Origin of the sequence: Sulfitobacter sp. 1A13496 (genome assembly GCF_043557225.1) — a bacterium.
Classification (GTDB): Bacteria; Pseudomonadota; Alphaproteobacteria; order Rhodobacterales; family Rhodobacteraceae; genus Sulfitobacter; species Sulfitobacter faviae.
Map to the genome: position 1 here is coordinate 1 of NZ_JBIFFP010000003.1, position 227091 is coordinate 227091.

Here is a 227091-nt window from a genome sequence, read left to right on the forward strand (position 1 = left end):
AGTTGGGTGATGGTAGACTCTGACATGTGGCATATCCTTTTCTCAGCAGAGAATCGACGGCGTCTGAACACCGCCATGATATGCCGCCCCTCAGGGCATCACCAACTTTCGCACGTTTCTCGAACTCGTGCCTGCTTCGGAAGACCTGCCGGGACAATGGTCGGTCAAAGGTTCGAAACTATCCCTATTTGTTTGCAACGGGGTCGTCTCTTCAGTCTATGAGAAACGAGAAGGCGACCTTGAAGAGTTCGCTGCACTTGTTTTTTCGATGCAGTTTGAATTTGGCGAACCCGATATTCAGATCCTGAGCTATAGTAATGGGGCGGGAGATATATCGTCGATAGATGTGCGCTTCGAAAAAGGTGATCGCGGAGCCACAGTTCAGCTTCAAAGTATTGGCGGAGGCCGAACCTTCTCGGTAAATCATTGGATGGAAATCGAATGCCAATGATGACTTCGACTGTCCTGCAACGAAGGCAACAACGGGCTCAAAGCGGACGTAGCGCTTTGAGGCTCAGAAACGCTCAACCGTGGCGAAGCCCCTGAGAGATCGACGGCCGTTGATCAAAGGCTAAGAGCCTTCTCTGCCTCGCCGTGTTCAAAGGCCTTTGCGAGAGATATCAGTTCTTCTCTACCAACACCGAATTGCCGCATGAGTGGTCTCCACCGGTTGGCGATGAGTGAGGCCATCGCGCGCGCGCGCTTGCGCGCCTCGTTTTCCGATAGATCGAAAAACTCCGCAGCGGCCACCGCAAGATCGAGTGACGCCTTAAATGGCCCTCCTTCTATGATCGCCGTCTCGAGGTAGCGATGGCCGCCCGCTTGTGGGTTCACATCGAAGAGCGGGGAGATCTGCCAAAGGCCGTTGTCGGCATAGATGAATCCGTGGTTCTTCAGGTGATCATCCGTGTTGGTGACAAGGACGTTGAAGGTCATTCGCGCCCAAAGCTCATGCAGATCTGCCCGCGCAGCCTTACTGATCATCCGGATCGCCTCTGCGATCTCTGTATAGGAGCCTTGCTCCGCACCGGATCGATTAAGAGCGGTGCGGGCTGAAAAATAAGGGACACGCCTGCCCGCCCGCCGATCGAAGCGTCTGATCAGGGCCACTGGATGGCCAGAGTTTTCCAGCATTAGCCGTGCGTCTGGCGCACGCAGGCCGCATTCCCGCGCTAACTGTAGCGTCGCGACCTCGATGCGCTCGACAGGGCTTTGGTCTCCCAGGGACGAGAACTTAGCAATCCAGAGCGCGTCGCGGTCCTGCACAGTTGCCTTCGGTCGGGCGCCGCCAATCGAGCCGCCGGCGCCTGCGATCAGGCGCAGATCCTCGCTCGATAACTCTCGTCGTTGCTCGACCCTAACCGCAATCTGTCGGAGTGCGTCAAGCTGGTTGAGGTTCGGCACCGGTGCGCGATGTCCACTGATGATCCCGCCGTCTTCTCCAGTGAACCGGAGTGCGCCCGGACGCGTGGCATCATCCAGCAGGGCAAGCATGTCGAATTCACTGAGGCCCGCGCCGTGAACGCGCGCCATCAAGAGACGTCCCCATGTATCAGGGGTTGCATCCTGAAGGACTGAAGGCAGGCTGTCGCGCTGATCGCCACTGGATGCCTTAGACACATAGGAGGGCGTTAATCCGAGCGGCAGCTGAGGTGCGATCGCGAAGGCACGCGCATCGTTCAGCCAGCTCTCGAAATATTGAAATTCAGAATGATGGCGGCGCGACCCTTGGGTGAACCGCAGCTTACCGACTGGCAAGAGCGCGCTTCCAAGGCAGACATGGGTGACCTTCTGTTCCGGGGCGCCCGGGGCCATCAGAAGCCTACGCCTTCATCGTCATCGCCTTCGGCCTCGTGGCGGTTATCCGGAGCTCGTGCGCCGCCGCGCTTTACATAGGATATCCCCCGCTTGGGAATTGCGTCGAGTGCGAGGGACAGGCCCACAGCATCCTCTTCTATTCGCAGGATCTCCGCGAGGGCATCGGGCTCGCCGAGCGCCGCAAGCACCCCGGCCAGTTTCCCGATGCCCACGCCCGCATCGCCCCGCTCCAGACGCTGGATCGTCTTTTCTGACACGCCTGCGCGTTCGGCGAGATCGAGCATGGCAAGACGACGCGCGAGGCGCGCTTGTTTGATGTTACGGCCAAGGTTTACCAAAGCCCTCTGGGCACGAAGATTCGACATTACTGGTCTTATATGGCTTATAAATAGAATTACTGGTCAAATTTGTCCTATTAGACGATGAAATCCAACTAAAAAGGTGGGAGCTGGCTGATTGGCAGGGTCTATTCTCCAAGCCTGTTCTTGGCTTCGGGAAGGTCTTTGTCGTAAACAAGGTTCCCGTCCTCATCGAGGCCAACTCCAAGTCCAAGGCACCGCAGTCGTTCGAAAAACGCTTCCTCATCGGGCCCAGGCTGGCCCATCTTCTCTATAAACCATTCCTCCCACTTGGGGTCTGATTCATCCGGTTTTGGGTCTGTCATCCCAATGCTCCTACTCTGCTGAACTGAGTTTATCACAAAGTTGACGCTAAAACCGGGCGGCGCTAAATCCGCATCATTGCCGCCTAAACACAGTTGGTTGGAAAGCTTGATTGTGGATCAAGAGGGTTCAAAATCGAGATTAGCGGGTGCCCCGCACCCTCTTCTGCGACATGAGTCCTACATTGGCTGTAGCGCACATGAGAGAGTATGTGGAAGTGTCACTTGATGAAGGTGAGCGCCGAGGCCCAAGAGATCATTGTGCGGAAGAAGGCCAAACATGCGATCTGGGCAAGGAGATAAAGGATGGTGCACGTCGCATCGAAGATTCTCGGAACAGTGAACGCGCCATATGGTGCGAACCTATCCGCTTGTCAGCTTGCCACCGTGACCTGCCCCCCGCGAGATCCCTCACTTTAATGTAGAGTTTGCTCAACTACGAAGGAGCAAACATATGCGAAAGAGCCGTTTTACCGAGGCGCAGATTATTGGGATGATCAAGGAGCAAGAGGCAGGCATGCCGACAGCGGAAGTGTGTCGTCGCCACGGCCTGAGTCCCTCCACATTTTATAAGCTTAAAGCCAAATACGGGGGGATGGATGTTTCCGAAGCTGCCCGGCTGAAGTCTCTTGAAGATGAGAATGCCAAGCTTAAGCGGCTGCTGGCCGATACGATGCTCGACAATGTCGTGCTGAAAGATCTGCTGGGAAAGAACTGACGACATTGAGCAAGCGGCGGGAGGCAGCGCTTAGGGCAATGCGGGACCATGAGATCTCGCAACGTCGGGCCTGCAGGCTTGTCGGTGTCGACCCAAAGACGGTCCGGCGTGAACGCCCGCCGGACTGTGCTGAGATACGCAGGGAGATGCAGGAGGTCGCCGGCAAGCGGCGTCGGTTCGGCTACCGCCGGATCGGCGTTTTGCTCGAACGCAAAGGTATGATCATGAACCACAAGAAACTGTATCGGCTCTACCGTGAGGAAGGGCTTTCAGTGAAGCGGAGACGTGGTCGCAAGCGGGCCCAAGGCACGCGCACACCCATGCCGCAGGCAGTGCGCCCCAATGCACGGTGGTCGCTGGACTTTCTCTCCGACAGCTTCGGGGCTTCACGGAAGTTCCGTATTCTGGCGGTGATCGACGACTGCAGCCGCGAGAACTTGGGCCTAATTGCTGACACCAGCATCTCCGGCGCGCGTGTCGCTCGGGAACTGGACGCGCTGGTGCGGATCTACGGAAAGCCCGCTTGTATTGTCAGCGACAACGGGACCGAGTTCACCAGTAGGGCCATCCTGCGATGGGCCGACCAAAACGCCATTCCATGGCATTACATCGATCCCGGCAGGCCGCAGCAGAACGCCTTCATCGAGTCATTCAACGGCAACCTGCGCGATGAACTTCTGAATGAGGAGATTTTCGACACTCTGGATGATGCGCGGCGGAAGCTGGCCCTATGGCGCTACGACTACAACACCGTCAAGCCACACTCATCGCTCGGAAACCAGACGCCAAAGCAAGCGCGGCAGGCGCTTGAGCAATTGGAGGGCTCCGCGCCCGCCGCGCTTGCCCAATCCGGAACCCCCAACTATCAAAACCAAACCTGCAAACTCTCGTTATGAGTGAGGGACCAATGGGGGGCAGGTCAACCGCAATCTCTGACATTGAGGCTGCTCAGTCCTTCATGGGGCCGGCCTTCTCCTTCTTCTCTGAAGTCTCCCCGGAGCTTCAGGTGTCCTTCGTGTCAGAAATGGGACTGCCCCATGACAAGGTGCGGCAGGTCGCGAAGCACCTTCAGACACTTTGCCCGTTCCCATTGGCACTCGCTAAGTAGCAGCGCGTCTTCGTCACAAGCGAAAGGAACCCCATGTAAAAACGTGTGGTTCGTTATGCTCTGCGACAGAACCGTGCTATATGCTATCTTGTTCAGTGTGGACATGGGCGACGGCTTAAAGGAGAGGACATGGCTACTATTGACATCATCGTGGCGATCGCGTCGGTCGTTTTGGCTGTCGTGACCATCGCCTATATGGCCTACTTGGCTCGGGTGAGCGGCCGAGATCGACCGCACGATCCGGAGCGCCTGCGCCGCTTTATTGCGAATGCGCCCTACCAACTTGATGGTCAAGTGCATGACCAGAGCAGATGACCAGTTCTCTGGATTGACCTCCTTCCCGTGGGTTTAGGCGAAATTTTAGAATTACCTGAATACCTCAAGGTGCTGAACCACTCGGAGAGGATAGGAGACCGAACACCCATAGCAAAGCTCTTCGGGGTTGGTCTGCGACTGGATCGGGCATTTTGAATAGCACCAGAGTTTCTACCCAACTTGGACGACATAAGCTTCCGCGGGCGCCAGCGCGGTATCGGAGAAGGGCTCACCTCATTGTTGATCGCAGATGAGGCGTATGTGTTGCGCCTTCTTCGGAGGAAGTCGACGTCCAAGTCAGGCGGCTGGCGACCCGGGGAGGACTCGAACCCCCGACCAAGAGCTTAGAAGGCTCCTGCTCTATCCAGCTGAGCTACCGGGCCACGCGGTTTCTACTACCACCATGACAGGGGGCTGAAAAGTTAAAACGGAAGAAGAAACTTATTCAATTCATGAAGTTTTAATCGTCAATCGCCGGGCAGGGTCGGGTCTTATCCAGGCTCTCAGATACTTTGTATCTGTGCCCAACGCGTCGCTAAAAACCGACCCACTCGTCTCGGTTTTCTAAACGCTCTTCGGTGGCCAGCCTGGAGCCTTCGACCCTTTACATATCCAAAGCGCTCTTTTTCGGCTTTGCCTCGTTCCGGCCGCCCGAGGGCCGCCAGAACAAGCCAATTTGAACCGCGCTTGGTTACGTAAACCCCGCCCTAATTGAGAGCCAGCGCAAAGCCGGTTTGGCGCGAAGATCGGCGCTCAATGATCTTCGGCAAGTCACTCGGCGCCCCCACTATCAAGACATGCTGCCTCGCTCGTGTAATAGCTGTATACAGCCATTCGCGCGTGATCATGGGTGCATTTTCCAATGCTACAATGACTGCGGGAGAAGCCGAACCCTGACTTTTGTGGCATGTAACGGCATAAGCGAGAGACACATCCAGGCCCATCTCTGGGGGGACCGGCTTGCTCGAAATCAAATCATCTCCATCCCAAGTGATCTCAATCTGAGGATAAATCCGGGCTACCCTTCCCAGCTGCCCGTTAACAACGCCATGCTTATAGTGATTACGTGTGCAGATCACAGGATCATTTGGGTAGACCCTGGCGTGCACACCAAGGCGCTTGGAGCCCTCGTAGTTCGGCGCAATCATTCGATCGTTGAATCGCTTGACGGTCTCGTTCATTCCAGCTGCAACGAGGATATCGTCGATATTCCTAAACCGTCTCAGGTCTGCATATCGCGCCTCCAAAGTATCAAGGAGTTGCGATTTGGATGCACTGACGAACTGAACTCCCTCTGTTTGCCCTGTATAGTCTTCGATTTCGGGCACGCCCCCAGCCCGGATAATTGAAGCGATCACAGGGATACTGGACCCATCAACCTGCCTAAGAGGTTTCGTCAGGTATGAAGTAATCTTTTCCTTCTCAACAAGAGAGTGGAAGGTCGCTCCAAAGCCGATAGGCGGAAGCTGATGGGCATCACCAACCATTAACAAGCGAACGGTATCGTGCGTCCGCAATTCGGCCAATAGTTCATACAGCGTTGGCGTATCGATCATACTCGCTTCGTCGAGAATAATCATAGTATTGGCATGGATCTGTTCAATCCCCTCAACAGCCTTCCCATCGGACAGGTCCCGAAGCTTTGACAGGAGTCTCGCAATAGTTGTCGCAGCGCGAAGATGGTCTCTTTCACTTACCGACTTGGTTAGCTGCAATGCAGCCTTGCCACTCAATGCAGCAAAAACAACATCTCCACCCAGATACTCCCAAGCATGCGTAACCGCCGCCATCACCGTCGTTTTGCCGACTCCAGCTCCGCCCTGCAAACATGCCAGCGGCCGAGATAGGATTTCTCGGATGGTTGTCGTTTGCTCTGGAGTGAGAGCAAAATCTATACTTCTTTGCGCATGTTCAAGCGCGGCTTCGATATTCTGTTCGGGAACGCGTTTTCCGGCCATATGGATATCAGCCAACATCGCAGAAGCGCTATCCTCGAGAAAGCGGGTTGCAGCAGGACGGAGACCATTGGACGCTTCAATTAGCTTCCCAGCAGCCAACCCGTGCTCAACCATCTTGGAACGATTGACACCTGAAGGTGCGAGGCTTTTCCATCTGTCCCGGCTCGCGATTGTATCACCTTTAGCGAGCAGCTTTTTGGTGGCAATATCGACGGCACCAAGATAGCGCTCAACATCTTTCTCAGGGTTTACAACTCCTTTGGAACGTAGAACCCGCAAGCCAAGTTCGTCGGCCTCTTTCCAGTTCAAGAGCGCCGCAGCCAGATATGGGTTGTCCATTATCGCGTCTCCGCTCGGAGACTGCCCCAAAAGTCTCCAGAGCCTATTGGCAACGCGCCGATCGTTCATGCCAAGGGCATCGAGCTTTGAGTAGAAGTCGTATTCCCTTGTGACAATGCCTTCTTCGACATTCTTACTTGCGAACTCGGCTTGGACCAGTGCGGCGATCTTTCGTCCCAAGGCTGGTCGATCACCTTGAATTACTATGGCGAGGTCATCGAGGCGTTCTGGATCTGACAGAACATTCTCAACCTCTGAGCCGAATGCCTCCACGATTTTTTTCGCACGAGACTGACCTACTCCCGTCAGCTTGGTAAGGAAGGTGCGAAGCAAATAGCCAGATGTTTTGACGCGTCGTATTGATGCAACTTCAATCTGCTTGTGCACTCGCCCATAGTGATCGCGATACTCGCCTTCTATGCCATCCACACGATACGTTTCGCCGGCTATCGGGAACAAGGGTAGATCGCTTACTACTACGCGAAACTTAGAGCCGTGCGCATTCTCAGCGCCGAAGATGACTCCTTTTGCCAACTGATTGACTATTGATGTGACGACCAGTTCCATCTACTTCACCCGCGGCATGATGCCTTGTCGAACGAGTTGCATTTGTTCGCGGAGCGATTGAACTTCTCGGGTTAGCGCCGCGTTCTGTTGTTCACTCTCGTTGAGCCTCTGAAGGACAGCTGCATAATCTGCCTTCGCCTTGATAGCGTTTTCGCGAGCTAACTTTGCTTGCTTTGTCACCCCGGCAATTCGCTCGGCTGCGAGCTCATCAATATCGCGCCCTGCATCTTGGCCTCTATACAGCCTTGCATTAATCTCGGAGATTTGGTCACGAAGGTTTTCATCCTTAGTGAAGTATTGTTTATCGTGTTCCCTAACTTGATACTTCCCCTCGCCCTTAGTAACTTCAATGAGGAGAACGGTAAGGTTCTTGAGGTCTATACGCCCCTGGTTATTGGTGGGATATTCGCCTTCAAACTTTGCAAGGCCGTAAAGTAGGCGCTGAGGTCCACCAATTTTCTGATTAGCCATTTCCTAACCCCTCCATCTTGCACCACTCGACATAGGGCTGAGCAAGATTCGATCCGGCAACCACCTCGTTCCCATCGATGGCCGTCCTATCTTCAATGGTATTTTTGTCAAAGTTTACCTCGTAATATGCATGGGATACGAGTGCGTTAACCAACTGATACGTTTGGAGTCGTTCCTGCTCCCTGTTTTCTGCCACCCCTTTTTCCGCGTTGTTGAAAGGGATCTGGGTGGGAGAACTTTCAATGTCTTTCATTTTTCCGATAAAGGCACGCAAACGATCGTTGTCTGTTGAGACGTTGCTGAGACGAAGTTCGAGCTCCGTCACTTTGTGCCTTAGCTCATTCAGTTCGGCTTCCGCCCTCGACATGTATCCAGATCTGCTACCTTGCTCGTTAATGTATTTTATTAAGAGCGCCCGGTATACTCTGTTGCGCCTCAGGGTAACGTCTGTGAGCCGGGTTGCATTAGATATGGCTTGCGACAGCGCCGTAATGGATTGGAAATTTGCGCGAGTTTCCTTCAGCTTTGCGAGTTCTTCCTCAATCAACGCTTTGTTTTGGCATACAAGGGTATCTTGATACGCCCGCGCATTTTTTGAACCCTTAGGAGCTGGCATTGATTTGCCTCCCTTCTGGCTTGGCGTCCGATATGAGCGATGCGACTTCTCGTTCGATAAGCTCCCCTGCTTGATCCCAAGTCATGCCAAGCGCTTTCAGGCGAGACTTGATCAAGCTGTATAGCGCCATCAGCTCTTCATTCTCGTCGGCGAAAATCTCTTGTTCAGACATGGCCAGTTTCCTCGCCAATCTGGATGCTTGCCGTTGGAGAACTTCATCGCTCATCGAAGGATACATCTTCGCATCGACAATACGATCAACGAGGAATTGGGCCGGCTCCACCTGGCGAACTACGCGTTTAAGATGCAGCTTAATTATGTCCGGGCTACCGGTTACAATACCTTCGAAGTTCTTCTCATGAAGCAGACGACGGAGTGTCATGCTTGCGTCCTGCCAGCCAACCAGCTGGTAGCTGTCAGTCATCAGATTGCCGTGGAGCCACCTCAGGTGCGCTTGGTCTGCCCCAGACTGCTTCGCCCTCACCAGCGCGGCGCTTGTGGCCTGTATGCGGGCTGTGAGCCGCCTACACTCTGCCTCGATTGCTGGGAGGTGGTCTACAGACTTGCATGCCAGCTTACAGGTCCCACAACGCATGGGGCCTCCGGCAGCCAAGATTACGTCATCTGGACATACTTCTCCGGCCACACAGATGTGAGTATCGCGGAACACCATTTCTGCTGCCTGGCTCGATTTAAGTAGTTCAACACCCATAGGGTCTTTGTCACTGGTCTCTGACTCATGAAGGTCTCGCAAGCTGCTGATGCCGAACCGTCGTATTACGTCCTCTCTGTCATGATCCGGCGACGTGAGTTGTGATCGCAACTCGGAAATCGGAGACGAGGCATTCAACTGCGGCCGTTCATGGTGCTTAAGGATGTCGACGATCTTCTCGACCTCCGGGACGTCGTAATACGCCGTAACCACCGGATCGTTGTGCCCAACGAGATCGGCCAGAATTACGTATTCGGTCGAACCAGAACGCCGAGTCACAAAACTTGCCCTTAGGGCGTGAGGAGTATGGACCGCCGACCAATTAAGTCTACAAAAGGGAGGACAGCCGTGCGGGGATATTCCGGGGTCGTCCTCTTTCGGTGGCTTGACCCGAATGAGAGGCTTGAAGGCAATGCCATTGTCTTGCAGAAAACCCTGCATGCCGAGCAGGATATCCTCCCAAACCTTCAGATAGCCTTGATCGGAAATGACAGAGCCGTCTTCATTGGCGAAGAACGGCACCAAGGGTTCGAACGGAGAAGCAGAGCGCCCTTCATAATCAAGTGCAATCTCAGGGATCCCCTTTGCCGCCCTATGGTCCTGTTGGCGCGTCAGCATTTCGACCACACGAGACAACACGCGTATATCTTTGGTTTGCCCTGTTTTATCAGTATTGACATGTATGAGCTTGATGGGATCGTCTTCGCTGTAATCGTCGAGATGCTTGGCCCAGCTATCTTTGTCGAGCCATTGCGACGACTGCGCGCGCAGACCAGTTTCAAGAACAAATGTCAATAGCCGAAGCGCGCTAAGATTTATTCCTCTTGCTGCCCTATGTGTTCCCACAATGATGCGCTGCGGAATTCGCGATATCTTAAATATCTCGTTCTTGTAGGAAACGTTAAACTCTACATCGAGATTGGTGAGGTCGATGTAATGATCAGTGGACCTATTGCTAAAGATGCAAACATTGCCTGCAATTTCTGGGCGCGCATCAAGATACATGCCAATGCGCTCCAGTTCATGGACATAGTGGAATAGGAGCGGATATATCTCTTCCGAGAACGGGATTTTCGTAGTTCCGGAAGGTCGCCGCACAAATGGAAAATCCCTCCTTGTGATTGGACACCTGAAGCCCGGACCAGCGATATCCGAAAACGCCTCCGAATTAAGGCTCATCTCAACCCACTGAAAGAAATCTTCAACTGTATAGAGAACGCCCTTCCTTGAGGAAGCCGCCAAGCCGCGCTTTTCGAGATACTGAAGATAAGTAGGGAACGACTCTGGGCGAAGCGTTTGATCGACGAAGGGATATCGCGTGAACTCTTTTGGAGACGCAGGCACAGAAAAGGGCTCGGACGAGTGCATTGAATACGTAGGGAGCAATACCGAGAGGTAGTCAGCAAGAGTATACAAGTGCTTCTTTTTCGGATGGGTGGCAGTTCGCCCTGTTTGCTCCCGGTGGATGAGGTATTGAGAGAAGAGCTTATCCCAAGTCTTGATGGTTCCCACAGGGGGGCTAAGCCCATCCAGCTCCAATTGCGGATGAATAAAAAAGAAGCTATCCCCCGTTCGCTGGCGAGGAGACATAAAAGCGCCTGCCTCCGGTGCGCTTGCCTCGTTTGACTTCGACTGCCCTCTCGACTTCAGCCTTTCTCTGGCGATGGAAGTAAATTCGGCAGTCTTCGTATTCTCGAAGGCTTTTTGGTCGAAGCTAATATATCCGCGATCTTTGAATATCGTAACCGCTCTTTCGACCGACGAGGGGTTTCCTTTATTGCTTGTAATCTTGTCGGAGATAAAAACATGAAGTCGCGCCGCTTCATTTGCTTCGATGTCGGAGAATTCAATCCAATTTGTGCTATATATCCAGCTCAGTGAATACTGATTCATATACTTCTGAACATGCGGCCCGAACCTGCTAAGCTCTTCGGCATCTGGCTTATAGCTGGCCAATGCCTTTAGGATCTCGGAAGGGCTCCCCTTCCTCATCTCCTCGGTTATGCACTTCTGCATCGAGATACCGGGCGGTAAAATGACATCGCTCTTGAGCCACGCGTTGTATAGAACCAAACGGCAGAAGTTGCGGATCTTGTTTCGAGATTGCGCCGTTTCGGCATACGAGTAGTATTTGCAGGACTGAACGATTTTATCATCGACCCGAGGCCTGCGATTTGCGATCTCGCAAAAGGATTTTATGACAGAAAGAGGATTGTCCTGTTGAGTTATTGAGTTAGCCACATCCTCTGCGAGCTTGATTTTCCTTATTTCCCCTCTACTGGGTTCTGCGCCAGCTATTTGCCTAATATGAGAGAGAGCTGAATCTATATGCGCGAAAAGCTGGCCGATGGTTAGGCTATCCGAGACGATTGGTTCGCCGGTTAGGTTAATCATTCCCTATTTGCCTCGCAGCTACGGCCTTATTCAAACGATCGGCGTGATCTGAATATTTGTTGGCCATCCATTTTATCAAGTGATCGATCTCTGGAGCCTCATTCATGGCATGCATGTTCATGAGCAAGATCTTTGCATCGAGTGCAAGCTTGTCCTGGCGGGCATATTTCAGTGTAGATATAAGTTGTTCATGCCCCATTAGCCGCTGAACCTCGACTGGTCTCAGGCCATATTGATTGTTGCCCAGTGGCACATAATTAAGCATGAATGTGCCATAGAAGTGGCGTAGTGAATGGGGGGTAAGACCAGTTAGGCGTGCGTCTTCGCTCGGCAACCGTTTCTGGACTCGCCGAACTGCCCGCTTGAACGATTGAATTCTATTTTTGTCGGCCACGCCAATATATGGGCTTCGATCACCTCTCAGCTGCTGAAACACGAGGCTTTGGTTTGGGACGGGCATATACTCGGTTCTGATGTAACGTTCCAACGTCTGGAAGAAGCGATCTCGCAGGATTGGAATGAAGTATGTTTCACTTACCGCGCGGCCCTTCCATCTTCTCCGGAGTTCATCAGGCATCTGACTGGCGAAACGGCGGTTATCGGGGTCTTCAACGACTACTTTTCTGCGTTCAAAGTCAATGTGATCCATCTCCAATAGGAGAGCCTCATGGGGTCGAACGCCCGTTCCCGCTGACAGTGCCCACAATGCTTCATCTCTTGCGCATGATGCACAGTCGAGTAGAGAGAGGATGTATTCTGCCGGGAAGTCCTTGTCTCGATTGGGGCTATTGTCCTTGCCACTTACCTTCACGATCTTCCCGCGAGCTACCTTAGGATGATGGTTCATGACATTTACCATCATGCTGCTTTGATAAATTCTCTTTATCTCAGCTCCGGATCTTTGACGTGTGGTCTCTTGGAAAACCTGCTTGGAAGGGCCTTCAGATATACTTCCTTCCCATTCCTCGATTTGCTGCAAGTGCAATGCGTGACCTTCGCTTTCAAGTATGAACTTGTTGATTGCCGTTGCATGGTTCTTTGCAGCTGCTTTGGTTAGCCTCTTTTGCCCGAGTATTTTGCGCGAGATGATGTCGAAATCGCCACGCGCGTTCGCACCCGCCAATCTCGCAGGCAGGTAGCCCTTAATGGCAGCCTGCAGTTCGAGCTGCCTGGAAGGAAAGCCAAACACTTTCGCTTCAGTCAAATAGTCCAGGAATGATGCTATATGATTTGAATAGGTCGTTACCGTCGAAGGACTAAGTCCTTCGCGAATGAGACTATTTACGAAAAGGTCGAATGCTTGAACTGAACCTCCCGCGTTGTCGAGGAGAATGAATGTTTCATAGCGCCCAGTCTGTCGTGCCAAACGAGTGTAATTCTTCATTTGTTCCGACCCCATTAAGTTTGGTGGACCACCTTAGAGGTTAATGTGTATCAGTCAACACCTGCGTATATCTTCGGAAAAAAGCATTTAGTTCAGTCACTTATCTGGAATACGGAGGGCGATTAAGATGTTTTTAATGTCTGGGTAACATAAGAACCCTCGGCCTGCCGATTAGAAGTCGGCTGCTCTATCCAGCTGAGCTAAGGGAGCACTCGGCCGCTTATAGGGGCAAGCCTCGCCCTGCATCAAGAGGAACCCGACGCGGTCCGGGTGGGTTGAGCCGTCATCGGACATATAACCCAAAGGAGGAAGCCATGTATCTGCGCAATATCCTACTCGGGGCCGCTTTGGCCACAACAGGCGCCGTGGCGGCGCAGGCCGAAAGCCATATGCAAACGGCGGCGACAGCTCAGGTCGCTGGCAATTCTAACGATATTTCAGGCAATGTTTCGCTGAACACGACCGTATCGGGCCGCGCCTTGGTCAAAATCGACGTGACCGGCGTGCCTGCGGGCACCCACGGCGTGCACTTGCATGAGACCGGCGATTGTTCGGCCGAGGATTTCAAATCCGCCGGTGGTCATATCGCGGGGGACCGCAAGCACGGTGTGCTCGTCGAAGGTGGGCCGCATCCCGGTGATATGCCCAATATGGTCGTGGGTGAAGATGGGGTGCTGGAAGCCGAAGTCTTTCTCGACCTGCTCGATATTGAGACCATGATCAAAGATGAGGACGGTGCGGCCTTCATCATTCACAGCGGCGCAGACGATTACGAATCGCAGCCTTCGGGCGACGCGGGTTCGCGTATTGCTTGTGGCGTGTTTGAGGCGTCGTAATTTGATGTGAGTTTTTGGCGCCTCCGTCCGGGGTTATCGGGGCGGGGGTGTCGATTCGATGTATAGGTTAGGCGTGTAGCGTTGGCTCTAAAGAAACGAGCGGCACTCTCGCGGGGGTACTTCGATAACTAAGGGAAGTTTCATGGTGCTGCTAGAGAGAATTGAACTCTCGCACTCAGACTGACGCGTAGCGTCGGGCGTAAGTCGAGAGACCGGCGCTCGTGCTAGACGTCACATATCCGGAAATAAGGGAGTTTCATGGTGCTGCTGGAGAGAATTGAACTCTCGACCTCTCCCTTACCAAGGGAGTGCTCTACCTCTGAGCTACAGCAGCGCCGTGGGCGGGTGACTAGCCGCAATCGAAAGGGGGCGCAACCCCTGATCTGGACCCTTCTTGCCCCCTGCGCTAGATAGGCGGCATGGCAAAGCAAAACGCCCCGGAAAAGAACGCGAAAACACCCTCTGCGCGGGAGGCGCGGCTGAAAGCTGCGCTCAAGGCAAATATGGCGCGGCGCAAGGCGCAGGCGCGTGCGCGGGCCGAGGATGTGGCGCAGGATACAGGCAATGGCCCCGAGGGGCCGGAAAAGGACAGCTGAACGATGGATTCCATTCTGGTCAGGGGCGGCGGTGCGCTCAACGGGCAAATTCCCATCGCGGGTGCTAAAAACGCCTGTCTGGCGCTGATGCCCGCGACATTGCTAAGCGAAGAGCCGCTGACGCTGACCAACGCGCCGCGTCTGAGCGATATTCGCACGATGACACAGCTTTTGCAGTCTCTGGGTGCCGAAGTGGCCGCGATGCAGGACGGCAAGGTCATCACCATGGCAAGCCATGGGGAGATCAACACACGGGCCGAATATGACATCGTCCGCAAGATGCGCGCGTCGAATCTGGTCTTGGGGCCGCTTTTGGCGCGGGAAGGCCATGCCGAAGTCTCGCTCCCCGGCGGCTGCGCGATTGGTGCGCGCCCGATGGACATTCACACCGACGGTCTGGCCAAGATGGGGGCGGAGATCGACCTGCGGGACGGCTATCTTCATGCCAAGGCCGCGGGCGGCAAGCTCAAGGGGGCGGTGATCGACTTCCCCTTCGCCTCTGTCGGGGCGACCGAGAATATCCTCATGGCCGCCACCCTCGCCAAGGGGACGACCGTCATCAACAACGCCGCGCGCGAGCCTGAGATCGTCGATCTGGCGGATTGTCTGCGGGCCATGGGCGCGCAGATCGAAGGCGATGGCACCTCCAGCATCACCATTCAGGGAGTCGACAGCCTGCATGGCGCCACCCATAAGGTCGTGACCGACCGGATCGAGCTTGGCACCTATATGCTGGCCCCCGCCTTCTGCGGCGGTGAGGTTGAGCTTCTGGGCGGGCGAATCGACCTGCTGGAGGCGTTTTGCGAAAAGCTCGACGCGGCGGGCATCGACGTGAGTGAGACTGGTGCGGGCCTCAAGGTCGCACGGCGCAACGGGCGGATTTCGGCAGTGGATGTCACCACAGAGCCGTTCCCCGGCTTCCCGACCGATCTTCAGGCGCAGATGATGGCGCTGCTCTGTACGGCTGAAGGCACCTCGGTTCTGGAAGAAAAGATTTTTGAGAATCGTTTCATGCACGCGCCTGAGCTGATCCGCATGGGCGCGCGGATTGATGTGCAGGGTGGCACGGCCAAGGTCACCGGGGTCGAAAAGCTCAAAGGGGCGCCGGTTATGGCGACCGATTTGCGGGCGTCGATTTCCCTCATTCTTGCCGGGTTGGCCGCCACTGGGGAGACCACGGTCAGCCGGGTCTACCACCTTGATCGCGGCTATGAGCATGTGGTCTCCAAACTGCGCGGCGTTGGGGCGGATATCGAAAGGATCAGCGACAAATGACCGAAGATGCACGTTTCGAAGATGGCCGCGAAGCGCCGCTGAACCTTGGCGCATTGGATGCCGAGGATCTGACGGTGATCGCCTCGCTGACCCAAGACGCGGTCTTTCCCGCCTCCGAAATGCGCTGGCACCGCGCGGGCGCGCGCTTTGCGCTGCTGCTGAACCGCTTGCGGCATGAGGATACGGGGGCGGCGCGTCATGCGCCCGAACGGGTGCAATCGGTGCTGATGTTCAACAACGTGCAACGTGTCGCCAGCCAAGGTGTGCCGCAGGGCGATGCCGATACGATTCTCTCGCTCCTCGACATCGCGTTTGAAGAGGGCAACGCGCCCTCGGGCCATGTGACGCTGACATTGGCCGGAGACGGCGCGATCCGGTTGCAGGTCGAAGCGCTTGAGGTAACGCTCAAGGACGTGACCCGCCCCTATGTCGCCCCGTCCAAGAAACGGCCCGTTCACCCTGAGTGACGCCGCCGCATGGCGGGCAAGGATCGCAAGATGCCTGAACTGAAACAGAATAGATTTACCCGGGGCCGGATCACCGCGCTGCTGACCGAGGTGTCCGGTTGGGCACTGGTCCTCTTGGGCTGCGTCTTGGGCGCGGCGCAACTCATCGCGTCGCTCTCGGTCGCGACTTTGGTGGTGCCGCTTGCGCTGGTCTCGGGCGGTCTCTCCGCCATTTTGGTGGCGCAGGTGGCGCGTGCGATTTTCGACAATGCCCAAGACACCCGCGCCATGCGACTGGCGCAGCGCTCCGCCCCCGCTGCCACCTCTAAAACCGCGGGCCTGCGGGCCGAGCCGAGCCTGCGCCGCCCGCAGGCGTCTTAACATTTTTGGGCCAGCCCTGCGCGGCGGCTCCTCTACGAAAGCTTGAACCCATGCCTGTCACGCTCGATGCCTCCGCTGCCGATTTCGAAGCGGCTTTTGACAAACTGCTAAACGCCAAACGCGAGGACAGCCCCGATGTCGATGCCGTGGTGGCCGAGATCATTTCCGATGTGCGCGCCCGTGGCGATGCCGCCGTGATCGACCTGTCGCAGAAATTCGACCGCGTGACCCTGACCGCCCAGACCCTGCGCATCAGCGCGGAAGAGGTCGACGCCGCCGTGGCCGAAGTCTCTCCCGAAGACCGCAAGGCGCTGGAACTCGCCGCCGACCGCATCCGCGCCTATCACGCCCGGCAATTGCCCGAGGATGCGGAATGGACCGACCCCGATGGCGCCACGCTGGGCTGGCGCTGGACGCCGGTTTCTGCCGCGGGGCTCTATGTGCCGGGCGGGTTGGCAAGCTACCCATCCTCGGTGCTGATGAACGCGGTCCCGGCCAAAGTGGCGGGAGTGGCCCGTCTGGCCATGGTCGTACCGACGCCCGATGGCGTGCTGAACCCGCTTGTACTGCTGGCCGCCCGCATCGCCGGGGTGGATGAGATTTACCGCATCGGCGGCGCGCAGGCCGTGGCGGCGCTGGCCTATGGCACCGAAACGATCCCCCCGGTGGACAAGATCACCGGCCCCGGCAACGCTTTCGTCGCCGCCGCCAAACGCCGCGTTTTCGGCAAGGTCGGCATCGACATGATCGCGGGCCCATCCGAGATCCTCGTCATCGCCGATGGAGAGAATGATCCCGATTTCATCGCCCTCGATCTGCTCAGCCAAGCCGAACATGACGAGAGCGCGCAGAGCATCCTGATCACCACTGACCCTGCCTTTGCCCGCGCGGTGGAAGAGGCGGTTGAGAAACGTCTGCTCACCCTCGAACGCCGCGTCATCGCGGGCGCAAGCTGGCGCGACAATGGGGCGATCATCACCGTGCCGGACCTCGACGCCGCCGCCGCCCTCAGCAACCGCATTGCGCCCGAGCACCTTGAGCTTTGCGTCGCGGACCCGAAGGCGCTGTCGGACAAGATCACCCATGCGGGCGCGCTCTTCCTTGGCCAATGGACGCCCGAGGCGATTGGCGATTACGTTGGCGGGCCGAACCACGTGCTGCCTACGGCGCGCTCGGCGCGTTTCTCCTCTGGCCTGTCGGTGCTGGATTTCATGAAGCGGACGACGCTGGCGCAGATGTCGCCCGAGGCGCTCAAGGCCATCGGCCCCGCGGCTGAGCGGCTGGCCCAGTCGGAAAGCCTTGAGGCGCATGGCCTGTCGGTCACCGCGCGTCTGCGCAAACTTAACGACTAGGGCAGCGGGCGCAGAGTGCCCTTGCCTGCGCGCTCTGACGCATCGTCAGATGCGCCGCAGGGGGACATTCGCAAGCGCCCCCTGCGCTCGCGCATTGCCCCCTTCCCACCGCTGCGCTATCCACGAAGGGTATCGCCAGCAAAAAGGATGCGCCGATGACCCGCATCACCCATATCGCGCTTGATGACGCGAACATGCCGCCGCCCACGCCCGAGATCGATCAGGAGCGTAAGGTGGCCATGTTCGACCTGCTGGAAGAGAACAGCTTCATACTGCCCGAACGCGAAAAGGGGCCGGTGCCCGAAGGGCCTTACCATCTGTCCCTCTCCATCCGCGACAAACGGCTGGTCTTTGATGTGCAGACCGAGGCGGCTGAAAAGGCGGCGGAATTCCACCTCTCCCTCGGCCCGTTCAGGCAGGTGGTGAAGGATTACTTCCAAATCTGCGAAAGCTATTTCGAAGCGGTCAAGAAACTGCCCCCCAGCCAGATCGAGACGATCGACATGGCCCGGCGCGGCATTCACAACGAAGGCTCCCGCGTGCTGCAAGAGCGGCTGTCGGGCAAGGCCGAGATCGACACCGACACCGCGCGGCGGCTATTTACCCTGATCTGCGTTCTGCATTTCGGCGGATAAATGACGCAGGTGCTGCCTCAATCCGTTCTCTTCTGCTGCGATCATAACGCCGTCCGCTCCCCCATGGCCGAGGGGTTGATGAAGAAGTTCTACGGCACCGGCACCTATGTCCAATCCGTCGGCGTCAAGAACGATATGGAGATCGACGGTTTCTCCATCGCTGTATGCAAAGAGTTGGATGTGGAGCTCGACCGCCACCGCAGCCGCAGTTTCGATGAGATGGAGGAATGGGGCGACGACCTCGGTTCATTCGATCTTGTCATCGCGCTCAGCCCCGCCAGTCAGCGCCGGGCGCTGGAACTGACGCGGTTTTACCATCTTGATGTGGAGTATTGGCCGATCCTCGATCCCACCGGGCTGGGCGAGGGGCGCGAGGCCAAGCTCACGCAGTTTCGCGCCGCCCGCGATCAGATCGTCGGACGGCTGATTGACCGTTTTGGCCAGCCGCTCAGCGCAGACTGAGCAATCAGGTGTTGGAACAGGCCGCCGCGGCGCTTTGGCCGAAGGCTTTCCATGTGCTCCAGAAAGCGTTTTCGCTCTTGTTGTCGGATTGGCGCATTTCCTGCAAACGGTGCGGGTCGCGGAAAATCTTGGCACCCTGGCGCTGGTCCGAGCGCGACAGCGTCTGATCCGCCACCGCCTGCACACAGCCGCAGCGCGCATGGCTGGAGCCGCGGCGCCCATCGGCCAGACAGGCCTTTTGGATCGGCCCCGTGGCGAAAAGAACCGGTGTGGGGGAGAAACGTCCGACGGCGGCATCGCTGGAATAACGTGTGCCGCCACAACCCGCCAAGATGGCGAGCGCCATCAAACTTGCAACTGTCCGCATTGATTTGCCCTATTGTTCTGGACCATGGGGTTTTCCCCCTTGTCGGCCCGATCTGCTCTGCCCGTCACTATGCCGCAAAAGGGGGCTTCGCGCAATTCTCCTTTGGGGGGCTGCGCCCTTCGACCCGCGATAAAGCGCCGTGACGTGCGGGCAGGGGGCATGGGCGCGTTCATGGCCAATTGACGCAGGCGCAGCACTGCGCCATATCCCCTTGCATGACACCGCTTGAAAACATCCGCAACTTCTCCATCGTGGCGCATATCGACCACGGCAAATCCACGCTGGCCGACCGGTTGATCCAACTCACCGGCACGGTCGCCGAACGCGACATGCAAAGCCAGCTTCTGGATAACATGGATATCGAGCGGGAGCGGGGCATCACCATCAAGGCGAACACCGTCCGCATCGAATACCCGGCGAAAGACGGCAAGACCTATGTGTTGAACCTGATCGACACGCCCGGACACGTCGATTTCGCCTATGAAGTCGCGCGCTCCATGCAGGCGGTCGAAGGCTCGCTGCTGGTCGTCGACGCCACGCAGGGCGTCGAGGCGCAGACGTTGGCCAATGTCTATACCGCCATCGACGCGGATCATGAGATCGTGCCGGTGCTGAACAAGGTCGATCTGCCCGCTTCCGACCCCGACCGGGTGCGCGAACAGATCGAGGACGTGATCGGCATCGACGCTTCCGAGGCCTGCCTGATCTCCGCCAAGACCGGCGTCGGCATTCCCGATGTGCTGGAAGCGATCGTGAACCGGCTGCCCGCGCCCAAGGGTGGCGACCCCGACGCGCCGCTGAAAGCGATGCTGGTGGACAGTAAATACGACCAATACCTCGGCGTCATCTGTATCGTCCGGATCATCGACGGGACCCTAAAAAAGGGCGACCGCATCCGCATGATGAAGACCGGCGGCACCTATGACGTCGACGACGTGGGCGTCTACCGGCCCAAAATGGTCGGCGTCGACAGCCTCGGCCCCGGCGAGATCGGCTATCTCAACGCCTCGATCAAACAGGTCCGCGACACGCGTGTCGGCGACACGATCACCCATGAGAAACGCAAATGCGAAACCGCGCTGCCGGGCTTCAAACCCTCGGTGCCGGTGGTTTTCTGCGGCCTCTTCCCGGTTGACGCCAATGATTTCGAGGACATGCGCGAGGCGATCGAAAAGCTTGCCTTGAACGACGCCTCCTTCACCTATGAGATGGAGACTTCCGCCGCGCTTGGCTTCGGCTTCCGCTGCGGCTTCCTTGGGCTTTTACACCTCGAGGTGATCCGCGACCGGCTTGAGCGCGAGTATGACATCGACCTCATCACCACCGCGCCCTCGGTGATCTACCACGTCCACATGAAGGACGGGGAGATGCAAGAGCTGCACAACCCCGCCGACATGCCCGACATGACGCTGGTCGATCACATGGAGGAGCCGCGGATCAAGGCCACGATCCTCGTGCCCGACGACTACCTCGGCGACGTGCTGAAGCTCTGCCAAGACCGCCGCGGCATTCAGGAAGACCTGACCTATGCCGGCTCGCGCGCCATGGTGGTCTATGACCTGCCGCTGAACGAGGTGGTGTTCGATTTCTACGACCGGCTGAAGTCGGTCACCAAGGGCTACGCCAGTTTTGATTATCAGATGATCGGCTACCGTCAGGACAATCTGGTCAAGATGCAGATCCTCGTGAACGACGAGCCTGTCGATGCGCTCTCGACCATGGTCCACCGCGACCGCGCCGAGATGCGCGGCCGGGCGATGGTGGAAAAGCTCAAAGACCTGATCCCGCGCCACATGTTCAAGATCCCGATCCAAGCGGCCATCGGCGGCAAAGTCATCGCACGCGAGACGCTCTCGGCGATGCGCAAGGACGTGACGGCGAAGTGTTACGGCGGCGACGCCACGCGGAAGAAGAAGCTGCTGGAGAAGCAGAAGGCCGGTAAAAAGAAGATGCGCCAGTTCGGGAAGGTGGATATCCCGCAGGAGGCGTTTATTTCCGCACTGAAAATGGACAGCTAAAGCTGGCCATTTTTCGGTGCGCGGTCTTCAAAACCACCCGTAGGGTGCGTGCTCCGCACGCACCTTTCAAACCATGTCACCGCCCGCAAAGAACACCGTCAAAACACGCGCCGCCTCGCATACAAGGGTGCGTGGGGACCACGCACCCTACGGGGCCGCATTTCGGTGGATGGACGACAGAGGCCAATCTTCCGGGTTTTCGACGTACCCGTGCTTGACGGGATTGTTCCAACAATACCCGACATGCGCGTCGAAGTCGCGTCGATCCCGAATGTGGTGCTCCCAGAAGCGGCGCTGCCAAAGGCCGCGTTCGCCGCGCCTGTCATGGCTCGACCGCGTTGCGCCTTTCGGCAAGGCCCTTGAAAACCGCGCCTTGATCAATCGCCAGCGCAGCGAGTAATCGCAGTCGCCGGGAGGCAGGGTCCAAACGCAATGTAGATGATCCGGCAGCACCACGAAGGCGTCGATCCGGAACGGCCGTTCTGCCTTGGTTTGGCGTATCGCAGTGCGCAGAAAATCTACATGCTGGACCAGAATGTCCGACCGGCGGTCGGCTAAGTTGACGGTGAAGAAGATGGTCGCACCGGCAATGCGAGGACGGCGATAGGAAGGACATCCGTGGAGGTTGCTGCGAGGTGGTAAAGGAATGGTAAACCTCGTGCCAAACCCCTCGGGGTTTGGCTGCGCCTGAACCTTCCCAACCAGTGTACACCGCCCCCGCCATATGCGACCTTCTGCACCAAACACTACAGGACCCCCACCCATGACCACCCCCTGCATCCTCTGCGTCGCCATTACCGGCTCCGTCCCGACCAAAGCCGCCAACCCCGCCGTGCCGATCTCGATCGCGGAACAAGTCGAGTCGACCCATGCGGCTTTCGAGGCCGGGGCCTCGATCTGCCACGCCCATGTGCGCAACGACGATGAAACTCCGTCCTCCGATCCCGAAAAATTCGCGCGACTGATGGAAGGCGTGCAAAAACATTGCCCCGGCATGATCATCCAGTTCTCCACCGGCGGGCGCTCGGGCGCGGGGCGGGAGCGGGGCGGGATGCTCTCGCTCAGGCCCGATATGGCGTCGCTCTCGGTCGGGTCCAACAACTTCCCGACGCGGGTTTACGAGAACCCGCCGGAATTGGTCGATTGGCTGGCCTCGGAGATGAAAACTTACGAGATCAAGCCCGAGATCGAGGCCTTTGACCTCAGCCACATCCACAAGGCCGCCGAGATGAACCGCGACGGGCGCATTCCCGGCCAGCTCTATGTGCAATTCGTCATGGGCGTGAAAAACGCCATGCCTGTGGACCGTGAGACCTTTGATTTCTACATCAAGACGCTGAACCGCCTCGCGCCCGATGCGCAGTGGTGTGCCGCCGGGATCGGGCCGAATCAGATCGTGCTGAACGAATGGGCCATCGCGGCGGGCGGCCATACGCGGGCCGGGCTGGAGGACAACGTGCGGCTGGACCGCGAGACGCTGGCGCCGTCGAACGCGGCGCTGATCCAGCGCGCGGCGGATCTCTGCGCGAAATATGAGCGCCCCGTTGCCACGGCTGCACAAGCGCGTGAGATTCTCGGCCTGCGCCCCTCATAGGCTTGCCGCAAAACGGCTGCCGCGTTGAAATGCGGGGCGGGGCCGCTATGTCCCGTTCCAGCAACCAACAGGAGCCTGAAATGTCCCAGACCCGCCGCCATTTCCTTGCCACCTCCGCCGCCGCTGTTGGCGTCGTGACCCTGCTGCCCTTCGCCGCCCGCGCCGCCACGCAGAGCGGCGATACCTTCGACACCGACGCAGGACCGATCACCGTGCACCCCGTCGATCACGCCTCCATCGTGTTGGAGACCCCAAAGGGCGTGATCTATGTCGATCCGGTGGGCGAGCCCGCGCAATACAGCGATTTCCCGGCGGCGGATCTGATCCTCATCACCCATGAGCATGGCGATCACTACAATGCCGATACGCTGGCCGCACTGGCAGGCGATGACGTGCAGATCATCACCAACCCAGCGGTGTTCGACATGCTGCCCGAAGCGCTCGCCGCCAAGGCCAGCAAAATCGCCAATGGCGAGAATACCGAGTTCAACGGCCTGCCGATCAACGCGATCCCGGCCTATAACACCACCGAAGAGCGCAAGAAGTTCCACCCCGAGGGGCGCGACAACGGCTATATCCTCGGCTTCGACGGCTTCCGCGTCTATATCTCGGGCGATACCGAAGACACGCCCGAGATGCGCGGGCTGACCGATATCTCGCTGGCTTTCGTCTGCATGAACCTGCCCTTCACCATGGATTCCAACGCCGCCGCCTCGGCGGTGGCCGAGTTCAAGCCCGCTTACGTCTATCCCTATCACTTCCGGGGCAAAGACGGCGGCACCCAAGACCCGCAAGAGTTCGCCAAACGCGTCGGCACCGATGTGGAGGTCAAATTCGGCGACTGGTATTAAAATTCAGCGACCACGTCCTGTGCGGGCGTGGCCGCCTTCTATACGGGCTCCTCGATCCGAACAGCCGATTCCGGGATCTGGTGGGGCTGTTCCGCGCCTGCACCATCCTTCGGGAAATTTTCCCTTAACAAATTCAATAGCCTAACCGATCCTCCTGCCGATGGCCGAAGTTTCGCTTGATCGCCTTCGGTCCGCGGACTAGCGTGACCTGCGACAAATGCGAAACAACGGTTCGCATTGCGAAACAAGTCTCTGGGAGGAGCCGACATGACAATTTTCAAACACCTGAGCTGCGCCGCAGCTCTGGCGCTGGCTGGTGGCGCGGTAAGCGCTGAGACCGTGTTGATTCATGGGGAAGCCGGGCCGAACCGCGGTGCGCGCGCGCAGGCGTTGCAGTGGTTCGCCGATCAGGTCGCCGAACGGTCCGATGGCGATATGCGCCTCGACATCCAGTGGGGCGGGGCGCTGTTCAAAGCCAATGCCGCCGTGCAATCGCTGGCCGATGGCGTGGCCGACACCGGCTCGGTCATCGCGGTCTACTACCCGCAAGAGATGGCGGGCTACGGCATCGCCGACCTGCCGGTGAACAACCCCGACGCTTGGGTCGGCATGCGCGCCACCGATGAGCTGATGCGCAGCAACGAAGCCATTCAAGAAGACCTCGCCGACAAGAACCTCGTCTACATCGGCACTTGGACCACCTCTCAGGTGAACATCGGCTGCAAGGGCGGCGCGATCAAATCGGTTGAAGACATCGCGGGCAAGAAGGTCCGCGGCGTGGGCGCTTACGGCAAGGTCTTTGGCGAGGAGGGCGCGAATATGGTCAACATGTCGATCTACGACGCCTACCAAGGGCTCGACACCGGTCTGATCGACTGTTCGCAGGGCTACAGCTATGCCGTCGCGGCGCTGAAACAGGCCGAGGTGATGGACAGCTACACGATCCTCGACTGGGGTCAGGTCGGCGGTCTGGGCATCTTTATGAACAAGGACATGCACGACAGCCTGACCGAAGAGCAGCAGGCCACGCTGGCCGAGGTCGGCGCGGACATGGCCGATGAATTCGGTCGTCTGATCACCACCGCCAACGAAAAGGCCATCGCCTCCATGAAAGAGCAGGGCGTCGAGGTCATCACCCTGCCCGAAGAGGACCGCGCGAAACTGGTCAAAGCCGGTGAGAAGTTCCTTGACGAATGGGTGCAAACGGCAAGCTCCGCCGGTCTGCCCGGTGAGGAACTGCTGGAAGAGTATAAGGGCCTGATCGCCAAATATACTGAAGAGCGTGATGCTAATGGCTACCCTTGGGAAGCCGCTGGTAACTGATCGCTGACACTGGGGAGGGGCAGCATATGTTGGTAAATTTGGAGAAAATCCTGTTGGGCCTGGGCGCTTTGGCCGTGATCGCCTTGGGGGTGTTGATCACCTCCAACGTGATCGCCCGCGCGCTCTTTGCCAGTCAGGTGCCCGATAGCGTGACCATGGTGCGAGAGCTCATGGTCGCCGCCATCCTGCTGCCCCTCGCCGCCGCCACCGCGGCCCGTGCGCATGTCTCGGTCGCCTTCGTGACTGACCGTTTCCCGGAACGCGCACGCTCGGTGCTGATCGTTGCAGGCTCTGCCATCGGGATGCTGGCGCTGGCGCCGCTGATCTATTCCGGCGGGCGTGAATTCCTCTCCGTGGTGGAGAAGGGCAGCTTTTTCTATGGCGACCTGAACCTGCCGAAATGGCCGGGGCGGTTGTTGTTCCTGATCGGGATGATCGCCACTTTCTTGCGGTTGGCCGAGCTGACATGGCGCGACGGGCGCACGGTGCTTGCAGGCGGCGTCGTCTCGGATGAGCAACATCATGCGGCTGACCTTATGGTTGAAGAGGACTTGCGCTAATGGATGCCTCGACCATCGGAATGATCGCCTTTGCCGCGGTGCTGATCATGCTGGCCCTGCGGGTGCCGATCGCCTTCACGCTGGCCTCGGTCGCGACCGTCGCCACCTTCTTCATCTTCGCCTTCCGCACCGGGACCTTCATGCCCGAACGCGCGATCAAGGCGACCACCTCGATGGTGTTTTCGAACTCCTTCGACCTAATCCATTCCTACGATCTGTCGATGATCCCGCTCTTCGTGGCGCTTGGACATATCGCCTATCGCGCGGATATCACGACGAAAATCTACCACGCGGCCAAGGTCTGGCTGACCAAGCTGCCGGGTGGGGTGGCGATGGCCTCCGTCATGGGCTGCGGCGGGTTTTCCGCGATCACCGGCTCGTCCATCGCCTGCGCCTCGACCATGGGCAAGATCTGCACGCCCGAGATGCTGCGCATGGGCTATGACCCGCGCCTCGCCACCGCATCGGTCGCGGCGGGTGGCACGCTGGGCTCGCTCATTCCGCCATCGGTGCTGTTCATCATCTACGGCATCTTCACCGAGACCTCGATCTCCTCGCTCTTTCTCGCCGGTGTTTTGCCGGGGCTGCTGACGCTGATGGGCTTCGTGCTGGTCATCGCCGTTTGGGTCTGGCGCGATCCATCGGTCGCCCCCCCGACCGACCAGCGCTACAGCGCGGGGGAGCGTTGGACCGCAGCGCTCGAAAGCTGGCCCGCGCTGCTGCTTTTCGTGCTCATCATCGGCGGCATCTACGGCGGCATCTTCACCGCGACCGAGGCCGCAGCGGTCTGCGTCGTCTCGGCCACGCTGATCGGTTTTGCGCAGAAGAAACTTGACTGGGCCGGTCTTTGGTCCGCGGTCAAGGAAACCTGCGTGCAGACCTCTGCCATCTTCCTCATCGCTGCCTCGGCCAAGATCTTCGTGGCCTTCGTCGCGCTAACTGGCGTGGCGGGCACCATCGTGGGCTTCGTCTCCGAGGCGCAGCTGTCGCTTGTGGTGCTGATGCTCTGCATCGCGCTGATCTATCTCCTGCTGGGCATGTTCCTTGACCCCATCGGCATCATGGTGCTGACCCTGCCGCTGATGATCCCGCTGGTCGAAAGCTATGACCTGAACCTCATCTGGTTCGGCGTCGTGGTCATCAAACTGTTGGAGATCGGTCTGATCACCCCGCCCGTCGGCCTCAACGTCTTCGTCATCGCCAATGTGGTGGGCCGTGAAGCGCCGATCGACAAAATCTTCGCCGGGATCACGCGCTTTCTCAGCGTTGACGTGATCGTTTTGATCCTGATCATGTCTTTCCCGATGATCTCGCTCCTGATCCCGATGGCGGCGCGATGAATCAGGCGGCATCCGATACCGGCACGGACCGCAAGTTTGCCAATACGCTGGCGCGGGGGCTTGGCATTCTGCGGGCCTTTCGCGCCAGCGACAGTGGGCTGAGCCATGCTCAGATTGCCGAGCGGACGGGGCTGCCGAAACCCACGGTGTCGCGGCTGACCTACACGCTTTGCGAGCTAGGGTATCTGGCGCATGGCGGGCGCAACGACAAGTTTCGGCTTGGACCTGCGGCAATCGCGCTCGGCTCCGTCGCTTCCGTCGCGGTCAGCTTCGTCGATATGGCGTCAGATGCGATGCAGCAACTGGCGGATGAGACCCGCACGCTGGCGCTGATCGCGGTGCGCGATGGCGACCGGATGATGCTGGTGCGCACTTGGCGCCCGCATACCGCGTCGACCATCTGGCTGGAGCCGGGGCACCGCATTCCGGTCTATGGCTCGTCTTCGGGCCTCGCCACGTTGGCCAGCCTCGACGAAGGCCGTTTCGACGCGCTGGAGCCTGATGACCGCCTGCGCAGCTACCGTCGCGAGGGCTATGAACAACTGCTGGCGCAGGGCTTTGTCCTCGCCCCGCCCGAGACCCGCTATGCTCGCAGCATCAACGCCGTGAGCGTGCCCTATTACGCCGGTGAATTCGGCGAGCCTGTGGCCTTCACCTGCGGAGCTTTGCCGGGCGACTTGCCCGACAGCCGCATTCTGTCACAAGTGGGGCCAGCGCTGCGTGACGTGGTCAGCGGCATCGAACAACGCACCGGACGGGCACCCGCCCTGTCACGGCGCGGATAGAAAAGGAGTTATTAAAATGACCGACAAGATCGCCTATTCCCGCCATGACGACATCGTCGTGCTGCGCATCGAAAACCCGCCCGTCAACGCGCTGAGCCAAGCCGTGCGGCAGGGGCTGGCCGACGGCATGGACCGTGCCGAGGCCGAGGACGGCGTGCGTGCCGTGATGATCGTAGGCGAGGGCCGCGCCTTCATCGCCGGGGCCGATATCACCGAGTTCGGCAAGCCGCCGATGGAGCCGCATCTGCCGAACCTCTGCAACCGCATCGAAGCCTCGCCGCTGCTGGTCGTGGCTTCCATGCATGGCGTGAGCCTCGGCGGCGGTCTCGAAGTCGCTCTCTCGGCGCATTACCGCATTGCCCAGCCTTCGGCGCGGGTGGGTCTGCCCGAGGTACACCTTGGCCTGATCCCCGGCGCAGGCGGCACCCAGCGTCTGCCGCGCCTCATCGGCGTGGAACCCGCCCTCGATGCGATCACCACGGGCCGCCACATCAAGGCACCGCAGGCGCTGGAAATGGGCATCGTCGACCGCGTGGAAGAGGGCGATCCGCAGGAGGTGGGCCTCGCCTACGTCCGCGAGTTGCTCGACAGCGGGGCCGAGCGCCGCCCGATCTGCGAAATGCCCGCGCCCGCACCCATCGACTGGGATGCCGCCTATGAGGCGACGCTGAAGAAGGGCCGCGGCCAGATTTCTCCCGCCGAGGCCGTGCGCGCTGTGCAGGCGGGCGTCGAGAAACCCTTCGAGGAGGGCATGAAGGCCGAGCGCCGCATCTTTTCTGAGCTGATGAACACCGACCAGCGGCAGGGCATGATCCACGCATTTTTCTCCGAACGCGCAGTCAGCAACCTGCCCGAACTCAAAGGCGTCGAGCCGCGCGCGCTGAAAGCCATCGGCGTCATCGGCGGCGGCACCATGGGGGCGGGCATCGCCACCGCGGCGCTGCTCTCGGGCTTCTCGGTCGTGCTGATCGAGATGAAGGAAGAGGCCGCCAAGGCCGCGCATGAGCGTATCTCCGGCAACCTCGCCGGTGCGCTGAAACGCGGCAAGATCGATCAGGCGAAATTCGATCACCTGACCCGCACGGCGCTGACCGTCTCCACCGAATACGACAGCCTCAAGGACGTCGATCTGGTGGTCGAAGCGGTGTTCGAGGACATGGACGTGAAAAAGCAGGTCTTTGGCAAGCTCGACGCGGTCTGCAAGCCGGGCTGCGTGCTGGCCTCCAACACCTCCTATCTCGACGTGAACGAGATCGCCGCCAGCACCAAGCGCCCCGGGGACGTGATCGGGCTGCACTTCTTTTCGCCCGCGCATGTGATGAAATTGCTCGAGGTCGTCGTCGCCGACAAGACCGCGAAAGACGTGGTCGCCACCGGCTTCGCGCTTGGCAAGGCACTGGGCAAGGTTAGCGTCCGCGCGGGTGTCTGCGACGGCTTCATCGGCAACCGCATCCTCGCCATTTACCGCACCGCGGCGGACCACATGGTCCTCGACGGGGCCAGCCCCTACAAGATCGACGCGGCGCTGGAGAAATTCGGCTTCGCCATGGGCCCCTTCGCCGTGGCCGACCTCGCCGGTCTCGACATCGGCTGGGCCACGCGCAAGCGCAAGGCCGCCACGCGCCACCCCGAGGAGCGGGTGCCGACCTATATCGACCGGCTTTGCGAGCAGGGCCACTTCGGTCAGAAGACCGGCGAGGGCTATTACATCTACGAGAAGGGCAAGCGCGGCGGCACGCCGAACCCGGAAGTCACCCGCCTGATCGAGGAAGAGCAGAAGGAGCGCGGCATCACCCCGCGCGAGTTCACCGACGCCGAGATCGTGCGCCGCTACATGTGCGCCATGGTCAACGAGGCCGCCAAGGTGCTGGAAGAGGGCATCGCAAAACGCCCGCTCGACATCGATATGACGCTGCTCTTCGGCTACGGTTTCCCGCGTTATTGGGGTGGCCCGATGAAATGGGCCGACATTCAGGGCCTGCCCAACGTGCTCTCGGCGATCGAAGGCTTCGCCGAGCAGGACCCGTGGTTCTGGAAACCGGCGCCGCTGCTCGTCGAACTGGTCAAGACCAACCGCAACTTTGATGATCTGAACAAGGAAGCTGCCAAATGAAACAGGCCGTTATCGTCTCCGCCGTCCGCACCGGGCTGGCCAAATCCTTCCGCGGGTCATTCAACATGACCCATGGGGCCACCATGGGCGGTCATGTCGTCGCCGAAGCCGTGAAACGCTCGGGCGTCGATCCGTCGGCCATCGAAGACGTGATGATCGGCTGCGGCTACCCCGAGGGGGCCACCGGCTCCAACATCGCGCGCCAGATCGCCTTGCGCGCGGGCCTGCCGGTGACCGCCTCGGGCGTGACCGTGAACCGCTTCTGCTCGTCCGGCTTGCAGACCGTCGCCATGGCCGCCAATGCCATCTGCATGGAGGGCGCAGGCCCGATGGTCGCGGGCGGGGTCGAGAGCATTTCGCTCATCCAGCCGCATGTGAAATCGGTCAAGGAGCCTTGGCTGGAAGAGCACAAGCCTGAGGTCTATATGGCGATGATCGACACCGCCGACATCGTCGCCAAACGCTACAACATCAGCCGCGAGGATCAGGACGCCTACGGTCTGCGCAGCCAGCAGCTCATCGCCAAGGCGCAAGAGGCCGGTCTCTTCGACGACGAGATCGTGCCGATGCAGACCACCATGGGCGTGCAGGACAAGGAGACCAAGGAAATCTCCACCCGCGAGGTCACCGTGGACCGCGACGAATGCAACCGCCCCAATACCACGATGGAGGGGCTTGCGGGCCTCACCCCGGTGCGCGGCGAGGGGGCCTTCATCACCGCCGGTAACGCCAGCCAATTGTCCGACGGTGCCGCCGCACTGGTGCTGATGGACAGCAAGCAAGCCGAGCAGCAGGGGCTAGAGGCCATGGGCGCGTTCCGCGGCTTCGCCGTCGCGGGCTGCGAGCCCGATGAGATGGGCATCGGCCCGGTCTTCGCCGTTCCCCGCCTCTTGGAACGCCACGGTCTCAGCGTCGATGACATCGACATCTGGGAGTTGAACGAGGCATTCGCGAGCCAAGCGCTCTACTGCCGCGACCGTCTGGGCATCGACCCGGACAAATGCAACGTGAACGGTGGCTCCATCGCTATCGGTCACCCCTTCGGCATGACCGGGGCGCGGATGACCGGCCACATCCTGCGCGAAGGCCACCGCCGCGGCGCGAAACTCGGCGTCGTGACGATGTGCATCGGCGGCGGCATGGGGGCGGCTGGCCTCTTCGAAATCTACTAAAGGGGGCCGATATGGACCTGAGCTATACAGACGAAGAACGCGCCTTCCGCGAGGAGGTGCGTCAATTCCTCGCCGAGAAACTGCCCAAGGAACTCTCCGAAAAGGTGCGCCGTGGGCAGGAGTTGACCAAGGACGACCACGAACGCTGGCACGCGATCCTGAACGAACAAGGCTGGCTTGCGACCAACTGGCCCAAGGAGTTCGGCGGGGCGGCGTGGAACGCCGTGCAGCGTCATATCTTCGAGGAAGAGGCCGCCGCCCACCACGCGCCGCGCATCGTGCCTTTCGGCCTGTCGATGCTGGCGCCGGTGCTGCAGAAGTTCGGCTCGAAAGAGCAGCAGGACTACTGGCTGCCGCGCATCCTGTCGGGTGAGGACTGGTGGTGTCAGGGCTATTCCGAGCCGGGCGCGGGGTCGGACCTTGCCTCGCTGAAGACCACTGCGGTGAAGGACGGTGACCACTACATCGTCAACGGCCAAAAGACATGGACCACGCTGGGCCAGCACGCCAACATGATCTTCTGCCTTGTGCGGACCGACAAGGACGTGAAGCAGCAAGAGGGCATCTCCTTCCTGCTGATCGACATGGAAACCCCGGGCATCACCGTGCGCCCGATCATTCTGCTGGATGGCGGCGCCGAGGTGAACGAGGTCTTCTTCGACAACGTGAAAGTGCCCGCCGAGAACCTCGTCGGCGAAGAGAACAAGGGCTGGACCTACGCCAAGTACCTGCTGACCCATGAGCGCACCAACATCGCGGGCGTGGGCTTCTCTCAGGCCGGTCTGCAGGCCGTCAAACGCATCGCCAAATCCGAGATGGCCGGGGGCCGTCCGTTGATCGAGAACCCGCATTTCGCCGCCCGCGTGGCACAGGCCGAGATCGACCTGATGGCGATGGCCACGACCAACCTGCGCATCATCTCGAAAGCCGCAGCCGGTCAGGCGCCGGGCGTGGAAAGCTCGATGCTCAAGGTCAAGGGCACGATCATCCGGCAAGAGATCAACGACCTCGCGCGCCGTGCGGCTGGCGTCTACGCGATGCCCTTTGCCTCGGAAGCGGTGGCAGGCAGCAACGACGCGCTGCCCGATCCCAATGACGCGGGCCCCGTGGCCGCGCAGTATTTCAACAACCGTAAACTGTCGATCTTCGGCGGCTCCAACGAGATCCAGCGCCAGATCATCGCCAAGACCATGCTGGGAGGTGGCAAATGAATTTCGACCTGACCGATGAACGCCAGATGCTGCAGGACAGCCTGCGGCGGTTTTTGCGCGACAAATACGACACCGAGACCCGCAACCGCATCCTTGAAAGCGAGACCGGCTATTCGACCGAGATCTGGGAAGGTCTGGCCGAACTGGGCGTGATCGGCGCGCTTTTCACAGAAGAGCAGGGCGGTTTCGGCGGCGCGGGTTTCGACCTTGCCGTGGTCTTTGAGGAGCTGGGCCGCGCTGGTGTGGTCGAGCCGCTTCTGGACAGCGCCGTACTGGCCGGGGGGCTGATCGCCGACCTCGGGACCGAAGAACAGCAGGAGCATATCGAGCAACTGATCGGCGGCGCGCTGCAACTGGCCTTTGCCCATGGCGAACCGGGCAGCCGCTATGACCTCGAGCGCGTCACCACCTCCGCCACCCAAAACGGCGACCAGATCGTGCTCAGCGGCCGCAAGGCCGTGGTGGCCAATGCCGAGGCCGCCGACATGCTCGTCGTCTCCGCCCGCGAAAGCGGCGAGGCGGGGGACCGCGATGGCATCTCGCTCTTTCTCGTGCCCGCCGATGCCAAGGGGCTTTCGGTGACCGGCTATGCGCTGCTTGCAGGTGGCCGCGCCGCCGAGGTGACGCTGGATGACGTGACCCTGCCCGAAAGCGCCCGTCTGGGCGCGCCGGGCAAGGCGTTTGACGCCATCGAGACCCGCACCGCCATGGCCACCGCCGCGCTCTGCGCCGAAACGCTGGGCGCGATGGAGACCGCTTGCGACCTCACGCGCGAGTACCTTGGCACCCGCAAGCAGTTCGGCCGCCCGATCGGCAGCTTTCAGGCGCTGGCGCACCGCATGGCGGACCTGCTCATCGACCTCGAACAGGCGCGCTCGGCGGTGATCAACGCGGCGGGCCATCTGGAAGATGACCGCGCCAGCCGCGAGCGTCACGTCTCGGCGGCGAAGAACCTGATGGGCCGCGTTGGCCGTCTGGTTGCAGAGGACACGATCCAGATGCATGGCGGCATCGCCATGACGCAGGAGTACGAACTGGCGCATATCGCCAAGCGCATCATCATGGCGGACCACCGCTTTGGCGATGTCGACCATCATCTGGAGCGGTTCATTGCACTATCCGCCGCATGATGCACCGACCAGCGGGGTTCAACAGCTGATCGGGTTTACCCCCGACCTGTCGAACCCCGATGGCAGCACCCGCGTGACGCTTGATCTCGGCCCGCAGCACCTGAATGTTTCGGGCGTGCTGCACGGCGGGCTGCATACGCTGATGCTTGACGTTGCCGCCGGTTTCGCCTGCGCGCGGCACTGCGCGATGAGCGGGCCTTTCGTGCCGATGCTGACGCTCTCGCTGACCACCGATTACATTGGTGCTGTCCGCGAGGGGCAGATCATCGCCACGGGGCGCGTCACCGGCGGGGGCTTCAAGATCCTCTATGCCGAGGCGCAGTTGCACGATGCCGAAGGCCGCCTGCTGTCGCGCGCCACCGGTGTGTTCAAGAGGGCCAAGACATGACTGCACGCGTCGAGGACCGGGGCGACCGCTTGATCGTTTGGAACGGCAACGCCGAGAAACGCGGCGCGCTGACGCCCGCGCTCTACGACGCCATCGCCGAGGCGATGCGGCTGGCCGAGGAGCCGCGCATCCGCGCGGTGATCCTGACCTCCGAGGGGCGGTTCTTCTGCGCCGGGGGCGACCTCAACGTGCTGATCGAACGCCGCAAGCTGACCGAAGAGGTCCGCCGCGAGCGGGTCGATGCGCTGCATGATCTGGTGCGGTCGATCCGCGCCTGCCCGGTCCCCGTCCTCGCCGCCGTCGAAGGTGGTGCCGCGGGCGCGGGCCTGTCGCTGGCGCTGGCCTGCGACATGATCGTGGCCTGCGAGGACGCGCAGTTTACCGCCGCCTACGTCAAGGCCGGTCTGGTGCCCGACGCGGGCCTCACCGCCTCGCTCGCCCGGCTCCTGCCGCGCCCCTTGGCGATGGAGATGTGCCTGCTGGGCCGCCCGGTCATGGCCATGCGCTTTGCCGAACTGGGCGCGGTGAACCGCATCTGCCCCAATGGTCGCGCGCTCGACGAGGCGCTGATGCTGGCCGACACGCTGGCCGCGGGTCCGCGCGCGGCGCAGGGCACGATCCGGGCCTTGGTCGGGCAGGCCTATGAGACCGACGAGGCCGCGCAGCTCGACGCCGAGCGCAACGCCATGGCCCGCGCCGCGGGCGGCGACGAGGCCGCCGAGGGCATCGCGGCCTTTTTGGAGAAACGAAAGCCCCGGTTCTAGCCGGGCGGCGGCTGCCGGAGGAGGGGGCCGCTATTAGGCAGGAGGAGACACCCATGAATGCCAGGGTACAGGATTTTCTAGCGGAGCAATTGGCGACCCGCCCCGAGGCACCAGCGCTGAGCGACGCCAGCGGCGCGGCTTGGAGCTTTGCCGATCTGGACCGCGCGCGCCGGGCTTTGGCGGCGGAATTGCGCGCCGCGGGAGTGCAGGCGGGCGACCGCGTGCTGTTGATGGTGGAAAACTGCGTTTCCGCCGTGGCCGGGCTCTATGCCGCGTGGGAGTTGGACGCCGTGGCGATCCCCGTCAACGCCCGCCAGAGCGAGGCCGAGGTCACCCGCATCATCAACCACGCCACCCCGGCGGCGGTTCTGCTGACTTGCGACGTCTCGCCCGAGGCGGCGGCCCATGCGGAACGGCTGAACGCGCGCGAGGTTTCGGGCGATTTCGGCAGCCTGTACCTTGCCACACCTCTGCCCAGCAGCCCGGACGCCGATCTGCATGATGTGGCGGTGCTGCTTTATACCACTGGCACCACGGGCGATCCCAAGGGCGTGATGCTGACCCATTCCAACCTGCGTTTCGGCGCGCGGGCCTCTGCCGATCTGCGCCAGATGGTGCCGGGCGATGTGGTCTATGGCGTCTTGCCGATGACCCATGTCTTCGGCCTTGTCTCGGTGCTGATGGCTGCGGTTAGCGCGGGCGCGAAGGTGCGGCAGGAAAGCCGCTTTTCCGCGGCCAAGCTGCATGCCGCGACCCATGAGGATGTCACGATCCTGCCTGCGGTGCCGCAGATGCACGCGCTGGTCATGCAATACTCTAGTGAACGCGGCATGCCGAAACTGGAAAGCCCGACCCTGCGCTATGTCTCCTCCGGCGGTGCGCCGCTCGACCCGGCGTGGAAGCGCAAGGCCGAGGCTTTCTACGAACTGCCCCTGCAAAACGGTTTCGGCATGACCGAGACCTGCTCGGGCGCATCGGCCACGACCAATGCGCTTGGCTCCCCCGATACCTCCGTCGGGCCGGTGACGCCGGGGACTGAGTGCAAGATCGACGACCAAGCCCCCGGCGGCAATGGCGCGAGCGAGGGCGAGGTGCTGGTGCGCGGCCCGCATGTGATGAAGGGCTATTACCGCAACCCGACCGAGACCGACAAAGCCATCGACGCCGAGGGCTGGCTACACACCGGCGATTTAGGCAAGCTCGATGAGGAGGGGCGGCTGCACATCCTTGGACGTTCGAAAGAGTTGATCATCCACGGCGGTTTCAACGTCTACCCGCCCGAGGTGGAGGCCGCGTTGAACGATCACCCGCGCGTGGTGCAATCGGCGGTGGTCGGACGGCGACGCGAGGGCGATGAAGAGGTGCTGGCCTTCGTGCAGGTGGCACCGGGGGACGAGGTCACGGCAGAGGAGCTGCGTGGTTTCGTCAAGGAACGGCTCACCGGCTACAAACGACCCGCACAGATCATCGTGGCCACTGATCTCCCCGCAGCGCCCACGGGCAAGATCCTGAAGCACCGCTTGCTGACGGCCTTTGCCGATCAATTGGCGTGACGGGGCGGGGCGCAGAGGCGCCCCGCATCTTTATCAGACGTAAGTCCCATCGGCGGCTGCGCGGATCGCGCGGATGTTCTCGCCGTAGGGCGCCGGATCGCTGACCGAGCCGCCTTTGAAGACGGCGGAACCCGCCACCAGCACATCGGCCCCGGCCTCGGCCACCAGCGGCGCGGTCTTGGGATCGACGCCGCCGTCGATCTCGATATGCACGGGCCGGTCGCCGATCATCGCGCGCAGCTCGCGGATCTTGGCGGTCATGTCGATGAACTTCTGCCCACCGAAACCGGGGTTCACGGTCATCACGCAGACCAGATCCACCATGTCGAGGATCTCGGCTACGGCGCTTGCTGGCGTGCCGGGGTTCAGCGCGACGCCCGCCTTCGCGCCCGCGCCGCGGATCGCTTGCAGGGTGCGGTGGATATGGGGTGTGGCCTCGACATGGGCGGTGATGACATCGGCACCGGCCTTGGCGAAGGCCTCGATATAGGGATCGACCGGGGCGATCATCAGATGCACGTCCATCACGCCCTTGATATGGGGCCGGATCGCCGCGCAGGTGGCGGGGCCGAAGGTGATGTTGGGCACGAAATGCCCGTCCATCACATCCACATGCACCCAGTCGGCGCCTTGGGTTTCGATGGCTTCGCATTCGGCGCCGAAATTGGCGAAATCGGCGGCGAGGATGGAGGGGGCGATCTTGATCGAACGGTCGAAAGTCATGGGGGCAGGCCTTTGTTACGAGGGTTGGCCCCTCATAACGGCTGACCGCCCCCGGGGAAAGAGGGCTAGAGGTCGAGCTCCAGCACCCCGCCGGGCTGCGCTGCGCGGGACTGGCAGAGGATGATCGCCCCCTCGCGTTGCTTGGCCGAGAGCACGAAGTCGCGGTGCTCCACCTCGCCGCCGCGCAGCCCGCATTTGCAGACGCCGCAGATGCCGTCGGAGCATTTCAGATCCACCGGCACCCCCGCCGCGATCAGCGCCTCGGCGGCGGTCTCCTCGGGCCTCACCTCGATCTCGCGGCCCGAGGTGAGCTTTAGCGTGAAGGGGTGGTTCTCGTAATCCGGCACCTCGGGGGTCGAGAAATATTCCAGATGCCGCGCCTCTTCGGGGGTGCCGGCCTCTTCGGCGGCGCTGAGCACCGCCTGCATGTAGGGTTCTGCCCCGCAGGTATAGACATGGGTGCCTTCGGGGGCGCGGGCCATAATGGCGGACAGGTCGGCGCGGGTGCCCTCGGCGGAGATATGCAGATGCGCCCGGTCGGCCCAGGGCATGGCGGCCAGTTCCTTGGCAAAGGCCGCGGCCTCGCGGGTCGAGGCAGAATAATGCAGATCGAAGGGCCGCCCGAGCGCATGCAGACGATGCGCGAAGGCGATCATTGGCGTGATACCGATGCCGCCGCCCATCAGCAGGCTGTGGGGGGCGTCTTCGATGAGTTCGAAATGGTTCACCGGCTTGCCGACGAAGATGCGGCGGCCCTGCGTAAACACCCGGTGCAGCAGGGCCGAACCGCCGCGGCCTGCTTCCTCGCGCAGCACGGCGATGCGGTAACGGCTGCGGTCCTCGGGGTCGCCCAAGAGCGAATAGGGGCGCAGGTATTCCGGGGCCACCACCAGATCGAGATGCGCGCCTGCGGTCCAAGCGGGCAGGTCATGCCCCTCGGGGTGGGCGATGTCGTAAAGCCTTGTTGTGGCGTTCAATTCCTCCACCGCGGTGATCCGCAGGTCGAGCACCGGGGTATCGCTGCCGACCGCGTAGAGATGCAGGTGCTCGGTCTCCCCCGCTGCCGTCTTGCGGCGGTGTTCGTCGGCGGTGATCAGGGCGGCATGGGCCTTGATCCCGGCCTCGCGGTTCATCGGGTCGGGATAGGGCCAGGGGTGCGGGGCCAGCGGGGCGGGGTAGACGGCGAGGGTCTGGTCTTCATACTTGAGGTCTAACTCCGGTTGCAGGTCGCGCGCGTTCACGGGTTGCGCGGGGGTATCGAACTGGCCCGAGGGCTTGCGCTCGATGTCCCACCACCATTTCTTCACCGGGTTCAGCCGGCCTTTGCCGACCTTGTCGTCGAGCTTGGCCAAGAGCGGTGCGGCGGCGGGAATGTTCGAGGCGGCCCAGCGGAAGGGCGCCTCGGCAAAGAGCCCTTCGAGGTTCCACGGGCAGGTCTTCATGCAGCGCCCGCACATGGCGCCGCCTTGGTTGGTGATCCGGTAGGTGGCACATTTCTGACTGTCGGATTTCCAAATCTCGTAGCCGTTGAACATCTTCTTCGGCCCGGCGGTGATCGCCCCCGAGGGGCATTCGCGGGCGCATTTGTTGCAGGCTTCGCAGAACTTTTGCAGACCAAAGTCGATGGGTTTGTCGTGGGCGACGGGCAGGGTGGTGGTGACCACGCCGGATTTCAGGCGCGGGCCGAGGAAGGGGTTCAGGATCACCTCGCCGATGCGGCTGACCTCGCCCAAGCCCGCCAGCAACAGAAGCGGCGGTTGCAACACGTAGCCGTCCATCACCGTATGGGCCTTGGCCGAATGGCCGAGGTTGCGCAGATGCTGCGCCAGCACGCCGCCGAGCATCGAGAAGCGCAGATAGGCGCGCATGGATTGCGACACGGCGATCCAATCGTCGCCCGAAGACCCCTCCATCGTGTCATAGCCTTGGTCGATGATGAGGCTCAGCGCTTGGTCATGCGGCGGGGTGATCGGGGTGCCGGTGGCGTCGTGGCTGTACCACGTCCAGTCCGGGCAGGCGGAGAGGCCCGCAGCATCGGCGCCGAGGAAATAACTCGCCGCCTTGAGGTTCGCCGCATTGCGGGCGGCATCCCCGGCCTCGGGGGCGTCTTCGTTCACCGGCCCGTCCTGCAACAGGATCAGCGCGCCCAGCAGACGGCGCTGCGCGGCGGAGGGGGCGGATTTGATCACGTGATGCCCGCCCTTCATGGCGTTCTGCACCTTCGGACCCATGTCGCCGAACTGCCCGCGCGCGAAAAGGTCACCGCGTTTCGGCACGCGCGGCACATTGGCGGCGTCGATATAGGTCGTGGGCTCCTCGACCCGCTTCAACGTCTCGAAAGGATGCGGCCCCATGGCATAATCGCGCCGGGCGTAAGGATCGACGTCGCGGGCGCTGACCCCGCCGTGGGTGCCCAACTGCCAATGCGGGCCTTTCAGCACCGACCACGGCTGCTCGGCCAGTGGGGCAAGCGGCATGTCGGGCGCGAGGGCCATGTCGGTCGTCACCACCGCAAGGCCGAAGCGCGGGCTGATCCATGGCGCTTGCAGGGAGCCGTCCTCCATCACAGCCAGCCCTGCCGCCACGGCGAGTTGCCCGAGGTTCACGTCGGAGGTGGTGGCCGAATGCACCTTGGCCGCGAAGCCCAACTGGCGGATGTATTCGGCGAGCACGGTGGCGTTCTCGGTCCCGCGCAGGCAGGCGCGCTCGGCTTGCGCGTCCATGATCCAGTCGCTGCCCGGCTCGCCCTCGCGCGGGTCGCGGGGGTAAGCGGTGAGGATCACCAGCGCATGACTGTGGCCGTCGATCGGGGTTTCTGGCGCATCCACGGCGTCGCGCAGGTTGGCCATGATCACATCGACGCCCGCCGCCAGCGTCTTGGTCTGGCGGCTGCGCAGACCTTCGGCCAATTGCGCGGTGCCTTGGCTGCGGCGCGGGTGGGGTAGCCGCGCCTCGCGCGGCAGGGCGCAGACGCCCATCATCGAGGCATCGTTGTAATAGCCAAAGGATTTCAGATGGTTGGCCCGCTCCTGCGGGCTGTCGGGGATCACCGCGCCCGCCCTGTTGACCGGCCCGTCGCGCAGCACGTCCATCATGGCCTGAAAGGGGGCCATAGCGTTGCAGATGCTCTGCGGCGTCTCGGGCCGCTCGAACCGCAGTTCCGGCTCGGGCGTCTTGGGCAGCCGGTCATGCGGTGCCTGCAACCGGCGCAGCCGTTCCAGCGGGAAGGGGCCGAGATGCATGGGGCGGGTCTTGGACGAAAAGAGCTTCATGGACAAATCGATGCCACGCTTTGGGATGATATGCTAGTCTTGGTTGTATCGGTAAACACCGCTCTCGCTTGACTTTTTGCGCAGCCGCCGACCATGCTGCGGCAAAATTGGAGGAGTAAGACCATGACCCTGTTCACCCGCCGTCAGGCCATCGCAACTTTGGGCGCCGCAACGGCTGTGGGGCTGGCGGCACCGGCACTGGCGCAGAACCGCAAGATCACCCTGGGCGCGCTGCGTTTCACCAGCCACGCGGGCAGCTTCGTCGGCTTTGAACGGGACTATTTCAAAGAGGCCGGTCTGGATGTCGAACTGCGCTTCTTCGAGGCCGCGCAGCCGATGGCCGTGGCGATTGCCAGCGGCGATGTGGACTATGCGATCACCGCGATTTCCGGTGGGCTGGTGTCGCTGGCGCAAAAGGGCGCGGTCAAGGTGATCGGCGGCGGCCTGCAAGAAGAGCAGGGCATCGACGGGCAGAAGTTCCTCGTCTCTGACGCGGCCTATCAGGCGGGCATCACCGCGCCTGGCATGTTGGACGGCAAGAGCTTTGGCATGACGCAGGCGGGGTCGTCCTTCCACTATATGGGCTCCAAAATGGCCGCGGCTGAGGGGATCGACCTCAAGTTCAAGCCGCTGCAAAAGGTCGGCGCGGTGATCGGCGCGCTGAAGTCGGGCCAGATCGACGCATGGTCGATCGTGCCGCATATCGCCAAGCCGCTGGCCGGGTCGGGTGCCGTGCATATCATCGGCGATGTGGCGACCTATCTGCCGGATTATCAGGTGACCACGGTCTTCACCTCGACCAAAAACGCCACGGATGAGCAGGAGATGACCAAGAATTTCCTTGCGGGCTATTCCAAAGGCGTCGCCGACTATAACGCCGCGATGATCGCCAAGGATGGCGGTGATGCGGGCGTGGATGAGATGGTCGATCTGATCCATAAATATGTCTACACCGACCGTCCGCGCGACAAGGCCGCGCCTTCGATCATCAATGGCACCATGCGCCTGAACGAAGGGGCCAAGCTGAACGTCGCCTCGGTCCGCGATCAGTTGGAGTGGTTCCAGTCCGAGGGGTTGGTCGATGCCGACATCACTTTGGAGACGCTGATCGACACCTCTTATGTCGAGACGGCGGGCAGCTAAACGCCCGCCCACCTGATTGCTACGCTGTGCAAGGCGCGCTCCCCACGGGCGCGCCTTTTGCTTCCGGCCCGCTAGGGGATTTCGGCACCGCATGACTGGCAATGCCGCCGCGCCACGATACCTATGATGCTGAGACGGGGCCAAGCCCCTGAGCAGAAAACGGGAATCGGCAGTGAGCGACGGCAGTTTTTTCGCCCTGAACGGCTATCATTTCGCATTGGGGGCTGTGGGGGCGGTGGTCATCCTTGCCCATTGGCTGCCCCGCTTTTTCAGCCGTCGTGAGCCTGCGGCCTCGGGGTTGTTGATCCTGCTCGGCATGGGGGTTTTCGCCCTTGTCCCCGGCATGCCGACATTCCCCGACCCCCGCGCGATGCCCTTCCCATGGGAAGTCGTCTCGGAGCTTTGCGTGATCGTCGCGCTTTTCGCGACGGGGCTAAGGATCGACCGGCTTTCGGATTGGTCCCGCTGGGGGCCGACGGCGCGGTTGCTGGCGCTGACCATGCCGTTGACGATCCTGTCGGTCGCCATGATGGGCTGGGCCTTTGCGGGGATGACCGCGGCGGGCGCGATCCTCTTGGGCGCGGTGATGGCGCCCACTGATCCGGTTCTGGCCGCTGATGTGCAGGTCGGCCCGCCGCATGAAGGGGGCGAGCATCCGGTGCGTTTCGCGCTGACGACCGAGGCGGCACTCAATGACGGCTTGGCCTTTCCTTTCGTCTACCTCGGCATTCTGGTCGCCGCCGAGGGGTTGGCCCCGGCGTCTTGGGGCGTGGAATGGCTGGCGCGGGACGTCTTTTGGCGCATCGCCGTGGGGGCCGCCATGGGGGCTGCGGGGGGCTGGGCCTTGGGGCAGGTTCTCTTCGCGGTGCCGCGCAATGCAGTACTGGCCGAAACCTCCTCGGGCGTGGTGGCCTTGGCGGGGGTGCTGTTGTGCTATGGCACCACCGAATTGGCCGAGGGCTATGGCTTTATCGCCGTGGCAATGGCCGGTCTGGTGATCCGGCGGGTCGAGGCGGATCATGCATTCCACCGCCGTTTGCATGACTTCACCGCCGCTGTTGAACATGCGCTGACGGCGCTTTTGCTGGTGGCGATTGGCGCGGTGATGCCTGCCTTGCTGAGCGATCTGACCCTTGCAGGCGCGGTGATCGTGCTGGCGCTGATCTTTGTCGTGCGCCCCTTGGCGGGGTGGCTGTCGCTTATGGGCACGCCGCTTGAGACGCGCCCCCGCTGGGTTATCGCGCTCTATGGCATACGGGGGATCGGGTCGATCTATTACCTCGCCTATGCGGCGGGGAAGGTTGAGTTTCTGGACGAAGAGCCGCTTTGGGCCATGGTGGGCTTTGCCATCCTTCTGTCGACCTTGGTGCACGGGTTCACCGCCGGGATCGCGGTGGACGGGCTGCGCGGCAAGGGGGAGCCGCCCTCCTAACCGACCCCGCGGGGCAGGGCGGTCGCGCCCGCTTGCGGATCGCACATTGCGCGCGAGGCGTTTTTGCTGAAAAAGGGCGGCATGGATCTCAAGCTTTCCTCCGTCAGCCATTATTATGGCGATACCCAAGTTTTGCGTGACATCACGCTCGACATTCCCTCCGGCCAGATCGTCTGCATCGTTGGCCCGTCGGGCTGTGGCAAATCCACTTTGCTGCGGATGCTGGGCGGGTTGGAACGCCCCAGCGAAGGCCGGGTGTTGCAAATGGGCGATGCGCCGGAGGGCTGTCTGAACCCGCTGACCTATATTTTTCAGGACTTCGCCCTGCTGCCTTGGCGCAGCGTGCGCGGCAATGTGGCGCTGGTGCTGGAGGGGCATGGGCTGGGCAAGGCGCGGCGCGAGGCGATCATCGCCGATGTCTTGGCGCGGACCAAGCTGACCGATTTCGCCGATGCGCTGCCCAAACAGTTGTCGGGCGGGATGAAACAGCGGGTGGCGATTGCCCGGGCACTGGCGGTGAACCCCGCCGTGATGCTGATGGATGAGCCGCTGAGCGCGCTTGACAGCCAGACCCGCGAATTGCTGATGGATGACCTTGTGGCGCTCTGGACGCGGCAGCCTTTCACGGCGGTCTATGTGACCCACAACCTCGCCGAGGCCGTGCGGCTGGGGCATAAGATCGTCGTCCTGTCGCGCCGTCCGGGTGAACTGCGTGAGGTGGTAGAATTGGACATGCCACTGGCCGAGCGGCGCCACGGCGATCCGGGTTTGGAGGCGCAGCAGCAGCACCTTTGGGGCTTGATGCGTGATGAGGCCGCGGCGGCGGATGCGGAGTTGATCGATGGCTGAAATGACGGATGTGAATGCCCGCGAGGTCACCTTTCGCGGCGGTGGCTTCCAGCCCGGCACGCGGCGCGGCGTGGGGCTTGCGGTTTTTGTGGTGCTGATCCTGCTGGCGGAATGGGGCACGCGCAGCGGCTTCATCTCCCCCCTGACCTTGCCGCGGCCCAGCGATGTCTTGCTGACCTTTCAAGAGCTTTATCAGTCGGGGATGCTGTTCAAACACCTCGGCCCCTCGCTGACCCGTTTGGCGGTCGGCGCGCTGATCGGTGCCTCATTGGGCATTGGTATTGGCGTGTTGATCGGGTTGTTCTCTTTGGTCCGCGCCGGGTTGGTGCCGCTGGTGGCCGCGATTTTTCCGATCCCCAAGATCGCGCTGTTGCCGCTTTTCGTCATCTGGTTCGGCATTGATGAGGCCAGCAAATACGCGTTGATCGCCTTTGGCACCTTCACGCCCACGGTGGTGGCGACCTATGCGGCGGTCGACAATGTGGACCGGGTGCTGATCCGGATGGGGCAGAGTTTCGGCCTCGGCTGGTGGTCGATCGTGTCCAAGATCGTGGTGCCCGGCGCGATGCCGGGGATCCTTTCGGGACTGCGGATTTCGCTGACCATCGCGATTATCCTGCTGGTGGCGGCAGAGATGCTGGGCGCGGAATATGGGATTGGGGCGTATATCCTGCAGGCGGGGAGCTTGTATGATCTGGAGCGGCTTTTCGCGGGCGTGGTGATCTTGTCGCTACTGGGGGTGGCGGTGTCGGCGGCTGTGGCGGTGGTGGAGCGACGTGTGTTGACTTGGCGGGTCTGAGGTTTTTGAGGAGGGCCGGCGCCTGTCCGCGGGTCGGCGATCTGACGTGAGTTTGTTCCACTTTATGATTCAACCGTGATGTGCGGCCTGCGAGGTCACGCCCAGCCCCACCAAATCGCCTACCCGCGGGGCGGGCAGGCGATGGCCCGGCGCCTGCGGCTTGATCCCGGGCCCGGGTGGTAGTCAAAACGTTGAAAGCCCAGCGCCTGCGGCTTGATTCCGGGCCGGGGTGGCAACGGCTCACCATTTGCGTATGAATACCGCAAACACCTTCACCAACGGACCCCATCATGACCGAACACACCACCACCCACGCCGCCGACGAAGACGCCCGCAACCGTGACATCAAAATCTACGTCAACGGCGACATCGTTCACCGCGACGAAGCCAAAGTCTCGGTCTATGACGCGGGCTTCATGTTGGGCGATGGCATCTGGGAGGGCATGCGCCTCTACAACGGGACATGGGCGTTCTTTGACGAACATATGGACCGCTTCTTCAACTCCTGCAAAGCGATCTCGCTCGATGCGGGGATGGACAAGGCCGGCATCGCCGACGCCCTGCGCCGAACGGCGGAGGCCAACGACATGCATGAGGACGTGCACTGCCGCCTGATGCTGACCCGAGGGATCAAGGACAAACCCTTCCAGCACCCGTCGCTCAGCACCACCGGGCCGACGCTGGTGATCATCATGGAGCATTCCAAACCCGTCGACCGGCTGCAGTCCAAGGGCATCCGTCTGGCCTCGGTCCCGCAGGTGCGCGGCCTGCCGCACAGCCAAGACCCGAAGCTCAACAGCCATTCCAAGCTCAACTGCATCATCGCCTGTCTTCAGGCCGAGGAAGCGGGCGCGGATGAGGCGCTGATGCTCGACCCGCATGGTTTCGTGAACACCACCAATGCCTGTAACTTCTTCATCGTGCGCCGGGGTGAGGTTTGGACCTCCACAGGCGACTACTGCATGAACGGCGTGACGCGGCAGAAGGTCATCGACCTCTGCCACGCGAATGGCATCCCGATGAAGGAAAAGAACTTCTCGCTCTACGAGGCTTATGGCGCGGATGAGGCTTTCCTTACCGGCACCTTTGGCGCGCAGACCCCGGTGGCCGAGATCGACGGCAAACCCATCGGCACGGGCGAGCGGCCTGTCACCAAACGCATCCAAGCGCTGTACAAAGAGCTGATCAAACAGCACACGGCCTGAACGCCGATGGGTGCCCGCCCCCGCGAAGGGGCGGGCGGCATCTTAGGAGACCATGCGCTTGAGCGCGGGCACGCGGCGCAGCAGGAGCCAATCCAGCAGCCCCACGGCCAGCAGGGTGACCCCCGCCATCGGAAAGGCCAGCGCCACCACCAGACCGACCACAACCGCGCCTTTCCACAGCGTCATATTGCGCGGCGCCGGCGGGGCAGAGAGCCAACCGGCAGGATTTGCCGGGCGGCGTTTCCACCACATCACCACGCCCGAGACGCAGAGAAAGATCACCGAGAGACAAAACAGCGTATTGGCCAGAACGCTCGGCCAACCCAAAGTGCCCATATGCAGCGCGATGCCCACGGCCATCGCCTTCCCGGCCAGCGAATAATCCGCATAGCGCACATCGGCGAGGATCTTGCCCGTGTGCCGGTCGATATGCACCGTCCGGTCGCTGGTGGGGTCTTCGGCATCGGTGTTCATCGAATCCCGACTCAGCGTCCAAACACCGTCCTCGCCGCGGGGCAGGTTCATCTGATAGCGCGCGTCAAAGCCGATCTGCCGGGCCAGCGCGTCGATGGTGTCAAGCGTGGCGGGCGTGCCTTCGGCCAATCCTGCCACCCCGGCATCGCTGCCTGAGGCGGGCATCGGGGTCTGCTCCAGCGCCCAAGGCACCTCCTTGGGCCCGTGGTTCATGCTGGCGTGGATGTCATCCGACAGCGGGGCCTCCCATTTCTCTGCCGGGAACTGGCTCCATGCCTGCACCATCTTTTCGCCCCAGATACCGGCCCAAGAGAGGCCCGAGATCAGGAAGAAAAACAGCACCACCGACACCCAAAGCCCGATCGCCCCGTGCAGAGATTTCCACAGCGCCCGTCCACGGCCCAATCGCGGAAGCAGTGCCGCCCGCAAACCAGTGCCGCGCGGCCACCAGAGGTAGAGCCCCGTCGCAATCAGCACCATGCCAAGCGAGGCCGCGATCTCGATCATGCGGTCGCCGGTGACACCCAGCAGCAGGCTGCCGTGGATGTTGTCGGCCATGTCGTACCAGCCGCTGCGGCGTGGGAAGCTGGCGAGCACTTCGGCGGTATAGGGATCGACGGCGACCATGGTCGCTACGTCATGCGCGTCCACCCGAAAGATCGCGGCCAGATCATCGGCGCGGGGGGCGACATATTGCACAAGGGTGCCACCTTCGATGCTGGCCTGCGCGGCGGCGGCCTGATCGGAGAGGGCAAGGGGCGCGTCTTGGGGCGTGACGGCAATCCGCTCTCCGTCCCGCCCACCGATGAAGGCAATCCACAGCATCACAAGCCCGGTCAGGGCGAGCATTATGAAAAAGGGGATGACATAGACCCCGGCATAGAAATGCCAGCGCCAAGCGGCGCGGTAAAAGCTGTTCGCACGTTGCGTGTTGTCGTTTTGCAGGGCTGCCGCGCCTGCAGGATCGATGGAAACCATGTGTTTGGTCCTCTGACTGAATTGATATGTGGTTTGGAGGTCAGAGAACCCGTGGCGGCGCCCTTGCGCGTTTGACAGAGGCGCGGCGCGGTTTGGGCCCTGTGGCAAGGGCAGGGGGCAGCGGTGGCGCCGGGTGAAAGGTGACGGCCAAGGGCTGCACCGCCAGCCCCCTGCGTAGGGCAGCGAGGGAGTGCTGGTTCCAGTCGCAGGGCTTGTGCTCGGGCTGCACCGGTTCGCCATCCGGCCCGATGGTCACCGTCTCCACCCCGTAGCCCGTGCACAGCACCATGGTCAGCGCGCCCTGTTGGCGCTCTGGCATGGTTCCGGGCGCGAGCGCCGAGAACGCCCCAAACAACAACACCACCGCCCAGAGGCAGAGGTGTTGAAGCGGGCCGGTCAACGCCTTGCGGCGCATCCTGCGATGGGCTGGGGCTTAGTGTTTATGCTCGTGCGAGGAGTGATCCATTCCGCCCGCGTCATGCCCGCGGCGGCTTTCGACATTGAACGTCACATCCAAGGTTCCGGCCTTTTCAAAGGTCAGGGTGGCAGGAATTTTCTCGCCTTCCTCAAAAGGGTCACCGTCGAGGCCCATGAACATCACATGCAGCCCCCCGGGTTTGAGGGTGACAGTCTCGCCCGCGGGCAGGTCGATGCCGTCCACATGGGACATGCGCGCGACGCCCATGTCATCGGTGGTCGTCTCATGCAGAGAGACTTCGTCAAAGCCCTCGGCGCTGATGCTGACAAGACGGTCGGCGGTGTCGCCGCCATTGGTGATCGTCAGATAGCCGCCGCCCACGCGGGCGGTTTTCGGGGTCTCATAGGCCATCGGGTGATCGACGGTCAAAGCGCCTGCGGTGTACTCATGCGCGGCGGCGGGCAGGGCGAGGAGGGCAGCCAAGGCTGCGGTATAGAGAGATTTCATTGTCATGTTCCATTGTCTGAGATGTGCAAGAAAGGTGGTGGCTCAGACGAAGGGAGGCCCCCGGACAGGCGGTGGCGCCCCGGCGGGACTGCGTGGTGCGCCCAAGGCGCGGGTCAGGCGGGGCGTGGCAAAGTGCAGCGCCGCGCGCGGCAGCAAGACATCCGCCGGGCTGGGCAAGATCAGCGCGTTGACGATGCGGCAGGCTTCGCAATCCAATGCCGCATGGTTCTGCCCTTCGAGCGGTCCGTCGCAAAGATCGCTCAACGTGCCGCCCGCTTGAATAAAGGCGATGAACGCCGGATCCTGCTGCACCTGCGCGGTCGCCCGATGGGCGAAAGGCAAGCTGGCAAGGGCCAGCAGCAGCAAGAGGGTCAGGCTGACCCGAAGCGAGGATATGCGCGAAACGGCGGACATGCGCCCTGATACCCCGGCTGTCGCGGCAAGGCTATAGGGCGCTTTGATCTGCGACGCGATGTCGTAGGCCAGGCGCTGTGCGGGGGGGCTATCGGGGGAGAGTGTTGGCTGGGATGGTAGGATTCGAACCTACGGTACACTGTACCAAAAACAGTTGCCTTACCACTTGGCTACATCCCAACACTGGGCGCTAACTAAAGTTCTCTGGCCCGGGGTGCAAGACCCGTTTTAAAGAAATTAGCCTATTCTTCGGCTGCATCAACAGAGAGCAGGTCTTTGCTGGGCAATTCGGCACGTTCCTGCGCGACGATGCGGGTCAATTCCCGCTCGGTTTGGGGCTCGACGGGCTGAACGGCGGCGGGATTCGTGGGCGCGGCTGCCGTTTGCGGCGAATCGACGGGCGCGTCGGAGGGGGATTCGCTTTGAGAGAGCAGCTGATAGGCCGGTGGCCCCGCAGTGAGGCCCGCCGCATCGAAGGCCGAGAGGGTCAGGCGAATCGCTTCGCTGCGGGCGGCGACAAGATCGGTGCTTTCTTGGTTGATCCAACCGGCGAATTGCATGTTGATCCAGTGATCGGCGACCTCGTCCACCCAAGCGGCGGCTTCGGGGCTGGACAGAACGAAGGGTAGGTCGTTCAGCACCTCCAGCGCCAAATCACGGGCGCGGGCCAGATCGGCGTCGCTGGCGACCGAGAGGGTGAAGGTGAACCGCCGCTCGGCGTTGCGTGAATAGTTGGTGATCCGGCTTTTAAAAACGGTGGCATTGGGGATGCGCAGGTGGTTGCCGTCAAAGGTCAGCAGGATCGTGGCACGGCTCGTCAGGCGGATCACCTTGCCGGTGTCGCCGTCGATCTCGACCGTGTCGTTAGGGCGAAAGGGCTGGCGGATCGACAGCATAATAGAGGCGATGAAATTCTCGACCGTGTCGCGCACCGCGAAACCGATGGCGAGGCCGACGATCCCCGCCGCGCCAAGGATGCCCGAGAGCAGCGCCGTGGCGCCGAGGATATCCAGCGCCACCACCAGTGCGGCGATGACAAAGGCCAGCCGGATGATCTGGCGGTAAATGTCAGCGATGAACGCGTTGGGGGCGAGCCGATCCCACGGGTTGCGCAGCCGCGCCAGCGCCAGCCCGGCGACGACGATCAGGCCAAAGACCCCAAGCGCCACCAAGGCCAGCGGGAGGAAGGCCACGGCCTGCGCCATCCGGTCGCGAAAACGCGCCACGGCGGGGTTAAGGCGCTCGGCCACATCGGTGCTTTCGCGCACCTCGTTGCGGATCGCCACCACCCCTTCGACACGGCCCGCCAAATCGTTCAGCCGCGCGGCGCTGGCGGTGTCGAGCGTGGTGCCGGTCAGCGTGACGATGCCGGAGGCGACAGAGACGCGGACCTTCTCGAACCCCTCAAGCTCGCGCAGGATGGCGCGGATGCGCTTGGCGATGGCGGCGTCCTCCGTGGCGTCGCCTTCGACGGCGATGGTGCCCTCGGGCTGGTCGCTGGTCTGCGCAAAGGCCGGGGTGAGGGGCAGCGCGCAGCTCAGCAGCAGGCAGAGGAACAGGCGGGGCAGGGCGGCGGTGAGGCGCATGGGGGAACTCCGTCAGCGGGATGGGCCACCGCCCCCGGGCGAGGGGGGCGGTGGCTTGGCCAATTAGCGCGTTACCCCTGACAATCGAGCAGCACCGCCCCGCTGCGCTGTCCGGCCTCGACCAACTCATGGGCGCGGGCGGCCTCAGAAAGCGGCAGGACCGTGTCGACGGGGCAGCGCAGGGCGCCGTCCTCCAACGCGTGGTGCAACCGGTTGATTGCCTGTTCGCGCGGGCCTGCGGGCAGCAGGTAGATCAAGATGATGTCGATGGTGACCGCTTTGAACAGCAGCGGATAGAAGGGCAGCACCGGCGACATTTCCGCCGCCGAGCCATAGGCGGCGATGCGGCCATTGGGCGCGATGACCTCGGTGTCGGTGGTGATGTTCAGGCCGAACTCCGTCTCGACGATGGTGTCGACCGGCTTGCCGCCATTGGCATCGAGCACGGCGGCGGCGAGATCGGGGTCGGCGTAGTTGAACACGGCATCGGCGCCTGCATCGCGCAGCAGATCGTTGTCGCGGGGGCTACAGGTGGCGATCACCTTGGCCCCGCCCCATTTGGCCAGTTGCACGGCAAGATAGCCCACCGTGCCTGCCCCGCCTTGGATCAGCACGGTTTCCCCGGCCACCCCGCCGCCGCCAAAGACGGCGTGGCAGGCGGTCAGCCCCGGAATGCCAAGCTGCGCGCCGACCTCGGACGAGACGCCATCGGGCAGGGGCACGGCTTGATGCGCGGGCAGGGTGATCTGCTGGGCCGCCGTGCCAAAGCCGCGTTGCCACTGGCCGTTCCAGATCCAGACCTTCTGGCCCACGCGGCTCGCATCAACGCCCGCGCCCACGGCGACGATCTCTCCCGCGCCGTCGCTATGGGGGATGACCTGCGGGAAGGGCGGTTTGCTGACGCCGGGGCGGGTGCCTGCGCGGGCCTTCACGTCCGACGGGTTCACGCCCGAATGGCTGAGCGCGACGCAGACCTCTCCGGCTTGCGGGGCGGGGCTGTCGACCTCCGACAGGCGCAGCACGTCGGCTGCGGCTCCGAATTGGTCATAGGTGATGGCTTGCATGGCGCTCTCTCCGGCTTGAATTTCGCGGGCAGAGTGGCGCATGCGCCGGGATCATGCAATTGCGGTGGCGAGGGCGGGCGTTACTCGCGCAGCTCCTTGGGGCCAACACCCCAGAGCCGCACCTTAGGCGCCCAGCCTGTAAAGCCGCCCGAGCGCAGCTCGCACCATTCCAGCGTGCATTCGCCCAGACGGGCCACCACGCCGAGTTCCAACCGTGCCACCACGGCGGCTTTGGGGTCGGGATTGATGCGCAGTTGCAGCATGTCCTGTTCGACCAGCACCGTGCGGGTGCCGGACAAAAGCGAGTAGTGGACCCAGCCGCCCATACCGTCGCGGTCTTCGACCCGGCGCCAGTGGCCATGTTCGGCGGTGATCCTCAGTGGCAGGTCGCGGCGTTTGTAGACCCAGTCGATCCGGTGCGATAGCGACGGGCCGCGGCGCACGTTGCCTTCGGAGGCTTTCATCGAAACGAAACGGGGCAGGGGCAGGTTCGTGACCTGACCACGCGCCTCTTCTGCAAAGCCGGAGGTCGGCTGTGCCAAAAGCAGCGCGCCCACCATCAGGGCGCTGCGAAAGAAAGCGGTTATCATGGAATTGCCTGCTATGCGGTTCACTGCTGTGGGTCGGTGCTGTGCAAATCTGCGGGTTATTGTTGCTCTTTTTCCGGCGCGAGTTCTTGTGCCTCGTCGCTGCATGAGACACCATGCCCGCGAAACGAGGCGACGCCAAGACCGGGAGAGCAGGCATGTCAAAGAAGCGGTTGAGTGTTGTAGTGACGCGACGGTTGCCAGAGGCCGTGGAAACACGGCTGTCAGAGCTGTTTGACGTGACCCTGCGCGAAGATGACAGGCCGATGACCCGCGAGGAATTGGGCGCGGCGATGCGTCAGGCCGATGTGCTGGTGCCCACCATCACCGATGAGATCGACGCGCCGCTAATCACCCAAGCGGGCGAACGGCTCAAGCTGATCGCCAACTACGGGGCCGGGGTCGATCACATTGATGTGGCCACCGCGCGCCAGCGCGGCGTGCTGGTGTCGAACACCCCCGGCGTGCTGACCGACGATACTGCCGATATGACCATGGCGCTGATCCTTGCCGTGACCCGCCGCATGCCCGAGGGCATGGCGGTGATGCAATCGGGCAATTGGGACGGCTGGGCGCCCACGGCGCTCTTGGGCGGGCGCGTTGGCGGTCGCCGTCTGGGCATTTTGGGCATGGGCCGCATCGGTCAAGCCGTGGCGCGCCGGGCGCGGGCCTTTGGCATGCAGGTGCATTACCACAACCGCAAACGCCTGCGCGAAGAGATCGAGGGCGAGCTAGAGGCCACCTATTGGGAGAGCCTTGATCAGATGGTCAGCCGGATGGACGTGATCAGCATCAACTGCCCCCATACCCCCAGCACCTTCCATCTGATGAACGCCCGCCGTTTGGGCCTGATGAAGCCCGACGCGGTGATCGTGAACACCTCCCGCGGGGAGGTGATCGACGAGAACGCGCTGACGCGGATGCTGCGCTCGGGCGATATCAAGGGCGCGGGGCTGGACGTCTATGAACATGGTCGCGAGATCAATCCGCGCTTGCGCGAGCTAAAGAACGTCGTGCTGCTGCCGCATATGGGCTCTGCCACGCTGGAAGGGCGGATCGAGATGGGCGAGAAAGTCCTGATCAACATCAAGACCTTCGATGACGGCCACCGCCCGCCGGATCAGGTTGTGCCCTCCATGCTCTGACCCACGAACGGCTGCGGCAACGCGGGCCTTTCGGGTGATTAATTTACAAAGATGCCGCCCGCAAGATTTTGCGGCGTGTGGATGCTATTGGGAGATAAAACGTGACGAAAATCGCAGATTTGCCGCGAAATGAGGTGGGGATCACCGCCGCGCTGGACGAGTTGCAACAAGCCTTTGGGGACAATCTGCTGACCGGCCAAGCCATTCGCGAACAGCACGGCCACACCACCACATGGATCGACACGCAGGCGCCCGACGCGGTGGTCATGGCGCGATCGACCGAAGAGGTGGCGCAGGCGGTGCGTATCTGCGCCGCCCATCGGGTGCCGGTGATCCCCTTCGGCACGGGCACCTCTCTCGAAGGGCATGTGAACGCCCCGGCGGGCGGGATTTGCATCGATGTCATGCAGATGGACCGCGTGCTTGAGGTCAATGCGGGCGATCTGGATTGCCGGGTGCAGCCCGGCGTGACCCGCGAAGCGCTCAACACCCATCTGCGCGATCAGGGGCTGTTCTTTCCGATCGACCCCGGCGCGAATGCGTCGCTCGGGGGGATGACCGCGACGCGGGCCAGCGGCACCAATGCGGTGCGCTATGGCACGATGAAGGACAACGTCCTGAGCCTTGAGGTGGTTCTGGCCGATGGCCGGGTGATCCGCACCGGCGGGCGGGCGCGGAAATCTTCGGCGGGCTATGATCTGACGCGGCTTTTTGTGGGCTCGGAAGGGACGCTGGGGATCATCACCGAGATCACCCTGCGCCTGCAAGGCATCCCCGAGGCGATGTCCTCGGCCCGCTGTTCCTTCCCGACGGTACAGGCCGCCTGCGAGACCGTGATGGCGGTCATCCAATACGGCCTGCCGGTGGCGCGGATCGAGCTTCTGGACGCCGATGTGGTCAAGGCCGTGAACGCCTATTCCAAGCTGACCCTGCCCGAAACGCCGCTTTTGCTGCTGGAATTCCACGGCTCCGAGGCGGGCGTGGTGGAACAGGCCGAGACCTTTGGCATGCTCTCGGAAGAGTTCGGCGGCAGCGGCTATGCGGCGACGACGACCCCCGAAGAGCGCAGCAAGCTATGGCAGGCCCGTCATGACGGCTATTGGGCGGTGCTGGCGCTGAGACCGGGCTGCAAGGCGGTGGCCACGGATGTCTGCGTGCCGATCTCGCGCCTCGCCGATGCCGTGGTGGCGGCCCAAGCGCGGGCGGAAGAGTTGCAGTTGATCGCCCCCATCGTGGGCCATGCAGGGGACGGGAATTTCCATGCGTCCTTGTTGATCGACATGGACGACCCCGAAGAAGTCGCGCGCGGCGAGGCTTTCGTCAGCTGGTTGGCGGAACTGGCGATTTCGATGGATGGGACCTGCACCGGCGAACATGGGATCGGGCAGGGCAAGCGGCCCTATCTGCGCAAGGAATTGGGGGCTGCGGTGGATGTGATGGCGACCCTAAAGGCGGCGCTGGATCCGCAGAATATTTTGAACCCGGGGAAGATTTTGCCGGGGTGAGATTGGGTGTTTTGCCCTGATGTTGTGCGGCGGGATGGGTCGTGCAGGGTATTTGGGAAAGGATGAAGATGGGGGGGCGGTGTGTTCTGCCTTGATGTTGTGCGGCAGGAGAGGTGGTGCAGGGTATTTGAGAAAGGATGAAGGTGAGGGGGCGCGCTGGGGCTAAGGTGGCGCTTTGGGGGAGCGGGTGAGGTCGGTTTTTGGCGATGTTGGGTCGGCTGCTGCCTGCGGGGCGTGGTGCTGCTGCGTACAACGGGAGTGGGCCTAGCGCAGGGGGATTGGCAGATGAAAACGCAAGTCAAAGCATTGGTTGTCGGGGGCGGCGCCGTTGGCACGTCGATCGCCTATCATCTGGCGAAGGCCGGTTGGGATGATGTGATGCTCTTGGAGCGGGACGAGTTGACCTCTGGCTCGACTTGGCATGCGGCGGGGCTTTTGCCCTTGTTCAACATGTCTTATGCGACGACCCATATTCATCAGTATTCGGTCGAGTTTTATAAGACGCTGGAGGCGGAGACGGGGTTGAACGCGGGCTTTGCCGTGGTGGGCAATCTGCGCATGGCCCAGACGGATGCGCGGATGGATGAGTATATGCTCTATGCCTCTACCGCCGAGACCTGCGGCGTGCCCTATCAATGGTTAACCCCCGATGAGATCAAGGCGAAGTGGCCCCTGATCGAGACATCGGATTTGAAGGGGGCGCTTTATCACCAGACCGATGGCTATATTAACCCCGCCGATGTGACCATGGCGATGGCCAAGGGGGCGCGGCAGCGTGGTGTGGCGATCGAGCGCAAGTGGCAGGCGGATGGGTTCCATTGGAATGGGACGCATTGGGAGGTGACCTGCACCAAGATGGTCGAGAAGGGCGGCAACCTTGTGCCGTCGGACGAGCAGATCGTCATCACGGCGGAACATGTGGTGACCGCGAGCGGCAACCATGCGCAGCGCACGGCGCGGATGCTGGGCATCAAGATGCCAGCGATTCCCGTGGAACATCAGTTCATCGTGATGGACCGCGATCCGGCCTTGGTCGATTACCGCGCGGCGGGCAACGGGGAGCATCCGGTGATCCGCGATGCCGATGCGCAGAGCTATGTGCGCGAAGAGCGTGGTGGCTGGATCCTTGGGGTTTATGAGAAGGGCGCGCCGGCGCGGTTTGAATATGGGGTGCCGGACAGTTTCCGGGCCGATCTGTTTCAGCTCGATCTTGAGCGGATCGAAGAGCAATATATGGCGATGAACCACCGCATCCCCTCGGCCGAGGATTGCGGGCTGAAGGATGATTTCAACGGGCCGATTTGCTACACGCCCGATGGCAACCCCTTGGTGGGGCCAGCGCCGGGGCTGCGGAATATGTGGCTGGCGGAAGGGTTTTCCTTTGGGATCACGGCGGCGGGCGGCACCGGCTATTATCTGGCGCAGATGATGGTGGAGGGCGAGTCCGAGATCGATATGGCGAGCCTCGATCCCAAACGCTACGGCGATTGGATGACCACGGAATATGCCGCGCGCAAGAACGAGGAAGCCTACGACCACGTTTATATTCTGCACCATCCGGATGAGGAGCGGCCCGCGTGCCGTCCGCTGCGGACCTCGCCTGCCTATGAGCGGCAGGCGGCGCGGGGGGCGCAATTCGGGCAGGTGAATGGCTGGGAACGGCCGAATTATTTTGCGCCGGAGGGGTTCAGCGATCATGACAGCCGCTCGTTCCGGCGCGGGGGCTGGTGGCAATATGCCGTAGAGGAAGCGCGGGCGATCCGCGAGGGTGTCGGGCTGATCGATGCCACGGCATTTACCAAACATCTGGTCCGCGGCCCGGGGGCAACGGCGTTTCTGGATTGGTTCACCTGCAACAAGCTGCCTTCGGTGGGGCGGATCAACCTGACCTATGCCTTGACCGGGGCGGGAACGACGCGGACGGAATATACCATCGTGCGTTTGGCGCAGGACGAATATTACCTTGTCTCGGCGGGGGCGTGGACGGCCTATGACAGCGATTATCTGCGCAAGGCGATTGCCGATAAGATGCCCGAGGTCGGCTATATTGAGTGCCATGACGTGACCACGCAGTGGGGTGTCTTCGCGATTGCCGGTCCGAAGTCGCGGGATGTTTTGGGCGCTTTGGTGCGGGATGCGGCGCCGGAGACGGTGTTGGGCAACAAGCGGTTCCCGTGGCTTACCATGCGCGACATCGAATTGGGCATGGTGCCGGTCCGCGCGATCCGGGTGGCCTATACCGGGGAGCTTGGCTGGGAATTGCATCATCCGATCGAGATGCAGAACCATCTGTTCGACCAGTTGGAGAAGGCAGGCAAGCCGCATGGGATGAAGCTGGTCGGCGCGCGGGCGCAGAACTGGCTGAGGCAGGAAAAGAGCTATCGCGCTTTTGGGCATGAGTTGGGCCGGGATGCGACGCCTTTGGAAGCGGATTTGCCGCGCTTCGTGGACCTGGACAAGGAGTTTCACGGGAAGCAAGCGATGGTCGGTCATGGCATCCGCGCGAAATGCGTGACCGTGCTGATCGATGGGCCAGAGGATGCCGATCCTTGGGGCCGTGAAGTGCTTTACAATGGCGAGACCCGGACCGGGCGGCTGACCTCTGGGGGCTATTCCGTGGCCTTCGGCAAGAGCATCGGCATGGGCTATGTCAAACCCGAGCATGCGGTGGTAGGCACGAGGCTGAAGGTAAAGATGCTTGATCAACTGTGGGAGGCCGAGGTGGTCGAAGACAGCCCCTATGATCCGAAGAACGAGCGCATCCGGGCGGACGGTTGATCCGGCGCGGGCTGCTTGCACTCTTTTGCGTATTGGCGCTGACGGCGGCGCTGCTGCGCGACAATCCCGTGGTCGGCGCGGCGCAGGGCTATGCCGCGGATGTGGCGACCACGGCGGCGGCCTCCTATGTCACGCTGCGCACGTTGAACGCCTTTCTCTCCACCGCGCAGGAGATCGAGGTGGGGCTGTCCTTCATCGCCTCCGGCTCGGCGCGGCCACTGAAGGTGTTGGAGCCGATTGACGACACGGTGGAGCGGATCGCGGGGCTGGTTTTCGGTGTCATGGTGGCCACGGGGGTGATCGCCGTGGCCCTTGGTCCGGTGAGTGCGATCGGGTTGGGGCTGTTGTCTGTCGCGCTGGCGGTTTGGGCTTTGAGCAAGCGCGGTCATGCCGGGCTGCCCCGGCGGTTGGCGTGGTATGGCGGGTTTCTGGGCTTGGCGCTTCCGCTTGCCTTAGTGGTGTCTGAGCCGCTGGCGGGACAGCTTACCGAAGGGGTCTATTTGCGGAACATGGAGGTGATCGAGGAGATCACCGCCCACGTCGGCGGCAGCGAGGCTTTGGGTGAGGAAGAACCGGGTTTGACGGAGTATCGGCAGCTTGCCAGCAACCTTTGGAGCCGCGCGGATGAGTTGATCGGCGCGCTTTTGGCGGTGCTCGGGGTGCATGTATTTCGGATATTCTTGTTGCCGCTTTTGTTGGTGGGCGGGCTGTTCGTTGTGGCGCGGTATTATGCGCGGGGGTGAAGGGTGGCGTGGCGTCTGGGGTGGACGTTGTGCAGAGGTATTTGGGAAAGGATGAAGAGGGCGGGGTGGCGTTTCTATTGGAGGCGTTTGGTTTGGGGGGGGTAACCGATCACGTCGCTTTTGCGGCAGGGTGGCGCAGAGGTATTTGAGAAAGGATGAAGGAGGGGGAGGGGCGCCTTCCCGTTGGTTTTAGGGCAGGGCGCGGGTGGCGACCCAGTTTTGCCAGTCGGCGCGGCTGCCGGAGAAGGCGTTGAGGTCCACGTCGCCGCCGATGCCGGGGACGATGCCCGTGGCGCTGTATTGCCAGAAGCGCCATGTTTGGCCGGGGTAGGCTTCGGCTGGGGTTTTGGCGGTGGTGCGCAGCCAGAAGTCGTATCCCCGGAAGCGGCCAAGGTCGTTCTCACGGTAGAATTTGGGTGTGGTGTAGATGATCGGGCGTTGGCCGTAATGGGCTTCGACCACGCGCAGCCAGCGGCGCATTTGATCGCGGACGTCTGCGGCGGGCGGGCGGACATGGGCGCAGGTGGGGGAGAAGGGGTTCCATTCCATGTCGAGCACCGGGGGCAGCGTGCCGCCTGTCTTGGGCACGTTGCGGATGAACCAGCGGGCCTGATCTTCGGGCGGGGTGCAGAAATAGTAGAAATGATAGGCGCCGCGTTTCACGGCGGCTTGGCCCGCGCCTTGCCAGTGGCTGTCGAAGTTGATGTCTTTGAGGTCGCCGCCTTCGGTGGCTTTGATGAAGGCGAAGTTCACCCCCGCGCGGCGGGCGGTGTTCCAGTCGATATCATTTTGGAAACGGGCCACGTCGATGCCGTGCACGGGGTAGGCGGCGGGGGTGCGGCCTTTAAAGCTCACCTGGTCGCTGTCGCCGAAGGCGGCGGGGAAGAGCACGCCGGGCGGGGCCGGGGGCGGGCTTCCGGGGGAGCCGCAGGCGGTGAGGGCGAGGAGCGTCAGGATCAGGGCGCGGCGGAGGATCATGGGCTGGGCTTTCTGGCGATGAAGGCGAGATTGTTGGCGGGCATGTCCACTTCGTCGATCGGGCTGAGGGCTGCATCGCTGAGCCAGCGGGCCATCTCGGTATTGTCTTTATAGCCGATCGCGGGGTCGGCGGCGCGCAGTTGGGCGTCAAAGCGGGTATCGCCGGGGGAGGTGGTTTGGCCGTCGCGTTTGAACGGGCCGTAGAGGATCAGCGTGCCGCCGGGGGCGAGGGCTGCGGCGGCTTCATCGATCAGGCACCGGGTGGCGAAGGACGAGATCAGATGCAGCAGATTGGCCAGCATGATCAGGTCGAAGGAGCCGTGGTCGCCCGCCCAGCCGGGCGCGGTCGCGTCGAGCGGCAGGGCGGGGGCGATATTGGGCAAAGCGGCCTCGGCTGCATATGCGTTGATGCTGGCGCGGCGGGCGGTGTCGATGTCGCTGGGTTGCCATCTAAGGCCCGGCAGGCATTTGGCGAAGCCCACGACATGTTGGCCGGTGCCGCTGGCGATTTCCAGCGCACGGCCCCGGGGCGGGGCGTGGGTGGCTAGCAGGTCGCAAAGCGCGTCGAGATTGCGCGCGGCGGCAGGGGCGAAGAGGCGGTCGCCGCCTGCGTCTTCGGCGACGCTGGCGTTGGAGGGCAGGCGGCTCATGCCTGCTCTTCCAGCCGGTCGGTGGCCGGGGGCGGTGTCGGCGACAGGGCCGAGATGGCGGCGTAGGTCTGCGGCGTCATCAGGTAGGTCAGCGCGGCGAGCGACGGCTCTAGTTGGGCCAAGGAGCGGGCCGAGATGATCGGCGTCGGCTTCGTGGGATGGGCCGCTGCCCAGGCCACGGCGAGGGTTGCGGGATGGGTGCCCAGATCACGTGCAAGGGCGGCAAGACCGGCAGCGGCGCCGTGCATCCCCTCTTGCCCGTAGCGGGCGGCATAGCGGTCATCCTCGCTCAGGCGGCCAGTGCCGCCCTTGGCGTATTTCCCGGTCAACAGCCCGCCACCCAGGGGGGAGTAGGGGGCGACCAATATGTCGAGGTCATGGGCCATCGGCAGGATCTCGACCTCGGCCTGACGTTTGACGAGGTTGTACATCGGTTGGATCACCGCGATCTCAAGCCCGAAGTCGGCGGCGATATGGGCGGCTTTGACGACCTGCCATGCGGCGAAGTTCGATAGGCCCACTTGGCGGATATGGCCCTGTTGTTGCAGGTCGGCCAGCGCGGCGAAGCTTTCGGTCAGCGGGGTGTCGGGATCGAAGCGGTGGAGGTAGAGCACATCAAGCGTATCAAGCTGCATCCGCTGGCGGGATGTCTCGGCAGAGGCGAGGATATTGGCCCGGCTCGCGCCGCCGGTATAGGCGGCTTTGGTGGCGACGATCAGGCTTTCGCGGCGGTCCTGGACGAACTGGCCCAACAGCCGCTCTGACGCCCCGTCGGTATAGACATGGGCCGTGTCGAAATGGGTGATCCCGGCCTCGATACAGGCGTCGAACATCGCGCGGGAGGCTGCCGCATCGGCGCGCCCGCCGAACTGCATGGTGCCGAAGGCGAGGCGGCTGGCGGGGGTGCCATCAAGGCTGGTGAGCTTCTGTGTCATGCCAGATTGGTGGCATGTGCGCTGCCCGCGCGCAATGGGTTTACGCAGGGGCAGGCGGCGGCGCGCTTGGGGACCGCACGCATGGGGCCCCGACCGGGGCGGCGACGAAAAAGGGGCGCGCGGTTGCCCGTGCGCCCCTGTTGTCGGTCAGCCGGTTCGGCTTACTCAGGAATGGTGCCTTCGATGCCTTCGACATAGAAGTTCATGCCCGCAAGCGTGCCGTCATCTGCGGTCTCGCCTTCGGCCAGCCATGCGGAACCGTCCTGTTTGTTGATCGGACCGGTGAAGGGGTGGTACTCGCCCGATGCAATTTTCTCTTTCAATTCCAGCGCTTCGGCTTTCACATCTGCGGGCACGGCGTCGGTGATCTCACCAATGCCGACCATGCCCGGCCCGATGCCGTCCCATGTGTCTTGGCTTTCCCATGTGCCGTCCATCACCGCTTTGACGCGGTCGATGTAATAGGGCGCCCAGTTGTCGATGATCGAGGACACGCGCGGCTTGGGTGCATATTGCGCCATGTCGGAGGCTTGGCCAAAGGTGATCACGTTGCCCGCTTCCTGTGCCGCGGCCTGCGGCGCGGTGGAATCGGTGTGTTGCAGCACCACGTCGGCGCCCTGTTCGATCAGCACCTTGGCAGCGTCGGCTTCCTTGGCCGGGTCAAACCACGTGTAGGCCCAGACGATTTTGAACTGAACGTCGGGGTTTACCTTCTTGGCGTGGATATAGGCAGAGTTGATGCCGCGGATCACTTCCGGGATCGGGAAGGAGCCGATGTAGCCGATGATATTGCTCTCGGTCATCGAGCCCGCGATGTGGCCCTGAATGGCGCGGCCTTCGTAGAAACGCGCGGAATAGGTCGAGACGTTGTCGGCGCGTTTGTAGCCGGTGGCGTGCTCGAATTTCACATCGGGGAATTTCTTGGCCACGTTGATGGTGGGGTCCATGTAGCCAAAGGAGGTGGTGAAGATCAGATCGGCACCGTCGAGCGCCATCTGCGTCATCACACGTTCGGAATCGGGGCCCTCGGCGACGCTTTCGACGAAGACGGTTTCGACCTTGTCGCCGAACTCTTCTTCGACGGCCAAACGGCCTTCGTTATGCTCATAGGTCCAGCCGCCGTCGCCCACGGGGCCGACAAAGACAAAGCCGACCTTGGTCTTGTCTTGGGCCACAGCGCCCGAAGCAAGGCCGAGCGCAAGGGCCGCGCTGGTCATAAGGGTGGTTAGTTTCATGAGGTTTCCCCTGTTTGCGTGCCCCTTTGCCGGGGCTTGATGTGCGGGCGATGCCGCGTGACGTGATGCCCCTAGTTCGAGGCGTGGAAAGTACGGCCCAGCGAGGCCGGCGCGGCGCTTTTGTCCGCCGACAGCACCACCAGAACGATGATGGTGATGATATACGGCGACATTGCCAGATACTCTACCGGAATGGCAACGCCCGCGCCTTGCAAGTTCAACTGCAACTGGGTGATGCCGCCGAAAAGATAGGCACCCAAAAGCGCGCGCCATGGCTTCCAGGAGGCGAAGACGACAAGGGCAAGGGCGATCCAGCCGATGCCGGCGGTCATGCCTTCGGTCCATTGCGGCACGCGAATGAGGCTGATGTAGGCGCCGCCCAAGCCTGCACAGGCCCCGCCGAAGAGGATCGCGGCGGTGCGGATGCGCTTGACCTTGTAGCCGAGCGCATGGGCCGCGTCGTGGCTTTCGCCCACGGCGCGCAAGATCAGGCCCGCGCGGGTGAACTTTAGCACCGCCCAGACACCAGCGACCAGCGCGATGCCGAGGTAGAGGATGATGTCATGGGTGAAGAGGATCGGCCCGATCACGGGAATATCGGCCAGCGGGCCGAAGTCGATGTCACCCAAACGTGGCGGTTTGATCCCGACGTAGCTCTGCCCGATCAGGGCCGAGAGGCCGAGACCGAAGAGCGTGAGCGACAGGCCCGAGGCCACCTGATTGGCCAGCGCCACTTGGGTCAGGAAGGCGAAGAGCAGGCTGAGCACGGCACCGCCCGCGGCGGCGGCGGCGAAGCCCAAAAGCGGCGATCCGGTCTCTACCGCCGTGGCAAAGCCGCAGATCGCGCCGGTGATCATCATGCCTTCGACGCCGAGGTTCAGAACGCCCGATTTCTCGACCACCAATTCGCCGATGGCGGCGAAGATCAGCGGCGTCGCGGCCACGAGGAAACCGGCGACGAACAAAAGCGGGTTGATTGCGGAAAGATCCATCAGGCAGCCTCCGCCGCGCCAAAGCGCAGCCGGTAATGAGTGAAAACGTCCAGCGCGAGCAGGAAGAACAAGAGCATGCCTTGGAACACCTGAATGGCGGCGGCGGGCAGGCCAAGGTTGGACTGCGCGATGTCCCCGCCGATGTAGGTGAGCGCCATCAGCGCCCCGGCGAGCAGGATGCCAATCGGGTGCAACCGGCCAAGGAAGGCCACGATGATGGCGGTGAAACCATAGCCCACGTTGAAGTCGATGGTGACCTGCCCTGAGGGGCCAGCGACCTCGAACATGCCCGCAAGACCGGCAAGCAGACCAGAGGTGCCGAGGCAAAACAGCACCAGCCGCGCCGGGTTCACGCCGGAAAAGCGCGCCGCGCGGGGGGCCTCTCCGGTGACGCGGATGGCAAAGCCAAGACGGTGCCGTGCGAGCAGGACATAGGCAAAGATCACCGCGATCAGTGCTGCGACCACGCCCCAGTGCATCCCAGAGCCTGCGAAGAGTTCGGCGTTATGGGCAGAAGCGTATTGTTGCAGGTTGCGCGAGCCGGGAAAGCCGTAGCCTTCGGGGTTTTTCAGCAATCCCAATGACATGGACGCAAGGAATTGTTCCGCCACATAGACCAGCATCAGCGAGACGAGGATTTCATTGGTGCCAAACCGCACCTTGAGAAGGGCCGGGATCATCGCCCAGAGCCATCCGCCGAGCGCCCCGGCGAGGACCATCAGCGGGAAGATATACCAGGCCTCAAGCGGGTAGAAAGCCAGCCCAACGCCCGCGCCAAAGAGGGCGCCCATGATATACTGCCCCTCGGCCCCGATGTTCCAGATGCCCGCTTTGAACCCAAGGCTGAGGCCGATGGCGATCAGCACCAAGGGCGCGCCTTTGATCAGCAGTTGCGGGCGGTAGTAAAAGGCGTAATCGCCAAACAGGGGCTGCCAAAAGATCGTTTGCAGCGCCTCGATCGGGTCTTTGCCCAAGGCCGCGAACAAAAGCCCGCCGAAGATGAAAGTGGCCAGCACCGCCATGATCGGTGTCGACAGCGAGAGGGCCCGGCTGGGCTGCGGACGCTTTTCAAGGCGGATCACAGATCACCCCCAATGGTCAGAGTGAAAGATGCGAGGTTCGGCTTAGACATGCGCGACCTCCATACCATGTGCCCCGCCCATCATCAGGCCGATCTCTTCGACCGTGAGCCCCTGCGCGGGGCGGGACGGCGACAGGCGGCCTTCGTTCAGGGCGGCGAAATTGTCGGAAATCTCCATCAACTCATCAAGGTCTTGGCTGATGACGACCACCGCGGTCCCGCCCGAGGCGAGATCGAGCAGCGCCTGCCGGATCGCGGCGGCGGCCGAGGCATCGACCCCCCATGTGGGCTGGTTCACCACCAGCAGCTCGGGCCGTTGCAGCACCTCGCGCCCGATGACGAATTTCTGCAGGTTGCCGCCTGAGAGCGAGCGCGCGGCATTGGCCGGGCCGGGGGTGCGCACGTCGAAGGTCTTGATGATCTTCTCGGCAAAGCTGCGCGCCTTGCCCCAGTCGAGCATGCCGCCGCGCTCTAGCCCCTTACGCGCCGCACCGGTCAGCATGGCGTTTTCCGTCAGCGACATGTCCGGCACGGCGGCATGGCCCAGCCGCTCCTCGGGGGCGGTCAAGACGCCAAGCGCGCGGCGGGCGGTGGGGCCGAGCAGCCCAATGTCGCGCCCGTCAAAGGTGATCATGCCCGCGCCGACCAGTGTTTCGCCCGACAGCGCGTTGAGCAATTCGTCCTGCCCGTTGCCCGCAACGCCGCCGATGCCCAGCACCTCCCCGCGCCGCACCTCGACGGAAATATCGCGCAGCGGCATGCCGAAAGCATGGGCCGACCGGGCCGAGAGGTTGTTCAGCGTCAGCGCCACTTCGCCCGGTTCCTTGCTGTCGCGGGTGGGCGTTTTCAGCGCGGAGCCCACCATCATCTCGGCCATGTCCCGGGCCGATGTCTCCCGCGGGGTGCAATGGCCGACGACCTTGCCCAAGCGCAGGATCGTGGCGCTGTCGCACAGGCTGCGGATTTCTTCGAGCTTGTGTGAGATATAGAGGATCGCGGTGCCCTCAGCGCTGAGTTTGCGCAGGGTTTTGAACAGGATTTCAACCTCTTGCGGTGTCAGGACCGAGGTCGGCTCGTCCATGATCAGCAGCTTCGGCTCCTGCAGCAGGCAGCGGATGATCTCAACCCGCTGACGTTCCCCCGCTGAAAGGTCACCGACGGTGCGGTCCGGCGCAAGCGGCAGGCCGTAGGTGTCCGACACATCGCGAATCTGTTGGCTAAGCTCGCGCATCCGCGGCGGGTTTTCCATGCCAAGCGCGATGTTTTCCGCCACGCTGAGCGCATCGAAAAGCGAGAAATGTTGAAACACCATGCCCACGCCCGCCTGCCGTGCGGCGTGCGGGTCGGTGGGGGCAAAGCTCTCGCCCCGCATTAGCATCTGGCCCGCGTCTGGTTTGACCAGCCCGTAGATCATTTTAACCAAAGTGGATTTGCCCGCGCCGTTCTCGCCCAGCAGGGCGTGAACCTCGCCCGGAGCGATCCGTAGGGACACGTCATCGTTCGCGACGACGCCGGGGTAGGCCTTGGTCAACCCGGTGAGGTCGAGAAGTGAATCAGTCATGCGGAAACCTTTGTCTGGGTCCGGGCGATGAGGGCGATCAGCGCGCCATGGGCAATTTGCGCAGGCAGCTTGCCCAGCGATTTATCGCCAATTGGACAGGTGATGCCAGAGGGATCCAACCCCATGTCACGCAAGCGGCGGGAAAACCGTGACTTTTTTGTGTCAGAGCCGATCAGCCCGACGCTCGCGGCGCCGCGATTGAGCAGCGCGGCACAGAGTGCGAGGTCGATGTCATGGGAATAGGTGAAGATCAGGTGATGCGCCTCGCGCGGCGCATGGGCGGCCAACCGCGGCATGTCGGCGGCGGGGGTGACGGTGACATGGGGCGGGATCTGGTCGGGGAAACGGTCGCGGGCGCTGTCGATCCATGTCAGATCGAAGGCCCGGGGCGGGCAGGCGGCCACCACCGCCCGGCCCACATGCCCCGCGCCCCAGAGCCAGAGCGGCACGTCGCTGTGTACATCCGGCAGGGGCAGGGGGGTGGCCGCGTCCAGCGGGCGCGGCGTCGTGGTGTAACGCAGGCTTACCGCGCCGCCGCAGCATTGGCCCAGACCGGGGCCGAGCGGCAGGGTCTGGCTGTCTTCGGTTCGGCCCTCGGCCAGCATCTGGCGGGCGTGCGCGATGGCCTGATGCTCCAGCGCGCCGCCGCCGATGGTGCCCGCGATTGCATCGGGCGTGACCTTCATCGCCGTGCCCGCATCCCGCGGGGCCGAGCCGCGCGTGGCGGTGACCTCGACGAAGATCGCGGTCATTTCCGCGCCCGTCCAACGGCGGCGAGCACGGCCTCGGCGGTGGCCGGGGCTTGCAGGTCGCCGTAATGCGGGCCGCAGGCCGCCACCGCATCCGACAGCGCCATGAAGGCCGAGATGCCCAGCATGAAGGGCGGCTCGCCCACGGCCTTGGAGCGGTAGACCGTTTGCGCCGGGTTCGGCTGGTCCCAGAGCGCCACGTTGAAGACTGGCGGGCGGTCCGAACAGGCGGGGATTTTATAGGTCGACGGCGCATGGGTGCGCAGGGTGCCGGTCTCGTCCCAGACGAGTTCCTCTGTCGTGAGCCAGCCTGCGCCTTGAACGTATCCGCCCTCAATCTGGCCGATGTCGAGCGCGGGGTTCAGCGAGGCACCGGCGTCATGCAGGATATCGGTGCGCAGGATGCGGTTTTCGCCGGTCAGCGTGTCGATCACCACCTCGGTGCAGGCCGCGCCATAGGCGAAATAGTAGAACGGCCGCCCGTGTCCGGCGATGCGGTCCCATTCGATGTCGGGCGTTTTGTAGAATCCCGTGGCCGAAAGGCTGACGCGGTTTTCATAGGCCGAAGCGGCGGCGGCGGCAAAGGTGATCTCTTCGCCCCCGATCTGCACCATGCCGTCGGTGAACCGCACCTGATCCGGCGTGGTCTGATAGCGTTCCGCCAGATGCGCGGCCATGCGGTCGCGGATCGTGTCGCAGGCGTTTTGCGCGGCCATGCCGTTGAGGTCCGAGCCCGAGGAGGCCGCTGTGGCCGAGGTATTGGGCACCTTGGCAGTGTCGGTGGCGGTGATCTTGACCACTTGCGGCGAAACGCCAAAGCGCGAGGCCGCGACCTGCGCGACCTTCTGGAACAGCCCTTGGCCCATCTCGGTGCCGCCGTGGTTCAGGTGGATCGAGCCGTCTTGGTAGACATGCACCAGCGCGCCCGCCTGATTGAGGTGAGTGAGCGTGAAGGAGATGCCGAATTTCACCGGCGTGATGGCAATGCCGCGTTTCATCAGCGGGCTTTTCGCGTTCCACTTGGCAATGGCGGCGCGGCGCGCGTCGTAGTCGCAGTTCTCGACCAGACGGTCGGTCACGGCATTGATGATGCAATCGGTGACCGGCTGCTGGTAGGGAGTGGTCTGCGCATCGGATGGCGTGGCCGGGATTGCGGGTTTGCCCGTCGGCGCAGGAGGCGCACCGCGTGACGATAGATCGGCCTCCGCATCCGGCGGGGTGCGGTTGTCGATCGCGGTGCCGGTGTTCTCCACCTCGGTCGGGCGGTGGGCGTTGTCGCTGTAGTAATTCGCCCGGCGAACGGCGAGCGGGTCGAGCCCCAGCTCATGCGCGATATGGTCCATCACCCGTTCGATACCCACGATCCCCTGCGGGCCGCCGAAGCCGCGAAACGCCGTGGCGCTGGCGGTATTGGTCCGCAGCCGGTGCGAGGTGATGCGGATGTCGCGCAAGTGATAGGCGTTGTCGGCATGCAGCATGGCGCGGTCGGCCACGGGCAGCGACAGGTCCATCGACCAGCCGCAGCGGGTGTAATGCGTGACGTCCAGCGCGGTGATCCGGCCCGCCTCGTCGAAGCCGACATCGTAGCTGATGCGGAAATCATGCCGTTTGCCGGTGATGATCATGTCGTCGTCGCGGTCATAGCGCATCTTGCAGGGCTTGCCGGTCAGCGATGCGGCCACGGAACAGGCGATGGCCAGCGCGTTGCCCTGGCTTTCCTTGCCGCCGAAACCGCCGCCCATGCGTCGGGTTTCGACCCGGACGGCATGCATGGGGCGGCCAATGGCATGGGCGACTTTATGCTGAATCTCGGTCGGGTGCTGGGTCGAGGAATGCACCAGCATGTCGCCGTTGTCCTGCGGCAACGCCATGGCGGCCTGACCCTCGAGGTAGAAATGCTCCTGCCCGCCCATCTCGATCTGGCCGGCGAGGCGACGGCTGGCTTTTGACAGCGCGGCCTCGGCATCGCCCTTCTGGTAGATGCGCGGGCCATCCTCGAAACGGCTGTTGGCGTCGAGCGCCTGTTCCACCGTCAGGATCGGGTCGCGCGGGGTGATCTGCGGCTTGCCCAGTTGCGCCGCACGGCGCGCGGCGAGGTGGCTGGTGGCCACCACCAGATAGAGCGGCTGGCCCGCGTAATGCACCTGATCGGTCGCCAGAAGCGGCTCGTCATGGTTCGAGGGCGAGGTGTCGCAATCATGCGCGAGGTCATCGGCGGTCAGCACCCCGACGACGCCGGGAGCCTCGCGCACGGCGGAGAGGTCGAGCCCGGTCAACTCGCCCGCCGCGACGGGGCTGAGGCCAAAGGCTAGATGCAGCGTGCCGCGCGGGGTGGGGATGTCGTCGACATAGCGTGCGGCACCGGTGACATGCAGCTTCGCGGCGTCATGGGGAAGGGGCTTTGCAACGCTCATGCCGAGACCTCCGCTAGGTTGGTGGGGGTGCCATTGGCGTCGTGGAAATAGCGCAGCAGCATGTTCTGCGCCGCCTGCATCCGGTAGGCGGCCGAGGCGCGCATGTCCGACAGCGGGGTGAAGTCCTGCGTCATCGCCTCCATCGCCTTGCGGATGGTGTCTTCGCTCCACGGTTCGCCGACGAGCGCCGCCTCAGCCACAGCGGCGCGTTTGGGGGTGGCGGCCATGCCGCCGAAAGCGACGCGGGCGGTGAGGATTTCAGAGCCATTGCCGGTGATCGAGATGCAGCCGCAAACCGCCGAGATGTCCTGATCGAAACGCTTCGACAGCTTGTAGCAGCGCAGCGTGTCGTGCTGGCGCGGCACGGTGATGGCTTCGACAAATTCGCCCGGCGCGCGGTCCTGCTTGCCGTAGTCGAGGAAGAAGTCCTCCAGCGGCAGTTCGCGCCGCGCATCGCCACGGCGCAGGTGAAGGGTGGCACCAAGCGCAATGAGCGCGGGCGGGCCGTCGCCGATGGGCGAGCCGTTGGCGATATTGCCGCCCAGCGTCGCCGCGTTGCGCACCTGCGTCGAGCCGTAGCGCCGCAGCATCACGCCCAAGCTGGGGAACAGCGGGGAAAGCTTTGCCTCCACCTCGGTCAGGGTTGTCATCGCCCCGATGCGCAGACCGGTCTCATCCTCGGTAATGCCGCGCAGATCGGCGCAACGGTTGAGGAAGGCCACGGCGCCCAGATCGCGGAAGCCCTTGGTGACCCAGAGCCCCACGTCCGTCGCCCCGGCGATCAGCGTCGCGTCGGGGTGGTCGAGGTACCACGCGGCCAGCTCATCGCTGCTCTCGGGCTGCACATGGGGCGCGCCCTCGGCCTTGGCGGGGGCGGGGATGTCCTGCGCGAGCTTCGATTTGAGGCCCAGCAGATGCTCCGGCACGGGCTTGTCCGCCGCGGCTTCGGCGGCGCGGATGATCGGCGCGTAGCCGGTGCAGCGGCAGAGGTTGCCGGCAAGCTGCACGTCGTGGTCGCGCGCGCCGTTGAGATGCGCTGTGGCCATCGAGACGACGAAGCCCGGGGTGCAGAAACCGCACTGGCTGCCGTGATGTTCGACCATGGTCTCCTGCACCGGGTGCAGGCTGCCGTCGGCGCCCGCCATGCCTTCGACTGTGGTGACGGCCTTGCCGTTGATCTGGGGCAGGAACAGGATACAGCCATTGAGCGCGCGGTGCCCGCTCTCATCGCTGATCATGACCGAACAGGCCCCGCAATCGCCCTCGTTACAGCCCTCTTTCGTCCCCGTCAGGCCGCGCTCTTCGCGCAGCCAGTCAAGCAGGGTGGTGGTCGGGGACACGTTGGAGAGTGACACGACTTCTCCATTGAGAAGAAAAGTGATGTCCATTGGTTCTCATCCGCCGCGGTACAAAGTGGCCCGTTAACATGCGCGGGGTTCGATGCGGCGTAGAACCGGGCGCGGGCGAGGTAGAGGTCAGGCTAGCGGGGCGGGGGGCGTTTTGGCAAGAAAAAATACCTTGGGCGAAAAATGCAGCACCGCCGCATCCGACGCTGGTGCCGGGCAGGCGGCTAGCATAGTTTGCGCCCATGTCAGATGCTCCCCGATTCATTCACCTGCGCAGCCATTCCGAGTATTCCCTGCTGGAAGGCGCGCTGCGGCTGAAAAAGCTGCCCGGCATGTGCCGTGACGCGGAAATGCCCGCGCTGGCGCTGACCGATACCAACAACATGTTCGCCGCGCTCGAGTTCTCGGTCGCCATGGCGGGGGCGGGCGTGCAGCCGATCATCGGCTGTCAGGTCGATGTCGCCTATGTCGAGGTCCAACCGGGCGAGAAGCCGCGCCCGCCCGCGCCGGTGGTGCTGCTGGCGCAGAGTGAATTGGGCTACGAGAACCTGATGAAGCTCAATTCCTGCCTCTACCTCGACAAGGGCGGGGCGGCGGCGGAGGTCACGCTGGCGGAACTCGAGGCGCTGAGCGCCGATCTCATCTGCCTCACCGGCGGCCCTTCGGGGCCGGTGGGGATGCTTTTGCAGGGTGGCCAGCGCCCGGCGGCGGAAGCGCTGATGGCGCGGCTGCACAAGGCTTTCGGCGACCGGCTCTATGTCGAGCTGCAGCGTCACCCGGAAGACGGCGGCCAGCCCGAGGCCGAGCGGCTGACCGAGCGCGGCTTTGTCGAGATGGCCTATGCCATGGACATCCCGCTGGTGGCGACCAACGACGTCTATTTCCCCAAGCCCGACATGTATGAGGCGCATGACGCGCTGATCTGCATCGCCGAAGGCGCCTATGTCGACCAGAGCCAGCCGCGCCGCCGTTTGACCGCGCAGCATTACTTCAAGTCCCAGGCCGAGATGGCGACGCTCTTTGCCGACCTGCCCGAGGCGCTGAGCAATACCGTCGAGATCGCCAAGCGCTGCGCCTTTATGGCCTACCGCCGCGACCCGATCCTGCCCAAGTTCGCCGATGACGAGGTCGCCGAGCTGCGCCGCATGGCCAATGAAGGCCTGCAGGCCCGTCTGGCGGTGATCCCCCACGCGGTGAGCGTGGAAGAATACCAAAAACGGCTCGATTTCGAACTGGGCATTATCGAGGGGATGGGGTTCCCAGGCTACTTCCTGATCGTTGCCGACTTCATCCAATGGGCCAAGGACAACGACATCCCGGTTGGCCCGGGGCGGGGCTCCGGTGCGGGCTCGCTGGTGGCCTATGCGCTGACCATCACCGACCTCGATCCATTGCGCTATTCGCTGCTGTTCGAACGCTTCCTCAACCCCGAGCGGGTCTCCATGCCCGACTTCGACATCGACTTCTGCATGGACCGCCGCGAGGAGGTGATCCGCTACGTGCAAGAGAAATACGGCCGCGACAAGGTGGGGCAGATCATCACCTTCGGTGCGCTTTTGTCGAAGGCGGCGGTGCGCGACATTGGGCGGGTGTTGCAGATGCCCTATGGGCAGGTGGATCGCCTCTCGAAGATGATCCCGGTGGAGGGGGTGAAACCCGTCTCCATCGAGAAGGCGCTGGTGGACGAGCCACGACTGCGCGAGGAGGCAAAGAACGAGGAGGTCGTCGACCGGCTGCTGACTTACGGCCAGCAGGTTGAGGGGCTTTTGCGCAACGCCTCAACCCACGCCGCGGGCGTGGTGATCGGCGACCGACCGCTGGATCATCTGGTGCCGCTTTATCAGGACCCGCGCTCGGACATGCCGGCGACGCAGTTCAATATGAAATGGGTCGAACAGGCCGGGCTGGTGAAGTTCGACTTTCTGGGTCTGAAGACCCTGACCGTGATCCAGAACGCGCTCGATCAAATTAAGGCGGGCGGGCGGCATCTGCATATCGCCGCGGACGGACGACAGATCTACGAGCCGCCCGAGGGCCATGTCGACGACGTGGCCACCATCCCGCTCGACGACAAGGCGACCTACGACCTTTATTCCAGCGCCAAGACCGTCGCCGTCTTCCAGGTGGAATCCAGCGGCATGATGGATGCGCTCAAGCGCATGAAGCCCACCTGTATCGAGGATATCGTCGCCCTTGTGGCGCTCTACCGTCCCGGCCCGATGGAGAACATCCCGGTCTATTGCGAGGTCAAGAACGGCAAGCGCGAGTTGGAATCGGTGCACCCCAGCATCGACTACATCCTTGAAGAGACCCAAGGCATCATCGTTTATCAGGAACAGGTGATGCAGATCGCGCAGGTCATGGCGGGCTATTCGCTCGGCGGTGCTGACCTGTTGCGCCGTGCGATGGGTAAGAAGATCGCCGAGGAAATGGCCAAGGAACGCCCTAAGTTCGAAAAGGGCGCGATGGCCAATGGCGTCGACAAGAAGAAGGCGGCGGAGGTCTTCGACCTTCTGGAGAAATTCGCCAACTACGGTTTCAACAAGTCGCACGCCGCGGCCTATGCGGTGGTCAGCTACCAGACCGCATGGCTGAAGGCGAACCACCCCGTCGAGTTCATGGCCGGGGTGATGAACTGCGATATTCACCTTACCGACAAGCTGGCGATCTATTTCGAGGAGGTGCGCAAACATCTCGAACTGCCTTGGGTGCCGCCCTGCGTGAACCGCTCTGATGCCACTTTCAAAGTGGTCGACGGCGCGCTTGTCTATGCGCTGGGCGCGTTGAAGAACGTCGGGCTGGAGGCGATGCGGCTGGTGACCGAGGGGCGCAAGGTGGATGGTGTCGACAAGCCCTTCGCCACGCTCTTTGACCTCGCGCGGCGCGTGGACCTCAAGCGCGTGGGCAAGCGCCCGCTGGAGATGCTGGTGCGCTCGGGCGCGTTCGATCAGCTCGACAGCAACCGGCGGCGGGTGTTCCAGTCGCTCGACGGGCTGGTGAATTATTCGGCGGCGATCCACGAGCAGAAGGCCTCCAACCAGGTCTCGCTGTTTGGGGAGGCGGGCGACGACCTGCCCGAGCCGCGGATGCTGCCCTGCGACGACTGGCAGTCGGCGGAGCGTCTGGCCGAGGAGTTCAAGGCCGTGGGCTTCTACCTCTCGGGCCACCCGCTGGACGATTACATGCCGCCCCTGAAACGCAAATGGGCGCGGGAGACCGGTCTGCCTTTCCTCACGCTTGATGAGCTCAATGAAAAGGTCTCGACCCGCGGCGCGATGAACGCGCGGCTCGCGGGCGTCGTGGCGGGCCGTCAGGAGCGCAAGTCGGCGCGGGGCAACCGCTTTGCCTTTGCGCAACTTTCCGACCCCACGGGCGGCTACGAGGTGACGATTTTCTCGGACGTGCTGGAGGCTTCGCGTGATCATCTGGAGGTCGGCTCCAAGGTCGTCGTCACCGTGGAGGCCACGATGGAAAGCGACCAGCTTAAGCTTTTGGCACGCGGCATCGGCCCGATCGACGCGGCGGTGGCGGATGCGGGCAGCATGGGGTTGCGCGTTTTTATCGACGGGCCGGGGGCCATTCAATCGGTGGCCGATGTGCTCGACGGCGCGCGTCAGGCAGTGAAGGCGGCAGGCAAGGGGCCGGTGCAATTCTGCCTGATGGACCCAAGCCTGCCCGGTGAGGTCGAAGTCGATCTGGGGCGCGAATTTCCGGTGACACCGCAGATCAAGGGCGCGATCCGCTCGCTCGACGGGGTGATGGAGGTTGAGGAAATCTGACCTCCGCGCCGCCTCGGCGGCCTCCCGCGCTGCCGCATCCAGTGGACGGCGGCGGGTGGCTGCGCTACCTGCCTGCCAAGCAACGGGGAGCAGAGCATGAAACGACGCATCGGCCTTTTGATTATGGGGACGTTGCTCTCCGCCTGCGCCATGGCCCCCACGGCGCCGAACCCGCAGATCTCCGAGGTTTCATTCGGCAACGTCCTGCCGTTTGGCGAGGTGGCCCGTGTCTGCGATCTGGACCTAAGCGAATTGGGGCAACTGGTCGAGGAACCCGCGGCGCGGGGCTATCGGTTGTTCGATTCGCAGCCCGGCAGCGCCGGGGCGCGCAGTTTCTACATCACCGGCTTTGCGGATGATTGCGCGCGTCAGTTGACGGCGGCCAATGTGCTGTTCGGCTCGCCCACGGTCTATGAGCAACTGCACTACGGCCCGGGGGGAGAGAACCTGCCCACAGCCGAGACCGACGCGGCCTATGAGGCGATCAAGGCCCGTGTCTGCGGTGCGGGGCGCGGGAAACCCTGCGGGCGGCAGATCGGCAAACTCGACAAGACCACCTTTTTCGTCAGCGCCTATGAGCGTTTGGGCCAGACCGCGCGCTGGTCCGAAGTGCTGGTGCATGACGGGGCCGTCGCCGCCGTGGCAATGAAATCAGCCAATTGACGGGTGCGCGGCGCTGCCGCTCAGTAATGCGGGGGGCGCTCATCGCCCAAAAGCACCGCGCCGCCGCCCGAGGCGTCCCGCTCTCCTTCGCGCTGCATCAGCATATGGACGCGGCGGTTCAGGGTGACGATCTCGGCCTCCTGACGGGTGACGATCTCTGACATATCGTCGACCGCGCGGGTCAGATGGGCGATCTGCTCTTCGAGGCGGCTGATATGATCGGCTGTTTGGTCTGCGGTGTGATCAGGGCTTTGGTCGGTCATGGCGCGCATCCTTTTTGCGCGATCTAGCACGGACCGGCGGCGCGGGACAGGGGCGGGATGCCGCGTTACTTGCTCTTGCGGGGGGCTTGGGCTAGACGCGAGGCCAATTGATGCACCGAGGATCCTTGCCATGGCAAAGCCCAAGAAAACCCCCCGTCCCAAGGCGCAAACCCCGAAAGGGTTCCGCGATTATTTCGGGACCGAGGTGACCCATCGGGCCGAGATGCTGAACAAGATCGCCGCCGTCTATCACCGCTATGGTTTCGACGCGCTGGAAAGCTCGGGCGTGGAGACGGTCGAGGCGCTTGGCAAGTTCCTTCCCGACGTTGACCGCCCGAACGAGGGGGTGTTCGCCTGGCAGGAGGATGCCGAAGGCGACAAACCCGGGGACTGGCTCGCGCTGCGCTATGACCTGACCGCCCCCTTGGCGCGGGTCTATTCCCAGCATCGCAACGACCTGCCGATGCCCTACCGGCGCTACGCCATGGGCCCGGTCTGGCGCAACGAGAAGCCCGGGCCGGGGCGGTTCCGGCAGTTCTACCAATGCGACGCCGATACCGTCGGCGCGCCCTCGGTGGCGGCGGATGCAGAGATCTGCGCCATGCTGGCCGACTGCCTTGAGGAAGTGGGCATCGCGCGCGGCGACTATGTGGTGCGGGTGAACAACCGCAAGGTGCTGAACGGCGTGCTCGAAGTGGCCGGGCTTGCGGGCGACGACAAGGAAGCCGAGCGCGGCATCGTGCTGCGCGCCATCGACAAGCTCGACCGGCTGGGGCCCGACGGTGTGCGCGCGCTGCTGGGTGAGGGCCGCAAGGACGACAGTGGCGATTTCACCAAAGGTGCGGGGCTGGGCGAGGCGCAAGTCGACACAGTGATGAGATTTGTCGGGGCAAATGAAACAATCGAAAGTCGCATCCGCCTTTTGGGTTCCTACGATATGACGGACAATGATGCAGAAGGGCGACCGTTCTTACGCAAGTTCCGCGATCATGCTCAAGAAGTTGCTATGAACAGTATTAACGAGGGTGTTGCGCCGAGTGAATTAAGAAATAAGCTAACAATTTCTTACCTACGAGAGATTGTCGAGGGTTCTGCAGTGGGGTTGGAAGGAGCCAACGAGCTTGGAGAGATTGCTGATCTCTTAAATGCTCAGGGCTATCATTCCGATCGAATTGTCGTCGACCCCTCGGTCGTGCGCGGCCTTGGCTATTACACCGGCCCGGTCTTCGAGGCCGAACTGACGTTCGAGATCAAAGACGAGAAGGGCCGCGCGCGCAACTTCGGCTCGGTCGCGGGCGGCGGGCGCTATGACGATCTGGTGAAGCGTTTCACCGGGCAGGAGGTGCCAGCAACCGGCGTCTCCATCGGTGTCGACCGTCTTCTCGCCGCGCTGGCCGCCAAAGGGCGGCTTGAGGCCGAAGCGACAGGCCCCGTCGTCGTCACCGTGATGGACCGCGACCGCATGGCTGATTATCAGGCCATGGTGGCCGAGCTGCGGCAGGCGGGCATCCGGGCGGAGGTCTACCTCGGCAATCCTAAGAACTTCGGCAACCAGATGAAATACGCCGACAAGCGGCAAAGCCCGGTTGTGGTCATCGAAGGCGGTGACGAGAAAGACCGCGGCGTGGTGCAGATCAAGGACATGGTGCTGGGCGCGCAACTGGCGCAAGAGGCGAGCCATGATGAGTGGAAAGAGCGCCCCAACCAATATGAAGTGCCCCGCGCTGATCTGATCAAAGCAGTCCGCGATATTCTGGATCGGACAAGCTGATGCCCACACGTTCCGAAACACTGGCGCGCGCGGCCTCCCTGCGCGCGATCTTCGAGGGGCAGGGCGCCGTTCTGGTCGAACCGCCGATCTTGCAACCGGCCGACACGCTGCTGGACCTCTATGGCGAGGATATCCGCGCCCGGGCCTATGTCACCTCGGACGCGCTGCGCGGGGAGCAGATGCTGCGCCCCGATTTCACCGTGCCCGTGGTGCAGATGCATATGGCCCATGGGGCCGAGCCCGCGCGCTATACCTATTCAGGCGAGGTTTTCCGCCGTCAGGAGCACGACCCGAACCGCGCCAACGAATACATTCAGGTCGGTTTTGAGGTCTTCGACCGCGCCGATCCGGCGGCGGCGGATGCCGAGGTTTTCGCCCTGATTGCCGAGGCGATGCAGGGGCTGCCGGTGCGCCCGGTGACCGGCGACATCGGCGTGTTGATGGCGGCGGTGCAGGGCTTGGGCACATCGCCTGCGCGCAAACAGGCGTTGATGCGGCACATCTGGCGCCCCCGCCGCTTTCGCGCGCTGCTCGACCGCTATGCTGGGCGCAGCCCGGTGCCTGCCGGGCGCAAGGCGCTGCTGGCCGAGGCCGAGGTGACATGCGACGCGCCGATGGTGGGGCTGCGCTCACGGGCCGAGATCGAAGCCCGCGTCGCGGCCCTGCGCGAGGATGCGCAGACGCCGCCGATCTCCGCGCAGCAGGTCGACCTTTTCGAGGCGCTGTTGGAGGTCAAGGAAACCCTGCCGAACGCGCTGAGCCGCCTGCGCGATCTGGCCGTGGACATGCCCGCCATCGGCGATGCTGTGGCCCGTGTCGCGGCCCGCGCCGATGCGATGCGCGCCCGCGGGATCGACACCGACGCGCTGCTCTTTGAGGCCAGCCATGGCCGGTCATCGATGGAATATTACGACGGTTTCGTCTTTGCTTTCCGCGCGGCCTCACGGCCCGATTTGCCCAGCATCGCCACCGGCGGGCGCTATGACGCGCTGACCCGGCGACTGGGGCAGGGCGATGAAATCCCGGCGGTGGGCGGTGTGATGCGCCCCGGCCTGATGCTGGAACTGGAGGCCGGGCAATGACGCTAAAACTGGGTGTGCCGTCCAAGGGGCGGCTGATGGAGAAGACCTTTGAATGGTTCGGCGCGCGTGGCGTCAGCCTGCAACGCACCGGGTCCGACCGCGAATATGCGGGCAAGGTCGAGGGGATCGAGGATGTCTCGCTCGTGCTGCTTTCGGCGGGTGAAATCCCGCGCGAACTCTCGGCAGGGCGGATCCATTTGGGCGTCACCGGCACCGATCTGGTGCAGGAAAAACTGGCGCTTTGGGATCAACTGGTCGAGCCGCTGGAGGAATTGAACTTTGGCCATGCCGACCTGATCATCGCGGTGCCGCAGGCTTGGGTCGATGTCGATACGCTGGATGATCTCGACGCCGCCGCCGCCGCCTTCCGCGCCGAACATGGCTTCCGCCTGCGCATCGCCACCAAGTATCACCGGCTGGTGCGGGAGTTCCTGCGCACCCACGGCGTGGCCGATTACGCGCTGGTCGACAGCCAAGGCGCGACCGAGGGCACGGTGCTGAACGAGACCGCCGAGGCCATCGCCGATATCACTTCCAGCGGCGAGACCCTGCGCGCCAATCACCTTAAGATCCTCAGCGACGGTTTGATCCTGCAATCGCAAGCAACGCTCTGGCGGTCGCGCATGGCGCCCCTAGAGGATCACAGCCGCAAAGCGCTGAAAACCCTGATCGCACAGCTGACCTGACGTAGCGTCACAGCCCCGGGTTTTTCCCTTCCCTTCCATGGCATTGCACCTTCCGAGCCGCTCCGGCGCGGGGGCGCTTTGCCGCGCGTCTTATCGAAAGACTTGCGAGATGCCGCGCTTCGGATAGGGTGAAAGGGTCAACAGGCCGATACCACAAGCACCGCCAAAAGGGGCAGGGGTCGGGACATAGGGAGGATCCGTCGATGATCGGATGTCACGCGCCCCTTGCGGGGGGCCGCAGCCGTCGCCGCATGGGAGTGGGCGATTGCTGAGGGTTGAGGATTTGCATCTGTCCTTTGGCGGCATCAAGGCGCTGCAGGGGGTGAATTTCGAAGCCAGGGCCGGAGAGATCACCGGGGTGATCGGCCCCAACGGCGCGGGCAAAACCTCACTTTTCAATGCGATTTCAGGGTTTTACAGGCCCGACCGGGGCAGCGTTTCCTTTGATGGTCAGAACATCACGTCGCTCAGCCCCGACAAGCGCGCGGGCCTTGGCCTCGCGCGGACTTTTCAGAACATCGCGCTGTTTCGCGGCATGACAGTGCTCGACAATATCAAACTCGGCGGGCACACGCGGCTTAAAACCAGTGTCTGGCAGGCGCTGCGCTATTTCGGCGCGGCGCAGAAGGCCGAGCTGGAGCTGCGCCGTGAGATTGAGGAACAGGTGATCGATTTTCTCGAGATCGACCACATCCGCAAATATCCGATCACCATGCTGCCCTACGGTCTGCAAAAGCGGGTCGAACTGGGCCGCGCATTGGCGATGCGCCCGCGCGTGCTGCTGTTGGACGAGCCGGTGGCGGGCATGAACCGCGAGGAGACCGCCGACATGGCGCGCTTCATCCTCGACGTGCAGGAGCAATTCGGCACCACGATCCTGCTGGTGGAACACGACATGCATATGGTGATGGACATCTGTAGCCGCATCGTCGTGCTGAACTTCGGCCAGCAGATCGCGAGCGGCACGCCTGAGGAGGTCTCCAACAACCCGGCGGTGATCGAAGCCTATCTGGGAGCCGCGGCATGACGATTTCTTTGAAAGAAATCGGCCCGGAATTTTTGAAAAATTCCGAGGGTAAGGAAAGGGAGGCGCTTTGATGGGGCAGTTCGTGCAATTCGCGATCAACGGGCTGATGGCCGGGGCGATCTACGCGCTGATCGCCGTGGGAATCGTGAGCGTCTATAAGGCCACCAAGGTGGTGAATTTCGCCCATGGCTACCTGATCATGTTCGGGGCCTATTTCTATTTCACCTTCGCCGTGATCGTTCCCGCGCAGCCTTGGGCGCCCGGCTGGCTGGCCTCGTGGCAGCCCGGCTGGATGGTCGAGATGCGGGGCGATTTGCCGATGTTTTCGCCCGTGGCGGCGGTGCTTGACTGGGTCGCGAACCTGCCGCGCATCCTCTTGGGGCTGGCGGGCGCGCTGGTCTGCAACGCGATCCTCGGCCGGGTGATCGAGCGGGTGCTGATGCGCCCGCTGATGGGGCAGTCGATCTTTGCCATGATCATGGTGACGGTGGGTCTAATCTCGATCCTGTCGGGCGCGGCGCAGTTGATCTGGACGGCGGATGCCGCAAGCGTGCCCTATATCGCGCCTAACATGCCGATCCGGTTCGAACTGTTCGGCACGATGATCTTCCTCTTCGGCACCGATCTGGTGAACATGGCCGTGGCGCTGCTGCTGTTTGGTGGCATCGTCGCCTTCGTGAAGTTCACCAAGGGCGGCATCGCCATCCGCGCCACGGCCGAAGACCAGTCCACCGCCTATTCCATGGGCATCTCGGTCCCCAAGGTCTTCTCCCGCGCCTGGGTGCTGGCCAGCACCACCGGGGCCATCGCGGGCGCGATCCTCGCCACGCGAAACGGCATTTCGCCGAGCCTCGGGCTCTTTGGCTTCTCGGTGCTGGCGATCGTGCTGATGGGCGGGCTGGATAGCTACGTGGGCGTGCTGATCGCGGCGATGGTCGTCGGCGTGCTGGAGGCGATGACCCAGTGGCAGATGGGCGGCGGCTGGGCCGAGATCGTGCCCTACGTCACCGTGCTGGTGGTGCTGATCTGGCGGCCCCACGGCCTGATGGGGCAAAAGGAGGTTGAGCGGATATGATCAACGCCAACCTGAAGTCCAGCTATGCCGCCGACGAGCGGGTGCTGAACAACCGCTACAAACAGGCTTTCGTCTATGGGTCGATCCTCGCGCTCGTGCTTTTCACCCTGTTCGGCAACGACTACCTCATCCTGATCGCGAGCCAGATGGGCATCCTGCTGATCGCCGTGGTGGGGATCAACATCCTCACGGGCTATACCGGTCTGGTGTCGCTGGGCCACGGCGCCTTCGTTGCCATCGGCGCCTATGCAGTGACGATCTTCGGCAATCTCGGGGCGGGGGTGATCCCGGCGGGGCTGATGCCCTTCGTCTCGGTGCCCTTGGCGGTGGCGCTGGCGGCGGCGGTGGGCGTGCTCGTGGGCCTACCGAGCCTGCGGGTGAAGGGGCTCTACCTCGCCGTGGCGACGCTGGCGGCGAATTTCATCGTGATCTTCCTGATCGAGGAGGAGATCTTCGCGCCCTGGACCGGCGGCATGGTGGGGCTCAACACCAATGTGCCGAACCTGCTGGGCTGGGAGCTGGATACCAAGCGCGAGATGTTCGGGCTGATCGCCTTCGTCGGCCTTGTCTCGCTGCTGGCGGCGCAGAACCTCATCCGCACCCGCGTCGGCCGCGCCTTCATCGCGATCCGCGACCGGGACTATTCCGCCGAGATCCTCGGCATCTCGCTTCTGCGCTACAAGCTGATGAGCTTTGCCCTTTCGGCGGCCTACTGCGGCCTTGCCGGGGCGCTCTTCGCCTATTTCTACGCCCGTATCCTGCCCGAGCAGTTCGAACTGGCGCTCTCGCTCAACCTCGTGGCGGCGCTGATCATCGGGGGCATGGGGCGCACGATGGGGCCGGTCTTCGGTGTCATCATCGTCGTTATGGTGCCTGAGGTGATCAAGGTGCTCTTTGGCGCGCTTGCCGGGGACAGCGCCGCGGCGGGGCAGCTGCGCGCGCCCCTTCAGCAGATCGCCTTCGGCGTCCTGCTGGTGTTGTTTCTGCTCAAGGAGCCCTTGGGCATCAACCAGATCGTCGACCGTATCCTGCGCGCCGCAAACCGTTGGCCGTTTGCGCGCGGGTAACCCCAAGAAGGCCACATCAGGGAGAAGACAAATGACCATGAACCGCCGATCCTTCCTCGCCACCACGGCCGCCGCGACTGCTGCCATGGGGACGCCGATGATCCTGCGCGCCCAGCCCAAGGAATATGTGCTCGGCGCCTCGCTGCCGCTCACCGGGCCCTTCGCCACGGCGGGGCAGTTGGTCGCGCCTGCCTTCGCCATGGCCGCGAAACTGTTCAACGACGAGGGCGGCGTGGCCGGTGTGCCCATTCGCTTCGTCACCGAGGATTCCGGCTATGTGCCGCAGAACGCGCTGAACAACTACCAGCGCGCGCTGGCCTCGGAGGGCAAGAACATGATCGGCTATTTCGCCGACAGCACCGGGGCGATGAAGCTGATCGCGCCTGAGCTCAAGGGCGAGAATGCGCGGATCATGGGGTCGACCTCTTTTGCCTCGGAACTGGCCGACCCGGCGACCCACCCCTACCAATATCTCTCGGGGCCAACCTATCAGAGCCAGTTCGATATCCTGCTGCAGAACATCAAGAACGAGGGCGGGCAGAAGGTAGCCTTCATCTTCTCCAGCACCGAGTTCGGGCGCGATCCGATCGAGCATGGCCGCAAGACCGCCGAGGAGCTTGGCCTCGAGGTCGTGCTCGAGGAAAGCACCAAGGCCGAGGGCGCCGACATTCCCACCCATGTCACCAAGCTGGCGCAATCCGGCGCGGATCACTGCATCCTGCAGGGCTATGTCACCGGCGTCTGGCCGCAGCTCATCGGCGGCGCGCGGCAATTTGGCCTGCCGGTCAAGTTCAAGGGCACCTTCTGGGGCATGGAAAAACTGATCGCCGACCGGATCACCGCCGAGGCCGGGCCCTTCCTTGCGGGCTACGAAGGCGTCATGCCCTACCGCTATTTCTACGACCGCGAAGACGCGCCGCGCTACCAGCAGTATGCCGAACTCAGCAAGCAGATGTTCGCGGGCACGCCGCTGGAGAACTACATGTCGACATGGGCGATCCAGACCATGTGCGGGCTTGAGATCGCCATGAAGGCCTTCCGCGACACCGCCGAGGCCGGGCTGGAACTGACCCCCGACAACATCGCCGAGAAGCTTTCGGGCATCTCAAACTGGGATTCGGGAGGCTTCTTCGGCGGGCCCGTGAGCATGGAGAACAACGCCATCGGGACCGGCCGCGTCTATGGCTACAACCCCGAGGACGGGCTGTTCACGCCGAAATCGGACTGGTTCACCGTCTGATTGCAACAGGTTCGGGGGCTTCGCCCCCGGACCACTGATGAATTTCCGGCCAAAAAGAGAGAGGGCCCCGCGTGCTGACCATCGAGAACATCGAAGTGACCTATCACCACACGGTGCAGGCGCTGCGCGGGCTGTCGCTCGAGGTGCCGGACGGCAAGATCGTCACGCTGCTGGGCACCAACGGCGCGGGCAAGACCACGACGTTGAAGGCCGCGAGCAACCTGCTGGCACTGGAAAACGGCGAAGTCGGCGAGGGGCGCATCTCCTTCAAGGGCCAGTCGATCATGACGATCCAGCCCGACCGGTTGGTGCAGCAAGGGCTGTTCCACGTGCGCGAGGGGCGGCGGATTTTCAGCGAGATGACGGTAGAGGACAATCTGATCGCCGCCTCCTATGCGCTGGACCGGCGGCAGGCCAAGCCGGACTACGACAAGGTCTATGCCTTCTTCCCGCGGCTGAAGGAGCGGCGGCGCCAGATCGCCGGGTATCTCTCGGGCGGGGAGCAGCAGATGCTGGCCTTTGGCCGTGCCATGATCGCGCGGCCCGAGCTCATTCTGATGGACGAGCCGTCACTGGGGTTGGCGCCCAAGGTGGTGGCAGAGATTTTCGACACGATCAAGCGTCTGAACCAAGAGGACGGCACGGCGATCCTGTTGGTCGAGCAGAACGCGGGCGTGGCCTTTTCCGTCGCCGACTACGGCTACATCATGGAAAGCGGCCAGATCGTCATGGAAGGCGATGTCGAGAAGCTGCGCGGCGACAAGGACATCCAGTCTTTTTACCTCGGCATGGGCGAGGAGGGCGGCGCGCGGCAGTCTTTCCGCGATGTGAAACACTACAAACGCCGAAAACGCTGGCTCAGCTAAGGAGGCCACCATGGCATTTGATGAGTTCAAAGGCGATTTCGCGCCGCTGGTGCGCATGGTGCACAGCCATGCAGACAACCGCCCCATGGGCGTGGCGATGCGGCAAAAGGAATTTGGCATTTGGAATGAGATCACTTGGGCAGGCTTGCAAGAGATCATGCAGGCGACCGCCGCAGGGTTGGTCGATCTGGGTCTCAGTCCCGGCGGCCATGTCGGCATCCTAAGCGAGAACCGCAGCGAGTGGGTGCAGGCGCAGTTTGGCATCAACGCGGCGGCGGGGGTTGTGGTGGGCATGTATCCCACCAGCCCGGCGGCAGAACTGGAGCATCTGATCAACGCCTCGGACAGCACGGTGCTGTTCATTGAGGATCAGGAGCAGCTCGACAAGATCAAGGAGTTGGGCGACCGGGTGCCGCAGCTGCGCCAGTTGGTGATCTTCAACCCCAAGGGCACGCGGGGCGAGGATTTGCTGGGACTAATCAGCTTCGACGAACTGCTCGACCGGGGCCGGGCGCGGCTGGCCGATCTTGCTGATGATCTGCGGGCGCGGCAGGCGGGGATCGAGCCTGATGACACGGCGATGATGGTCTTTACATCGGGCTCTACCGGCCTGCCCAAGGCGGCGGAGATTTCCTATGGCAATATCCACGCGGGCGTGGGCGTGGCGCGGGATGTCTTTGGCGACTACCCGCCCGGGACGGATGTGCTGAGCTACCTGCCTCTGTGCCACATCGCGGAACAGGCGGTGACGGTGATCAACGGGCTGGCGCAGCAGTTTGTGATGAACTTCGGCGAGAGCCTTCGGACCATCACGCTCGACCTGCGGGAGGTTGCACCGCAGGTCTTCTTCGGCGTGCCGCGGATCTGGGAGAAGATGCAGGCGGGCGTGCTGGTGCAGGCGCAGACCGCCGGGCGCATCAAGGGGCCGATGACGCTGATGGCGCTGAAGGGCGCGCAGCGGCGCGGCATGATCCGACGCGACAAATGGAGCGCCGGGGACCGGTTAGCCCATGCCTTTTGGGACGCGCTGATCTACCGTCATATCCGCAGCTATCTCGGCCTTGGGCGGACGACCTTTGCGATCTCAGCCGCCGCGCCGATCAGCGCCGAGCTTCTGGGCTTCATGCGCGGCATCGGGGTCAATATCCGCGAGGCATGGGGCATGTCCGAGACCTCGGGCGTGGGCACGATCCAGCGCTCATGGGGCCAATGCGACGGGCGCATCGGCTTTCCGGTCAGCGGGGTGCGCACCCGGATCGCCGAGGATGGCGAGGTGCTGTTCTCGGGCGGGACCATCTTCAAGGGCTATTACAAGAACCCCAAGGCCACCGCCGAGACGCTCCGCGACGGCTGGCTGCACACCGGCGATGTGGGCCGCGAGGAGGCCGACGGTTCGATCACGCTGATCGACCGCAAGAAGGACATCATGATCAACGCGGCGGGCAAGAACCTCGCGCCCGCGCATATCGAGAATGTCATCAAGGCCAGCCCCTTCATCAAGGAGGTCGTCGCCGTGGCCGACAAGCGGCCCTATGTGACAGCACTGGTGCAGATCGACATGGATACGGTCCGGCTCTGGGCCGAGGGGCAGGGGATCGCCTATACCACTTTCCGCTCGCTGGCCGAGCACCCCAAGGTGCAGGAATTGATCGACGCGGAGGTGGCCAAGCAAAACCGCGATTTGGCGCGGGTCGAGCAGGTCAAGAAGGTCTGGCTGATGCGCAAGGAGCTTGACCACGACGACGGCGAGGTGACCGCGACGATGAAGGTGCGCCGGGCCAAGGTCTACGAACTCTATGGGGATCAGATCGAGGCGCTCTACGCCGACTGAAGCTCAGAGCACGCCGATCTCGGCCAGGGCGCGGTTCAATTCCACGGGCAGTTCCGCCTCGGCCTCGCGGCCCTCGGGCAGGTCGGGCGGGGCGTCCTCGGGCTTGAGGTAACGCCAGCCCTGAAAGGCCCGGCGTAGGCTGTTCTGGGTGCGGATGATCTCGGGGTCGAGCACGATGGCGCAGCGGCGGATGCCGTCGGCGCGGGTGACCTCCTCCAGCCGGACGATGCGCTGGCGGGCCTGAATTACGCCCTTGATGACCCAATAGATCGAGCCGCCGTTGAGAATCTCGGCCTCGCGCTTGGGCCACATGCGGGTCACATGGCGCGGCAAGCCGTCATGCGTGCGCACGTCCTTGCGCGCCTGCCATTTGGCGAGGCTTTCGACGCCTTCGGTGCCGACCGAAAGCTTTATCAGGTTCATTTTACCGGTCACATCGCCCCCCAGCGATTCCTTTGGTCCACGCCATATAAGGTAGTTGGATTTCAATCACATGCAAATTCTTGTATGATGGAGCGTAATTTTCCGGTTTTCTCTCAGGCAGAGCCTAGCTAATAAGAGCCCCTGCCACTGACCTCAGGAGTTACCCCATGTCCCGCTTTACCGCCCCGATCGCCGAACAAATCTGGGATATGAAATACCGTTTTAAAGGGGCCGATGGCACCCCGAAGGACGTCACGGTCGAGGACACATGGCGCCGCATCGCCCGCGACCTCGCGCAGGTCGAATCGAAGGCGGACGTCTGGGAAGACAAGTTTTTCAACGCGCTGGAGGATTTCAAATACCTCCCCGCGGGCCGCATCACCGCAGGCGCCGGCACTGCGCGCCGCGTGACCCTGTTCAACTGCTTCGTCATGGGCACCGTGCCCGACAGCATGTCCGGCATCTTCGACATGTTGAAGGAGGCCGCCCTGACCATGCAGCAGGGCGGGGGAATCGGCTATGACTTCTCCACCATCCGCCCGCGCGGCGCGGATGTGCTGGGTGTGTCGGCGGATGCTTCTGGCCCGTTGTCGTTTATGGATGTCTGGGACGCCATGTGCCGCACCATCATGTCCGCAGGCAGCCGCCGCGGTGCGATGATGGCGACCATGCGTTGCGATCACCCGGATGTGGAGGATTTCATCGCCGCCAAGTCCGATCCCGCCCGTCTGCGCATGTTCAACATGTCCGTGCTGGTCACCGACCCCTTCATGGAGGCCGTGAAGGCCGACGGCTCGTGGGACCTCGTCTTTGGCGACAAGGTCTACAAAACCGTGCAGGCGCGTGACCTGTGGAACAAGATCATGCAGGCGACCTATGATTACGCCGAGCCGGGCGTGATCTTCATCGACCGCATCAACGCCGCGAACAACCTGAACTATTGCGAGACCATCGCCGCCACCAACCCCTGTGGCGAGCAGCCCCTGCCGCCCTATGGCGCCTGCCTTCTGGGCTCGATCAACCTTGCCCGTCTGGTCGCACAGCCTTTCGAGGACGACGCCCATCTCGACCAAGACGCGATGAGCGAGTTGGTCGCCACCGCCGTTCGCATGATGGACAATGTGGTCGACGTGTCGAACTTCCCACTGCCCGAACAGGCTGCTGAGGCGCAGAACAAGCGCCGCATCGGTCTGGGCGTCACCGGCCTTGCCGATGCGCTGTTGATGGTCGGCCTGCGCTACGGCTCTGACGAGGCGGCGGCCCAGACCGAGGCATGGCTCAAAGCCATCGCCCGCGCCTCCTATCTGGCAAGCGTGGAACTGGCGAAAGAGAAGGGGGCCTTCCCGCTGTTCGATGCTGAGAAATTCCTCGCCTCCGGCACCATGCAGCAGATGGACGATGACGTGCGCGAAGCGATCCGCGAACATGGTATCCGCAACGCGCTTTTGACCTCCATCGCGCCCACCGGCACGATCAGCCTCTACGCGGGCAACGTGTCCTCGGGGATTGAGCCGGTCTTTGCCTATGCCTACACCCGCAAGGTGCTGCAAAAAGACGGCAGCCGGACCGAGGAAGAGGTCGTCGACTACGCCGTGCAGATGTGGCGCGAGCTGAAGGGCGATGCACCGCTGCCCGACTATTTTGTCAACGCCCAGACCCTGCCGCCCGCCGATCACGTCAAGATGCAGGCCGCGGCGCAGAAATGGATCGACAGTTCGATCTCCAAGACCATCAACTGCCCCGAGGACATCTCTTTTGATGCCTTCAAGGACGTCTACATGCAGGCGTGGGACACGGGCTGCAAAGGCTGCACCACCTATCGCCCCAACGATGTGACCGGTTCGGTTCTGAGCGTCTCTTCCGAGAAGAGCGACAAGGCCCCCGCCGACAGCCCCGATCAGGTCAGCGAAGGCGGCGAGATCGTCTATATGTCCGACCCGCTGGACCGCCCCGCCGAGTTGGAGGGCAACACCTACAAGGTCAAATGGCCCGATAGCGAGCACGCGCTCTACATCACCATCAACGACATCGTGCTGAACGGCCACCGCCGTCCCTTCGAGGTCTTCATCAACTCCAAGAACATGGAGCATTTCGCCTGGACCGTGGCGCTGACCCGCATGGTCTCGGCCGTGTTCCGCCGTGGCGGAGATGTCTCCTTCGTGGTGGAAGAGCTGAAAGCCGTCTTCGACCCGCGCGGCGGGGCTTGGATGCAGGGCAAATACATCCCTTCGATCCTCGCGGCCATCGGCGGCGTGATCGAGCGCCACATGATCGCCACCGGCTTCATCGCGGGAGAGGGCATGGGGCTGAAGACCGACCCGCAGGCGAAGGTCGTGGGCCTCGACGCCCCGCGCGGCAAGTCCTGCCCGTCTTGCGGTCAGTTCGACATGCGGATGGTCGAGGGCTGCATGACCTGCGGGAGCTGCGGGCATAGTAAGTGTGGGTGATATAATGCGCCTTATGAAGCACTTGTTGTGAAAGTTAACAACAGTTTGCGATTCGACCAGTTTACATTGCAACTGGGACCACAATGCACCCGCCGCCGTCTCTTGAGTGCGTCGGCGGGTGCATTCCTCGCTAAGACGTTCAGTCGAACGTGAAGGGAGAAGTCAGAGCTCCGCCGATCGGAGCTCGACTTCGATCCTGCACCGAGCAGCAGAAACGTAAATGCTGGCAGCGGATTGCGATTCGACCGGTTGCGCCTGTCGCTTTGGGCCGCGATCATCGTGCGGTCGTGTTGTTGGCGCGACCACACACCTTGCTAAGCTAATATTTACCTTTGGTGGCAAACCGCTCAATGAAGCGGATAGCCCCGCTACGCTATGCCATCCTGTCTGCTCCGCCCTGAGACGAGATCAATCGATCCAGCCCACTGAAATGGACTCAGTTCAGGATCGCGGCATGGCGCTGAAGACCAATATCGTTCGTAAGCGGTGGCCCGGGGGCACGTTGTAGGGTGTGATCTTCGCTGCGAGAACGAACGCATCTTATGACGGGGAGTGCGTTTCGCAATGTGCGCTACAAATTCGTTTCTCAGATCGCTTGGCGTTGAGATTTATGCGTCCGGCCACCGCCGTTGGTCGGATAATGCAAAGGCACAGGTGGTGGCGGACACGCTTGAGGTCGGTGCAACGGTGAACGCTGTCGCTGAGCGATATGGCATCCTTCCGAACCAGCTATCGGCGTGGCGTCGACTGGCCAAGGAAGGAAAGCTGTTGCTACCGGCGCCGGAGGCCGCTGAGCCGCTCTTCGCTCCACTGGTGGTTTCTGCTGGGCCGGAAGAGCCCACAGAAGCTCTGACTGTTCCGAATGAGGCGATCAGATTGATCTTTGGAGAGATCGCCATCGAGTTGCCGCTGCAGACATCTGCCTCTCGGATTGCAGAGATCGCCCACGCGCTTGATGCTTCTTCATGCTGATGCCATCGCAAGGTGTTCGGATATTGGTTGCGACGCGGCCGGTGGACTTCCGTAAAGGACACGATGGATTGGCTTCGATGGTGCAGTCGGCATTGGCCCAAGACCCCTTTACCGGAACAGTCTTTGTATTCCGCGCCAAACGGGCCGACAGGATGAAGATTTTGTTCTGGGACGGCAGCGGGCTCGTGATGACCTACAAGCGACTTGAGGAGAACAGCTTCATTTGGCCCGCCATTCGAGATGGCGTGATCACCTTGAACCGCCCCCAATTCGAGGCGCTTTTTGCAGGGCTGGACTGGCGCCGAGTGCGCTCTTTAGAACCCCGCAGACCGGCTGCGGCAGAGTGACTCGGAGGCGCAAAAGGCCTGCCCATTTGGGCGTAAATCAAGCTATACTCCGGGCATGTCCGACCTGCCGCCCATCGATATATCTGCCATCCCCGAGAGCCAGCGTGAAGCTGTCTTAGCGGTGCTGCGCGAGAACAAATCGTTGAAGCAAGAGACGACCGGGCTGCAAACCAAAACATCTGAGCTGGAAGTTTTGGTTAAGCGTCTGGAACACCTCATTGCCGAGCTCAAGAACGCCACACATGGCAAGCGCTCGGAGAAGTTAAGCGAGGATGAGCGGCAGTTGGCTTTTGAAGACCTTGAGGTGGCCGTCGCTGAAGTTGAGACTCAGCAAGCTGAGCAGACCTCCTCAGAGGCACGGCCTCGCAAAGCGGCCCGGCGCAACCGTGGCAATCTTCCTGCAGACCTTCCACGGGTTGAGCGGGTGGTCGAGCCTCAGAGTTTGAGCTGTCCCTGCGGATGTGGCGAGATGCACTGTATTGGCGAAGACCGCACCGAGCGACTGGATATCATTCCAGCGCAGCTGCGTGTCATCGTCACCGTTCGCCCCAAATATGCTTGCCGCTCCTGCGCTGAAGGTATCACGCAGGCCCCGGCGCCTGCGCATTTAATCGAAGGCGGGTTGCCGACTGAGGGCGCCATTGCACATGTGCTTGTCAGCAAATTCTCAGACCACCTGCCGTTGTATCGCCAAAGCCAAATCCTTGCTCGCTCCGCCATCGACATCCACCGCAGCACTTTGGCCGATTGGGTTGGCACAGCGGCTTTCCATCTGAGCCCTGTCGTGGACCGCTTGGCTGAGCATCTAAAGAAGTCCGGTAAGCTGTTCATGGATGAGACAACCGCCCCCGTTCTGGACCCGGGTCGAGGCCGCACGAAGACAGGATACCTTTGGGCACTGGCGCGCGATGATCGAGGATGGGGTGGAGATGATTCGCCAGGCGTTGTCTTCACCTATGCCCCGGGTCGTGCAGGGCAGAATGCAGAGCAGATATTGCGGGGCTTTGACGGCACTCTGCAACTAGACGGATATGCTGGTTACAACCGACTGACGCGCTCGTCGCGGAAAGGCGGCGCGCCGATCACCGCCGCGTATTGTTGGGCACACGCGCGGCGCAAGTTGAAAGAGGTCTTTGATCGAGACGGCTCAGAGATCGCCGCAGAAGGGCTGCGTCGGATCGCAGAGTTCTACCGCATTGAAAGCGAGATCCGTGGGATGGGTCCGGGTCAGCGCCTCTCGGCACGTCAGACCTGCACGGCACCATTGATGGCAGAGTTCGGCGAGTGGCTTCAGAGCCAACGGCGCCGGATCTCCTCGAAGTCCCGTCTCGGCGAGAAGTTGACCTATATCCATCGGCAGTGGAGCGGGCTGCAGACCTTCCTGCACGACGGCCGGGTCGAGATCGACTCCAATGCAGTCGAGAACCTGATCCGAACAATTGCATTGACGCGAAAGAACGCGCTTTTTGGCGGTCACGACGAAGGTGGCCACGCCTGGGGCCGCATCGCATCTCTCATAGCGACTGCGAAGGTCAATGATGTCGAACCGTTCGCATATCTCAAAGCGACGCTTGAAGCGATTGCAGCAGGCCATCCGGCCAATCGCATCGACGACCTACTTCCGTGGAATTTCCAGCCGTCAAGCTAATACCAAGTGCTGGGCAGGCACCGCTTACAACGAAAACGCTCACTACGCATTTGGAAAATTCGATCGTGTAACTGTCGAAGGCGTCAGTTACCGGCTTCATCGAGAAACGGAAGTCGGCTTTGTGTTTGTCCGCGATGACGAATCCCAACTTGCGCAGCAATTCACGCATGAGGACATGCAGCGGCTCGGAAATGCACATGCCATCCGCGTAGAGCGTGGGTATTTCGACCCGCACTTTGCGGCAAAGCGTCAACTGAAAATGACCGTCGCAGATGGTTGCCTCGTTGGTAGCGGCAAAACGCGGAAGTCTAAACGGGAGGCGTATACTGAGGCTCTCTTGGGATTGCACAGGGAGGGCTTGCTGAAAAGAAACGATTTGTCTCTGAAAGCTAGTGAGCCATTTCTGGTGGCACGGGCAATTCAGCTCGCGGATAATCTTAACCCCTCGGGGAAGGCCAAGCTGCCTAAATCCGAGGATTTCAGCATTCCTCCATCGCCGCGAACATTGCGTCGTTGGTTGAGTGCGATGGAAGAATTTGGCCGGGGCGGTCTCGTTGATCGGATCGACAATCGCGGCAACCGGTCGCACCGGATGGGGCCGGAGGCCATCGGGCTGATGATGAAAGAGGTACGCAAGTATCTCTCTCCTGAAAAGCCGTCGATCAAGCATATTCATGAGGAGGTCCAGCTCAGCTTCCGTGATCGCAACGAGGAACGCCTGGCAAACGGGCAATCACCGCTTACCATTCCGAGCCGTGAAACCGTGCGCCGCGCCATCTGGGCGCTCGATCCCTACCAAGTTGAATTGGCTCGCAACGGGGAAGCCGCTGCGCGCAAAAAGTTTCGGCCGGTTGTAAATGGTATTTCTGTGACACGGCCTTTGGAGCGCGTGGAGATCGACGAATGGACCGTCGATGTTATGACGTTTTTGACGAGCAGCGGAATGTACGCCCTCATGGAGGACGACGAAAAGCGTTCACTGGGTCTCTACGTTGAAGGAGATGTTGATGACAACGGGAAGAAGCGCAAAAAGACAGCACGCTGGACACTGACGGCGGCTATCTGCTGCGCAACGCGGTGCATTGTCGGCATGGTGCTGAGCCGCAACCCCGGGGAGGAAGCTGCGGTACAACTCCTGCAGATGATCACAACCAACAAAGGTACGTGGACGGACGCGGTAGGCGGCATGACGCCATGGGACATGCATGGCACGCCGGAATTGATCGTCTTCGACGGAGGAGCCGCCTTTAAATCACAACGTTTTCGGATGGCTGCCAGCGATCTTGGGGTCATGTGGGAAATGGCTATGAACGGTGTGCCAGAAAACCGCGGCACCATTGAACGGGCGTTTGGGACCTTCGCGAGCGATTTCGCGCCACGACTGACCGGCCACACTTTTGGTAGCATCTTGGAGAAAGGTGATGCCGATCCGGAGAAGCGGGCCGTCCTGACCTTGGATGACTTCACCTTCGCCCTGATCCGTTGGGTGGCGGACATCAACCACAATACGCCCCACGGTGGACTGAATGGCGAGACGCCTGTCAAGGCGTGGCGTCGCCTGAGCAAGGAATACGGCGTCCTGCCTCCCCCGGACATGGAGATTATGCGCCTGTATTTCGGGCAGCAGCGTCAGTATCGCCTCGACAAGTCTGGGATCACGATTCTCGGAGTGAGCTACCAGGCTGAACACCTGCAAACCTACATGCGTCGCAAGGATCCGCACATGGTTGATGTGCGGTGGCACCCGAAGGATCTGGGTGCGATCTCCGTCCGGTTGGGCAAGGAGTGGTTCGAAATTCCAGCCATTGACGCCTCGCTCAAGGGGGTTGCTGCTCAGACTGGGCTGACCGCCATCCGGCGCACACGGTCCGCCAACCCGACCTCGAACCGTTTGGACAACGTAGCAGTACGCGAAGCCATCAAGGCCATCAACGACCGCAATGAGCAGGCTTCAAGCCTAAATCTCGAAGACTGGTCCGAGGATCGCATGGATCGGGCCGAGCGGGATCTTTTGGCTGGGGTCGAATTCTTCGAGCGCAAAGCGCCATCGCAGCAAAAGGGTGAACTGGGTCATCACATTCCATCCACGGAAGAATTGACCGGTGTTCCCATGGATCACAACGCGCTGAAAAAGCCATCCGGCGGTGCGGCGGCGCTTACAGACCTGCCTGCAAAACCCACCAACATCACGATCGAGGAGGACTGATCACGAAAGATTTCGTCAACAAGGAAGCCGCCCTCGATGCGGTTCGCGAGCTGCACATCGGCCTCGATTGGGACGGGGAGGCCGCCATGGACACGCTCCACGGCTGGGGCGGAGACGACACCCTGCGCGGCTTCGACGATGATGACCTATTGGTCGGCCAGCAGGGGGATGACCATCTGCTGGGCAACCGGGGCGATGATCAGCTTTCCGGCAGAGAGGGGCAAGACCAGCTGAACGGCGGCATCGGGCACGATACGGTCGTCGGCGGGGCGGGGGCAGACACCGTCACGGGATGGACGGGCGACGACGTTTTCGGCTTTTCCGAGGGCGAGGTGGCCACGGGCGATGTCATCACCGACTTCACCCCCGGCGTCGACGTGATCCAGCTCTCGCTCTCCGGCATCAGGGGTCTCGATGATCTTGAGATCACGGCGCGAGAGGGCGGTGTTGCGGTCGGCCTTGGCGCGTATGGGGTGATCTTTTTGCAAGGCGACCTGACGGAAAGCGCGGTGGCTCAGGATCGGAACTTCGTATTCTAACCGGCCACGCGCAGCCCCCCATCAATAGGTCGCGGGCGGATCGCTGGCGGGGAAGGATTCGTCGACCGCCTCATCCACGATATTCCATTTGCGGGGCGGGTCGACCATCTCGCGCGGGCCCGCGACGCGGACGTGGTCTTGCGCCCGGTCATATGCCACCGCCCTTTGGGCGCGGGACTGGCGGTTCATCAGATAGGCGAGGCTCGCGGCACCGGCGCCGAAGATCAGCAATGCGCTCATTCGCATGGGATATACTCCTTCTCAAGGTTACCTGAAAAACCATGGGGCTGATGCTTGGTTCCTTGGCCCGCCTTTGATTGGCGGGGGCTTGCCACCGCTGGAAGGGGCGACGCGGAAAGGCGACCGGCCCCTGAGCGCAACACCCGTGATGCGCGAAATTTCTCTCATCCCGCTGCCGCGCTGAAACCAGACCGGCAAAGCGATCATTGCCCCTTTGTAACCCTAGTTTTTTGAACGCCCCGCCCGCGTGGGGCCACAACAGATAGGAATGCACCATGACAGATCAGAATTTTGATGCCCTCGACACCCCGCAAAGCCAGCCCGGGCGGGAGCATAAGATGGACCCCGCGCCCGATTACACCCCGCGCTACCCGGGTTCCGACCGGCTCAAGGATAAGGTGGCGCTGATCACCGGGGGCGACAGCGGGATCGGCCGCGCTACGGCGCTGCTCTATGCGCGTGAGGGGGCGGATGTCGCCATCGTCTACCGCAACGAAAGCCGCGACGCGGAAGAGACCAAGCGATTGGTCGAGGCCGAGGGCCGCCGGGCGTTGTTGCTGGAGGGCGATGTCGGTGAGAAAGCCTTTTGCAAAGATGCCGTAAGCCGCACGATGGAGAGCTTTGGCAAGATTGACATTCTCGTCAATGATGCGGGCGAACAGCACGCGCAGGAAAGCCTCGAAGACATCGAAGAAGCGCAGATCGAACGCACGTTCCGCACCAATATCATCGGCATGATCCTGATGACGCAGGCAACGCTGCCGCATCTGAAAAAGGGCGCGCGGATCATCTGTGTCACCTCGATCACCGCCTATAAGGGTCAGGACCTACTGCTTGACTATGCGTCGACCAAAGGGGCGATCCTGTCCTTCCTGCGGGCCATGGCGAGCAAGCTGGCGCCCAAGGGGATTTTGGTCAACGGTGTGGCCCCGGGGCCGATCTGGACGCCGCTGATCCCGGCCTCCTTCCCGGCAGATAAGGTTGAGGAATTTGGCGAGAACACCCCCCTTGGCCGCCCCGGTCAGCCGAATGAGGTGGCCCCGTCGCTGCTGTTCCTCGCCTGCGAGGACTCGTCTTATATGAGCGGGCAGGTGTTGCACCCGAACGGCGGCACGTTGGTTGGCGGATAAGCCAGATGCATGTTGCCCCGCGTGTGATGACGCGGGGCAATGTCGATGCGGAGGCGTGTCTGTAGGTCAGTTTTAAATCGGACGCGATCCGCCCCCGGTCACCCCATTGGACGCCGCCGGGCGCCGGACCGCAGTGGCAGAGTGCCGTCATCCGCCCCTTCAATCGTGACCGACTCCGCAATCTCAGTCCGTGGCATGATCGAGATGTCGTGAATGCGCCAATGCAGGTCGAGCAGTTCGGCCTCCGCCGCCTCGACCCTCTCGGGCGTGCCGCCGTTTTCATGCGCCACGACGTAGATTGTGCCGGTCAGAAAGCGCCCTTCTTCGCGCAGACGCAGGCGGCTTTCGCAGACCCATGGCAGCGCGTTGAAAGTATCTTGCACCTCTTCGATCAGCGGGTCGAACTCCTTATCTTCAATCGTGCGCGGCATCTCGTCGCTGAGGTCGCGGATGGCCGCGCCGGTGTGCTTGAAACCGTCGTGCAGCACGTCCAAGGCGATCACGATGGCCGCGACCGCATCGGCCCACCACCAGCCCATCCCGATCCCAAGGATGCCCACGATACCGGCAAGCCCTGTCATCCAATCCGCCTTGTTCATCATGGCATCGGCATAGAGCGTTTTGTCATGGAGCATCTTGGCGGGCTTCATTTTCAGGTGGCCGAAAATGACCGGCATCACGACGCTATAGGCCAGCGCCGCGATCATCACCCAGCCGAACCAAATGGTGGTGCCGAAAAGCTCGACACTGCCGATGGTGGGGTGCTCCTGCTTGAACAGTGCGATGGAAGAGTCGACGATAAGAAAAATCCCGACCCCGCCGAGCGACACGGCGCTGATCAGATAAGCGATTGATGTGACGCGGATATAGCCCAGTGGAAAACGGCGGTTGGGCTTCCATCCTTCGATCCACGAGCCAACCAGAAAGGCAATGGGCGGCACGAAGCTGAGCAGGTCTTCGATCCACGCGGTTTTCATCGCTTGGCTGCTGCCCACTGCAAAATAGATCGCCGCCACGATCGACCCCAAGACCGCGATCCAGATGACCTCAAGCCAGCGCGCGCGGTGCAGCGCTTTCTTCTGCGCCTGGGGCATGGTGCGGATGGAGCGGGTCATGGGGCAGATGCGCGTAAACGCGCCCCTATGGTTCCGGCCTCATCTCGAAGAAAGCCTTCGATCTCCATCAGCCAAGCGTTTTCGCCCTGCTGCACGGCAACGACATGCTGCGCCCGCTGTAGCGTGGTTTCGGTGGCGGTAAGGTCTTTCTCATCAAGTTGCCAATGGGGGACGGCGGCGAGGTTGAGACCTTCCGCCCATTGATCCACCGGAATGCCGCCTTCCTTTTCAACCAGCGCGGCAAGGGGCAGGTAGGGCGGTACGAAAACGCGTTGGCCTTCGATCTCATAGGGCAGGGCGTCTGGCCCCCGGCTGCCGATGACAAAGGACTCCTCGAAATAGGCGTAACTCGGCGCGGCACCTTTTACCGGGGTCACGTCTTTGCGGGTGAAACCCCCGATGGCGAGGTCGATGTCACCCTTCTCCAACCCCTCCAACGCTGCGAAAGCGCCGAGGTGTTTCCACTCGATGGCCACCCCCAAGGCGTCGGCGAAGGCGCGGGTCAGGTCGGCTTCGACCCCCTGCGGCGGCTGGCCGTCTGCCAGCACGACCCACGGCGGGTTTTCCGATACCGCCACGGTCATTTTCTGGTCGGAGAGAACGGTTTCGAGGGTGTCTTCCACATCCCGAGGGAACTGCAGGTCATCGCAAGCGGCGAGCAAGCTCAGGGCAGCGAGGGGGATTAAAATTCTCAAACCAATTGGATTGTCCACGCCTTTGGCACCATGTGGCGTAGTTTCGCGGGGCGTCATTACATTATTCCTTTGGGCCGGATCGCAGGGGACCAACGGGCGGTTTCCCGAAAGGTTCCTGTTACTGGCAGCGCGCCCCCCGTGCGCGATCGGTTGATTTCCGCCGGAGCCGCGCTTCGGAGCCACTTCTTCGGAACACCTGTCGCGATCCTCGCGTTCCAGTTGAAACACTCGGTCTGCCATATTCAGCAACAGGAGGTTTCTTGATGACATCTTATCCTTACGACCAACGTAGCGCCACTGAGAGCGCGCGGGACGCGCTGACAGAGCGGCAAAGCTCGCTGTTCTGGGGGCTTGGCGTCGGCGCGCTTGCCGGGGCCTCTGCCTATGCGCTCTACGCCGCGCGGCGGGATCGTGACGGGCTGAGCCATCGGCCCGCAGATTCCGCGCCCGGGCGCAGTGCGAAACAGGCGCGTTTCGGCGATTATGCCGTCGTCGGACGCACGGTGACGATCGACCGTCCGCGTGACGAACTCTACCGCCACTGGCGCGACTTCACAAAGCTCTCAGAGTTCATGGAGAACGTAAAGGCGGTCGAGCCGATCGACGCCGCGAAGGGTCAGTTCCGTTGGATGATCGCAGGCCCGGCGGGGACAGACCTGCGGGTCGAGACCGAGGTGGTCAGTGACAAACCGGGGGAAGAGATCGCGTGGCGCGCCCTCGACAGTTCGCAGATCGATACCGAGGGCAAAGTCTCGTTCCGCGACGCGCCGGGTGACCGGGGCACCGAGATTGAGGCGATCATCGCCTATAACCCGCCCGCCGGGGAGCTGGGGCGCTGGATCGCCAAGCTGTTTCAGACCGAACCCGCGCTTCAGGGTCGGCGGGATTTGAAGCGGTTCAAAATGCTGATGGAGACAGGCGAAATCGCCACCTCCGCCAATCGCAAATCGGACAAGTGAGGAGAGAGACATGCGCGCATTGACATGGCAAGGCAAGCACGACGTGCGGGTCGATACGGTCCCCGACCCGGAAATCGTCAACCCCCGCGACGCCATTATCGAGGTCACCTCGACCGCGATTTGTGGCTCTGACCTGCACCTTTATGATGGCGTGATCCCCGGCGTCATGGCGGGCGATATTCTGGGCCATGAGTTCATGGGCCGGGTGGTCGAGACCGGCCCCAAGAGCACCCTTAAGAAAGACCAGCGGGTGGTGGTGCCTTTCACCATTTCCTGCGGCTCCTGCTTTCACTGTAAAAAGACCCAGTATTCGGCCTGCGACAACTCCAACCCGGCGGACAAACAGGATTTGACTGAAAAGCAATTCGGCCACGCGGTCGGCGGGTTGTTTGGCTATTCTCATCTGACCGGCGGCTATCCCGGCGGACAGGCAGAATATGTGCGGGTGCCCTTCTCTGACGTGGGCCCGATAGTCATTCCCGAAGGGTTCGACGATGACGATGTGCTATTCCTGTCGGATATTCTCCCGACCGGCTGGATGGCCGCCGAAAACGCCGACATCGAAGAGGGCGACACCGTCGCCGTTTGGGGCTGCGGCCCGGTGGGGCTTTTCGCCGTGCAAAGCGCGCTCAAGATGGGGGCCGCGCAGGTCATCGCGATCGACCACTACCCGAACCGGCTGAACCTCGCGCGGCAGATGGGGGCCAAGGTCATCGACTACACCCAGACCCATGTGCTGGAGGCGCTGATGGAGATGTCGGGCGGTCACGGCCCCGATGCGGTGATTGATGCGGTCGGCATGGAAAGCCACGGTTTCGCGCCCGATACGATGATGGACAACGTCAAACAGGTGGTCGGCGTCGGTGCTGACGGAGGCCATGTGCTGCGTGAAGCGATCATGGCTTGCCGCAAGGGCGGTCGCGTCTCGGTCCCCGGTGTCTATGGCGGCTTCCTCGACAAGTTCCCCTTGGGCGCGATGATGGAGAAAGGTCTGCAAATCCGCACCGGCCAGACCCATGTGCAGCGCTACACCAAGGAGCTGTTGCACCGCATCGCCGAGGGCGAGATCGACACCCGCTTCATGATCAGCCACCGCCTGCCGCTGGAGCACGCCGCCAAGGGCTATCACAACTTCCGCTTCGATCAGAACGACTGGACCAAAGTGGTCCTCAAACCCGGCATGCAGGCTGCTGCATAGCAAAAAAGGAGAGTGACATGCCAAACGAGCCAGATCACGCCAAAGAGAAACGCCCGCCCCATCGTGAGCGCCACAATGCGCAGGACGACCACGAGGGCGCGGCGCACCGCCCCGAGGAGTTCGATCCAAAGAACCCGCAAAAGGTGGTGAAGCAAGAGAAGTGAACGGCAAAGCAGCGCGAGAAAATCGCGCTGCTTTTTCGTATCGCCCGGGCATTTTCCGGGCGCCATCTCACGCACGCAGAAGGGGCAGATTAGACCCCGCGAATATTAACCGATTTCATAGAAAGGCAGAAAAGGATGCCACAGTTTCACAAAACCCTATCGCTCATATGCCTTCTGGCCCCCGCTGGGGCCTTGGCGCAAACGGTGGATCAGACAACCACCACAGCCCCTGAGATGGAGCGGAACACCTCCGCCTCGGATTGGAGCCTAGAGGTGGGCGTCACGCCGAAATTCTTTTACCGTCTCAACGATGGCCCCGGTGCCGCCGAAAGCGCGGAGATCGAGGCTTTTGCGGAGGTCGCCTATGGCCCGGCCTATTTCCACGCCCTCGTTCTATCGCTGGACGACCCAAGGGATGACGCGCAATTCGAACTGACGCTGGGCCACCGTGGCGATCTAACGGACAAACTGGCCTATGACGCCTATTACACCCGCTTTCTGCGCGATGAGACGGGCGATGTGCGGGGCGAGTTGCATGGCAAATTCGATTATAGCGTGAGCGAAGAGTGGCGGGCCACCGTTGATCTGGGGGTCGAGCCGGAGCGGGGCGATTGGGTCTATAAGCTCGAAGGCGGCTATACGTTCAACGACCGGGTTGATGCTTATGCCTTTGTCGAGCGGGACGATATTTTGGATTATACGGGCTATGAGGTCGGGGTGAACTACGATCTCGACGAGGGCAACGCGCCGCTCGATGCGTCATTGCTCAGCTACGTGAACCACACCGAAGGCGGCGACACTGTTTTCGCGGTTCAGATCACGCTGTCGCGTTTTCTGTTGGGCGATTGATGCGGGGGGAAACAGTTATGACAACTGACAAGAATTTGGTTCTGCTCGGCGGGGCGCATGTGCATCTGTCCGACCATCTGGCGCATATCGCACAGCGCGGCTGGCGCGTCTCTCAGGTTTTCGACCGGGATGAAGCGCGCCAAGAGGCGCTTTGTAGCCAGCTCAAGGCCAGCCGGGTCGCGCTGACTGACCTTGCCCGATTGGATGTGCGCGGCGCGATTGTGTGCAGCGAAACGGTGTTTCATGAGGAGGACATCACCGCCGCCCTGAACGCCGGTCTGCCGGTCTTTGTCGAAAAGCCGATGGCGGGCAGCGCCGAAGCGGCGCGCCGCTGCGCTGATTTGGCCTGCGAAAAGGGTTTGGTCTTGGCGACGGGGTATTTCCTGCGCAAATCCGCGGCGCTCAACCACCTGCACGAGAGTATCGCGCGGGGCGCATTGGGCCAGGTGCTAGAGGCCCGCGGACGCTTTTCCCATGACGGCGGCTATGCCGATTGGCTCGACCTCGATTGCTGGATGACCGACCCGGCGCGGGCCTGCTATGGCGGGTTCGTGGATGAGGTGGTGCATGTCATCGACCTTTTGCAGTGGCTCGTCGGCCCCATCGCCTCGGGCCATGCGGTCACGGGCAACGCGCTTGGCTGGCCGGTGGATGACCACGGCGCGGCCCTGATCCATTTCGCGACCCCACCCGCCACCGGCGTGGTTGAGGCAGGCTGGACGGATAGCGAAATGCGCCTTGAGTTGGACATCGTGGGCGAGGCCGGTTGGGCGCGTTTGCGGGCGGGCGTGCTGGATTTCGGTCGCAGAGGCCAGCAGAAACCGGTCGAGAGCATAGAGCTTCCCCCGCTTGATGCGGGCGAGGGGGTGGAGCCTTTTTTGGACACCTTGGAAGGCAAAGATGCGACCGGCCTCGTGCCGCCGCAGGACGCCGCGCAGGTCAATGTCCTGCTTGATGCAATGAAACTCAAGCGCGGCGGATCGTGATTTTTCCGACCTTCTTGGAACAATGACCTGTGGCGGGCGTTCTTTCGTTAATTGGTCAAAAAATTTACCTGAAATAGGAGCGGTCTTTATGTCCCACCCCTCCAACGTCCGGCCCCCATCACGGCGCGATCTTTTGAAAATGATCGGTCTGGCCGCTGGTTCCTCCACCATGCTGCACGCCATGTCCTCCCTCGGGCATGCCCGGCAAAGCCCTTACAAAGGCCCCATCGAACTTTCCGGCGCGCCTCAGGGGCGCAAGGTTGTTGTGCTGGGGGCGGGTCTTGCGGGCATGTGCGCCGCGCTGGAACTGCGCAACGCGGGCTACGAAGTCAGCATCCTAGAGTATCAAAAGCGCGCCGGGGGCCGCTGTTGGACCCTCAAAGGCGGCGATGAATTCGAAGAATTGGGCGGCTATAAGCAAAAGGTCGAATTCTCCAAAGGGCAATATATCAACATCGGCCCGTGGCGCATCCCGCATCACCATCTGGCGCTCTTGGACTATTGCCACCGGTTGAACGTCCCGCTCGAAGTATTCGTTCAGGAAAACCAAAACGCCTATCTCCATTCGCAAACGGCATTTGACGGCAAACCAATTCGCTATGGCCATGCTTGGGCGGATTACGTGGGCCAGATCACGGAATTGCTGGCCAAATCGGTCGATAAAGGGCGGCTTGATAGCGCGCTGACCAAAGAGGACACTGAAATCCTTTTGGAATCCCTGAAATCATTTGGCATCCTGAACAACAATTACAGCTATGAGGCCAGTCTCGATACCGCTGAATACCGCGGCTATCCTGAGAATGGCGCGCCGGGCGGGGGGCTTTACAACGCCGCGCCCGAACCTTCTGAGCCGATTGCCTTGGAAGACCTGCTGAAATCCCGCTTTTGGGAAAAGATGCGCAACCACACGACCTACCGCCACCATGCGCCGATGTTCCAGCCCGTGGGCGGCATGGAAGAGATCGCCCATGCCTTTGCCCGCGAGGTGGAGGATATGATCACCTATAACGCCAAGGTCGACCGCATCAAACAGACCGAGAGCGGTGTCGAGGTCGAGTATTCGAGCGCCGATGGCGAAGGCGAGGGCGGGGTTGAAACGGCGGATTACTGTATCTGTACCATCCCCTTCACCGTGCTCAGCCAGCTTGATGTCGATGTCTCTGCCGACATGCGCCGCGTCATGCGGGCGCTGCATTACCATGAGGCGGTGAAAGCCGGGCTTGAGATGAAGCGCCGCTTTTGGGAACGGGATGAGCAGATTTACGGCGGCATCACCCTGACCGACCTGCCGATTGCTGAGATCAGCTATCCCTCGGCTGAGATGCATTCCGCTGGGCCGGGCGTGCTGCTGGGCTGCTATGCCTATGGGCCACATGCCTATGCCTTCAATTCGATGTCGCCCGAAGAGCGGCTTGAAACCGTGTTGGAGCAGGGCGCGCGGATCCACCCGCAGTACCGGGATGAATTCAGCAGCGGTGTGGTGCTGAGCTGGCACCGGGTGCCGTGGATGCTGGGCTGTTATTCCGATTGGGATGACCGGGGCCGCGATTATCAGATCGCCGCGACCATGGACAACCGTTTCGTCTGCGCGGGGGAGCATATCAGCTATCTGCCGGGCTGGCAGGAAGGCTCTCTGCTTTCGGCGCTGGATGCGGTGCGACAGGTCCATGACCGCGCGGTGAAGGAGGGTTGAACCATGCGTTATCTGATCTTTCCCCTGCTCATGGCGCTCGCCACGCCGGGCCTTGCGCAGGAGGACAATTCTCAGGTCGATGTCGGCCGGCGTGATCTGGGCTCCACCACCGAGAAATTCACCGATAGCGAGGGGTCCGATCTTTACCGCCGCGCCTGTTCGGGCTGTCACGGGCCAGAGGGCGAGGGGGCATATGGGGCCGGGAAATACCCCGCTTTGGCCGCCAACCCGCGGCTGGGGCACAAGCGCTATCCGGTCAACCTGATCCTCGAAGGCAATGGCGCCATGCCAGCCTTTGCCGATTGGCTGGATGATGAACAGGTGGCCGCGATCGTGTCCTACATCCAAACCAACTTGGGCAATGACTACGAAGGCGATGTCACCGCCGAAGAGGTCAAGCGTATGCGGGCCGAGTTCGCCGATCTGGAGGAGGGGTAGACCATGCGACTTTCAATTCTTGTTCCCTTTGCCACCTTCATCGCCTGTGCCGCTGCGGCGCAGTCTCCGCCACCGCTGTTTGATGATGTCGATGACGGCGGCGTGGAACGTGCTCCCGATACCGTTTTGGGCCGCACCGTCGCCTCGGGTGGCGCGCAGCAGGGCGGTGTCGGCATGAAATGCATGGCCTGCCACGGGCTGGATGACGCAGGCGCAGGCTTGGGCGAGATGCCCGGTCTGGCCGGGTTGCCTGCTGACTATATCGAAGCGCAGCTTCAGGCTTTCATGGCGGGTGAACGGTTTTCCCCGATCATGGTGCCCATCGCCACGCAGTTGACTGAAGAAGAGCGTTTGGCCGTGGCGGATTACTACGCCTCCGTCGCGCCGAAACTGTCCAAGTTCGATCACGGTGCCCCGACGGATGTGGTGCAACAGGGCGGCGCGCTTGCGGCTTCTGGCAGTGACAGCGTGCCAGCCTGCAACCAATGCCACGGTGGCAGCGACACAAGCGGCGCGGCGATTCCGCGTTTGGCAGGGCAATCGGCGCAGTATATCGCCGATCAACTGGTGGCTTGGCAGAACGGCGACCGGGCGAACGGACCGCTTAACGTCATGGAAGACATCGCCAAATCGCTTAGCGATGAGGAAATCCGCGCGGTTGCCCTATACTACCAGCAGACGCCGCCTGATGCGGAATAAAGCTGCACCACCACGGATACAGATGGCCCCAAGCTGATGGCAATTCGCCCGGCCTCTTTCTTCCGGTCGGGTTCCTCGACCGTGATGACCGTCGCGCGGCCGCGTGTGATTGCGCTGACACTCGGCAAACACGCGCCGATCTTTGGCGCGCTGTGCCTGCCACCCGGTGCTTGGGCCTTGGCCGAGGGGGACTTGCTGCTGGCGCTGGTCTTGCTCGCGCCGGTGGCCCTATCCGGCGTGGTGCATGTCGCGGTGCGGTCGCGCCCGCTGCCCGATGATCTGCGCGGGATGGAAGCGATGATGACCGTGGCTTTGGTCTTTCTCATCGCCGCGCTGTTGACCACACCCGCTTTCGTCACCCTTGGCATGCCCCCCATAGATGCGTTTTTCGAGGCGGTGAGCGGCATCACCACCACCGGCCTTACGGTCGCGCAAGAGGCGGAAAGCTGGCCTTTCGCGGGGCACGTCCTGCGCGGCTGGATGCAGTGGTGCGGCGGTCTGGTGATCGCTACGGCGGTGCTGGCCCTGCTGCTGCCGCGGGGCCGCCCGGCGCGGCGGCTGGGGCGGGTCGATATCCAACAGGGGGATCGCATTTCCTCAACCCGAGAGCAGGCGCGGCAGCTTCTGACCGTCTATAGCGCGCTGACCTTGGTCATGGTGCTGCTCACCATGCTGGTGATCCCCGATTGGCGTGAGGCATTGGTGCTGACCCTCGCCGCGATTTCGACCGCAGGGTTTTCGCCCCGCCCCGACAGTCTGGCCAGCTATTCGCCGCTCGGGCAGGGCATGGTCATTCTGTCCTGCGTCTTGGGCGCGATATCGCTGCTGGTCTTTGTCTTTGTCGGCCAGGGGCGGCACCGTGAAGCGTGGAAACTCGGCTCGGTCCAGCGGGTGCTCGTGGCGATTGCGCTGGCCTTAGTCATTTACCTCGCCGCGGTGCTGACCACTTCCCAAGATCGCGAGCTCAGCCTCTACGCCCATGCGCTGAACCTGATTTCGGGGCTGACAACGGCGGGGTTTTCCACGGGGCCGGTCTATGATGCCGGTCCCGCGTTGCTGATCCTGTTGCTGGCGATGCTTTGGGGCGGCGATGCCGGATCGACGGCGGGGGGGCTCAAGCTTAGCCGTCTGCATGTCTGTATTGGCGCCGTGGTCCATGCGGTGCAGCATGTGCGGCTCACTGAACATGCCATCGCCCCCCTGCGCCACAGTGGGCGGCCCGTCTCGACCGAAGCGGTCGTGTCGCTTTTGGCGCTGGTGCTCATCTATTTCAGCTTTGCGGGGCTCTTGTGGTTTCACTTCGTGGCCCATGGCTACCCCCCGTTGCCGGCCTTGTTCGACACGATTTCAGCGCTTTCGACCGTTGGCCTCTCAACCGGGGCGGTGGGTGCGGACATGCCCGGCGATCTGAAACTCTCGGTCGCCTTCGCCATGTGGCTGGGCCGATTGGAATTCATCGCGGTGCTGGCGCTTTTGCTGCCACGCAGTTGGACCCGCCCAAGTTAGGAGATTACCCATGCGTATCGTCATCATCGGCGCGTCGAGCTTTGGCCTCGCCATTGCGGAGGAGTTGATCGAAACCGACCGCGAGGTCGTGTTGATCGACAAGTCGCGCGAGTTGTTGGAGCAGGCGGCAGAGCGGATCGACTGCGGCATGATAGAGGGCGACGGCAGCAACCCAGACGTGCTGCGCGAAGCCTTTCGCGACGAAGACGATGTGTGCATCGCCGTAACCAACGCCTCCGAGATCAACATTCTGGCGGCGCTCATTGGCCGGTCCATCGGCTATGGCCGCGTGATCCCGCAGATCACCTCGAACGCGCTGCTGCGGGTCTGTTGCGAGTTGGGCTTGGACGACGTGATCAACCCCCATGCCAAGGTGGCCGAAGACATCGTCGACATGCTGACAGGCGATGACGATGCGATGAAAGATCCGCTGCTAAAGGACGATCTGTTGCTGACCCGCGTCACCGTGCCTGATCGCTTGGCCGGGGAACGGTTGGACCTGCCGGGCCAAGGCCGCGTTGTGGCCCTGATCCGGGATGGGGAAGAGCAATTGCCGGGGCGGGATGTCACCATGCAAACGGGCGACGTGCTGATCGTGGTTCTGCCGCGCGACAGGCAGGAAGACCTGACCAAAGCCTTCGCGACAGACTGATCCGCTCAGCCCGCGCTTTGGGCCAGTGTATCTTGCCGCAACAGTTGCCGCACCTGAAGCGCCACCAACACCATGAACAGCCCGCCGCCCGCGACCCACATCAACGCGCCCGCGAGTTGCTGGTCGGCCAAGGCCGAGAGCCCGTAGGGCAGGGCGGTCAGCTCGTGCCAGCCATGCCACACCGTGGGGGCGAGGGTGAGGGTCACCGCAAAGGCGGTCAACTGTGCCGCGGTAAAGACCGCAGGCACCGCCGCCTGCGCCCCGGCCCCGCGAAACCCCATGAAGAGTGCAATCGCGCAGCCCGTCAGCGACAGATGCATCGCCCAATAGACAAGGTCGGATTGCAGGGTCGCCGCATAGGGCGTCGGGCTGTGCCACCCCCAAAACAGCAGGGCAAAGACCAAGGCGAGAGGCCAGAGCAGCAGCCGTACCTTCGGCAGCGCCGCCGCGATCATCGGTGCGGCAATCAGCGTGAGCAGAATATGCTGCCCCACCCGGGCCGAGAATAGCGCCATTGAGGCCGCGCAGAGCGGGGAGATGAACAAGAAGGCCACCAGCGCAGCACCGCTCAGCGCTTGGCCCCGCCGCTCGGCCCGCGTCCAGAGCAGGGCCGCGAATGCCAGCAGCCCGACCAGCAGAAAGGGGTCGAGGGTCCAGCGGGTCAAAAGCTCTCCGGGGAGGGGCGGTGTGCCGCAGAATGGGGTATAGGCGTCCTGTTGCATGAGGGGTCTCCTCTCTCTCTATCCGTGGCAGCCGGGCAGGATCAGCACCGGGGTTAGATTGGCCAGCGTGGCGATGAGCGAGATCAGCCCGGTCCACCATCCCGCGCGCAAAAGGGCGGTCTCATCCCGGTTCAGGTCCGACCGCCGTCCGCTATGCGCGCCCCGCCACATCCAAAAGATTTGCACCATCGCCATGGCAAGCGTCAGCACGACGGCGATGATCAGCAGGTGGTCCTGCCCCAGCAGCGCGCGCGGCGCGCAGGCGGCCGAGATCAGCGCGTAGATCAGCGTGAAATGCAGCGCCCAGAGCAGGGCCGGTTTGGCGATGCCTTTGGTCAGACCTCTCATATCGCGCCTCCTGCCAGCAGATAGGCCGCCGCCGTGACCCCGCCCATGATGGCCACCACCTTGGCGAATGTGGCGATCAGCAGGTTGGGCAGCATCTGCCCCGACTGAACCGCGCCAACGGCCTTGCGCAGCGCATTGATCAGGGACCAGTAGAGCACCACGGCAAGGTATCCCGCCACGAAGGCGAAGAGCGCCCAGCCCACGGCGGCATAGGCCGACCCATAGGGATCGACCTCTTGGATCGACAGGAACAACAGCGCGCCCAAGGCGATGGCCCCCAAGGCCAGTCCCAGATCGACGGCGATGACCGATTTGACCTTGGCCCCATAGGCCGCCCGGCGGCTGGCCCAGCTGAACAGCAGCAGGCCCAAAGCGGCGAGGGCTGCCAGACCCGCCATGAGCGGATCAGCGGCGGGTGTCGTCTCGGCCCAATGGGGCTGGGTGTTCCACAGGTAAAGCCCGGCAAAGAGCAAGGAGGCAAAGAGCGCGGCGGAGATCAGCATGGTGCCCACCACCGCCAAATGCAGGTGACTGCGCGGATCGACGATATTGACCGGCAGGCGCAGTTTGCCCAAGCCGCTGTCGCGCAGCACGCCGCTGTCCGACGGCTCCCAAATCCACGCGGTGATCCCCGCCAGCGCGATGGCGAAACCAACCGCCACCAGCCAATAGGCCGAAGCCAGCGTCGCGCCAAAGCCAAGGGCCAGACCGAAGGCCGTGATCAGCGGCACCCATGTCGGATGGGGCAGGCGCACGATCTGCATCGGCGCGCCGGTCACGGGGTCATTGCCCATAGTCTCGCGCCGGTGGTCGGTGGTGGGGCGCAGCGCGCCTTCGACCTTATGGGCCGGGCGGTCCAGCAACTCGGGCTGATCCCAAAGCGGCTCACGCGAGCGGACGGTGGGAATGGCGTGGAAGTTGAACCCCGGCGGGATTGGCGGATAGAGCCACTCCAACGTGCCCGCGCCCCAAGGGTTGCGCCGCGCGCGCAGCCCGTGACGCTGGTGCCAAAAGAAGTCGAAGACAAAGAGCACCACGCCCGCGGCGAGGATGTAAGAGCCGATCGACGACAGCATGTTAAGCCGGTCCCAGCCCAGCCCCTCGGGGTAGCTGGCGATCCGCCGCGGCATGCCACGCATGCCGGTGAGATGCATCATGAAGAAGGTTACGTTGAACCCGATGAACATCAGCCAAAAGACCCAGCGGCCCAGCGTGTCCGACATCATCCGCCCGGTGAAATGCGGCATCCAGTAGTAGAGCGCGCCGAACATCGGGAAGACGAAGCCGCCGATCAGCACATAGTGCAGATGCGCCACCACGAAGTAGCTGTCATGGGCCTGAAGGTTGAAAGGCACCGCGGCCACCATCACGCCGGTGAGGCCGCCCAACACGAAGATGAACAGGAAGCCGAGGATGAAGAGCATCGGCACCTCCATCCGCGGCTTTCCCTGCGCCAGCGTGGCGAGGAAGCAGAAGATCTGCACCCCCGTCGGGATTGCCACCATCGTCGAGGCGGCCGAGAACAGCGTCAGCGACATCACCGGCAGGCCCGTGGCGAACATATGGTGCGCCCAGAGACCGAAGCTGAGGAAACCCATCGTCACCACCGCCGCCACGGCGAAGCCATATCCGAAAAGCGGTTTTCCCACGAAGGTCGGCAGCATCGTCGCCACCATGCCCGCAGCGGGCAGAAAGATGATATAGACCTCCGGGTGACCGAAGAGCCAGAACAGGTGCTGCCAGAGCAGCGGGTCGCCGCCGAGTGCAATGTCGAAGAAGGGCAGGCCGAGCAGTCGTTCCGCCTCCAGCAGGATCGAGCCGATGATCAGCGGCGGAAAGCCCACGGCGATCATGAAGGCGGTGATCAGCAGATACCACATTAGGATCGGCATCTTGGTCAGGCTCATCCCCGGCGCGCGGGTGCAGAGGATCGCGGCGATGATCTCCACCGCCGCGGTCACGCTGGCGATCTCGGCGAAAGTGATGCCGATGAGCCAGAAATCCGCCGAGAGGTCTTGCGTATAGGCGCTGGTCGAGAGCGGCACATACATGAACCAGCCCCCCGCGGGCGCGGCGTCAAAGACGAAGGACGACAGCACGATGATGCCGCCGAAGAGGTAGCAGTAATAGCCAAGGGCCCCGAGCCGCGGAAACACAAGGTCGCGCGCGCCCACCATGAGCGGGATGAGATGCACCGCGAACCCCTCAAGCATGGGGATCGCGAAAAGGAACATCATGATCGTGCCATGCATCGTGAAGACTTGATTGTAGGTCTCGGAATCGAGGAAAGTATTGTCCGGCACGATGAGCTGCGTGCGCACCAGCAGGGCGAGGAAGCCAGCGATCAGGAAAAAGACGAAGCCGGTGACGAGGAAGCGTTTGCCCACCACCCGGTGACTGACCGAGGACAGATAGCGGATGCCCGGTGGGGCGTCCCAGATCCGCTCGAACCCTTTGTCAGGCGCGCCCTTGGCGCTGCCGGAATAGGTCTGATCCTCGGGCAGATCCACGACATATGCTTTACGGTCCGTCATTTAAGGCTCGCCAGATAGGCCGAGAGCGCGCGCAGGTCGGGCCCCGGCAGATGGTTGTAAGAAGGCATTTTGGCCCCCGGTTTCATCGCGGTCGGGTCCGCGATCCAACCCGCGAGCGTGCCTTGGTTCATGCGGTACATCCCCGCGCCAAGGCTGCCGCGCGCGCCCACGCGGGTCAGGTCGGGCCCAAGCGTTCCGGTCTCAGCCACGCCGCGGATGGTATGGCAGGCGGGGCATCCCGCCTCGACAAAGACATCGCGCCCGCGGGTCAACTCCGTGGTGGCCGCGTCTCGCGCCTCGCCACTGCTGCGCTGCATCCAAGCGTCGAAGTCTTCGGGCTCCATCACGACGACCTCAAAGGCCATCTTGGGGTGCGACAGCCCGCAAAACTCAGCGCATTGCCCGCGGAAACGCCCTGTTTCGGTCGCCATGACCGGCAAGCTGTTCACCCGGCCCGGAATCATATCCATCTTGCCGGTAAGCTTGGGCACCCAGAAGGAATGGATCACGTCGCTCGATTTCAGCCGAAAGGTTACCGGGCGGCCTTTGGGAATGACGATCTCATTGGCGCCGCGCATGGCCCAGCCTTCGGGGTCATAGACCACGTCCCACCAGAATTGCTTGCCGGTCACTTCAATGACCAGCGCTTCTGGGTCTTCCAAGGTGATGCGTTGCAGAATGACGGTGGAAAAGCCCATCAGGATCAGAACCGAGACGAGCGGCAGGGCAATGCCCCCCGCCCAGATCCACCATTTGCGCGGGGCGAGCTTACCGGCCAGGACGCCCCAGACGAAGAGCAGCAGCAGCACGAAGACCACGCCGAAAGCGATCGTCATGCCGATGGTCAGCCCGTTGATCGCCGTGGCGCCGACTCCCTCTGGCGCCAGGGCGGATTGCACGCCGTATTCGCCAAGCGTGGACTGTGCGGTCTCGCTCATTCGCGCACCTCCGATCCCAGAAGATAGGCGGCAATGTCGCGCGCTTCGTCACGTTTCAGGCCAAGGTTCGGCATGGCGGTCTCAGGGCTATGGGCGGGCGGGTTCATCAACCAACGGGTCAGATCGCCGGGGCGGTTCGGCAAGACGCCCGCCACATAGGATTGTCGGGCGAAATCATGCAGATCAGGGCCAACGGTACCTTGGGCATCGCGCAGCCCCGGCACGCGGTGGCAAGCGCCGCAGCCATGAAGCCGGATCAGGGCAACCCCGCGCTGCGGGTCGGCATCCAGAAACCGGCGCGAGGCGGCTTCGTAATCCGGGGTCTTTTCCACCAGTCCTTGGCGAATGTTGATCCGGGCCCAGTCCGACACCTGTTGCGAGGCTTCTCGGATCGGTCCTGACACAGCGGCGGCAAGGCTGCTTTGCGGCGGCAGGGCCGACCAGACCATCGCGAGGCCAGTCAGCAGCAGAACCGATATGACGGTGAAGACGCGCATGCCTCAGCTCACTGCGTCGGCGCCGTGGAAGGCTCCAACAGCGGTGACGTCTCGGGCGGCAGCGGCTGCGTCGGGCGGACACGGTTGTAATAGGCGCTGACGGCTTCGATGTCTTTCTGGGTCATCTTCTTGGCGATGGCGGACATGACGTTGTCCACGTCGTTGTCGCGCTTGCCCTCTTTCCACATCTGCAATTGATGCGCCATGTAGCTGGCATATTGCCCGGCAAGGTACGGGACCGAAGGCGGGTTGCCGAGGCCGCTTGGCCCGTGACAATTTACACAAGCGGGCACGCCGCGCTCAGCCGAGCCGACAGCGCCAAGCTGGCCGCCCCATTGCAATGTCATGCCATCCACATCGCCCAAAGGCGGGGTATAGGGGGCCGATATCGTGGCGTAATAGGCCGCGACGGCCTCCATCTCTTCTTCGGTCAACTTATTGGCGATGCCCGACATGACGCGGTTCTGCCGGTCGCCCGAGGCATAGTCCTTGAGCTGCTTATAGGTGTACCACCCGGCCTGACCGGCCAGCCGGGGGAAGGCGCCCGAGCCGTCGCCCGCGCCATCGCCGCCGTGGCAGGTGATGCAGGCCATACCGCTGTCGCCCGCCTCGGATCCGCCCATGGCGACCAGCCGACCCAGCTCCAGCACATCGTCGTCGACCTCGGTGTTGACCGTCGCGTTGAAGCGCAGAACGTCGTCTTGCAAACGTTGCTCCATCGCCGAGATGCCGGGGGCGGCCTCGTAATTCTGGGCGCGGATGAAACCGGCGGAAATGCCGAAAACGGCGATCGCGCTACAGGTCGTCAGAACGGTACGGAATGTCATGGGGCGGTCCTTTCGATCTGTCTTAGGCATCCATCAAGGGGCCGGGGTTCGGCAGGTAGTCGCGTTTCATGTGTTCAAGCGTCCAATAGGCGAGGCCCATCAGCGGCCCTGTGGGGTTGTAGCCAAGGTTCTGCGGGAACAGGCAGGCACCGAAAACGAAGACGTTGTGATGGTCCCACATCTGGCCATAGCGGTTGACCACGCTGGTTTCGGGGTCGGTGCCGATCACCGCGCCGCCGACGTTATGAGTGGTCTGATAGGGGACGATGTCATAGTGGCTGTCGATCGCCGCATTGTTGCTGCCGCTAACGGAAGTCACATTGTCCATCTCGCGGGCGACTTCCATCGCGCGCTGCATCACATAGTCTGACATCTTGCGGTCATTCTCGGGGAAATCGAAGGTCATGCGTAGCAGCGGGCGGCCATAGGCATCGGTCCATGTCGGATCGAGGTCGAGGTAATTCTCGGGCGTCGAGACCGAAGAGCCATGCACCACCAAATCGGCGTGATGGTTGTAGTTCTCGCGCACCGCGCGTTTCCACTCCGCACCCCATTTCGGCGTGCCCTCGGGCACCGGCTGATAGCCGATCGGGCGGCCATGGTATTGTTTGCAGGCGATATAACCGCCGCCGACGAAACCCAGATCGCTATGGTCGAAATTATCGCCGTTGTAATCGTCGATCACCACGCCGAGCGCGCCCGCACCCATATAGGGGTCGGTCTTCACGCTGTCGTCGAAGAAGGCATCGACCCCGGCCACGGTTTGATAGCTGTAGTTGCGCCCAACGACGCCGGTGCGGGTTTCGGGGTCATAGGGTTTGCCAAGGCCGGAGACGAGCATCAGATGCACGTTCCACAGCGCATAGGCGTTCATGCAGATCGTATCGGCAGGCTGAAAGACCTCTTTGCCGTTCTCATCAAGATAGATCGCACCGGTCGCGGTCTTGCCGTCTTCGCTTTTCTCGATGCGCAGCACCTGTGCGTTCAGGCGGATCTCGAAATTCTCGTGGTCCTTGATCCGGTCATAGACGCAGATGATCGGGTCGGCCTTGGCGTAGTAGCCGCAGCCGAAACGCTCGCAAAAGCCGCAATAGGTGCAGGGGTGCAGCTGCGCGCCATAGGGGTTCACATAGGCTTTGGTCACATTGGCCGAAGGCATGGGGAAGGGGTTCAACCCCATCCGCTCGGCCGCCTTGCCAAAGAGCGTGTTGGAGATGGGCTGGCGCATTGGCGGGTTGGGGTAATCCGCGCTGCGCGGCCCCTCAAAAACGTTCCCCCCGGCAAGCGCCTCGCCGTTTAGATTGCCAGCCTGCCCGGCGGCTCCGCAAATCCGCTCGAAAAAGTCGAGATGCGGTTCAAGCTCATCATAGGTGACGCCCCAGTCCTGAATACTTAGGTCGGGGCCGATGAAATCTTTGCCGTAGCGTTCCTCGTAGTGGCTGCGCATCTCAAGGTCAGACGGCAGGGGCCGCCATAGCTGGCCGTTCCAATGGATGCCCGCGCCGCCAAGGCCCGATCCGGGCAGGAACGACCCCAGCCGCCGCATCGGCAGTGCCTGCTGGTCACGGTTATTGCGAAAGGTCAGCGTCTCTTTCTTGACGTCGACCATATGCTCGTAACGGTGGGCGTATTTAAGCTCGTCATGCTCCTCGGGCGCGCCGAAGGATGTGGCGGTATGGCGTTGTTTGCCCCGCTCCAGCACGACGCAGCGCTGCCCGGCATGGGCCAACTCGTAGGCGGCGGTCAGGCCGGTCCAGCCACCGCCGATGATCAAGACATCCGTTTTGGGAAGTTTTCTGGGTGCCATCACTCGGACCCTCCGCCAATCGCGCGGGGCGGATAGGGGGAGCCGCCACGATCATGGCCAATGCCGCGCGGCGGCGGCGTGACCGAACGTTCGTGTTCGTCCACCCGCTCAGTGTAATAGGCATGCGCCCCCGGGAACCCGACCATGCGCCAGCCGGCGTAATCATGATTGCCCAGATAGATCGGATCGGCGAAATAACCCTGCCGCGTCAGCTTCCACAATTCGGCGATCAGAGTGCCGATAAAATCATCCCGGTTCGATAGATCTTCGACATGATCGGCGCGGGCGGTGGCATCCATCGTGGCAAAATCCCCCAATTGGCGGGCCTGTTCTATCCCTTGGCGAAGGAGTTGGGCCGGTGTGAACTCAAGCTGATACCCCTGTTCGGCCACAGCCCCATCGGGAAAAGGCGGCTCAAGGTAGAGCCCTTTCCCCGCGCCATAGGCCGTGGCCATCTGGTAATCGATAAAGTCGACCACGCCGGCCTGAGAGGCCGAGGGAAACTCATCTTGGGGAATGAAAACATCGACGATGGCGGCCATCCACCGCGCTTCGTCATTCGTAAAAAACGCCCAAGGCCGATCATCGCGCGCAGCAAATGCGTGTTGCACCGGTAATCCGACAGTCGCGGCACCTGTACCAAGTGCGATTTGGGCTAAAATAGCTCGCCGTGAAAAGAGCTTTGCCATAAATTGCGGCTCCGCTTGAAAAATAGGTCTGCATCACAACAACGGTAAACTTCCCGTGGGGTTCCGGAACTTTGTGAACATTTTTACTAATTCGCGCGAACGGATCGCCCCCTCGCGCGTTGACCGGGCATGTTTGCAAGCCTTTCCACCCCGATCCTCTTCGCTCTTGGCAGCCTCGCCGGGCTTATCATTCTGGTGACCGGCTACCGTATGACGGGGCTCAGCGACCAGATCGCGGACCGGACCGGCTGGGGCGAGGCGCTTGTCGGCGCGGCGCTGCTGGGGGCCGCGACCTCCATGTCCGGCACGGTCGTTTCTCTGACCTCGGCTTTGGATGGGCGGGCGTCTTTGGCTTTCTCGAACGGCATCGGAGGCATCGCGGCGCAGACGGCATTTCTGGCCTTGGCCGATATGATCTACCGGCGGGCCAATCTGGAACATGCGGCAGCCGATCTGGCGAATGTCTTTCAGGCGGGGCTTTTGCTGCTGCTGCTAACGGTGCCGCTGATGGCCTTCACCGCGCCGGAGGTTGCCTTTTGGGGCATCCACCCGGCCAGCATCGCGCTGTTTGCGCTTTACGCCTATGGGATGCGCGCCACCGCTCGCCTGCGGGAAGAGCCGATGTGGCACCCAGTGTCCACCTCGGACACCCGCGCGGATGAGCCTGAGGACGACGAAGAGGCTGCAAAACCCGTCGGCGCTTTGGTCGTGCCGTTTTTGATCTTGCTGGTGCTGATGGGCCTCTCCGGTTTCGCCGTGGCACGGATTGCGGCGGAAATCTCGGACCGGTTTAACCTTTCTGATACAGTGGTGGGGGCGACTATGACGGCGGTGCTTACGTCTCTGCCTGAGCTTGTCACCACCTTGGTCGCGGTGCGGCGCGGGGCGCTGCAATTGGCCGTGGGCGGGATCATCGGTGGCAATACGTTCGACACGCTGTTCCTCACCCTGTCGGACATCGGCTATCGCGACGGATCGCTCTATCACGCAATCACTGCGGATGACCTGTTTTGGCTCACCGTGGCGATGATGATGACGGCGGTTCTGATCCTTGGCCTGATCTTCCGGCAGCGCAAAGGGATTGGTTGGGAGAGTATCGGCCTTCTGGTGATCTACGCAGGCGCGCTTGCGGTGCAGGTTCTCTAAATTCACGTAACAAGGGAACTATCTCATCAAAATCCCGTTACTCCTATGATGCTACCGGCTTTGCCCGACCGAATTTTCAGCAGGAGATAATCATGAGAAACGCGCCGCTTCTAGCAATTACGCTGATTGGCAGCCTTGCCGCCACGGCACTGCGATCCGAGGCTGAGACACCGCAATTCATTCCCCAAGACACGATGATCGCCCTGTCGAGCCTGAATGGTCACAAGCTGTTTTTGCCCGCCAAGGATGAGCCGCTGGCCGAGATCGACCTCGAAGAATTGAAAGAGCCCATGGAAGGCTGGACCATGGCCGGGCAAATCTCCGAAGTTGTCATCAGCCGCGATGGGACACTGCGCGGCATCATCGTCGATGCAGGCGGATTTCTGGGCAAGGGGGTCACGCGGGTGCTCTCTCTCGACGACTTGCGTTTCCTGCCGGACGCGGATGAAGAGAACGAGTTCTTCCTGCTCTTTACCGGGCAGAAAGAAGACCTGAAAGCCGCACCGGAATACAACGAAGACGACGTGCGCCTGCGTGCCGCCGATATGCGCGAGGGCGGCGAAAAGATCGAGATCGTTAAATTGAGCGATCTGGATTCCGAAGAATTCCTCGGGCTGGCGACCTTTGGTCAAAACGACAATTGGATTGGTGAAATTTCGCAGGTCACTTTTAGCGAAGATGGCCAGATCAAAATGGTGATCCTAGACATCGGCGGCTTCCTTGGCTTGGGCGAAACGCAGGTCGCCGTGCCGCTGGATATGATCGAGTTGCGCCGTTTGGGCGGGGACGATCTGCGGGCCTATGTCTCGGCGACGGAGAAGGAATTGCAGGAAATGGAGCCTTGGGAAGAGGATAACTGAGCCAGTGGCCGCGCGGGCCAACCTCGGAATTAGGCGCAAAGAATATTCTAGGAGAACATAATGGAGAGCGCGAAATTTGATCTACACGTCATCGACTATGCGATTGTGGTGGCTTATTTTATCGGTGTCGTCGCCCATGGCATTTACGTTTCGCGCAAACAATCAGGCGGGTCTGAGGATTACTTCCTCGCCGGTCGGTCGCTGCCTTGGTATCTGATCGGTTTCTCGCTTTTCGCCTCCAACATGTCCGGCTCCAGCTTTGTGGGGCTGATGGGCGGGGCCTATGCGAATGGCGTTGTAATCTTCAATTACGAATGGACTGCGGCGCTGGTCTTGATCCTATTCGCGATCTTCATTCTGCCGTCTTACCTGCGGGCCAAGATCTCGACCGTGCCGGGATTTCTGGAAGAGCGCTATGACGTCCGCTCACGTCGGGCGTTTTCGCTTTTCACCATCCTCGCCATCATGTTCATCGACACGGCGGGCGCGCTTTATGCGGGTGGGTTGGTGATCTCGAATGTCACCGGCTACCTCAACCTTTGGGCTGCCGTCGCCGTGCTGGCTTTGGTCGCGGGCATCTACACCATTCTGGGCGGTCTTTCGGCGGTTGTCGTGACCGATACGGTGCAGGCGATCTTGCTGATCATCGGGGCCGCCGCCCTGTTCTGGATCGGCCTTGATGAGATCGGCGGCTGGGAGGAACTGTTCACCGGCACGCCCGAAGATATGACCCATATGATCCTGCCCGCGGATGATGATTTCCTACCGTGGACGGGGCTGTTGGGCGTTATCCTGCTGGGCTTTTACTATTGGACGATCAACCAGTTCGTCGTTCAGCGGACATTGGGAGCAAAGGACCTAAAGGAAGGGCAGATCGGGGCCATTTTCGCCGGTTTCCTGAAACTGCCGAACATCTTTTTGATGGTGCTGCCGGGGGTGATTGCGCTCAAACTCTACCCCGATCTTGAAACGCCTGACCTTGCTTTCCCCACGCTGGCGTTTGAGTTGATGCCGATTGGCGTGCGCGGGCTGATCATGGCGGCGCTGATTGCGGCGATCATGTCCTCGCTCGACTCCGCCTTGAACTCTGCCTCGACCTTGGTGGTAAAGGACTTTGCCGAGCCGATGTTCAACGTGAGCGAAGAACGTCAGGTCTGGATGGGCAAACTGGTCACCGCGGGCGTCATGGTCTTTGGTGCGATCTATGCCCCGATGATTGCCGGGTTTGAAAGCCTGTTCAGCTATTTCCAATCCTCGCTGTCCTATATCGTGCCGACCATCGTGGTGGTCTATATCCTCGGCCTGATGTTCAAACGGTTGAACGGCAACGGCGCGTTTTGGACGATCATGTTTGGCCTCATCATCGGCATTCCGCTTTTTGTGCTGAAAGAGGTGACGAATTACTGGGCCTATATGGGGCTGCCGGAAATCCACTATACGGTGATGTCCTCGATCATGATGACCATCGGGATCATCCTGCATTTCGGTATTTCCTACGCCACCTCGCCGAAGGAAAAAGAGAATATCGAAGACCTCGTTTGGCAGGGGGAAGAGGCCAAGGAGATCTTTACCCAATGGGAGAAACCGCTGTGGCAGGATCGCACCCTCTGGGCCGGGCTGCTTGTCGTGGCCACGCTGGCGATGGTGGTTTGGTGGGCCTAAGCGATGGAGACGCTGGACCGCATAGCGACAGGTATTTCAACGCAGCTTGAGGCCGCACCCGATTTCGTCAGCCCCCTTCTTGCCGTGCTTCTGGCCTGCGCGGCGGGGCTGGCGGTGCATTGGATCGGATACCGTATCCTCGACCGCGTGATCTCGGAAAAGAACATCACCGGGCGGTCCTTGCTGCGCCGGGCGCGCAGGCCGCTGCGCCTTGCCGCCGTGGTCGCAGCACTCGCTTGGGTTCTGCCCAATGTCCGGCTCTACGGCTGGCAGGACGGGGCGGCGCATCTGTTTTTGGTCTTGCTGATCATCCTCGTCGGCTGGACGCTGATCCTGCTGACCAATCATTTCGCCGAACGCGCCGTGCGGCGGCATCGGCTGGATGTCGAAGACAATCTTTCGGCCCGCAAGTTCGTGACCCAAGCGCGCGTGCTGCGCCGGACCGTGACCATCATCTTGGGGATTTTCACCGCCGCTGGGGTGCTGTTGACCTTTGAAAGCGTGCAGAAATACGGGGCCGGGCTTTTCGCCTCGGCCGGGGCGGCGGGGCTGGTCGTCGGGCTGGCGGCCCGCCCGGTGCTGACCAATCTGATCGCGGGGCTTCAGATCGCCATCACTCAGCCGATCAGGCTCGAAGATGTGGTGATCGTCGAAGACGAATGGGGCTGGATCGAAGAGATCTTCGCGACCTATGTCGTCGTGCGTCTGTGGGATTGGCGGCGCATGGTGGTGCCGCTGTCTTATTTCATCGAAAAGCCGTTTCAGAATTGGACCCGCGAAAGCGCGTCGATCATCGGCACGGTGTTTTGGTATCTCGATTACACGGTGCCGATTGGCGAAATGCGCGCGAAGCTTGAGGAACTGGCCAAAGCCTCCCCCCTATGGGACGGGCAGGTGGTCAACCTTCAGGTTTCCGAGACCGAGAAAGACAGTATCGCCGTGCGCGGTCTTGTTAGCGCCCGGACCTCACCACAGGCATGGGATCTGCGCTGTGAAATCCGGGAGAAGATGATCGACTGGCTGCAAAAAGAGCATCCCCAAGCTCTGCCGCGTCGGCGCGGGAATATGGAGATCCGCAGCCGTGATGAGCCGGACATGTCATCGAAAGGTGAGGCTCCGGTGACGCCCTAAAGGGGGCGCAGGGCCGACCAAGGAAACGAACAACAAAGGAAAAATAGGTGGAAAATCTCGCACGGCGTCTTGGTCTGAAAACGGACCCGGTCATCTTTTTCATTTCAGCCGGGCTCGCCGCGCTTTTCGTTCTGCTCTTGATCGCGGTGCCCGAACCCATCGGAGACATCTTTGCCGTGGGTCGGGCTTGGGTCGTGACCAATCTCGGCTGGTTCTTCATTCTTGGCGTGAATGTCTGGCTGGGTTTTCTGATTTGGGCCGCCGCGTCGCGCCACGGCCATATCCGATTGGGGCCGAAAGGCTCTGAGCCGGAGTATTCGAACCTGTCGTGGTTCACCATGCTTTTCGCCGGGGGCATCGGCACCGTTCTCATGTTCTGGGGCGTGGCCGAACCGATCAGCCATTTCCAGAAACCGCCATTGCCGGGGGTGGAACCCTATTCGGAACAGGCGGCGAAAGATGCGATTTCAATCGCGATCTATCACCTTGGGCTGCACACTTGGGCGATTTTCACGCTGCCCGGTCTGGCCTTCGCCTATTTCATCAACCGCTATGATCTGCCGGTGCGCGTCAGCTCGGTTTTTTATCCCCTGCTGCGTGAGGGTATTCACGGGCCGGTGGGCAAAGCCATTGATATCGTGGCCATCTTGGGCACGATCTTTGGCGTGGCGGTGTCCCTCGGTCTCGGCTCTTCGCAGATCGCGGCGGGGCTGTCCGAGCTTTTCGGCTGGGATGCTTCGACCTTTTTGAAGATCATGATCCTCGCCGTGCTGACCATGGTCGCCGTCGGCTCGATCGTGGCGGGGCTCGACAGCGGGGTGAAGCTCTTGTCGAATATCAACATCGGCATGGCAGTTCTGCTGATGATCTTCGTGCTGGTGACCGGATCGACCCTGTTTCTTTTGCGCGGCATTGTCGAAACCGCGGGGCTTTATCTGCAAAACCTGCCGCGGCTGGCCTTTTGGAATGATATGTTGGCCAATCGAAACCCGTCGAACGGGGATTGGGGCTGGCAAGGGGATTGGACGGTCTTTTACTGGGCGTGGACGGTCACTTGGTCGCCCTTCATCGGGCTGTTCGTGGCGCGGATTTCACGGGGCAGGACCATTCGCGAATTTGTCTTTGGCGTTCTGCTTGCGCCGACGGCCTTCACGCTGATCTGGTTCTCGATCTTCGGCTGGCAGGCCATCGGCTTTGACGGCATCGGCACGGCGGCGCGGGAAGCGATGGGCGATCAGGCGGGCGAGATCAGCCGGGCGGTGGCAGAGAGCATCCCCCTCGCGCTTTTCGTCTTTCTTGAGCATTTCCCCTTCACGCTCTTCGTCCAAGGCGTGGCGATCATCATCGTCGCGATCTTCTTTGCCACCTCGTCGGACTCGGCCTCTCTGGTCGTCGATATGCTCTGCACCGGCCATGCCAAACCCGGCCCTGTGCGCCAGCGGGTCTTTTGGGGCCTTGCCGAAGGGCTGGTCGCGGCGATGCTGATCCTGCTGACGGGCGACACTGGGCTCACCGCTTTGCAGCAGGTGATCACCGTGGTGGGGCTGCCGATCTTTGTGCTGGTCTGCATGATGATACCGTCCTTGGTGCGCGGCTTTAAGCTTGAGGATATCGACAATGTTTCGGTCAACGGGCGGCCAAAGCTAGGGGATTTTTAAGGCGGTTTGCGGCCCCGACTGACCGCCGGTTTGCAGCGGTCGCAGGAGGGGTGGCGGGGGAGGTCTCCCACCCGCCACCCCTTAACATCTTGATCTTCCCGTAAAACATCACTAGCCGTAACGTAACTTCGCGACAGGCGACCGGGGTATCTATACCCCGGCGTCGGAACCGGCTATGCCTATGGCCAAGATCGTTGCGGCGGGCGAAATGCCGCGACGGATCGCAGCGCAGAGGGGCGCGCGCCATCCTTTGGCCGCGTGTTTCGACCGCGCCTGCATCTGGGCAAAGCGCCCACGCCAGTGCGAGGGCGGCGGCCAATGACGCGGCACCGCAGCAAGACGCCGAGCGCTTTGTCAGAGCGTTCGAGCAAGAAAACAAACAAAGGGGGATACAATGACCAATTTCACAAACCGTCAAACCGGCCCGAGCCGTCGCAGCTTTCTAGCCGGGACCGCCGCCGCCGTGGGGGCAGGGCTGATCCTGCCACACGGGGCGCGGGCACAGGCGCAACCCAAGAAGGGCGGCACCCTGCGGGTGGGCTTTACCCAAGGCTCCACTTCCGACAGCCTTGATCCGGCGACCTTCAACAACGACTTTATGTTCGCCAGCGGCTATGCGGTCTTTAACACATTGACTGAGATCGCCCCCGACGGCACCGCCCAGCCCGACCTTGCCGAGAGCTTTGAGGCCAGCAGCGATGCGGCCACATGGACCTTCCGCCTGCGCGAAAATGCGCAATTCTCGGACGGCAAGACGGCCACGGCGAATGACGTGATCGCTTCGATCCGTCACCACATGGGGCCCGAGTCCAAATCCGGTATCAAACCGCTGCTTGAGCAGATCACCGATATCCGCGCCGATGGCGATAAGGTCGTGATCTTTGAACTGGCCGCCGGCAACGCGGACTTCCCGTTCATCTTCAATGACTACCACCTCGGCATTCGCCAAGACACCGGCGATGGCACGATTGACCCCAACAGCCGCATCGGCACCGGCGGCTATGTGATCGATGTCTTCGAGCCGGGCGTGCGGGTCGAACTCTCGCGCCGCGATGACTACTGGAAAGAAGGCCGCGCGCATTTCGACAAGGTCGTGATCCTGAAAGTCGGCGACCCGGCGGCCCGGATGAACGCCCTGATGACCGGTGAGGTCGATCTGATCGACCGGCCCGACCTAAAGACCATCAACCTTCTGGGCCGCGCGCCCAACGTGAAGATCCACACCCAAGACGGCACGCTGCATTACATCATGCCGATGCAGACCAACACGGCGCCCTTCGATGATCTGAACGTGCGCATGGCGCTGAAATACGGCATCAACCGCGAAGACATGATCGAAAAGGTTCTGCGTGGCTATGGCACCGTGGGCAACGACCAACCGATCTCGCGCTCCATGCCCTATTACAACGACGATCTGGAACAGATCACCTATGATCCCGAGCGGGCGAAGTACCACCTGAAACAGGCGGGTCTGGAAAGCCTCGACGTTACGCTCTCGACTTCGGATGCGGCGTTCAACGGGGCCGTGGATGCCTCCGTGCTCTTCGCCGAAAGCGCGCGGCCTGCGGGGCTGAACATCGACGTGAAGCGCGAACCGGATGACGGCTATTGGTCGAACGTCTGGCTGCAAAAGCCCTTCTGCTGCTCCTATTGGGGTGGTCGTCCGACGCCTGACCTCATGTTCTCGACCGGCTACGCCGCCGATGCGGAGTGGAACGAGACCAAATGGGACAATGAGCGCTTTAACGAGCTGCTGCTGCAAGCGCGGCCCGAGTTGGACCAGACCCGCCGCGCCGAGATGTACGGCGAGATGCAGAAGATCGTGAAAGAGCAGGGCGGCGCGCTGATCCCGGCCTTCGGTCAATATGTCTCGGCCATGAGCGAAAGCGTTCAGATGCCCGAGGAAGTGTCCGAGATGTGGGATCTCGACAGCCAGCGCTTCATCGAACGCTGGTGGATGTCCTAAGCCACAGCTTCACGCGGGCGGCCCCCAAGGGCCGTCCGTTTCCCGCACCAATGGCCCGCCCCGGGCCGGAGAAAACCTTAAAATGTCCCGGCTTCAGAAGCTTGTTATCGGCCGAGTGTCCCTCGGCATTCTGACCCTCTTTGTCGTATCCGCCCTCATGTTCGTTGGCATCGAACTCTTGCCCGGTGATCTGGCGCAGCAGATCCTTGGCCAATCGGCGACTGAATCGACCCTCGCGGCCTTTCGCGCCGAGCTTGGCCTCGATCAGCCTGCGCATCTTCGGTATTTCGATTGGCTCGGCGGTGTGCTGCGCGGCGATTTCGGCACCTCTCTGGCCTCGGGGCGCGAGGTGTCTGAGCTTTTGGGCCCGCGGCTTGCCAATACCATGTTTCTGGCCGTCTATGCCGCCGTCATCGCCGCCCCGCTGGCGGTGATCCTTGGGCTGCTGGCGGCGCTGTGGCGCAACACGCTGTTTGACCGCGGCGTCAACCTGACCGCGCTTTCCGCCATCTCCATGCCCGAGTTTTTCGTGGGCTATGTCCTGATCCTGTTTTTGTCGATCAAAGCGGGCGTCTTCCCCACGCTGGCACGGATCGACAGCGCCACGGGGCTTTGGGACGCGCTCTATCGCAGCTTTCTGCCCGCGCTGACGCTTATTCTGGTGGTCGTGGCGCATATGATGCGGATGACGCGGGCGGCCATCATCAACGTGCTGGCCTCGCCCTATATTGAGATGGCCCGCCTCAAGGGCGTGCCGCGCTGGCGCATCATTCTGCAACACGCGCTGCCCAACGCGCTGGCGCCGATCGTCAATGTCGTGGCGCTGAACCTTGCCTATCTGGTGGTCGGCGTGGTGGTGGTCGAGGTCGTCTTTTCCTACCCCGGTCTTGGCCAGTTACTGGTCGATGCGGTTTCCAGCCGGGATTTCCCGGTGGTGCAGGCCGTGGGGCTGTTCTTTGCCGCTGTCTATATCACGCTGAACGTTCTGGCCGACATCATCTCGATCATGTCGAACCCGCGTCTGCGGCACGGGAGATAACGATGAAATCTTTGCTGAAATCCGCGCCTCCTTCGGCGATCTTTGGGATGGTGGTGCTGGTCCTCGTGGCCATCACCGGACTTTTCGCCCCGTGGATCGCGCCCTATGGCGAGACGGACGTGGTGGGCGACGCCTATCTGCCGTGGAGTGGTGCGCATCCGCTTGGCACCGACAATCTTGGCCGCGATATGCTGTCACGCATGATCTTTGGCGCGCGCAATACGGTTGGGCTGGCGCTGCTGACCACGGCCATTTCCTTTTCGGTCGGGGCCACGCTGGGGATGCTGGCCGCGCTCAAAGGCGGCTGGCTGGACGAAGTCCTGTCGCGGCTCGTCGACGTGTTGATGGCCGTGCCGCCGCTGATCCTGGCGCTGATGCTCTTGGCCATTGTCGGCCCCTCGATCCCCAATATGGTCGGGGTGATCGCGGTGATCTATGTGGCGCCGGTCTACCGCCTGTCGCGCGCGGCGGCGATGAATGTGGTGGGCCTTGATTTCGTCGAGGCCGCCAAGCTGCGCGGAGAGCGCACGCCGTGGCTGCTGCGGCGCGAAATTCTGCCCAACATCTGGTCCACCCTGATCGCTGAATTTGGCGTGCGCTTTTGCTTTGTGTTTCTCTTTATCGCGGCGCTGTCCTTTCTTGGCATCGGGATCCAGCCGCCCACGGCGGATTGGGGATCGATGGTGAAAGAGAACGCCACCTTGATCAGCTTTGGCGATATCACCCCGCTGATCCCGGCGGCGGCCATCGCCTTGTTGACCGTTGCGATCAACCTGATCGTCGATTGGATGCTGCACCGCGCCAGCGGTCTGAAAAGTTAACCGAGCAGGGGCCAAGCATATGGGAAATCTTTTGAACATTCGCGGTCTCCGGCTTGAGGCAGGCAGCCGCGCGCGGCCCAATGTGATCATCAAAGGGCTCGATCTGGAACTGGACCGGGGTGAGGTGCTGGGCCTCGTCGGCGAAAGCGGGGCGGGCAAAAGCTCCGCCGGCTTGGCGGCGATGGGCTATGTCCGCGACGGGGTGCGCTTTGCCGGGGGCAGCGTCGAATTCGACGGCACCGAGTTGATCGGCATGGGGCGCGGGCAATTGCGCCGGTTGCACGGCAAACGCATCGCCTATGTCGCCCAATCCGCGGCGGCAAGCTTTAACCCCGCCAAGACGCTGATCGACCAATATACCGAAGCGCCGCGTTTGCACGGTGTCTCGGGCCGCGCGGCGGCAGAGCAGGACGCCGTTGCGCTCTACCGTCAGATGCAATTGCCCAACCCCGAAGAGATCGGCTTTCGCTACCCGCACCAAGTGTCGGGCGGCCAGTTGCAGCGGGCGATGACGGCGATGGCCATGGCCTGCCGCCCCGACCTGATCATCTTTGACGAGCCGACGACCGCTTTGGACGTGACCACCCAGATCGAAGTGCTGGGCGCGATCCGCGATATTGTCGAGCAATATGACACGGCGGCGATCTATATCACCCATGATCTGGCGGTGGTGAGCCAGATGGCCGACCGCATCTGCGTGATGAAGGATGGCGCAGCGGTGGAGACCGCGCCGACCAAGACCATGCTCGACGCCCCGCAAGAGGACTATACCCGCTCGCTCTGGGCCGTGCGGTCGTTTCGCCGCCCCGATGCAGAGGCGGGGGAGGCTCCGGCGCTGATCCGCTGCGAGGGGGTTTCGGCGGCCTATGGGCCGATGACCGTGCTGGATAATCTCAACTTTACCTTTCCGCGCGGCCAGACCACTGCCGTCGTCGGGGAAAGCGGGTCGGGTAAATCAACCCTCGCCCGGGTCATCGCAGGCCTGTTGCCCCCCGTCGCCGGGCAGTTTTTCTGGAACGACGCGCCGCTTGAGCCGCAACTGGCCAAACGCGGGGCCGAGACGCTGCGCAATATCCAGATGATCTATCAATCGGCGGATACCTCGCTGAACCCGCGCCACAGTATCCGCGAGATTTTGGCCCGCCCAGTGCGCAAGTTCACGGGCCGCAGGGGGCACGAGCTTCAAGCCCGGGTGGCGGAACTGATGGATTTGGTCGACCTCGACCGCGCTTTCCTTGACCGCAAACCCAGCGAACTTTCGGGCGGACAGAAGCAGCGCGTGGGCATCGCGCGGGCGCTGGCAGCCGAGCCGGAGTTCATCATCTGTGACGAGGTCACCAGCGCGCTGGATCAATTGGTGGCCGAAGGGATCCTGCGGCTTTTGGTGCGTTTGCAGACCGAGCTGGACCTGACCTTCATGTTCATCACTCATGACTTGGCCACGGTAGAGGCGATTGCCCATAAGGTGATCGTGCTCAAGAATGGCCAGATCGTAGAGCAGGGCGGGCGTGATGAGATCTTTGGCGACCCAAAGCAGGCCTATACCAAGCGGCTGCTGACATCGGTGCCGCAGATGGACCCGGAATGGCTGACCGAGGCCCGCGCGCGGGAGCGGTCCCTGCGCGAGGCGCAGTAGGGTCGCAGGGTTAAACCCCCTCGGCCCGCGCGGCGGCGAAGGCGGCTTCTGTCGCGTCGAGGAACAAAGTCGCCTCGGCCTGCTGCAAGACAAGCGGGGGGCGGATTTTCAGCACGTTGGCCCCCGGCCCGGTGGCGCTGATCAAGACGCCATTCTGGCGCAGATGGTTGACCACGAATTTGGCGCGGGCGGCATCGGGGGCGTTGGTCTCGCGCGCGGTGACGCATTCGACCGCCAGAAACAGCCCCGCGCCGCGCACATGGCCGATCTCGGGGTAGCGGGTGGCGATGTCTTGCAAGCCTCTCTTGAGGAAACCGCCGACGGCTGTGGCATTGTCCTGCAATCCCTCATCCGCGATCACGTCGAGCACCGCCATGCCTGCGGCGGCGGCCACGGGGTTGCCGCCAAAGGTGTTGAAATACCGCGCCTTCTCGCCAAACTCTTGCACCAGCTCTGGCCGCATCGCGGTGCCGGAAAGGGGGAAACCATTGCCCATCGGCTTGCCCATCGTGACCATGTCAGGCACCAGCCCGTGGCGCTGGAACCCCCAGAAGGCATCGCCGGTGCGGGCAAAGCCGGGTTGCACTTCGTCGGCGATGAAAAGCCCCCCCTCGGCGCGGATCAGATCGACCGCCGGTTGCAGGAACCCCGCGGGATCGGGATGCAGCCCGTCGCTGGAAAAGATCGTATCGACGATGAAGGCCGCAGGCTCGATCCCATCGGCGCGCATCTCGGCAATCGCTTGGGCCAGATCGGCGGCGAGTTTGGCACCCTGTTGCGCCTCGGGGATGCGCAGCGTGTCGGGCGCGTCGATCAGCCGGATGCGCGGGCTGCGCGGGGTGAATTCGCCCAGAGAGGGGGAGAGTTCGGCCACCGCCTCGGTCAGCCCGTGATAGGCAAGGCGGGTGACGATGACGCCCTCGCGCCGGGTATAGCTGCGGGCGATGCGCAGGGCGATGTCATTCGCCTCGGACCCGGTGCAGGTGAACATGAGATGACCAAGCGCGTCGGGCATCGTGGCAAGCAGCCGTTCGGCATAAGTCACAACGTTTTCATGCAGATAGCGGGTGTGGGTGTTCAGCACGCCCAACTGCTGGGTGATCGCCTCGACCACGCGGGGGTGGCAATGGCCGACCGATGCAACGTTATTGTAAGCATCGAGATATCTGCGCTCGTCCTTGTCCCAAAGCCAGACACCCTCGCTGCGCGTGATATGCAGCGGCTGGTCGTAGAACAGCCGGTAGGCGGGGCCAAGCGCCTTGGCGCGGCGGTCGATCAGGGCGCGGTCGGCAGGGCTAAGGGCCTCGGCTTGGGCGCTATCATAGGCGTTGATCATGGTCATCGGTCACTCCGTTCCCGCAGCATGATGCAGGGCTTTGATCGCGGCGGCGTCGCCCACTTGGTCGAGCGCGGCCAGCCCGCGTTGCGATGCGGCGGCGTTGCGCAGGATATAGGGGGCATTGTCGGGATAGCGCCGCGCGCGGGAGGCGCCGATCGCCAAGGTGGTGGCATGGCGCAGGCGGATCAGACTGGGCAGAAGCACGACCTCTTCGGCCTCCAGCGGCAGGCGTGCGGCGAAGCCCGCGACCATCTCGCAAATGGCGCCCAGCGGGTCTGTGCCTTGGCCGAGTTGATAGGAGCAGGCCACCGCCAGATCACAGGCCAGCGGCGTATGCACCATATCGCCGAAGTCGATCAGCCCGATGGGGTACTGCGCCTGTGGCGCGTCGACCAGAATGTTATGGGGGTTGAAGTCATTATGCACGATCTGCGCCCGCAGATGCGGCAATCGCGGGGCGGTTTCCGCGTCGAACTGGTCAAGCCTATGCTGCAACTGCTGACGCAGCGCGGCGTCCTGCACATCCGCCAGAAGGGGGCGCAGGTAGCTCACCTGTTTGATGTCCCATTGCAGGAAATGCCCGCCCGCAGGGTGAAAGAACCCGCGCAGCCCAAGGGTGACCCGCGCGTGAAAATCGCCCAAGGCGCGGTAGAGGCCGGGCTGCGGGGTCGCATTGCTGAGCACGGTGCCGCTGAGGAAGGACATCAGGCGAACGACATGGGGCTGCCCATCGGCGGCGGTGGCGACCTCGGCAGCTTTGCCGTTCAGGCTGGCGCAGATGCGTTGCACCGGCAGTTCGGGATCGGCGGCGGCCAGATGCATCAGTGCTGCGGTCTGCATGTCGGTCACCGCCCGGTCTTCGGCGGCATTGGTGATCTTTAGCAGGGCCTTTTCGCCCGTGGTCAGGGTGATGAGAAAGTTCGCATCTTTTTCAGCGGCTAGCGGTTCGATCTCTCCCGAGATCCCATAGCAGCGCAGCGCGACCTCTGCTGCGCGGGCCGCGTTAAAGGCGGGCGGGTCTTGTGCCAGCAGGTCGGTCTGGGCCCCGGTCTCTTCGACCAGCACGCCGCTGAGGAAGGGGGGCAGGCCGCCATGGGGCGTGATCCCGGCCTCGGTCATGGGGCGGTGCCTTCGGTCCCGCACCATTCGGCGATGAAGAGCGCCATGGCTTGGGTGATCTTCTTGACCGAACTGAGGCTGACGGATTCGTTGATCCCGTGAATGTTGCGCGATTTCGGCCCGTAGCAGAGCGCGGGGATCTTGTTGTAAAGCGCATAGACCCGCGTATCGAGGTAGCCCGCCGTCATGAAGGACTGCAGCGGCGCGCCGATGGCCTCTTCATGGGCGCGTTCCAAGACGGCTTCGGCCTCGCTGCCCGGCTCCAGCACATAGCCTTCGGCGTGGAAACCGTTGAAGACCACCCTGGGCGGGTTGTTCGACAGGAAGTTGTCGCTCTGGGCGAAGGCTTTGACCCGCTCTGTAATCTCGCGCGCGGCATCCTCGGCGCTGCGGCCCGGATAGATGGAAACGCGGCAATCGATGTTGCACCATGACGGCACCGATGAGGCCCAATCGCCGCCTTCGATCTTGCCGATGTTGAGGTTGATCGGATGGGCCTCGTCTTCGAAATGCGGATGCTGGCCCTTTTCCGCGTTCCAATCCTCCTCCATCTCGCGCAGGGCGGTGATGACGCGGGTGGCGGCATCAATGGCATTGGCCCCTTCGCCCATTTCGCGCACATGGACCGGCACGCCGCGCAACTGCACCTGAAACCAGATGACGCCGGTATTGGCGCGAACCAGCATTTCCTCTTCGGGTTCGGGGATGAAGACCGCATCGGCGGTGTAGCCTTGCAGAAAAGTCTGCAAAGCGCCGTTACCGGTGGATTCCTCCTCGACCACGGATTGCACATAGACGGTTGCCGCCGGTTGCAGCCCGATGCGGCGCAGCGCGTCGAGCGCAAAGATATTTGCAGCCGCCCCCGCCTTCATATCGCCCGCACCCCGGCCATACATCCAATCGCCGTCGATCTTGGCCGAAAAGGGCGGATCGTCCCACATGTCGTGCAGCCCCTCGGGCACCACATCGAGATGCGATTGCAGGATCAGCGAGCGGCCTCGCTCATCGCGCGGGCGGTGGATGCCCACGACGATGGGCGCGTCGGAATGATCGTCGGAGTATTTCGACCCGCCGGGATGCGCCTCAATCGCGGCGCGGTCCATCTTGAAGCGGTCCATCGCGTAGCCACGGCTTTGCAGGCTGCGAAACAACAGGTCTTGGATCGCATGTTCATGGCCGCGCAGGGAGGGCATTTGCACGAGCTTTTGGGTAAAGCTCACCTGTTCGGCGAATCCGTCTTCGACAGCCTGAACGATGCGAGACTTGAGGTCTGGATCAAGGGGCATGGCGTGTCCTTTCGGGGTTACAGCATCGCTTCGATGAGGAAGGGGCCGGGCTCTTTCGCGGCCTCTTCGATGGTGCGCATCAACTCGGCAATGTCTTCGACCCGTTTGCCCGGCACGCCCATGCCCTTGGCCATGGCCACGAAATCCAATTGCGGGCGGTCGAGGTTCAGCATGCTCAGCGCGTCGGGGCCGGGTTGTGCGCCGACGTTGTGCAATTCGCCCTTGAGGATCTCATAGGACTGGTTGGCCAGAATGATGGTGGTAACGTTGGAATTCTCGCGCGCTTGGGTCCAGAGCGCCTGAATTGTGTACATGGCCGAGCCATCGGCTTGCAGCGTGATCACCGGGCGGTCGGGGCAGGCGATGGCGGCCCCGGCGGAAAGGGGGATGCCAATGCCGATCGACCCGCCGGTCAGCGCGAGCCAGGTGTTCGGCGCGGCACTGTCGCCCGCCGGGAAAGTGGCCCCGCCCGAAGAGACGGCCTCATCCACCACGATCGCGTCTTCGGGCAGCGCATTGGCCAAGGCCGCGCCGAGGTTTTGCAAGCTGATGCCGCCCGCCTGAGGTGCCGCGGGCCGCGCGTGGCCGCGCGGGGTGGCGGGTTTTGCGCCGATGCGGTCCGCCAGAGCGGCCAGTGCGGTGGCGCCATCCGCATCGACGGGGGCAAGCGTCACGTTGTGGCAATCGACAGGCAACAGCAGGCTCGGCTTGCCGGGGTAGGCGAAAAAGGCGACCGGCGGCGGGGTCTCGATCAGGATCGCGCGGCTGTAGGGAGAGAGGCATTCGAGCGCCGCGTTGATCGGATAGGGGATTTTGTTGACGGCAAAACGCCCCTGTCCGCGCTCCAACCGGCGGTTCGAGGTCGGGGCGAGGATATCGGCCCCGGTCTTTTCCGCGATGCCATGCAGCAGGGCCATCGCCTCTTGGTTTTCCAGCACACCGCTGCCGACCAAGAGCACGGTCTTCTCACCACTTTCCAAGGCTTTGACCGCGGCATCAAGCGCGGCTTCGTCCAGCGGGGCAGGGGCCGCGGGGGGCACGACCTCGGCCATCTGGCCGCCCGCGTCCCAGCCGATGTCGGCGGGTGCGATCAGCGTGGCGACCTTGCCCGGCTTGCCTTGGGCAACCGCGAGGGCGGTCATCGCATCGGCGGCAAAGCTGCCCGCGTCACGACCCGAACGTACCCAATCGCTGAAGGGCGCGCAGGCACCTTCGACATCCGCCGACAGAGGCGCGTCGTATTTCTGATGCCGCAGCGCGTGATCGCCCACAAGGTTGACCATGGGCACCCGCGCCTTGCGGGCGTTGTGCAGGTTGGCGGCGGCATTGGCGAAACCGGGGGCAAGGTGCAGCAGGGTCACCGCCGGTTTGCCCGCCATGCGCGCATAGCCATCGGCGGCGCCGGTCACCACCCCCTCGAACAGGCCCAGAACGCAGCGCATCAGTTTGGTGCGGTCCAGTGCGTCGACGAATTGCATCTCGGAGGTGCCGGGGTTGGCGAAACAGACCTCCACCCCGCCCGCATGCAGGCTGCGCACAACGCTTTCCGCGCCGTTCATTTCTTTGGGGGTCTTGCTCATGCTGTGGCCTCGCGGAATGTCGTGAGAAATGATTTTGCGTTATCGGCAAGGGAGGGGCCAAGGTAGCCGCCCTCTTGGATCAATGCGGTGGGAAGGTTCAGCGCCGCCAAGCGCCGGGCCATTTCGGCAAAGCCGTCGGGGTAGACCTTCACGGCAGCCAGCGGATCGTCGGCGGCCATGTCGAAGCCCAGCGAGACGACCAGCGCCTCGGCCCCGAAATCGCGGATCGCGGCGATGCCCTTGTCGAGCAGGGCCAGCACCTCATCTTGGCTCGCGCCCTGCTCCAGCAGCAGGTTTAGCGATTTGCCCGCCCCGTCGCCTTCGCCCGTCTCATCGGTATGGCCAAGGTAGAAGGTGGGGTAGGTGGCCGGATCGGGATGCAGCGAGCAAAAGAAGATGTCGCCGCGTTCATAAAGGATGTCGAGCGAGCCATTGCCGGTGTGCACGTCGATGTCGATCAGCGCGACCTTCTTGAAGGTCTGGGTCAGGTGCTCTGCCGCGATACAGGCGTTGTTGAAAAAGCAAAACCCGTTCGAGCAATCGCGCATCGCATGGTGGCCGGGCGGACGGCAGAGCGCATAGGCCGCGCGGGCGCCTGTCGCCACCGTTTGGGCCGTCTCAATGGCGGTTTGGGCGGACCAATAGGCCGCATCCCATGACCCTTCGGTCAGCGGGGTCGAAGTGTCGGTCATCCACCAGCCCAATTGACCGTGAATGTCCTTGGGCTCTTTCCCGCGCCGCACGCCGGGGTGCATGGTGGGGATGGCCAGCGCATCCGGCCCCGCGCTTTCGACGAAACGGGCATGGGCATCGGGCAGGAAGTCAACGTAATCGGGGTTGTGCACCGCCTTGATCGGCGCCAGCCCGTGGTCTTGGGGTTTGCTGATCTCAAACCCTTCGCCGATTAACATATCGCGTAGAATTTCAGCACGTTGTGGCTGTTCTTGATGCGGCATCGCCGCGCCGCGCCGAAAGTAATGTGTCGGCGCATGGCCAAGCTGGCGTTCATCGAAAAAGACTTTCATCACATTCCCTGTGGTCTGATGTCGTTGCGGCGGAGCATTGCAGTTTTAATTTGCAGGCTCAATAGAAATGATGCATCATGCATCAAAACTGGCAGCAAGTCGGCCAGTAAGGATGAGGGCGCGATGGCCGAGATCAATCAAGTTTCATTGGGCGATGCGATCTATGATCGGGTCTGTCAGGACTTGGTGGAAGGTAGGCTTCGCCCGAATGAAAAGGTCACCATTCGCGGCTTGGCTGAGCGGTTGGGCACCAGTTCGACCCCGGTGCGCGACGCGGTGCAGCGGCTCTTGCGGGATGAGGCTTTGGTCCAGCGCAGCGTGCGCGATGTGCGCGTGCCGGTGCTGACAAAGGCGCAGTATCTTGAAATCGCGAGCATCCGGCGCGAGCTGGAGGGCTTTGCCGCAGGCCGCGCCGCTGAGATGGTCGGCCCCAAGGAAATCCGCCGCCTGAAAAAGATCGTGGAACGGAACGAGGCCGCAGCGGTGGCCGGGCGCTGGCCGCAGGCGGTGAAGTATAATCAAGAGTTCCATTTCGCGCTGGTCGAGGCGGCAGAGATGCCGATCCTGTTGGCCATCCTCAGCGGGCTATGGCTCCGCATGGGGCCGCTGATCGCGGGTTACTATGCGCGAGAGCAAATGGGGCTGGTTCGACATCATCAGGCAATTATTGCAGCCTGTGAGAATCGCGATCCCGCGGCCGCGGCTGCGGAAATGCGCGCAGACATCGATGACGCAAAGGAGGGGATCATAAGATACATCCAATCATTCATCACAGGTGAATGAGCCATCAAGATGCCGCCAATCGCGCGGCGACCACCCGAGCGACTGCAAAAAGCCGACGTCAGATCGGACGCTGCCCTTGGGCGAGTTTCAGCAAAACCAATGGGGATTTACATGCTAAAAACCACTAAATTAACCGCAGCCGTTCTGGCGCTGGCGATGGCCGGGCCTTTGGCCGCGCAGGATGGTGAGCCGAAGTCCGGCGGCACGCTTAACGTCGTGATCCAGCCCGAGCCGCCCAGCCTGATGATCGGCCTTGTGCAGAACGGCCCGACACAGATGGTCGGCGGCGATATCTACGAAAGCCTGCTGCGCTATGATTTCGACCTTCAGCCCGAAGGGCAGTTGGCTGAATCATGGGAGATTTCCGAGGACGGCAAGACCTATACCTTCAAGCTGCGCGAGGGCGTGGTGTTCCATGACGGTGAGCCCTTCACCTCGGAGGATGTCGAATTCTCCATGGATAAGTTCCTGCGCGAGAGCCATTCGCGGATGCGCACCTATATGGAACATGTCGAAAGCATTGAGACGCCCGACGATCACACGGTTGTCTTCAACCTTAAGCAGCCCTTCGGCCCCTTCATCGGTATTTTCGAGCCGGGCACCGCGCCGATGATCCCAAAGCACATCTATGAAGGCACGGATTTCGCGAATAACGAGGCGAATAACACGCCCATCGGCACCGGCCCCTTCAAGTTCGACAAATGGGAAAAGGGCAGCTTCATCCATCTGGTGAAGAACGAAGACTATTACATGGAGGGGAAACCCTACGTTGACGAAGTCTATTACCATGTGATCCCCGATGCGGCCTCCCGCGCCGTGGCCTATGAGACCGGCAAGGTCGACGTGCTGCCCGGCGGCTCGGTCGAGAATTTTGACGTGGCGCGCATTCAGGCAATGGAAAACACCTGCATCACCGACAAGGGCTGGGAATACTTCGGCCCGCTGTCTTGGATGTGGGTGAACAACGACAACAAACCGCTCGACGATGTGAAGGTGCGCAAGGCGATCATGCATGGCGTCGACCGCCAGTTCGCCAAGGACGCGCTGTGGAACGGTCTGGGCAAGGTTTCGACCGGCCCGCTGTCGTCCTCCACGCGTTTCTATGACGGCGACACGCCGGATATCTCCTATGATCCGGAAAAGGCCAAAGCCCTGCTGGAAGAGAGCAGCTATGACGGCGAGACCATCCGCATCTTGGGCCTGCCTTACGGTGAGACGTGGCAGCGCTGGGCCGAGGCGGTCAAACAGAACCTGAGCGAGATCGGCATGAAGTCCGAGATCGTGCCCTCGGATGTGGCGGGCTGGAACCAGAAGGTTGCCGACCGCGACTTCGACCTCGCCTTTACCTATCTCTACCAATACGGCGATCCGGCGCTTGGCGTTTCGCGGACCTATATGGGCGACAATGCCGCCCCCGGTTCGCCTTGGAACAACGTAGCGAACTACCAAAACCCCGAGACCGACAAGCTCTTTGCCGAAGCGGCCCTGATGGCCAGCCCGGAAGAGCGCAAGGCCGCCTATAAGGAGATCCAAGACGCGATCGTCGAGGATGTGCCGAACATCTGGCTTCTGGAACTGGGCTTCCCCACCATCTACCGCTGCGACGTGAAGAACCCGGTCAACACCGCCTTTGGCGTGAACGACGGTTTCCGCGACGTATGGCTCGATAAGTAACAAGAGCGACAACGCTCAAGGCTCGAGCCGCCACAGCGGCTCGGGCATCTATCAGAACAACACGGGGCGGATAGCGTGATACGTTTCATATTGGGCAGGTTGGTCAAGGCAGTGTTTATCCTGCTGGCGATCCTTGTCTTCAATTTCCTGCTGATCCATGCGGCACCGGGTGACCCTGCGGCGGTCATGGCGGGCGAAGCCGGGGCGGCGGACGAGAAATTTCTTGCAGACCTGCGGGCGCGTTTCGGCTTGGACCAGCCCCTCTACATGCAGTTGTGGATTTACATCAAAGGCGCGGTGCAGTTCGACCTTGGCTATTCCTTCCGCCAGCAGATGCCGGTGGCCGAGATGATCGGCGACCGCCTGCCCGCGACGCTTTTGCTGACCGGCGTGGCCTTCGTGCTGTCGCTGGTGCTGGGCGTGACCGCCGGGGTCGCGGCCTCTGCCCGGCAGGGGCGGTGGGGTGACACGATCATTTCGACCTTCGCGCTGCTGTTCTATGCAACCCCGCTCTTTTGGGTGGCGCTGATGGCGACGCTGGTGTTCTCGGTCTGGCTCGAATGGTTGCCGGGCTTTGGCTATTCCACCATCGGCGCGGGCTATACGGGCCTCGCCCATGTGTTGGATGTGGCGAAACATCTGATCTTGCCGGCTTCGACGCTGGGGCTGTTCTTCACGGCGATCTACATGCGCATGACGCGGGCCTCGATGCTCGAAGTCTCGCGGCTGGATTTCGTGAAAACCGCCCGCGCCAAGGGGCTGAACCGCGGCGTGATCCAGCGGCGGCACATCCTGCGCAACGCGCTATTGCCGGTGATCACGCTGGCCGGGCTTCAGGCCGGGCAAATCTTTGGCGGGGCCATCCTGACCGAGACCGTCTTTGCATGGCCCGGCATCGGGCGGCTGATGTTCGAGGCGATCAACCAGCGGGATTACAACGTGATCCTCGGGGTCTTCTACATCTCGGCGGCCATGGTGCTGCTGTTCAACCTGATCACGGATGTCATCTATGTCATTGTTGATCCGCGGATAAGGCTGACGACATGATGAGTTTTTGGAAACGTTTCAGCTATAACCGTGGCGCGGTGATCGGCTTGGTCATCCTGACCTTCGTCATAGCCGCCGCCATCCTTGCGCCCATCCTCTTTCCGCAGAGCCCGTGGAAAATGGTGCAGCGCCCCTTCCTGCCGCCCTTCACCCAAGACGGGCTGCTTCTGGGCACCGATGCGCTTGGCCGCGATGTCATGGCGGGGCTGGCCCATGGCGCTTATGTGAGCCTGCTGGTCGGGCTGGTCTCGACCATTGTGGCGCTGGCCATCGGCGTGCCGGTGGGGGCCGCGGCGGGGTATTTCGCAGGCCGGATCGACGACGCGCTCATGCGCTTTACCGAGTTCTTTCAGACCATCCCGAGCTTTGCGCTCGCCATCGTGCTCTTGGCGATCTTCCAGCCCAGCCTGACTTTTGTGATCATCGCGATTTCCATCGTGTCATGGCCCCCGGTCGCGCGTCTGGTACGGGGCGAGGTGCTGTCGCTCCGAACCCGCGAGTTCGTCGAGGCGGCGAGCCTGTCGGGCCTCGGCAATCTTCAGATCATCACCCGGCACATCCTGCCCAACGCACTGCCGCCAATCATCGTGCTGGCCTCGCTCATGGTGGCGCAGGCGATCCTGCTGGAAAGCTCGCTGTCCTTTCTGGGGCTGGGCGATCCGAACATCATGTCCTGGGGCTATATGATCGGGGCCGCGCGCACCGTGATCCGCACCGCTTGGTGGCTGTCCTTCCTGCCGGGCATGGCGATCCTGCTGACCGTGCTGGCGTTGAACCTGATCGGCGAAGGTCTGAACGACGCGCTGAACCCGCGATTGACGAGGAAATCCGAATGACCCTGCTTAGCATCCGTGACCTGTCCATCGCTCTGCCGGTCGGGGCCGATAGGCTCTATGCCGCGAAGGACATTAATTTTGACCTCGCCCCGGGCGAAATCCTCTGCATCGTCGGTGAAAGCGGCTCGGGCAAATCCATGTCGGCCAATGCGGTGATGGGGCTGCTGCCGCAAGGGGTGTTGCCCGAAAAGGGCAACATCACCTTCGACGGCCAGTCGATCCTTGGCCTGTCGGAGAAAGAGATGCTGAAGCTGCGCGGCAGCCGCATCTCGATGATCTTTCAGGAACCCCTCAGTGCGCTGAACCCGCTGATGCGTATCGGCGCGCAAATCGCTGAGGTCTTCGAGGCCCATGGCGCGCTCAACGGGGCCGAGCGTCGGGCGCGGGCGCTGAAACTGTTGGAGGAAGTCGGCATCCCCGACCCCGAAGCGGCGATCCGCGCCTATCCGTTCCAGCTCTCTGGCGGGCAGCGGCAGCGGGTGATGATCGCGATGGCCTTGGCGCTGGAGCCTGACATCCTGATCGCGGATGAGCCGACCACCGCGCTTGACGTGACCACGCAGGCGCAGATCCTCAAGCTGATCGAAGACCTGCGGCGCAAACGCGGTATGGCGGTGATCTTCATCACCCATGACTTTGGCGTGGTGGCCGATATCGCCGACCGGGTGATCGTCATGAAAAAGGGGGAGATCGTCGAAGCTGGCCCGGCGCAAGAGGTGCTGCTGAAGCCCCAACACCCCTATACCCGCGCCCTCATCGACGCGATCCCCCGGCTGACTAAAACCGAAGCCACGGCAGAGGTCGAACGCACGCCGCTTTTGAAGGTCGAGGGCTTGCAAAAGACCTTCTCCACCGGCTCTGGCACGCTTTTTGGCAAGCGCCGGGTGGTGAAGGCCGTCCAAGACGTGAGTTTCGAGCTTTTTGCAGGCGAAACCATCGGCATCGTGGGGGAGTCCGGCTCGGGCAAATCCACCGTAGGGCGCTGTTTGGTGCGGCTGCTCGATCCCGACGGGGGGCGCGTGTTGATGGACGGTGTCGACATCGCGGAGATGTCGGGGCCAGAACTGCGGGCGCAGCGGCGCAAGTTGCAGATGATCTTTCAAGATCCGTTCTCATCTCTCAACCCCCGCGCGCGAGTGTCGCGCATCCTTACCGAGGGGCTCATCGCCTATGGCACCCCGGATAAGGAGGCCAAGGCCAAAGCGCGCGAGTTGCTGGAACTGGTCGGGCTGGACGAAAGCGCGATGAAACGTTTTCCGCATGAGTTTTCGGGCGGGCAACGGCAGCGGATAGGCATCGCCCGCGCGCTAGCGCTGGACCCGTCGATCATCATCGCGGATGAGGCCGTCTCGGCCCTCGACGTCTCCATTCAGGCGCAGGTGCTCGACCTGCTGGCCGAGTTGAAAACCCGGCTGCATCTGTCGATGCTTTTCATCACCCACGACCTGCGCGTCGCGGCGCGGATCTGCGACCGGATCATCGTGATGCAAAAGGGCCAGATCGTTGAGGCGGGGCCGGTCAGCAAAGTGCTGCACGACCCCGATACCGCCTATACGCGCAGCCTGCTCGACGCTATTCCGGGGCAGGACTATGAACGCGCGCTGGCGGCGGCCGATTAGGGCGCTACCTCAGCCGCTGCGCCCAAGATGGATCAGACGATGAAACCTGCGGATCACGACCAAAAGACACTGCTGCTGACCGGTGCCAGCCGGGGCATCGGCCATGCCACGGCCAAGGCTTTCGCCGACAAGGGCTGGCGGGTGATCGGCTGTTCGCGGCAGGCGTTCTCGCCCGAATGCCCTTGGCCGGGCGGGGCGCAGGATCATGTGCAGGTCGATCTCAGCGATCCGAACCAGACGATAGAGGCGGTCGCGCAGGTCAAAAGGCTGTTGGGCGGCAACCCTTTGCATGCTCTGGTCAACAACGCGGGCGTCTCGCCCAAGGGCGAGGATGGCGCGCGGCTCAGCACGCTCGACACCGATCTGCGGACATGGGGTGAGGTGTTTCATGTGAATTTCTTCGCCTCCGTAGTTCTGGCACGCGGGCTTCAGGATGAGCTTTCTGCCGGGCGCGGGTCAGTGGTGAATGTCACCTCCATCGCCGGGTCGCGGGTGCATCCCTTTGCCGGGGCGGCCTATGCCACCTCCAAAGCGGCGCTGGCGGCGCTGACGCGTGAGATGGCCCATGATTTCGGCCCCCTTGGCGTGCGTGTGAATGCGATCGCCCCGGGCGAGGTCGAGACGGCGATCCTCAGCGAGGGCACCGACAAGATCGTGCGTGACATCCCCATGCGTCGCCTTGGCCAGCCGAATGAGGTCGCGCGGGCGATCTATTTCCTGTGTAGCGAAGAAAGCTCCTATGTCTCGGGGACCGAGATAGAGGTGAACGGCGGGCAGCACGTCTGACCGCGCGGCGCGCGACCATTCTGACAATCGCGTGATCAGCGCAGTCTTGCGCTGTCATCCCCGGCCATTAGACCTATGTACAGCCGCTCAATCAGGGCAGCTATACGCGCGCTCCCCTCAGGCAAAGCATACCCCAAGGGACACCACTTCATGATAAAATTCGAATTGAACGGGCGGTCGATTTCTGTCGATGCTGACCCGGACATGCCCCTGTTGTGGGCGATCCGCGATGAGATCGGCCTCACCGGCACCAAATTCGGCTGCGGCATCGGCGCATGCGGCGCTTGCACCGTGCATATCGACGGCACCGCGACACGGTCCTGCATCACTTATCTGGGCGACGTCGAGGGGCTGTCGGTCACCACGATCGAAGGGCTGGACGAAGAGGGCAAGCACCCCGTTCAAGAGGCATGGCGCAACCTGCGCGTGCCGCAATGCGGCTACTGCCAGTCGGGCCAGATCATGCAGGCGGCGTCTTTGTTGAAAGACACGCCCAACCCCAGTGACGAAGACATCGACGCGGTGATGACCGGCAACCTCTGCCGCTGCATGACTTACCCTCGTATCCGCCAAGCCGTGCGCGACGCCGCCACCGCAATGGGAGGCTCCGACAATGGCTAATCTGATGTCCCGCCTGAAAGGCTCCGACGCGCAACCGCAGATGACCCGCCGCGGGTTTCTGGTGTCGATGACCGCCGCTGGCGTTGCCTTTGGCTTCCCACAGGCGTCGAATGCCGCGATGAACCCTGCCGTGCCCGATGGCACGCCGATCGCGCCCAACGGCCAGCCCTTTGAGCCGTCGATGTGGTACTGGATCGACGCCGAAGGTCAGGTCAACGTCAACATCATCCGCGCCGAGATGGGCCAGCACGTCGGCACCGCCATCGCCCGCATTCTGGCTGATGAGTTGGAAGTCGCTTGGGAAAATGTGCACATCACCCATGTCGACACAGCTGAGAAATGGGGCCTGATGGTCACCGGCGGCAGCTGGTCGATCTGGCAAAGCTGGCCGATCTACCGTCAGGCGGGTGCGGCCGGGCGCACCGCGCTGATCGAAGCGGCGGCGGCCAAATGGGGCGTCGATGCCGCGGGTCTGACTGCGCGCGACGGGGCCGTGACCGATGGCACGCAGAGCATCAGCTATGGCGATCTGGTGGCCGAAGGGCTCGACCGCAGCTTTACCGAAGACGAACTGGCGGCCCTGCCGTTGAAACCCCATGCCGATCTGCGGCTCGTGGGGCAGGACGTGCATCCGCTTGATCTGGATACGAAAACCACGGGGCAGGCGATCTATGGTCTGGATGCCAAGGTCGACGGCATGGTCTACGGCGTGCCGATGCTGCCGCCAACGCGCTATGGCGCCAAGGTGAATTCCGTCGATGACAGCGCCGCGAAAGAGGTCAAAGGCTATCTTGAGACGGTGGTGCTGGACGATCCCTCGGGCACCGTGCCGGGCTGGGTCGTGGTGCTGGGCAAGACGCTCCATGCCGCGCGGATGGCCACCTATGAGATCAGCGTCGATTGGACGGCGGGCGAGACGGCGGATGTCTCCGAAGACGATATCCAAGCCCGCTCACGGGAATTGATCGACAGCGATGCCGGGTCGATCCTGCATACCGAGCAGCCTGAGACCCGCGCCGCTTTCGATGCCGCCGCCGAGACGCTAGAGGCCGAATACACCACGCAATCCGTGCTGCACTTCCAGATGGAGCCGGTGAACGCGACCGTCTTCCAAAACGCCGATGGCGTTTGGGAGACCCATGCAGGCAACCAGTGGCAATCGCTGATCTTGCCGACACTAGCCGCCGCGCTGGAGGTGCCCGCCGACAAGATCGTGATGCGCAGCTATATGCTGGGCGGTGGCTTTGGTCGGCGTTTGAACGGCGATTACATCGTGCCCGCCGCGCTGGCCTCCAAGGCCGTGGGCAAGCCGGTGAAACTGGTCTTCTCCCGCGAGGAAGACGCCCAGTTCGACAGCATCCGCTCGCCTTCGGTGCAAAAGCTGCGCATGGCATTCGATGAGGGCAAAGCCATCACCGGGATGGAGCATCACGCCGCCGCCGGTTGGCCGACGCAGGTGATGGCACCGGGCTTCATGCCAAAGGGCGTCAACGAAGAACCCTATGACCCCTTCGCCATCGATGGCGCGGATCACTGGTATTCGGTCGGTGCGCATCGCGTGCGGGCGATTTCGAACGATCTGGCCAATGCGACCTTCCGCCCCGGTTGGCTGCGCTCGGTCGGGCCGGGCTGGACCAACTTCGCCGTGGAAAGCTTCATGGATGAGGCGGCGCATAAAGTCGGCGCCGATCCGTTGCAGTTCCGTCTGGATCACCTGAAGGCCGAGGGTCTCAACGCAGGTTCTGCCCCCAATGCGGTGGGCGGGGCGTCGCGGCAAGCCGCTGTTTTGCAGCGCGTGGCCGAGATGTCAGGCTATGGCCAGACGGAGTTGCCCGAGGGCACGGCAATCGGGATCGCCACCACCTTTGGCCAATCGCGCACCATGCCGACTTGGACCGCCGCCGCCGTCAAACTGGCGGTGGATGCCGAAACCGGTGACGTCGCGGTCGAGAAGATGTGGCTGGCCTTCGATTGCGGCACTGTGGTCGACCCCGACGGCGCGCGCGCGCAATGCGAAGGCGCGGCGCTTTGGGGTTTGTCGATGGCTCTGCATGAGGGCACGCGGATCGAAGACGGCAATGTCGTCGACCTGAACCTTGGGTCTTACACGCCGCTGCGGATGGTCGATGTACCTCAGATCGAGGTCGCTTTCGTCGAAAGCACGGAAGTGCCCGTGGGTCTCGGAGAGCCGGGGACCACGGTCATCGCCCCGGCGATTGCCAATGGGATCTTCAACGCCACCGGGGCGCGGGTGCGTCATCTGCCGATCACTGGCGATGCGGTTCTTGCGGCGCTGGAAAGCTGATAGGAGAAGGCGGGCGCGGCATGTCGCGCTCGTCTTCCATTTGGTCTGAGGGCGCCGGCTAGTGAGGCGGGCTGCGCATTCGCCGGGCAGCGCGGCGGTTGCCTAAATTCAACGGCTCAAATTTTGGGCATTCACGCTTAAAAACTTAGAAAATCGCCCATTGCGCCATAATTCTGACAGGTTTCGAACAATAATCTAAACGAGCTATCTGGGCTCCTTTGCGGGCGGGTACGAAGGACAATCTGTGGCACCTACCGAGACATATGAACAACGCGTCGCCGCGACGCGAAAGCGCTTTATCCAAGGGATGCCGGAGCGGTTGCAGGCCGTGGCCGATGCGCTGCGCGAGACGGATGGCGCCGACCCGCGCGAGACCAAGGCGCGCAAGGTCCACCGCATGCTGCACGATCTGGCTGGCAATGCCGCGATGCTGGAATATGCCGAGATCGAAGATCGCCTACGCAAGGGGCTGCGCGTGGCCGAAGATGCCGATGAATCCTCTGCGCCCTTGTCGACCGATGACATTCGTATAATTGAAATGGCTCTGGCCGATGCCCGCAGTGTCACTGAAGAAATTTAAGAAAGCCTATCCATGAAGTATCCCGCAATCGGTTTGTTGGCGGCCCTGCTGCCGTTTCAGGTTCACGCTCAAACGGCCCCGGGTGAGGATGCGGCGAACGCCCCCACAGAGCAGGTCCAAGAGGGGTTGATCGCGCGGACTTTCGATCTGGCGGCGCTTGGCTTTCAAAACGGTCTGTCCTTCCGGCAGCTTTCGGGCAATGCGACGATCTATATCCCGCTGCCCAACCCGGATGCGCTGAGTTCGGGCAGCTTGCAGCTTGAGCTTGAACATGCCTCCACCACCGAGGTGGACCGCTATTTGCAAGTCTCGGTCGCGGGCCGTCCGGTGACCTCGCAGGCGCTGCCCGATGGGGCAGGGCGGCTGAGTGTTCCGGTCCCGCTCAGCCCCGAAGACGTTTCGGGCGGGTTCATCGCCGTGGGCCTGTCCTATTCCGGGGCTTTCAGCGATCGGGTCTGCGTGGACGAACGCGCTTCGGGCGATTTTCTTGAGATCACGGCGGCTTCTTCCGTGACCTTGCAATTGGACCCGTCTGAGATTGACACATCGGCGGCATTCGCCGGGCTGCGCCCTGCGGACACGCGTCTGGCCATCGGGGGCAACGACTCCCTCGCCGCCTTGGCCGCTGCGACCCGCGCCGCTGCGCTGTTCGACGCCGAAGCCGGGCGGCTGACCTTTGGCGGCGACGGGGCCAGTACATCGGGTGCATGGTCCGAAGCGGTCATCGAACTGGACGTGACCACCTCGGGCGTGGCGAGCGAGATGGCGGTGGACAATGAAGCCGGGCTGCCCGTCTTGAACCTGCGCGGCAGCGATCCGCAGGTGGGGCTGTGGCAACTGGTCTCGGAGTGGTCGCCCCTGTCGAACAAAGGCGCGACCGTGGTCGATGTGGCCGGGGGACCGGCCCGCTTTGACGACCGTTTGCCGCTGTCGGCGCTGGAGGGCGACCTCACCCCGCGTCCCGTGGTCTCGACCGAAGACTTCTTCGTGCCGTTCCAATCCTCCGACCTTCCGGCGGGCAAGGGCGTGTCTGGCGTGAACCTGCATGTCGCCGCAGCGCTTGACCCCGAAGGGCGGGGGGCGACGGCCTCGGTCTTTCTGAACGACACGCTGTTGGGCAACCGGCCCCTTGGCAGCGGCAAGCCCGAGCAGCTGACCTTTTCAGTTCCGAGCGGCCTGCTGGGTCGTGACAACCTGCTGCGCGTGTCGATCCAGCGCCAGCCCTCGGGCGGCGAATGTCGTTTCAAACCGCAGGGCTATCCGGCGCAAATCCTGCCCGGCAGTGCCTTGCTGCTTTCGGATTCCACAGCGCAGGATCGGGACTTCTTTACCCTGAGACAAGAATTTGGCGACGGCGTTCAAGTCGTGCTCGACCCCGCGCTTTCGCTTGATTTCGCGCAGACCCTGCCGTGGCTTGCGGGCGTTGCGGGCAGCGTGATCCCGGACCACGCGCCTATCCTGCCGCGCGCTTCTGTCGAGGCGCTTGAGGGGGACGAGCCCTTCTTTGTGATCTCTGACCAGAACCCCGGCGATGCAGAGCCGCTGATCACCTTCGATCAGGGTCGGATCGAGGTGCGCGACCGCCAAGACAACCTGATCTATTCGGGCGAAGACCTGTCGCGCCTTGGCGTGGTGCAGATCGTCACCCGGGGCGATACCCGTGGCCTTTGGCTGCGCCCGGGCAATGGCCCCGCGCCGGAGCTGACGCCAGAGCGTCCGATGATGCTTGACCGGGGCGATTTGGCGCTGATCGGGCAGGAGGGGGTGATCCTTGCCACCGCCACCGACCGCAGCCCGCTCGTTGATGTCGTCTACCCCGACCGCACCAGCCTTGCACAGATGCTGGCCAAGTACCGCCCGTGGATTGTGGGGGCCATCTGGGTGCTGGTGACGCTGCTTGTGCTGATCGTGTTCCAGCGCGTCTACCGCGCCCGTCGCGGCCAAGACGAGACGTAAGCCACCGTGCCGTTGGATGCCGAAAGCGAAGCCATTGGTTCGCTGCTGCTTGACCGTGGCGCGCTGACGGCGGAACAGCTCGACGCGGCAGAGGATTTGGCCGAGGAGTGGAATGTCTCGCTGGTCAAGGTTCTTCTGTCGCGGCGCTGGCTGACTACGCAGACACTCTACCGCGAGATCGCCTTTTACCACGGGCTGACGCTGGTCGATCTGATCGAGGACCGCGCCGATGACGATCTGATCCGCCAGTATGATCCGGTGGTGATGAACCAATTCATGACGGTGCCGATTGCCCGGGCAGAGGATGGCACGCTGACGGTCGCCACCTCGCGCCCCGGCCCGCGCACGCTGCTGCATATCCGTGAGGTCTATGGCTCCGGCGTGACCATCGTCGTGGCCTCGCATTTCGATGTGTCATGGCAGTTGCAGCGCGCCTTCCGCGAGAAACATTCGCATGAGGCGGTCTTTGCGCTCGCCGAGCTTGACCCCGATATGTCGGCGCAGAACGTCGTGACCCCGCCACAGATCTTGGTGATCTACCTCATGATCTCGGCGCTGCTGCTGGGGCTGGCCTTTGCCCCCGTGGTCACGTTGATCGTGCTGAATGTCCTGCTGACGGTGTTCTACACCGGCAACTTCCTGTTCAAAGCGCTGCTGGTCTGGCTCGGCGGTGCTGCGCAGGAAACCTCATCGCGGGCCATCGCGGCCGAGGCATCGCTGCTGCGCGACGAAGACCTGCCGATCTATACCGTGCTGGTGCCGATGTTCCGCGAGCCCGAGGTGCTGCCGATCCTTGCCCAAGCGCTGCGCAACCTCGACTATCCGCTGGCCAAGCTCGACATCAAGATCGTGCTGGAAGAGGGCGACCACGAGACCATCGACGCGGCGCGCAAGCTTGACCTTGAAGGCGTGTTCGAGATCATCCGCGTCCCGGCCTCCCACCCGCAGACCAAGCCGAAGGCCTGCAACTTTGCGCTGCGCTATGCGCAGGGTGATTTCCTCGTGATCTTCGACGCCGAGGATAAGCCCGAACCGGATCAGTTGAAAAAGGTAATCGCCGCCTTCAACCAATCCGCGCCCAATACCGCCTGTATCCAGTGCCGTTTGAACTATTACAACGCGCGGGAGAACTGGCTGACGCGGATGTTCACGCTGGACTATTCGCTGTGGTTCGACCTGATGCTGCCGGGGTTGGAGCGTTTGGGCGTGCCGATCCCGCTGGGCGGCACTTCGAACCACTTCCGCATGGACGTGCTGCGCGAATTGAATGCATGGGATCCCTTCAACGTGACCGAGGACGCCGATCTGGGCATTCGCCTCACGCAGAAGGGCTACCGCGTCGGCGTCATCGATTCCACGACCTTTGAAGAGGCCAATGTCTCGATCCCGAACTGGGTGCGCCAGCGCTCGCGCTGGATCAAGGGCTATATGCAGACCTTCCTCGTCCACAGCCGCAGACCCATTCACCTGTGGCAATCGGTCGGGGCGGCGGGCGTCTTTGGCTTTGTCTTCTTCATCGGGGGCACGGTGCTCTCGGGCCTGTTGAACCCGGTCTTTTGGTCGATCTTTGCCATTTGGCTGATCTTCGGGACCGAGGTGATCACCCCCTATTTCCCGCTGCCGGTGCTCTATCTGTCGTTGGTGAACCTCTTGGCGGGCAATGGTTTGCTGATCTATCTCACGATGGTCGCGCCCTTCCGGCGCAGGTGGACCGATCTGGCCCCTTGGGGGATCACCGTGGTGGGCTATTGGGTGCTGATGACCGTGGCCTCTTACAAGGCGTTGTCGCAGTTGATCTTTAACCCGTTCTACTGGGAGAAGACCCAGCACGGCCTGTCCAAACACACCGCCAATGAGGTGGCCGAAGCCAGTGCCGAAGCGACGGAGGCCACGCAATGATCCGCGCCGCCTCATGGTCTTTCGGCTTTGTCGCGCTGGCGTTGCTGCTTTTGCTCACCCTCGGCTGGACTGAGGCGCATGGCTTCCTGTCGATGGACGTGACCGACCTCTGGGCCAAATCAATCGTACAGATCGAGGGGCCGGCGCAGTTCAAGGCAAGCGATGCTTTCTACCCGCCCGTGCCCTATGCGCTGTCGCTTTTGGGGCAGGCGGTCTTGCCCGATACGCAGGTGCCGGTGCCTTTCGTGCTCTCCGCGTTGGTGGGGGCAGGGCTGCTGGTCTTGTGGTTCCTCAACCTGCGCGATACGGGCGGGTTTTCGGGCGTGACCTCGGCACTGGTGGTGCTGCTTTTGGCGCTGAACCCGTTTTTCCTGCGGGCCTTGGCCGATGGGCCAGAGACGATGTTTTGCATCTTGGGCACATGGCTTTTCGCGCGCGGGATCGTCAATCTGCGGCTCACGGGCAACGCGCCGGATATGATGAAAGTGGCCGTGGGGCTTTTGGTGGTGGCCCTGTCGGACAGCTATGGGCTGATGCTCTGCCTCGGGGCGATGCCCTTCATGATCGTCGCGGCACGGCCCAGCATGATCGCAGTTTCCTCGACCGGCTATCTGGTGGCGATGTTCTATCCCGTGGCCGCCGCCGTGGGGGCGCTGATGTTCGTCAGCATGATCTTCGACAGCCGCCTGATCCCATTATTGTCGGAAAGCGCCACGCCGCTGACCCTGCGGCAGCATCTGGTCATTCTGGCCGGGCTTGGCCCGGCGGCCCTTATCGCGATCCTGCGCAATATCATGGTGCCGCGCCTGTTCATGCCGCTTTTGGCGGCGGTGGGGGCGGTGCTGGGTGGCTATACGCTCAACGTCTTTTTCCATGTCGAAGGCGACCCGGCCATGGCGCTGGCCCCCATGCTGGGGGTCTTGGCCGCCGCGATCCGCTTTTGGCCGAACCTATCCTTGCGTGAGCCGATTGCCATCGCGCTGATGGCGCTGTCGCTGCTGACCTCGGCGGTTGTGATGCGCCATGTCGCCCATGACGAGACCCGCGCTTGGACCAACGCGATGCTCGGCGCGGAAAACGCAGCGTCCCGCCCCGCGCGAGGGGTCGTTTCATTCTTGCGCGACAAGTCTGATATAATGGTAGATGTTGAGAGAAACCCCGAGATCGTCGTCGGTCTGGGGAGTATCGACCGGCTGGTGATCGCCGGAGAGCCTGCCTACGACTGGGCGCTTGAGGGGGGCGTGCCGCGCACAAATTATATCGTGGTCCCGCGGCAAGCGGAGGGGCAGGCCACAGCAGACAGAATTCTGCGCAGGTTCCCGCAGCTGAAGCAATCGCAGATGCCGGGGTATGAGGAGGTTTTTCAAAACAGCCGATGGCGTGTTTTTGAAAGAGTTAACGAGTGGAATTAAAATCATGAGCCCACGAATTATCGCAGTCGACGACTCGGATATCGCGCAGGATTTCATCAGCGCGACACTTTCGGAGCTTGGCTTTGACGATGTCGTCAGTTTCATCGATCCGCGCAGCGCACTGGACGCGATCGAAAGCGATGAGGCCACGGCGGACCTGATCCTGATGGACATAATGATGCCCGACATCGATGGTATCGAGCTTTGCGCCCGTATCCGTGCCTTGGACAGATGGAGCGATGTACCGATCATTATGCTGACCAGCCGAACAGACATGGGGTCTCTCTCCGAAGCCTTCATGGCGGGGGCCAACGACTATGTCACAAAACCCTTCAACCGGATTGAGCTTCAGGCCCGTATGCGCAGTTGCCTGCGGCTGAAATCCGAGTTGGACCGCCGCCGTTCGGGCGAAAACCGCAGCGCGCGCCGTCGTGCCGCGCCGAGCGTGTCAGAGGCCACGGTGCCCAGCCTTTTGGGCAGTAAATCCGGGTTTCAGGGGCATCTCATGTCGCTGTCGCCCGCGATGCAAAAAGACCTCGGCTTGATCGTCTTCCGCATCGATGGCGACCGTGACCAATCCGATGCGGCGCGCGCGCAGCGGCAAGAGCTTCAGCGCCGCGTGGCCGGGCTTTTCGGCAAGGTCGAAATCCCCGCGCAAGACGGGTTCGCCCATTGGGAGGATGATCTTTTCGTCTATGGCGCGCTCCACGCGGATCGCGCCCAGCTTGAAGCGCGGGCGCATCAGTTTATCTCAGCCGTGGCTGAGGCCTCGGCCACCGTGAAAGAAGGCTGGACCTCGCGGCCCTTGAGCGTCAGCGCTTGTGTCGTGCCGCCCTCGGATGCGGCTGTCGCCACCTCGCTTGCGCGGGGCATTCAAGGCGTCGAAAGTGCTGGAATAACAAGCGCGCGGGGCAGCATCTGCCTTGCCGCCAATGACATAGGACACCAAGCCGAGAATGGTCAGCACTGAGCCCACCAACAAAGCTGATGCGGAACCGTCTTCGCGCGCGCAGACCCTGTTCTGGGCGCTGATTTCGGCTGCCGTTCTGATCTATTTCGTGGGGCTCGCGGTCCTGACCTGGTCGGACTACAAACGCGCCACGACCCGGGCAGAGGTGGAGCTTGAGCACTTCGCGGAGCTTTACGAGCAGGCGGTCGATGCCTCTCTCTCGGTTGCGAATGTGCGGATGTGGGGGCTGATCGATGAGCTGTCGACCGCGCGTCTGAGCAACCCCGCGCAGTTCGAGGCGCAATACGGTGATCTGATGAATGCCGCCGTGCAGGCGACCGAGCAGGTCGATGCGCTTGTGCTGATCGGCGCCGATGGGGTCGTGCTTTGGGCCACGGTGAAACCGCTCATGGGGCAGTACCTTGGGGACCGGGCCTATTTTCAGGCGGCGATTGGCCTTGATGTCGATGAATACACGGTCGGGGTGCCTATCGTGTCGCGTGCCGGTGGGCGGCGGCTCACTCCGATTGCATGGCCCTTGATCGGCATCGATGGCCGGGCAAGGGGGGTCTTGGCTTCCTCCTTGGGCGAAGATTACTACTCGGAACTGCTTGCGATAGATGGGCTGCAACAGGACATGTATGTCGAGGTGGTGACCTCCAACGGAGAGCGGGCCTTTGTTTCGGGGCGGCCTCCACGCGACCCCGATACGCCCGTGTTCCGCGCCCGCAAGGAGATCCCGGCGCTGGACCTCTATATCGACGTGACGCGCAGCAAGCCGGCGGTGCTGCAAAATTACTGGCAGCGCACCTTGGTTTTCGTGGGGCTTGCCACGATCCTGTTCCTGACGGTGATCAACGCGGCGATCCGCGCGCGGCGGCAGTCGACCCAATTGGCGCAGGCCCTGCGCACTTCCGAACGGCACCGCGAACGGATCCGCGTGGCGCAGAGCGAATTTGACGCGATCTTTGAGAATGTCGGCGACGGGCTGATCGTCTATAACGACAACAACAAGCTGCACCGCTCCAACCGCAAGGCGCGCGCGTTGATGGGCGTGTCCTCAGATATCGAAGCCGTGCAAAAGCTGCGCGGCATGGTCCCGCCCTTTTCGCAGATGGACGAAGACGTCGCCGTTCACCGCATTCAGATCACCACCGCCGAGAACGAGAGCGTTGCGGTGCAATGCCGGGTGATGAAGCTGCATCTGCATGGGGATTACATCGCCTATAACGTGCTTCAGGACATTTCTGCCGAAGAGCGGCTGGTGGCGGCGCGCACGGCCTTTGTCACCTCGGTCAATCACGAGCTGCGCACGCCGCTCACGTCCCTCGCCGGGTCGCTCGAAATCCTGCATGACCGCTTTGGCGACAGCATGCCAAAGAACGCGGGCAAGCTATTGTCGATGGCCACCCGCAATGCCGACCGGCTGTTGGTACTGGTCAACGATATCTTGACCCTTCAGGCGATCGACCAGCGCCAACTCAGCATCCAGACTGAGCGGGTCGCAGTGTCGGAAGTGCTGTCGGAAGCCATCGCGGCCAACACCGGCTATGGGGTGAACCGCGACGTGCAACTTGACATTCACAAAGGCCCCGACGCGGCGCAGGAAGCCTATGTGCGGGTCGATACCGTGCGCATGCAGCAGATCTTCTCCAACCTCATTTCCAACGCGGTGAAATATACCCCGCGCGGCGGCACGGTAAAAATCGGTGCCGAGGTGGACGACCAGTGGGTCACGTTCTATGTCTGCGATGCGGGGCCGGGCATCCCAAGAGCCGCCCATGATCGTATGTTCAAAAGGTTCGCTGACCCCGTGCATTCCCGTGAAAATCAAGCGAATGGAACGGGGCTGGGGCTGGCCATCACGCGGGAGCTGGTGTTGCGACAAGACGGCGATGTGAGCTTTGAGACACGCTCGGAAGAAGACGGTGACGAAAACCCCGGCACCACGTTCTATGTGCGTTTTGCCCGGGATACCGGCGCCGTGCCCAAGCAGGGGGTATCGGCATGAGAGTGTTGTTCGTCGATGACGAGGATGACATCCGCGAGTTGATCGAGTTTGCGATCATGACCGAGGATGACATCGAACCGACCTTCGCGGCGACCGGGCTCGACGCGATTGCTACGATGGAAACGCAGGCGTTCGACGTGATCATGCTGGATGTGATGATGCCACCCCCCGACGGCATGGAGGTGCTGCGCTGTGCGCGGGCCAATGCGGATTTGGACGACACGAAAATCGTCATGTGCACCGCCAAAACCTCGCCCGAGTCGGAGAGGAAGTTTCGCGACCTCGGGGCAGATCACATTCTGCACAAACCGTTCAAACCGCTGAAGCTCGCGGATTTCATTCGGTCGATCGTTTAATACCTCATCGCGCAGCCCCTAGCGGCTTTGACTAAGCGGAACCTATCATGCCCAAAACAGCACAGATGCCCTCAGAAACCACGCGGCGCATATGGTCCCGCCTTGTTGTCCTCTCGGCCATCGGTACCATCGCCCTCCCGGCAAGTGAGGTGGCATCGGCGGCGTGGCCGCGGGGCGAAGACAAGAGCTTTGTCACCCTGTCCTATGAGACCACCGCAGACGGCCCCGACTTTGGCGATTTCGGCGCGTTTTACTACGAATACGGGGTGACCGAGAAACTGACTTTCGGCCTCGACATCGGCAAGACCCAGAGTGGGGGGCAGGTCAGCGCCATCGCCTTTCTGCGCTATCCGCTTGAGCTCTCGGACGGGGACAATGTTTTCGCCGCCGAAGTCGGTCTTGGCTGGGCCGAACGGGATGGCAGCGCGGTGGCGGCTCTGCGGCCCGGCCTGTCTTGGGGCCGTCCGGTATCGGGGGCTTGGGGCAGCGGCTGGCTGGGGGTGGAAAGCACCTTTGCCATTTACGAGGACGGCGAAACACTGGGCAAGATCGACAGCAGCTTCGGCATCAACCACGAGAATGGCAACCTGTCGATTTTCAAGCTGGAGTTCGCGGCCCCATCAGACGGGGATGAGACATTGGCCTTTGCGCCGTCGCATGTGATCAAGGTCTCGGAAAACAACTTTCTGGAACTGGGCCTGTCGCATGAATTCACCGACGCTGTGACCAAGGTCAAAGTCGGGGTCTGGCACAGCTTCTGACGCGCTTCGGGTCTGCTCAATCCCGCCAATCGGGGCGGTTGCCGAGGTGGGCAATCAGAAAGTCGATGAAATACCGCGTCTTGGGTGTCAGCACGTTGGAGCGCGGATAGACCAGCCAAAGCACCGACCGGTCGTTCATCCGCCAGCCCGGCAACAGCCGCAGCAATCGGCCCGCGGCAATTTCATCCGACACGCTCCAGAGTGAGTTGATCGAGATACCAGCCCCGGCGAGCGTCGCTTCGCGCTGCGCATCGCCATCGTCCATGATCACACGACAGGTCATCTCTTGGGGGTTTAACGTGGCGCTTTCCCCCTCCGGCCCGATCAGTGCGCGGGGCTCAAGATCGCCCCAAGCGATCAGGTGATGCCCCTGCAGCGCGGCGGGGATGTCGGGCAGGCCATGGGTTTCCACATAAGACGGTGCGGCGCAAAGAACGCGGGTGTCATCGGCCAGCTTGCGCCCCCGCAGGCTGCTGTCGGTCAAGGGCGCGCTGCGCAGGGCGAGGTCGAAACTGCCTTCGATCGCGTCGAACCGGGTATCGGAGAGGCGCAGATCGAGGGTCAGTTCCGGGTAGGTCTCGTGGAATTCCGGCAACAGCGGCATGATGTGACGCTGCGCAAAACTGCTGGGGGCGGCGAAGCGCAGGATGCCCTTGGGCCCCGCCTTGGTCCCGCCCAGAATGGCCCGCGCGGCATCGGCTTGGGCCAATATCTCGCGCGCATAGGGCAGAAAGTCCGACCCATCGAGCGATAGCGAGACCTTCCGCGTCGTGCGCCGCAAAAGCTCAACCCCGAGTTCTTGTTCCAGCTTGGCCAAACGCGCGCTGGCGACGGCCGGGGCCATCCCCAAAGCGCGCCCGGCGGCTGAGATGTTCAGCCGTTCGGCAGCCATGACGAAAAGGCGAAGGTTGTCGATATCCATGGGCCGCGGTCCTTGCTGCGGATCATCCGCCGGGTCAGCATATAGTGCTTGGTATTATATTCAATAACAAGAAACTGAACTCAAGTTTCATCCGATTATCTGGCGCGCCATGTTGGCCTATCTCTGTCTCAACGCAATGTTAACGGGAGATAGACCGATGAAATCCATGACCCTCACCAGCTATGGCGCAGAGGCGCCTTTTGTCGAAGCCGATTTGCCACGCCCCTTGGCCACCCCCGGCCATGTGGTGCTGCGCGTCAAGGCGACCAGCGTGAACACCATCGACACGATGATCAAGAACGCGGGCAAAGACCTGCCTCTGTCGCCTGACCTGCCTGCCGTTCTGGGCATGGATTTCGCCGGGGTGATCGAAGAGATTGGCGAAGGTGTCACCGGTTTCGCCGTGGGTGACGAGGTCTATGGCTGCGCCGGTGGCTTGGCCGATCTGCAAGGGGCGCTGGCCGAATTCATGCGCGCTGACGCACGGCTCATCGCTCATAAACCCAAATCCCTGTCGATGCGCGAGGCCGCGGCCCTTCCGCTGGTGGGCATCACCGCTTGGGAAGGGCTGCACCGCGCGGGCGTCGCAGGGGGCCAGAAGGTGCTGGTCCAAGGCGGCGCGGGCGGGGTCGGCCATCTGGCGGTGCAACTGGCAAAGCATATGGGGGCCGAGGTCTCCTCGACCGGCACCGGGGATGACCAAATGGCGGTGATCGAAGGCTATGGCGCGCGCGCCATCGACTTTAAAGCCGAGAAGATCGAAGACTATGTGGCCGCCCATACCGCAGGCCGCGGCTTCGATGCGGTTTTCGACACCGTGGGCGGGGACAATCTGCCGAACTCTTTCGCTGCCGCTGCGCTGAACGGCCATGTGGTCACGACCGTGGCCCTGTCGGCGATCGACCTGACCCCGGCGCATTTCAGCGGGCTGTCCTTGCATGTGGTCTTCATGCTTTTGCCGATGCTGCATGACGTGAACCGCGCGGTGCATGGGGAAATCCTTAGCAATCTCGCCACGCTGGTCGACGAGGGGGCGGTGAAGCCGCTGCTCGACGAAAAGACCTTTGATCTGAGCGCGGTTGGCGATGCCTATGCGCGGCTGCAAAGCGGGCAGGCGATTGGCAAGGTTGTGGTCGACGTCTGAGTCAGGCCGAACACTGATTAATATCACGCCCCGCTGCGCCGCCCGCGCGGCGGGGCTTTCGACGGCCTGCGCCTTCCCTCAATCACTGCCGCTGGCGTGCAACTGCCAAAGAATGCGCCATTGACCCAACGGTAGGCTGCCTCTTTCTCTCTCATCCCCGGTTTCACGGCAAATTCGGACTTGCCTCTGCCTGTCAGTGTACAGTTAATTGGCCGGACAAGCTGAATACAGCGGCTGCGCGCGGCACCCTGTGCCGACGCCCGTTAAGAGCAACCAAGGGAGAGAGACATGAAATTCACCGCAATCCTCGCCGCAAGCACCATTCTGGCAGGCGCTGCCGTCGCTCAGGACATGGATAAATCCGACTGGCCGAGCAGCTTCACCGTGGGCACGGCCAGCCAAGGCGGCACCTACTTCGCCTACGGCTCGGGCTGGGCGAACCTTGTGGCCAAGGAACTGGGCCTGACCGGCGGTGGCGAAGTCACCGGCGGCCCGATGCAGAACATGGCGCTGGTCCACACCGGCGAGGCGGCCTTCGGCATGACCACAATGGGCCCGGCGGCGGAATCGCTGGCTGGTACCAACCCCATCGCCCCCGGTCTGGAAATGACCCAAGCCTGCGCGATGTTCCCGATGTATCAGACACCGTTCTCCGTGACCGCGCTGTCGTCCTCGGGCATCTCCTCGGTCGCCGACATTCCGGCGGGTGCCAAGATCGGCTTTGGTCCGGCGGGCTCCACCTCGGACACCTATTTCCCGCGCATGATGGACACGCTCGGCGTCGAGTATGAGCGCCGCAACGGCGGTTGGACCGATCTGGGCGGCCAGTTGCAGGACGGTCTGCTGGACGTGATCGCCTTTGCTGCCGGTGTGCCGGTGCCTGCGGTCAGCCAGCTTGAGGTGCAGACGGATGTGAACATCATCGAGTTCACCGAGGAAGAGCAGGCCAAACTGCTCGAAGAGTTCCCGGTGTCCGAGTTCACCATTGACGCCAGCACCTACACCACGCTGGAAGAGGGCGCGCGTTCGGTCTCCATGTGGAACTTCGCGATTGCCAACTGCGATCTGCCGGAATCCTTCGTCAAAGCGGCTGTGGATGTCGTCATGTCCGACAATGAGCGGATGAAGGGCATTCACAAGGCGGCGGCTTCGACCCTGCCTGAGAACTGGGAGAAGAACACCGTTCTGAAATGGCATCCCGGTGCGGCAGCTTGGTTCAAAGAGAACGCGGATGCCGATATTTCCGACGATATGATCTACGGCAACTAAGCGAACGCCTAGACAAACTTGCATGCCGTCCCTAATCGGGGCGGCATCTTGCCATCATCCCGCCTGATTGTCGGGACAGATCCCGCGCAGATATCGGGAAAGGAAGCCTCCATGACAGACCAGCATAGCGCCGCCGATCCGCAGGGCCCGATTGTCGCCGAAGGGGTGGATGACGAACCGGTAGAAAGCAATCGCCGCATATTCACCGGGCGCACCTATCTGGTCGTTGCGGCCATGTCGGCGATCTATGCCTTCTTTCACATGGCAGCACTCAACGGCATGTCGATCGGAGAGCTGACCGGCATCCGCATCCCGCTTTTGCCGACCTTTCCGATGGAGACGTGGAATTTCCGCATCGTGCACATCGCGGGTGCGTTGATCCTTGGCTTTACCCTCTATTCCGCCCGCGCCTTTGTGGATGAGGGCAAGGGGCAGGGCCGTCATCCGCTGGATTTCGTGGCATGGGCCGCGATGATCCCGGCGCTTTATTCGATCTGGACCGCTTGGAGCATCGCCAGCCAGATCGCTGGCGGCACCCAGTGGAACGGCATGAGCCCCGAGTTCAAGACCCTCGAAATCTATCACTATGGCCTGCCGCTGGTGGCGGCGACGGCCATCGGCATCGTCGTGGGTTGGCTGCGCGGACGCGAGCGGGGGCAGGTTTCGCCTGCGGACCTGTTGCTGTCCATCTGCGGGGTGGCCGTGGCGATTTACCTGATCACCATGTACGGCACCTTGATGCGCAACTCGACGGGCACGCCATTTGCCCCCATCGGCATCTCTATCGCCGCGGTCGCGGGCACCGCGCTGATCATGGAGCTGACGCGCCGCGTGGCGGGGCTTGCGCTCATCGTGATCTCGGGTGTCTTTCTGGTCTATGTCTTCGTCGGGGACATGCTGCCGGGCTTCCTGAACGCGCCCAACATCCAGTGGACCCGCTTCTTTAGCCAAGTCTACACCGATGCGGGCATTCTGGGGCCGACCACGGCGGTGTCATCGACCTATATCATCCTCTTTATCATCTTCGCGGCCTTCCTTCAGGCATCGAAGGTTGGCGACTATTTCGTCAACTTCGCCTTCGCCGCCGCGGGCCGCTCACGCGGGGGGCCGGCCAAGGTCGCGATCTTTGCCTCGGGTCTTATGGGGATGATCAATGGCACCTCGGCAGGCAATGTGGTGGCGACAGGCTCGCTGACCATTCCGCTGATGAAAAAGGTGGGCTACCCGGCCCGGACCGCAGGCGCGGTTGAGGCTGCCGCCTCGACCGGCGGGCAGATCATGCCGCCGATCATGGGGGCAGGCGCCTTCATCATGGCCGAGATCACGGGCATCCCTTACACCGACATCGCCGTGGCGGCGATCATTCCTGCGGTGCTCTACTTCGTGTCGATCTACTTCATGGTGGATTTCGAAGCGGCCAAGCTGGGCATGCGCGGCATGCGCTCTGAAGAACTGCCCAAGCTCAAGGACATGCTGCGGCGGGTGTTCCTGTTCATTCCGATCATCATCCTGATCTATGCGCTGTTCATGGGCTATTCGATCATTCGCGCGGGCACGCTGGCAACGGCGGCGGCGGCGGTTGTGTCGTGGTTCACCCCCTTCCGCATGGGGCCGCGCAGCATTGTCAAAGCCTTTGACCTGGCCGGGATCATGTCGATCCAGATCATCGCGGTCTGCGCCTGTGCGGGCATCATCGTGGGTGTCATCAGCCTGACCGGTGTCGGCGCGCGTTTCTCTTCCGTGCTGCTGGGTCTGGCAGAGGCGAGCCAATTCCTCGCCCTGTTCTTTGCCATGTGTATTGCCATTCTGCTCGGCATGGGCATGCCTACCACGGCGGCCTATGCGGTGGCGGCTTCGGTCGTGGCGCCCGGTCTGGTGCAACTGGGCATTCCGCTGCTGACGGCGCATTTCTTTGTCTTCTACTTCGCCGTCGTCTCGGCCATCACGCCCCCCGTGGCGCTGGCGAGCTATGCCGCGGCGGGGATTTCGGGCGCCAACCCGATGGAGACTTCGGTCGCCTCCTTCAAGATCGGCATTTCGGCCTTCATCGTGCCCTTCATGTTCTTCTACAACGGCGCGATCCTGATGGACGGCACGTGGTTCGAGGTGATCCGCGCCGGTGTCACGGCGATCTTTGGGGTCTATCTGCTGTCTTCGGGCATGCAGGGCTGGTTCGCGGGCAGCGGTGCGGCTTGGTTCATCCGGCTGGGTCTGATCCTCGCGGCGCTTTGCATGATCGCGGGTGGTCTGATGACCGACCTCATCGGCATCGCAGTGGCGGCGGTGATCTTTGGGGTGCAGTGGAAGTTCCGCCCCGCACCCGACGCCCAAATCGCGGTACACGGCAGCGATTGACCCGTGATTGATCCATGTCCCGGCCCTTTGGGGCCGGGGTTGCCTGTTTGAGGCGACGGTCTCTGTTGCATCCGGGCCAAGGCGCGCCTAGGGTCCGCGCGATCCTTCCGGGCGGTTAATATGTTCACTATCTTTCTGGCCATCGCGCCGGTCTTCGCGCTGATCCTCATGGGCTATGGCCTGCGCCGGGGCGGCATCCCTTCGACCAAGTTCTGGAACCTGAATGACCGGCTGGTCTATTGGGTGCTGATGCCCGCGCTGTTCTTTGCCAAGATCTCGGCGGCGGACCTCAGCGGCGGCTTGGGCGACTATGCCCTGCTGCTCTACGCCGGGTTCTTTGCAGCGATCTTTTGCGGCTGGCTGTTCGGTCGGGCCTATGCCGCGCCGCAGGGCAGTTCGCTGATGCAGGGCAGTGCGCGGTTCAACACATTCATCGGCCTCGCGATTGCCGAAGCCGTTTTTGGCACGGCGGGGCTACAGATCGCCGTTCTCGGTTCGGCCCTGCTGGTGCCGGTGGTGAATGTGACGGTGGTGACGCTGATGACCCGGCAGTTGGGCGGCGGCGGCAAATCCATCCTTAAAGGCTTGGTCAAGAACCCGCTGATCCTCGGCATTCTGGCAGGCGTGCTTTTCAACTTAGCGGGGCTGCACCATGTGCCTGTCTTGCATGAAAGCGCGCGCATCTTGGGGGATGCGGCGCTGCCGATCATGCTGCTTTGCGTCGGCGCCAACCTGCGGCTGCGCGGGCTGTCGGGCTCGGTCTCGGTCATCGGCCTGTCGATCATCGGCAAACATCTGGTGAACCCGCTGGCGGTGCTGCTGGCCGCGCTGGTGCTGAACCCTGCGCCGCTGACGCTGCAAATCGCGCTGATCTTCGCGGCCCTGCCAACCGGGGTGGCCAGCTATACGCTGGCGCGGGAGATGCGGGGCGATGCGCCCTTGATGGCGGCGATCATCACCACGCAGACGCTGCTCAGCTTTTTCACCCTGCCGCTCACGCTCTATCTCGGTAGCCTGATCTCCGCGCCCTAGAGCGCGCTCCATGCGCGAAACGCGATTGTGATCTGCGCGGGCTGCATGGTCGCTGATTTACAGGTTGACATATTTGGTTCAAATGTCCAATTGCGCCTTGACCCGTGTTAAGGAGCCCGCATGACCGAACTCGAAAAGACCGTGCTTGACGCTGCGCTGCATGTCTTTTCCCGCTATGGGGTCAAGCGCACCAGCATGGGTGATCTCTGCGAAGAGGCGGGCGTCTCGCGCCAGACCCTCTACAATCGGTTTCGCAACAAGGATGACATTCTGCGCGGGCTGATTGGGCGCTACACAGAATTGGCGCTGGAAGAGATCGCCGAAGAGATGCCCAATGCGCCCGATCTGGCGGCGCAGCTTGATCTGATCTTTGATCGGATGGTGGTGCGCGGCTATGACACGATGCAGGCGATGCCCAATGCGCAGGATTTCATCGCCGGGGCCAATGCCGTCAGCCAAGAGGCGCTGCAGTGTTCCGCCGGGCGCTTTCGCGACGTGATCGCTAAGGTGCTGATGCCCTATGAGGCGTCGATCACCCGCAATGGCTTGAGTGTCGAGGCGCTGGCCGATTTCATCCAACGTTCCGCCAAGGCCGCTGGCATGCATGCGCTGGACCGTGACCATTTTCTCGCGCAGCTGCGCACCCTCAAACAACTTAGTCTGACCGCCGCCCTTGGGCCCGTGCCGGATGCTATTCATAAGGAAGACTGACCATGGCCAAATGGCTTGTTGAGACGACGCGCGGGACCGGCGCGGGGCGGGTGTTGGGATTTGCGCTGGCCTTGGTCGGCGGTATCGCCGCGCCGATGGTGGCTGCCGCCGAAATGCCGGTGGTAAAGCTGCAAACGGTCAAGGCCAGCGATGCCGAGGTTGAGCGTGTGTTCTTTGGCAAGGTGGTTGCACGTGAAACCGTGGACCTTGCCTTTCAAGTCGGCGGTCAGATCGAGGAATTCCCCGTCGAAGAGGGGGCCACGGTCAGTGAAGATACGGTCGTCGCCCGGATGGATCTGGAGCCGTTTCAACTGGCGCTAGAGCAGGCGCAGGCCAATGACGCGCAGGCGCGCCGGACGATGGAGCGTTATCAAAAGCTCGCCGGGTCTTCGGTGGCCGAGGTCAATCTGCAAGACGCCGAAACCGCCGTGACGGTCAACGATATCGCCGTGCGCAACGCCGAGCGCGACCTTGAGAACGCAACCCTCCATGCGCCCTTCGATGCGATTGTCGCCTCGCGGTTGGTGCCCAATTACTCGACCGTCAGCGCGGGCACGCCGGTGGTGCGTCTGCATGACATGTCCGAGTTGCGGGTCGAGATCGACGTGCCCGAAACCCTGTTTCTGCGCGCAGGGCGCGACCCCAGCGTGCGGTTCATGGCCAAGTTTCCGGCCAACGCCAATACCTACCCGATGCAAATACGCGAATACAACGCCGAGACGGCGGATGTCGGCCAGACCTATAGCATCACCCTTGGGGCGGAATTGCCCGAAGATTTCGTGCCGCTGCCCGGCGCCTCGGTCGAGGTGCGCGCCACGCTGAACATCGGCGGGTCGAGCATCATCGTGCCCGACACCGCCATCGTGGTCGGCAATGACCGCGGCACCTATGTCATGGTCTTTGACCCTACCGGCGCGCGCGAAGGCACCGTGACCCGCACCGCGGTTGAGATCACCCCCACCGCGCGCGGCGATGTCAACGTCGAAGCCGGGCTTTCCGATGGGCAAGAGATCGTGGTGAGCGGCGCAAGCCAGCTTGAAGATGGTGCCGCCGTGCGCCGCTTCGTCGGTTTCGGAGACTGAGCGCATGGATATCGCACGTCTGTCGATCAACCGCCCGATCTATACTTGGATCATCATGCTAACCTGTCTTTTGGGCGGCATCTGGGGGTTTGCCACCCTTGGCCGTCTGGAAGACCCGGCCTTTACCATCAAAACGGCGGTGGTGGTGACCCAATACCCCGGTGCCTCTGCCGAAGAGGTCGCGCTTGAGGTTACCGAACCGCTTGAATCGCAAATCCAGAAGATGTCCGAGATCAAGGACATCGAATCCATGAACCAGCCCGGTCTGTCGTGGATCACGGTCAATATGCAGGACACCTTCGACGGGTCCGAACTGCCGGAAATTTGGACCAAACTGCGCAACCGCGTGAATGAGGCAGCCTTGCCGAGCGGGGCGACACAGCCCTATGTGAACGACGGTTTCGGCGATGTTTACGGGCTTTACTACGCCGTCACCGCAGATGGCTATTCCGATGCCGAGGTCAATGAACTCTCCAGCTATCTGCGGCGGGAATTGCTGCTGGTCGATGGCGTGTCGGATGTGGCGCTTTCGGGCCTGCCCAATGAGGTGATCTATGTCGAACCGCAACTTGCGCTGAGCACCACGCTCGGCATTCCGCCCTCAGCCATTGTCGGCGCGGTATCGAGCGCGAATGAGATCGTCGACGGCGGCGCCATTCAAGACGCGGACGGGCGCACGCTGATCCAGCGGCCCGAAGGCTCTGACAGCGTGTCCGAGATCGCCGCCTTGTCGGTGGGGGTTGGCGGTCAGGTGATCAACCTTGCCGATGTGACCAACATTTACCGCACCCGGGAGGCAAACCCCGATCTGGTGATCCGCCACAACGGGCAGGAGGCCTTCACCCTCGGGGTGGCCGGGATCGCGACCGAGAATATCGTCGATATCGGCAAAAGGGTGGACGACAAGCTTGCGCAGCTGCGCGAGACGCTGCCCTTGGGCATCTCGATCGAGTCCATCTACCGCCAGCACACGGTGGTCGAAGAGGCGTCGAACGCCTTTTTGCTGAACCTCGCCATGTCCGTCGCCATCGTTGTGGCCGTGCTGGCCGTCTTCATGGGCTGGCGCGCGGCGGTGGTTGTGGGCTCCACCCTGTTGCTGACGGTGGTGGGGACGCTGTTTTTCATGGCGCTCGGCGCGATTGAGATGGAGCGTATCTCACTCGGGGCGTTGATCATCGCGATGGGGATGCTGGTCGATAACGCCATCGTTGTGGCCGAGGGGATGCAGATCTCCATGCAGCAGGGCAAGAGCTCGCGCGAAGCGGCGACCGAGGCGGCGAGCAAGACGCAGATCCCGCTTTTGGGGGCGACCGTTATCGGCATCATGGCCTTTGCCGGGATCGGGCTGAGCCCCGATGCCACGGGCGAATTCCTCTTCTCGCTCTTTGCCGTGATCGCGATTTCGCTGCTGCTCTCTTGGGTGCTGGCCATCACCGCCACGCCGCTTTTGGGGCACTACTTTTTCAAACGCGGCGTCGAAGGCGGGGCTGGCGGCTATGATGGCGCGATCTTCAAGGGCTATGCCGCCGTGCTGCGTGCCTCGCTCAAGCTGCGCTGGCTGGTGATCGTGGCGCTGATTGCCGGGACGGCGGTGTGCTATGCCCTCTTTGGTCAGATCAAGCAGCAGTTCTTCCCCGACAGCAACACGCCGCTTTACTTCGTGCATTACAAACTGCCCCAAGGGTCGTCGATCCACCAGACATCTAACGATCTGGCCGTGCTCGAAGACTGGCTGGTGGCGCGGGATAATGTCGAAGACGTGACCTCCTACGCGGGGCAGGGGGCTGCGCGTTTCATGCTGACCTATCAGGCCGAAGACCCCAACCCCAGCTATGGGCATCTGATCGTCCGGGTGTCTTCGCTTGAGGTGATCCAAGATGAGATGAACGCGCTTGAGGCTTTCGCCGCCGATGCGGTGCCGCAAGGGGAGTTCCGGGCCAAGCGTTTGGCCTTTGGCCCCGGCGGCGGTGCCCCGATCGAGGTGCGCTTCTCGGGCCGCGATCCCAATGTGCTGCGCGATCTGGCGGATGAGGCGATGGACCGGATGCAGGCGGCGTCGGACAATATCATCACCCCGCGTCAGGACTGGCGCGAGCGTGAATTGGTGCTGCGTCCGATCTATGCCGAAGAACGCGCGCAGGACGCAGGCATCTCGCGGACCGAGATCACGGAGACCCTCAAATTCGCCACGGAAGGCACCAGCGGCGGCACCTTCCGCGAGCGGGATCGTCAGATCCCAATCGTGATCCGCGCCCCGCAGGATGCCGATCTGGCGCTGACGGATCATGTGATCTATGCCCAGAACACCAATGCGCTGGTCCCGATGGAGCAGGTGATCGACGGTTTCCGGTTCGAGCCGCAGGACACGCTGCTCTACCGTCGCGATCGGGCCGATGTGATCACCGTGGGTGCCGATATCCCGCGCGGCGTCACGGCGGCGCAGGTGCAGGCCGAGGTGCAGGAAACCATCGAGGCGATGGAAATCCCCGAAGGCTATGCCATGGAATGGGGGGGCGAATTGGAAAGCGCGGGCGAGGCGCAGGCCGCCTTGGGCAAGCAACTGCCGCTCAGCCTCATCATCATGGTGCTGATTTCGGTCCTGCTGTTCAACGCGCTGAAACAGCCGATCATCATCTGGCTCTTGGTGCCGATGGCGGTGAACGGGGTCAGTCTGGCGCTGTTGGGGACGGGGCTGCCCTTTACCTTTACCGCGCTTCTGGGGCTCTTGTCGCTCTCGGGGATGTTGATCAAGAACGGCATCGTGCTGGTCGAAGAGATCGACCTCACCCGCGCCGCCGATCCGGCGATGGATCTGAAAGAGGCCATCGTTACCGCCTCGACCTCGCGTTTGCGTCCGGTCTTCCTTGCCGCTGCGACGACCATTCTAGGGATGCTGCCGCTGTTGTCGGATGCCTTCTTCCAGTCGATGGCGGCGACGATCATGGGCGGGCTGGCCTTTGCCTCGGTCCTGACGCTGATCGCGGCACCGGTGCTCTACTTCCTCTTCTTCAAGCGCAGCGCCGCGCGGGAGGCGGAGGCTGCCCGCGCCGCCTGACCGGCGCGTGGCGGCGAGGCAAAGGGCGCGTTCGGTCACTCCGGGCGCGCCCTTTGTCGTACTCGGGGCGGTAAAAATTCCGCGCCGCTGTGCAATCCTTCCTTGGTTTCGCAAAATTGCCAGCTACCTTACCGTTTTCAAACGGCATGTCGCCGTGTCAGGCCATTGTTTCAAGGAGTTCTCGCCCATGGGTCCCCGCATTCTCTCTACTGCTGCCGCCGCTGGCCTTGCCGCCACTCTGGCCTCTGCCGCCTCGGCGGATATCACCGTTTCGTCGAAGATCGACACCGAAGGCGGCCTGTTGGGCAACGTCATCGCACTGGCGCTCGAAGATGCGGGCCTGCCGGTAGAGCGGCGTCTGCAACTGGGCGGCACGCAGGTCGTGCGCGAAGCGATCCTGTCGGACCAGATCGACATTTACCCCGAATACACCGGCAACGCGGCCTTCTTCTTTAACGAAGCGGAAAGCGATGTCTGGAAAGACGCGGCCAAGGCCCATGCCCGTGCCAAGGAATTGGACGGCGGTGAGAATAACGTCACATGGCTCGACTCCGCACCGGCCAACAACACTTGGGCCATCGCCGTGACCGGCCCGGTGGCCGAGGAGAATGACCTCACCACCATGTCCGATTTCGGCGCATGGGTGGCCGAGGGCGGTGAGGTGAAGCTCGCCGCCTCGACCGAGTTCGTGTCCTCTCCGGCTGTTTTGCCCGCGATGCAGGAGACCTATGGCTTCGAGCTCAGCCAAGATCAGACCGTAATCCTGTCGGGCGGCGACACGGCTGCGACCATTCAGGCGGCGGCGCGTGGCACATCGGGCGTGAACGCGGCGATGGTCTACGGCACCGATGGCGGCGTGGGGGCCACGGGGCTGGTGGTGATGGAAGACGACAAGGGCGTGCAGCCGGTCTATGAACCCGCCCCCATCGTCCGCGCCGAGGTGTTGGAGGAATACCCCCAGATCGCCGAAGTGCTGAACCCGATCTTCTCCGGGCTCGACATGGCGACGCTGCAAAAGCTGAACGGTCGGATTCAAGTCGGCGGGGAGCCGGCGGAAGCCGTGGCACGCTCCTATCTGACCGAGACCGGGGTGCTGGACTGATCTCCGCCGCCCGCACAATAACTGGCCCCGGCGCAGGGATTTCTGCGCCGGGGCTTTTGTTCGCTGTGCTGGGCGCGGCAGCGTTTTGCGTGCCTTTCATGACCCTTGCCGCCAACCGGATCGTGGCGGGCGAAGGGGTGATGGCATGGGGCGTGGCCAGCCTGCCGGTGGTGCTGCCGGGGCTTGCGGCGATCGGGGCAGGGCTGCTGATGGGGCTGCCTGCGGGCCGCAATGGCCTGCGTATTGCCGGGGCGGCTTTGGGCTTGGGCGGGCTGTTGTGGCTGCTGACCCAAGGCGCCTCCGGCCTGCTGGCCGAGGCGGGTGACTACGCCCGTGTCTCGCCCTCAGTAGGCTTTTGGTGTCTGCTGGTCGTCTTCATGCTGCTCATGGCAGATGCGCTTGCCGCGATGGCACCGGGGCCGCTGATGCGGGGGGCCGTGCTGGCGGGCGTGCTTGCGGTGCTTGGCGCGATCCTGTGGTCGGGGGCGCTGTCGGAGCTTTCGGTGATGCAGGAATACGCCAGCCGGGCCGATGCCTTTGGCCGGGAGTTCCTGCGCCATCTCGGGCTGGCCTTCGGCTCTCTCGCCGCGGCGGCGGTGATTGGCTTCCCGCTTGGCGTGCTCTGTCACCGTCTTGCGGGGCTGCGCGGGGCCACCTTGCCGGTGCTGAGCTTTTTGCAAACCATCCCCTCGCTCGCCATGTTCGGGCTGATGATCCCAATCCTCGGCTGGGTAGGGGGCAATCTGCCCGGCGCGCGGGCGCTTGGCATCGCGGGCATCGGCTTTGCGCCCGCCTTTCTGGCGCTGGTGCTCTATTCGCTGCTGCCTGTGGTCGGCAATACCGTGGCGGGGCTGGCCTCGGCCCCGCCGGCGGCGCTTGAGGCGGCGCGGGGCATGGGGATGACGCCGCTGCAACGCCTGTTGCGGGTGGAACTGCCGCTGGGCCTGCCGATCATCCTCACCGGGCTGCGCATCGTCTTGGTACAGAACATCGGGCTGGCCGTCATCGCCGGGCTGATCGGCGGCGGGGGCTTCGGGACATTCGTCTTTCAGGGGCTGAACCAAACGGCGACCGACTTGATCCTGCTGGGTGCCCTGCCGACCGTGGTGCTGGCCCTGACGGCGGCCATCGTGATGGACATATTGGTCGAACTGACCCGCAAGACCCCAAAGGACAGCGCATGATCGAGATCGACCGCATTACCAAGACCTATGGCGACATTCGCGCGGTGGATTCCGTATCCATGACGGTTGAGACGGGCACGATCACGGTGATCGTCGGCACCTCAGGCTCAGGCAAAACCACGCTGTTGCGGATGATCAACCGGTTGGAGGAACCGACCTCGGGCGAGGTGCGCATCAACGGCGACTCCACGCTGTCGGTCAAGCCGCATATCCTGCGGCGGCGCATCGGCTATGCCATTCAGGGCCACGGGCTGTTCCCGCATCACAAGGTGGGGCGCAACATCGGCGCGGTGCCGCAACTGCTGGGCTGGCCGCGCGAAAAGATCGCGGCGCGGGTGGATGAGCTGCTTGCGCTTTTCTCGATGGACCCCGCGCAATTCCGCGACCGTTATCCGGCGGAACTTTCGGGCGGGCAGCAGCAGCGGGTTGGCGTGGCGCGGGCCTTGGCCTCAAGGCCCGATCTGTTGCTGATGGACGAACCCTTTGGCGCGCTGGACCCGATCATTCGCACCCGCGCGCAGGAAGACCTGCGGCACATCCAGCAGCGGCTGGGGTCGACCATCATGCTGGTGACCCACGACATGGAAGAGGCGATCCGGCTGGGCGACCGGGTGGCGGTCATGGACGGGGGGCATCTGGTGCAGCACGGCACGCCTGCCGAGATCATCGCCGCGCCCGCAACGGATTTCGTGGCGGATATGGTCGGCGATGTGGAGCGGCCCCTGCGGCTTCTTTCACTGATCCCCGTCGCCGAATTGGTGGAAGAGGGTAGCGCCGAAGGCGAAGCGCTGCCCGCCGCTGCCAGTCTGCGCGACGCGCTTTCGGCCTGCCTGTGGACGGGGCGCGCGGCGGTGCCGGTGGCGAAAGACGGCGTGCCGATGGGCCGGGTGACCCTTGATGCAATCCGCGCCCGGGCCGGGCAGCACGCATGAGGATCGGCTGGATCCTGCGGCCGCTTCTGGTGGCGGTGCTGCTGGCTTTGTTCCTGCGGCCTGAGTGGTTCACGCCGCTGCTCGCGCCCTTGGCTCCGGAGAATGGTCCGGTGATCTACACCCGCGCCTCGCTCTTGTCGCTGTCGCTAAGCCATCTGGCGCTGGTGGCCATGGCCTCGGCTGCAGCGACGGTGGTGGCGGTGACGCTGGCGGTCCTCGTGACCCGCCCGGCGGGCGCGGCCTTTCGCCCGCTGTCGCGCACCATCACCAATATGGGCCAGACCTTTCCCCCCGTGGCGGTGCTGGCGCTGGCCGTCCCGGCCTTGGGTTTCGGGGCGGGGCCGACGCTGGTGGCGCTGTTCCTCTATGGCCTGCTGCCGATCTTCGAGAATGCGGTTACGGGCCTCACCAACCTGCCGCCCGCCACGATGGAGGCCGCGCGCGGCATCGGGCTGAGCCGTTGGCAGCGGCTCTGGCGGGTGGAACTGCCGCTGGCCCTGCCGGTAGCGCTGACGGGCATTCGGCTGTCGGTGGTCATCGCGCTCGGGACGGCGACCATCGGCTCGACCGTGGCAGCACGGACCTTGGGGGAGGTGATTATCGCGGGGCTTCTGACTAATAACACCGCCTTCGTGGTGCAGGGCGGGCTGGCGGTCGGCCTGTTTGCGGTGCTGATCTATGACGCCATGGTGCAGCTTGAAACGCGGCTGGCGCGGCGCATGGGCGGCTGAGGATCAGCGCCCGTTCGCGGCGATGATCTGCTCGGCCAAATCCGCCAGATCGTTCGAGAGGTAATGCGGCTGCGGCACCTCTTGCACCTCGATCAGGTTGTTGTTGGGCCGGGTGAGGAAGGCCCCCTGACAGCCCGCCGCCTGCGCGCCGATGGTGTCCCACAGGTGGCAGGCCACCATGCAGAGATCATCGGTTTGCAGATCAAGCGCCTCGGCCACCATCTGATAGGTCGCGGGATGAGGTTTGAATTTTGCGACCGCGTCGATGCTAAAGCTCCGCTCGAAGAAATCGGCGATCCCGGCTTTCTCCAACGGGGTCGGGGCCGGGGACGGGGGCGAATTGGTCAGCGTGACCAGCCGAAACCCCGCCTCTTGCAGCCTGCGCAGGGCAGGGGCGACATCCGGGTGGGCGGGCATGGAGCCGATGCGGGATTTCAACTCGGCCAGGTCCTCATCCGTGACCGCCACGCCTTTGTTCGCGCCTACCATTCGCAAGACGCCACCCGCCAGTGCGCCAAAGGGCGCGTAGCGGCCCGAGAGGGTCATGGTCTGGGAATAGAGGATCAGCTCGGCAAACCATTTGCGCATCACTGAGGCGTCGCCGAAGACGCGTGCGAAGAGCGGCTCCAACGTGGTAATGTCGAGCAGGGTCTCATTCACGTCGAAGACGATCACGGAGGCGGGCTTTTGATCGGGCATGGGGGTCCTTCCACTCATGACGTGCGCCATGCCCGCCACTGTGAAGAAACCCCCAGCCCTGTCAAAAAGTTTCAGACACCCAAACGGTCGCGCAGCCCATACCACCAAGAGCCCACCACCGAATAGGGCACGCGGAACATGCGCCCGCCGGGGAAGGGGAACCACGGCACATTGGCGAAGACGTCAAAGCGGGTGAGGTCGCCGTCGATCGCCTCGGACAGGATGCGCCCGAAGGTATGCGAACCGGTCACGCCGTGGCCGCTGTAGCCGTGGGCGAAATAGGTGTTGTCACCGATCCGGCCCATCTGCGGCACGCGGCTGAAGGAGAGGGCGAAATTCCCGCTCCACGCATAGTCGATCTTCACGTCTTTCAGCTGGGGGAAGACCTTGTCCATGTTGCGCTTGAGCTTGGCTTTGATGTCGCGCGGGTCCGCGCCGCCATAGACAGTGCCGCCGCCAAAGAGCATGCGTTTGTCGCCCGACAGGCGGTAGTAATCAAGGATATAGCGGATGTCTTCGACGCAGGCATCGGTGGGTAGCAGCGTATGAGCCTGTGCCTCGCTCAGCGGTTCTGTCGCCATGACTTGGGTCGAAACTGGCATCACACGCGGCGCCAGCGTGGGCACCACATGGCCGAGGTAGGCATTGCCGCAGAGCACCAGTGTCTTGCAGGTCATCGTCCCCTTGGCCGTGCGGACCACAGGGCGGGCAGCCTCGTGATCGACATCCGTGACAGGGGACATCTCATAGATCGTGCCGCCGTTCTTCTCAAAGGCCGCCGCTTCGCCGAGGGCGAGGTTTAACGGGTGCATATGGCCGCCCGAATGGTCGATCAGCCCGCCTTCGTAGAGGTCGGAATTGACGTGGGCGCGCAACTGGTCCTTGTCCAGCATCTCTTGATTGTCGATGCCGTAGCTTTGCCAGAGCTTTTGCCGCTCCTCCAACTCGCGCATATGTGCCGTGGTGAGGCCGGTGAAGATGTTCTTGTCCTTGAGGTCGCATTGGATGTCATAGGTGCGAACCCGCTCGCGGATGATCTCGCCGCCCTCTTGTACCAGACCGGCGACGAAGGTCGCGGTGTCCTGCCCATAGCGGTGCTTGATCGTTTGCAGGCTCGCGTTCAGCCCGTTGACGATCTGCCCGCCATTGCGCCCCGAGGCCCCCCAGCCCACGCGCGCGCCTTCGATGATGGCGACCTTATAGCCTTTTTCGGCCAGATGCAGGCCGGTCGACAGCCCGCTGTAGCCCGCGCCGACGATGCAGACGTCGATTTCGTGATCGCCCTGCAATTCGGGGCGCGCGGGGGCGGGGTTGGCCGAGGCGGCGTAGTAGCTTGACGTATGGCTGCCGTCTCCGGCGTAGGGATGGCGCGACATCAGACGATCTCCAGATAGGTGTCATATTCGAAATGTGTCACTTGCCGCGCAAATTTGCGCAACTCCTGCGTCTTGCATTCGACCATCATGGTCTGCAACCGGGCAGAGAACAGGCCGGGCACATCCGGCCCCTTGCGGAAGGCGTCGATGGCCGTGGCCCAGTCGAGCGGCAGGTTGTCGAGCTTCATTGTATAGGCGTCGCCGGTGATCGGGGCGACAGGCTGCATGTCCTGCTCAATCCCCAACAGCGCGCCGCCCAAGATGCTGGTCAGCACCAGATAGGGGTTGGCGTCGGCCCCGGCGACGCGATGCTCGATGCGGCGGGCCTTGGGGTCGCCGCCCGGGATGCGGATTGCGGCGGTGCGGTTCTCATAGCCCCAAGCGACATTGGTCGGCGCATGGGCGCCCGGCAGCAGGCGGCGGTAGGAGTTTTCATGCGGCGCGAAGGTCAGCGTATTTTGCTGCATCGTGGCCAGCAGTCCGGCGACGGCGTTGAGCATCAGAGCCGTGCCTTCCTCCCCGCCGTTGTCGAAGACATTGACGCCGTTTTCATCCACCAAGGAGAAGTGAACGTGAAAGCCGCTGCCCGCCAGATCGCCATAGGGTTTGGCCATGAAGGTGGCGGCGAAGCCGTGTTTGCGGGCGATACCGCGTACCAATCGTTTGAACAGCACCGCGTCATCGGCCGCCCGCAGCGGATCGTCCACATGGCGCATGTTGATCTCGAACTGCCCGGCCCCATTTTCCGAGATGGCCGCATCCGCCGGGATGCCCTGCAACTCGCAGGCGTCGTAGACCTCGTTCAGGAACTCATCGAAATGCTGCAACTCGTCCAGCGACAGCGCGCCGTCGGAATCCAGCCGTTTGCCCGTGACCGGGGAGCAGGGGGCCTGCGGGTGATCCTCGGTCGGATCGAAGAGATAGAACTCCAATTCCGTGGCGACCACCGGGGTCAACCCGCGCGCCTTGAACCGCGCGGCCACCTCGGCCAGCGCGCGGCGCGGATCGCCGGGGAAGGGCTTGCCGTTTTCCTGACGCATCCAAAGCATCGCCAGCGCGGTGGGGCGCGTGGTCCATGTGATGGGCATCAGGGGCCGCCCGGTGAAATCGCAGAGCCCGTCGGAATCCCCGGTCTCGAACACCAGCTCGCTATTTTCGACATCCTCGCCCCAGATATCCATGCCGACGATGGACAGCGGCAGGCGGAGCCCGCCTTCGACGACTTTGGACACCTGATCGGCGGGCACCCGTTTGCCGCGCATGGTGCCGTTGAGGTCACAAACGCAGGCAAAGATCGATTCGATCTCGGGATGTTGCGCCAACCACGCTTCGGCTTTGCTCTCGGACATGAGGTTCCTTTCGATATCGAACCAAAAAATGTGATACCATTTGTTGGAATGTCATATCACTATCCGCTTGTCTGTCAATTGTCGCCGCGCGTATGGTCAGCGGCGAAAGACCAAAGGCAGCCAGATGATCGACACCGATAACGATGCGCTCAACATTCCCGAGATCCCTCATATTCCGGGCGGGACGACGCAGGAATATGTTTACGAGCGGCTGCGCAATGCGATCATGCTGGGCGCGATCACGCCCGGCACCTCGCTGACCATGCGCGGCATTGCGGAGCGGCTGGGCCTTAGCCCGACCCCGGTGCGCGAGGCGGTGCGGCGGCTGAGTTCGGAACATGCCATCCAAATCAAGGACAACCGCCGCTTGACCGTGCCGCTGATGACCCCTGAGCGGTTCGAGGAGCTGGTCGCCCTGCGCATCGCGGTTGAGACCCACGCCGCCCTGCGCGCCTTGCCCTATATCTCGGACATCGTGATCGACCGCCTGACCGAGATCGACGGCAGCATGGACCGTTTCGTGGCCGAAAGAAACGCGGATCAACTGACGCTGCTGAACCAAGCCTTCCACCGGATGCTTTACTCCGTGAACCCTGCGCAGGCGTCCTTGCCGATGATCGAAAGCATCTGGCTGCAACTCGGTCCGTTTCAGCGGCAGGTCATTACCGAGGTGGCGGAATACTATCAGATCGACCGCCACAAAGAGGTGCTGGCCGCCCTCACTGTCCGCGATGGCGCGGCGCTGAGCGCGGCGATTGCCAATGACATCGTCGACGGCGTGCTCGACACGGGCCGCAAGCTGTTGGCGGCAGAGGCGGGCAGAGAGATGGGGCTGCCTTAGAGCGGTGGCTGTTTCGCCGCAGGGGCAACCGGCCTTTTGCCTATGAATTCATCGGCTGATCGGGCTAAAACTGCGCCGAACGACAGGGCGGGGGCGACATGCAAGAACATAGCATCGGGGGCAGGGGGCTGCGGACGCTCTGTGCTGTTTTGGTAGTCTTCCTGTCCGCCTGCGCGCCGCGCCCGGGTGGGGAGACTTTGACGGTCGTTCCGGCGGCAGAGACCGCGCATTCTTTGGCGATTACCGTGGCCTCAACGCGCGGGCGCGATCCGCAAACCGGCAACTATTCCGACGCCCGCGCCCGGGGGCTGAATTTCGAGCGGTTCACGATTGCCATCCCGCCAAACCATGAGGCCAGCAAGATCGAATGGCCGGGTGAAAACCCCGATCCGAACCGAAGCTTTGCGGTGACGGCCCGCGATCCGCTGCCCGCGCTCGATATCCACCGCAGCGGGCGGGGGCGGCAGGATGTGATGGTCTTTGTCCACGGCTATAACCAGACCTTTCCGGAATCTCTGTTCCGTCTGGCGCAGGTGACGGCGGATGGGCATTTGCCCGAACAGCCGATCCTGTTTGCTTGGCCCTCTGCCGGGACGGTGGTGGGCTATGTCGCGGATAAGGACGCGGCGCTCTATTCGCGCGATGAACTGGCCGTCATGCTCGGCACCCTCGCCGCCGACCCCGACGTGGGCGAGATCACGCTTTTCGGCCACAGCATGGGCGGCTGGCTGGTGGTGGAGGCGCTGCGGCAGTTGCGCCTGTCGGGGCAGGATGAGGTGATCGCGCGGCTGAGCGATGTGGTCCTCGCAGCGCCCGACATCGACGTGGATGTCTTTCGCAAACAGGTCGAGGTCATCGGGCCGCTCGATCCGCCCATGGCCATCCTTGTCGCGCCGGATGATCGGGCGCTGCGTATCTCGGCGGGGCTTGCCGGGGCGCGGCCTCGGATCGGGCGCACCAATGCCAGCTCCCCCGCGGTGCAGGCGCTGGCCAAACGCTATGGCGTCTTGCTGGTCGATATCTCGGCCATTGGCGCGGTAGACGGCACCCATCACAACCGCTTTGCCTCTCTCGTGCAGTTGATGCCCGAGCGGCGCGATGGGTTGGCGCAGGCCCGGGCGCAGGTGGGGGCCTTCATCCTCGACCCCGTCTCGGCCACGCTGGTCGCGCTGTCGCGCTAGGGCGGGCGGCTTGCACTTGGCCCGCGCCGCGCAGTATGGGGGCGCAAGCCACCATTGACCGATTTCCCCAGCCGCAGCGGAGCCAGCCCCATGACCATCACCCATCTTGTCACCCATTCGGGCGGCTTTCACGCGGATGAGCTTTTGTCCTCCGTCATCCTGACCCGGCTTTACCCGGAGGCGGTGCTGATGCGCAGCCGGGATGCTGCGTGGATCACCCCCGGCTCGGGGCGGATCATCTATGACGTGGGCCGCGACTATGACGCCGACGCGCTGATTTTCGATCACCACCAGCGCCCCGGCCCGCTGCGTGAGGATGGCCAGCCCTACAGCTCCTTCGGGCTGATCTGGCAGCACTATGGCCGCGACTATCTGCGCAGCTTCGAAGTGCCCGAGGCGGATGTGGAGGATATCCACCACAGTTTCGATCAGGGCTTTGTGCTGCCGGTCGACCTGATCGACAACGGTGCGCTTGAACCCTCGGTCGCGGGGCCGCTGGCGGGCATGACCCTGCCGGTGCTCTTGGAGACGCTAAAGCCCGTTTTCGACGAACGTGATGAGGATGCCGACGACCGCGCCTTCATGACCGCCCTACCTGTCGCGCGGGCCTTTGTCGAAGCCGCGATCAAGGGCAAGGCCGCCAAACGCCGGGCCGAGGCGATGGTGATGCAGGCGATTGAGGCGGCAGGCAGCGGGCGCGTCTTGGAACTGCCCACGGGCATGCCCTTCCGCTCGGCGGTGGAAAAGGCGGGGGCGGATCACCTGCTCTTCGTCGTGCATCCGCGCGGAGAGGATTGGGCCCTGACCACGATCCGCAAAAGCGGTGATAGTTTCGAGGCCCGCGCCGATCTGCCCGAGGCTTGGGCCGGGCTAACGGATGCCGAATTGGAAGCCGCAAGCGGCGTGCTGGGGGCGAAATTCTGTCACAACGCGCGGTTCATCGCCGTGGCGGCAAATCGCGACGCGGCGCTGCGCATGGCCGAACTGGCGGTCGCGGAGGCGGGGTAAGGCCGAGGCCCGAAAGGGCCCCGGGCGCAGTCACATATAGGCGTCGGAAGTCAGGAAGAACATCGTTTCGCTGACCTGAACCTCATGGGCAAACGTCCATGTCGGCGCGTGGCGTTGGTAGCGGTCGGAGGCCATGAGCGCGCGAAAGGCGGCTTCGGTCCCCGGCCCCCATGCGCCGTCGATGGCCCCCTTATAATAGCCCTCGTGTTTCAGGCTGTCCTGCACCATCCGGCGCGCGCCGAGGTCGCGGCTTTGGAACAGGGCGCGCACCTCGGCAAGGGTCACCTCCGCCGATTGCGCGCAGAGCGGGCTGACGCTCAAAGACGCGGCACCGATGGCGGCGGCGGTGAAAAATCCTCTTCGCTTCATCGTAAATCCTTTCAAACTATGCCGAAGCCGGAATAAAAACGCGGTGGCCTCGGCGCCCCCTCCCCAGGGCGGCATTTTCAATGGGGCTTTGATGGAATCGAATTGCGGTTTTTTCTTGTCCGGTATTCGCTATTTAGGGGAATTTTCGGAAATAGTTCCCGTAAATGGATATGGCCGTGTAATTATCGTTGATCGTCCAGCCAGATCGACAGAAATCCTTCGGCTTGGGCGGCGGTCTCGGCTTCTTGCAGGGCATGCCTGCGGGCCTCGGCCCGGCGGTTGCGGATCAGGTCGATGCGCTTGGCCTCGGCGAAAAGCCCGTTCAGCCTGTCGTGGATGCCCGCGCTGTCGGCGCGCAGGCGCTCGGCCTCGGCCTCTTTGCGATGGATGGTTTCCGAGACGTTGCGGATAAAGGCCGAAACCACCCGCGTCGATTCCACCGCATCGGGATCGCCGCGGTCGTTGAGCTGCTCCATCAGGCTGTGGCGTTCGTTCTCGATCTGGGTCAGCGCCCGGTTGACCTCGGCCATCTCCAGTGCGACATTCTCCAACTCAAAGCGTTTCAGCCGCGACAAAACAGCCAGCCCGTCGCCGCGCTTTGGCTTCACTGCTCTGTGCCCTGTGACAGAACGATGAGCCGCTCGCGCATCCGTTCCAGCACCTCGGCGTCGAGCAGCGGCAGCCCCTCCATTGGGGGGACATGGCCGATGACACCGTGGCGGCGCATGGAATTGGGCAACCGGGCCTCTGCTTCGGCGGTCTTGTCGACCTCTTTCGCGTCCTTTTCCTTGGCCGGTCCCGCCGCCAGCCCCGGCCCGGCAAGGAGCGCGATCAGTGCGATCAGGGGCAGGGGGCGCATCATACCGCAGGCAGTTCGCGCTGCGAGGCCTCCACGGCGGAGAAGTTCGGCTGTTTCGTCGTGGGGATGTTGCCGCGGCCCAATTCAATGCAGATGCTGGGCGGGTGGCCCGCCACGATGGCGACGATGACATCACGGATCACGGTATAGATCGCGCCGTCTTCCTCTTCGATCTGCTCCAACCGGCCCGCGATGGGCTGCACCATGCAATAGGCAAGGAAAACACCAAGGAACGTGCCCACCAAAGCGCCGCCAATCATTGCGCCAAGGATCTCTGGCGGTTTGTCGATCGACGACATTGTTTTGATCACCCCCAGAACCGCCGCAACGATGCCAATGGCGGGCAGGCCGTCCGCCATGCTCTGGATCGCGCGGGCCGAAACGAGCGCCTCATGGTGGTGCTTTTTAATCTTGCGGTTCAACACGTCTTCCATCTGGAAACGGTCGTCGAATTGCATCGACATCATGCGAAAGCTATCGGCGATGAGGTCGGTCAGGAAGTGGTCTTTCATCAGCTTGGGGTAGCGCTGAAAGATTGGGCTGGCCTCGGGGTTTTCGATATGCTCGTCCATCGCGACGATGCCCTTGGTCTTATAAAGACGTGCTAGTTCGAACATCAGCGCCAGCAGATCGTTGTAATCCGCCGCCTTCCAGCGCGGCCCCTTGATCACCCGCATCACCCCGGCCAGCGAAGACTTCACCACCGAAAAGGAGTTGGCGATCACGAAGGCCCCCAGAGAGGCACCGCCGATCATCATTCCCTCGTAGGGAAGGGCGTGCAGGACGATGTCCATATTGCCCCCCGACAGCATGAAGCCGCCAAAGACCAGACCGAAGACCATTACAAGACCAAGCAAGAGTGTCATTGCTGCACACGCCTCCAAAAAGAAACTATTCTTACTTTATCCTTGAGGGAATAGGTCTATACAAGTATTATCTAGGAAAGAACTTGGGTTTCTATGATGAATAGTGGTTTTTCGGTCAAAGAAGAGTTGAGGGATGATGTCGACGCTCTGCACGAGCCCGATGCCTTCGCCTATTTCGTCGATCCCTCTGAGCTTTCGGTCCTTGTGCCCGGCTGGCCCGAAGAGATGCGGCTGCTGCTTTGCATGGATGCCGCCGGTCTTTGCGAGTTCGTGGTCTTTCACAATGACGAAGAACATGCAGTTTTCGATCGGGTAGCGGATATCCTCGACCGTCCCGTGGGCAGCTTTGCCGTCAGCCCCGAGGTTGAGGGCCACCCCTGCCGTAGGCTGTTGTTTTCTGAGGAAAATGCGCTGTTGAAGGCCATTCAGGACAGCAAAACGCTTGAGGAAACGGCGGCGGATTATCTGATCAACTACAATTTCGCCCGCGAAGAGGGGCTGGATTTCGACGAGCTGATGCGTCAGCGGCCCGAATTGGACCAGTTCCAACGCGTCAGCACCAACAAGATCTTTCCCATCGGCAACCGCAAGCGCCGTAAGCTGCGCTCGGGCCCGCCCGAAGGCTATATGCCCTCTGCCGAGGTGCAGCCGGGCGAGTGTTTCTATGTCCGGCTTGAGATGTGGCTCGCCGGGGGGCGGATGCGAATCGCCTCCAACCCGGAGCAGCCGCTGCCCATGGTGCCGACCTTGGTGCGTGACATCGCCTTTCGGGATGATTTCGCATCGGTCTATATCCCCCGTGACACGCTGGCGGCAGAGTGGCGGCCCAAGGATGATATGGTGATCGACATCCCGGCTGAGCTCTTCCCCGCAGGCTTTAGCGACAGCTGCGCGCGGCGCGAAGTGAAGGTCGCGGTCATGCCGCGCGGCATCTTTGTCGAGTTCGGCGCGCCGATCGAGGTGCCCCCGGCGCCCGAGCCTGAGTTGCTCGACCCCGCCGCATTGGCACCGCAGCCGCCCGCGCCCCGCAAGAGCCTGTGGAAGTCCCTGCATGTGCCGCTGATTGCGGTGGCAGGGCTGGGGGTGACCGGTCTGTTCAGCACGATCATCGCCCAGACCACCGGCAATGACGTAGCTCCCGATCCGGCCCCGAAAAGCGCGATCTTCAAAACCGTCGCGCAGATGGAGCCGTGATGCATTCCGCACGATATGGCGAAAAAGTGCTTGCCAATGCTTGCGCGGGTTCCAAATACAATTCGAATCGTGATAAGAATAAACGGCGAAGAATTATTTATCTTTGCTGCGTCTCTTGCGAAGCGCTCTTTGAATGCTTCGCGAACCTTGCAGAAGGCAAGATTAACTTAACAAGGAAGTTGCTTCATGCCTAATGTACCCCCCAAGCAGAATCTGAGCGATACCGCGATTGCGACCATCGTTTCGGGGTTCGCCAGCCGCAACGACGTGACCATCGACGATATCCTGACCTTGGTCGAGCGTCTGCGCGCGACCCCCGCTGAGGCTCCCGCCACCGCATTGGCCAATATCCCCGCCGCCGCCGTGGCCCCCGTCGCGCCCAAGGCGCAGGGCATGACCGCCGCACCGGGCGAGCAGCCGATGACCGAAGACACGATCTTTTGCCTGTGCTGCGGCAAGGGGTTCAAGATGCTGAAGCGTCACCTCGGGGCCGAACATGGGCTGACCGAAGCGGAATACCGCGTGATGTTCAACCTGCCTGCCGACACGCCGCTGGTCGCGCCGAGCTATTCCAAGCGCAAGGCCGAATACGCCAAACGCGCAGGTCTGGGCAAATACAGCCGCGACAAATCGGACAACAACGCAGAGCTTTCCTGATCTGGCCCCCGTGCCCGGTCTTGCGTAATCGGGAGGCCGCGTGATGGCTGACAAGAAGAACGCGATGATCATCATCAAGCGCTACGACGCGGAGGGCGGCCACGCCCACCACGGCGGCGGTTGGAAGGTGGCCTATGCGGACTTCATGACCGCGATGATGGCGTTTTTCTTGCTGCTGTGGATCCTCGCCGCCTCGGATGAGGAAAAGCTGCGCGGGCTCGCCAATTACTTTACCCCCACGGTGTCGGACGGCGGATCCTCTTCGGATGCGGCGGCGGACCTGCGCCCGTTGATGGCCGCAGGGGTGATGACCGGCGCGGTCGACAACACCGGCAATGTGCAAAAGCCGACCTTTGGCCGCGACAATCCGATGATGGTCTTCGACAGCCGCCTGCGTGACAAACCCGCCGCCGTGGTCGTGGAATATGCCGAAGCGCCCGAACCCGCGGCGCCCGCCGATCCCGCCACGCTCGCCGCGCTCGAGGAATCCGAGCGCCGCCAGTCCGAGATCGACCGCATGGCGGAGGACATCGCCGAGCGGATCACCTCTGACACCGCTTTGAACGATCTGGCGCGCAATGTCCGGCTTGAGAAATCGAACGGGGCGCTGACGGTTCAGGTCTTGGACCAAGATGAACGGTCGCTCTTTGCGCGGGGCAGCGCCGAGGTAACCCCGAAGACCCGCGAATTGCTGCTGGCCATCGGCGATGTGATCGCCGAACAGAACCAGCCAGTCGAGATTGTGGGCCATACCGATGCTGCCGCCTTTGGCGCGAACAATGGCTACACGAATTGGGAGCTTTCGGCAGACCGCGCCAATGCCACGCGCCGCACGCTGATCGCCGCGGGCATCGCAGGCGCGCGCTTTATGCGGGTGTCGGGTGTGGCCGACACGCAACCGATCAACACGGTCGATCCCTTGGCCCCGGAAAACCGGCGCATCTCGATTCGCTTGGTCTATCAAGCCGAGTAGACCTTGTTTTCAAGGCCCTATCGGCCCGGTTGTGCGAGATTTCCATCCTTGGCAAAAGTGCGACATCCCTGCCGCTGATTCCCAAAAAAATGGCACGGTCTTGTAAAATTGTTGACGGTCAAGGTCTTGCGATCTAGACCTTATGTAATAATCGAGCACCGGGCACCCAAAAAACCTTTAAAAATCGCCCGGATAAACCATGGACAGAACGTCCTGAACGAGGCGGAAATGCAGGTAAACTCACTTATAGGTGGCATCTGGAAGGGTGCCTGCCACATGGATTCATCGGCCGATGGCCGTCATTTCAACATGCTGATCCGGGCGCTGATTCCGGTTCAAGCTTCGGTCTTCGAGATGCAGGATTGGGCCGGTCACCCGGTGGCAATGCCAGATTGCATCGAACCGATCCCGGGCATTTGCCTTGGCGATATCCTTGCCGAAGAACTCGACGCCGATGTGCCTTATGGCTCGCTCGTCGTTATTCGCAAAAGCGACAATTTCACCAATATCTCCCAAGCCGCCGGTGCGCTGGTGGGCGAGGTGCTGATCGGGATCATCGGGCGCGGCCTGTTCCCGATGATGGACGAAGACAGCGTTCTGCATGCTTTGGGGCAGGCCTACCATCACGCCGCCGAGGCGGATGAGCTACTCAAGCTTGGGCTTGAGCCCGCCGCCTTCCGCATGGGGCTAAGCGCGGTTTTGGGGCAGTACTGGGGCCGTCCGGTCGACAGTCATTCGGTCTTTGGCCAGCAGCCAGCCGAGGGCGCGCAGCTTTCGCTCCGGGCGCTAACCGGGACAGAGACGCCCGTGACCCTCAACCAGTGGACCCTGCGGCTGAAAGCCCTCGTCGAGGCCCGCAGCGCACGCCGCGCCTTTGAAGATCAGCGCGGGAACGTGCGGATCTCCTGATCCTACAAGAGCCTTCGGAATCCCGCCGTGGATCCCAAGTTGGAGGACGTCAGATGATCGCTCAACTTCAGGCAGCACCTGCGGTGTCGAATGCCGCAGGTCTCGGGCAGCCCTCGGGGAAGGGGGCCGCCGAAAGCTTTGCCGCCCTGATTCAGGGGTTGGCCGGGCAGGGGGGCGGGTCGGAGGCGCAGGGCCAAGACCTGCAAGCCGCCGCGCCAGCGGCAGCCGCTCCCGATACGCTGCCCGAGGACATCGACCTTGAGACGGCAGAGGGGCTGATGGCCCTAATGGATCACACCCTCGCCGGGTTGGAGGAGACCAGCCAGCAAATCACCCCGAAAGCTGCCCTCGCCGCATTTGCCGAAGCCTTGGGCGAAGCGCCGCCTGAAAACCTCGGCGCGCTGGAGGCGGTGGCGCAGTTGGATGACCCTAGCCTTGAAGCCGCATTGGAGGAGAGGATCGCCGGTGCCCTGCGCCTGCCCACCCCGGCCAGCCAATTGAGTATCGCCTCGGCGGCGCTGCCGGTTGTGGGGCGTATGGCCATGGGCCAGGCCCAGCAGGGGGCGCGCGTGATGGCCTCCGAAGGGGGCGCGCCGGTGTTGCAGGCCGAAGGCCCTGCCGAACAGAGCGGGTTTAAAACGGTCCTGCTGAGTGACGGACCAGCCCCGAGAGCCGCCACCGTGGGGGCGACAGAACCGCCCCTCGCCGCGAAGGCCGAGGCAAGCACGACCGCCCCCAAGGTGGACTTGAGCGGTGAAGCCGCAGACCCGCGCCTCACCGCTGCCGCCGAGCGTTTCAGCGCCGCTGTCGATGCCGCCAAGGTAGCCCAGCCCGGCACAAATGCACCTGCCGCGGAGGCCATCCTGCGCGAGGTCGCCGCTTTGACCGCGCCGCAGGCACCGCAGAGCGAGGGGCTACGCCTCAGCCCGCCGCAGCCCACACCGGCCCCCGCGCCGAACCCTGCCGCCGCGCCGGAAGAACAGCTTCGCCAGCACGTCAGCCAACAGATCCGCAGCCTTGATGCGGCGGACAACAAGCTGCGTTTCTCGCTGTCCCCCTACGGTATGGGCGAGATCGAGATCGAGGTTGTGCGCAGTGAGACGGGGCGGATGCAAATCGCCATGACCACCGAAAGCGCCTCGGTCCTGAACATGCTGCGGCAAGACCGTGAGCAATTGCTGGACGCGCTGCAATCGCGCGGCATCAGCGCCGAGAATGCGGACCTCGATTTTCAGACCTTTGGCGACCGGGGCCGCAACGGCGGGCAGCAACAGGGCCCTGCGTTCACCCAGACCACAGCACAGGCCGATGACGCACAGGGCGGTGACGCCGCGCCCTTGGCCCAGACCTCCAGCCCGCGCCTCGGCGCCGGGCAGCTAGATATCCTCACCTGAAAGGCGAGACCATGATCGACGCGACCACAGCAAGCACCCTGAGCACCGCCAACACCTCGGCGGCGGCGACCTCATCCGCTGAGCTTCAGGAAAGCTACAACAGCTTTCTCACCCTGCTGACGGCGCAGATTTCGAACCAAGACCCGCTGAACCCGGTGGATTCGACGCAGTTCGTCTCGCAATTGGCGCAGTTGACCCAAGTGGAGCAAAGCATCGCCACCAACGCGAGCCTTGAGCAAATCTCGACCATGCTTTCCACCGTGGGTGCAATGTCGGACCTGCAATTGATCGGGCGCGACGTGCTGGTGCCCTCGACCCAAGTGCGCATGACCGAAGATGAATTCCCGCTGAGCTACCAGCTCAACGCCGGGGCGGAGGAGGTAACCGTTCGGATCTTCTCCGAAGACGGCACCCTGATCCGCGAGATGCCCGGCCCCTCCACCGCCGAAGGGGAGGTGATCGACGTGGAGTGGAACCGCCTCGATTCCGTGGGCCTGCCGGTGCCGCCCGATACCTTCCGGGTTGAGATCACGGCGACGGATGCCGAGGGCAACGATGTAGGCGTCACCCCGCTGACCCGGTCCGAGGTGACGCGGGTGAACTTCACCGCCTACGGGCCGGAGTTGGAACTGGATAACGGGGAATCCGTGCTGTCGAACGTGGTGCGTTCGGTTCTCTAAGCCAGCGCAGTGGCGCGTGTCAGAGCCGCGCCACATCTTGTTTGTAGAGTGATACGAACATCACATCATCGACGCCCTTATGCTCTTTGCTGATCAGATCCCGCAGCAGCCGCGACAGGGCTTCGCTGTCGATCGCCACGCCGCGCAGCACGGCGCTTTCGGCGGCTAGGTTCATCGCCTGCAAGAGCGAATCGCGCATCCGCGTCGCGTCTTCCACGCGGCGGTAGCGTTCGGCCAATTCCAGTGACCCCATCTTGAGTGCAAAATCTGCGACCACATAAGAGACGCTGTTGGTCTTCTCCACCGGGATCGTCATCTGCCCAAGGCGCACCACCGTGCGGTCCTTGGCCAGTTCATAACTGTCCATCGGCGCGTGATCATCGCCCTTGGCGGATTTCTCACCTTTCTCGCCATGGGCGTCTTTCTCGGGCGCATGGGCGGCGTCCTTTGCCGTCTCCTTTGCGCCATAAGCGGTCTTGTCATCACTCTTTGTCCCCGCCGCTTCGGCTGGGGCAGGGGCGAGGGCCAGACCGGCGCCATAGCCTGCACCCATGCAAAGCAAGGGGAGTGCTATAAATGCGATTGCTGCCTTTTTCATGTTCGACCTTTCCTGAGCTTTCGTCAGGTTTAACGGTCGATTGCGACGGCAATGGTCTCACATTGTGACCAAGTCAGGAATTAATAGGGCAGGATCACATCCATCGCGTCTTCGCCGTAACTCCGCTCTTGCGCGCGTGAAAGCGTGCCACGGCCACCATAGGCGATGCGGGCCTCGGCGATCTTGTCGTAAGAAATGGTGTTGTCATCGCGGATGTCGGCAGGGCGCACGATCCCGGCCATGCGCAGCTCGCGCAATTCCTGATTAACCATGATTTCTTGGCGCCCCGCGACTACAAGTGTGCCGTTTGGCAGTTTGTCGATGACCAGAGCCGCGACTTTGAGTTCGATCTGCTCGTTGCGCGAAATGGCACCAGAGCCGCTCGCTTCGGAGGCTGAGCCGATCTCGACGACATCGCCGCTCGGCAGGTCTGCCGCGCTGATTCCGGGCAGAATTGCGGCAATTTTCGCGCCATAGCCAAAGAATGTCGGGAAACCGATGGAGCTTGCACCCTCGCGCTCGCGGTCGGTTGAGTTGCGCAATTGCGCGCGGTCGTCGATGGAGATCACGACCGTGACGATATCACCGATGTCGTCGGCGCGCTGGTCGGCAAACAACGCTTCGCTGCGGGCAGAAAAGAGCGAGGCCTTGGCGCTGCCACGGCGCGGCGGCTCCATCGCGACGGCGGGCATCGGCACCTGTACGCGGGCGACCTCGGGGATGGTTTGGCCGTCCACCACGATCGGCGAGGGCTGCGGATCGCGGTCGAAGTGATCTGCGGTATCGCAGGCGGTCAGAGCAAGGGCCGCGCCCAACATCAAGACAGTGGGGCGCGCGAAAGCGGTGGTCATCGTAGGATCTCCACGGTCCCTTCGCCGGTGGCGATGCCGGTGACCGTTTTGTTGCTGACAAGGTTCACGATACGGATTTCCTGCCCCTCATGCGCGTCATCAAGCGCGCGCCCGGGTGAGGAGAGGGCCAGAAGCCCGTCGCTGAAATAGATCTCCACCCGCTCGCCCCGGTTGATAACCAGCGGCTGAATGATGGACTGCGTCTGAATGGGCCGCCCCGGCGTCAGCACGCGGCGCACCTGTTTGCCGACGACCTCTTCCATATCCGTCATCACATAGGCGCCGATCCGGCCCACGGGCAGGCGCATGACGGTCAGGTCGTCTTCCATGATGATGTCATCGGGCAGCAGGCGGGTGATGGGCACAGGGACCGGCATGGTGACAAGTGCGTAGCCCGCGATGCGCTGCACCTCGCCCGTCTCAAGCACCGCATTGGCCAGAAACTTGCCGCTACGCGGGTCCATCCAGAACTCGGCCAGCGTCAGCACCTCTTCGGCGGGGGCGTCCTTGACCGTGATCTCGAAGGCACCCTCTTGCGGCAGGCTGTCGGCGTAGTCCACCCGCGCGCGTTCCTCGACCAACACGCCGATGGGCGCCGAAAGGGCAGGGCCCGTCAGCGCCATCAGGCCAAGGAAGAGGGCGGCGAGCCGTCGCATTAGCGGATTTGGTTCGCAGCCGAGAGCATCTGGTCTGCGGTCTCGATGGATTTGGAGTTCATCTCATAGGCGCGCTGCGCCGAGATCAGATCGGTGATCTGCTGGATGACATTCACGTTGGACGCCTCAAGATAGCCCTGACGGATCATCCCCGCGCCCGGATCGCCAGGGTTCACCACCTGCGCCTCGCCCGAGGCTTCGGTCGCCAGCAGGAAGTTGTTGCCCACCGGACGCATCCCCGGCTCATTGACGAAGGTGGTCAGGTTGAACTGGCCCAGTTCCACCGGCACGGGATCATTCTCAACATAGGCCATGACGACGCCCTGTTCGTTGATCTCGACCGCCGTGGTGTTCTCGGGCACGACCATGCCGGGCTCGACGCGGTAGCCCTGCATCGTCACGATCTCACCCTCGGGGGAGAGTTGGAACGACCCGTCGCGCGTATAGGCGGTGCCGCCATCGGGCAGCGTGACCGAGAAATAGCCCCGCCCGTCAATGGCGACGTTAAGCTGGTTTTCCGTGGCCACCATGCCGCCTTGGGTGTTCAGCCGCACGGTGCCGGCGGTCTGCACGCCCATGCCGATGTCGATGCCCACGGGGCGGGTCGATCCGGCCTCAGAGGTGACGGCGCCTTCGCGCTGCATGGATTGGTAGATTAGATCTTGAAAGGCGGCGCGGCTGGCCTTGAACCCGGTGGTATTCGCGTTGGCGATGTTGTTCGAGATTACATCGACGTTGGTCTGCTGCGCCATCATGCCGGTCGCGGCGATGCTGAGTGCCTTCATTGTCTCGTTCCTTCCGTTCTACGGATGCCGGGTCAGACCGCCTGCGCGATCCGTTTGAGCGAGTCGCGGCGCAGGTCGTCCGCATTGCCCATCATGGTATTGGTGCGCTCATAGGCGCGCTGCACGTCGATCAGCCGCGTCATCTCGCGCACCGGGTTCACGTTGCTCAGCTCCAGCGTGCCTTGGCGCACCTGCACGGCTTCGGCCACGCCAGGGTTGGCGGCCCCCTCAGGTGCGACAAGCATGCCGCCGCCAAGCCGTTTGTAGCTTTGAATCTCGGGGATATCGAAGACGCCGATCCGGCCCAGCGGGCCGGTCTCACTGCCCGAAATGGTGCCATCTTCGGATATGTTGATATCGCCCATGCCCGCAGGGGGCAGTTGGATCGGCGCACCGCCCGCGTCGAGCACTTTGGCCCCCGACAGCAACGTCAGATTGCCCTCAGGGTCGATCGCAAAGCTGCCGTCGCGGCCAAAGGCCTGCTGCCCGTCGGCGGTTTGATAGCTGAACCAGCCCTCACCATGCAGCGCCACGTCCAGCGGGTTGCCGGTCTGCGACAGCGCGCCGGGGCGGGTGTCGATGTAGGAGCCGGTATCGCTGACGAAAGCCGCCTGATCGTCGCCAAGCGCGGTGTTGTCCTGCAACAGCGCCTCGAACACCACATGTTCGCCCTTGTAGCCCGCGGTGCTGGCGTTGGCGATATTGTTGGCGGTGATGTCCAGTTGGCGCTGGAGGGAAGTCGCCAGCGACATGCTGATATGGCTGGTTTCCGTCATAACGGGCCTCAGTTTGGGCAAGGATGGCGTGACATTATGAAGATCAGTGTGAAATAAAGAATGGATCTTTACAAGAATAAAGTGCATCTATTCATATAATGAAGCATCTGCAAAACATTGTTCTTGGCCTGTCTTTGCTCCTGGCCCCGGCCGCGACGGCGGAGGAGGGTGCTGTCTTTGCGCCTCTATCCTTGGCCGAGCAGGGGGACCAGGACTTTCTCGCCACGCGCGAAGGATTGATGACGCGGCTGGCAGAAGTCTCCGCGCCGGAGGATCCTGTGCGGACCGAGGTGTTGCTGGGGCTGGCGGAATTGCACCTTGCTTGGATGATGCGCCCCGAGGCGGCGGGCTTTCTGGAAGCGCTCGATGGCGAAACCCTCTCCGGCGATGCCGCGCGGCGGCACCGGACCCTAAGCCTCGCGCTCGCCCTCCTTGACGGGGGCGCGGGTGGCGATCTGGGGCAGGCGGTGTCATGGTCCGTCGGCTGGGGGCGGGGGCAGGCTCTGCGCGCGGCGGCCTTTGCCCGGCTTGGCGCGGTGGCTGAGGCGGCGCGCTTGATGCCGCGCACCTTGGAAAGCCTTTCCGACCTGTCGCCAGCCATCCAAGCCGCCGTTCTGCCCGACCTGCTCGAAGCGGCGCTGGGGGCCGAGGATTGGGAGGTGGCGCAGGCATTGGCCGCGAAATTCCCCGACCATGCCGAGCTGCGCGATGGCCCCGCCTATCGCTACCTTTTGGCCCGCGCCTCCGAAGTGTCGGGTGATCTTTTGATGGCTTTCGAAGGCTATGTCCAAGCCGCGCAGGGCCGCGATGCCTATGCGCAACGGGCGCGACTGGCTTTGGTTCGGATGGGGCGCGAGACCGAGACCCTACCGGGACAAGACGCGCTGTCTTTGCTGAAAACCGCGCGCTGGATGTGGAGCGGGGATGCCCTCGGGCGCGAAGGCGCGCAGCTTTTGGCGGAGGTCGCCGCAGAGCAGGGCGACACCGATACCTCCTTGTGGGCGCTGCATAAGTTGCTGCGCACCGCCCCTGAAGAGGAGGCCGAGGCGCTGCGCGCACAGGCGCGGGCGATCTACGGTGCCTTCTATGCCGCAGGGGCGGCGGGGGAGATCGACCTCGGGCCATTCCTTGAAGGGCACACCCGTATCAGCGCCCGCTGGCGTTTCGATCCGGGTTTTGTCGGCCATGCCATGGCCGTGCCGCAACGCCTGCTGGATACCGGGATGACCGCCCTTGCGGCGCGGGAGTATCGCGCGCTGCGCGAAATGGCCCAGACCTTGGAGCGGGGCGGGGCGACTGCCCCCGATGCCAGTCTTATGGCCCGCTTGCGGCGCGGTGAGGCCCGCGCGCTTTTGGCAGGTGGGCAGGCGGATGCGGCAGTGGACCTGCTCAGCGGCTATGCCGACGATCAGGGCGCCGAGGCCGAAGCACTTTTGGTCGAAGCCTTGGCGCAGGCGGGCCGTTCGGATGAGCTCGCCGCCCTGCGCCTGCGCGCCCAAGACATGGACCTGCGCCGCAGCCGCGCGGTGGCCCTCTACGAGACGGGCAAATGGGGCGCTGCGCGGCACGCCTATCTTGAGATGTGGAAGGCGCACCCCCAGCAGTTTGCCTTTGCCGATGCCACCCGCCTGACCCTCGCCGCCTATCAGGCGGGCGACAGTGCCACGGTTGCAAGGGCCGCCACGGCCTTTCCCGCGTTGGCCGACCTGCCCGGATGGGCCGAGATCGCCACGGGGCTTGGCGCGCGCCCTGCCGAAGAGGGGCCGCTGGGGTCAGACGTGATGCGGCTGAGCATGGAAAGCGCGGACCGTATCCTAGATGCCGTGACTAAGGTCACGGACGTTAAGGAAAGTCAGTGACATAAATATCAAATACAAATTTTATTCTTGCTTTGGTCATGAGGAATCGGCTTTCTCATGTATAAGTGAAGAATAACAAGAACGAGCAGGATCAAGTCATGAGCATTACAAGCGCCCTTCAGATCGGGGTCAGCGGGTTGCAGGCCAACTCCTCCCGCGTCCAGAATATCTCTAGCAATATCGCCAACGCCAATACCGTGGGCTACCGGCGGACCTTCTCGGAATTCGTGACGCAGAACACCGGGTCGACGCAGGCGGGGGTGCTGACGGATGTGCGCGCCGATATCTCGGCCAATGGCAATATCATGGGCACGGGGCGCTCGACCGACTTGGCGGTGCAGGGTGACGGCTTCTTCGTCGTCTCGCGCAATCCCAACGATCCTGTCGAATCCAACTACTACCTGACCCGCGCCGGTTCCTTCACCCCGGATCAGAACGGCAACCTGCGCAACTCGGCGGGCTATTTCCTCTCGGGCTTTCCCACGGATGCCAGCGGCGCCACAGGCAGCGTCAGCAGCACCAGCTACAATGACCTCAGCACCGTCAATGTGGCGAGCTATCAGGTCCAAGGCACGCCCAGCACCCGCGTTGGCGTTTCTGGCAATGTCCCCGCGCAGGAGACCGGCGCTGGTACCACTGGCACGGCCTTTGAATCCACCCTGCGCTATGTGAACCAATTGGGCGGCAGCGATGCGCTGAACCTGTCTTGGACACCGGGGGCCACGGCCAACGAATGGACTGTCAACATCAGCGATGAGGCAGGCAACAGCTACGGCGATGCGACGGTGAATTTCACCGACAGCGGCGTCAATGCAGGCAGCCCGGCGAGCTACACGCCCGGCACCCTGCCGATTGATCCCGCGACCGGTGTGGTGACCCTGCAAATCAACAACGGCGGCACCCCACAACCGCTTGAGATCGACTTCGGCGCGCCCGGCACTTTTGAGGGGATGACCCAATTCTCGGGCGATTACACACCCCCGGCCTTTTCGGATGACGGCACCGAGACCGGCAGCCTCGAGCGGGCCGAGATGAGCGACAGCGGCATCCTTTACGGCGTCTTCGACAATGGCCAGCGCCGCGCGCTGTTCCAAGTGCCGCTTGCCAATGTCGCCAACCCCGACCAGATGCGCTCGGTCGACGGCAACGCCTATGTGGCGACCCGGGATTCCGGCGCGGTGAGCATCGGCAACCCGATGCTGAACGGTCTCGGCAGCATCAACAGCGGCGCGCTGGAGGGCTCTAACGTGGACATCGCGGAAGAGTTGACCGACCTGATCCAGACACAGCGGGCCTATTCCTCCAGCGCCAAGATCATCACCACCAGCGATGAGATGCTGAGTGAAACGCTAAGCATCAAACGCTAACCCGGTGCATGAATGAGCATCTCATCTGCCTTTAGCATTGCCCGCAGCGGGCTGAGCACGACAGAGGGTCGCGCCAACCTCGTTGCGGGCAATATCGCCAATGCGCAAACCGAAGGCTACGTCCGGCGCGAGGCCGCGCAGGTCACGACCAACGGACAAAGTGGCACGGTGGAGCTGCGCATCGCGCGGCAGGTGGATGAACGCCTTGCAGGCATGTCGCGGAATGCTTCGGCTGAATTGGGCCGCGCCTCTGCCACCAGTGAGATACTCGGCAGCTATCTGATCACCTTGGGCGAGCCGGGCGATGAAGTCTCCCCTGCCGCTCGTCTGGCGGAGTTTCAGGCGGGGCTCGACCTTCTGGCCAACAACCCCTCCGACCCCGCCGCCCAGAACGACCTTTTGTCGCGCAGCGAGACCTTGGTGCACAGCATCAACGAGGCCGCCATCGGGCTTGAGGCCAGCCGCGCCCAGGCTGGTGACAGCCTGCTAGCGAGCGTGGCCGAGGTGAATGCGGCGCTCTCGGATATCGCTGCGTTGAACGAACGTCTGGCCCTTGCCGGAACCGACCCCACCGGCACCAGCGGGCTGATGGATGAGATGAACCGCCGCCTTGATGCTTTGGGCAGTCAGATGGATTTCCAAAGCCGTTGGGAAGCGGATGGAACGCTGACACTGCACACCACGGGCGGCACGGAATTGGTCCATGGCGAAACCGCCGTGCCGCTCAGCGCCAACCCCGAGACGGGGCGGCTGATGGCCGGGGATATCGACATCACGCCAAACAGTGCCACCGCGCGCGGGTCCGACAGTGGCCGCCTTGCGGGGCTGAGCGGGCTGATCGCCAATGACCTGCCGCAGATGAAGCTGCAATTGGATGAACTCGCCCGCGGGCTGGTGCAGAGTTTCGAGGCCGCAGATGCCTCCGTCGGGGCCGGGCAGCCGGGGCTTTTCACCGATGCGGGCGGGGCTTTCGATCCGGCGCAGTTGGACGGGCTGGCCGGGCGGCTTGCACTCAATGACAGCGTCCAGCCCGACAAGGGCGGTGCGCTTTGGCGGCTGCGCGACGGTGCCGGTGCCACATTCCCCGGAGAGCCGGGCGACACCACGCAGTTGAACGCCTTTGTCGACGTGCTTGAAACGGGCATGGCCTTTGACGCGGCCACGGGCCTCAGCACCAATGCGCGTTTGGGGGATTACGCCGCCGATCTGGTCAGCCAACAAAACGTGCTGCGGGTCGGGGCGGACGGGCAGGCCGAGACGGCCCGCGTGCGGCTCATCACCTTCGAGGACAACCGCAGCAGCATCGAGGGCGTCAACGTCGATACCGAATTGCAAAAGCTTCTGGAAATCGAACAGGCCTATGGCGCGAATTCGCAGGTGCTTACCAGCCTGAGCGATATGCTCGACACCCTTTTGGCCAGCGTGTGAGGATAGGATGACCGAGATTTCCCGCACCGTCTCCACCGCTTTGCAAAGCCTGCGCCAGCGCGAACAGACCAGCCGCCTCGCCGCCGAGATCTCGGACGTGTCGAAAGAGGTGACGACCGGGCTGAAGGCCAACCCCTATGACGATCTGGGCCACCGCTCTGCCGATGCCATCGCCATTCGCATGCAGATCACCCGCAACGATGGTTTCCTGACCTCCAATGCGCTTTTGGACCGCCGTTTCCTCGCCGTGGAAACCTCGCTCGGGGCCATGCGCGACGTGGGGCAGGATGTGCTTGAGCAGGCCTTCACCACCGACAGCGTGGGCGGGCTTTCGACGACCTATCTGTCGCAGGCGGCGCGCACGGCGCTTGACCGGGTGTTGGAACGTGCGGCGGTCAGCGACAGTTCCGGTTTCCTGATGTCCGGCACCCGCAGCGACACCAACCCGCTGCAAGCATGGGACGAGGTCAACCCGCGCACCGGCGAATCCCCGGCGATTGCGGTTGATCACATGATCGGCGGCCCTCTGACCGATGTGGCGGATGTGCAGCGCGCCATCGATGACCTTAAGGGGGGCTTTGGCGACAGTTCGGTGTTCCCCAACCATAATTTCGAGAACAGTTTTTACAACGGCGCGCCGTCGGGCAATCCGCCGCTGACCTCGCGCACTTCTGAGACCCAGACCCTGACCCAAACCGCCCAAGCCAATGATCCGGCAATCCGTGATCTGGTCCGTGGGCTGGCGATGCTAAGCGCGGTGAACCCCAGCGACATCCCTGATGAGGCCGCCCGCGATGCGTGGCTAACCGAGGCCCGCAGCGCCATCGGCGTGGGGCTCGAAGGGCTGACCGATCTGGAAACCCAGACTGGCCTGAAACGGGCGCAACTTGCCGATACGATCGCGGCCCAAGAAAGCCGGGCGCTGTTTCTGGATGGGGAGGTGATGAACCTCGAAGGGGTCAACCAATATGACGCGGCCACCCGTCTGACCCAATTGCAGAACCAACTCGACTCCAGCTTTGCCATCACCGCGCGGCTCTCGCGCCTGTCCTTCCTGAACTACCTCTAACCGGAACCGCAACCCATGAACGCCTTGTTTAAACTTTTGCTGATCGGCCTCACCTTCGCGCTCGCCGCGCCGGCGGCAGCACAGGTGCGGATCAAGGATATCGTCACCGTCGAAGGCGTGCGGTCGAACCAATTGGTCGGCTACGGGCTGGTCGTGGGGCTGAACGGCACGGGCGACAGCCTGCGCAACGCGCCCTTCACCGAACGCGCCATCGAAGGCATGTTAGAGCGGCTCGGCATCGGCAACCTGACCGAAGATCAGATGCGCACGGCCAATACCGCCGCCGTCATGGTCACCGCCTCCCTGCCGCCCTTCGCGCGGGCCGGTAGCACCATCGACGTGGTGGTCTCTTCGCTGGGTGATGCGTCATCGCTGCGCGGCGGCACGCTGATCGTCACCCCGCTGACCGCGGCCGATGGTGAGATCTACGCCGTGGCCCAAGGCCCGATTGCCGTGGCCGGTTTCGCCGCACAGGGGCTGAACGCCTCCATCGTCGAAGGCGTGCCCACGGGCGCGCGGATCGACAATGGCGCCATCGTCGAACGTGAGGTCGATTTCGACTTTAGCGAGATGAACAGCATCAAACTGGCCCTGCGCAACGCCGATTTCGTCACTGCACAGCGGGTCGAGGCGGCGATCAACCAAGCCATGGGTCCGGTCGCCAAGGCCATCGATTCGCGCACCATCACCGTATCGGCCTACGGCAAGGGATCGTTGATGGAGACGATGGCCCTGATCGAACCGCTGCAAGTTCAGCCCGATCAGGTCGCCAAAGTGGTGATCGACGCGCGTTCGGGCACCATCGTCATCGGCGCCAATGTCCGCATCGACCGTGTCGCGGTCAGCCAAGGCGGGCTGACCGTCACCGTCCGCGATGATTTCAACGTCAGCCAGCCCGAATCGCTGTCCATCGGCGGGACCACCGTGGTGGTCCCGAACTCCTCGGTCGGCGTCGAAGAGAAAGACGCGAAATTCGCCGTCATCGACGGGTCGGTCAGCCTGCAAAGGCTCGTCGATGGGCTGAACGCCATCGGCGTCGGCGCGACCGAGACAATTTCAATCCTTCAAGCTATCAAGGCGGCGGGCGCTCTGCATGCCGACCTTGAGATCATCTAGGGGCAGGTCATGGAATTCGCATCTCTCCCAATCCCCGCGCCGACCCCGGCGGCCAAACCGGCAGCCCCGCAGGCCGATGCCGTCACTGCCGAAAAGGCGCAGGAGTTTGAAGCCATGTTCCTCGGCCAGATGGTCGATGAAATGCTCTCGACCGTGGACATCGGCAGCTTCGGCGGGGGGCATGCCGAAGAGACTTGGCGCAGCTTTCTGTCCAACGCGATTGGCGAAAGCATCGCCGAGCAGAACAGCACCGGAATCGCCCGCACAATTGAAACCGCGATGCAGCGTTATCAAACGGGGGCCAACCGATGAGCGATCCGCGCAAAGCACTCGCCGCCGTTGACGCCTTGGGCAATCTGCTGCGCCGCGAAATCGCCGCGGTCGAGGGCGGGGCGTTCAACCAGCTGGTCGAATTCGCCAGCGAAAAAGCCCGACTCACCGCCGTGCTGGAAGAGCAACTCAGCCACGATCCCGAAGCGGTCAGCAAAGATAAATTGCGCGATCTGAAAGATCTGATTGCGCGCGATCATCACCACCTGCAATTGGCCCGCCAAGCCACTTCAGAGATGATCTCACAGGTTTCCCAAATCCGGGAAGAGCACAGCATTTCAGGCATTTACGGCCGAAGCGGTGCAAAACGTGACAACCGCGCAACACTGATGACAACCGTGGACAAAAGTTTCTGAATTGCCTCAATGTTGCCAGTTTTTCGCGTAAAAACGTAATCAAGCGGGTTCGCCCCGCAGTTGTCAGAAAGACGACATAACGAACTAGAATAGTCTGGAATAATAATATGTCTTCGATCAATACAAACACATCTGCAATGAACGCTCTCGCAACTCTGCGGAACGTGAACAGCAGCCTGAACCAAACGCAAGACCGGATCTCGACGGGCCTTAAAGTTTCTTCAAGCAAGGACAACGCGGCCTATTTTGCGATATCTGAGACCATGAAAGGCGACAGCGGCGCAACAAAAGCAATTAACGAGAGTTTGACTTTGACTAAGAACTCTTTGGCAACCGCTCGCGTGGGCGCAGACAATGTCAAAGAGTTGGCAGTGGAGTTTGTTGAACGAATGAGTTTCGCTCAGGCTGGCGGAGATGACCTCGTAGCAAAAGTTGCAATTGAACTGGACGAACTCGTTAAGAGAATGGATTCTTCGGTTAAGCAAGCTGTTTTTAACGGTGATAACATGGTCGCCGGAACTGATACCGGGGGGGTGACGGCAGCTGTCGTTGCCGCTGATGGCACGGTGACTGAAGCTTCCAATACAGCTAGAAGTATTGATGTTGTTACCGGTATTACTGGTAGAGGTGCCAACTTCGACGTGACGAAGATGAAGGTTAGCGGTGTCACCCTCGACGCAGTCAGTGATACCTTTAGCAAAATCGCCGCAGGCCTCGGGGGTACCGCTTACACAGGTCTTACTACTGAGGCGGACAAACAGGAATTTCTTGCAAATACGCTAAAAGGAGCTGAGGCCGCACTCAGTGACGCGGTCAGTGCATCAACGACACTGGGCGTTGGCGAAAAATCGATTGAGAACCAGCAGGAGTTCTTGACCAAATTGACCGACAACCTCGACTCCGGCGTTGGCGCGATGGTTGACGCCAACATGGAAGAAGAAGCCGCCCGTCTTCAGGCGCTTCAGGTTCAGCAGCAGCTGGCATCGCAGTCCCTGTCGATCGCCAACCAGGCGCCGCAGAACATCCTGAGCCTGTTCCGTTAAGGATTAGGGTTTTCGGGGCCAGAGCCTAGCGCTTTGGCCCCGGTCCAACCGCCTCAGAATTTGCGGTTGGCAGGCAGCAAACGATAAAAACAAGGAAGAATTCCTATGGGGCTGGCAGCATACAAACGAACAATTCGCGAAAGCGAAACCCCGCGGCAGATCGAGCGCCGCATTCTAAGCCGCGTCACACATGACCTTGCCGATAAAGGCCAAGGCTTTGATGCGACAGACGACAAGAGCGAGCGGTTGAACATCCTCGCCTCCGGTCTGCGCGACGCGATCTACGAAAATCAACGGTTCTGGTCGGCCCTGCGCTATGACCTAGCGGAGCCGGAAAACAAGATGCCCGACGGGCTGAAAGCGTCGCTCATTTCCATCGCGCTTTGGGTGGACCGTCACAGCACTGCGCTGATGGCTGGCGAAGGCCGCTTGGCGGGTCTTGTCGAGATCAACGGCAATATCGCCGCCGGTTTGGCCGGGCAGGCCGCGCCGCAGATGCAGGAGGTGTAAGATGCTGAAACTCACTCTTCGCCCCCGCGAACGTGTGGTCGTGAACGGCTGCGTCATCCGCAACGGCGACCGCCGCCAAGCGCTGACCGTCGAGAACCGCGCCGACATCGTACGCGAATCCGATCTGCTGAAGCCGGACGCGGAATCCACGCCCGTCTCCAAGGTCTACTTCTTGGTGCAAACCGCGCTGATCCGTCCCGATACACGCGATCAAATCCTGCCGATGATCCAGCAGGGCTTGGCCGATCTGGCCTGCTGCTTTGGCGCGGAAATGCGCAGCCGGATCATGGAAGCGGCGAACTTCGTCTCTATGGCTGACTTTTACAAAGCCATGAGCGAACTGCGCGCGGTCCTGAAATACGAGACCGAACTCATGCAGCTTCGCCCGGTGCCGACCGCCTCCAGCCATGAGGCCGCGCACGCATGATTTCGCTGGGCGGCATGGGCACGCAGGTGGCGGTCAAACTGTTTGACGCGACGCGCGACAAACAGCTCGACCTTGCCGCCAGCAACGCCCTGAACGCCCGGCAGATCGAAGCCTTTGAAGAGCGTATCGGCAGCATCTCTTCCTCGGAGGAACTGATTGCCGATACGGAAGTCTATACTTTCGTCATGCGGGCCTTTGATCTTGAAGACCAGATCTTTGGCAAGGCGATGATCCGCAAGACGCTGGAAAGCGATATCACCGACAGTTCCGCGCTGGTGAACCGCCTCAGCGACCCCAAAATTCGCGAAATGTATCTCACGTTGGGCTTCACGCCCGGAGGGGGGAGCAGCGCGAACCTTGATAAGGTCGATTGGCAGGCCGAGATGATCGACCGTTTCAAGGAGCGTTTCGTGCTGAACGAGGCCGGAGAGGACAACGAAGGCGCGCGCATCGCCTTGGAGTTCAAAGCTAAGGCGGCTGAGATCGACTCCTGGCTCGACGTGCTGAAGGACGAAGACCTCGGCAAATTCATGCGCCGCGCGCTTGGTGTGCCGGATGAGGCGATTCAGGTCGATCTCGACCGTCAGATCGCACTTTTCGAGCAGAAATTCGACATCGAAAAGCTGCAAGACCCGGCGGAGGTCGACAAGCTCGTCTCGCGGTTCTCGGCGATTTACGATGCGGTCGAAGGTGTCTCTTCGTCGTCGAGCACGGTGCTTTCGCTGATGCAGGGGGCTGTCTCGATCGGGCAGGGCGGCAGCTTTACGGCCGCGACCATCGACATCCCCACGATCACCGGCGGCTATAGCGCGTCGAGCGTCTACCGCTGACCCCCTTTATTCGATGAATTCGTCGTCATCGGCGGCCGAGGGCAGTTCGATCACGCCTTGATCGGCAAGGCTCTTGGCATATTCCACCATGGCGGCCTGTGCCGCGCGCACGTCGCGGCCCCGGACTGGGCCGGTGGCGGCCATCTCGTCCATCAGCATCTGACGCGAGCGTTGCGGCAGGCATTCCATCAGGTGATCGCGCTGCTCTTTCTTGGCGCCGCGCATCGCCATCGGCAGGGTCGCCCCATCGAGCCCGCGCATGACCTGCGCCAAGTCCTGCATCGGCAGTTTGAACAGGTCGTCAAAGACGAACATGCGCTGTTTGATGGCTTGGAAAGCGTCCGGAATACGCGCGTCCAGCGCGCCGGAAAGCTCCTCAAAGGCCTGCACGTCCAACTGGTTGAACAGATCCGCCATGCGCTGATGCGTCTCGACCGAATTGGTATGCATCGCATTCGACAGGATGTCCTGTTTCAGCGTCTCTTCGATCTGCTGCATCATATGCAGCGGTACGGCCTCCATCGCGATCATGCGCTCGGCGATGTCCTGCATCCGCTCAGGACCCAGCAGCGGCAGCACCTTGGCGGCCACGCCGGTGTCGACGTTGTTGAGGATCGCCGCGGCGGTCTGGTCATGCTCGCCCTTGAGGTAATTGGCGATCACGGTCTCATCCAGCGCGCCAAAGCCGCGCCACATGGCGCTTTCGCGCTCGCTGTTCTTGAGGCCTTCCATGATGCTGGTCACCTGCTCTTCGGGCATGAATTTGCGCAGCATGGATTCTGCCGTCGACAGCGACCCCACGACCGAACCGGTGCCGCTGACGACCTTTTGGGTGAACTCTTTGAGCACATGTTCCACCACCTCTGCCGGGATCGGGCCAAGGCGGCTCATGGCGCTGGTGATACGCTCGATCTCGGCGGTGCCGAGCTTTTGCATGAGTTCCGATCCGGTCTGCTCGCCAAGGCAGAGAAAGGTGATGGCGGCTTTGGTCGGACCGTTCAGATCCTCCACCGTGATGGGCTTTCTGCGAGATTTGGAAAGGGCATTGGTCGACATGGAGAGATCCTTTTAGAGCAGGTCAGCCACCGGCAAGCGGCACATAGCTTTCGATCAGCGATCCCGCCAGCATGTACCAACCGTCGATCAGCACGAAGAAGATCACCTTGAACGGCAAGGAGATCAGCACCGGGGGCAGCATCATCATCCCCGCGCTCATCAAGACCGAGGCGACGATAAGGTCGATGGCGACGAAGGGCAGGTAGATCAGAAAACCAATGGTAAAGGCGCGGCGCAGTTCCGAGATCATGAAGGCCGGAACGAGATGGCGGAAGGTGGCCTCTGCCGCCGAGGCGGGCAGGGGGCTTTCTTCGGCCTCCTCATCCGCGGGCGCGATGCGCAGGAACAGGGCGTAGTCTTCGGGCCGCGTGTTGACGTACATGAAGGTCTTGAAGGGCGCGGCGATCCGCTCCAGCGCCTGTTCCTCGGCGATGGCGTTTTCCAGCAGCGGCTCGACCCCGGCCTCATAGGCGTCCTCAAACACCGGCTGCATGACGAAGAAGGTCATGAACAGCGCCAGCGAGGTCAGCACGATATTGGGCGGTGTCTGGTTCAGGCCAAGGGCCGAGCGCAGCATCGACAGGACGATGACAAAGCGGGTGAAACTGGTCATCACCACCAAAAGCCCCGGCGCGATGCTGAGCACGGTGATCAGCGCGATAAACTGGACGATCCGGCCCGAGAGATTGGCGTTTTCGTCACTGCCGGGCGCGGTATCGCCGATCACATCCGACAGGGTGCTGAGAAACCCGCCGTCTTGGGCCATGGCCATGCTGCCGCTGGCGAGAAGCACCAGCAGGGCAAGGCCCATCCGGCCCGACGCATAGCTGCGCAGAGAGGGGCGGTCAGTCAGGGACATAGTCCTTGACGATCTGGGTCAGGGACACGCCAAGCCGGTCTTCACCGACCTTTACGAGATCACCGCGCGCCACCAGACGGTCTGAGACCATAAGGTCAACCGGTGCGCCGATCTTGCGGTTTAACTCCACGATAGAGCCTCGGGTGAGTTCCAGCAGGCGCGAAATCGGCATACGGGCCTGGCCCAGCACGATCTGCACGTCGAGGCCGACGTTCAGCATCGCGTTGATGCCCGCGCCGCCCGCCTCGGGGCGGGGGGCCAGCGCATTGCGGGAATCTTCGGTGTCGAGTTGCGGGAAGACGCCCGCATCATCGCCGCCTGCGCTGGCGGAGTTGCCAAAGGCATCGGCGCGCGGCTGCTCTGGCGTGGCGTCAGGCGCTTTGCCGTCTGTGGCCTTGTTGTCGTCTTGGGGGGATTGCAGGTCAGGCTTGTCCATTTCCGTCCTTCTCCTTTTGTGCTTTCAGCGCCCGCGCATGGGTGTCGCGCAATTCGGCGAGCAGGCGGTCGCAAATCTTTTTGAACCCGTAATCAAGGCTGCCGTGGTCCCATTCCATCCGCGCATCGCCATCGGGCAGTTCGGGATCGGCCCGCAGGTCCAGCATTCTGTCGCATTTGTAATAGACCGCCCGTTGCCGCAACTCGGGGCCGATCTGATCCAGCGTGGCGGGCGACAGGCGCACTTTGATATGGCTTGATCCGATGGCCATTTTCAGCGATTGGGTCACGGTCTTTTTCACCCGCGCGGTCGAGAGCCTTTCGATCACCTCGGGCAGGACGATCTCGCAGGTTTGCAGGGTAAAGCCCACGATCTGCGCCATCAGCGCTTCTTGATGGGCCTGCATCGCCTGTGCCAGCCGCGCCAGTTCCTGCGCGAGCTTTTCGGCCATGGCGGCATGTTCGGCCTGCATGGTCTGATGCATCTCGGCGCGGCCCGCATCGGCCCCGGCCAGATAGCCTTCGATATGGCCCTGTTTATGGGCCTTTTTGATTTTCGCTTCGATCTCTTCGGGGGTGGGCAGCGCCGGGTCTTGCGGCTTGCTCTTGCCGTCTTCGTCGAAGTTCTGAAGCTTGAGGCTCGTGATCACAGATCATCCCCTTCCGACAGCCATTCGCCCAGAACGCGCAGGGCGTCATCGGTGTTGTCCTCGGCCAGTTCGGCCACGGCGCGCAACTGGCTGTGCTGAACCGCCCCCTCGACCGAGGCGAGATGCACCATGTCGCGGGGCATTTCATCCATCGGGCCAAGCACCGCACCGGTCTGCGCCCCTGCTGGGGTGGGCAGACGGTTTTGCGGGGTCTCTTTCTGGGTGCCGCCGGTCAGCGCCTTGGGCGCGTTGTCTTCCTCAGGGCCGTCCAGCAGCGCCGCATCGGCCCCGGCACCGGCCAGCGCGGGCTGGGGCAGGGTGGCATCCAGCACCATGCGCAGCGGGCGGGCGCCCAGCACCATGATGATCGCCACCAGCGCCAAGGCAAAGAGCGAGCGCAGGATGGTCATGGCGTTGTCCGCGAGCACCGCACCCAAGCCACGGCTGGCGGGGTTGCTGAACTCGGAATCGAAATCGAGGAATTGCAGACTGTCGACCTGCACCTGATCGCCCCGGGCCTGATCAAAGCCGATGGCCGTGCTGACCAATTGCGTCAGGCGCGCCATCTCCTCGGGGCTGCGCTCGATATAGCCTTCGGAGCCATCGGGCAGGGTGCCATAGCTGCCGTTGACCAGCACCGCGACCGAGATACGCTCGATATCGCCCGGCTCGCGCACCAGCTCGCTCTGGACCGAGCCGATTTCGTAGTTGATTATCTCGTCATTCTCGGAGCGGGTGGATTGGCCCGCGCCGCCGCCCGCATCGTCCCGCAGCTCATCGGGGATGTTGTTGGCCACATCCACCGTGGCCGCCGCCGGATCGGTTTCATTGGAGTTGCGTACGCGCGTCTCGATCGACCGCGCGACCTGCTGGGCGGGGTCGAATGTGCGCGAAACACGCACTTCGCGCTCGGTCGTCAGATCGACGCTGACCCGCACGCGGGCATTGCCCGGCCCCACGCGAGCGTTGAGGATCGATTCAACCTTTTGCGCCAGTTGCTCTTCGATCATGCTACGCTGACCTTGGAGCGAGAAGTCAGAACTGCCGCCTTCGTCTTTGGCCAGGATCGTCTCGCCCGAGGCTGACAGGACGGTCACGTTCTGCGCTTCCAAATCCGCCACGGCAGAGGCCACCAGCGCTTGGATCGCCTGCGCCTGACGGCGCGTCATGCTGGTATTGGCCTGCGAGCGCACGATGACCGAGCCACTGGCCTCGGCCCGGCTGCGCGAAAAGGCGGCACGTTCGGGCAGCACCAGATGCACCCGCGCGGCCTTGATGCCGCTGATCGTCTGGATCGACCGGGCCAGTTCACCTTCCAGCGCGCGCAGGCGGTTCACTTTCTGCATGAAGGAGTTCATCCCCATGCCGGACATATTGTCGAAAATCTCCCAACCCGGAACGCCTTCGCCGGGCAGCCCCGCATCGGCCAGCGCCATGCGGGCGCGGGCGATGTCGGTCTCGGCGACCGAGATGGTATCGCCGTTGCGCGACAGATCGACCGTCAGCCCCGCCTGTTCCAGCGTCTGCATCATTTGCGAGGCGGTGCCGGGGCTCAACTGGCTGTAAACCGGGACATAGGTGGGGGCGAGGATGGTCCGCGCGCCGATAAAGATGGCCGCGGTGATCGCCAGACCGATGCCGCCGAGGAGAGCCAGCCGCTTTGGACCCAAATCCTTAAGGTTTTCAACGATCTGATTCACGGCCCCTCACTCGGTTGTATGGTCCGAGCATTCTCCACTCGGCCCTCACTATGCAAGCATATATCGATTTATACTTGCCCGATCCGAAAAATAAACAGGTTTCTGTTGCAATAAAGCTTGTTTGAAGATGTATTTGTTCTTGCATGTGGCGCTTCGCGCGGGATCCGATTAAGAGTGAAAGAATGAAAAAGCCTCTCGCTATCCTTGCTGTCGTCTTGCTCTGCCTTCTTGCAGGTCTGGGTGGGGTGACGCTGGCCATCGGGCCTTCGGGGTTGCTTGAAATGGCCGGGCTTGGGGGTGAGGAAACCGCCGAAGAGACCGTGGAGACGGCTGAGAACGATCACGGCGAGAAGGGCGGCGAAGACGGCCACGGCGCAAAGCCCAAGACCGAAGTCAAAATGCCGGTCATGCCTTTTCCTGAGATCATCGTGAACGTCACCGACACCGGCCCGCAGGGCGGGCAGACCAGCCGCTTCCTCAAGCTCAACATGCTGATGGTCTATGATGAAACCGCCGAGGGCGCGGACCGTCTGGTCGCGCGTGAGATTTACCTGCGCGACAGTTTCCAAGACTTCCTGCGCCAGTTGCATGTCAGCGATCTGTCGGGCAGCTATGGGCTGGCGATGCTAAAGACCGAACTGCTGCGCCGGGCGCGGGCGGTGGGGCACACCGACGCGCCGCATGAAATCCTGATTGCCGATATGGTGGTGCAATGACGATAGCGGCCTCCCCCGATGCGCTGAGCCTCGAAGAGACGATGATCCGTCAGGCGCGCGAAAGCTTTCAGCGCCTGCCTACGCTTGAGATCATCATCGACCGTCTGCTGTTGGCGCTGGTGCCCGACCTCAAGTCCTATTGCACCGTCGCCCCCGAGATCGAGCTGAGCTCGCTCGAATACATGCCCTATGAGGACGCGATGGAGAGCATCCAGTCGCCCTCGCTCATCGCCATCGCCAATGCGGAAAGCTGGGGCAGCCAGATCGCCTGTGTGGTCGAGCCTGACCTGCTGTTTTCGGTGCTTGAGATCATGCTGGGTGGCCGCCGCGCCACCAGCCAGCAGTGGAAACCCCGCGGCTTGACCGCGATTGAGCAGAAACTGGGCCGCAGGCTGGCGGAGCTGTCGCTCAAGGGTTTGGCGCATTGCCTGCATGATGTCAGCCCGGTGCAATTCGACATTCAATCGCTCGAATCCAACCCCCGGTCGGTCATGCTGGCCGCGCCGCGCACGGCGACGGTGCTGGTCCGGCTGCATATGCAATTCGAAGACCGCAGCGGCCATATGGCGCTGGTCTTGCCCTATGGCACGCTGGATGAGGTCAGCGCCCAGCTTGCGCAGCCCTTCCTTGGCGGGCGCTCGCCCACCGACAGCAACGCGCGCAAGGATATGAACAGCCAGATCTCCAGCACCACGGTTACCATCACCGGCGTGCTACAGCAGGTGACGATCCCGCTGCATGAGGTGCTGGAATGGAAGCCCGGTCAGGTGATCGATCTGGGCATGACCGTCGATACCCCCGTGGTCGGCATGGTGAACGCCCAGCCGATGTTCCAAGCGGCCTTCGGCCAGCGCAGCAATGGCGCCTTGGCGCTGCGGGTGATCCAATCCCTGCTCCCTAAGGAAAATCAGGAGGACAGCGACGATGATGCCGGCCTTGATTGATATCATCATTATCGTGCTGTTGGTCGGCACGCTGGTCTATGCCTTTATCCTTGATCGCCGCGTTCGCGCCCTGATGGCGACCCTGAAAGAGATGGAGCCGATGGTCGGGGCCTTTTCCAATGCGGTCGATCAATCGGCCAAATCGGTCGAAGACCTGCGCGACCTCAGCACAAGGGTGCAACGCCCCGAGCCGCCGGTGCAGCGCGAGGCGACGCCGCCCCGCCAAGCCGCGCCCGAACCCGCCCCGGCGGGGCAAAGCCCGGCCCAGATGCGCGCCGCACGTCTCAAGGGCCGCGCGCAGGTCCGGGGCCAAGCGGCGGTGCAGGGCAAATCCGAACTGGTCCGCACCTTTTTCGACATCACGAAGGAGCGTAAGGAATGAGCCGTATCTCCCTGCCCAAGATTGCGCTTTTTGGCCTTGGCGTGGCTGGCGTGCTCAAACTCACGGTTGAGTTCATGCCGATGATGGCCATCGCCGAAACCCCCGATGACACGCCCCCGGTCCCTGTCGAGCTTGCCGCCGCCCCCGCCCCACCCAGCTATGACGCCAGCGCCCCGGGCGAGAGCGGCATGTGCGAGCCAAGCCATCTGATCGCCGAAGCCATCGCCGAAGAGCGTGCGCTGCTGAAAGAGCAGCGCGACACGATTGCCGACCGTGAAGCCAAGCTTGCGCTGGCCGAACAGAGCCTCAAGGCCGAACAAACCCGCCTCGCCAGCCTGCGCGACGAGATCGGCGCGCAGCTCAAGGTGATCGAAGAGGCGAACAATCAGGACATGACCAAACTGGTCGAACTTTACCGCAATATGAAGCCGCAGGTGGCGGCGGGCATCATGGATGAGATCGACGTGGAAACTGCCGTGCAGGTCATCGGTGCCATGCCCGAACGGGACGCCGCGCAGATCATGGGCTCGTTCAGCCTTGTCCGGGCGCGGTTGATTACGAAAATCCTGCTGGAACGCTCCAAACTCCCCGCCGACCGCAACCTCGAAGGGCTGCGCCTGCGCTAAGCGCGCGTCACTCTTCGCGGATTGACGACCCGGCAGGGGGCTTGCGACGCACATTGCGGCGCAGGTCCATGACAAAGCCGATGATCTCGGCCACGGCCTGCCAATGCTCCATCGGGATGCGGTCGTCCACCTCCACCGCCGCGTGCAGCGCACGGGCCAGCGGGCGGTTTTCGATCATCGGAATGTCGTGTTCCTTGGCCAACTCGCGGATGCGGTGGGCCATGACATCGGCCCCTTTGGCCACGCAGACCGGCACGTCATCGACGCCCTGTTCATATTTCAGCGCCACGGCGTAATGGGTCGGGTTGGTCAGGATTACGCTGGCATTGGGGATGGCCTGCGCGATGCGCTGACGGGCGCGGGCGCGGCGCAATTCGGCGCGGCGGCCCTTGATCTGCGGATCACCCTCGCTGTCTTTATGCTCGTCGCGGATCTCCTTGAGGCTCATCATCTGTTTCTTTTTCCACTGCGCCCGCTTCCAGATGATGTCGGCGATGGCGATGGGCACCAGAAGCACGGTGGTGACCAGAAAAATCCAGCGAACCTTTTGCAGGGTCGCTTGCAGCAGCGTCTCGGGGATGAAAGCCTGCGTCTGGCCCAGCGACTGCGCGATGTCGCGCACGGCCCAGACGGTAATGAAACCGATCACCAGTACCTTGGCCGTATTCTTGGCAAACTCCACGAAAGCCTCGGCCGAGAACAGGCGTTTGAACCCCGACAGCGGGTTCAGCTTGGAGAATTTCGGTTTGATCCGCTCCGCCGAGACGACGGTCTCGCCTTGGATCAAAACGCCGAAAAGGGCTGCCAGCACCATGATCCCCACCACCGGCATCATCGCCAGCCCCAGCGTGAACCCCAGCGATTTCATCACTTGCCCCGCTTCTGCAACACCAGTGCCGCCCGTGCCGATGGCAGTGACACCCGCCCCCAAAAGGGGGCTTTGCAGCGCCGCCACGATCCCGTCGATCGAGGCAGGCAGCACGAAGATCAGGATCATCAGCAGGGCAAAGACCAGCATCGCGGTGCCGGTCTCGCGCGATTGCGGCACGTCGCCTTTCTTGCGCGCGTCTCGGAGCTTTTTCTCCGTCGGCTCTTCGGTCTTACTGCTCTTGTCCTCTTCCGACATGGGCTAGAATCCGTAGGTGGTGAGCCAATTCGCGAAAGGCTCAAGAAACCCGCGCATCATGGTCGGAACGGCCAGCACCATCAAGGCCAGCCCGGCGGCGATCAGCAAGGGCTGGGCGATAAAGAAGACCTGAAGGCTCGCCATCATGCGGTTGGCCAGTCCCATGCCGACGTTCAGCACCAGACCGGCGACATAGAAGGGGGCTGCGATGGACAGGCCAAGATAGAGGCTCACCTGCGTTGCCCGCGCGAATTGGTCGGTCAGATCGGCCAGCATGAAGGTGCCGGGCACGAAGACCTGATAGGACATCAGCAGCGATTCAATGATGAGGTGGTGTAGGTCGGTGATAAAGATCAGCGCCGTGGCCCCGATCAACAGCATCGCCGCCATAGAGGTCGCCCCCTCGAAGGCACCGATGTTCGGGGCCAAAGCATTGGCCAGCCCCGACATCAGGGCCATCTGATAGCCCGCGAATTGCAGCGCCGAAAGCAGCGTGCGCGCCACCAGTCCAATCCAAAGCCCCACGGTGATCTCAGAGCCAAAGATCAGCAGCAGCGCGGCGGGGCGATCCTCGGCCACCGGGCCGAGGCCGGTCACGGGATAGAGCGCGGCGCTCAGGATCAGACCAAAGAACAACCGATGCCGCATCGGCACCGAGGTCTCCCCGAACCCCGGCATGAAGACAAGCGCGCTGCCGATCCGGGCAAAGACGACGAAATACCCCATCAGGGCGTCGGTCAGGAGGGCCGAAAGGTCCATCCCTAGCCCCCGATGGTGGCGACGGTCCGCAGGGACACCTTGCGATGGATCTCGGCGTTGGAGATCACCGGCGTCATCGGGCTGACCCGTTCCAGCATGGAACGCACATAAGACCGCGCCTCGGGGTTGACCATCAGCGCGGGCCAACTGTCTTCCGAGGCGAAACGCTGGATTTGCTGGCGGGCTTGCAGCACGAATTCCTGCACCCGTTTGGGCGACATGACAAAGGTGCGGTCCTCGCCCACGATCTTGACCGCCTCGATGAACTCCGCCTCCCATGAGGGCGACAGGGTGATGACCGGCACAAAGCCCTGCCCATCCGCCAGCCCTTGGCAAATCTGGCTCGACAGGCGGCGGCGCACGTTCTCCAGCACCAGCGCGGGCTTGGAAGTCTGGCGCGTCGCCTCGGCCATCGCCTCGACGATCAGCGGCAGATTGCGGATCGAGACGCGTTCAAGCAGCAGTTCCTGCAAGACCTGCTGCACCAGAATGGCGGGGGAGGGAACAGGCAGATCGTTGACCAGCTTTTGATAGTTCCGGTCCAACCCCTCGATCGCCTCTTTCGCTGCGCCATAGGTCAGCAGTTCCGACATGTTCTCTTTGATGACTTCGGTCAAATGGGTGGTGATCACGCTTTCCGGGTCCACCACCGTATAGCCCTGCGCCTCGGCCTGATCGGCGACCTTGCTGTCGACCCAAAGCGCATCCAGCCCAAAGGTCGGCTCGCGCGTCGCCTCGCCCGGCAGTTGCAGCGGCGCGCCTTCGGGGTTGATGACCATCATCTGATTGGCGCGGATGTCACCCTTGGCTGCGTCGACACCGTGGATTTGGAAGGCGTAGCTGTTGATCGGCAGGCTCACGTCATCCTTGATCCGCACCGAAGGCATGGGAAATCCGAACTCTTCGGCGAAATGCTTGCGCAGGGATTTGATCTTGCTCGGCAGTACCGCGTCGGGGCGGTTGGCCAGCGCCACCAGCCCTTCGCCCAGCACCAGCCGCAGCTCATCCAGATGCATCGGGTTGCTGTCGGTCTCGGGCATGTCCTGTTTCTTTTGCGCCTCGGCGTCAGCTTTCGCCTTGGCCTCTGCCGCCTCCGCCGCGCCGCGCTGGATGACCACGCCCAAGCCCACCATGGCCGCGGCCAGAAGGGCAAAGACCAGCAGCGGAAAGCCGGGCAAAAGACCGATGCCAAATAGCAGCAGAGCGGCCATGTAAAGCGCCTTGGGGAAGTTCGAAAGCTGATCGAACACCGCCTCATTGGCGGCCCCCCGCGTGCCGCCTTTGGTCACGATCAGACCGGCGGCAAGCGAGACGACAAGCGCCGGAATTTGGCTCACCAGCCCGTCGCCGATGGTCAGCGAGGTAAAGACGTTAAAGGCATCGCCGACGCCCATGCCGCGCTGCACGACGCCGATCAGAATGCCGCCGATCACATTGATCAGCGTGATGATCAGCCCCGCCACCGCATCGCCGCGCACGAATTTCGAGGCACCGTCCATCGCCCCGAAGAAAGCGCTTTCGTCCTCAAGCTCCTTGCGGCGGCGCCGGGCCTCATCCTCGTCGATCAGCCCCGCGCCCATATCGGCGTCGATCGCCATCTGCTTGCCCGGCATCGCATCCAGCGAGAACCGCGCGGCAACCTCGGCGATACGGGTCGAGCCCTTTGTAATCACGACAAAGTTGATGATCACGAGAATGGCAAAGATCACCACACCGATAACGAAATTCCCCGCCACGATGAATTTGGAGAACCCTTGGATCACATCCCCCGCCGCATGCATCCCCGCATGGCCTTCGCTGAGGATCAGCCGGGTCGAGGCCACGTTGAGCGACAGGCGCAGCATGGTGGTGACGAGCAGCAGCGTCGGGAAAGAGTTGAACTGCAAGGGTGATGGAATCCAAAGCGCCACCATGAAGATCAGCACCGAGAGCGAGAGCGACAGCGCCAGCCCGAAATCCAACAGGATCGGCGGCAGCGGCAGGAACAGCACCGCCAGCACCAACGCCATGCCAACGGCAAAGCTCACGTCCTTATTGGCGCCAAACATGCTCAGTTGCGGCAGAAGGGTATTGGGTTTCGTGCTCATCCCGCATCCTCCGCAGGGACGGTGGTGAACTGCGGCAGGACCGGCTGCATCTCATGCGCCGAGTAAAGCGAGCGCCGCGCGTTCGCCGCCCCGCCGATCTGCGCGCCCCATGTGGCCTTGGCCGCCAGCCTGTCATAGCGGCCCGCTTCGCGCCGCGCCGTTTTGCGCGGGCGGGCAGGGGCCGGGCTGGCACTGGCCAACGCCTGAAACTCCGGCAGCCGCGCATTAGCGGCGGAAATGTTCTTTTGCAGCCGGTCGAGGTAGGTGTCGCGGTATTCCGGCTCAAAGGAATGATACGACCCCGCCGCCTGTAACCAACTGCCCGTGCGCCGATGCAACCGCTTGAGGAAGCGCGCCGCGTAGTCGACGTTTACGCGCGGATCGAACCCTTGGGCGGGGCTGTCAAAGGCATCCGGGTGCCAGCGCATGTTGATCTGCATACAGCCCACGTCGATGGAGCGGATGCCGCTTGCCTGACGCTCTGCAATCCAATCCAGCGCGGCAGTGCGGCTGTCGAACAGCCGCCCTTCGCCTGCGGCGTTGACCGCATAGGGCCAGACCGTGAAATGCCCGTTGCGGCGGGTGCCCGCCTCTTGCAGGCCGATGGCCAGCAGCAGATTGTCGGGGATGCCATGCCGGGTTTGGGCGGCGAGGATCTCGCGGATGCAGACGCCTTCGGGCCCCCCCTTGGCGGCCAGCGTCCGCGCAGTCTTGGTCACCGCGTTTTTCTGCGACGGCTCATAGAAAGACCCCCAGCCCTGCGCGAGGGTGGGGGAGGCGAGCGTGGCTGCCAAAAGCGCCGCCGCGATATGCCGCCAGCCCCTCACAGCCCACCGTTCTGCACGAGGTCAAAGATGGTGTCCGACAGGTTCTTCAGCGTGGCATACATGAAAGGCGTCGCGGCCAGCAGGGTGACAAAGATCATCACGATCTTGGGCACGAAGGTCAGCGTCATTTCCTGAATCTGCGTGAGCGCTTGAAAGAACGCGATCACCAGACCAATCGCCAGCGCCACTCCCAACACCGGACCCGAGGCCAGAAGCACGGCCCAGACGGTAGCAGAGATGATGTCATAGGTCTGGGTTTCGGTCATGGCCTAGATCGGCATCCGCAGAATTTCCTGATAGGCTTCGACAAAGCGGTCGCGCACAGACACGGCCACTTTGACGGTGGATTCCATCGCCAGCATGGCTTCGACCACCTGCTGGGTATCCGCCTCACCGCGCAGCCCGGCTTGGGCCACGGCTTCGCCTTCGCGCACCGTTTCCAGCGCGCTTTCCGAGGCCTGCTGCACCATATTGGTGAAACTATTGGCGCTGGCGCCTGCCTCTTCGGCGATGGCTTCGCCCTTTTGCGCCGTCAGAGATTGCGAGGTGCGATAGGCACCGCGGACCGCGGCGGTCGAGATCAGGGAGGCGGGATCGCTCATCTCAGGTCAGCCTCACTTCAGCAGGTCGAGCATCTGACCGCGCATCCGGCGGCCTGACTCGAACATGTTCATATTGGCCTCGTAGTTGCGCGAGGCTTCGCGCATGTTGGCCATCTCGATGATCGGATCGACATTGGGGCGTTTGACATAGCCGGTTTCATCCGCCGCCGGATGCGCCGGGTCATAATCGCGGCGAAAGGGGGATTGGTCGCGCCCGATACGGTCGACCTCCACCAAAGAGCCGCCGCCATTGCGGTCGATCAACTCCGAGAAACTGATGGTCTTGCGGCGAAACGGATCGGCGCCGGGCGTGGTGCCCGTTGAATCGGCATTGGCCACGTTTTCCGAGATCACCCGCAAACGCGCGGTCTGCGCGGTCATCCCGCTGGCGGCGATTTTGGCGATGGACTGAAGCGGATCCATGGGCTTTCCTTATCTGTTTCCGGTGACGGCCATGGTCAGCATGTCATAGCTTTTGCGGTAAAGCTGTGCGGCCAACCTGTAGTGATCGCCGATCTCGGCGGCCTTCACGGCCTGTTCTTCAAGGTTCACGGTATTGCCATCCAAAGTGGTGCCCTTGGCGTGGCCATCCGTCACCTCGCGCACGCCGGGCGTGCCATGGGCGACGCCGGTGAAGTGTTTGTCATGGGTGGTCACCAGCCCGGTATCGCGCGACAACTCGCCATTGAGCATCGATTCAAAGGACGATACATCGCGCGCCTTGTAGTTCGGGGTCGAGGCATTGGCGACGTTTTCAGACACGACCTTCTGCCGGGCCGAGAGCCACTGCATCCGGTCCGAAGCGAGTCCAAGAATAGAAAGATTAGACAAGTTCATTTTTTTGCCTATAGCCTGTTTAATCCTTGTATAGTAAATATTGCCCCGCGCTCCTAGAGGAAATTTATCCATGCAGACACTCTTTTCCGAGCTGACCAGTTTCGCCCGCGAGGCAGGCGAGGCCGAGATCACCGGCGAAGTGCGCGCGATCACCGGCATTACGCTGACCGCCGTGGGGCTGGAGCGGGTCTTGGGCATCGGCGAGCGCTGCATCGTGCATGGCTCCGACGGGCCGGTCCATGCCGAGGTGGTGGGGCTGGGCAGTCACGGCACGGAATTGCTCCCCTTCGGCTCATGGCGCGGGGTGGCGGCGGGCGACCGGGTTGAGGTCGCGATTGGCCGCGATGTGATCCGCCCCGATGAAAGCTGGAAGGGCCGGGTGATCAGCGCCTCGGCCACGCCGCTCGACGGGAAGGGGCATCTGCCCGAGGGCAACGACCCCCGCCCGCTGCGCGCCGCCCCGCCGGGCGCTTTCGACCGCAAGCGCATCGGGCCGAAACTCGCGACCCATGTCCGCGCGCTGGATGTTTTCACGCCGCTTTGTCAGGGCCAGCGCTTGGGCATTTTTGCAGGCTCCGGCGTCGGGAAATCGACGCTCATGGCCATGCTGGCACGCTATACGGACTGCGATGTGGTGGTCATGGCGCTGGTCGGTGAACGCGGACGCGAGGTGCAGGATTTCATCGCCTCCGACCTCGGCCCCGAGGGGATGGAGAAGGCGGTTCTCGTCGTCGCCACCGGGGACGAGCCGCCGCTGACCCGCCGCCAAGCCGCTTGGACCGCCATGGCCGTGGCCGAGCATTTCCGCGATCAGGGCCAGCATGTGCTGCTCTTGATGGACAGCGTCACCCGTTTCGCCATGGCGCAGCGCGAGATCGGCCTCGCCTCGCGCGAACCGCCCACCGCCAAGGGCTATCCGCCGACGGTTTTCTCGGAGCTTCCGCAGATGCTGGAGCGTGCCGGGCCGGGGCCGGTGGGCAAGGGGGATATCACCGCGATTTTCACCGTTTTGGTGGATGGCGATGATATGAACGACCCCATCGCCGATGCCGTGCGCGGGATCACCGATGGGCATATCGTGCTTGACCGCAAGATCGCCGAAAAGGGGCGCTACCCGGCGATTGACCTGCTGGCGAGCGTCTCTCGGACGTTGCCGGATTGCCACAGTGATGTGGAATATACGCTGCTCACCGCCGCCCATAAGGCGCTGGCGGCCCACGCGGATATGGAGGAATTGATCCGCATCGGGGCCTACCGCGCGGGCAGCAATCCCGAGCTTGACCGCGCCATCGCCTTTGCCGGCCCTTGCGAGGCTTTCCTGAGCCAGCGCAAGGCCGAACATACCCCGCCGCAATCCTCTTTTGCCGAGGTGGCAGGGATGCTCGACCGTGCCGGGATCAGCCCGGGCTAGGCCCGGTCACTGCAACTGGCGCAGCAACTCGACCGAAGGTTCACCCGTCGCGGGCAGGCCCACGCTGGCCTGATAGGCGCTGATCGCCTTGCGGCTGTTCGGCCCGATCACCCCATCCGCGCCATCGGTATCGAAACCCCGCGCGGTCAGCCGTTGCTGCAACGCGATCCGGTCGTCCTTGGTCAGCCCATTGGCGTCGGGCGGGAAGCTGCCGCGCAGCGGCCCGCCGCCCGCGATCCGATCCGCCAGATGGCCCACGCCAATCGCATAGCTGTCGGAGTTGTTGTAGCGTTTCAACGCGCGGAAGTTGCTGGTCACCACGAACTGCGGCCCGCCCGCCTGCGGCTGGATCACCGACCCCGCGCTGGCGGGGAGACTGCCTAACTCACCGCCCCATTTCAGCCCTCGCGTCCAGCCGTTGCGCGACAGATATGCGGCGGTGGAGGCCAGCGCATCGCTGGGGTCTTCCGACCAGATATCGCGCCGCCCGTCGCCGGTGAAATCCACCGCGAAGGCTTGATAGGATGTGGGAATGAACTGTGTATGCCCCATGGCCCCGGCCCAAGACCCGGTCAGCCGGTCGGCGGTGATGTCACCGTTTTGCAGGATCTTCAGCGCCGCGATCAGCTGCTTTTCAAAGAACGCCCCACGCCGCCCGTCATAGGCGAGCGTTGAGGTGGCCGATACCACCGGCACATTGCCACGCCGTTCGCCAAAGAAGCTCTCCAGCCCCCAGACCGCCGCGACGATCTCTGCCGCCACGCCGTAGCGGCTCTCAATCGCGTTCAATGTGCTGCGGTGGCGGGCAAAGGCTGCGCGCCCCTTCGACACCCGCTCGTCCGAGGCGGCGATCGACAGGTAATCTTCCAAGCTGCGGCTGAATTCCGTCTGATTGCGGTCGCGTTTGACCACGCCGGGCAGATAGCCTGCGCCGCGAAACCCTTGGGCCAAGGTGCTGGCCGAAATCCCCTGTGCCGAGGCGCGGCTTCTAAAGGCCGCGACCCATGCGTCATAGCCCGCATTGGACACCGGGCGCAGATCGTCCGGCACCCCCGCCGCCGCCGCGGGGCCCAGCGTGCCGCCCCCGGTCGAACAGGCCGAGGTCAGCCCCAATGCGGCAAGCCCGAATGCGAATGTTCTGCGTGAATGTCTCATAAAACCTGCCTGTCGCTGCGTTGTTGCCTTTTGCGCAGCATATCGCAGGCAGGTCGCCCGACAAGGCGGGATCGCCCCAATGGCAAGGCTTTGCCTAAGGGTTCCTTGGCTTTCGGCTACTGACCGGGCTGGTACAGGGGCACCGTCGACATCGATGTTTTGGCCGAGCCGTCTTGCACCCGCTGGCTGTGGCTGATGTAGATCAGCGTGTTGTTCGCTTCGTCGAAAATACGCTTCACCTTCAAGGTCTTGAAGATGATCGAACGGCGCTCGCTAAAGACGTTTTCGCCTTCGTCGCCACGGTCGATATCGCCGATCTCAATCGGGCCAGTCTGACGGCAGGAGATCGAAGAGTTCGACGGGTCTTCGAACCAGTTGCCCTTTTGCAGCCGGTCGATTAGCCCGCGTTCGAAAAAGGCCAGATGGCAGGTCACGCCCTTCACCTTGGGGTCGGCCACGGCTTCGACGATGATGTCATTGCCCAGCCAATCCACATCCACCTTGCCGACCTCTTCGGCGCTGGCAGCGGTGGCGAAAATACTGGCGGAGAGGGCGGCGGCGCGGGCAAATGTCTTATTCATGGCAAGCAAACGCGCAGCGGGCGGCGCGGTTCCCGAAATTTTGCACGGCGGCGTCACCGGGGGTGTTTGGCCAGCGCACAGGCCGCCTCATGCTGGCTGAGAAAGACCTCCCCGGTCAGCTCGTCAAGGAAATGGCTCCGCTTCAGCCGATCCATCACCGGGCCTTTCACCTCGCTCAAGTGCAGGCGGATGTCGGCGTCCTTCAGCCGGGTGTTGATCGCCTCAAGCGATTCCAGCGCCGAAAGGTCAATCTCATTCACCGCCGGGAACATCAGCACCACATCCGTCAGGTCAGGCTTGTCGGCGGCATATTGGGCCAGTTGATCCTCCAAAAACCGCGCGTTGGGGAAATAGAGGCTCTCGTCCACCCGCAGGCTCAGCACATGGGGCTGGGTCTCGACCTCGTGACGCAGCACGTTGCGGAAATGCTCGGTCCCCGGCACCCGGCCCACCACGGCCATATGCGGGCGCGAGGTCTTGTAAAGATGCACGAGGATCGAAGTCACCACGCCCGCGCTCACCCCGGCCTCGACGCCGAAGACCAGCGTCAGCAGGATCGTCACGCTGACGGCGGCGAAATCGGCGTGGCTGAAGGCCCAAGCGCGTTTCAGGATCGAGAAGTCGACGAGGCTCAGCACCGCGACGATGATCGTGGCGGCCAGCGTGGCCTTGGGCAGGTAGTGGATGAGCGGCGTCAGGAACAGCGCCGCCAGCGCCAGTCCGGCGGCAGTAAAGGCTCCGGCGGCAGGGGTCTCGGCGCCCGCATCGAAGTTCACCACCGAGCGCGAGAACCCCCCGGTGACCGGAAAGCCGCTAGTGAAGGCCGCACCGAGGTTGGCACTGCCCAGCCCGATCAACTCCTGATCCGGGTCGATCCGCTGGCGCTTCTTCGCCGCCAGAGTCTGCGCCACGCTGATGCTCTCGACAAAACCGATGACCGAGATCAGCAGCGCCGGGACAAACAGTTGCGACAGCAGGTCAGGGGAAAAGGAGGGCAGGGTGAGCGGCGGCAGGCTCTGCGGTACTTCGCCCACGATTGAGACGCCGCGCGCGCCCAGATCGAAGCCCCAGACCGCCAGCGTCGTGGCGACAATCGCCAGCACCGGCCCGGTTTTGGCCCCGATATCCGCCATCCGCGGCCCCAGCCCCATGCGCCGCAGCAGCGGTTTCAACCCGCCGCGCACCCAGAACAGGAAGGCCGTGGCGGCCAGCCCCAGCCCGAGGGTGATGACATTGACCTCCCCCAGATGCGCCCAGAGGCTGGACAGGATTTGCGGCAGGGTATGCCCCTCGGCCTCGATCCCAAGGATATGCCGCAACTGGCTGGCGGCGATCAGGATGCCGGAGGCGGTGATGAACCCCGCGATCACCGGGTGCGAGAGGAAATTCGCCAAAAAACCCAGCCGAAACAGCCCAAGCGCCAGCAGCATGGCACCCGACAGAAAGGCCAGTGTCAGCGCCGCGGTGACATAGCCCGCCGTGCCACTCTGCGCGATCTCGCCCACCGCCGCCGCCGTCATCAGTGAGACCACGGCCACCGGCCCCACCGCCAGCGCGCGGCTGGTGCCAAAGATGGCGTAGAGCACGATGGGCGCGATGGAGGCATAGATCCCGGCCTCGGGCGGCATGCCCGCCAGTAGAGCATAGGCCAGCGATTGCGGGATCAGCATGATCGTGACGATCACCGCCGCGATCATATCCCCGGTGAATTGGCCGCGGTCATAGCGCCGCCCCCAGTCGAGGATCGGCAGGTAGTGCGAAAGCGAAGGGAGGGGCATGGGCGGCGATCCGTCAGAAAGGGGCGGCCCCGAGGGGCCACCCGGTTGGCTCAGTCGAAACGGTTCACGGGCAGTTTCAGGTAGTGATGGCCGTCATCCTCCGCCGGAGGCAGCCGCCCGCCGCGCAGGTTGATCTGCAATGCGGCGAGGATGCGGTTGGGCAGCGACAGGGTCGCGTCGCGTTTCTGGCGGCGCTCGATATAATCATCGCGCTTGGTGCCATCCTTGACGTGGATGTTATGGGCGCGATGCTCGTCCACTGTGGCCTCCCACCGGGGCTCATCGCGCTCATCGGTGCCGTAGTCATGGCCGATGTAAAGCCGCGTATCGCCGGGCAGGGCGAGGATGTCTTGGATCGAGTCCCACAGCTCCTCAGTCGTGCCGCCGGGGAAATCAGAGCGCGAGGTGCCGGCATCGGGCTGCATCAGCGTATCGTGCACAAAAGCCGCATCGCCACAGACATAGGTGATCGACCCCAGCGTATGCCCGGGCGAGAGCATCACCTTGCCGTCAAGCTCGCCGATCTTGAAGGTCTCGCCCTCCTGAAACAGGTGGTCAAAATCGCGGTCCGGGTCAAAGGCATCGGGCATGTTGTAAAGATCGGCCCAAATCTTGGCGATCTCGGGCACCAGTGCGCCGATGGCATTGGGCGCGCCCGTGCGCTCTTTCAACCGGGCCGAGGCCATGACGTGATCTGCATGGGGGTGGGTATCCAGTACCCATTCCACGGTAAGGCCGTTTTCCTTCACGAGGTCCAGCACCTGATCCATGCTTTCGGTCGTGAACTTGTAGTTCTTCGGGTCGAAATTCCACACCACGTCGACCAGCGCGGCCTTCTTTGTCGCCGGATCGGCACAGATGTACTGGATCGAGCCGGTGTCAGGCTCATAGATGCCCCAGACATCGGGGCTGCCTGCGCCGGTCGAAGGGGAGTGGCGCACGACGGGTGAATTGAGAGGGTCGCTCATCAGGCTGGTCCTTTCTTGGTTTTAGAGGTCAAATCAGGGCTGTGCCGGGCGATCCACATGCCGCCCAGCATAAAGGGGACAAAGATCAAAGTGCCGCTGGCCGCGATGGGCAGGGCGGTCAATGCCGGGCCGGGGCAAAAGCCGCCCAAGCCCCAGCCGATGCCGAAAATCGCGGCGCCGGTCAGCAGTTTCGGCTCAAGATCGTTGCGGGTGGGAAGGCGGAATTTATGATCGAAATAGGGGGTCTGACGGCTGCGGAACAGCCATGCGAACCCCGGTGCCGTCACCGCGATGGCGCCGCCCATGACAAAGGCAAGGCTGGGGTCCCATGTTCCAAAAACATCGAGGAAGTTCAGCACTTTGGCCGGGTCGGCCATGCCGGAAACGATCAGGCCTATGCCGAACAAAAGGCCGGAGAGGAGGGCGAAGAACTGTTTCATGTCACCCTCCGATCACATGGCGCATGACAAAGACGGTCACGAATGCCGTCGCCATGAAGGTCACCGTCGCCACGATCGACCGCGCCGAGCCACGGCTGATCCCGCAGACCCCGTGGCCCGAGGTGCAGCCGTTGCCATAGGTCGCGCCAAAGCCGACGAGCAGCCCGGCCACCGCCATCAGGACGGGGTTCGAAGGCACCCATTGCTGCGGCCATCCGCCCGAGGTGATCAACCAAAGCGGCGCCGCGAGCAAAAGCCCCAACACGAAGAAAAACGACACACCCCGCGCTTCGCCGTCGCTGTCGCGGGCGAAAAGCCGAGAGGTCAGCCCGCTGATCCCCGCGATGCGCCCGTTCGTGGCCATCAACAGCACCGCCGAGGCCCCGATCATCGCGCCGCCGCCCAGCGACAGCCATGGTGTGAATTCGGTTTCCATCTCTCTACTCCTTACGGCCCGCCAAGCGGCTGGCTTGCGTCAGACTGTAAACCAGTATATATTACGCTCCCATAATATTCAATGATGCTAATATGAAAAACACGGACGACTTTCTGGAGGGCGATATCGCCGGGGCTGCGGCGCTCATGACGATGCTAGCCTCAGAAGCGCGGTTGCAGATCCTGTGCCGTCTGATCGGCGGGGAACGCTCGGTCGGGGATTTGGCGCAGGCCTGCGGTCTGTCGCAATCCACCATGTCGCAGCAGTTGAAAAAGTTGAAAGACGCCGGTCTGGTCGACAGCCGCCGGGCGGGGCAGACAATCTTTTACCGCGTCAAGGGGCAGGAGGCCGTGGCCGTTCTGGAAACGCTGCATGGCCTCTACTGCGCGCAAAAGTAAAACGCCCGGCAAAACCGGGCGCTTCTCTTACGCTTTGCTATCTGCGTAGGATTTGACCAACTGACCGATCTTCTCTTCGGTCAGGTCGATGCCGCGGGCCTTGCCCTCCTGCAGGGCCGTATCACCGTCCCAGCCCTTATCCGCCGCGAGCGCCATCAAGGTCATCGCCCCTGCACGTTTGCCCGACGCGCAGTGCAGAAACACCGGCTGGGGCAAGTCGTCTAGTGATTGGCGGAATTCATCCACCGTCTCGGGGCCGAGGCTGTCCGGCGTCACCGGATGGTGCAGGTAGTTCAACCCCAGCTTCTCGGCCACCAGCCGCTCTGCATCGGGGGAGAGGCCGCCTTTCTCATCCGAGGCGCGGAAGTTCACCACCGTTTTCATCCCGGCTGAGGCCGCTTGCTCCAGCGCTTTTGCGTCCGGCATGAACAGAGCCACGGTATGGGCAGGGTCGATGGTCGCGATCTTTTGGCTGTCGTCGGTCATTCTGGCCTCCTTCTCTGCGCGGATCCGGTCGCCCGCGCGTGGTGGTTTCAGCGGCCCAACCCCAGCCCGGCGCAACTGTTCCCCGCTTGGCAGAACGGGCCGCGCTACGCAGATATAATCCGAGTATTAAAGTCAGGATTGTCACCGCCGCCCGGTTTTGCTAGGCAGCAGGCAGAAATTCCGCTTGGCGCAAGAGGTGCTGCGACGATTCTGCCCAGCTGTGGCAGGCGCCCCAGACCTGCGCCGTGATCAAAGACAAACCCATCGGGAGCCACCCCCATGCCGCATTTTCGTTCCGCGTTCCTCGCGGCCCTGTCCCTGACCATCGCCCAAGGCGCCGCCGCTGAGACGCCCGCCGCGACCCCGGCCAGCGCCTCGCCCGCGCTCAAGGTCGAACTGAACGCCGCCGACACCACGGAAGCCAATTGCAAGCTGACCTTCCTCATCACCAACGAGCTTTCCGCCCCGCTCGACAAGGCGGTCTATGAAACCGTGCTGTTCGACCGTGAAGGCACCGTGAACCGGCTAACGCTCTTCGATTTCGGCGAACTGCCCGTTGGCCGCCCGCGCGTGCGTCAGTTCGTGGTGCCGCAGACCACCTGCGAAAACCTTGGCCGCATCCTCTTTAACGGGGCGCAAAGCTGTGACGGCGCGGGGATCGAGGCGGGCACCTGCGAAAGCGCGCTGGCCCCGGCGACCCGGACCGAGATCGAGGTGCTGGGCTGATGGATCAACTTGACGCGCTGCTGACCCCGCTGCGGGGCATTGCCGAAACCGGTGGCCCGGTGGTGGTGATCCTGATGGCCGTGGCCGTGCTGACCCTTGCGGTCGCGCTTTATAAGACATGGCAGTTCCGCGCCGCCGCCGTGGGCCGGCACCGGGCGCTATCCGAAGCGGTCAACGCATGGGAGCGTGGCGATGCCGCCGCCGCCCGCGCGGCGCTGGGCCGGTCGAAAAGCTACCTCGCCCCGGTGATCGAATTGGCCATGTCCGCGCCTGAGGCGGGAGCCTCTCGCTTGCAGGCCGAGGCCGAGATGCGTTTTGCCAAGCTGGAGCGCGGCTTCCGCCTGCTTGATTCCGTGGCGCAGCTTGCCCCGCTCTTGGGCCTCTTCGGCACGGTTCTGGGCATGATCGAAGCCTTCCGCGCCTTGCAGGATGCGGGCTCTCAGGTGGACCCGTCGATCCTCGCCGGTGGCATCTGGGTGGCGCTTCTGACCACTGCCGTCGGGCTTGTCGTGGCCATGCCGACCGCGCTGGTGCTCAGCTGGCTTGAGCAACGCATGGAGAACGAGCGCGTCATCGCCGACAAGGCGATCCTCACCGTGCTGCATCCGGGCCAGAACGCGGCCCCCGCCGCTGCGCCCGCCGCCACCCCCTTTGCCGCCGCCGCGCCCCGGCCAGCCCATGGCTAGGCCACGCCGGCGGCGCAACCGCCTCTCCATGACCTCCCTGATCGACGTGATCTTTCTGCTGTTGTTGTTCTTCATGCTGACCTCGACCTTCTCAAAATTTGCCGAGATCGAATTGGCCGCAGCGACATCCGGGGCAGGGGCCGAGACGGGGGCGAAACCCTATTTCCTGCAACTGACCACCGAGGGGCTGCGCCTTAATGGCGATGCGCTGACGCTCGACGCGCTGACCGCCAGCCCCCTGGCCGAGGCTGAGGAGGGCACGCCGCTTTTGGTCTCGCTCGGGGCCGAGGTCGAGGCGCAGGCGCTGGCCGATCTGCTCATCGCGCTGCGCGCCCTGCCGGGGCTCAGCGTCTCGGTTCTGGAGGGCTGACCATGCGACCCATCGCCAAGGCCAAGCCGCAACGCGAACCGACCATCGCGCTGATCAACATCGTCTTTCTGATGCTGGTCTTCTTCATGGTCGCAGGCACCCTGTCGCAGCCGCTCGATTCCGATCTCAACCTCGTCGAAACCCGCGAGCTTGAGGGGCGCGCCCCGCCGAATGCGCTGGTGGTCCATGCCGATGGCCGCATGACCTACGCAGGCCAAGACCGCGCCAGCGTGGCCGATTTCATCGACGCGCTGCCCGAAGAAGAGCGCGACACCGTGCGGCTTCTCCCCGACCGCGCGCTGCCCGCCCGCCGCCTTGTCGAACTGACCCGCGAATTGCGCGGGGCAGGGGCCGCGCGCGTCATGCTTGTCACCGAAAGGGCGCTGCAATGATCCCTCGTTCCGGTCTCGTCAAAACACTTTCCATCGGCGTCGCGGCCAGCCTCGTCGTGGGCGTGTCGCAACTCGCCCAGATCGACGACAGCGCCAAGATCGCAGGCGGCGGCGCGCCCGCCGCGGCCCAGCTTGGCACGCGGTTTGAGGATATGGCGGTCGGCACATTGGATGCCGAACCGGTGGAAGAGATCACCCCAACCCCCGAACCCGAACCGCTGGAGACCGCAGAGGCGCTGCCGCCGACCCCCGCGCCGGAGCCCACGCTCACCCCCACGCCTGCGCCCGTCGCAGAGCCGGTGCAGGCGGTTGAGGCCGAGCCGATGCCCGTGGCCCCGCCCGCCGCCGCGCCGACAGAGACGCCGGTCTTGCCCGCCTTGACCCCGGTCGAAACCCCGCCCGAGACGACTGAGGCCACGCCAACGATCACGGCTGCCGCCCCGGTGCCGCCGGTCGAAACCCTCACCGCCGAGGCCGAGGATGACGCGCCGCGCCTGTCGCAGCGCCCGCAGCGCCGCGACCCCGAACGCGCCGCCGAGGCCGCCAAAAAGGCCAAGCCCAAGCCACAGCCGAAACCCAAGCCCAAACAAACCACGCGCGGCAATGCAAAGCGCAACAACACCAAGGGCGCGCAGACCGCCAGCCGCGCGGGCAACGCCGCGCAATCCGGCACCCGTCAGCGGGCCGCCGCACCTGCGGGCAATGCGGCGGCCAGCAACTATCCCGGCAAGGTGATGAGCCGCATCGCCCGCGTCGGCAAGCCGCGCGTCCGCTCCCGCGGCACAGCCGTAATCGCCTTTTCCATCGGTGGGGGCGGGCAGTTGGCAGGGGTCCGCGTGGCACGCAGTTCCGGGTCGGCGGCGCTGGATCAGGCGGCCCTTGGCATCATCCGCAAGGCCGCCCCTTTCCCGCGCCCGCCCGCCGGGGCGCGGCGCAACTTCTCGATCCAGATCAAAGGCCGGTAACAGGGCAGGCGGAGGGCTCAGCCCTCCGCGATCACCCCGTCGACCGCCGTGCCCAGCATCTCGACCGTCATCTCGATTTCCTCGGGCGGGGAGGTAAAGGCCGGAGCCAGCAGAACGTGATCCCCCGCCGTGCCATCGGCGCAGCCCTGCGAAGGGTAGCAGATCATCCCAGCCTCCATCCCCGCGCGCTGGATCTTGCCCGCAAGGTTGCGGCTGACGTCAAAGGGCGTCTTGCTGTCGCGCTCAGCCACCAGTTCGATGGACCAAAACAGCCCGCGCCCGCGAATGTCACCGACATAGGCGTGCTGGCCGAAGCGCTCGCGCAGCGCGGCCTCCAACTGCTGCCCCCGGATGCGCACCGCGCTCAGCAAATCGCGGCTCTCGACCTCTTGCAGCACCGCCAGCGCGCCCGCCGTGGCCACCGCATGGGACATATAGGTGTGCCCGTTCCACAGGTTGCCGCTGCCCGCCATGATCGCCTCGATCACGCTTTGCCGCGCCATCACCGCCGCGATCGGCTGGTAGCCCGCGCCGAGGCCCTTGGCCATCGTGGTGATGTCGGCGCAGATCCCTTCCTGCTCCAGCGCAAAGAGGCTGCCGGTGCGCCCCATGCCGCACATCACCTCATCGGCGATGAGTAGCACGCCGTGGCGGTCGCAGATCTCGCGCACATGTTTGAAATAGCCCTCGGGCGCGGGCTGCGAGCCGAGCGAGGCGCCGACCACCGGCTCGGCTACGAAGGCGGCGACCGTCTCTGGCCCAAGTTCAACGATCCGCGCCTCCAACTGATCCGCCAGCCGCCGCGCGAAATCCGCCGCGCTTTCGCCATCGCGTTGCAGGCGGTAGGCATAGGCGGCATCGATATGCTCGACCTCCATCAACATCGGGGCGAAGGGCTTGCGGCGCCCGGCATGACCGCCCACGGCCAAGGCCCCCAGCGTATTGCCGTGATAGCTGGGCTTGCGCGCGATGATCTTGGCGCGCGCCGTGTCGCCGCGCTCCAGATGGTACTGCCGGGCGAGCTTCAGTGCCGCCTCCATCGCCTCCGACCCGCTGCCCAGATACATGACCCGGCCTTCGCCCGTACCCTCGGGCGCGCGGGCGATCAGATGGTCGGCCAACGCCTCTGCCGGGGCGTTGGTGAAAAGGCCAGTATGGGCAAAGGCAAGCTTGTCCATCTGCGCGGCGACGGCGGCGCGCACGGCGGCATTGTCATGCCCAAGGCTTGATACAGCCGCACCGCCACAGGCGTCCAGATAGCGCTTCCCCTTGTCATCAATAAGGAAATTTCCTTCTCCGCGTACGATCACAGGTTGCGTGGCGCGCAGGTTACGGTGCAATACATGGCTCATCGTAGAATCCGATCCTTGGGGTCGACCCTATTTACCGCTTCGCTTGCTGACTGCCACATTAATCAGCACAACGCGCGTATTCGGAAAAGCTTGGGCTGACCTAGGGTCAGGAGAAGCTTGACAGGTAAAATATTTTATCAAACGGTAAAATACCTAACCAACGGGGGATAAAAGATGACACAACGTACATTCACACGCCGCTTCCTATTGGGCACGGCAGCCATGCTGGCGGGTGCCAGCCTTTTGCCGCAGGGCGCGCTGGCCGCCGAGCCGATCAAGGTTGCGGGCGTCTATACCGTGCCGGTGGAACAGCAGTGGGTCAGCCGCATCCACAAGGCCGCCGAGGCGGCGCAGGCGCGCGGCGACATCGAGTATACCTTCACCGAGAATGTCTCCAACACCGATTATGCCCGCGTGCTGCGTGAATATGCCGAGGCCGGCAACCAGTTGATCGTGGGCGAGGTCTTCGGCGCCGAGGCCGAGGCCCGCGAAGTCGCCGCCGATTACCCCGAGGTCGCCTTCCTCATGGGCTCCAGCTTCAAGCAGGACGAGGCGCTGCCCAACTTCGCGGTCTTCGACAACTACATTCAAGACGCGGCGTATCTGTCGGGCATCGTAGCAGGGTCGATGACCGAGAGCGGCAACATCGGCATGGTCGGCGGCTTCCCGATCCCGGAAGTGAACCGCCTGATGCACGCCTTCATGGCCGGTGCGCAGGAAATGAACCCCGATATCAAGTTCCAAGTCAGCTTCATCGGCTCTTGGTTCGATCCACCCAAAGCCAAGGAAACCGCCTTTGCCATGGTCGAGCAGGGGGCAGACGTGCTCTATGCCGAGCGTTTCGGCGTGTCCGACGCGGCGCAGGAGAAGGGCGTGCTGGCCATCGGCAATGTGATCGACACGCAAGCCGAATATCCCGAGACCGTCGTCGCCTCCGCCCTGTGGCATTTCGAGCCGACGCTTGACGCCGCCATCGCCGCCGTCAAGGCGGGCGAGTTCAAGGCCGACGACTACGGCCGCTATTCCTTCATGGCCGAGGGTGGCTCTTCGCTCGCCCCTCTGGGCACCTTCGAGGGCAAGGTCCCGCAGGAGGCGATGGACCTCATCGAGGAGCGCGAGAAGGCGATCCGCGACGGGTCCTTCACGGTCGAGATCAACGACGAAGAGCCGAAGTCCAACTAAATGACCGATCAAAACCCCGAGGCGCAGGTGGTCCTGCGCCTCGATGGCATTACCAAGCGATTTGGCAAACTCACCGCCAATGACGCGATCAGCTTTGATCTGCGGCAGGGCGAAGTCATTGCCCTGCTGGGCGAGAACGGCGCGGGCAAGACCACGCTGATGAATATCCTGTTCGGCCATTACACGCCGGACGAAGGCCATGTCGAAGTCTTTGGCCAGCGCCTGCCTGCGGGCAATCCGCGTGCTGCATTGGCCGCGGGCGTGGGCATGGTGCACCAGCATTTCACGCTGGCCGACAATATGACCGTGCTCGAAAACATCGTGCTCGGCACCCGCTCGATCTGGCGCCCCGGCTTTGGCCGTGCGCAGGCGCGGCAGCGGATCGTGGCGCTGATGGAGGACTACGGGCTGCGGGTGGACCCCGACGCGCAGGTCGGCAGCCTCAGCGTCGGAGAGCGCCAGCGGGTTGAGATCCTCAAAGCGCTCTACCGCGAGGCGCGCATCCTGATCCTCGACGAGCCGACCGCCGTTCTGACCCCGCAAGAGACCGAAGACCTCTTCGCCACCATGCGAAAAGCGGTCGCTCTTGGCCTCTCGGTCATTTTCATTTCCCACAAGCTGCACGAGGTCATGGCGATCTCCTCGCGCGTCGTGGTGCTGCGTCACGGCAAGCTGGTGGCCGAGGCCAAGACCGCCGAGACCGACCGCGCCGCCATGGCGCAGATGATGGTGGGCTCCGAAGTTGCGGCACCCGTCGTGCGCCGCGCCGATCCCGGTGCCGGGCTGGTGACGCTGCAAGGGGTCAGCACCCCGGACGTCGGCAGCGCCCCGGGACTGAAAAACGTCGATCTGGAACTGCGCGCGGGCCAGATCACCGGCCTCGCCGGGGTGTCCGGCAACGGACAGACGGCGCTTGCTGACCTGATCGGCGGGCTGATCCGTCCTGCCTCGGGTACGTTTCACGTGAAAGGCGACGCCCCGCGCGGCTGGTCGCCCCATGCCGCCATCGGCGCGGGCATCGCCCGCATCCCCGAGGACCGGCACAAGACCGGCACCATCGCCGATTTCGATCTCACCGAGAACGCGGTGCTCGAGCTCTATTCCCGCCCCGGGTTTTCCCGCCACGGCTGGATGAACTGGCGCGCCGCGCGCGATTTCGCCGCCAAGATCATCAAGGGCTACGACGTGCGCTGCCCCGGGCCAGAGACGCGCATCCGCCTTTTGTCGGGCGGTAACATGCAAAAGCTGATCTTGGGTCGGGTGCTGGAAACCGCGCCTTCGGTGGTGCTGGCCAACCAACCGGTGCGTGGCCTCGACATCGGGGCGCTCACCTACGTGCACGAACAACTCTTGGCCGCCCGCGACCGCGGGGCGGCGGTGCTCTTGATCTCCGAAGACCTCGACGAGGTCACGGCGCTGTCGGACGTGATCCACGTGATCTCCGAAGGCCGCCTTTCGCCCCCCTTCGCCCGCGGCGCGCTCACCCCCGCCGAGCTGGGCGTCTGGATGGCGGGCGATGGATTCGAGGAGACCTCCCATGCGGCTTGAACCCGTCGCCAACCCCACATGGACCCGCTCGCTGGGCCTGCCTGCGCTGGCGCTTTTCGCCACCGTGGTCATAGCCTCGCTTTTGGCAATGGTCGCGGGCGCGCAGCCCTTCTCGGTGCTGGGCCTGATCGTCAAAGGCGCCTTCGGCTCGAAGTTCGCCCTGCTGGAGACGCTCAACCGCGCCACGCCGCTCATCTTCACCGGCCTCGCCGTAGCCGTCGCCTTCCGCGCGAAACTGTGGAACATCGGCGCCGAGGCGCAGCTTTACATGGGCGCGGTGGTCACCGTGGTATTGGGCACCGGCGCGCTGGCATGGCCCAGCTTCGCGCTGCTGCCGACGATTGCCGTCGCCGCCATGCTCGCCGGGGCCGTGGTGCTGCTGGTGCCGACCTTCCTCAAGACCCGCTTCGGCGTCGATGAGGTCGTCACCACGCTGCTCTTGAATTTCGTCGTGCTGCTCTGGGTCTCCATGCTGCTCGAAGGCCCGCTGAAAGACCCGATGGGCCTCGGCTGGCCCAAATCCGCGCGGCTGATCGGAGAGGCGCGGCTACCCCGCATCGCCGAGGGGTTGCGCCTGCATTGGGGCTTCGGCCTCGCGCTGATCTCGGCGCTGGTCGTCTGGGTGATCCAGCGCCGCAGCACGCTGGGCTACGAGATGCGCGCGGTGGGGCTGAACCCCGCGGCGGCGCGTTTCGCTGGCATCCCGGTGAACGCGGTGCTGATCAAGACGGCGCTGCTGTCGGGTGGGCTTGCAGCACTGGCGGGCTTTTCCGAGGTGGCGGGACTGAAAGGCAGCCTCACCTTGGATATCTCGCCCGGCTTTGGCTACACCGGCATCATCGTCGCCATGCTGGCGTTGCTCAATCCCTTAGGCGTCGTGGTCGCCGCGCTCTTCGTCGCGGGCATCTTCGTCGGCGCCGACAGCATGAGCCGCGCCGCGGGCGTGCCCACCTACCTTGCCGATATCATGCTGGCGCTGGCGCTTTTGGCGATGGTGTTGGCGATCATGCTGACCAAATTCCGGGTGAGGCGCGACTGATGGACATTCTCGACATCCTCCTTCAGGCGAGCTTCTGGACCGCCGCCATCCGCATCGCCTCGCCGCTGATCTTCGCCGCCTTGGGCGAGCTGATCTGCGAGCGGGCAGGGGTGCTGAACCTCGGCATCGAAGGTATCATGGTCGTCGGCGCTTTCGCCGGCTGGCTCACCGTCTACCTCGGCGGCGGGCTGTGGTTCGGCGTCGCGGTGGCGATGCTTTCGGGCATGGCCTTCGGCCTCGTGCATGGCGTGCTGACCGTGCCCTTTGGCCTCAGCCAGCATGTCGTCGGCCTCGGCATTACGCTGCTGGCGACCTCGCTCACCTATTACTGCTATCGCCTCGCGCTGCCTGAAGTGACTTCGCCCCCCAAGATCGAAGCCTTCCAGCCACTGGAAATCCCGCTCCTGTCGGACATCCCGGTGATCGGTCCCGCGCTCTTTTACCAGACCCCGCTGACCTATCTGGCCTTCGCGCTGGTGCTGGTCGTGACGCTGGTGCTCTACCGCACCCCGATGGGCCTTGCCCTGCGCGCGGCGGGCGAGAACCCGGCGGCGGTCGAGGCGCAAGGTCTCAGCGTGTCGGCCATCCGCATCGGCGCGGTGATGGTCGGCAGCGGGCTGATGGCTGTGGGCGGGGCCTTCCTGACCATGTCGGCCTTTAACTCCTTCTTCTTCGAGATGGTCAACGGACGCGGCTGGATCTGCATCGCGCTGGTGGTTTTTGGCTCGTGGAAACCGGGGAAGACGCTTCTGGGCGCGGTGTTGTTCGCCGCCTTCGATGCCCTGCAGATCCGGGTGCAGCAGACGCCGCTCGGCGCGGACATTCCCTATCAGATTTTCCTGATGGCACCCTATATCCTGTCGATCCTCGCACTGGTCGTCATGTCGCGTCGGGCGCAGGTGCCAGCGGCGCTGATGGTGCCGTTCAACAAAGGTGAGCGATAAGTAGGACGCTCCCTTTCAACCCGTTCCGTCCGGCCGCAGGCCGGACAGCCCCCGACCGCCCCCATGGGCGGGGGCTTCACCCCCACCCGCGGCCGGGAGCTGTCCTTCGTGGTATTCAGCCCCGCTTCAACAAGGACCAAACCATGTTCGACCTCATCATCAAAGGCGGCACCCTCCCCGACGGCCGCACCTCCGACATCGGCATCAAGGGCGACAAGATCGCCGCCATCGAAGACCTCTCGACCGCCGAATCCCGCGAGACCATCGACGCCAGCGGAGACCTCGTCAGCCCGCCCTTCGTCGACCCGCATTTCCACATGGATGCCACGCTCAGCTACGGCACACCGCGGATCAACGCCTCGGGCACGCTCCTGGAAGGCATCGGCCTCTGGGGCGAGTTGAAGGAGGTGATGACCCAGGATGAGGTCAAAGCCCGCGCACTGGAATACTGCGATTGGGCCGCCTCGCTGGGCCTTCTGGCGATCCGCAGCCATGT

Annotated in this window: 214 protein-coding genes and 3 tRNA genes (1 of these 217 only partly in view); 133 read left to right on the forward strand and 84 right to left on the reverse strand. The window is 62.7% G+C overall.

Features of this window, described 5'->3' with window-relative positions; all coding sequences use genetic code 11:
* Positions 1 to 564: 564 nt before the first annotated feature.
* From ACGYLX_RS08715 to ACGYLX_RS08725, 3 genes are all read right to left on the reverse strand, one after another.
* Positions 565 to 1815 carry a type II toxin-antitoxin system HipA family toxin gene (locus ACGYLX_RS08715; protein ID WP_394448677.1) on the reverse strand — a complete coding sequence of 417 codons (1251 nt, stop codon included), beginning with the start codon at positions 1813 to 1815 and terminating at the stop codon, positions 565 to 567.
* Entirely contained in the window at positions 1815 to 2183 is a 369-nt protein-coding gene (locus tag ACGYLX_RS08720; protein WP_394448680.1) for a helix-turn-helix domain-containing protein, read from the reverse strand. The genes ACGYLX_RS08715 and ACGYLX_RS08720 overlap by 1 nt, the downstream gene beginning before the upstream one ends.
* Before the next feature lie 101 nt (positions 2184 to 2284).
* Positions 2285 to 2482, reverse strand: coding sequence for a hypothetical protein (locus ACGYLX_RS08725; RefSeq protein ID WP_394448682.1), 198 nt, complete (start codon positions 2480 to 2482; stop codon positions 2285 to 2287).
* A 451-nt stretch (positions 2483 to 2933) separates the two neighbouring features.
* On the opposite strand from ACGYLX_RS08725, the gene ACGYLX_RS08730 reads away from it, so the two are divergent.
* Positions 2934 to 4093 (forward strand): IS3 family transposase gene (locus ACGYLX_RS08730; protein WP_394448684.1). Its coding sequence is split into 2 segments (ribosomal slippage): positions 2934 to 3183 and positions 3183 to 4093, totalling 1161 coding nucleotides; the frame shifts between segments, so codons are not numbered across the junction.
* A 341-nt stretch (positions 4094 to 4434) separates the two neighbouring features.
* Entirely contained in the window at positions 4435 to 4620 is a 186-nt protein-coding gene (locus ACGYLX_RS08735) for a hypothetical protein (protein WP_394448687.1), read from the forward strand.
* Positions 4621 to 4926: 306 nt separating this feature from the next.
* Here the strand turns inward: ACGYLX_RS08735 and ACGYLX_RS08740 are convergent.
* The 6 genes from ACGYLX_RS08740 to ACGYLX_RS08765 all read right to left on the reverse strand — a co-directional run bounded on the left by ACGYLX_RS08740 (position 4927) and on the right by ACGYLX_RS08765 (position 13061).
* Positions 4927 to 5003: transfer RNA gene (locus tag ACGYLX_RS08740), tRNA-Arg, on the reverse strand.
* 324 nt (positions 5004 to 5327) lie between these two features.
* Positions 5328 to 7484: an AAA family ATPase gene (locus ACGYLX_RS08745; RefSeq protein ID WP_394448689.1), complete on the reverse strand. Its 2157-nt coding sequence runs from the start codon at positions 7482 to 7484 to the stop codon at positions 5328 to 5330.
* On the reverse strand, positions 7485 to 7955 hold the full coding sequence (locus ACGYLX_RS08750; RefSeq protein ID WP_394448692.1) for a hypothetical protein: 471 nt from the start codon (positions 7953 to 7955) through the stop codon (positions 7485 to 7487).
* Positions 7948 to 8571, reverse strand: coding sequence for a hypothetical protein (locus ACGYLX_RS08755; RefSeq protein WP_394448695.1), 624 nt, complete (start codon positions 8569 to 8571; stop codon positions 7948 to 7950). The genes ACGYLX_RS08750 and ACGYLX_RS08755 overlap by 8 nt, the downstream gene beginning before the upstream one ends.
* Positions 8558 to 11677: a hypothetical protein gene (locus tag ACGYLX_RS08760; RefSeq protein WP_394448698.1), complete on the reverse strand. Its 3120-nt coding sequence runs from the start codon at positions 11675 to 11677 to the stop codon at positions 8558 to 8560. Before ACGYLX_RS08760 ends, ACGYLX_RS08755 begins: the two co-directional genes overlap by 14 nt.
* Positions 11670 to 13061 (reverse strand): tyrosine-type recombinase/integrase, encoded by a 1392-nt coding sequence (locus ACGYLX_RS08765; protein ID WP_394448701.1) that lies wholly within the window; start codon positions 13059 to 13061, stop codon positions 11670 to 11672. Before ACGYLX_RS08765 ends, ACGYLX_RS08760 begins: the two co-directional genes overlap by 8 nt.
* A gap of 314 nt (positions 13062 to 13375) precedes the next feature.
* On the opposite strand from ACGYLX_RS08765, the gene ACGYLX_RS08770 reads away from it, so the two are divergent.
* Positions 13376 to 13897, forward strand: coding sequence for a superoxide dismutase family protein (locus ACGYLX_RS08770; RefSeq protein ID WP_394448704.1), 522 nt, complete (start codon positions 13376 to 13378; stop codon positions 13895 to 13897).
* A gap of 259 nt (positions 13898 to 14156) precedes the next feature.
* Here the strand turns inward: ACGYLX_RS08770 and ACGYLX_RS08775 are convergent.
* A tRNA-Thr gene (locus tag ACGYLX_RS08775) sits at positions 14157 to 14231 on the reverse strand.
* 85 nt (positions 14232 to 14316) lie between these two features.
* On the opposite strand from ACGYLX_RS08775, the gene ACGYLX_RS08780 reads away from it, so the two are divergent.
* The 7 genes from ACGYLX_RS08780 to ACGYLX_RS08810 all read left to right on the forward strand — a co-directional run bounded on the left by ACGYLX_RS08780 (position 14317) and on the right by ACGYLX_RS08810 (position 19044).
* Positions 14317 to 14493, forward strand: a complete 177-nt coding sequence (locus tag ACGYLX_RS08780) for a hypothetical protein (protein WP_168612795.1) — start codon at positions 14317 to 14319, stop codon at positions 14491 to 14493.
* Between the two features lie 3 nt (positions 14494 to 14496).
* Positions 14497 to 15768, forward strand: a complete 1272-nt coding sequence (gene murA / locus ACGYLX_RS08785; RefSeq protein WP_394448707.1) for a UDP-N-acetylglucosamine 1-carboxyvinyltransferase — start codon at positions 14497 to 14499, stop codon at positions 15766 to 15768.
* Positions 15765 to 16235 carry a DUF2948 family protein gene (locus ACGYLX_RS08790; RefSeq protein WP_394448710.1) on the forward strand — a complete coding sequence of 157 codons (471 nt, stop codon included), beginning with the start codon at positions 15765 to 15767 and terminating at the stop codon, positions 16233 to 16235. Before murA ends, ACGYLX_RS08790 begins: the two co-directional genes overlap by 4 nt.
* A gap of 30 nt (positions 16236 to 16265) precedes the next feature.
* Entirely contained in the window at positions 16266 to 16595 is a 330-nt protein-coding gene (locus tag ACGYLX_RS08795; RefSeq protein WP_394448713.1) for a hypothetical protein, read from the forward strand.
* Positions 16596 to 16645: 50 nt separating this feature from the next.
* On the forward strand, positions 16646 to 17947 hold the full coding sequence (hisD, locus tag ACGYLX_RS08800) for a histidinol dehydrogenase (RefSeq protein WP_394448716.1): 1302 nt from the start codon (positions 16646 to 16648) through the stop codon (positions 17945 to 17947).
* Positions 17948 to 18078: 131 nt separating this feature from the next.
* Positions 18079 to 18582 (forward strand): UPF0262 family protein, encoded by a 504-nt coding sequence (locus ACGYLX_RS08805; RefSeq protein WP_269451601.1) that lies wholly within the window; start codon positions 18079 to 18081, stop codon positions 18580 to 18582.
* A complete protein-coding gene (locus ACGYLX_RS08810) occupies positions 18583 to 19044 on the forward strand; it encodes a low molecular weight phosphatase family protein (RefSeq protein ID WP_394399495.1) in 462 nt (153 codons plus the stop codon).
* 4 nt (positions 19045 to 19048) lie between these two features.
* On the opposite strand, the gene ACGYLX_RS08815 is transcribed toward ACGYLX_RS08810, so the two are convergent.
* Positions 19049 to 19411, reverse strand: a complete 363-nt coding sequence (locus ACGYLX_RS08815; protein ID WP_067266603.1) for a hypothetical protein — start codon at positions 19409 to 19411, stop codon at positions 19049 to 19051.
* A gap of 215 nt (positions 19412 to 19626) precedes the next feature.
* Here ACGYLX_RS08815 and lepA point away from each other — a divergent pair, with 215 nt between their 5' ends.
* Entirely contained in the window at positions 19627 to 21429 is a 1803-nt protein-coding gene (lepA, locus tag ACGYLX_RS08820; protein ID WP_394448719.1) for a translation elongation factor 4, read from the forward strand.
* 147 nt (positions 21430 to 21576) lie between these two features.
* Here the strand turns inward: lepA and ACGYLX_RS08825 are convergent, their stop codons facing one another.
* The gene (locus tag ACGYLX_RS08825; RefSeq protein WP_394448722.1) at positions 21577 to 22224 is read right to left on the reverse strand and encodes an REP-associated tyrosine transposase; all 648 of its coding nucleotides are present in this window, start codon (positions 22222 to 22224) and stop codon (positions 21577 to 21579) included.
* Between ACGYLX_RS08825 and ACGYLX_RS08830 the strand changes: the two genes are divergently transcribed.
* The 13 genes from ACGYLX_RS08830 (at position 22193) to ACGYLX_RS08890 (ending at position 36213) form a co-directional block, all read left to right on the forward strand.
* Positions 22193 to 23023 (forward strand): 3-keto-5-aminohexanoate cleavage protein, encoded by an 831-nt coding sequence (locus tag ACGYLX_RS08830; RefSeq protein WP_394448725.1) that lies wholly within the window; start codon positions 22193 to 22195, stop codon positions 23021 to 23023. The genes ACGYLX_RS08825 and ACGYLX_RS08830 overlap by 32 nt on opposite strands.
* 80 nt (positions 23024 to 23103) lie before the next feature.
* A complete protein-coding gene (locus tag ACGYLX_RS08835) occupies positions 23104 to 23874 on the forward strand; it encodes an MBL fold metallo-hydrolase (RefSeq protein ID WP_394448728.1) in 771 nt (256 codons plus the stop codon).
* A 267-nt stretch (positions 23875 to 24141) separates the two neighbouring features.
* Positions 24142 to 25197 (forward strand): C4-dicarboxylate TRAP transporter substrate-binding protein, encoded by a 1056-nt coding sequence (locus ACGYLX_RS08840; protein WP_394448731.1) that lies wholly within the window; start codon positions 24142 to 24144, stop codon positions 25195 to 25197.
* Between the two features lie 26 nt (positions 25198 to 25223).
* Positions 25224 to 25757, forward strand: a complete 534-nt coding sequence (locus ACGYLX_RS08845; RefSeq protein WP_067267049.1) for a TRAP transporter small permease — start codon at positions 25224 to 25226, stop codon at positions 25755 to 25757.
* The gene (locus ACGYLX_RS08850) at positions 25757 to 27097 is read left to right on the forward strand and encodes a TRAP transporter large permease (RefSeq protein ID WP_394448734.1); all 1341 of its coding nucleotides are present in this window, start codon (positions 25757 to 25759) and stop codon (positions 27095 to 27097) included. The genes ACGYLX_RS08845 and ACGYLX_RS08850 overlap by 1 nt, the downstream gene beginning before the upstream one ends.
* On the forward strand, positions 27094 to 27882 hold the full coding sequence (locus tag ACGYLX_RS08855; RefSeq protein WP_394448738.1) for an IclR family transcriptional regulator: 789 nt from the start codon (positions 27094 to 27096) through the stop codon (positions 27880 to 27882). Before ACGYLX_RS08850 ends, ACGYLX_RS08855 begins: the two co-directional genes overlap by 4 nt.
* Before the next feature lie 16 nt (positions 27883 to 27898).
* Positions 27899 to 29995 (forward strand): 3-hydroxyacyl-CoA dehydrogenase NAD-binding domain-containing protein, encoded by a 2097-nt coding sequence (locus ACGYLX_RS08860; RefSeq protein WP_394448740.1) that lies wholly within the window; start codon positions 27899 to 27901, stop codon positions 29993 to 29995.
* Positions 29992 to 31167, forward strand: coding sequence for an acetyl-CoA C-acyltransferase (locus ACGYLX_RS08865; protein WP_394448743.1), 1176 nt, complete (start codon positions 29992 to 29994; stop codon positions 31165 to 31167). Before ACGYLX_RS08860 ends, ACGYLX_RS08865 begins: the two co-directional genes overlap by 4 nt.
* An 11-nt stretch (positions 31168 to 31178) precedes the next feature.
* On the forward strand, positions 31179 to 32378 hold the full coding sequence (locus ACGYLX_RS08870) for an acyl-CoA dehydrogenase family protein (RefSeq protein WP_394448746.1): 1200 nt from the start codon (positions 31179 to 31181) through the stop codon (positions 32376 to 32378).
* Entirely contained in the window at positions 32375 to 33508 is a 1134-nt protein-coding gene (locus tag ACGYLX_RS08875; RefSeq protein ID WP_394448749.1) for an acyl-CoA dehydrogenase family protein, read from the forward strand. Before ACGYLX_RS08870 ends, ACGYLX_RS08875 begins: the two co-directional genes overlap by 4 nt.
* A complete protein-coding gene (locus tag ACGYLX_RS08880) occupies positions 33489 to 33896 on the forward strand; it encodes a PaaI family thioesterase (RefSeq protein WP_394448752.1) in 408 nt (135 codons plus the stop codon). Before ACGYLX_RS08875 ends, ACGYLX_RS08880 begins: the two co-directional genes overlap by 20 nt.
* Positions 33893 to 34660, forward strand: coding sequence for an oxepin-CoA hydrolase, alternative type (locus tag ACGYLX_RS08885; protein ID WP_271689051.1), 768 nt, complete (start codon positions 33893 to 33895; stop codon positions 34658 to 34660). Before ACGYLX_RS08880 ends, ACGYLX_RS08885 begins: the two co-directional genes overlap by 4 nt.
* A 53-nt stretch (positions 34661 to 34713) precedes the next feature.
* Complete coding sequence (locus ACGYLX_RS08890; RefSeq protein ID WP_394448756.1) at positions 34714 to 36213, forward strand: class I adenylate-forming enzyme family protein; 1500 nt, start codon at positions 34714 to 34716, stop codon at positions 36211 to 36213.
* Positions 36214 to 36246: 33 nt separating this feature from the next.
* Here ACGYLX_RS08890 and rpe read toward each other — a convergent pair whose 3' ends face one another.
* Complete coding sequence (rpe, locus tag ACGYLX_RS08895) at positions 36247 to 36936, reverse strand: ribulose-phosphate 3-epimerase (RefSeq protein WP_394448759.1); 690 nt, start codon at positions 36934 to 36936, stop codon at positions 36247 to 36249.
* A 65-nt stretch (positions 36937 to 37001) separates the two neighbouring features.
* A complete protein-coding gene (locus ACGYLX_RS08900) occupies positions 37002 to 40208 on the reverse strand; it encodes a 2Fe-2S iron-sulfur cluster-binding protein (protein WP_394448762.1) in 3207 nt (1068 codons plus the stop codon).
* 123 nt (positions 40209 to 40331) lie between these two features.
* Here ACGYLX_RS08900 and ACGYLX_RS08905 point away from each other — a divergent pair, with 123 nt between their 5' ends.
* From ACGYLX_RS08905 to ACGYLX_RS08925, 5 genes are all read left to right on the forward strand, one after another.
* On the forward strand, positions 40332 to 41351 hold the full coding sequence (locus ACGYLX_RS08905; RefSeq protein ID WP_394448765.1) for an ABC transporter substrate-binding protein: 1020 nt from the start codon (positions 40332 to 40334) through the stop codon (positions 41349 to 41351).
* A 172-nt stretch (positions 41352 to 41523) separates the two neighbouring features.
* Positions 41524 to 42783, forward strand: coding sequence for a cation:proton antiporter (locus ACGYLX_RS08910; protein WP_394448768.1), 1260 nt, complete (start codon positions 41524 to 41526; stop codon positions 42781 to 42783).
* Positions 42784 to 42864: 81 nt separating this feature from the next.
* Entirely contained in the window at positions 42865 to 43632 is a 768-nt protein-coding gene (locus ACGYLX_RS08915) for an ABC transporter ATP-binding protein (RefSeq protein ID WP_394443613.1), read from the forward strand.
* A complete protein-coding gene (locus ACGYLX_RS08920; protein WP_394448772.1) occupies positions 43625 to 44431 on the forward strand; it encodes an ABC transporter permease in 807 nt (268 codons plus the stop codon). The genes ACGYLX_RS08915 and ACGYLX_RS08920 overlap by 8 nt, the downstream gene beginning before the upstream one ends.
* 290 nt (positions 44432 to 44721) lie before the next feature.
* A complete protein-coding gene (locus ACGYLX_RS08925; RefSeq protein WP_394448775.1) occupies positions 44722 to 45636 on the forward strand; it encodes a D-amino acid aminotransferase in 915 nt (304 codons plus the stop codon).
* A 42-nt stretch (positions 45637 to 45678) separates the two neighbouring features.
* Here the strand turns inward: ACGYLX_RS08925 and ACGYLX_RS08930 are convergent, their stop codons facing one another.
* The 8 genes from ACGYLX_RS08930 to ACGYLX_RS08965 all read right to left on the reverse strand — a co-directional run bounded on the left by ACGYLX_RS08930 (position 45679) and on the right by ACGYLX_RS08965 (position 51667).
* Positions 45679 to 47088 carry a PepSY-associated TM helix domain-containing protein gene (locus tag ACGYLX_RS08930; protein ID WP_394448778.1) on the reverse strand — a complete coding sequence of 470 codons (1410 nt, stop codon included), beginning with the start codon at positions 47086 to 47088 and terminating at the stop codon, positions 45679 to 45681.
* Between the two features lie 40 nt (positions 47089 to 47128).
* The gene (locus tag ACGYLX_RS08935; protein WP_394448781.1) at positions 47129 to 47488 is read right to left on the reverse strand and encodes a hypothetical protein; all 360 of its coding nucleotides are present in this window, start codon (positions 47486 to 47488) and stop codon (positions 47129 to 47131) included.
* A gap of 33 nt (positions 47489 to 47521) precedes the next feature.
* On the reverse strand, positions 47522 to 48013 hold the full coding sequence (locus ACGYLX_RS08940) for a copper chaperone PCu(A)C (RefSeq protein WP_394418995.1): 492 nt from the start codon (positions 48011 to 48013) through the stop codon (positions 47522 to 47524).
* A gap of 42 nt (positions 48014 to 48055) precedes the next feature.
* Entirely contained in the window at positions 48056 to 48427 is a 372-nt protein-coding gene (locus tag ACGYLX_RS08945; RefSeq protein WP_394448784.1) for a polyketide synthase, read from the reverse strand.
* Between the two features lie 105 nt (positions 48428 to 48532).
* Positions 48533 to 48607: transfer RNA gene (locus ACGYLX_RS08950), tRNA-Gln, on the reverse strand.
* A gap of 62 nt (positions 48608 to 48669) precedes the next feature.
* Positions 48670 to 50013 (reverse strand): mechanosensitive ion channel domain-containing protein, encoded by a 1344-nt coding sequence (locus tag ACGYLX_RS08955; RefSeq protein ID WP_394448787.1) that lies wholly within the window; start codon positions 50011 to 50013, stop codon positions 48670 to 48672.
* A 71-nt stretch (positions 50014 to 50084) separates the two neighbouring features.
* Positions 50085 to 51077: an NADPH:quinone reductase gene (locus ACGYLX_RS08960; RefSeq protein WP_276154107.1), complete on the reverse strand. Its 993-nt coding sequence runs from the start codon at positions 51075 to 51077 to the stop codon at positions 50085 to 50087.
* A gap of 80 nt (positions 51078 to 51157) precedes the next feature.
* Positions 51158 to 51667, reverse strand: a complete 510-nt coding sequence (locus ACGYLX_RS08965; protein WP_394402513.1) for an SH3 domain-containing protein — start codon at positions 51665 to 51667, stop codon at positions 51158 to 51160.
* Positions 51668 to 51822: 155 nt separating this feature from the next.
* On the opposite strand from ACGYLX_RS08965, the gene ACGYLX_RS08970 reads away from it, so the two are divergent.
* The 4 genes from ACGYLX_RS08970 (at position 51823) to ACGYLX_RS08985 (ending at position 57835) form a co-directional block, all read left to right on the forward strand.
* On the forward strand, positions 51823 to 52809 hold the full coding sequence (locus tag ACGYLX_RS08970; RefSeq protein WP_067262987.1) for a D-glycerate dehydrogenase: 987 nt from the start codon (positions 51823 to 51825) through the stop codon (positions 52807 to 52809).
* A gap of 101 nt (positions 52810 to 52910) precedes the next feature.
* Complete coding sequence (locus ACGYLX_RS08975) at positions 52911 to 54314, forward strand: FAD-binding oxidoreductase (protein ID WP_394448790.1); 1404 nt, start codon at positions 52911 to 52913, stop codon at positions 54312 to 54314.
* Between the two features lie 285 nt (positions 54315 to 54599).
* A complete protein-coding gene (locus ACGYLX_RS08980; RefSeq protein WP_394448793.1) occupies positions 54600 to 57092 on the forward strand; it encodes an FAD-dependent oxidoreductase in 2493 nt (830 codons plus the stop codon).
* Entirely contained in the window at positions 57089 to 57835 is a 747-nt protein-coding gene (locus ACGYLX_RS08985; protein WP_394448796.1) for a hypothetical protein, read from the forward strand. The genes ACGYLX_RS08980 and ACGYLX_RS08985 overlap by 4 nt, the downstream gene beginning before the upstream one ends.
* A 189-nt stretch (positions 57836 to 58024) precedes the next feature.
* On the opposite strand, the gene ACGYLX_RS08990 is transcribed toward ACGYLX_RS08985, so the two are convergent.
* The 10 genes from ACGYLX_RS08990 to xdhA form a co-directional block, all read right to left on the reverse strand.
* Complete coding sequence (locus ACGYLX_RS08990; RefSeq protein WP_394448799.1) at positions 58025 to 58813, reverse strand: GH25 family lysozyme; 789 nt, start codon at positions 58811 to 58813, stop codon at positions 58025 to 58027.
* On the reverse strand, positions 58810 to 59463 hold the full coding sequence (locus ACGYLX_RS08995) for a DUF938 domain-containing protein (protein WP_394414931.1): 654 nt from the start codon (positions 59461 to 59463) through the stop codon (positions 58810 to 58812). The genes ACGYLX_RS08990 and ACGYLX_RS08995 overlap by 4 nt, the downstream gene beginning before the upstream one ends.
* The gene (locus tag ACGYLX_RS09000) at positions 59460 to 60398 is read right to left on the reverse strand and encodes an aldo/keto reductase (protein ID WP_394448803.1); all 939 of its coding nucleotides are present in this window, start codon (positions 60396 to 60398) and stop codon (positions 59460 to 59462) included. Before ACGYLX_RS09000 ends, ACGYLX_RS08995 begins: the two co-directional genes overlap by 4 nt.
* A gap of 161 nt (positions 60399 to 60559) precedes the next feature.
* Positions 60560 to 61633, reverse strand: a complete 1074-nt coding sequence (locus ACGYLX_RS09005) for a BMP family ABC transporter substrate-binding protein (RefSeq protein ID WP_271689091.1) — start codon at positions 61631 to 61633, stop codon at positions 60560 to 60562.
* Positions 61634 to 61704: 71 nt separating this feature from the next.
* Positions 61705 to 62625 (reverse strand): ABC transporter permease, encoded by a 921-nt coding sequence (locus ACGYLX_RS09010; RefSeq protein WP_067935773.1) that lies wholly within the window; start codon positions 62623 to 62625, stop codon positions 61705 to 61707.
* A complete protein-coding gene (locus ACGYLX_RS09015; RefSeq protein WP_209217190.1) occupies positions 62625 to 63707 on the reverse strand; it encodes an ABC transporter permease in 1083 nt (360 codons plus the stop codon). The genes ACGYLX_RS09010 and ACGYLX_RS09015 overlap by 1 nt, the downstream gene beginning before the upstream one ends.
* Before the next feature lie 42 nt (positions 63708 to 63749).
* Positions 63750 to 65267, reverse strand: a complete 1518-nt coding sequence (locus tag ACGYLX_RS09020) for an ABC transporter ATP-binding protein (RefSeq protein WP_394448806.1) — start codon at positions 65265 to 65267, stop codon at positions 63750 to 63752.
* Positions 65264 to 66019: a xanthine dehydrogenase accessory protein XdhC gene (gene xdhC / locus ACGYLX_RS09025; RefSeq protein WP_394448809.1), complete on the reverse strand. Its 756-nt coding sequence runs from the start codon at positions 66017 to 66019 to the stop codon at positions 65264 to 65266. Before xdhC ends, ACGYLX_RS09020 begins: the two co-directional genes overlap by 4 nt.
* Positions 66016 to 68430 carry a xanthine dehydrogenase molybdopterin binding subunit gene (gene xdhB / locus ACGYLX_RS09030; protein WP_394448812.1) on the reverse strand — a complete coding sequence of 805 codons (2415 nt, stop codon included), beginning with the start codon at positions 68428 to 68430 and terminating at the stop codon, positions 66016 to 66018. Before xdhB ends, xdhC begins: the two co-directional genes overlap by 4 nt.
* Entirely contained in the window at positions 68427 to 69818 is a 1392-nt protein-coding gene (gene xdhA / locus ACGYLX_RS09035) for a xanthine dehydrogenase small subunit (RefSeq protein ID WP_394448815.1), read from the reverse strand. Before xdhA ends, xdhB begins: the two co-directional genes overlap by 4 nt.
* A 200-nt stretch (positions 69819 to 70018) precedes the next feature.
* Between xdhA and dnaE the strand changes: the two genes are divergently transcribed.
* Positions 70019 to 73555 carry a DNA polymerase III subunit alpha gene (gene dnaE / locus ACGYLX_RS09040; RefSeq protein WP_394448818.1) on the forward strand — a complete coding sequence of 1179 codons (3537 nt, stop codon included), beginning with the start codon at positions 70019 to 70021 and terminating at the stop codon, positions 73553 to 73555.
* A gap of 96 nt (positions 73556 to 73651) precedes the next feature.
* Positions 73652 to 74218 (forward strand): hypothetical protein, encoded by a 567-nt coding sequence (locus ACGYLX_RS09045; RefSeq protein WP_394448821.1) that lies wholly within the window; start codon positions 73652 to 73654, stop codon positions 74216 to 74218.
* Positions 74219 to 74238: 20 nt separating this feature from the next.
* On the opposite strand, the gene ACGYLX_RS09050 is transcribed toward ACGYLX_RS09045, so the two are convergent.
* Positions 74239 to 74433, reverse strand: a complete 195-nt coding sequence (locus ACGYLX_RS09050; RefSeq protein ID WP_082851915.1) for a SlyX family protein — start codon at positions 74431 to 74433, stop codon at positions 74239 to 74241.
* Positions 74434 to 74611: 178 nt separating this feature from the next.
* Between ACGYLX_RS09050 and hisS the strand changes: the two genes are divergently transcribed.
* The 9 genes from hisS (at position 74612) to ACGYLX_RS09095 (ending at position 85126) form a co-directional block, all read left to right on the forward strand.
* Positions 74612 to 76252: a histidine--tRNA ligase gene (gene hisS, locus ACGYLX_RS09055; protein WP_394448824.1), complete on the forward strand. Its 1641-nt coding sequence runs from the start codon at positions 74612 to 74614 to the stop codon at positions 76250 to 76252.
* Complete coding sequence (locus ACGYLX_RS09060) at positions 76252 to 77334, forward strand: ATP phosphoribosyltransferase regulatory subunit (protein ID WP_394414961.1); 1083 nt, start codon at positions 76252 to 76254, stop codon at positions 77332 to 77334. Before hisS ends, ACGYLX_RS09060 begins: the two co-directional genes overlap by 1 nt.
* Complete coding sequence (hisG, locus tag ACGYLX_RS09065; RefSeq protein WP_067624598.1) at positions 77331 to 78020, forward strand: ATP phosphoribosyltransferase; 690 nt, start codon at positions 77331 to 77333, stop codon at positions 78018 to 78020. The genes ACGYLX_RS09060 and hisG overlap by 4 nt, the downstream gene beginning before the upstream one ends.
* Before the next feature lie 211 nt (positions 78021 to 78231).
* The gene (locus tag ACGYLX_RS09070; RefSeq protein WP_394448827.1) at positions 78232 to 79047 is read left to right on the forward strand and encodes an ABC transporter ATP-binding protein; all 816 of its coding nucleotides are present in this window, start codon (positions 78232 to 78234) and stop codon (positions 79045 to 79047) included.
* 70 nt (positions 79048 to 79117) lie between these two features.
* Positions 79118 to 80122, forward strand: a complete 1005-nt coding sequence (locus ACGYLX_RS09075; protein WP_394443591.1) for a branched-chain amino acid ABC transporter permease — start codon at positions 79118 to 79120, stop codon at positions 80120 to 80122.
* A complete protein-coding gene (locus ACGYLX_RS09080) occupies positions 80119 to 81189 on the forward strand; it encodes a branched-chain amino acid ABC transporter permease (protein ID WP_394448831.1) in 1071 nt (356 codons plus the stop codon). Before ACGYLX_RS09075 ends, ACGYLX_RS09080 begins: the two co-directional genes overlap by 4 nt.
* Before the next feature lie 31 nt (positions 81190 to 81220).
* Positions 81221 to 82429, forward strand: a complete 1209-nt coding sequence (locus tag ACGYLX_RS09085; RefSeq protein WP_394448834.1) for an ABC transporter substrate-binding protein — start codon at positions 81221 to 81223, stop codon at positions 82427 to 82429.
* Between the two features lie 71 nt (positions 82430 to 82500).
* Positions 82501 to 83295 (forward strand): ABC transporter ATP-binding protein, encoded by a 795-nt coding sequence (locus ACGYLX_RS09090; protein ID WP_394448838.1) that lies wholly within the window; start codon positions 82501 to 82503, stop codon positions 83293 to 83295.
* Between the two features lie 10 nt (positions 83296 to 83305).
* The gene (locus tag ACGYLX_RS09095) at positions 83306 to 85126 is read left to right on the forward strand and encodes an AMP-dependent synthetase/ligase (protein ID WP_394448840.1); all 1821 of its coding nucleotides are present in this window, start codon (positions 83306 to 83308) and stop codon (positions 85124 to 85126) included.
* Between the two features lie 3 nt (positions 85127 to 85129).
* Here ACGYLX_RS09095 and ACGYLX_RS09100 read toward each other — a convergent pair whose 3' ends face one another.
* Positions 85130 to 85549: a DUF1489 family protein gene (locus ACGYLX_RS09100; RefSeq protein WP_067260830.1), complete on the reverse strand. Its 420-nt coding sequence runs from the start codon at positions 85547 to 85549 to the stop codon at positions 85130 to 85132.
* 167 nt (positions 85550 to 85716) lie between these two features.
* Between ACGYLX_RS09100 and ACGYLX_RS09105 the strand changes: the two genes are divergently transcribed.
* The 6 genes from ACGYLX_RS09105 to ACGYLX_RS09130 all read left to right on the forward strand — a co-directional run bounded on the left by ACGYLX_RS09105 (position 85717) and on the right by ACGYLX_RS09130 (position 93708).
* Entirely contained in the window at positions 85717 to 87996 is a 2280-nt protein-coding gene (locus tag ACGYLX_RS09105) for an adenosylcobalamin-dependent ribonucleoside-diphosphate reductase (protein ID WP_394448843.1), read from the forward strand.
* Between the two features lie 564 nt (positions 87997 to 88560).
* Entirely contained in the window at positions 88561 to 88968 is a 408-nt protein-coding gene (locus ACGYLX_RS09110; protein WP_394448846.1) for a transposase, read from the forward strand.
* The gene (gene tnpB / locus ACGYLX_RS09115; protein WP_136720649.1) at positions 88962 to 89315 is read left to right on the forward strand and encodes an IS66 family insertion sequence element accessory protein TnpB; all 354 of its coding nucleotides are present in this window, start codon (positions 88962 to 88964) and stop codon (positions 89313 to 89315) included. Before ACGYLX_RS09110 ends, tnpB begins: the two co-directional genes overlap by 7 nt.
* Positions 89316 to 89370: 55 nt before the next feature.
* Positions 89371 to 90963: an IS66 family transposase gene (gene tnpC / locus ACGYLX_RS09120; RefSeq protein WP_394448849.1), complete on the forward strand. Its 1593-nt coding sequence runs from the start codon at positions 89371 to 89373 to the stop codon at positions 90961 to 90963.
* The gene (locus ACGYLX_RS09125; RefSeq protein WP_394448852.1) at positions 90887 to 93169 is read left to right on the forward strand and encodes a transposase; all 2283 of its coding nucleotides are present in this window, start codon (positions 90887 to 90889) and stop codon (positions 93167 to 93169) included. Before tnpC ends, ACGYLX_RS09125 begins: the two co-directional genes overlap by 77 nt.
* Positions 93170 to 93255: 86 nt before the next feature.
* Entirely contained in the window at positions 93256 to 93708 is a 453-nt protein-coding gene (locus ACGYLX_RS09130; RefSeq protein ID WP_168613414.1) for a hypothetical protein, read from the forward strand.
* A gap of 21 nt (positions 93709 to 93729) precedes the next feature.
* Here ACGYLX_RS09130 and ACGYLX_RS09135 read toward each other — a convergent pair whose 3' ends face one another.
* A complete protein-coding gene (locus tag ACGYLX_RS09135; protein WP_394448854.1) occupies positions 93730 to 93954 on the reverse strand; it encodes a hypothetical protein in 225 nt (74 codons plus the stop codon).
* A 269-nt stretch (positions 93955 to 94223) separates the two neighbouring features.
* Between ACGYLX_RS09135 and ACGYLX_RS09140 the strand changes: the two genes are divergently transcribed.
* Positions 94224 to 95078, forward strand: coding sequence for an SDR family oxidoreductase (locus ACGYLX_RS09140; protein WP_394448856.1), 855 nt, complete (start codon positions 94224 to 94226; stop codon positions 95076 to 95078).
* 98 nt (positions 95079 to 95176) lie between these two features.
* Here the strand turns inward: ACGYLX_RS09140 and ACGYLX_RS09145 are convergent, their stop codons facing one another.
* Positions 95177 to 96193 (reverse strand): cation transporter, encoded by a 1017-nt coding sequence (locus ACGYLX_RS09145; protein WP_394448858.1) that lies wholly within the window; start codon positions 96191 to 96193, stop codon positions 95177 to 95179.
* Positions 96190 to 96816, reverse strand: a complete 627-nt coding sequence (locus ACGYLX_RS09150) for a transporter substrate-binding domain-containing protein (protein WP_394448860.1) — start codon at positions 96814 to 96816, stop codon at positions 96190 to 96192. The genes ACGYLX_RS09145 and ACGYLX_RS09150 overlap by 4 nt, the downstream gene beginning before the upstream one ends.
* Positions 96817 to 97151: 335 nt before the next feature.
* Between ACGYLX_RS09150 and ACGYLX_RS09155 the strand changes: the two genes are divergently transcribed.
* From ACGYLX_RS09155 to ACGYLX_RS09200, 10 genes are all read left to right on the forward strand, one after another.
* On the forward strand, positions 97152 to 97847 hold the full coding sequence (locus ACGYLX_RS09155) for an SRPBCC family protein (RefSeq protein WP_394448862.1): 696 nt from the start codon (positions 97152 to 97154) through the stop codon (positions 97845 to 97847).
* Positions 97848 to 97857: 10 nt separating this feature from the next.
* Positions 97858 to 99045: a zinc-dependent alcohol dehydrogenase gene (locus ACGYLX_RS09160; RefSeq protein ID WP_394448864.1), complete on the forward strand. Its 1188-nt coding sequence runs from the start codon at positions 97858 to 97860 to the stop codon at positions 99043 to 99045.
* Positions 99046 to 99062: 17 nt separating this feature from the next.
* On the forward strand, positions 99063 to 99209 hold the full coding sequence (locus ACGYLX_RS09165) for a hypothetical protein (RefSeq protein WP_156505615.1): 147 nt from the start codon (positions 99063 to 99065) through the stop codon (positions 99207 to 99209).
* A gap of 204 nt (positions 99210 to 99413) precedes the next feature.
* The gene (locus ACGYLX_RS09170; RefSeq protein WP_394448866.1) at positions 99414 to 100058 is read left to right on the forward strand and encodes a hypothetical protein; all 645 of its coding nucleotides are present in this window, start codon (positions 99414 to 99416) and stop codon (positions 100056 to 100058) included.
* A 17-nt stretch (positions 100059 to 100075) separates the two neighbouring features.
* Positions 100076 to 101044 carry a Gfo/Idh/MocA family protein gene (locus ACGYLX_RS09175; protein ID WP_394448868.1) on the forward strand — a complete coding sequence of 323 codons (969 nt, stop codon included), beginning with the start codon at positions 100076 to 100078 and terminating at the stop codon, positions 101042 to 101044.
* 88 nt (positions 101045 to 101132) lie between these two features.
* The gene (locus ACGYLX_RS09180; protein ID WP_394448870.1) at positions 101133 to 102737 is read left to right on the forward strand and encodes a flavin monoamine oxidase family protein; all 1605 of its coding nucleotides are present in this window, start codon (positions 101133 to 101135) and stop codon (positions 102735 to 102737) included.
* Between the two features lie 3 nt (positions 102738 to 102740).
* Positions 102741 to 103175 (forward strand): c-type cytochrome, encoded by a 435-nt coding sequence (locus ACGYLX_RS09185; protein WP_394448872.1) that lies wholly within the window; start codon positions 102741 to 102743, stop codon positions 103173 to 103175.
* Between the two features lie 3 nt (positions 103176 to 103178).
* Positions 103179 to 103874 (forward strand): c-type cytochrome, encoded by a 696-nt coding sequence (locus tag ACGYLX_RS09190; protein ID WP_394448874.1) that lies wholly within the window; start codon positions 103179 to 103181, stop codon positions 103872 to 103874.
* A gap of 36 nt (positions 103875 to 103910) precedes the next feature.
* Positions 103911 to 105380 carry a TrkH family potassium uptake protein gene (locus tag ACGYLX_RS09195; RefSeq protein WP_394448877.1) on the forward strand — a complete coding sequence of 490 codons (1470 nt, stop codon included), beginning with the start codon at positions 103911 to 103913 and terminating at the stop codon, positions 105378 to 105380.
* A 10-nt stretch (positions 105381 to 105390) separates the two neighbouring features.
* Positions 105391 to 106032: a potassium channel family protein gene (locus ACGYLX_RS09200; protein WP_394448879.1), complete on the forward strand. Its 642-nt coding sequence runs from the start codon at positions 105391 to 105393 to the stop codon at positions 106030 to 106032.
* Positions 106033 to 106037: 5 nt separating this feature from the next.
* On the opposite strand, the gene ACGYLX_RS09205 is transcribed toward ACGYLX_RS09200, so the two are convergent.
* From ACGYLX_RS09205 to ACGYLX_RS09240, 8 genes are read right to left on the reverse strand one after another with little or no spacing between them, the layout of a single operon-like run.
* On the reverse strand, positions 106038 to 106754 hold the full coding sequence (locus tag ACGYLX_RS09205; protein WP_394448881.1) for a cytochrome c oxidase assembly protein: 717 nt from the start codon (positions 106752 to 106754) through the stop codon (positions 106038 to 106040).
* An 18-nt stretch (positions 106755 to 106772) separates the two neighbouring features.
* Positions 106773 to 107102, reverse strand: coding sequence for a hypothetical protein (locus ACGYLX_RS09210; RefSeq protein ID WP_271689213.1), 330 nt, complete (start codon positions 107100 to 107102; stop codon positions 106773 to 106775).
* Positions 107099 to 109636: a cytochrome c oxidase subunit I gene (ctaD, locus tag ACGYLX_RS09215; protein WP_394448883.1), complete on the reverse strand. Its 2538-nt coding sequence runs from the start codon at positions 109634 to 109636 to the stop codon at positions 107099 to 107101. The genes ACGYLX_RS09210 and ctaD overlap by 4 nt, the downstream gene beginning before the upstream one ends.
* Positions 109633 to 110574 carry a cytochrome c oxidase subunit II gene (gene coxB, locus ACGYLX_RS09220; RefSeq protein ID WP_394448885.1) on the reverse strand — a complete coding sequence of 314 codons (942 nt, stop codon included), beginning with the start codon at positions 110572 to 110574 and terminating at the stop codon, positions 109633 to 109635. Before coxB ends, ctaD begins: the two co-directional genes overlap by 4 nt.
* Entirely contained in the window at positions 110571 to 111071 is a 501-nt protein-coding gene (locus tag ACGYLX_RS09225; RefSeq protein ID WP_394448886.1) for a c-type cytochrome, read from the reverse strand. The genes coxB and ACGYLX_RS09225 overlap by 4 nt, the downstream gene beginning before the upstream one ends.
* An 8-nt stretch (positions 111072 to 111079) precedes the next feature.
* Entirely contained in the window at positions 111080 to 111898 is an 819-nt protein-coding gene (locus tag ACGYLX_RS09230) for a c-type cytochrome (RefSeq protein WP_394448888.1), read from the reverse strand.
* 22 nt (positions 111899 to 111920) lie between these two features.
* Entirely contained in the window at positions 111921 to 113705 is a 1785-nt protein-coding gene (locus tag ACGYLX_RS09235; protein ID WP_394448890.1) for a GMC family oxidoreductase, read from the reverse strand.
* The gene (locus ACGYLX_RS09240; RefSeq protein WP_394448892.1) at positions 113705 to 114316 is read right to left on the reverse strand and encodes a gluconate 2-dehydrogenase subunit 3 family protein; all 612 of its coding nucleotides are present in this window, start codon (positions 114314 to 114316) and stop codon (positions 113705 to 113707) included. The genes ACGYLX_RS09235 and ACGYLX_RS09240 overlap by 1 nt, the downstream gene beginning before the upstream one ends.
* Positions 114317 to 114523: 207 nt before the next feature.
* On the opposite strand from ACGYLX_RS09240, the gene ACGYLX_RS09245 reads away from it, so the two are divergent.
* The 9 genes from ACGYLX_RS09245 to ACGYLX_RS09285 all read left to right on the forward strand — a co-directional run bounded on the left by ACGYLX_RS09245 (position 114524) and on the right by ACGYLX_RS09285 (position 126313).
* On the forward strand, positions 114524 to 115540 hold the full coding sequence (locus tag ACGYLX_RS09245) for a sodium:calcium antiporter (protein WP_394448894.1): 1017 nt from the start codon (positions 114524 to 114526) through the stop codon (positions 115538 to 115540).
* A gap of 92 nt (positions 115541 to 115632) precedes the next feature.
* Entirely contained in the window at positions 115633 to 116400 is a 768-nt protein-coding gene (locus ACGYLX_RS09250; protein WP_394448896.1) for a PRC-barrel domain-containing protein, read from the forward strand.
* Positions 116401 to 116460: 60 nt separating this feature from the next.
* On the forward strand, positions 116461 to 118062 hold the full coding sequence (locus ACGYLX_RS09255) for a sodium:solute symporter (RefSeq protein WP_394448899.1): 1602 nt from the start codon (positions 116461 to 116463) through the stop codon (positions 118060 to 118062).
* Between the two features lie 3 nt (positions 118063 to 118065).
* On the forward strand, positions 118066 to 119193 hold the full coding sequence (locus ACGYLX_RS09260) for a mechanosensitive ion channel family protein (RefSeq protein ID WP_394448901.1): 1128 nt from the start codon (positions 118066 to 118068) through the stop codon (positions 119191 to 119193).
* A gap of 47 nt (positions 119194 to 119240) precedes the next feature.
* Complete coding sequence (locus ACGYLX_RS09265) at positions 119241 to 120851, forward strand: BCCT family transporter (RefSeq protein WP_394419048.1); 1611 nt, start codon at positions 119241 to 119243, stop codon at positions 120849 to 120851.
* Positions 120852 to 121245: 394 nt separating this feature from the next.
* On the forward strand, positions 121246 to 122817 hold the full coding sequence (locus ACGYLX_RS09270; protein ID WP_394448903.1) for an ABC transporter substrate-binding protein: 1572 nt from the start codon (positions 121246 to 121248) through the stop codon (positions 122815 to 122817).
* 82 nt (positions 122818 to 122899) lie between these two features.
* Positions 122900 to 123856: an ABC transporter permease gene (locus ACGYLX_RS09275; RefSeq protein WP_067268104.1), complete on the forward strand. Its 957-nt coding sequence runs from the start codon at positions 122900 to 122902 to the stop codon at positions 123854 to 123856.
* 2 nt (positions 123857 to 123858) lie between these two features.
* On the forward strand, positions 123859 to 124677 hold the full coding sequence (locus tag ACGYLX_RS09280; protein ID WP_394448906.1) for an ABC transporter permease: 819 nt from the start codon (positions 123859 to 123861) through the stop codon (positions 124675 to 124677).
* A 19-nt stretch (positions 124678 to 124696) separates the two neighbouring features.
* Positions 124697 to 126313 carry an ABC transporter ATP-binding protein gene (locus ACGYLX_RS09285; RefSeq protein WP_394448909.1) on the forward strand — a complete coding sequence of 539 codons (1617 nt, stop codon included), beginning with the start codon at positions 124697 to 124699 and terminating at the stop codon, positions 126311 to 126313.
* A 10-nt stretch (positions 126314 to 126323) separates the two neighbouring features.
* Here the strand turns inward: ACGYLX_RS09285 and ACGYLX_RS09290 are convergent, their stop codons facing one another.
* From ACGYLX_RS09290 to ACGYLX_RS09310, 5 genes are read right to left on the reverse strand one after another with little or no spacing between them, the layout of a single operon-like run.
* On the reverse strand, positions 126324 to 127655 hold the full coding sequence (locus ACGYLX_RS09290) for an aspartate aminotransferase family protein (protein WP_394448911.1): 1332 nt from the start codon (positions 127653 to 127655) through the stop codon (positions 126324 to 126326).
* Positions 127656 to 127658: 3 nt separating this feature from the next.
* Complete coding sequence (locus ACGYLX_RS09295) at positions 127659 to 128771, reverse strand: phosphotransferase (protein ID WP_394448914.1); 1113 nt, start codon at positions 128769 to 128771, stop codon at positions 127659 to 127661.
* Positions 128768 to 130057, reverse strand: coding sequence for an ArgE/DapE family deacylase (locus ACGYLX_RS09300; protein WP_394448916.1), 1290 nt, complete (start codon positions 130055 to 130057; stop codon positions 128768 to 128770). The genes ACGYLX_RS09295 and ACGYLX_RS09300 overlap by 4 nt, the downstream gene beginning before the upstream one ends.
* Before the next feature lie 17 nt (positions 130058 to 130074).
* A complete protein-coding gene (locus ACGYLX_RS09305; protein WP_394448919.1) occupies positions 130075 to 131637 on the reverse strand; it encodes an acetolactate synthase large subunit in 1563 nt (520 codons plus the stop codon).
* On the reverse strand, positions 131634 to 132662 hold the full coding sequence (locus ACGYLX_RS09310) for a histone deacetylase family protein (protein WP_394448921.1): 1029 nt from the start codon (positions 132660 to 132662) through the stop codon (positions 131634 to 131636). The genes ACGYLX_RS09305 and ACGYLX_RS09310 overlap by 4 nt, the downstream gene beginning before the upstream one ends.
* Here ACGYLX_RS09310 and ACGYLX_RS09315 point away from each other — a divergent pair.
* The 16 genes from ACGYLX_RS09315 (at position 132627) to ACGYLX_RS09390 (ending at position 152257) form a co-directional block, all read left to right on the forward strand.
* Positions 132627 to 133445 (forward strand): GntR family transcriptional regulator, encoded by an 819-nt coding sequence (locus ACGYLX_RS09315; protein WP_394448924.1) that lies wholly within the window; start codon positions 132627 to 132629, stop codon positions 133443 to 133445. The genes ACGYLX_RS09310 and ACGYLX_RS09315 overlap by 36 nt on opposite strands.
* 99 nt (positions 133446 to 133544) lie before the next feature.
* Positions 133545 to 135119 carry an ABC transporter substrate-binding protein gene (locus ACGYLX_RS09320; protein ID WP_271692100.1) on the forward strand — a complete coding sequence of 525 codons (1575 nt, stop codon included), beginning with the start codon at positions 133545 to 133547 and terminating at the stop codon, positions 135117 to 135119.
* 75 nt (positions 135120 to 135194) lie between these two features.
* Positions 135195 to 136166: an ABC transporter permease gene (locus tag ACGYLX_RS09325; RefSeq protein WP_394448927.1), complete on the forward strand. Its 972-nt coding sequence runs from the start codon at positions 135195 to 135197 to the stop codon at positions 136164 to 136166.
* Positions 136163 to 137002, forward strand: coding sequence for an ABC transporter permease (locus ACGYLX_RS09330; RefSeq protein WP_271689235.1), 840 nt, complete (start codon positions 136163 to 136165; stop codon positions 137000 to 137002). The genes ACGYLX_RS09325 and ACGYLX_RS09330 overlap by 4 nt, the downstream gene beginning before the upstream one ends.
* On the forward strand, positions 136999 to 138621 hold the full coding sequence (locus ACGYLX_RS09335; protein ID WP_394448930.1) for an ABC transporter ATP-binding protein: 1623 nt from the start codon (positions 136999 to 137001) through the stop codon (positions 138619 to 138621). The genes ACGYLX_RS09330 and ACGYLX_RS09335 overlap by 4 nt, the downstream gene beginning before the upstream one ends.
* Positions 138622 to 138648: 27 nt before the next feature.
* Positions 138649 to 139407 carry an SDR family NAD(P)-dependent oxidoreductase gene (locus ACGYLX_RS09340; RefSeq protein ID WP_394448933.1) on the forward strand — a complete coding sequence of 253 codons (759 nt, stop codon included), beginning with the start codon at positions 138649 to 138651 and terminating at the stop codon, positions 139405 to 139407.
* A gap of 150 nt (positions 139408 to 139557) precedes the next feature.
* Positions 139558 to 140028 (forward strand): (2Fe-2S)-binding protein, encoded by a 471-nt coding sequence (locus tag ACGYLX_RS09345; protein ID WP_394448936.1) that lies wholly within the window; start codon positions 139558 to 139560, stop codon positions 140026 to 140028.
* Positions 140029 to 140032: 4 nt separating this feature from the next.
* Entirely contained in the window at positions 140033 to 142333 is a 2301-nt protein-coding gene (locus ACGYLX_RS09350) for a molybdopterin cofactor-binding domain-containing protein (RefSeq protein WP_394448939.1), read from the forward strand.
* Positions 142334 to 142577: 244 nt separating this feature from the next.
* A complete protein-coding gene (locus ACGYLX_RS09355; RefSeq protein ID WP_394448942.1) occupies positions 142578 to 142913 on the forward strand; it encodes an Hpt domain-containing protein in 336 nt (111 codons plus the stop codon).
* Between the two features lie 12 nt (positions 142914 to 142925).
* Positions 142926 to 144869, forward strand: a complete 1944-nt coding sequence (locus tag ACGYLX_RS09360) for a hypothetical protein (RefSeq protein WP_394448945.1) — start codon at positions 142926 to 142928, stop codon at positions 144867 to 144869.
* A 6-nt stretch (positions 144870 to 144875) separates the two neighbouring features.
* Entirely contained in the window at positions 144876 to 146768 is a 1893-nt protein-coding gene (locus ACGYLX_RS09365) for a glycosyltransferase family 2 protein (protein WP_394448948.1), read from the forward strand.
* On the forward strand, positions 146765 to 148180 hold the full coding sequence (locus tag ACGYLX_RS09370; RefSeq protein ID WP_394448951.1) for a hypothetical protein: 1416 nt from the start codon (positions 146765 to 146767) through the stop codon (positions 148178 to 148180). The genes ACGYLX_RS09365 and ACGYLX_RS09370 overlap by 4 nt, the downstream gene beginning before the upstream one ends.
* A gap of 4 nt (positions 148181 to 148184) precedes the next feature.
* On the forward strand, positions 148185 to 149150 hold the full coding sequence (locus ACGYLX_RS09375) for a PleD family two-component system response regulator (protein WP_394448954.1): 966 nt from the start codon (positions 148185 to 148187) through the stop codon (positions 149148 to 149150).
* Complete coding sequence (locus tag ACGYLX_RS09380; protein WP_394448957.1) at positions 149137 to 151140, forward strand: ATP-binding protein; 2004 nt, start codon at positions 149137 to 149139, stop codon at positions 151138 to 151140. Before ACGYLX_RS09375 ends, ACGYLX_RS09380 begins: the two co-directional genes overlap by 14 nt.
* Complete coding sequence (locus ACGYLX_RS09385) at positions 151137 to 151496, forward strand: response regulator (RefSeq protein ID WP_271689246.1); 360 nt, start codon at positions 151137 to 151139, stop codon at positions 151494 to 151496. The genes ACGYLX_RS09380 and ACGYLX_RS09385 overlap by 4 nt, the downstream gene beginning before the upstream one ends.
* Before the next feature lie 47 nt (positions 151497 to 151543).
* Positions 151544 to 152257: a hypothetical protein gene (locus ACGYLX_RS09390; protein WP_394448960.1), complete on the forward strand. Its 714-nt coding sequence runs from the start codon at positions 151544 to 151546 to the stop codon at positions 152255 to 152257.
* 16 nt (positions 152258 to 152273) lie between these two features.
* Here the strand turns inward: ACGYLX_RS09390 and ACGYLX_RS09395 are convergent, their stop codons facing one another.
* Positions 152274 to 153179, reverse strand: a complete 906-nt coding sequence (locus ACGYLX_RS09395) for a LysR family transcriptional regulator (protein WP_394448963.1) — start codon at positions 153177 to 153179, stop codon at positions 152274 to 152276.
* A gap of 157 nt (positions 153180 to 153336) precedes the next feature.
* On the opposite strand from ACGYLX_RS09395, the gene ACGYLX_RS09400 reads away from it, so the two are divergent.
* The 11 genes from ACGYLX_RS09400 to ACGYLX_RS09450 all read left to right on the forward strand — a co-directional run bounded on the left by ACGYLX_RS09400 (position 153337) and on the right by ACGYLX_RS09450 (position 167776).
* Positions 153337 to 154323, forward strand: coding sequence for a zinc-dependent alcohol dehydrogenase family protein (locus tag ACGYLX_RS09400; protein ID WP_394448966.1), 987 nt, complete (start codon positions 153337 to 153339; stop codon positions 154321 to 154323).
* Between the two features lie 288 nt (positions 154324 to 154611).
* Positions 154612 to 155592, forward strand: coding sequence for a TAXI family TRAP transporter solute-binding subunit (locus ACGYLX_RS09405; RefSeq protein ID WP_394411033.1), 981 nt, complete (start codon positions 154612 to 154614; stop codon positions 155590 to 155592).
* A gap of 111 nt (positions 155593 to 155703) precedes the next feature.
* Complete coding sequence (locus tag ACGYLX_RS09410) at positions 155704 to 157947, forward strand: TRAP transporter permease (RefSeq protein ID WP_394448969.1); 2244 nt, start codon at positions 155704 to 155706, stop codon at positions 157945 to 157947.
* A gap of 120 nt (positions 157948 to 158067) precedes the next feature.
* Positions 158068 to 158979, forward strand: a complete 912-nt coding sequence (locus ACGYLX_RS09415; protein ID WP_394448972.1) for an AEC family transporter — start codon at positions 158068 to 158070, stop codon at positions 158977 to 158979.
* Between the two features lie 120 nt (positions 158980 to 159099).
* The gene (locus ACGYLX_RS09420) at positions 159100 to 159690 is read left to right on the forward strand and encodes a TetR/AcrR family transcriptional regulator (protein ID WP_271692081.1); all 591 of its coding nucleotides are present in this window, start codon (positions 159100 to 159102) and stop codon (positions 159688 to 159690) included.
* Positions 159691 to 159692: 2 nt separating this feature from the next.
* Complete coding sequence (locus ACGYLX_RS09425; RefSeq protein WP_394448975.1) at positions 159693 to 160772, forward strand: efflux RND transporter periplasmic adaptor subunit; 1080 nt, start codon at positions 159693 to 159695, stop codon at positions 160770 to 160772.
* 4 nt (positions 160773 to 160776) lie between these two features.
* Positions 160777 to 163827: an efflux RND transporter permease subunit gene (locus tag ACGYLX_RS09430; RefSeq protein WP_394448978.1), complete on the forward strand. Its 3051-nt coding sequence runs from the start codon at positions 160777 to 160779 to the stop codon at positions 163825 to 163827.
* Between the two features lie 187 nt (positions 163828 to 164014).
* Positions 164015 to 164929 carry an ABC transporter substrate-binding protein gene (locus ACGYLX_RS09435; RefSeq protein ID WP_394448980.1) on the forward strand — a complete coding sequence of 305 codons (915 nt, stop codon included), beginning with the start codon at positions 164015 to 164017 and terminating at the stop codon, positions 164927 to 164929.
* A gap of 98 nt (positions 164930 to 165027) precedes the next feature.
* Positions 165028 to 166113, forward strand: coding sequence for an ABC transporter permease (locus ACGYLX_RS09440; protein ID WP_394448983.1), 1086 nt, complete (start codon positions 165028 to 165030; stop codon positions 166111 to 166113).
* A complete protein-coding gene (locus ACGYLX_RS09445; RefSeq protein ID WP_394448986.1) occupies positions 166110 to 167045 on the forward strand; it encodes an ABC transporter ATP-binding protein in 936 nt (311 codons plus the stop codon). The genes ACGYLX_RS09440 and ACGYLX_RS09445 overlap by 4 nt, the downstream gene beginning before the upstream one ends.
* Positions 167042 to 167776, forward strand: a complete 735-nt coding sequence (locus ACGYLX_RS09450; RefSeq protein WP_394448988.1) for an ABC transporter permease — start codon at positions 167042 to 167044, stop codon at positions 167774 to 167776. The genes ACGYLX_RS09445 and ACGYLX_RS09450 overlap by 4 nt, the downstream gene beginning before the upstream one ends.
* Positions 167777 to 167779: 3 nt before the next feature.
* Here ACGYLX_RS09450 and ACGYLX_RS09455 read toward each other — a convergent pair whose 3' ends face one another.
* The 3 genes from ACGYLX_RS09455 to ACGYLX_RS09465 form a co-directional block, all read right to left on the reverse strand.
* Positions 167780 to 168475 (reverse strand): haloacid dehalogenase type II, encoded by a 696-nt coding sequence (locus ACGYLX_RS09455; protein WP_394448991.1) that lies wholly within the window; start codon positions 168473 to 168475, stop codon positions 167780 to 167782.
* Between the two features lie 71 nt (positions 168476 to 168546).
* Complete coding sequence (locus tag ACGYLX_RS09460; RefSeq protein WP_394448994.1) at positions 168547 to 169851, reverse strand: NAD(P)/FAD-dependent oxidoreductase; 1305 nt, start codon at positions 169849 to 169851, stop codon at positions 168547 to 168549.
* Positions 169851 to 171200, reverse strand: a complete 1350-nt coding sequence (locus ACGYLX_RS09465; RefSeq protein WP_067262431.1) for a glutamine synthetase family protein — start codon at positions 171198 to 171200, stop codon at positions 169851 to 169853. The genes ACGYLX_RS09460 and ACGYLX_RS09465 overlap by 1 nt, the downstream gene beginning before the upstream one ends.
* A gap of 124 nt (positions 171201 to 171324) precedes the next feature.
* Here ACGYLX_RS09465 and ACGYLX_RS09470 point away from each other — a divergent pair, with 124 nt between their 5' ends.
* The 3 genes from ACGYLX_RS09470 (at position 171325) to ACGYLX_RS09480 (ending at position 174230) form a co-directional block, all read left to right on the forward strand.
* A complete protein-coding gene (locus ACGYLX_RS09470) occupies positions 171325 to 172041 on the forward strand; it encodes a GntR family transcriptional regulator (RefSeq protein ID WP_394448996.1) in 717 nt (238 codons plus the stop codon).
* A 98-nt stretch (positions 172042 to 172139) separates the two neighbouring features.
* Complete coding sequence (locus ACGYLX_RS09475) at positions 172140 to 173222, forward strand: alpha/beta hydrolase (RefSeq protein WP_394448998.1); 1083 nt, start codon at positions 172140 to 172142, stop codon at positions 173220 to 173222.
* Between the two features lie 90 nt (positions 173223 to 173312).
* Positions 173313 to 174230: an MYG1 family protein gene (locus ACGYLX_RS09480; protein WP_394449001.1), complete on the forward strand. Its 918-nt coding sequence runs from the start codon at positions 173313 to 173315 to the stop codon at positions 174228 to 174230.
* A 30-nt stretch (positions 174231 to 174260) separates the two neighbouring features.
* Here ACGYLX_RS09480 and ACGYLX_RS09485 read toward each other — a convergent pair whose 3' ends face one another.
* The 4 genes from ACGYLX_RS09485 to motA all read right to left on the reverse strand — a co-directional run bounded on the left by ACGYLX_RS09485 (position 174261) and on the right by motA (position 176324).
* Positions 174261 to 174599 carry a peptidoglycan-binding protein gene (locus tag ACGYLX_RS09485; protein WP_067262423.1) on the reverse strand — a complete coding sequence of 113 codons (339 nt, stop codon included), beginning with the start codon at positions 174597 to 174599 and terminating at the stop codon, positions 174261 to 174263.
* 182 nt (positions 174600 to 174781) lie between these two features.
* The gene (locus tag ACGYLX_RS09490) at positions 174782 to 175207 is read right to left on the reverse strand and encodes a hypothetical protein (protein WP_394449005.1); all 426 of its coding nucleotides are present in this window, start codon (positions 175205 to 175207) and stop codon (positions 174782 to 174784) included.
* Complete coding sequence (locus ACGYLX_RS09495; protein WP_394449008.1) at positions 175204 to 175461, reverse strand: hypothetical protein; 258 nt, start codon at positions 175459 to 175461, stop codon at positions 175204 to 175206. The genes ACGYLX_RS09490 and ACGYLX_RS09495 overlap by 4 nt, the downstream gene beginning before the upstream one ends.
* Positions 175458 to 176324 carry a flagellar motor stator protein MotA gene (gene motA, locus ACGYLX_RS09500; protein ID WP_271692066.1) on the reverse strand — a complete coding sequence of 289 codons (867 nt, stop codon included), beginning with the start codon at positions 176322 to 176324 and terminating at the stop codon, positions 175458 to 175460. The genes ACGYLX_RS09495 and motA overlap by 4 nt, the downstream gene beginning before the upstream one ends.
* Before the next feature lie 93 nt (positions 176325 to 176417).
* Here motA and ACGYLX_RS09505 point away from each other — a divergent pair, with 93 nt between their 5' ends.
* The 6 genes from ACGYLX_RS09505 (at position 176418) to ACGYLX_RS09530 (ending at position 182131) form a co-directional block, all read left to right on the forward strand.
* Entirely contained in the window at positions 176418 to 177518 is a 1101-nt protein-coding gene (locus ACGYLX_RS09505; RefSeq protein WP_394449011.1) for a hypothetical protein, read from the forward strand.
* A 186-nt stretch (positions 177519 to 177704) separates the two neighbouring features.
* Positions 177705 to 178175 (forward strand): MucR family transcriptional regulator, encoded by a 471-nt coding sequence (locus ACGYLX_RS09510; protein ID WP_394432636.1) that lies wholly within the window; start codon positions 177705 to 177707, stop codon positions 178173 to 178175.
* 43 nt (positions 178176 to 178218) lie between these two features.
* The gene (locus tag ACGYLX_RS09515) at positions 178219 to 179148 is read left to right on the forward strand and encodes a flagellar motor protein MotB (protein ID WP_394449014.1); all 930 of its coding nucleotides are present in this window, start codon (positions 178219 to 178221) and stop codon (positions 179146 to 179148) included.
* 276 nt (positions 179149 to 179424) lie between these two features.
* Positions 179425 to 180057 (forward strand): hypothetical protein, encoded by a 633-nt coding sequence (locus ACGYLX_RS09520; RefSeq protein WP_394449017.1) that lies wholly within the window; start codon positions 179425 to 179427, stop codon positions 180055 to 180057.
* Positions 180058 to 180110: 53 nt separating this feature from the next.
* Entirely contained in the window at positions 180111 to 181451 is a 1341-nt protein-coding gene (locus ACGYLX_RS09525; RefSeq protein WP_394449019.1) for a flagellar hook-length control protein FliK, read from the forward strand.
* Between the two features lie 11 nt (positions 181452 to 181462).
* Positions 181463 to 182131: a flagellar hook assembly protein FlgD gene (locus tag ACGYLX_RS09530; protein ID WP_067262400.1), complete on the forward strand. Its 669-nt coding sequence runs from the start codon at positions 181463 to 181465 to the stop codon at positions 182129 to 182131.
* Positions 182132 to 182150: 19 nt separating this feature from the next.
* Here ACGYLX_RS09530 and ACGYLX_RS09535 read toward each other — a convergent pair whose 3' ends face one another.
* The 5 genes from ACGYLX_RS09535 to flgF form a co-directional block, all read right to left on the reverse strand.
* Positions 182151 to 182729: a hypothetical protein gene (locus ACGYLX_RS09535; protein ID WP_394449022.1), complete on the reverse strand. Its 579-nt coding sequence runs from the start codon at positions 182727 to 182729 to the stop codon at positions 182151 to 182153.
* A gap of 80 nt (positions 182730 to 182809) precedes the next feature.
* A complete protein-coding gene (locus ACGYLX_RS09540) occupies positions 182810 to 183580 on the reverse strand; it encodes a flagellar basal body L-ring protein FlgH (protein ID WP_394449024.1) in 771 nt (256 codons plus the stop codon).
* Positions 183577 to 184236, reverse strand: coding sequence for a flagellar basal body P-ring formation chaperone FlgA (gene flgA / locus ACGYLX_RS09545; RefSeq protein ID WP_168613245.1), 660 nt, complete (start codon positions 184234 to 184236; stop codon positions 183577 to 183579). Before flgA ends, ACGYLX_RS09540 begins: the two co-directional genes overlap by 4 nt.
* Positions 184236 to 185021, reverse strand: a complete 786-nt coding sequence (gene flgG / locus ACGYLX_RS09550) for a flagellar basal-body rod protein FlgG (RefSeq protein WP_067262392.1) — start codon at positions 185019 to 185021, stop codon at positions 184236 to 184238. The genes flgA and flgG overlap by 1 nt, the downstream gene beginning before the upstream one ends.
* Before the next feature lie 32 nt (positions 185022 to 185053).
* On the reverse strand, positions 185054 to 185797 hold the full coding sequence (gene flgF, locus ACGYLX_RS09555) for a flagellar basal-body rod protein FlgF (protein ID WP_168613244.1): 744 nt from the start codon (positions 185795 to 185797) through the stop codon (positions 185054 to 185056).
* 239 nt (positions 185798 to 186036) lie between these two features.
* Here flgF and ACGYLX_RS09560 point away from each other — a divergent pair, with 239 nt between their 5' ends.
* From ACGYLX_RS09560 to ACGYLX_RS09610, 11 genes are all read left to right on the forward strand, one after another.
* Positions 186037 to 187656, forward strand: a complete 1620-nt coding sequence (locus ACGYLX_RS09560; RefSeq protein WP_394449028.1) for a hypothetical protein — start codon at positions 186037 to 186039, stop codon at positions 187654 to 187656.
* 98 nt (positions 187657 to 187754) lie between these two features.
* Positions 187755 to 189023, forward strand: a complete 1269-nt coding sequence (locus ACGYLX_RS09565) for a flagellar hook protein FlgE (protein WP_168613242.1) — start codon at positions 187755 to 187757, stop codon at positions 189021 to 189023.
* A gap of 12 nt (positions 189024 to 189035) precedes the next feature.
* A complete protein-coding gene (gene flgK, locus ACGYLX_RS09570; RefSeq protein WP_394449031.1) occupies positions 189036 to 190451 on the forward strand; it encodes a flagellar hook-associated protein FlgK in 1416 nt (471 codons plus the stop codon).
* Between the two features lie 7 nt (positions 190452 to 190458).
* The gene (locus tag ACGYLX_RS09575) at positions 190459 to 191520 is read left to right on the forward strand and encodes a flagellin (protein WP_394449034.1); all 1062 of its coding nucleotides are present in this window, start codon (positions 190459 to 190461) and stop codon (positions 191518 to 191520) included.
* A 15-nt stretch (positions 191521 to 191535) separates the two neighbouring features.
* The gene (locus tag ACGYLX_RS09580; RefSeq protein ID WP_168612836.1) at positions 191536 to 192636 is read left to right on the forward strand and encodes a flagellar basal body P-ring protein FlgI; all 1101 of its coding nucleotides are present in this window, start codon (positions 191536 to 191538) and stop codon (positions 192634 to 192636) included.
* A 9-nt stretch (positions 192637 to 192645) separates the two neighbouring features.
* Complete coding sequence (locus ACGYLX_RS09585) at positions 192646 to 192948, forward strand: rod-binding protein (RefSeq protein WP_168612837.1); 303 nt, start codon at positions 192646 to 192648, stop codon at positions 192946 to 192948.
* Positions 192945 to 193322, forward strand: a complete 378-nt coding sequence (locus tag ACGYLX_RS09590; RefSeq protein WP_168612838.1) for a hypothetical protein — start codon at positions 192945 to 192947, stop codon at positions 193320 to 193322. The genes ACGYLX_RS09585 and ACGYLX_RS09590 overlap by 4 nt, the downstream gene beginning before the upstream one ends.
* A 107-nt stretch (positions 193323 to 193429) precedes the next feature.
* A complete protein-coding gene (locus ACGYLX_RS09595; protein ID WP_168612839.1) occupies positions 193430 to 194365 on the forward strand; it encodes a flagellin in 936 nt (311 codons plus the stop codon).
* Positions 194366 to 194470: 105 nt separating this feature from the next.
* Positions 194471 to 194875 carry a flagellar biosynthesis regulator FlaF gene (flaF, locus tag ACGYLX_RS09600; protein WP_168612840.1) on the forward strand — a complete coding sequence of 135 codons (405 nt, stop codon included), beginning with the start codon at positions 194471 to 194473 and terminating at the stop codon, positions 194873 to 194875.
* Between the two features lies 1 nt (position 194876).
* Positions 194877 to 195302: a flagellar biosynthesis repressor FlbT gene (locus ACGYLX_RS09605; protein WP_168612841.1), complete on the forward strand. Its 426-nt coding sequence runs from the start codon at positions 194877 to 194879 to the stop codon at positions 195300 to 195302.
* Positions 195299 to 196132, forward strand: a complete 834-nt coding sequence (locus ACGYLX_RS09610; protein WP_394449041.1) for a DUF1217 domain-containing protein — start codon at positions 195299 to 195301, stop codon at positions 196130 to 196132. The genes ACGYLX_RS09605 and ACGYLX_RS09610 overlap by 4 nt, the downstream gene beginning before the upstream one ends.
* Positions 196133 to 196138: 6 nt before the next feature.
* Here the strand turns inward: ACGYLX_RS09610 and ACGYLX_RS09615 are convergent, their stop codons facing one another.
* The 5 genes from ACGYLX_RS09615 to fliF are packed head-to-tail and all read right to left on the reverse strand — an operon-like array spanning position 196139 to position 200832.
* A complete protein-coding gene (locus tag ACGYLX_RS09615; protein ID WP_168612843.1) occupies positions 196139 to 197188 on the reverse strand; it encodes a flagellar motor switch protein FliG in 1050 nt (349 codons plus the stop codon).
* Positions 197189 to 197210: 22 nt separating this feature from the next.
* Entirely contained in the window at positions 197211 to 198047 is an 837-nt protein-coding gene (gene fliP, locus ACGYLX_RS09620) for a flagellar type III secretion system pore protein FliP (protein ID WP_168612844.1), read from the reverse strand.
* The gene (locus ACGYLX_RS09625) at positions 198034 to 198483 is read right to left on the reverse strand and encodes a FliM/FliN family flagellar motor switch protein (RefSeq protein WP_168612845.1); all 450 of its coding nucleotides are present in this window, start codon (positions 198481 to 198483) and stop codon (positions 198034 to 198036) included. The genes fliP and ACGYLX_RS09625 overlap by 14 nt, the downstream gene beginning before the upstream one ends.
* Positions 198470 to 199132, reverse strand: a complete 663-nt coding sequence (locus ACGYLX_RS09630; protein WP_168612846.1) for a FliH/SctL family protein — start codon at positions 199130 to 199132, stop codon at positions 198470 to 198472. Before ACGYLX_RS09630 ends, ACGYLX_RS09625 begins: the two co-directional genes overlap by 14 nt.
* Complete coding sequence (gene fliF / locus ACGYLX_RS09635) at positions 199129 to 200832, reverse strand: flagellar basal-body MS-ring/collar protein FliF (RefSeq protein WP_394449045.1); 1704 nt, start codon at positions 200830 to 200832, stop codon at positions 199129 to 199131. Before fliF ends, ACGYLX_RS09630 begins: the two co-directional genes overlap by 4 nt.
* A gap of 182 nt (positions 200833 to 201014) precedes the next feature.
* Here fliF and fliL point away from each other — a divergent pair, with 182 nt between their 5' ends.
* From fliL to ACGYLX_RS09655, 4 genes are read left to right on the forward strand one after another with little or no spacing between them, the layout of a single operon-like run.
* Entirely contained in the window at positions 201015 to 201548 is a 534-nt protein-coding gene (gene fliL, locus ACGYLX_RS09640; RefSeq protein ID WP_271692032.1) for a flagellar basal body-associated protein FliL, read from the forward strand.
* On the forward strand, positions 201545 to 202492 hold the full coding sequence (locus tag ACGYLX_RS09645) for a FliM/FliN family flagellar motor switch protein (protein WP_168612849.1): 948 nt from the start codon (positions 201545 to 201547) through the stop codon (positions 202490 to 202492). The genes fliL and ACGYLX_RS09645 overlap by 4 nt, the downstream gene beginning before the upstream one ends.
* Entirely contained in the window at positions 202473 to 202874 is a 402-nt protein-coding gene (locus tag ACGYLX_RS09650; RefSeq protein ID WP_394449048.1) for a flagellar motor switch protein, read from the forward strand. Before ACGYLX_RS09645 ends, ACGYLX_RS09650 begins: the two co-directional genes overlap by 20 nt.
* Positions 202871 to 203500 (forward strand): MotE family protein, encoded by a 630-nt coding sequence (locus tag ACGYLX_RS09655; RefSeq protein WP_067261044.1) that lies wholly within the window; start codon positions 202871 to 202873, stop codon positions 203498 to 203500. Before ACGYLX_RS09650 ends, ACGYLX_RS09655 begins: the two co-directional genes overlap by 4 nt.
* Positions 203501 to 203507: 7 nt before the next feature.
* On the opposite strand, the gene flhB is transcribed toward ACGYLX_RS09655, so the two are convergent.
* The 8 genes from flhB to flgB are packed head-to-tail and all read right to left on the reverse strand — an operon-like array spanning position 203508 to position 209738.
* Positions 203508 to 204626: a flagellar biosynthesis protein FlhB gene (gene flhB, locus ACGYLX_RS09660; protein WP_168613102.1), complete on the reverse strand. Its 1119-nt coding sequence runs from the start codon at positions 204624 to 204626 to the stop codon at positions 203508 to 203510.
* Positions 204627 to 204629: 3 nt separating this feature from the next.
* Positions 204630 to 205385, reverse strand: coding sequence for a flagellar biosynthetic protein FliR (locus ACGYLX_RS09665; protein ID WP_168613101.1), 756 nt, complete (start codon positions 205383 to 205385; stop codon positions 204630 to 204632).
* A 2-nt stretch (positions 205386 to 205387) separates the two neighbouring features.
* Positions 205388 to 207472, reverse strand: coding sequence for a flagellar biosynthesis protein FlhA (gene flhA / locus ACGYLX_RS09670; RefSeq protein ID WP_168613100.1), 2085 nt, complete (start codon positions 207470 to 207472; stop codon positions 205388 to 205390).
* Positions 207469 to 208299, reverse strand: coding sequence for a lytic transglycosylase domain-containing protein (locus ACGYLX_RS09675; RefSeq protein ID WP_168613099.1), 831 nt, complete (start codon positions 208297 to 208299; stop codon positions 207469 to 207471). The genes flhA and ACGYLX_RS09675 overlap by 4 nt, the downstream gene beginning before the upstream one ends.
* On the reverse strand, positions 208296 to 208565 hold the full coding sequence (fliQ, locus tag ACGYLX_RS09680; RefSeq protein ID WP_067261035.1) for a flagellar biosynthesis protein FliQ: 270 nt from the start codon (positions 208563 to 208565) through the stop codon (positions 208296 to 208298). Before fliQ ends, ACGYLX_RS09675 begins: the two co-directional genes overlap by 4 nt.
* Before the next feature lie 3 nt (positions 208566 to 208568).
* Positions 208569 to 208901 (reverse strand): flagellar hook-basal body complex protein FliE, encoded by a 333-nt coding sequence (locus ACGYLX_RS09685; RefSeq protein ID WP_067261033.1) that lies wholly within the window; start codon positions 208899 to 208901, stop codon positions 208569 to 208571.
* Positions 208902 to 208913: 12 nt separating this feature from the next.
* Positions 208914 to 209324 (reverse strand): flagellar basal body rod protein FlgC, encoded by a 411-nt coding sequence (flgC, locus tag ACGYLX_RS09690; RefSeq protein WP_067261031.1) that lies wholly within the window; start codon positions 209322 to 209324, stop codon positions 208914 to 208916.
* 9 nt (positions 209325 to 209333) lie between these two features.
* On the reverse strand, positions 209334 to 209738 hold the full coding sequence (flgB, locus tag ACGYLX_RS09695; RefSeq protein ID WP_168613098.1) for a flagellar basal body rod protein FlgB: 405 nt from the start codon (positions 209736 to 209738) through the stop codon (positions 209334 to 209336).
* Positions 209739 to 209808: 70 nt separating this feature from the next.
* Here flgB and ACGYLX_RS09700 point away from each other — a divergent pair, with 70 nt between their 5' ends.
* A complete protein-coding gene (locus ACGYLX_RS09700; protein ID WP_209217492.1) occupies positions 209809 to 211149 on the forward strand; it encodes a FliI/YscN family ATPase in 1341 nt (446 codons plus the stop codon).
* A 6-nt stretch (positions 211150 to 211155) separates the two neighbouring features.
* Here ACGYLX_RS09700 and ACGYLX_RS09705 read toward each other — a convergent pair whose 3' ends face one another.
* From ACGYLX_RS09705 to ACGYLX_RS09730, 6 genes are all read right to left on the reverse strand, one after another.
* Positions 211156 to 212304, reverse strand: a complete 1149-nt coding sequence (locus ACGYLX_RS09705; protein WP_394449054.1) for a lytic murein transglycosylase — start codon at positions 212302 to 212304, stop codon at positions 211156 to 211158.
* 116 nt (positions 212305 to 212420) lie between these two features.
* Positions 212421 to 212885: a CreA family protein gene (locus tag ACGYLX_RS09710; RefSeq protein ID WP_394449057.1), complete on the reverse strand. Its 465-nt coding sequence runs from the start codon at positions 212883 to 212885 to the stop codon at positions 212421 to 212423.
* Between the two features lie 53 nt (positions 212886 to 212938).
* Entirely contained in the window at positions 212939 to 214663 is a 1725-nt protein-coding gene (locus tag ACGYLX_RS09715; RefSeq protein ID WP_394449060.1) for a SulP family inorganic anion transporter, read from the reverse strand.
* 50 nt (positions 214664 to 214713) lie between these two features.
* Positions 214714 to 215631, reverse strand: coding sequence for an MBL fold metallo-hydrolase (locus ACGYLX_RS09720; protein ID WP_168613487.1), 918 nt, complete (start codon positions 215629 to 215631; stop codon positions 214714 to 214716).
* Positions 215631 to 216071, reverse strand: a complete 441-nt coding sequence (locus ACGYLX_RS09725) for a DUF6691 family protein (RefSeq protein WP_394449064.1) — start codon at positions 216069 to 216071, stop codon at positions 215631 to 215633. Before ACGYLX_RS09725 ends, ACGYLX_RS09720 begins: the two co-directional genes overlap by 1 nt.
* Position 216072: 1 nt before the next feature.
* On the reverse strand, positions 216073 to 216507 hold the full coding sequence (locus tag ACGYLX_RS09730; RefSeq protein WP_394449066.1) for a YeeE/YedE family protein: 435 nt from the start codon (positions 216505 to 216507) through the stop codon (positions 216073 to 216075).
* A gap of 92 nt (positions 216508 to 216599) precedes the next feature.
* On the opposite strand from ACGYLX_RS09730, the gene ACGYLX_RS09735 reads away from it, so the two are divergent.
* On the forward strand, positions 216600 to 216905 hold the full coding sequence (locus tag ACGYLX_RS09735) for an ArsR/SmtB family transcription factor (protein ID WP_394410899.1): 306 nt from the start codon (positions 216600 to 216602) through the stop codon (positions 216903 to 216905).
* A gap of 27 nt (positions 216906 to 216932) precedes the next feature.
* Here the strand turns inward: ACGYLX_RS09735 and ACGYLX_RS09740 are convergent, their stop codons facing one another.
* Positions 216933 to 217391: a beta-lactamase hydrolase domain-containing protein gene (locus ACGYLX_RS09740; RefSeq protein WP_394449069.1), complete on the reverse strand. Its 459-nt coding sequence runs from the start codon at positions 217389 to 217391 to the stop codon at positions 216933 to 216935.
* A gap of 279 nt (positions 217392 to 217670) precedes the next feature.
* On the opposite strand from ACGYLX_RS09740, the gene ACGYLX_RS09745 reads away from it, so the two are divergent.
* The 5 genes from ACGYLX_RS09745 to ACGYLX_RS09765 are packed head-to-tail and all read left to right on the forward strand — an operon-like array spanning position 217671 to position 220530.
* On the forward strand, positions 217671 to 218117 hold the full coding sequence (locus ACGYLX_RS09745; protein WP_322329194.1) for a hypothetical protein: 447 nt from the start codon (positions 217671 to 217673) through the stop codon (positions 218115 to 218117).
* Complete coding sequence (locus tag ACGYLX_RS09750) at positions 218117 to 218803, forward strand: MotA/TolQ/ExbB proton channel family protein (protein ID WP_067264877.1); 687 nt, start codon at positions 218117 to 218119, stop codon at positions 218801 to 218803. Before ACGYLX_RS09745 ends, ACGYLX_RS09750 begins: the two co-directional genes overlap by 1 nt.
* Positions 218796 to 219173, forward strand: a complete 378-nt coding sequence (locus tag ACGYLX_RS09755; RefSeq protein ID WP_394413674.1) for a biopolymer transporter ExbD — start codon at positions 218796 to 218798, stop codon at positions 219171 to 219173. Before ACGYLX_RS09750 ends, ACGYLX_RS09755 begins: the two co-directional genes overlap by 8 nt.
* A gap of 2 nt (positions 219174 to 219175) precedes the next feature.
* Positions 219176 to 219565 carry a biopolymer transporter ExbD gene (locus ACGYLX_RS09760; protein ID WP_271692015.1) on the forward strand — a complete coding sequence of 130 codons (390 nt, stop codon included), beginning with the start codon at positions 219176 to 219178 and terminating at the stop codon, positions 219563 to 219565.
* Positions 219562 to 220530, forward strand: a complete 969-nt coding sequence (locus ACGYLX_RS09765; RefSeq protein WP_394449072.1) for a TonB family protein — start codon at positions 219562 to 219564, stop codon at positions 220528 to 220530. Before ACGYLX_RS09760 ends, ACGYLX_RS09765 begins: the two co-directional genes overlap by 4 nt.
* Positions 220531 to 220547: 17 nt before the next feature.
* Here the strand turns inward: ACGYLX_RS09765 and ACGYLX_RS09770 are convergent, their stop codons facing one another.
* On the reverse strand, positions 220548 to 221882 hold the full coding sequence (locus ACGYLX_RS09770; RefSeq protein WP_394449075.1) for an aspartate aminotransferase family protein: 1335 nt from the start codon (positions 221880 to 221882) through the stop codon (positions 220548 to 220550).
* Between the two features lie 174 nt (positions 221883 to 222056).
* Here ACGYLX_RS09770 and ACGYLX_RS09775 point away from each other — a divergent pair, with 174 nt between their 5' ends.
* The 5 genes from ACGYLX_RS09775 to ACGYLX_RS09795 form a co-directional block, all read left to right on the forward strand.
* Positions 222057 to 223064: a BMP family protein gene (locus ACGYLX_RS09775; RefSeq protein ID WP_394449078.1), complete on the forward strand. Its 1008-nt coding sequence runs from the start codon at positions 222057 to 222059 to the stop codon at positions 223062 to 223064.
* Positions 223065 to 224612 (forward strand): ABC transporter ATP-binding protein, encoded by a 1548-nt coding sequence (locus ACGYLX_RS09780; RefSeq protein ID WP_394449080.1) that lies wholly within the window; start codon positions 223065 to 223067, stop codon positions 224610 to 224612.
* A complete protein-coding gene (locus ACGYLX_RS09785; protein WP_394449083.1) occupies positions 224602 to 225651 on the forward strand; it encodes an ABC transporter permease in 1050 nt (349 codons plus the stop codon). The genes ACGYLX_RS09780 and ACGYLX_RS09785 overlap by 11 nt, the downstream gene beginning before the upstream one ends.
* Positions 225651 to 226595 carry an ABC transporter permease gene (locus tag ACGYLX_RS09790; protein ID WP_394449086.1) on the forward strand — a complete coding sequence of 315 codons (945 nt, stop codon included), beginning with the start codon at positions 225651 to 225653 and terminating at the stop codon, positions 226593 to 226595. Before ACGYLX_RS09785 ends, ACGYLX_RS09790 begins: the two co-directional genes overlap by 1 nt.
* Positions 226596 to 226738: 143 nt before the next feature.
* Positions 226739 to 227091 carry the 5' portion of an amidohydrolase family protein gene (locus tag ACGYLX_RS09795; protein ID WP_394449089.1) on the forward strand. It continues 928 nt past the right edge of the window, so the window shows 353 of its 1281 coding nt (coding positions 1-353); its start codon is at positions 226739 to 226741; its stop codon lies off the right edge, out of view.

Excerpts from the sequence above, each read along its gene's own strand:
- ACGYLX_RS08715 (WP_394448677.1), bottom strand. The coding sequence starts at position 1,815 with ATGGCCCCGGGCGCCCCGGAACAGAAGGTCACCCATGTCTGCCTTGGA.
- ACGYLX_RS08720 (WP_394448680.1), bottom strand. The coding sequence starts at position 2,183 with ATGTCGAATCTTCGTGCCCAGAGGGCTTTGGTAAACCTTGGCCGTAAC.
- ACGYLX_RS08725 (WP_394448682.1), bottom strand. The coding sequence starts at position 2,482 with ATGACAGACCCAAAACCGGATGAATCAGACCCCAAGTGGGAGGAATGG.
- ACGYLX_RS08735 (WP_394448687.1), top strand. The coding sequence starts at position 4,435 with ATGGCTACTATTGACATCATCGTGGCGATCGCGTCGGTCGTTTTGGCT.
- ACGYLX_RS08745 (WP_394448689.1), bottom strand. The coding sequence starts at position 7,484 with ATGGAACTGGTCGTCACATCAATAGTCAATCAGTTGGCAAAAGGAGTC.
- ACGYLX_RS08750 (WP_394448692.1), bottom strand. The coding sequence starts at position 7,955 with ATGGCTAATCAGAAAATTGGTGGACCTCAGCGCCTACTTTACGGCCTT.
- ACGYLX_RS08755 (WP_394448695.1), bottom strand. The coding sequence starts at position 8,571 with ATGCCAGCTCCTAAGGGTTCAAAAAATGCGCGGGCGTATCAAGATACC.
- ACGYLX_RS08760 (WP_394448698.1), bottom strand. The coding sequence starts at position 11,677 with ATGATTAACCTAACCGGCGAACCAATCGTCTCGGATAGCCTAACCATC.
- ACGYLX_RS08765 (WP_394448701.1), bottom strand. The coding sequence starts at position 13,061 with ATGAAGAATTACACTCGTTTGGCACGACAGACTGGGCGCTATGAAACA.
- ACGYLX_RS08770 (WP_394448704.1), top strand. The coding sequence starts at position 13,376 with ATGTATCTGCGCAATATCCTACTCGGGGCCGCTTTGGCCACAACAGGC.
- ACGYLX_RS08780 (WP_168612795.1), top strand. The coding sequence starts at position 14,317 with ATGGCAAAGCAAAACGCCCCGGAAAAGAACGCGAAAACACCCTCTGCG.
- murA (WP_394448707.1), top strand. The coding sequence starts at position 14,497 with ATGGATTCCATTCTGGTCAGGGGCGGCGGTGCGCTCAACGGGCAAATT.
- ACGYLX_RS08790 (WP_394448710.1), top strand. The coding sequence starts at position 15,765 with ATGACCGAAGATGCACGTTTCGAAGATGGCCGCGAAGCGCCGCTGAAC.
- ACGYLX_RS08795 (WP_394448713.1), top strand. The coding sequence starts at position 16,266 with ATGCCTGAACTGAAACAGAATAGATTTACCCGGGGCCGGATCACCGCG.
- hisD (WP_394448716.1), top strand. The coding sequence starts at position 16,646 with ATGCCTGTCACGCTCGATGCCTCCGCTGCCGATTTCGAAGCGGCTTTT.
- ACGYLX_RS08810 (WP_394399495.1), top strand. The coding sequence starts at position 18,583 with ATGACGCAGGTGCTGCCTCAATCCGTTCTCTTCTGCTGCGATCATAAC.
- ACGYLX_RS08815 (WP_067266603.1), bottom strand. The coding sequence starts at position 19,411 with ATGCGGACAGTTGCAAGTTTGATGGCGCTCGCCATCTTGGCGGGTTGT.
- lepA (WP_394448719.1), top strand. The coding sequence starts at position 19,627 with ATGACACCGCTTGAAAACATCCGCAACTTCTCCATCGTGGCGCATATC.
- ACGYLX_RS08830 (WP_394448725.1), top strand. The coding sequence starts at position 22,193 with ATGACCACCCCCTGCATCCTCTGCGTCGCCATTACCGGCTCCGTCCCG.
- ACGYLX_RS08825 (WP_394448722.1), bottom strand. The coding sequence starts at position 22,224 with ATGGCGACGCAGAGGATGCAGGGGGTGGTCATGGGTGGGGGTCCTGTA.
- ACGYLX_RS08835 (WP_394448728.1), top strand. The coding sequence starts at position 23,104 with ATGTCCCAGACCCGCCGCCATTTCCTTGCCACCTCCGCCGCCGCTGTT.
- ACGYLX_RS08840 (WP_394448731.1), top strand. The coding sequence starts at position 24,142 with ATGACAATTTTCAAACACCTGAGCTGCGCCGCAGCTCTGGCGCTGGCT.
- ACGYLX_RS08845 (WP_067267049.1), top strand. The coding sequence starts at position 25,224 with ATGTTGGTAAATTTGGAGAAAATCCTGTTGGGCCTGGGCGCTTTGGCC.
- ACGYLX_RS08850 (WP_394448734.1), top strand. The coding sequence starts at position 25,757 with ATGGATGCCTCGACCATCGGAATGATCGCCTTTGCCGCGGTGCTGATC.
- ACGYLX_RS08855 (WP_394448738.1), top strand. The coding sequence starts at position 27,094 with ATGAATCAGGCGGCATCCGATACCGGCACGGACCGCAAGTTTGCCAAT.
- ACGYLX_RS08860 (WP_394448740.1), top strand. The coding sequence starts at position 27,899 with ATGACCGACAAGATCGCCTATTCCCGCCATGACGACATCGTCGTGCTG.
- ACGYLX_RS08865 (WP_394448743.1), top strand. The coding sequence starts at position 29,992 with ATGAAACAGGCCGTTATCGTCTCCGCCGTCCGCACCGGGCTGGCCAAA.
- ACGYLX_RS08870 (WP_394448746.1), top strand. The coding sequence starts at position 31,179 with ATGGACCTGAGCTATACAGACGAAGAACGCGCCTTCCGCGAGGAGGTG.
- ACGYLX_RS08875 (WP_394448749.1), top strand. The coding sequence starts at position 32,375 with ATGAATTTCGACCTGACCGATGAACGCCAGATGCTGCAGGACAGCCTG.
- ACGYLX_RS08885 (WP_271689051.1), top strand. The coding sequence starts at position 33,893 with ATGACTGCACGCGTCGAGGACCGGGGCGACCGCTTGATCGTTTGGAAC.
- ACGYLX_RS08890 (WP_394448756.1), top strand. The coding sequence starts at position 34,714 with ATGAATGCCAGGGTACAGGATTTTCTAGCGGAGCAATTGGCGACCCGC.
- rpe (WP_394448759.1), bottom strand. The coding sequence starts at position 36,936 with ATGACTTTCGACCGTTCGATCAAGATCGCCCCCTCCATCCTCGCCGCC.
- ACGYLX_RS08900 (WP_394448762.1), bottom strand. The coding sequence starts at position 40,208 with ATGAAGCTCTTTTCGTCCAAGACCCGCCCCATGCATCTCGGCCCCTTC.
- ACGYLX_RS08905 (WP_394448765.1), top strand. The coding sequence starts at position 40,332 with ATGACCCTGTTCACCCGCCGTCAGGCCATCGCAACTTTGGGCGCCGCA.
- ACGYLX_RS08915 (WP_394443613.1), top strand. The coding sequence starts at position 42,865 with ATGGATCTCAAGCTTTCCTCCGTCAGCCATTATTATGGCGATACCCAA.
- ACGYLX_RS08920 (WP_394448772.1), top strand. The coding sequence starts at position 43,625 with ATGGCTGAAATGACGGATGTGAATGCCCGCGAGGTCACCTTTCGCGGC.
- ACGYLX_RS08925 (WP_394448775.1), top strand. The coding sequence starts at position 44,722 with ATGACCGAACACACCACCACCCACGCCGCCGACGAAGACGCCCGCAAC.
- ACGYLX_RS08930 (WP_394448778.1), bottom strand. The coding sequence starts at position 47,088 with ATGGTTTCCATCGATCCTGCAGGCGCGGCAGCCCTGCAAAACGACAAC.
- ACGYLX_RS08940 (WP_394418995.1), bottom strand. The coding sequence starts at position 48,013 with ATGAAATCTCTCTATACCGCAGCCTTGGCTGCCCTCCTCGCCCTGCCC.
- ACGYLX_RS08945 (WP_394448784.1), bottom strand. The coding sequence starts at position 48,427 with ATGTCCGCCGTTTCGCGCATATCCTCGCTTCGGGTCAGCCTGACCCTC.
- ACGYLX_RS08955 (WP_394448787.1), bottom strand. The coding sequence starts at position 50,013 with ATGCGCCTCACCGCCGCCCTGCCCCGCCTGTTCCTCTGCCTGCTGCTG.
- ACGYLX_RS08960 (WP_276154107.1), bottom strand. The coding sequence starts at position 51,077 with ATGCAAGCCATCACCTATGACCAATTCGGAGCCGCAGCCGACGTGCTG.
- ACGYLX_RS08965 (WP_394402513.1), bottom strand. The coding sequence starts at position 51,667 with ATGATAACCGCTTTCTTTCGCAGCGCCCTGATGGTGGGCGCGCTGCTT.
- ACGYLX_RS08970 (WP_067262987.1), top strand. The coding sequence starts at position 51,823 with ATGTCAAAGAAGCGGTTGAGTGTTGTAGTGACGCGACGGTTGCCAGAG.
- ACGYLX_RS08980 (WP_394448793.1), top strand. The coding sequence starts at position 54,600 with ATGAAAACGCAAGTCAAAGCATTGGTTGTCGGGGGCGGCGCCGTTGGC.
- ACGYLX_RS08990 (WP_394448799.1), bottom strand. The coding sequence starts at position 58,813 with ATGATCCTCCGCCGCGCCCTGATCCTGACGCTCCTCGCCCTCACCGCC.
- ACGYLX_RS08995 (WP_394414931.1), bottom strand. The coding sequence starts at position 59,463 with ATGAGCCGCCTGCCCTCCAACGCCAGCGTCGCCGAAGACGCAGGCGGC.
- ACGYLX_RS09000 (WP_394448803.1), bottom strand. The coding sequence starts at position 60,398 with ATGACACAGAAGCTCACCAGCCTTGATGGCACCCCCGCCAGCCGCCTC.
- ACGYLX_RS09005 (WP_271689091.1), bottom strand. The coding sequence starts at position 61,633 with ATGAAACTAACCACCCTTATGACCAGCGCGGCCCTTGCGCTCGGCCTT.
- ACGYLX_RS09010 (WP_067935773.1), bottom strand. The coding sequence starts at position 62,625 with ATGGATCTTTCCGCAATCAACCCGCTTTTGTTCGTCGCCGGTTTCCTC.
- ACGYLX_RS09020 (WP_394448806.1), bottom strand. The coding sequence starts at position 65,267 with ATGACTGATTCACTTCTCGACCTCACCGGGTTGACCAAGGCCTACCCC.
- xdhC (WP_394448809.1), bottom strand. The coding sequence starts at position 66,019 with ATGACCGCGATCTTCGTCGAGGTCACCGCCACGCGCGGCTCGGCCCCG.
- xdhB (WP_394448812.1), bottom strand. The coding sequence starts at position 68,430 with ATGAGCGTTGCAAAGCCCCTTCCCCATGACGCCGCGAAGCTGCATGTC.
- xdhA (WP_394448815.1), bottom strand. The coding sequence starts at position 69,818 with ATGGACATCACTTTTCTTCTCAATGGAGAAGTCGTGTCACTCTCCAAC.
- dnaE (WP_394448818.1), top strand. The coding sequence starts at position 70,019 with ATGTCAGATGCTCCCCGATTCATTCACCTGCGCAGCCATTCCGAGTAT.
- ACGYLX_RS09045 (WP_394448821.1), top strand. The coding sequence starts at position 73,652 with ATGAAACGACGCATCGGCCTTTTGATTATGGGGACGTTGCTCTCCGCC.
- hisS (WP_394448824.1), top strand. The coding sequence starts at position 74,612 with ATGGCAAAGCCCAAGAAAACCCCCCGTCCCAAGGCGCAAACCCCGAAA.
- ACGYLX_RS09060 (WP_394414961.1), top strand. The coding sequence starts at position 76,252 with ATGCCCACACGTTCCGAAACACTGGCGCGCGCGGCCTCCCTGCGCGCG.
- hisG (WP_067624598.1), top strand. The coding sequence starts at position 77,331 with ATGACGCTAAAACTGGGTGTGCCGTCCAAGGGGCGGCTGATGGAGAAG.
- ACGYLX_RS09070 (WP_394448827.1), top strand. The coding sequence starts at position 78,232 with ATGTCACGCGCCCCTTGCGGGGGGCCGCAGCCGTCGCCGCATGGGAGT.
- ACGYLX_RS09075 (WP_394443591.1), top strand. The coding sequence starts at position 79,118 with ATGGGGCAGTTCGTGCAATTCGCGATCAACGGGCTGATGGCCGGGGCG.
- ACGYLX_RS09080 (WP_394448831.1), top strand. The coding sequence starts at position 80,119 with ATGATCAACGCCAACCTGAAGTCCAGCTATGCCGCCGACGAGCGGGTG.
- ACGYLX_RS09085 (WP_394448834.1), top strand. The coding sequence starts at position 81,221 with ATGACCATGAACCGCCGATCCTTCCTCGCCACCACGGCCGCCGCGACT.
- ACGYLX_RS09095 (WP_394448840.1), top strand. The coding sequence starts at position 83,306 with ATGGCATTTGATGAGTTCAAAGGCGATTTCGCGCCGCTGGTGCGCATG.
- ACGYLX_RS09100 (WP_067260830.1), bottom strand. The coding sequence starts at position 85,549 with ATGAACCTGATAAAGCTTTCGGTCGGCACCGAAGGCGTCGAAAGCCTC.
- ACGYLX_RS09105 (WP_394448843.1), top strand. The coding sequence starts at position 85,717 with ATGTCCCGCTTTACCGCCCCGATCGCCGAACAAATCTGGGATATGAAA.
- ACGYLX_RS09110 (WP_394448846.1), top strand. The coding sequence starts at position 88,561 with ATGTGCGCTACAAATTCGTTTCTCAGATCGCTTGGCGTTGAGATTTAT.
- tnpB (WP_136720649.1), top strand. The coding sequence starts at position 88,962 with ATGCTGATGCCATCGCAAGGTGTTCGGATATTGGTTGCGACGCGGCCG.
- tnpC (WP_394448849.1), top strand. The coding sequence starts at position 89,371 with ATGTCCGACCTGCCGCCCATCGATATATCTGCCATCCCCGAGAGCCAG.
- ACGYLX_RS09130 (WP_168613414.1), top strand. The coding sequence starts at position 93,256 with ATGGACACGCTCCACGGCTGGGGCGGAGACGACACCCTGCGCGGCTTC.
- ACGYLX_RS09135 (WP_394448854.1), bottom strand. The coding sequence starts at position 93,954 with ATGCGAATGAGCGCATTGCTGATCTTCGGCGCCGGTGCCGCGAGCCTC.
- ACGYLX_RS09140 (WP_394448856.1), top strand. The coding sequence starts at position 94,224 with ATGACAGATCAGAATTTTGATGCCCTCGACACCCCGCAAAGCCAGCCC.
- ACGYLX_RS09145 (WP_394448858.1), bottom strand. The coding sequence starts at position 96,193 with ATGACCCGCTCCATCCGCACCATGCCCCAGGCGCAGAAGAAAGCGCTG.
- ACGYLX_RS09155 (WP_394448862.1), top strand. The coding sequence starts at position 97,152 with ATGACATCTTATCCTTACGACCAACGTAGCGCCACTGAGAGCGCGCGG.
- ACGYLX_RS09160 (WP_394448864.1), top strand. The coding sequence starts at position 97,858 with ATGCGCGCATTGACATGGCAAGGCAAGCACGACGTGCGGGTCGATACG.
- ACGYLX_RS09165 (WP_156505615.1), top strand. The coding sequence starts at position 99,063 with ATGCCAAACGAGCCAGATCACGCCAAAGAGAAACGCCCGCCCCATCGT.
- ACGYLX_RS09175 (WP_394448868.1), top strand. The coding sequence starts at position 100,076 with ATGACAACTGACAAGAATTTGGTTCTGCTCGGCGGGGCGCATGTGCAT.
- ACGYLX_RS09180 (WP_394448870.1), top strand. The coding sequence starts at position 101,133 with ATGTCCCACCCCTCCAACGTCCGGCCCCCATCACGGCGCGATCTTTTG.
- ACGYLX_RS09185 (WP_394448872.1), top strand. The coding sequence starts at position 102,741 with ATGCGTTATCTGATCTTTCCCCTGCTCATGGCGCTCGCCACGCCGGGC.
- ACGYLX_RS09190 (WP_394448874.1), top strand. The coding sequence starts at position 103,179 with ATGCGACTTTCAATTCTTGTTCCCTTTGCCACCTTCATCGCCTGTGCC.
- ACGYLX_RS09195 (WP_394448877.1), top strand. The coding sequence starts at position 103,911 with ATGGCAATTCGCCCGGCCTCTTTCTTCCGGTCGGGTTCCTCGACCGTG.
- ACGYLX_RS09200 (WP_394448879.1), top strand. The coding sequence starts at position 105,391 with ATGCGTATCGTCATCATCGGCGCGTCGAGCTTTGGCCTCGCCATTGCG.
- ACGYLX_RS09205 (WP_394448881.1), bottom strand. The coding sequence starts at position 106,754 with ATGCAACAGGACGCCTATACCCCATTCTGCGGCACACCGCCCCTCCCC.
- ACGYLX_RS09210 (WP_271689213.1), bottom strand. The coding sequence starts at position 107,102 with ATGAGAGGTCTGACCAAAGGCATCGCCAAACCGGCCCTGCTCTGGGCG.
- ctaD (WP_394448883.1), bottom strand. The coding sequence starts at position 109,636 with ATGACGGACCGTAAAGCATATGTCGTGGATCTGCCCGAGGATCAGACC.
- coxB (WP_394448885.1), bottom strand. The coding sequence starts at position 110,574 with ATGAGCGAGACCGCACAGTCCACGCTTGGCGAATACGGCGTGCAATCC.
- ACGYLX_RS09225 (WP_394448886.1), bottom strand. The coding sequence starts at position 111,071 with ATGCGCGTCTTCACCGTCATATCGGTTCTGCTGCTGACTGGCCTCGCG.
- ACGYLX_RS09230 (WP_394448888.1), bottom strand. The coding sequence starts at position 111,898 with ATGACATTCCGTACCGTTCTGACGACCTGTAGCGCGATCGCCGTTTTC.
- ACGYLX_RS09235 (WP_394448890.1), bottom strand. The coding sequence starts at position 113,705 with ATGGCACCCAGAAAACTTCCCAAAACGGATGTCTTGATCATCGGCGGT.
- ACGYLX_RS09245 (WP_394448894.1), top strand. The coding sequence starts at position 114,524 with ATGTTTGCAAGCCTTTCCACCCCGATCCTCTTCGCTCTTGGCAGCCTC.
- ACGYLX_RS09250 (WP_394448896.1), top strand. The coding sequence starts at position 115,633 with ATGAGAAACGCGCCGCTTCTAGCAATTACGCTGATTGGCAGCCTTGCC.
- ACGYLX_RS09255 (WP_394448899.1), top strand. The coding sequence starts at position 116,461 with ATGGAGAGCGCGAAATTTGATCTACACGTCATCGACTATGCGATTGTG.
- ACGYLX_RS09260 (WP_394448901.1), top strand. The coding sequence starts at position 118,066 with ATGGAGACGCTGGACCGCATAGCGACAGGTATTTCAACGCAGCTTGAG.
- ACGYLX_RS09270 (WP_394448903.1), top strand. The coding sequence starts at position 121,246 with ATGACCAATTTCACAAACCGTCAAACCGGCCCGAGCCGTCGCAGCTTT.
- ACGYLX_RS09275 (WP_067268104.1), top strand. The coding sequence starts at position 122,900 with ATGTCCCGGCTTCAGAAGCTTGTTATCGGCCGAGTGTCCCTCGGCATT.
- ACGYLX_RS09280 (WP_394448906.1), top strand. The coding sequence starts at position 123,859 with ATGAAATCTTTGCTGAAATCCGCGCCTCCTTCGGCGATCTTTGGGATG.
- ACGYLX_RS09285 (WP_394448909.1), top strand. The coding sequence starts at position 124,697 with ATGGGAAATCTTTTGAACATTCGCGGTCTCCGGCTTGAGGCAGGCAGC.
- ACGYLX_RS09290 (WP_394448911.1), bottom strand. The coding sequence starts at position 127,655 with ATGACCATGATCAACGCCTATGATAGCGCCCAAGCCGAGGCCCTTAGC.
- ACGYLX_RS09295 (WP_394448914.1), bottom strand. The coding sequence starts at position 128,771 with ATGACCGAGGCCGGGATCACGCCCCATGGCGGCCTGCCCCCCTTCCTC.
- ACGYLX_RS09300 (WP_394448916.1), bottom strand. The coding sequence starts at position 130,057 with ATGCCCCTTGATCCAGACCTCAAGTCTCGCATCGTTCAGGCTGTCGAA.
- ACGYLX_RS09305 (WP_394448919.1), bottom strand. The coding sequence starts at position 131,637 with ATGAGCAAGACCCCCAAAGAAATGAACGGCGCGGAAAGCGTTGTGCGC.
- ACGYLX_RS09315 (WP_394448924.1), top strand. The coding sequence starts at position 132,627 with ATGGCCAAGCTGGCGTTCATCGAAAAAGACTTTCATCACATTCCCTGT.
- ACGYLX_RS09310 (WP_394448921.1), bottom strand. The coding sequence starts at position 132,662 with ATGAAAGTCTTTTTCGATGAACGCCAGCTTGGCCATGCGCCGACACAT.
- ACGYLX_RS09320 (WP_271692100.1), top strand. The coding sequence starts at position 133,545 with ATGGGGATTTACATGCTAAAAACCACTAAATTAACCGCAGCCGTTCTG.
- ACGYLX_RS09330 (WP_271689235.1), top strand. The coding sequence starts at position 136,163 with ATGATGAGTTTTTGGAAACGTTTCAGCTATAACCGTGGCGCGGTGATC.
- ACGYLX_RS09335 (WP_394448930.1), top strand. The coding sequence starts at position 136,999 with ATGACCCTGCTTAGCATCCGTGACCTGTCCATCGCTCTGCCGGTCGGG.
- ACGYLX_RS09340 (WP_394448933.1), top strand. The coding sequence starts at position 138,649 with ATGGATCAGACGATGAAACCTGCGGATCACGACCAAAAGACACTGCTG.
- ACGYLX_RS09345 (WP_394448936.1), top strand. The coding sequence starts at position 139,558 with ATGATAAAATTCGAATTGAACGGGCGGTCGATTTCTGTCGATGCTGAC.
- ACGYLX_RS09350 (WP_394448939.1), top strand. The coding sequence starts at position 140,033 with ATGTCCCGCCTGAAAGGCTCCGACGCGCAACCGCAGATGACCCGCCGC.
- ACGYLX_RS09360 (WP_394448945.1), top strand. The coding sequence starts at position 142,926 with ATGAAGTATCCCGCAATCGGTTTGTTGGCGGCCCTGCTGCCGTTTCAG.
- ACGYLX_RS09370 (WP_394448951.1), top strand. The coding sequence starts at position 146,765 with ATGATCCGCGCCGCCTCATGGTCTTTCGGCTTTGTCGCGCTGGCGTTG.
- ACGYLX_RS09375 (WP_394448954.1), top strand. The coding sequence starts at position 148,185 with ATGAGCCCACGAATTATCGCAGTCGACGACTCGGATATCGCGCAGGAT.
- ACGYLX_RS09380 (WP_394448957.1), top strand. The coding sequence starts at position 149,137 with ATGGTCAGCACTGAGCCCACCAACAAAGCTGATGCGGAACCGTCTTCG.
- ACGYLX_RS09385 (WP_271689246.1), top strand. The coding sequence starts at position 151,137 with ATGAGAGTGTTGTTCGTCGATGACGAGGATGACATCCGCGAGTTGATC.
- ACGYLX_RS09390 (WP_394448960.1), top strand. The coding sequence starts at position 151,544 with ATGCCCAAAACAGCACAGATGCCCTCAGAAACCACGCGGCGCATATGG.
- ACGYLX_RS09395 (WP_394448963.1), bottom strand. The coding sequence starts at position 153,179 with ATGGATATCGACAACCTTCGCCTTTTCGTCATGGCTGCCGAACGGCTG.
- ACGYLX_RS09400 (WP_394448966.1), top strand. The coding sequence starts at position 153,337 with ATGAAATCCATGACCCTCACCAGCTATGGCGCAGAGGCGCCTTTTGTC.
- ACGYLX_RS09405 (WP_394411033.1), top strand. The coding sequence starts at position 154,612 with ATGAAATTCACCGCAATCCTCGCCGCAAGCACCATTCTGGCAGGCGCT.
- ACGYLX_RS09410 (WP_394448969.1), top strand. The coding sequence starts at position 155,704 with ATGACAGACCAGCATAGCGCCGCCGATCCGCAGGGCCCGATTGTCGCC.
- ACGYLX_RS09415 (WP_394448972.1), top strand. The coding sequence starts at position 158,068 with ATGTTCACTATCTTTCTGGCCATCGCGCCGGTCTTCGCGCTGATCCTC.
- ACGYLX_RS09420 (WP_271692081.1), top strand. The coding sequence starts at position 159,100 with ATGACCGAACTCGAAAAGACCGTGCTTGACGCTGCGCTGCATGTCTTT.
- ACGYLX_RS09425 (WP_394448975.1), top strand. The coding sequence starts at position 159,693 with ATGGCCAAATGGCTTGTTGAGACGACGCGCGGGACCGGCGCGGGGCGG.
- ACGYLX_RS09430 (WP_394448978.1), top strand. The coding sequence starts at position 160,777 with ATGGATATCGCACGTCTGTCGATCAACCGCCCGATCTATACTTGGATC.
- ACGYLX_RS09435 (WP_394448980.1), top strand. The coding sequence starts at position 164,015 with ATGGGTCCCCGCATTCTCTCTACTGCTGCCGCCGCTGGCCTTGCCGCC.
- ACGYLX_RS09440 (WP_394448983.1), top strand. The coding sequence starts at position 165,028 with ATGACCCTTGCCGCCAACCGGATCGTGGCGGGCGAAGGGGTGATGGCA.
- ACGYLX_RS09445 (WP_394448986.1), top strand. The coding sequence starts at position 166,110 with ATGATCGAGATCGACCGCATTACCAAGACCTATGGCGACATTCGCGCG.
- ACGYLX_RS09450 (WP_394448988.1), top strand. The coding sequence starts at position 167,042 with ATGAGGATCGGCTGGATCCTGCGGCCGCTTCTGGTGGCGGTGCTGCTG.
- ACGYLX_RS09455 (WP_394448991.1), bottom strand. The coding sequence starts at position 168,475 with ATGCCCGATCAAAAGCCCGCCTCCGTGATCGTCTTCGACGTGAATGAG.
- ACGYLX_RS09460 (WP_394448994.1), bottom strand. The coding sequence starts at position 169,851 with ATGTCGCGCCATCCCTACGCCGGAGACGGCAGCCATACGTCAAGCTAC.
- ACGYLX_RS09465 (WP_067262431.1), bottom strand. The coding sequence starts at position 171,200 with ATGTCCGAGAGCAAAGCCGAAGCGTGGTTGGCGCAACATCCCGAGATC.
- ACGYLX_RS09470 (WP_394448996.1), top strand. The coding sequence starts at position 171,325 with ATGATCGACACCGATAACGATGCGCTCAACATTCCCGAGATCCCTCAT.
- ACGYLX_RS09475 (WP_394448998.1), top strand. The coding sequence starts at position 172,140 with ATGCAAGAACATAGCATCGGGGGCAGGGGGCTGCGGACGCTCTGTGCT.
- ACGYLX_RS09480 (WP_394449001.1), top strand. The coding sequence starts at position 173,313 with ATGACCATCACCCATCTTGTCACCCATTCGGGCGGCTTTCACGCGGAT.
- ACGYLX_RS09485 (WP_067262423.1), bottom strand. The coding sequence starts at position 174,599 with ATGAAGCGAAGAGGATTTTTCACCGCCGCCGCCATCGGTGCCGCGTCT.
- ACGYLX_RS09495 (WP_394449008.1), bottom strand. The coding sequence starts at position 175,461 with ATGATGCGCCCCCTGCCCCTGATCGCACTGATCGCGCTCCTTGCCGGG.
- motA (WP_271692066.1), bottom strand. The coding sequence starts at position 176,324 with ATGACACTCTTGCTTGGTCTTGTAATGGTCTTCGGTCTGGTCTTTGGC.
- ACGYLX_RS09505 (WP_394449011.1), top strand. The coding sequence starts at position 176,418 with ATGATGAATAGTGGTTTTTCGGTCAAAGAAGAGTTGAGGGATGATGTC.
- ACGYLX_RS09510 (WP_394432636.1), top strand. The coding sequence starts at position 177,705 with ATGCCTAATGTACCCCCCAAGCAGAATCTGAGCGATACCGCGATTGCG.
- ACGYLX_RS09515 (WP_394449014.1), top strand. The coding sequence starts at position 178,219 with ATGGCTGACAAGAAGAACGCGATGATCATCATCAAGCGCTACGACGCG.
- ACGYLX_RS09520 (WP_394449017.1), top strand. The coding sequence starts at position 179,425 with ATGGATTCATCGGCCGATGGCCGTCATTTCAACATGCTGATCCGGGCG.
- ACGYLX_RS09525 (WP_394449019.1), top strand. The coding sequence starts at position 180,111 with ATGATCGCTCAACTTCAGGCAGCACCTGCGGTGTCGAATGCCGCAGGT.
- ACGYLX_RS09530 (WP_067262400.1), top strand. The coding sequence starts at position 181,463 with ATGATCGACGCGACCACAGCAAGCACCCTGAGCACCGCCAACACCTCG.
- ACGYLX_RS09535 (WP_394449022.1), bottom strand. The coding sequence starts at position 182,729 with ATGAAAAAGGCAGCAATCGCATTTATAGCACTCCCCTTGCTTTGCATG.
- ACGYLX_RS09540 (WP_394449024.1), bottom strand. The coding sequence starts at position 183,580 with ATGACCACCGCTTTCGCGCGCCCCACTGTCTTGATGTTGGGCGCGGCC.
- flgA (WP_168613245.1), bottom strand. The coding sequence starts at position 184,236 with ATGCGACGGCTCGCCGCCCTCTTCCTTGGCCTGATGGCGCTGACGGGC.
- flgG (WP_067262392.1), bottom strand. The coding sequence starts at position 185,021 with ATGAAGGCACTCAGCATCGCCGCGACCGGCATGATGGCGCAGCAGACC.
- flgF (WP_168613244.1), bottom strand. The coding sequence starts at position 185,797 with ATGACGGAAACCAGCCATATCAGCATGTCGCTGGCGACTTCCCTCCAG.
- ACGYLX_RS09560 (WP_394449028.1), top strand. The coding sequence starts at position 186,037 with ATGACGCGGCTGGCAGAAGTCTCCGCGCCGGAGGATCCTGTGCGGACC.
- ACGYLX_RS09565 (WP_168613242.1), top strand. The coding sequence starts at position 187,755 with ATGAGCATTACAAGCGCCCTTCAGATCGGGGTCAGCGGGTTGCAGGCC.
- flgK (WP_394449031.1), top strand. The coding sequence starts at position 189,036 with ATGAGCATCTCATCTGCCTTTAGCATTGCCCGCAGCGGGCTGAGCACG.
- ACGYLX_RS09575 (WP_394449034.1), top strand. The coding sequence starts at position 190,459 with ATGACCGAGATTTCCCGCACCGTCTCCACCGCTTTGCAAAGCCTGCGC.
- ACGYLX_RS09580 (WP_168612836.1), top strand. The coding sequence starts at position 191,536 with ATGAACGCCTTGTTTAAACTTTTGCTGATCGGCCTCACCTTCGCGCTC.
- ACGYLX_RS09585 (WP_168612837.1), top strand. The coding sequence starts at position 192,646 with ATGGAATTCGCATCTCTCCCAATCCCCGCGCCGACCCCGGCGGCCAAA.
- ACGYLX_RS09590 (WP_168612838.1), top strand. The coding sequence starts at position 192,945 with ATGAGCGATCCGCGCAAAGCACTCGCCGCCGTTGACGCCTTGGGCAAT.
- ACGYLX_RS09595 (WP_168612839.1), top strand. The coding sequence starts at position 193,430 with ATGTCTTCGATCAATACAAACACATCTGCAATGAACGCTCTCGCAACT.
- flaF (WP_168612840.1), top strand. The coding sequence starts at position 194,471 with ATGGGGCTGGCAGCATACAAACGAACAATTCGCGAAAGCGAAACCCCG.
- ACGYLX_RS09605 (WP_168612841.1), top strand. The coding sequence starts at position 194,877 with ATGCTGAAACTCACTCTTCGCCCCCGCGAACGTGTGGTCGTGAACGGC.
- ACGYLX_RS09610 (WP_394449041.1), top strand. The coding sequence starts at position 195,299 with ATGATTTCGCTGGGCGGCATGGGCACGCAGGTGGCGGTCAAACTGTTT.
- ACGYLX_RS09615 (WP_168612843.1), bottom strand. The coding sequence starts at position 197,188 with ATGTCGACCAATGCCCTTTCCAAATCTCGCAGAAAGCCCATCACGGTG.
- fliP (WP_168612844.1), bottom strand. The coding sequence starts at position 198,047 with ATGTCCCTGACTGACCGCCCCTCTCTGCGCAGCTATGCGTCGGGCCGG.
- ACGYLX_RS09625 (WP_168612845.1), bottom strand. The coding sequence starts at position 198,483 with ATGGACAAGCCTGACCTGCAATCCCCCCAAGACGACAACAAGGCCACA.
- fliL (WP_271692032.1), top strand. The coding sequence starts at position 201,015 with ATGAAAAAGCCTCTCGCTATCCTTGCTGTCGTCTTGCTCTGCCTTCTT.
- ACGYLX_RS09645 (WP_168612849.1), top strand. The coding sequence starts at position 201,545 with ATGACGATAGCGGCCTCCCCCGATGCGCTGAGCCTCGAAGAGACGATG.
- ACGYLX_RS09650 (WP_394449048.1), top strand. The coding sequence starts at position 202,473 with ATGATGCCGGCCTTGATTGATATCATCATTATCGTGCTGTTGGTCGGC.
- ACGYLX_RS09655 (WP_067261044.1), top strand. The coding sequence starts at position 202,871 with ATGAGCCGTATCTCCCTGCCCAAGATTGCGCTTTTTGGCCTTGGCGTG.
- flhB (WP_168613102.1), bottom strand. The coding sequence starts at position 204,626 with ATGTCGGAAGAGGACAAGAGCAGTAAGACCGAAGAGCCGACGGAGAAA.
- ACGYLX_RS09665 (WP_168613101.1), bottom strand. The coding sequence starts at position 205,385 with ATGGACCTTTCGGCCCTCCTGACCGACGCCCTGATGGGGTATTTCGTC.
- flhA (WP_168613100.1), bottom strand. The coding sequence starts at position 207,472 with ATGAGCACGAAACCCAATACCCTTCTGCCGCAACTGAGCATGTTTGGC.
- fliQ (WP_067261035.1), bottom strand. The coding sequence starts at position 208,565 with ATGACCGAAACCCAGACCTATGACATCATCTCTGCTACCGTCTGGGCC.
- ACGYLX_RS09685 (WP_067261033.1), bottom strand. The coding sequence starts at position 208,901 with ATGAGCGATCCCGCCTCCCTGATCTCGACCGCCGCGGTCCGCGGTGCC.
- flgC (WP_067261031.1), bottom strand. The coding sequence starts at position 209,324 with ATGGATCCGCTTCAGTCCATCGCCAAAATCGCCGCCAGCGGGATGACC.
- flgB (WP_168613098.1), bottom strand. The coding sequence starts at position 209,738 with ATGAACTTGTCTAATCTTTCTATTCTTGGACTCGCTTCGGACCGGATG.
- ACGYLX_RS09700 (WP_209217492.1), top strand. The coding sequence starts at position 209,809 with ATGCAGACACTCTTTTCCGAGCTGACCAGTTTCGCCCGCGAGGCAGGC.
- ACGYLX_RS09705 (WP_394449054.1), bottom strand. The coding sequence starts at position 212,304 with ATGAGACATTCACGCAGAACATTCGCATTCGGGCTTGCCGCATTGGGG.
- ACGYLX_RS09710 (WP_394449057.1), bottom strand. The coding sequence starts at position 212,885 with ATGAATAAGACATTTGCCCGCGCCGCCGCCCTCTCCGCCAGTATTTTC.
- ACGYLX_RS09715 (WP_394449060.1), bottom strand. The coding sequence starts at position 214,663 with ATGCCCCTCCCTTCGCTTTCGCACTACCTGCCGATCCTCGACTGGGGG.
- ACGYLX_RS09720 (WP_168613487.1), bottom strand. The coding sequence starts at position 215,631 with ATGAGCGACCCTCTCAATTCACCCGTCGTGCGCCACTCCCCTTCGACC.
- ACGYLX_RS09725 (WP_394449064.1), bottom strand. The coding sequence starts at position 216,071 with ATGAAACAGTTCTTCGCCCTCCTCTCCGGCCTTTTGTTCGGCATAGGC.
- ACGYLX_RS09730 (WP_394449066.1), bottom strand. The coding sequence starts at position 216,507 with ATGGAAACCGAATTCACACCATGGCTGTCGCTGGGCGGCGGCGCGATG.
- ACGYLX_RS09735 (WP_394410899.1), top strand. The coding sequence starts at position 216,600 with ATGAAAAACACGGACGACTTTCTGGAGGGCGATATCGCCGGGGCTGCG.
- ACGYLX_RS09740 (WP_394449069.1), bottom strand. The coding sequence starts at position 217,391 with ATGACCGACGACAGCCAAAAGATCGCGACCATCGACCCTGCCCATACC.
- ACGYLX_RS09745 (WP_322329194.1), top strand. The coding sequence starts at position 217,671 with ATGCCGCATTTTCGTTCCGCGTTCCTCGCGGCCCTGTCCCTGACCATC.
- ACGYLX_RS09750 (WP_067264877.1), top strand. The coding sequence starts at position 218,117 with ATGGATCAACTTGACGCGCTGCTGACCCCGCTGCGGGGCATTGCCGAA.
- ACGYLX_RS09755 (WP_394413674.1), top strand. The coding sequence starts at position 218,796 with ATGGCTAGGCCACGCCGGCGGCGCAACCGCCTCTCCATGACCTCCCTG.
- ACGYLX_RS09760 (WP_271692015.1), top strand. The coding sequence starts at position 219,176 with ATGCGACCCATCGCCAAGGCCAAGCCGCAACGCGAACCGACCATCGCG.
- ACGYLX_RS09765 (WP_394449072.1), top strand. The coding sequence starts at position 219,562 with ATGATCCCTCGTTCCGGTCTCGTCAAAACACTTTCCATCGGCGTCGCG.
- ACGYLX_RS09770 (WP_394449075.1), bottom strand. The coding sequence starts at position 221,882 with ATGAGCCATGTATTGCACCGTAACCTGCGCGCCACGCAACCTGTGATC.
- ACGYLX_RS09775 (WP_394449078.1), top strand. The coding sequence starts at position 222,057 with ATGACACAACGTACATTCACACGCCGCTTCCTATTGGGCACGGCAGCC.
- ACGYLX_RS09780 (WP_394449080.1), top strand. The coding sequence starts at position 223,065 with ATGACCGATCAAAACCCCGAGGCGCAGGTGGTCCTGCGCCTCGATGGC.
- ACGYLX_RS09785 (WP_394449083.1), top strand. The coding sequence starts at position 224,602 with ATGCGGCTTGAACCCGTCGCCAACCCCACATGGACCCGCTCGCTGGGC.
- ACGYLX_RS09790 (WP_394449086.1), top strand. The coding sequence starts at position 225,651 with ATGGACATTCTCGACATCCTCCTTCAGGCGAGCTTCTGGACCGCCGCC.